A 230,686-nucleotide genomic window follows, 5' to 3' on the forward strand; every position below is an offset into this window, starting at 1 on the left:
GCTTCGGTCCGAGCTCGTACGTCCTCGGGCTGATCGGGCTGATCGGGCATCTGGAGAAGCTGCGATCCGACGAAAGAGGTTGAACATGCGCCGTCACTCTGGTTGAAAGGCGGCAAACATCGATGGCCGAACGTCCTTCCATGAACATCAACCTCAAGCAGTTGCGGGCGCTGGTACGCATCTTAGAGAAGCGCAACGTGAGCGACTTCGAGTTCGAGGACGAACACGTTCGCATTCGCCTCACGCGCGGAGGCGTCATCCCGCAGGGCGCGGCGCCGCATCTCGCGCCCGCCGCCTTCCAGATCCACGGCGCGCCGGTCGCGCCGCCGGCGGCGCCGCCCGCGGCGGCACCTGCGCCGGCCGCCGCGCCCGCGGCCCCTGCCGCGCCCGCGGAGGCGGCGAGCGACGAGGGGATCTCCTATGTGACGTCGCCGTTCGTCGGCACGTTCTACCGATCGCCGTCGCCCGATGCGCCCCCGTTCGTCGATGTGGGCAGCGCGATCCGCGTGGGTCAGGCGCTCTGCATCATCGAGGCGATGAAGCTGATGAACGAGATCGAGGCGGACTCTCCGGGCACGATCGTCGAGATCCTCGTCGACAACGGCAAGCCGGTCGAGTTCGGGCAGCGTCTCTTCAAGGTGCGGCGCAGCTAGCGCTGCCCGGGCGAGGGTGCCGTGTTCCAGAAGATCCTGATCGCCAATCGCGGCGAGATCGCGATGCGTGTCATCCGCGCCTGCCGTCTGCTCGGCATCCGCACGGTGGCCATCCACTCCGAGGCGGACGCCGCGGCGCTGCACGTCCGGTTCGCGGACGAGGCCGTGTGCGTCGGTCCGGCCGAGGCGTCGAAGAGCTACCTCAACATCCCGCAGATCATCGCGGCGGCGGAGGTCACGGGCGCCGACGCGATCCACCCAGGGTACGGGTTCCTCTCGGAGAACGCGAAGTTCGCCGAGCTTTGCAAGAAGTGCCGCCTCACGTTCATCGGGCCGACCGCGGAGGCGATGCGGACCTGGGGCGACAAGGTGTCCGCGCGCGAGGTCGCCAAGCGCTTCGGCATCCCCATGCTCAGCGGCACGGGCGTGCTCAAGAGCGCGGCGGACGCCGCCGAGCAGGCCGAGCGCGTCGGCTATCCGGTGATCCTGAAGGCCTCCGGCGGCGGCGGCGGCAGGGGCATGCGCATCGTCCGCGAGGCCGGCGAGGTGCAGCGCTCGTTCGAGATCGCGACGCAGGAGGCCCTGAGCGGCTTCAAAAACCCGGACGTCTACCTCGAGCGCTACGTCGAGGCGCCGCGCCACATCGAGTTCCAGGTGCTCGCGGATCAGCACGGGGGCGTGTGGACGCTCGGCGAGCGCGAGTGCTCGCTCCAGCGCCGGCACCAGAAGGTGATGGAGGAGTCGCCCAGCCCGGCGATGGACAACGAGAAGCGCTCCCGGATGGGCGACATCCTCCGGGCTGCGATCCTCGAGACCGGCTACACCGGCCTGGGCACGCTCGAGTTCCTGATGGATGAGCGAGGCGAGCTCTTCTTCATGGAGATGAACACCCGGGTCCAGGTCGAGCACCCCGTCACCGAGATGGTGACCGGCGTCGATCTGGTCGCGCAGCAGATCCTCGCCGCTGCAGGCGAGCGCCTCTCGCTCCCCGACACGCGGCCCTGGAGCTTCCGGGGCCACGCCATCGAGTGCCGGATCAACGCCGAGGATGCGCGCTCGTTCGTGCCGTGGCCGGGCCTCATCACGGAGTACCACTCGCCCGGCGGCGTCGGGATCCGCGTCGATTCCGGCGTGTACGGCGGTTTCCGCGTCCCCAGCTCCTACGATTCGCTGGTGGCCAAGGTGATCGCGCACGGCGCGAACCGGGCCGAGGCGATCGCCAGGCTCCGGTGCGCGCTCGACGAGTTCATCATCGGCGGCATCCGCACGAACATCCCGCTGCACCAGGCGCTGCTGCGAGATCCGGAGGTCGTCGCCGGCAACATCTCCACGCATACGATCGAGCGCGTCGTCTCGCAGGGGTTCTGACGCGACGCACCGGCGCGGTTGACGTGTCGATGAGCGCGCAGCCGTTGCGTGCTTGACGCGTTGACCAGCGCAGGGCGCGCTCGAGTGAATGTTGCTCGAGCACCAGGTCGAAAGTGCGACCTGGTGCTATTTTACGTCGCTCTCGAGGCTGCGTGGGCAAGCCCTCGTCGGGTGAGCGAACCCCTTGAACTAGAAAGCATTTGCCGCGGGTATGGAAGCGAACGCTGGAGTGCAGGCTGACTTCTCTTCGTGGGTGCAGGCGACCTCCGATGCCTCCGAGCTCGAGCTCGGGCTCCCTGGTCTCGGCTACGCGGATCTCTTCGACCCTGCGAAGCTCGCCGAGCTGACAGAGCGCTTCGAGGCGTATTTTCACGCCGCAGACGAAGGTGCCTACGCGCGCTTCGACGCGTACCGGGCCTCGCTGCGCGCGGCGCAGGCGGACGCCGCCGCAGGCGGCGCGGGCCGGCCCTCGCTCACGCCGGAGCAGGTCTCCGACGCGCTCCTCGCGGCGGCGCCCCACGTCGGCCGGTTCGTGGCGATGCTCTTCCGGGTCGAGCGGGAGACGCAGGCGCAGATCGACGCGACCCTCGAGCGGAGCGCGCTCTGGGACTTCAAGCGCGAGTTCTCGAAGAAGCGCCTGTTCAAGCCGAACCCGGGGAAGGCGTGGCGGGGCACGCACGTCGAGGCGGCGCACGCGGCGCGGCGGTCGCTCGCGGCCATGGGCGCGCCTGCGAGCGCGCTCGACGGCGGCTCCGCCGCGGAGGAGCTCGCGATCGCGCGCGCGACGCTCGCCCTGATCGAGGTCGACGAGATCGCGCGCAAGGCCGCGAAGGCCGGCGGCGCGAAGTGGACGGACGAGCTCCGCGAGCGGGCGGCGAGGGTGCGCGCCGCGTTGCGGGAGGACCCGGCGCTCGCCGAGGGGGTGGCGCCGGCGGCGGCCGTCGCCGGCGCGGAGCCGACGGAGGCCGAGGACGGGGCGGTCGTGGCGCTCGCGCTCGACGCCGTCGAGGCGTGGCTCGCGGCGCGCCGCGCGGACGAGCACGATCCGGCGCGGCGGTGGCCGACGCTGAAGGCGCCGCGCACGCTCGACTACCAGGAGCTCGTCCAGCTGCAGAGGAAGGGCGCGAACGGCGGCCCGGGCTCCGCCGAGCTCCTCGTCGGCCCCGAGCACGAGCGGAGGGACCGCGACGGCTTCGCGCTGACCGACCGTCGCGCGCCGCCCCGCGAGGTCGAGAGCCAGGTCGACTACTGCCTCTTCTGCCACGATCGCGACAAGGACTCGTGCTCGAAGGGCCTGCGCGACAACAAGACCGGGGCGATCAAGGCGAACCCGCTCGGCGTCGAGCTGAACGGCTGCCCGCTCGACGAGAAGATCAGCGAGATGCACACCATGCGGGGGCGGGGCGAGTCGATCGCTGCGCTCGCGCTCGTCTGCGTCGACAACCCGATGTGCCCCGGCACCGGTCACCGCATCTGCAACGACTGCATGAAGGCGTGCGTCTTCCAGAAGCAGGAGCCGGTGGACATCCCGCAGATCGAGACCGCGGCGCTCACGGACGTGCTGTCGCTCCCGTGGGGCCTCGAGATCTACGGGCTCCTCACGCGGTGGAACCCGCTCGACGCGCTGCGGCCGCACGCGCTCCCGTACAACGGCAAGAACGTGCTCGTCGTCGGCCTCGGCCCGGCCGGCTACACGCTGTCGCACCACCTCACGCGGCAGGGCTTCGCGTGCGTGGCGATCGATGGGCTGAAGATCGAGCCGCTGCCGGTCGAGCTCACGGGTGACGAGTCGCGCCCGCCGCGCCCGGTCAAGGATTTCAAGCGGCTCTACACAGAGCTCGACGAGCGCGTCCTCCTCGGCTTCGGCGGGGTGAGCGAGTACGGGATCACGGTGCGATGGGACAAGAACTTCCTCACCGTCCTGTACGTCACGCTCGCCCGGCAGCGGCTGCTCCGGATCTACGGCGGCGTGCGGTTCGGCGGGACGATCGATCTCGACGACGCCTTCCGGCTCGGGTTCCACCACGTCGCGATCGCGGCGGGCGCGGGGCGCCCGACGATCATCCCGCTCAAGAACAACCTCGCGCGCGGCATTCGCAAGGCGTCGGACTTCCTGATGGCGCTCCAGCTGGCCGGGGCCTACAAGCGCTCGGCGCTCGCGAACCTCCAGGTGCGCCTGCCGGCGGTGGTGATCGGCGGCGGCCTGACGGCGATCGACACCGCGACGGAGCTCGCCGCGTACTACGTCGTGCAGGCCGAGAAGACGGCCGACCGGCTCGACGCGCTGGTCGCGGAGCGCGGAGAGGCCGCCGTCCTCGCGATGTTCGACGAGGAGGAGCGGGAGTTCCTGGTCGAGCAGCGGCGCCACGCGGAGGAGATCCGCGACGAGCGCGCGCGCGCCGCGCGCGAGGGGCGCCCGCCGCGCTTCCAGGGCCTGATCGACGCGTGGGGAGGCGTCTCGCTGGTCTACCGGAAGCGGCTCATCGACTCGCCGGCGTACCGGTTGAACCACGAGGAGGTCGCCAAGTCGCTCGAGGAAGGCATCCGCTACGTCGAGAACCTCGCCCCGGTCGAGGCGGTGCTCGACGAGCGCGGGTGCGTCTCCTCGCTCGTCTTCGACCGGCAGGAGATCGTGGACGGCAAGTGGCGGAGCGCGGGGCAGGCGGTCTCGATCCCCGCCCGCACCGTGTGCGTCGCGGCCGGGACGAGCCCCAACGTCACGTACGAGAAGGAGCGCCCGGGCTCGTTCGTGTTCGACAAGTGGCGGCAGTTCTTCCAGCCGCACCGCGCCTACGTCGACGAGGGCGGCGCGCTCAAGGTGGAGCCGGCCAAGCCGCGGGAGGGCTTCTTCACGAGCTACAACGACGGCGAGCACGCGGTGAGCTTCTACGGCGACAACCACCCCCACTACGCGGGGAGCGTCGTGAAGGCGATGGCGAGCGCCAAGGACGCGTACCCGTCCGTCGTCGCGCTGTTCCGCCACGACATCGCCCGGCTCGGCGAGGAGCCGCAGGCCGCGCGCGACGCGCGGCGGCGCGACCTCTTCGCCCGCCTCGATCACGACCTCGGCGCGGTGGTCGAGCGGGTCGAGCGGCTCACGCCGACGATCGTCGAGGTGGTCGTGCGCGCGCCCGCGGCGGCGCGGAAGTTCGAGCCCGGGCAGTTTTACCGGCTGCAGAACTACGAGGTGCGCTCGCCCGTGATCCGCGGCACGCGGCTCGCGATGGAGGGCCTCGCGCTCACGGGCGCGTGGGTCGACAAGGAGAAGGGGCTGCTGTCGCTCATCGCGCTCGAGATGGGCGCGTCCTCCCGCCTGCTCGCCGCGCTGCGCCCGGGCGAGGAGGTCGTCGTCATGGGGCCGACCGGGACGCCCACGGACATCCCCGAGGGGGAGACCGTGCTGCTCGCCGGCGGCGGGCTCGGCAACGCCGTCCTGTTCTCGATCGCGAAGGCCCTGAAGGCGCGCGGCGACCGCGTGATCTACTTCGCCGGCTACCGGCGGGGCGAGGATCTCTTCAAGCAGGACGAGATCGAGGTCGCGACCGACCAGGTCGTCTGGTGCACGGACGGCGGCGCCGAGATCCCCCCGCGGCGCGCGACCGACCGCCACTTCCGCGGCAACATCGTCCAGGCGATGAGGGCCTACGCCGAGCGCCAGCTCGGCGGCGAGCTGGCGGCCCTCTCGGAGGTCCGCCGCATCATCGCGATCGGCTCGGACAAGATGATGAACGCCGTGCGCGAGGCGCGGCACGGCGTGCTGGCGCCGCACCTGGATCCGAAGCACGTGGGCATCGCGAGCATCAACTCGCCGATGCAGTGCATGATGAAGGAGGTCTGCGCGCAGTGCCTCCAGCGGCACGTGGACCCGGAGACGGGCAAGGAGACGCTGGTCTTCTCGTGCTTCAACCAGGACCAGCTCATCGACCACGTCGACTTCAAGAACCTCGCCGCGAGGCTCCGGGCCAACACGGTGCAGGAGAAGCTGTCGAACGCCTGGCTCGATCACCTGCTGGCCGAGCGCCCCACGCTCCGGCACGTGTGACGCCGGCTCGGGGCCTCGGCGATCCGAGGCCTCGCCGCCGCGCAACGCGGGAAGGCGGCCTCGAGAGCGTCTCGTCGGCTCGAGGTGCGCGCGGCCGCGCATGGTGGGGTGCGCGGCCGCGCGCGGGCGTCCCCGGTCAGCTGCCCGCGGGCAGCTTGATCTTCGGCTCCTTGGGGTGGCGCCGGTACAGCAGGATCGTCCGCCCCAGCGTCTGCGCGACGGCGGCGCGGAGCCGCTCGGAGAGCGTGTCGGCGACGTCGTCCAGCTCGTCCGGGCACTCGGTGCCCAGGCGTACCTTCACGAGCTCGTGCCGCTCCAGGGCGGCGTCGACGGCCGCGACGACGCCGTCGGTCAGGCCGGCCTTGCCGAGCTGCACGACCGGGTCGAGGTGATGCCCCAGCGCGCGGAGATGGCGGCGCTGCTTTCCTGTCAGATCCAAAGCGTTCGGCCTTTCTTGAGGCGGTCGCGCGATTCGGGCGCTCGATGGTCGAGGGGACGTCCCTGTCGCGGTCGCGCGCGAGGTCATACTGGCCTCCGGGCCAAGCGAAAAGGGCGCGCCGCTCGGGCTCTTCGCGCGCCGCGCGAATCGCTCAAGCACCAGCGCCGGTAAACCGGGGCATGCAGCATGGGTGGGGTAAACGTGGGTTTTCGTGGGTATATGTGCGATGAAAGCCGGCGCGGCGCAAGCGGGCGGCGCTCACCAGGGGTCCCGGGCGCTCTGGGTTTTTCTTGACGTGGCCGTGCAACAGGCATCCCCTTGATCTGGCGGCCGGCAGCTCGACGGGGGGCTCGAGCGCTCGGATCGACACCGACATGGGCTCATCGAGCGACCGAGATGCGGTAGCGGGGCAGGACGCCGAGCTCCCTCGGCTGGACGAGGGGTCGGACCCGATCGAGCTCACGGTCCATGACGAGGTGAGCCCCTGTCCGTACCTGCCTGAAGCCGAGGCGCGGATGCCGCTGCGCGTGCCCATCCGTCCGCTCACGCGTGCGGAGTTCGACCATCGGCTCGTCGCGGGCAACCGCCGTCATGGCAAGCTGCTCTACCGCACCCAGTGCCCCTCCTGCCGCGCGTGCGAGCCGATCCGGATCGTCGTTCGCGACTTCGTCCCCGGCCGCACGCAGCGCCGGGTGCTCCGCCGTGGAGAGCGGGTGGTGGACGTCGAGATCGGCCCGCCCGTGACCACGCGCGAGAAGATCATCCTGTACAACCGGCACAAGCACGGCCGGGGGTTGATGCGCGATGACGGTCCGCTCGGCGCCGAGGGGTACGAGGCGTTCCTCGTGGACAGCTGCTGCGAGACGTTCGAGATGCGCTATCGCGTCGGCGGCCGCCTCGTCGGGGTCGCCGTCGTGGATCGGGGGCAGGATTCGCTGTCCGCTGTCTACTCCTTCTATGAGCCCGAGCTGGAGCCGCTGAGCCCCGGTGTCTTCTCGATCCTGAAGCAGCTCGAGCTGTGCCGTTCGTGGGGCCTCCGGTACCTGTACCTCGGCCTTTACGTCGAGCGCTGCTCGCGGCTGGTCTACAAGGCCCAGTACCTGCCGCACGAGCGGCTCATCGATGGCCGCTGGCGGCGCTTCGAGCGGCAGGCGCCTGCGGCGCCATGACAGGAGCACGCCGCTGGATTTCGCGAGCGCGCCGCTCGGCGTCTCGTGGCAAGGACGTACCCATGTGGAATCGCGCTCTCGCTTTCACCTCGTGCGCTGTGCTCTGGGCTCTGCTCGTCGTTGCGTGCGGCGACACGAGGCCGATCTTCGACACCGCCGCCGGCGGCGCCGGGGGCGCCGGCTCGTCGGCAGGCGGGGAGGGCGGAGCAGGCGGCGGTGAGGCCGGCGGCGACGGCACGGCCGGCGGCGACGGCACGGCCGGCGGCGACGGCACGGCCGGCGGCGACGGCACGGCCGGCGGCGACGGCACGGCCGGCGGCGACGGTACGGCCGGCGGTGGCGGCACCGGCGGCGGTGACGGCACCGCGGGTGGCGGGGCAGGCTAGGCAGGCCGGCGCCGCGTTGCCCGCGGGGCCGGTTGTGTTCCGGCATCGCCGGGCCTAAGCCGCTCGCGTGCATCCGCTCGCAGACAAGGTCCTCGCCCGCGACACGCGCGCGACGGCGCGGGCCTGCCGGCTCGTCGACGATCGCGTCGGCGACTATGCCGCGATCCTGAAGGATCTCTTCCCCCATACCGGCCGCGCCTGGGTCCTCGGCGTGACGGGGAACCCGGGGGCAGGCAAGAGCACGCTCACCGATCGGCTGATCAGCGTGTTCCGGGGGCAGGGGCGCCGCGTCGCCGTGGTGGCGGTCGATCCCACGAGCCCGTTCACCGGCGGCGCGATCCTCGGCGACCGCATCCGCATGCAGGCCCATTTCGGCGATCCCGACGTGTTCATCCGGTCGATGGCGACCCGGGGCGCGCTCGGCGGGCTGTCGCGCTCGGTGGTGGACGTCGTGCGGGTGCTCGACGCCTGGGGCGCGGACGTCGTGGTGGTCGAGACCGTCGGCGTCGGGCAGGACGAGCTCGAGATCACCCGGATGGCGCACACCACCCTGGTCGTCGCCGCGCCGGGGATGGGCGACGAGGTGCAGGCGATCAAGGCGGGCATCCTGGAGTGCGCCGACGTCTTCGCCCTGAACAAGGCCGACCGGGACGGGGCCGACGCGGCGGTGCGCGATCTGGAGCTCATGATCGCGCTCGGCGGCGAGGTGGCCGCGGCCTCCGGACGGGCGCGTGGGCACAGCGCCGCGGCGCTCCACGCCCGCGCGCAGAGGGCGCCCTCTCCAGGTGGCGAGCCCGTCGAAGGCCCGTGGGAGCCCGTGATCGCGCGGACCGTGGCCACACGTAACGAGGGCGTGGCGGCGCTCGTGGACAAGCTGGAGGGGCACCGGGCATGGCTGTTCGGGACCGAGGCCGGCGCTGCGCGCCGAGAGGAACGCCTGCGCGAGGCGATGCACGTGCAGCTCCGCGACGCGCTCACCGACGCCGCCGTCGCCGCGCTCGGCCCCGCGCTCGAGGCCGCCGTGCATTCCGTCGCGCGGCGCGAGGTCGACCCCTACACGGCGTCGGAGCGGCTCGTCGCCGCCTTCCGCAGCGCCGGCGCCGTCACGCCTGGCGCCGCCGTCGCGCCCGGCGGCGGGACCTGAGCGGCGGCCAGGAGCCGGCTCATGTCGACCGCGCGGCAGCGCTAGTCGATGCAGCGATCCAGCGCGTCTTTCTCGGGTTTACAGGACGTACTCCACTTATCGTCGCGGTTGCAGATCCCTGTGTCGTCCTCGCACTCCAGGAGCGCGTCGTACTGGTCGACGCAGCCGCGGCGGTCGGCGTCCACGTACCTGTCATCGTAGCGATCGAGGCAGTCGCCGTACTCGCGGTCGCTGCACCCCTCGCAGTCGCACTTGTAGTCGCAGAGATCGTCCTCCAGAGGGCTGCACGCCGCGGTGAAGAGGCAGGCAAGGGTGAGGATCATGTGCGAAGCCTTCATTGGCCCAAGGTTATCCCGCGTCCTCGGCCCCAGCGCGATAAACAGCGCGCCGGGCGCCGAGCGACGATGAGCCGCGTTCGCCTGCTTCCCACCTTCCGCCGGTGCGCTCGACACCCACTTTGCGCGCAGCGCGGCCGGCGCTCACGGCGCGGCGCCGCGGCGCCGTGGGGGCTTGCGCCCCACGTTCTCTGCGCGGAACGCGCTCGGGCACGCGTCGCTGATCCCGCAGCCTCCGCACGCTGGCTTCCTCGCGAAGCAGATCCGGCGGCCGTGGAAGATCAGCGTGTGGGACAGCATATCCCAGTCGCGCCGCGGGAAGAGCGCCACGAGGTCGCGCTCGATCTGCTCTGGCTTGTCGCTGGTCGTCCACCCGAGCCGCTGCGACACGCGCTGCACGTGGGTATCGACCACGACGCCCTCCGGCGCTCCGAAGGCGACGCCGAGCACCACATTCGCCGTCTTGCGCCCGACTCCGGGCAGCTTCACGAGCTCGGCGAGCGTCCTCGGCACCTCGCCGCCGTGCCGCTCGATGAGGCCTCGCGCGAGCCCCACGATGTTCTTCCCCTTCTGGTTGAACATGCCCATCCCGAGCCGCTTGAGGAGCGCGCTCACCTCGGCGGCATCGGCGCTGGCGAGGGCGCGGGCGTCGGGATACGCGCCGAACAGGTGGGGGGTCACCTTGTTGACCAGCACGTCCGTCGTCTGGGCGCTGAGCACCGTCGCGACGAGGAGCTCGAACGAGGATCGATGATCCAGCTCGCAGTGGGCGTCCGGGTGCAGCGCCCGCAGCCGCGCGAACGTGGCCGGAGGCGCGCTCGGCGCTGCGCGTGCCGGCGCCGGCCGAGCCGCGTCGGCGAGCGCTGTCGCCTTCTTGGGCCGCGGCCCGCGCGTCGTCGCCGCCATGGAAGCACCCCCGCGAGCCGCCTTGCCCGGCCGCTTCGCCGGTGGTGCGACGCCCTCGCCTCGATGTTGGCTCGCGGGACCGACAGCGGTGGACGCGGGCGGCCGGCGCGCGCCTCGCCCAGTCGGGACGAGGTCTCGCGCGCGACCGCCCTCCGCCGTTTCAGCTGACGAAGGCGCGCTTCCGCGTCTCATGCTCATCGAGGAGCTTCTCGACGCTCGCGAGCGCGTTCTCCACCGACTCTTGCACCATCTGCAGCACCGTCGTCGCCGAGCCCTTCAGCGCCTCGTAATAGCGCTGCCGCTCGGTCGAGTGGATGATCGACGGAGGCAGGCCCGTGCGGAGCAGCAGCATGTTCATGAACAGCCTCGCGACCTTGCCGCTGTCGTTCGGGAACGGGTAGACCCGCAGCAGATCGTAGTGCGCGCGCGCTGCGATCCGGATGCCGTTCCGCGTCTTCCGCGTCTCGGGGTCGTTCAGCCAGTCGATGATCTGACGCACCTTGTAGGCGATCTTGTCCGGCGGAGCGTACTCGTGGAAGTAGAGCCGGTGCTGGGGGATGTCCTTGCGGTATTTCACCGTCTTGAGGTCCCCCTCCTCCGGATGGAGGATCAGGTACAGCTTCTTCATGCAGTCGAGCGTGAGCGGGGCCCGCTTGTTCTCGCCCTGCTCGCGCACGTACGCGATGGCCTCCTTGTGCCGCCGGATGTCATCGTACGTCGGCTGAAGGCTCGAGTCCGCCACGAGCGGCGCCGGGCCGGCGAGGGCCGCGCGCAGCTCGTCGAACGTGTAGACCACCCCTTCGAGCGCGCTGTCGTGGTAAATCCACGACATATCGAGGCTGTCGATGTAGCGCCGCCGGAAGTCCTCCGACTGCGCGCTCAACCGCTGCTCGATGATCGCGCTGCGCTCCTCGATGGTGGCGCGCCGAGGCGGCGGCAGCATCGGCAGCGGCAGGGTGACCACCCGCGGCGCCTCCCGGAGCGGGGCGCGACCCGGACGGCGCTCGATCGACGCCCCGGCGCTCTTCCCCTTCGCCACGCCCGGCCGCGCGCTCTTCTTGTCGACGACCGGCTTGTCGCTCGTGCGCGACGGCCTGTCGCTCGTGCGCGACGGCCTGTCGCTCGCCCGGCGCGGTCGTTCAGCCTCGCCCGGCGCGGCCTGCTCCCTCACGTCCTTGAGCTTCAGCTTCTCCTTGAGCTTCGGCTTCTCTTTGAGCGTCGGCTGGTCGTCGAGCCTCAGCTTCAGCTTCTTGCGGAGCTTCGTCGGCTCCGCCGCCGGCGCCGCGAGCGCCCGCTCGGAGCGCGCCGCGATCTTTTTCCGGACGAGCCTCGGCTTGGCGGCCTTGACCCGCGCGAGCCTCGGCTTGGTGGCCTTGACCCGCGCGACCTTCGTCTTCGCGGCCTTCGCCTTCCGCGCCCGCCCGGCGACCGCCCTGGTCTTCGCGGCCCTGGCCTTCGTGGCCCTCGGCTTGGCGACCCTGGCGCGGGTCACCCTGGCCTTCGTGGCCTTGGCCCTCGCCGTCTTCGCCCGCGTCGCCTTGGCCTTCGCCGCCCTCGCCTTGACCTTCGTCGCCCTGGCCTTCGCCCTGGCCTTGGTGGTCCTGAGCTTGGCGGCGGTGCGCGTCGACCTGGCCTTCGTCCTGGCCGCGGCCTTCTTCGCCTTGGAAGCGCTCGTTCGCTTCGCGGCCGCGCGGGTGGCCTTCTTCGCCCTCCCGACCGCCGCTTTTTTCCTCACGCCCGTACGGGTTGCCCGCGCCGGTGCGCGCGCCGCCTTGCGCCGCGCCGGGGCCGCCGACTTGCGGGCGGTCGCCCGTTTTGTCGTGGTTTTCCGGCGCTTTGCCGCCTTCACGGCAGCGGTGCGTCGCGCAGCAGGACGAGAGGACGCGGCCTTCCGCTTCGGCTTGCGCGCGGCTGAGCGGGCGGCAGGCTTTGCCTTCCGCGTCCGCGCTGTCGAGGCTGCTCGCCTCGAGCTTGCCGCGCTGGCCTTGGTCGCTCTCTTCCGGTCTTTTTTCGAAGTTTTTCGGGTCTTCTTTGCCGCCATGGGCGTGCTTTCACACAATCGCTCAGGCTGCCCGCTGCCACGCTGCGGCGAGCTAACATACGATCGAAAAGGCCTAATGCCGGCCAGCAGCCTAGCAATTTGGGGATTTATCCGTCAACCAGTCCGGTGCGGAAGTGGGCAGGAAGCGACATCCCACAGCTGGATCGTCGATGATCCAGTTGACCCGCCCTGCCAGGTTGCGCCCGCGGTCCTGGCAGGCGCAGCTAGAGGCCGGGCGCGAGCGCTCCGCGACCGAGGGGCCGGCCCTCAGCTGTCGATGTTGATGCCGAGCCGCTGCCGGATGGCGAAATACTCCTCGCTGGCCGCGTAGAGCGTGAGCTCCTTGAGCCTCTCCTTGTGGGGGAGGGCGGCGCTCGCCTCGTCGGTCGCCTTGATCATCTCCTGCGCCAGCTCGAGGTCGTTGGCGAGGAGGAAGCCCGCGCGGTCGGCCGTCAGGTCGACGCCGGACACCCAGCGCTTCAGGTCGATGGCGCCGGCCTGGAGCAGCTTCGTCACGGCGCTCGCGAGCTGATCGCGCGCAGGCCCGACGAGGATGGGCTCCAGGACCGCCAGGTCGTCCATCACCGGCCCCTCGAGCTCCTTCGTGATCGGGAACGTGGGCGAGATCAGCTTGATCGCCGCGAACAGCCAGGCGCGCAGGCCGGTGCCCGTCGGCACCAGGTGCCGGAGGTACATGCCCGGCCGGTAGTAGGTGAGGTGGCGGGCCGCGATGAACGCGGCGGCCTGCGTGGGCAGGTCCATCTGGAGCGCCGCGGCGCCGAGCACGATCGCCGGGACGTGCGCGTGGAGGAACGAGACGCCGCCGCCGTCGTTCGGATCCTGGAACGTGAGCGGCGGCGCGAGGCCCAGGACGCCCGCCGCGTAGTAGAGCGTCTGCGACATCGGGTAGGGGTGGCGCGAGAGATCGAGCTGGTAGGCGAGCTGGTAACCGAGCTCCTCCAGCGGCTGCCCGTTCTTCCTGAGCACGGCCGGCTCGATGACGCCGAAGACCGCGGTCAGGAGCGGATCCGCGTCGGGGTGGACGAGCGCGGCCGCCCACGCGCGGTCGTCGAGCGGCTGCTGCGCCGCCGCGGCCGTGTCGGGGCGCAGGCGCCGGAAGAAGCGCTCCTCGTCCGGCTCCGCGGCGCTGAGGCAGCAGAGCACCTGGCACAGACAGAAGGCCGCGTCGGCGCGCTTCGCCTCGGTGTACATCTTCCGGAGCAGCCGGTACGCGTCCGGCTTGTACGGGTTGCGCCGCAGGATCGGGGCCTGCGCGGCCACCGCCTTGTCCAGGTACTCCGCCGGGTTGCTCGCGTAGAGGTTCGCCAGGAGCTCGTTCCGCGCCTCGCTGTCCGGATCGAGCGTCTGCGCCGCCTCGTAGGCGTCGATCGCCTCGCTCATCCAGCCGAGCTTGTCCTTGTAGAGGGCGCCCAGCCGGTCGAACGTCTCGAGCATCCTCGCCGTGTCGTTCTCCTCGGTCGCCCGGTCGAGCTCGACCTTCAGCAGGCGCTCCACCTCCTCGTGGTCACCCTTCTCGCCGCGGAGGTCGATCGCCTCCGCGAGCGCCCGGGTGAGGGACGGGTCGAGCGCCAGCACCTCGTCGTAGAACGTGGCGGCCCGGTCGAGATCGCCGAGCTGACGCGCGCTCACGATCGCCGCCGTGTGCAGGTACTTCGCCTTCTGCCGGCTGTCGTCGATCTTGGCGGCGAGCTTGAGGACGATGTCGACGAGCTTCGACCAGTCCTTCTCCTCGCTGTAGAGCTGCATCAGCTTCGTGAGGATCTTCCGGTCGTCCGGGCGCTCGTCCAGCGCCGCCACGTAGCTCTTCGCGGCGCGCGCCCGGTCGTGGAGGTGCGCCGCGAGCAGGTCGCCGATCTCGAGCAGGAGCGCGCTCCGGTCCTCGCCGGTCACCATGTCGAGCCGCCGTTGCTTGACGCGCACGACCTCCTCCCAGTCCCCCTTGGCCTCGAAGACCCTGGCGAGCAGGGCGAGCGGGGCAGGGGACTCCGGGAGGAGATCGGCGGCGCCGTTCAGCGCGGCCACCGCGCCGTCCGGGTCGCCGGCCGCGAGCCTCGCCTCGCCGAGCCCGAGGAGCGCCTCCGCCCGATCGCGCTCCGGCAGGCCGGCGCCGAAGCGGTCCACGAGGCGGCCGTAGAGCTCCGCTGCCTCCTTCGCCCTGCCCGCGTCGAGGTTGACCCTGGCGGCCCGCGAGAGCGCCGCCGGATCGTCCGGCGCGAGCGCGAGCAGCGCCTTCACCGTGCCGATCGCCTTGCCGCTCGAGCCGCTCTTGCCGAGCGCGTCGACGTAGCGGAGCAGCAGCTTGAGCCCCTGCTCCTTCGGCAGGACGTCGAGCCGGCTCGCCAGGAGCTCGTAGTGCCGCGCCGCCTCGAGGAAGCGGCCCGCCTCGAACGCGAGATCGCCCGAGATCATGAGCCCGAGCACGCTCGTCGGATCGAGGTCGACCGCCCTCGTCGCCGCCTCCGCGGCGCGCTCGTCGTCCTTGAGGCGCTCGCGGAGGAGCAGCGCCATCTCGCCGTACAGGCGGCCCTTGGCGAGGTTGCCCTCCGCGACCTCGGCCTCGCGCGCGATGAGCTCGACGGCGCTCGTCGCGTCGCCCCGGGCGAGGTAGGCCGCGCGCAGCGCCGAGGACGCGCCCGCGTTCTGCGGCTGCGCGTCGAGGGCCATCTTGTAGCGCTCGATCGCCCCGTCCCGATCGCCCTTCTCCTCGAGCATCTTCGCCGCGCGGATCCAGAGATCGGCCCTGCTCTCCGCGGTCTTCGCCGTCGCCGCGAGCGACTCGATCGCGCTCAGCGCCGCCGCGGCGTCGCCCGTCGCGGCCCGCACGTGCGCGAGCGACTCCAGCGCCCCGGCGTGGTGGGGATCGATCGCGAGCACCCGCTCGTACGCCTTGCGGGCGCGCTCGGGCGAGCCGACCTGATCGAGGAGCACGCGCCCCATCGCGAGCAGCAGCTCCTCCCGGCGCTTGTCGTCGGGCACGATGCCGAGCTGCCGCTCGTACAGCGACACCACGTCCTCCCAGCGATCGAGGGCGCGGTAGTGCCGCCCGAGCGCGGCGAGCGAGCCCTCGTGCGCGCTGTCGATCCTGAGGATCGCCTCGAGGGCCTCGGCCGCCTTCGCGTGGTCGAGGAACTCCTCGTCATGGATGCCGGCGATCCGCTCGTAGAGGTTGATCTTCTGGCGCGGCGTCGCGCTGACGTCGATCTGTCGCGCCAGGTTCTGGAGCAGCGCCGCGTAGCTGCCGGCGCGGCTGTGGATGCGATCGAGCCCGCGCAGGGCGGTCAGGCTGGCCGGATCGAGCTCGAGCGCCGCCTCGTAGCGGCGCGTCGCCTCGACCAGGTCGCCGAGCCGGTCCTCGTAGAGCTCGGCGAGCTTGCACATCGTGTCGATGCGCTCCTCGCCTCGCAGCGCCTCCGCGCGCCGCTCGAGGATCTTCGCGTAGCCCGCGTGATCCTCGGCGCGCCGGTAAATCCGGAGCAGCGCCTCGCACGTCCTCGTGTGCCCGGGGTCCTCGGTGAAGATCTGCTCGTACAGGTCGCGCGCGCGGCCCGCGTCGCTCAGCTTCGTCTCGAGGAGCTCGGCCGCCGCGGCGCGGAGGTCGCGCGCCTCGCCCGGGGTCGCGGCGCGATCGGCCCGCGAGAGCAGCACCTGGACGAGCTCCTGCCACTGCTGGGCGCGGCGGTAGACCTGCGAGAGCCCCTCCAGCGCCTCCTCGTTCGCGGGGTCGAGCCCGAGCACGAACTGGAAGCACGGGATCCCGAGGTCCGCCCGCGCGACCTTCTCCGCATACCAGGGCCCGAGCCGGTTGAAGAGCGCGAGCTTCGCCTCGGCCGGCATCGCCTCGTCGGTGCTCGCCTGGCTCAGGATCTGGAGCGCCTCGGACCAGACCTTCACGTCGTTGCCGGCCGCGCGCTCCAGGTCGACGGCGTACGCGTCCTGCTCCGGATCCTGGGCGAGCGCCTGGGCGAAGGCGAACACCCCCTGGTCCTTGTCGTCGAGCTCCCGCACGTAGAGGTGCCCGATCTCGTTGAGCGCCCGGGCGCGCTCGCCGGCGGTCTCGGCGCGCTCGCTCCGCTGGAGGAGCATCTCCACGAGCTCCTCGTGCTTGCCCAGCGCCTTGCGGAGCTCCTCGAGCGCGGTGAAGGCGATGTCGTCGCCCGGGGCGAGCTCGAGGAGGCGCAGGTAGACCGCCTCCGCCTTGTCGTGCAGCCGCCCCTTCTCGTAGATCCTGGCCGCCCGGAAGTGCAGGAGCTTCTTCGCCGCGACCGCCGGGTCGTCGCCCTGACCGGGCGCCGAGCCCGCGTCGATCTGCTCCGAGGCCATCACGAGCGCCTCGGCCACGCGCCCCGGGTCCGCTCCCCGATCGACGGCCGCCTCGACGGCGAGCGCGAGCTCCGTGTCCGTGGGGCTCGCGACGAGCCGATCGATGAGGTCGTTCAGCTGCGCGCCCTCGATCGCCGCCTCCTGCTGCTGCGGCTTGCCGAGCGGCTCGATCGCGTCGAGCACCGCGCGCGTCCCCCTCGGCCGGGCGTCCTGCGCTTTCGCGAGCAGGCGCCCCGAGAGCTCGTCGATGTCCTTGCCCACCCAGCCGCGCGGCGCGACCGCGCTCGGCGGCGGCGGCGGCTCGATGAGGTGGGCGACGGCGACGTCGACCGCGGCGGCGCCCGAGAACACGGGCTTGCCCGTGAGGAGCTCGAAGAGCAGCGCGCCGAAGGCGTAGAGATCGCTCGCGGGGCCGACGCCCTCGCCGCGCAGCTGCTCGGGGCTGGCCGCCTCGACGAGCTCCGGGCTGGACCACCCGGCGCCGAGCCGGTCGCCGCCGACGTCGACGAGGACCGGGAGCGGCTCCCCGTCCTCGCCGCGGGCCACGACGACGTTCTCGAGCTTGAGCGCGCCGTGGACGAGGCGCTGCTCGTGGAGCGCGGCGAGGCCGCTGAGGATCCCGCGGAGCAGCGGCTTCGCCTCGTTGATGTGGATCGGCCCCGAGCGCGCGAGGCGCGCCGAGAGCGGCAGCCCGTCGATGTGCGCGTACGCCACGAACGCCCGGCCGCCCACGATCCCCGCGTCGATGCCGCTCGCCAGGTTCTCGTGGTGCACCTGCGCGGCCAGGCGGACGTGGGTGAGGTACCTGCGCACCGCCCGGCTGTCCCGGGTCGCCTCGCGCCGGAGCACCTTGAGCGTCCGCGGCTCGGTCCCCCGGGTCGCCGCGTAGACCAGGGCCCGGGGGCCCTCGCCGATTTTTCTCGTGACGATGTAGTCGCCGAACGCCTCGCCGGGCCCGATCTCCTCGAGCAGGCCGAGCCCATGGGCGCCGAGGGCGCGGACGCGCGCGTCGACCTCTGCGCGCGAGGCGATGACGGCATCGATCAACGCATCGATGGCGTCGCGCTCCACGCAATGATCCGTGAGGGCGCGCGCGAAGGAGGCCTTGGAGGCGCTGCCCCCGATCTCGGCCGGGCTGAAGCCGAGGAGGTCGGACGACAGGGCCATCATTTCATCGAGCGAGAAGAGGCGCTCGAGCTCGCCTCGGACGATATCAAGGGACATGGGACTCCTCGGGCCGACCCCTCGTGCCGGCGTCGCGCGCGCAGCGGACCTGCCGGACGGCGGGGGACGTGGGTCATGCTAGCGAAGCTTGGGGCTCCATGCGACATCCGACGACCGCCTGTTTTGCAGGGCGATTCGGCGGCGCGCGGCGCGACGGCGGCGCTCGACGTGGGCGCAATCGACGTCGATCGACGTGGCGCGCGGGGTCGTGCTCACCGCGCCTGCCGCGCCGAGAGGCCGGGTAACAGGTAACGCGGAGTTGCAGGAACCCTGGAGGAAAGTTGACAGGAGCGCGGAGGACGTGCGAGCGGATGTCTGTGCGTCGACTAGCGCAGTTCCTGGAGCGGACCCTCCCCATCGCGGTGCTCATCGTCGCCGTCGTGGGCGCACCGATCATGATCTTCTCGCCGCAGGGGCTGCCTCGCCTGCGGGAGCTCGAGAGAGAGCTCGCCGACGTCGAGGAGGAGAATGCCGAGCTCGGGCGGCACATCGAGGCGCTCCGCGGCAAGGTGGCGCGCCTGCGCGACGACCCGACCGCCGTGGAGAGGATCGCGCGCGACAACCTGGGTCTCGTGCGGCAGAGCGAGGTGGTCTTTCAGTTCTCCCGCTGAGGACTCCGGGTCTCTCGGCCCTCCCCCAGGCCTGTTGTCCTGTCGGCCACAGGGCTCCGCCGCGGAAGCGCTCGACGTGACCACGTGAGCCGCGCTCGGCGCCAGGACGTGGGCCAGCGCGCGGCGCGAGCGCATGAGCTCGCCTGGCTCTCTCCCTCGCCCAGCGCGCGCCACGCCGCCGCCTGGGGTGGCGTGGCGCGCGGGCCCGCTGGCCGCTCGCCGCCCGTCCAGAAGGAGCGGCATCCGTCGTGACCGGATGCGGGGCGCTGCACGCTGGCAGCGTCCTTTCTGGTATTGTGCAGCGAGTGTCGCTAGACCTGGGCCGCCTCCTCATCGCCGCCGGCGCCGTCTCCAAGGCTGAGGTCGAAGCCGCCCTCTTCGTGGCGGTCCTGCGGGGCATCCCGTTCCCTCGCGCCCTCATCGACCGCGCCGCCCTCAGCGAGCGCGCCCTGGAGGAGGAGCTCGATCGCCACGGCGGCCTCGCGCTCCGGCAGGTCGTCGGCGCCCGCGATCTCGTCGCGCGCTTGCCGCGCGCCATGTGCCGCCGCCTCGGCGCCGTCCCGATCCGCATCGATCCCGGCGTCGGCACCATCGACGTCGCGGCGTCCGATCCGCTCGATCGCCACATCGCCGACGAGTTCAGCTTCCACCTCGGCGCGCCGGTGCGCATCTTCCGCGCGCCGATCACGGCGATCGAGGAGGCCATCCGCGCCCTCGATCTCGACGAGCGGGAGCAGGTCCCCTCCCGCGCGCGGCGCGCGACCCCGGCGTTTCCGCACGGCGCGCCCCAGTCGACCATCCCGCCGCCGCCGTCGTCCGAGGTGCCCATCCCGCTGATCCGCCGCGCCTCGGTGCCCTCGTTCGACGAGGTGAGCCTGGTCGAGGCGCCGAGCGGCAAGCATGGCCACCGCGGAGCGGCGCACAACGGTCACGCTCAGCGCGCGGACACGCCGGCGGCGCACGAGGAGGCGATCCTGCCGCTCCGCCACGCCAAGGCGGCCCCCGGCGCGCGCGGCTCTCCCGCGAGCGCTCGCCGCTCAGCGGACGCCGAACGCGGCGCCGGCGGGAGGGCGACCGGGCGCCAGGCGGCCCTGCGCGCGCCGGCGGTCGAGCCGCCGGCCGTCTCCTTTCCGCCGCCGCCGCCCGTGGAGATCTCGCCGCCCTTCAAGCTGCTCGCCTCGATCCTGCCCCAGGCCTCGCCTGGCCCCGACCGCGCGCCGGACAGCGCCGGGCGGGAGCCGGCCCCCTCGACGCGGCGCCTCGGCCGGCTGCAGCTCGACGCGCCCTCCGGCCTCGCGCCGCGCTCGCGCCGCCGCTCCGCCGATGCGGAGGTCCCGCCGCCTGGAAGCGGCAGGGCTCGCCCGGAGAGCGCCGCGCCGCCGTCGAGCAGGCGTTCCGGGCGGCTCCCGGCGCTGCCTCCCGCGCCCGAGCCAGAGCTCGGCGATCCCCTCGACGACGATCCGCCGCCGCAGCCCTTCGTCGATCTGAGCGACGTCATCGACGCGCTTTACCTCGCGCGCACGCGCGACGACGTCATCCGGCTCGCGCTCCGGGGGCTGCGGCTGTTCGCCGGGCGTGTCGCCATCTTCGCCGCGCACCGCGGGGTCTTTCGTGGGTTCGCGTGCAACGCGGAGTTCGGCGACCAGGAGGCGCTGCGCAAGCTCTCCCTCCCGATGGATCAGCCGAGCGTGCTCGCCACGGCCGTGGCGACCCACCTCTACGTCGGCCCGATCCCCGGCACCCCCACCCACGCGCCGCTGCTCGACGTCATGGTCAACCCGAGCCTCGACGTCGCCGCCGTCGCCGTGCAGGTCGTCGGCCGGCCCGCGATGATCCTGGTCGCCGATCGGATCCTCGACACATCGAGCGGCTCGCGCCGGATGGTCGAGCTCGCGCGCGCCGTCGGCGAGGCCTTCAGCCGGATCCTGTCGGCGCGCGGGTGAGCGCCCGCGGTCGTCCCGCGCGGCGAGCGCTGCGCGCCGTCCCGACGCTGCCCTGAAGGATCGCGCCGCGCTCGGCGCCCGCGGAGGTGCCCGCGCGCTGTCGGCTGCCGCGGCGCCCGCAGCTGCGCCCGCGCGCGCCGCGTTGCAGCCGTCGCGTTGCATGCGTGCGTTCCGCGCCTTTCATCGGCGCAACGGAAGCAGGAGGATCCCGATGCCGCCCTGGTGCAAGTGCGCGTCGCCCGATCTCAAGATGTGTTGTTTTCCAGTGTGTCTGTCCGACCCGATCTGTTCGCTTCGCGTGTTACGGGAATTTTCTTGTGACAAGCGAACCGTGTCCGCTCTCTTCGAAATTTTTTACAATCCTGAACGCTTTTTATGAACGGCGGTCAGATTTGGCTATCCGACTGCGGGTCAAATCAGGTTAAGGCATTTGGGTCTCATCGAGTTCGCGTGGACAGCGTGATTCGCCTCCCCCGAAAGGAGCTCCAAATGCATCCTGCAAAGCCGCAAGAGAGCAATGTGATCGCCCGTAAGCTCGTTCTGGTGATCGCTGGTTTGACCGCTGCCGCGGCCGGTTGCTCGGCAGACGTCGGCAGCGCCGACACCGAGGAAATCGGCGCGAATCAGCTGGGATTTGAGCGATTCGAGCGGACGGTGTTCCGGGAGTCTGACACCGGCATCTACATTGTTAACGGGGACACGCCGGTCGTGGATATCAAGCATCTGCGCGAGTTCTGGGAGGCGCATGTGCGTGATGGTGCGCTGATCGTCAACCAGGAACGCGGGCAAGACCTCATCTGGACGGCGGAGCAGCGGCACAACCTCTCGTACTGCGTGAGCACGAGATTCGGGGACAGGTACGAGGAGGTCGTGACGGCGATGGCGGATGCCGTCAAGGCGTGGGAGGACGTCGCGGACGTCGACTTCATCCACGTCGAGTCTGTCGACTCGCGCTGCACATCGAGCACCAGCGAGGTCCTGTTCGACGTGAACCCCGTCAACGCCGGCGGCCAGTACCTGGCGCGCGCCTTCTTCCCCGGCCAGTCGAGGTACTCGCGGAACGTGCTGATCGACAGGACCGCTTTCGGCAGCACGCGGCCCACGATGACGGGCATTCTCCGCCACGAGCTGGGGCACACCCTTGGCTTCCGTCACGAGCACACCCGTCCTGAGTCGGGCACCTGCTTCGAGGACGACAACTGGCGTGCTCTCACCGAGTACGACGGCGCGTCCGTCATGCACTATCCCCAGTGCAACGGCACAGGCGACAGCACGCTCGTCCTCACGACGAAGGACATCGCGGGCGTCCGGTCGCTCTATGGCACGCCGAGCGGTGACGGCGGAGGGGATGGCGGGGATGGCGGAGGCGGCGGGGAGCCGCCGACCGGGGAGCCGCCGGCCGGGGAGCCGACCACCGAGAACTTCAGCGGCCGCCTCGCCCGCGGAGCCTTCGATGCGGTCGGGCCCGCCGAGGGGTTCGAGGTCGTGGCCGGGACGACCCTCACCGTCGTCATGACCGGGACCGGAGACCCGGATCTCTTCGTGAAATTCGGTGATGCGCCGACGGCGAGATCGTTCGATTGCCGGCCCTACCTCAGCGACGCCAACGAGACCTGCACGCTCGATGTGCCCCAGGGCCAGACGAGGGCCTTCGTCAAGGTGCACGGCTTCACGGCCTCGACCTACGACATCGAGGTGCGCTACTCCGCGCCGAAGGCGCCCGGAGGTGAGCCCGGGGGCGGCGGCACCGAGACGTCGACGAGCTTCGACGGCAGCGTCTCGCGGCGCGAGACGGCGTCCCACGGGCCGATCTCGGTGGTCGCTGGCACGACCTTGCGGGCCGTGATGAGCGGCACCGGGGATCCCGATCTCTACGTGCGGTTCGGCGAGCAGCCCACCCTGGGCGCCTTCGACTGCCGGCCTTACCTCGACGGCGCGGACGAGACGTGCGAGCTGACGGTCCCGGAAGGGCAGTCCGAGGCCTTCCTCCTCGTGCAGGGATACACGGAGAGCACGTACACGGTGAAGGTCGACTACACGGCGCCGTGACGCGGCGGACCCTCGGTCCGCAAAGGCGGAGACTCCGCCTCTCATGGGCCGACCGGCCCGCGCGGGCGCGGGGGGGGAGCGGGGGGGGAACGAAGCGGCGGGCGGCAGGCGGCGGTGATGCGCGCCTGCAGCGCGAGGCGCCTGCGAGGAAGTCGACCCCCGCGCCCCGGTGAATGATAGGCTGCTGGCCCGGATCCTCTCCTGGCGCCGCCGCTTGCCCATGCCGAACGAGACCCCTCACGCCCTTCGCTTCACCTGGCTGTTGGCCGCGCTGCTCGTGGAGTGCGTCACGCTCGCCGGATGCATCGGAGAGCCCTTTCAGCTCGGCGGCGGCACCGTGGGCTCGACCGGCGGCGGCGGCAGCGAGCCGATCGGCGGCGGCGGCAGCGAGCCGATCGGCGGCGGGGGCGCAGGGGGAGGGACCGGCGGCGGAGGGTCGCCGCCCGTGCCGGTGACATGGCCGGACTCGCCGACCACGCGCTGCTCGAACGGGACCACCGTGCTGGAGGCGTGCCCAGGGCCCTCGGCGCCCTTCTTCGGGCAGGACGGGAACTACGAGATCGCCGTCCCCTCCTACACAGAAACCGACGGCGCGGTGAAAGACTCGGTGACCGGGCTCACCTGGGAAAAGGTGGCGGAGAACGGGATATTCACGCTGGTCGGCGCGCAGGAGCACTGCGCGGCGCTCAGCGCGCAGCGCATCGGCGGCCTCTCGGACTGGCGCCTACCGGCGCGGATCGAGCTCGTCTCCATCGTGGATTTCGGCCATGCCACGGCGTTTCCCGATATCTTCTTCACGTCCACCCAGGACAGCTTCTACTGGTCCGCGACCGACGTCGCCGCGGACAGCTCGTTCGCCTGGGGGGTGATGGCCAGCGATGCGTCCCTCGGCTTCTTCCCGAAGGACGACACGGCCGGCGCGCGGGCGCTGTGCGTCGGAGGCGCGAAGGGGATCGCGCCGGCCGATCTCTCGCCCGGCGAGGACTGGGTGCTCGATCGCTCGACGGGGCTCGTCTGGCAGCGCCACGCCTCCCAGACCCGGTTCATCTGGAGCGACGCGCTCGCGCACTGCGAGGACCTCGACCTCGCCGAGAAGGGCGACTGGCGGCTGCCGAGCGCGAAGGAGCTGCTCTCGATCGTCGATGATCGGCGGTCCGGGCCGGCGATCGACCTGGAGGCCTTCCCGGGGACGCCGCCCGACGTCTTCTGGTCGTCGACGCCCGCCATCGGCAGCGCGGAGAAGGCCGTCCTCGTCAACTTCACGAACGGCGCATCGCAGGACCACACGGTCCGCGATCGGCGGCTCGCGCGCTGCGTTCGCTCCGACGGGTGAGCGCCGCCCATGCGCCGGGGGGCGGCTCCGACGGCGCATGGCATGCGCCGCCGCCCACCCGCCGCCAGCGATGAGCGGAGGCCGCCGCGGCGGCTCAGCCCCCGGGCTTGACGAACTTCAGGACGAAGCGATCGCTCGTGCCCCGCTTGTCGCCCGCCACCATCGGCGAGGCGTTCCAGTCGCGCGTGTCCGCGGGGCTCCGGAGGAAGGTCGCCTCGGCGGCGAGCCGGAAGCCGGCCCGCTCGATCTCCTCGCGCACGATCTTCTCCTCGATGCGGTGGAGCGTCTTCACCTCGGTGACGCCCGTCCCCGCGCGCCCGGCATGATCGATGATCGCGAACACGCCGCCGGGCTTGAGCGCGCGGAAGACCGCGCTGTTCATCGCGGCCCGGTCCGTCTCCATCCACACCGTGTCGTGGTAGAAGAGCACGAGGAACACGGCGTCGAGATCCCGCGCCTCGGGCGGCAACGGGTCGTCGAGCTCGCGATCGACCCGGACCACCGGCTTCATCACGGGCTTCTTGAGCCGCTCGCCCCACGGCTTCTCGGCGAAGCGCTCGAGGACGAAGCGGTTGTTCTGCGCATAGACGACCCCTCCCGGCCCGACCGCCCGCGCCAGGAGCTCGGCCGAGTAGCCGCCCCCCGCCTCGAGCTCCGCGACCTTCATCCCCGGCTGAATGCCGAAAAATGCGAGCGTCTCCGCTGGCTTACGGCCGGCGTCGAGCGCCCGGTCGGCGTCCGCGCGATCGGCGGCGTCGACGACGGCGCGCAGGGCAGCAGGCACCTCCACCGAGGCGACCGACAACGGCGCCGAGGCGACCGCGTCGCCCGGGGCGGGGGCCGCCGCAGCGGGCGGCGCGTCGGGCTGAGCCGGAGGCGCGGCCGTCGGAGGCGGCGGAGCTGCGGGCGGCGAGGCGCTACACCCGGCGAGCGCGGTCAGGGCGAGGGCGAGGAGGACGTGAGGGTGTCGCATGCCGCGCTGCTAACCGAGCGGACCGAGCGCCGCAAGCGCTGCGGCGCTGCGACTCACGGGGTATCCGCGGCGGGGGCGGTGACCGCGGCCGGCGCGGCGCCTGCGGCAGAGCCCGCGGCCGGCGCGGCGCTCGCGGCAGAGCCCGCGGCCGGCGCGGCGCCCGCGGCGGGGCTCGCAGGGGAAGGAGCTCTTCGCAGGGGCAACAGCGCGGCCTGCACGGCGGCGGTGATCTGCGGCTGCACTGCCCGGACGGCGCGCTGCACGGCCGCAGGGGAGGCTGCGCTCGGTCCGCCGCGGCTGACGCGCACGCTGACCACCGCGATCCCCGCCAGCGCGGCGCAGGCGATCGCCCCCGCGAGCAGGCGCTGCCGCGTCGCCCCGGCCGGCGGGAGGACCGCGCCCGGCGCCGACGACGGCGGCCGCGCCTCGTCGCGCGGCCTCGGCGCCAGGGAGACCGCCCCCCTCGGGCTCGACGCCTGGACCGGATCGATCGCGCTCTCCTCGCCGGACGCCGGCGCCACGGCGTGGAACCCGCCGCTCATCGGGGCGCTCGACGGCGCCGGGAGCGCCGCGTCGATGCCATCGAGCGCGTCGAGCGCCTCGGCCTCGCCGCCGAGCCCCTGCGACGATGGGCCGGGGCGTCGCGTCGCGCGCAGGGTGAAGGGGCTGCCCGCGTCGGCGCGCGTCAGCTCGCCCCCCTCCAGGTCGTCTTCGTCCTCGGGGAGCTCGGGCGTGTGGGGGCCCGGCGGACGCGACTCCGGCGACTCCTTCAGCGCCGCGCTCACGAGCGCCCCGAGGTCCTCCGGCGTGCCGATCTCGTGGCCTGCCTCGCGCAGCGCCTCGATCGCCTCCAGCATCGCGCGCGCGTCGGGGAAGCGGTCGTCCCGGCGCGGCGCGAGCGCGCGCGAGAGGATCGCCTCCAGCGCGGGGCTCACCTCGGCGCGCAGCTCGCTCGCCCGCAACATCTGCCCCTCGCGCGCCGCCTCCATCCGCGAGGCGGCGCTGCTCCCGGGGAAGGGCCGCGTCCCGGTGAGCATCTGGAACAGGACCACCCCGAGGGCGAACACGTCGGCGCGCGCGTCGACGCGCTCGCCGTCGAACTGCTCGGGCGGCATGTAGCTCGGCTTCCCGACCAGGTCGCGCCGGGCGGTGTCCCCCCCGTCGCCCCGCGTGGCGATCGCCACGCCGAAGTCCGCGATCTTCACGACGCCGCTCAGCGAGATGAGCACGTTTCCAGGGCTCACGTCGCGGTGCACCATCAGCTGCCCCTCGGCGGCCGAGCGCTCGTGCGCGTAGCCCAGCCCCTCGAGCACCTGGGCGGCGACGAAGAGCGCGATCGGCACCGGGACGCTCTCCCCGCGCGCCCAGAGCCCCTTGCAGAGTCGCCCGAGATCCGTTCCGGAGACGAGCTCGAGCACGAGGTAGAAGTCGCCCGCTTCGTCGACGCCGAAGTCGAGCACCTCATCGATGTTGGGGTGCTTGAGGCGGGTCATCATGCTCGCCTCGGCGATGAAGAGCTGCCTGAGATCGTCGCTGCCGGCGTGCATCGGGACGATTCGCTTGATGGCGACCGGGACCTCCTCGCCGTCCGGCCCGAGCGCGACCGCGCGAAACACCTCGCCCATCCCGCCGCGCGCCATCCGCGGTCCAATGGCGTAACGCCCCAGAACAACCCCCCTCGATGGCGCGCTCTCCACGGTGCCCCCGACTCTAGAGTGCACCGAGGGGCGGGGTAAAGGGGCGACAGCGCTCGATCTCCAGAGATGCTGCGGTCGATTGCACAAATCGACTCGTGGTGTTCCCCTCTGCGCCGAAACATGGCTGTCACGAGCGCCAGCGCGGGCGGCGGCGACACGTCCACGACGAGCGCCCATCGCGAGCGTGGCAGGGGCTCAGGGGCGCGGAGCGAGGTGGATGTCGCTGGATCTGCGTGGGTCTGGTGCCCGTCCGCTCAGGACATGATGCGCGGCGCGCCGCTGCGAGCGCCCGGATGCGCTCGCTGTCGGGCTCACGCCTGGTGGAGCAAGATCGCGAGGAGCCCGAGCGACGCGCGCTTGCGCTTCGCGTCGACGGTCTCCGTGGCGCCGACGCAGAGCGGACAGCCGGCCTCGTCGCAGCGGCAGCCGGCGATGAGCTGCCGCGTGCGCGCGAGGAGCTCGTCGCGCTGCTCGTAGATGCGCTCGGAGAGCCCGACGCCGCCCGGCACGTTGTCGAACAGGAACAGCGTCGGATCGAAGACCCCGGCCGCCTCTCCGCCGGCCGGGACCTCCCGCGCCTCGCTCCCGTCCTCGAGCGTCTGGCCGATGTCGCGCGGATCGCACATGAGCGAGAGCGTCGCGACCGTCTCCAGCGCCCGCGCGATCCCGCGTAGGCCGTCGATGGCGGTCGCGCGGCCGAGGCCGAGCTCCTCGCAGAGCGGCTCGGGCACGGTGAGCCAGAACGAGGTCGTGTGCATCTGGATGTCGGGCAGCCGCACGTCGCCGTACCCCGCGTTCTCGTGCGTGTAGAACTTGATCTTCTTGTACCCGACCACCTTCTCCACGATGCTCACCTCGCCGAAGGCGGCGGTCGCCCGGCCGAGCGGGGCGGCCGCGCTCTCGTCGAGGATGCTCACCTTCCGGTGGGTGAGCGCGGTCGTGAAATAGTCGGGGACGACCTTCGTCACGAAGGCTTTGTGGTTCTCGTAATCGAGCCGCTCGACCTGGTACTGCTCGCCGTCGTGCTGGTAGATGGCCTGTTCGTGGAGCATCGTCGGCGCCGCGCGCCAGTCGAGCTCCGCGAGCGTCTTGCCGAGGGCCTTGTCGATGATGACGAAGTTGTCCCAGCCCACCGAGCGCAGGCTCACGTGGTTCGCCGGATACGCGTCGGCCGCCCAGTGGAAGCGATCGTTCGACTCGTGCACGACCCCGTTGTCCTGCAGGAAGCGGAGCGCCGCCACGGTGTCGTCCGGCGGCATCGCCGCGTAGGGCTCCCCCTTGAGGAACGGCAGCTCGAACGCCGCGCACTTGAGGTGCTGCACGAGGATCTCGGTGTTCTGCGGATCGATCCGGGCCGACTCGGCCCCGCGCTCCAGCAGGTACCCCGGGTTCCTCGCGAGGTACTGGTCGAGCGCCGCGCTGGTGGCGCACAGGACCGCGATGCTCGTCTTGCCGCGCCGGCCCGCCCGGCCGAAGCGCTGCCACGTCTCGGCGACCGACCCGGGGTAGCCGGCGCAGATCACCGCGTCGAGCTCGCCGACGTCGATGCCGAGCTCGAGCGCGTTCGTGGCCACGACGCACAGGATCTCGCCCTCGCGCAGCCCCCGCTCGACCCGCCGGCGCGTCTCCGGGAGGTAGCCGCCGCGGTACGCCATGATCGCGTCCTCCGCCCCGATCTCCTTGCCGACGCCCTCGCGCAGGTACTTCAGCATGATCTCGACCGAGTTGCGCGACTGGCCGAACACCAGCGTCGGCACGCGGGCGCGGGCGAGATCCCCGGCGAGGCGCACCGCGCTCTTCAGGGTGCTGGCGCGCACCCCGAGCTCCGCGTTCACCACCGGCGGGTTGTACAGGAAGAAGCGCCGCGGCCCCCGCGGGGCGCCTGACTCGTCGATGAGCTCGAGCTCGTCCTCGGCGACGCCCAGCAGGCGCGCGGCGTGCGCCTGCGGGTTGCCGATCGTCGCCGTCGCGCAGAGGAAGGTCGGGCTCGATCCGTGGAACGCGGCGACCCGGCGCAGCCGGGCGAGGACGTGGGCGACGTGCGACCCGAACACGCCGCGGTAGGTGTGGAGCTCGTCCAGCACGACGTAGCGCAGGCGCTGGAACGTCCGCGCCCAGTGCGCGTGGTGCGGCAGGATCCCCGCGTGGAGCATGTCGGGGTTGGTCATCACGATGGGGCTGCGCTCGCGCGCCGCCCGCCGGGCGTCGCCCGGCGTGTCCCCGTCGTACACGATCGCCGGGATCGTGAGCCCCGCCTCGCGGATGAGCGCGTGCAGGCCGGCCTCCTGGTCCCGGGCGAGCGCCTTGGTGGGGTACAGGTAGATCGCGCTGCCGCCCTGGCCCGACGCGGTGCCCTCGGCGAGCGCGTCGAGCACCGGGAGATGGAAGCAGAGGCTCTTGCCGCTGGCGGTGGGCGTCGCGACGACCACGTGCCGCCCCGCCCGCGCCGGCTCCGCCGCGGCGCGCGGGCCTGCCGGCGTCGCGCGGGCCGCCGCGAAGGCCCGCGCCTGGTGCTCGTAGAGCCGATCGATGCCGCGCCGCTCCAGGGCGCCGCGGAGCGCCGGCGAGAGCGCGTCGGGCAGCGGCGCGGTGCGCGCGTCGGCCGGCGGAAGCTCGCGATCCGCGGTGAAACAAGGGCGGACGTAGCCGGAGGCAAGCCACGACGAGATGACGGTCTCGACGCCGGTCTCGATCTTCCAGGGGGGCGACGGCATGACGCAGGTATACTAAACAGATGCGCCGTGTCACTCAACCGGATCGGGCGCGACGCACACGTCGGCCGCCCTGACGCTGCGCTGGCCTGCGCGGCCAGGATCTCGGAGGGCGGCGCGCGGATGCGGGGAGGGCGGCGCGCGGATGCGGGGAGGGCGGCGCGCGGGTGAAGGGCAGGCGCGGCGGATCGGCGCGGCAGGCGGGCGTCCCGGGCCGGCGCGGGACGCGGTCGCGGCGGGCTGCCGCGGCAGGCGGGCGTACAGCGGAGAGCTGGCCTCTCCCGTCCTCGAACGAGATCCGGTGTCAGGGGCTCTCCTGGGGTCCAGTTGCCGCACGCGCCGCACACGGGCGCTCCGGCGAATGGCTCATTTGCGCGCAACGGATGGGAAGCGCGGATACGGCGCGTGAGGCGATGTCTCAGTGTCGTCGTGATTCCTCCTGCACCGACGGACGCAGGGCGGCGCTTCTCGCGTGCGCGCTCAGGCGCCGCCCCGAGGCCGTCGGCCCTGGTGTGCTGGTTGCCTGATGAAGAGCCGATCGACGACGGAGATCCGGAGTCGATGATCCCATCCGCTCTTTCACCCGCCTTCTCCGGGCGACCTCTCGTCCGGGGCTGGCAACGAGGTGTCGCACATGAAAAACGCAGTGTTCTTGACGCTCTTCGGCGCGTCGATGGCGGGGTGCGCCGCGTACGCTCCGAGCTTCGGCGAGCGGCTCGGCGCGTCGGAGGCGATGATCCGAGCCGCCGAGGAGGTCGGAGCCGACGAGGATCCGCGGGCGGAAGCCCACCTCCGCCTCGCCCGGGAGCAGATGCAGCGGGCGACGAGGCTGTCGGCCGACGGCGTGCCCGAGCGGGCGCAGCGCATGCTCCTGCGCGCGCAGGCGGACGCGGAGCTCGCGCTCGCCCTCCTGCGGGAGGCGCAGGCTCAGGCCCGCACGCACGAGACGCTCGAGGAGGTCGGATCCATCCAGCGGCAGCTCCGCTAGGGGCTCGCGGACAGGAGGCGCGGAATCATGCGAACCAATCACGGGACAGTGGCCATTCTGCTCGTCGGCGGTCTCCTGGGGTGCGCGAGCGCCCCGCTCCCGCCGAAGGAGCTCATCGAGGCGAGGAAGAGCTACGAGCGCGCCCGGGCGAGCGCGGCGGCGGAGCTCGCGCCCGCGGACCTGCGCGGCGCCACCGAGGCGATGGAGCGCGCGGAGCAGGCGTTCGCCGGGGGGAGCGAGCTCGCCGAGGCGAGGGATCTCGCGTACCTCGCGGGGCGCCGGGCGCAGCTGGCCGAGTCGCTGGGGCGCGCGGCGGCCGCGGAGCGGCAGCGCGGCGCGGCCCTCCAGGCGTACGGCGAGGTGCACCTCGCGCTGCGAAGGAGGGGGGCGCCGGCGGTCGACCCGGCCGGTCCGACCGATCCTCCCGGACGGGAAAAGGCGCCGGTGCGATCGCGCGCCCCGGAGCGTCCGGTGGTGATCCTGAACCAGCGCTGAACCGGCGCGGCGACCGGCGGAGGAGGCGCGGGCGAGCGCGAAAGAGCGGAAGGGCGAAAGAGCGAAAGAGCGAAAGAGCGGAAGACAAGCGCCGCCGGGCATCGCCCTGCTCGAGGCTGTTTGCTCCGTGCCACGCCATCGCGTAGAAGCGAGGACGATGTCCTCGGACGCACCGCAAGCGTCGCCCGTCGCGCACCTTCCCGACGACCTCCCCAGCGAGGAGCGCGCCTCGCTCCGCTTCTTGGCCGTCGTGGCGCTCGTCTCGTGCGCCGCCGACCTGGTGACGAAGGGGTGGGCGCACGCGCGCCTCACCGGGTTCGACCCGAAGCGGTCGGGCGCGAAGGTCCTCACGATCATCCCGGACCACCTCGATTTCATCTTCGCGCAGAACCCCGGCGGCGCCTGGAGCTTCCTGCGCGGCCTCCCGGACGGCCTGCGGCGACCGTTCTTCCTGTTCGTCTCCGCCGCGGCGATGGTCTTCATCTTCTCGATCTACCGGCGCGTCCACAGGGACCAGACGGGGATGAAGTGGGGGCTCGCGCTGGCGCTCGGCGGCGCGATGGGCAACCTGGTCGACCGGATCCGCTACGGCTGGGTCATCGACTTCATCGACATGTACGTGATCCGCGGTGGTCGGGAGTATCACTGGCCGACGTTCAACGTGGCCGACATCGCGATCGTCGCGGGGGTCATCCTGATGTCCAAGGACATGATCGTCGCGACCCGCAGGCCGAGCGCGCCGTCCCCGGACGCTCGTGGCGCCTCGGAGGGCCCGGCAGGCGGTGACCCCACCCCTCCGCTATCGACGGAAGCGCCTCCGCCTGTGCCGCCGGCCAGCTGAGGGACGCGAGCGGGCGCCTCGGCCGGAGCAGACGGCGCGCGGCGCGGCGCCGGGGCGAGGCGCGTGCAAATCACGCACGTCACGTGACACGCGCGAGGCGTGAAAGACCCGCGCGGCGGCGCCCGCGGAGGGAAGCCTTTGCCGGAGCGCTCGGTTTGTCGTAGAGGAACGCGCTCCGCATGACTGAAGACGCGACGCCGCGAGACGCTCCTGTTGAGACCGAAGGTGCCCATGCGGAGTCGCATCGCTCCGCGCCCGTGAACGCGCCGGCCGGCGAGCCGCCGGCCTCCGCCGGCGAACGTGACCGCGAGGGGCGCGGCTCCTCGCAGGAGGGGGACGACGACGTGGTCGCGCCGGCGAGGCCCGCCTACCGGCCGTCGTACGTGTTCCTGATCGCCGTCTCGGCCGTCACGCTGGCCGCCGATCTCGGCACGAAGTGGTGGGCCAAGGACCGGCTGGAGCCGCAGGCGCTCACGGACCTCACCGCCGCGCCGCGGCCGCTCTCGTTCCGGAAGATCGAGGTGATCAAGGATCACCTGAACATGATCTTCGCGAAGAACCACGGCGGGGCGTGGGGCATCCTGGGCGACGAGAGCGAGGCGATCCGCCGCCCGTTCTTCCTGCTGGTCTCGCTCGCGGCGATCGTCTTCATCGTCTCGCTGTACCGCAAGCTCCACCCCTCCCAGACCGCGCTCAGGTGGGGGCTGCCGCTCGTGCTCGGCGGTGCGCTCGGGAACCTGGTCGACCGCATCCGTTACGGGTACGTCATCGACTTCATCCAGGTCCGGCTCACCTCGACGTTCGTGTGGCCGACGTTCAACGTGGCCGACATCGCGATCGTCGTGGGCGTCGGGCTGATGGCGATCGACATGTTCTCCCCCCACCGCCCCGAGGTCGCAGGGAAGGCGTCCGGCGCGAAGGCGTCCGCGGGCTGATCATGCGGCCCGAGCTGTTCCGCCTGCTCGACGTCGCGTTCCCCGCCTACTTCCTGCTGCTGCTGACCGGCTTCCTCTTCGCGACGGCCATCGGCGCGCTGTGGGCGCGGCGGATCGGCGAGGACCCGGATGTGATCGTCGACCTGGGGCTCGCCTGCCTGCTCGCGGGCGTCGTCGGCGGCAGGCTCCTCCACGTCATCGCCGACGGATACTTCTGGGATTACGTGCACCTGTGCACCGACCCGTCGCTCGTCGACTGGAAGGTCGAGCAGGCGCTCTGCGTGTCGCGGTACCACGGCGTGTGGGACGCGGCGAAGGGGGTCTGCCACCCGGTCGAGCGCGATTGCCTGGCGTGGGCGAAGTTCTGGGCGGGCGGCCTGACGTACTACGGCGGCTTCGTGGGCGCGTCGACGATGGCGTACTGGCTGCTCAAGCGCGATCGGTTCCCGTTCTGGAAGGCGGCGGACATGGCGGGCTTCGCCGTCCCGCTGGGCCTCGGGTTCGGCCGGATGGGCTGCCTGCTCGCCGGCTGCTGCTTCGGCCAGCGCACCGACGGGGCCTTCGGGCTCTCGTTCCCGCCGAACAGCCCCGCGAGCGAGGCGCAGTTCAAGCTGCTCGAGCTCACGAGCCCGCGCCTGCCGTCGCACCCGGTGCACCCGACGCAGATCTACGAGTCGGCGATGTCGTTCGCCATCGCGGCGATCTGCCTGCTCTACGTGCACGGGCGGAAGCGGTACGACGGGCAGGTCTTCGCGACGTTCCTCGGCCTCTACGCGCTCGGGCGCTTCGTGCTCGAGTTCGCGCGCGCCGACGACCGCGGGGGCCTCGTTGGCCTGTCCACGTCGCAGCTCATCGGGCTCGCGATGGCCGGCGCCGCGGTCGCGATCCACGTGGCGCGTAGCCGGAAGGCAGCGCCCGCGGCGGCCGCGCCCGCCGCCTGACCTGCGCCGCCGCCGCCGCGGAGGGCGGCGCGCGGAGGGCGGCGCGCGGAGGACGCAGCGCAGGCGGTCCGGGCTGCGCCGCGCCGCCGGTGGTGGGGGGGACTTTGGCCGAAGGTGGGGTCGTTTGAACCGCGACGTCGCCCTAGGACGCCAAGAAAACTCAATCGTCCTGGCGTCTTGTGGCGACTTGGCGGTTGCATCGTTCCGGCAGGGTGGGGGGGATTCACCCCACCACGGCGCCGCCCGTCAGCCCTTGGTGACTTCCTTCTCCTTGCGCGCCTTGTACGCCGCGCGCTGGGCGTCGGTCGGCGGCTTGCCGAAGACGTACGCGAGGCCGATCGAGAGCACGTAGAGCAGGCACATCGGCACGGCCATGACGAGCTGGCTCGTGATGTCCGGCGGCGTCAGGACGGCCGCCAGGACGAAGGCGCCGAACACGAACCAGCGGCCGAACAGGATGAGCTGGATGTAGTTGACGATGCCGGCGATGGAGAGGAAGAGCACGATGAGCGGGATCTCGAAGATGATCCCGAAGCCGAGCAGGAGCTGGGCGACGAAGTCGAGGTAGTCGCCCATCATCACGGTCGGCGTGATCGTCACCCCGTCGCCGCCGACCGTGCCGGCCAGGCTGAGGAAGTAACCGAACGAGATCGGGAAGGCCGCTCGCCAGCCGAACCAGCCGCCGCCGACGAACAGGATCGTCGAGAACAGGACGAACGGGATGACGTAGCGCTTCTCTTTGGCGTAGAGGCCGGGCGCGACGAACGACCACAGCTGGTAGAAGATGAACGGCGAGGCCATCGCCGCGCCGCCGATCATCGACAGCTTGAAGTAAGCGACGAACGCGGCCGCTGGCGCGCCGAAGTGGAGCGAGGGGTTGCCCGCCAGGCTCTGCTCCCGCCACGCCTGCACGAACGGGACGGTCAGGAAGTGCAAGAGCTCCTCGCGTACCTCCCACCCCACGATGCAGGCCGCGAAGAAGACAAGGATGCTCCGGACGAGCCGCTTTCTCAGCTCGTCGAGGTGCTCCCAGAACGACATCGGCTTGTCTTCGCCCGGATCCTCCGTGGCGTCGCTCGGCGCGCCCTCCGTCCCCGGGGAGCCGCTCTTCACCGCCGCCGCCTGCTCCTGGCTCATGACGTCGCTCCGTTTCCGGTCGCCACGCCCTGCGTCGCCGCGGCGGTCTCTGCGGCCGCGGGCGCCGTCGCCGCGGTGGTCTCTGCGGCCGCGGGCGCTGTCGCCGCGGTGATCTCTGCGGCCGCGGGCGCTGTCGCCGCGGTGGTCTCTGCGGTCGCGGTCGCGGTCGCCGCGGTGGTCTCTGCGGCCACGGGCGCTGTCGCCGCGGCGGGCTCGACGCCGGCCGTGGCGTCCGCGGTCTCCGTGGGGGCCGCGCTTTCCGGCGCGACCGGCAGGCCGGTGACGCCGTCCGGGGCCCCGTCCAGCGTCACTCCGTAGGCGTCGCAGCCGAGGACGGGGTACTCGCGCTCGCGGGGCGGCTGCACGACGGGCGGCGGCGGCTCGGGATCCGGCGGCCTCACGCGCGACGTGGACGACGCGATCGTACCGGCGGTCACGGCGTTGACGACGGGGTTCACCAGCGTCTCGATCACGTTGACCCGCGACAGGGCGCGGAGCTCGCGGAGCTCACGCTCGAGCCCCTCCTGGCGGATCAGATCGTCGATGCCGCTCTGCGTCCGGAGCTCCGTGCTCAAGCGGCGGAGCTTGGCGATCCAGCTCCCCGCCGACCGCATCATCGCAGGCAACCGCCGGGGACCGACCACGATGATGCCCACGATGGCGAGCACCATGATTTCGCCGAAGCTGAAGCCGAACACGCGCGCAAGCTAGCGCGCGTGGGAGCAGGGATCCATAGCGACGCTCACGCTGGCCTGGGCGGCGGGCTCGGCCCGACCTCGGCAGCGCCTGCGCCCGCGGTCGCCCCGGCGCGGGGCGGCGCCCGGCGGCCGCCCGGCCGCTGCGCCTCCGCCGAAGGCCGCGCGAGCTGCCCGCACGCCGCGCCGACGTCGCCCCCGCCCGAATAGCGCACGATCGAGCCGACGCCGGCGGCGGAGAGGACCGCGCGGAAGGCGTCGAGCCGCGCCGAGCGCACGAACGGATCGGCCGACGCGCCGCGTTCATCGCCGCCGTCCTGCGAGGGCAGCGGATCGCCGGGCGCGCCGATCGCGTTGTAGGGGATGAGGCTGAGCCGGGGAGAGATGCCGTGCTGCGCCGCGAAGCCGCGGGCGAGCGCGGCCAGGCACGCGGCGTCCTCGTCCGTGTCGTTCTGGTCCGCGAGGAGCGTGTACGCCCACATCGGCGCGTGCCCGCTCGCGCGCGCGTGCTCGCCCACGGCCGCGAGGACCTCCTCGAGCGGGTGCGCGCCGTCGATCGGCATGAGCAGGCGCCGCTTGCCGGGGCGCACCGAGCCGAGCGACAGGCCGAGCCGGACCGCGGGGACCTCGGCCGCGAGCCGCCGGATGCCGGACGGGAGCCCCGCCGTGCAGACGGTGATGTTGCGCATGTCGATGGCCTGCGCGCTCGGCTCGGAGAGCACCCGGATCGCCTGGATGACCCGGTCGGCGTTGGCGAGCGGCTCGCCCATGCCCTGGAACAGCACTCCATGGACGCGCGCGCCGCCCCCGACGTGCGCCGTGGAGGCGTCGAGATCGCGGCGGATGAGCCGCACCTGCTCGACGATCTCCCAGGCCTCCAGGTTGCGCGTGAGGCCCATGCGCCCGGTGGCGCAGAAGGCGCACGCGAGCGCGCAGCCGACCTGCGAGCTCACGCACGCCGAGTACCGGCCCGGCCGCTCGAGCGGGATGCGCACCGACTCGACCGTCGCGCCGTCCTCGAGGCGGAAGGCGTACTTCACGAACGGATCCTCGGCGCTCGCGCGCCGCTCGACGAGCGCGAGCGTCCTGATCTCGCCCGCCGAGCGAGCCGCGTCGAGCGCGGCGCGCCGGACGGTCGCGGGCGCGCGGGCGGGCAGCTCGCCGAGGCGGTGCGCCAGGGAGACGATGCGGCGCGCGTCGGTGAGATCGATGCCGCACGCGCCGGCGAGCTCCTCCGGCAGCACGGCCTGGAGCGCGAGGCGGGGGCGGCGTTCGTCCGGGCTGCTTCGAGGGCTGGGATCCACGGCGGATACCGACTAGCGCGCCAGGGCGGCCCAGTCTACGGCCGCGCGCGCAGGTTGCGCCGGATCCGCCGGGGGGGCGCGGGTTCGCGCCAGTCCTGGCGGCGGGGCTCGCCCTCGCGCAGGGCGTCGCGGCGCAGGCGTCCCCGGAGGACGTGCTCGGCTTCCGGCGGGGGGCCTGCGCAAGGTGGCCGGGCAGGGCGAGCGCCGCGCGATCGAGATCCCGCTCCGCGCGGGCTACGTCTACGAGAAGTCCCCGGTGCCGCCGCAGGAGGGCGTGACGAATTTCATCGACGCGGACCGGCACACGATCTCGCTGGGGGCGGGCGTCGTCCTGAACCGGCCGCTGGAGGAGCTGCCGGGTCGCTCCGGATCGACCTGCGCGGGCAGCTGTCGGTGCTGCCGGAGGTGGCGGTCGAGAACGACAACCCGGCGGATTTCGTGGGGATTACCGGGCCGACGGGACGATGCTGAACCTGGGGGCGACGGTCACGGCGGCGTTCTGTGGTGATGTTGTGCGAGGAGCGAGCCTCTGCGGCATGCCCGTCGGCCTGCAAAGACGATTGAGCGCAGGCCCGTACTACCTCAATTATCCCAAAAGGTCGTCGCCTTCCATCCCCCTGTCTCGCCGTCCAGAATCTGGATGTGCTCGTGGCGGGCCGTGTCGCTCAGCTCAGTCAAGGCCTCGTCGCTGCCAGAAATCGCGACCTTTGTGGTTGTCCAATGTCGCTTTGCCCATTGGACTACAGGGATCAGCTCGCGAGAGCTGCGCGCCCGTAGCTCGACTACGGGCGTACTGTGTGGTGGGGCGGACTCCCAGACGGTGTATGTAGAGGAGACATACAGTCTTGCTCTCGGATCACTGCACTCTGGCACGAGCGGGACGTTGAAGTGCCCAGGGAGATCGTGCCATGCTCTGAGCGGAATCGTCAGGAGCGGGCTCTCGTGTGACATCGCGTCGAGATGAGAGTTGAACGCGATGCGCTCCAGCCATGAAATCGTGCTTCCGCAAACAAAGTCGAAGTGGCCGTAGGCTACGTCGCAGAGCCAGATCGCCCCGGTGGCGTCGCGCAGGTAGGATTCAAACTCCGGGCCCCCTCCGAGACAGATCATGTCGATATCCCCCCACGTGTAGAAGGGCCATTCGACCCGAACGATCCGAGATGATCCAGGCGCGACGACGACGTTCTGGGGAGCCGCTTGCCGCGCAGCGCGCGGAAGATCCTCGAGGCGCCAGAGCCCAAGCCACATCTCCCCCTCGCCAGGTCGAAGGAGCAGGGTTCGCCCGAGCTGCCGCACGTCTTCGGGCACGCTACACATCGGCGCGCCAGTCATCGCGCTGGGCGGTGCGACGGGAAGGGATGCGGCGTGATGTCGAAGATATTCCTTCAAGCGATCACTCCCCACCGATGGTGGGTGCCGACGAATGCGCTCGAGGTGTGTCGGGGTCGCTCTGATTGTCTCGATGACATGTCCGCATAGCGACCTGGTCTGCTGGACCAGATCTTGTTCCCCAAGTGCGACGGTTATGGTGTTTTCGCATCTGCTGCGGTATAGCGGAGTTGCTCGTGGTTCATCGATGGCGTGATGATCGAGGTCGCTGACGAATCTGAGATGCGCGTCATGCGCTGGCATCCGCGCGCTGAAGCCAAGCCTGTTGCAGTGTTCAAGGATGCGCGCGGCCCCCTCGGCTGAGCGGGTGAGAAAACAAGAGCCCCAGCACAATATTTCTTTGTCTGCAAATGTGTTGTCTACCGTCTCGATTGCGTCCAGCCCCAGCGCCTGCGCGAGATCTCGGCCCCAGCGTCGCGGAAGTGCCGCGAGCGCATCCTCGCAAACGAGCTCCGGGATCCACGAACGATAATGGTGTTGTAACACGAGCAGCTCGACGCAGGCGCGCCAGGAGATGCTCGAGCCAAGATCGGATGTTTCCCACGCGCCGCCCTCGCGTTCGACCAATCGGATCTGCCTGCGTCCGCTGCCCCAGAGGCAATAGCCCTTCGTGCGGTTGTCCGGCGGCGCTTCGAGGGTGGCTGGATACCCCAGGGTGATGCCATCGATGACGGGCATGCCACGTCTGCCAGTTAACTCGTGAAGCTCGTCGTCGAGCTCTCGTGTGGGTGACAGATTCGCCAGCCGCGTCCGCGGCACCACGGGGGCTGCGCGAAGCGCATCGAGCGCACGGGTTGACCAGCGGGTTGTCAAAGCGCTTGCCATCTTCCCTCGTGATAGTGCCATTTTCCCAGTCCGTCGGTCGGATGCTTCGCGGGATCTCGATAGTCGGCCTTGAAGGGTTTGCCCCACTCGGGTGGGGTGACGGCCGAGGTGCCGCCGGCCGGCATCTTCTTGGTCAGGCCGTGCTCCGGATCGTTGGGATCGAGACCAGCGAGCTTCCAGAGCCTCGGAAGCGTCTGCGAGCAGTTAGGGCACGCCTGTTTGATGTTCCCATCCCCGTCCCACTTCGATTCTATGCTCTTGATGTCCTTGAGCGCCTGCTGAAGGTTTCTCTTGCCATCTTCGGTCTTCGGGTCGATGCGCTTCCCTGTTGCGCTTTCCCATTGCTTCAAGTAGTCGCTCATCGCTTTGGGTTCGGCGCAAAGGGCCGGGTTCCGGTCGAATTTGCCTTGTTTGGGGACGGCGGATGACTTCGGCAGAGCGTCTTTCACGGCTTCGTGCAGGTTGCTCTGCCAGTCCGGGTCGTAGCCTGAAGTGCCGGTCCCTGTGATCTGCTTTCCGCCGCTCGTCGCTCCGAGCACGGTCCCCTGCATCGGGATCGAGTCAGGATTCAACGCGTTCACGTCGGCGAGATCCGTGGGCCTCCCTTCGGCATAAACGTACGTTCGCAGGCTCCCCTCCAGCCGGATCGGCTCCGGGCTCAGGTACTGCCCCGTCTCCGGATCGTAGTAGCGGTGCCTGTTGTAGTGAAGCCCCGTCTCTTCGTCCGCGTACTGCCCCGGGAACCTGACCGGCGTCAGCCCCGCCCGCTCGTCTTCGACCCTCCCGAACAGCGACGCTTCCAGCGTGCCGACGAGCCGTCCATCCTCCGCCACGAGCGCCTCCGGCATCCCGTTCGGCGCGTCGACATAGTACCGGACCTCGTCATGATCGCCCCGCCGCACGAGGTCGGCCAGCGGCAGCGAGGCCCCTGGCAGCACCGCGTACGCGCGCTCCTCCGCGACCGGATCCCCGCCCGCCGACGCGCGCTCGCCCTGGAGCAGGTTGTCGTCGCCCCAGTCGAAGCGCCACGAGCGGCCGTCAGCGGCGGCCTTGCTCGTCATGCGCCCTCGCTCGTCATACGCGAACGTCACCACTCCGCGCGCCACGAGCCGCCCGCCGGGCGCGTACTGCCGCTGCGCTGCGCCCTCGTACAGCTCTCCGCCCGGTCCGTGGCTGAAGCGCTCCATCTCCTCCCGTCGTGCTCCCTCGGTCCGCCGGCGCGCCACGGCCATCCCGTTCGCGTCGCGCGGGATCTCCACATGGCTCCCTCGCGTCGCCTCGCCCACCGCCTGGAGCAGCCCCGCCGGCGACCACCCGTAGCTCTGCGCGAAGGTCACCCCGAGTGGCCGAGGCCCCACCCACGCAGGCTCGCCCGGTCGCACCACCGGCCCTGCCTGCGGGCTCATCACACTTACCCCCGCGACGAGCCCATCCGGTGTCACATCCCCGGCGATGCGTCCGCCTGCCGGCAGCGTTCGCTCCACCAGGTTGCCCGCCGGATCGTAGGCCAGGCGCAGGACCCCCGCCGCGCCCAGCACGACCTCGACCGCCCGCCCCGCCGCGTCGCGCGCGATGTCCATGGTCCCGAACGGACCCGCCGTCCGCACCGCGTTACCGAGGACGTCGTACGCCGTCTCCGTCGTCGTCCGCTGGATGCCGCGCGCGACCGTCTCGCGCACCACGCGCCCGCGCGCGTCACGCGTGTACTCGCAGCTGACCTCTCCGCTCGTCACGTACTCCATCCGGCCGAGCGGGTCATAAACGATCTTGTCCTTTCGCCCGTCCGAGAAGCTGCGCTCGATGAGCCGCCCGCACGGGTCGTAGACGAGCTCCACGTGACCCGCGCCGTCCCGGATCTCGGTGATTGCGACAGGCGCTTTCCCTCATACGCCAGGCGAACCTCGTTGCCGTACCGATCCGCGATGCGCGACAGGAGCCAGGCGCTCTCCTGTCGCTCGCCGAGCACATACACGAGCCCTTCCGCCTCCAGCGTGTAGCCCGCCTCGTGCCGCGTCAGCCGGCCGCAGGGGAGGACGACGGGCTGTCCCGGCTCGGGCACCGCAGCTGTCGTCGGCGCGGCGCTCGGCTCCAGCACGCGGAGCGTCCTCCTCCGCTCCTCGACCGTCCAGGCCAGCGAATGGCTCCAGCCGAACCCGAGGCCCAGATCGACGTCGCGCGTCTCCGACGAGTAGCTGCGCTCCACGACCAGGGGAATCGGCCCTGGCAGCGCCAGATCGACGACCTTCGCGGTGTAGACGCGCCCGGTCACGGGATCGACCGGATCCCCCGCCGACGTGCCCCCGCCGCGCCCGTGCGACGGATTCGGACAGCCTCCGCCGCTCCCCGGGCCGCACGTTCCGGCGTTCTTGCCGCCGCCTTGCGCGCCGTTGCCACGACCTCCACCGCCCGCTCCCTGCCCGCTCCCGCGCCCCCGCCCTCCGCGGCCCCCGCCGCCACCCCCACCGCCACCTCCGCCCAGGATCCAGGTGCCAGGGTTCATGCCAGGTATTGCAGGGATGTTCGGAACCGGAGCCGTGCGCGCCATGGCGCCATAGTTTCGAGCTGTCCCGTGCAGTCAACCTCTCGGCGAGCGGGGGAGGTGGCAGCCCCGCGGGCGCAGGATGCCGTGGTGATAGATTCGGTACACATGTAGTGTCATTTCGCAGGCAGACCTGTAAACGTCGGTACACACGTGGTGTCATTTCGCAGGCAGACCTGTAAACGTCGGTACACACGTAGTGTCATTTCGCAGGCAGATCTGTAAGCATCGGTACACACCTGGTGTCATTTGGCATGCGGAGCTGTAACCCGCGCTGAGCGCCAAGCGCCGAGCGCCGACGGCGGGGAGCGCGGCGCGATGGAGAGCGCCTCTGGCCCGACGCCTTGCCCCGCTCGCGAGCGCCTCGAGCTGGCCGAAAAACTTGCGTCCGGCCGCCCGCGACGAAACATAGAGGAGAGTGCCCGCCAGGACCACGACGCCTCTTCCCTCGGCCTGACGAGCTCTCGCGAGCGAGGCAAACCATGGCGTTCAAAAGCGCGGTCATCGGACACACGACGCAGACAACCAGCAGGATCTTGGCCGTCTTCGAGAGGCCCAAGGGGAGGGCGAGACTGGCGTTCGCGGACGACAACGGCGTTCGCACGCTCGACGTGCCGATCAGCAGCGCGCCGCCCTTCGGGCTCGCCACGTTCGAGCTGAGCGGGCTGAGCGGCGAGAGGGTTCGTTATGGCATCGTGGAGCACGACGCAGGAGATCCGCTCCCCACACCCGCCGATAACCTGAGCATCAACGGCTCCGCCTTCCGCACCGTCGCGAACGGGCCGATCCGGATCGGCCTCGTGAGCTGCAACGACATCGACAACCACGAGTTTCCCAAGGAGCGGCGCGGGGCGATGTGGCGGGCGCTCAAGGCGCTCGTGGACGAAGGCAAGGTGAACCTCCTGGTTCACGCCGGTGACCAGATCTACGGCGACGGCGATCCCACGGGCTGGTCGCCCTCGGAGGGGCGCACGGCCGCGTACCGCAGGCACTACGTGCAGACGTGGTCGCACCCTGACGTGGCGGCGGTCCTCGGGAGCTGCCCGAACGTCATGATGTGGGACGACCACGAGATCTACGATGGCTGGGGGTCGAACAACAACGACGGCACCCCGCAGGCCGTGGAGCGCTACAGGGCCGCGGAGCAGGCGTTCAAGGAGTTTCAGGTGGCGCTGAGCCCGAGGGACCGCCTGAGCAGCGCGGGGTTCGGCTGGATCGCGAAGCACGGCGACGTCGCCATCCTCGCGGTCGATGGGCGATCGCAGCGCTCGTGGAAGAGCGGGGCGATCCTCGGCAAGCAACAGCTCGACGACCTCGAGCTCAGGCTCAACGAGCTCGCGGCGCTCGATCTCAGGCACCTCTTCGTCGTGGTCGGCACGCCCGTCGTCTACCTGCCGCTCGCGGCCGCCGAGGCGCTCACGAACGCGTTCAACATGGCCTCCGTCGACGACATCCGGGACGGCTGGGCGGCCTCCAACAACCAGAACGAATGCAGGCGTTTTCTGATGTCTCTCATGAATTTCGCCGGCTTCAGCCCTCGCACCCAGGTGACGCTCATGGGCGGCGACATCCACGTGGGCACGATGGCGCACATCGACACGGTCCTCGGATTCGGGCAGCCGCGCTCGCGACCGCGCCTCTATCAGGTGACCGCATCCGGCATCGCGCGCCCTGCCCCCAGGGGGATGTCGCGCATGATCCTCTCGCTGCTGACGAACGGCGGTAGTCAGAACCTGTTCAACGGCGACATCAAGGGATTCCTCCGGGAGATCGCGGGGTCCGATCACAGGTACTGCGTCACGCACCGCAACTTTGCGATCCTCGATCCGAGCGACGGCGCAGACGACTGGGACAGGAACAACAACCTGTCGGTCCGCTTTCATGTGGAGAAGGACAGCGGCGCCATCGGCGTCCTCGAGCAGGTCCTCCCGAGAGTGCACACGTAAGCGCCGACCAGCCATGAGCTGGCCCTTCGCGTAACGAAGAACGCACCGCTGGGCGCGAGACGAGCGGGCGGCGCCGGCGGGGGCGCGGTCATGCGCCGTCCCGGCGAGGGGGCGTGAGCACTTCCTGCACGCCTATCCAACGAGCGGCCTCTCGCCGCCATCCTGTTCGGAGAGGGGGTCTCTCCTCGCCACAGCAGTCGCCGCGACGTGGCACGGTCGATGCTCCGACGTTGACGTTCGCGCTCGTCGCGGGGTGCACGCAGCGAGGGCACCGGACCGGAGGCACAATGAACATGAGAACGCCGCCCCTGCTCTTCTCCGTCGCGCTCTTCCTGGTCGCCTGCCAGAAGGAACCTCCCTCGCGCTGGGACGAGGCGGCGACCAAGGAGCCCACACCCGCCGCGAGCGCCGCCGCTGACATCAAGCCAGGAGCCGCGTTCAATGGGTTCTTCCCCCCGGAGGGAGCCGAGGGGACGAGCCGCGTCTTCACCGCGGAGAAGCCTGGCTACGCGGAGGCCAAGCTGCGGAAGGACGGCGGCGACGTGGCCTCCCTGTCCATCACCGACACGGCGGGCGATCCCCAGGTCGTCGCCAAGTTCGCGAACGCGACGGATCACCTCGCCGGCATGCCGGTCGTGACCGTCGGGAAGAACCAGTCCGCGCTCCTCGTCAAGAATCGTTTCCAGGTGAAGGTGTCCTCCCAGACCCTGGACCCCGAGGCGCGCAAAGAATGGCTGAAGCGATTTGACCTGAGCGGTCTCGCGAACCTCTGAGGGGCCCATGACGTTCGAACCGATTCATTCCATCCTCGAAGACCTCCCGAAGTCGAACATGACCACACGGCTGCTGGGGGCGCTCGACTACATCGTGCCTGGCGAGTGGAAGAACGTCACGAGCTTCGAGGAGATGATCAAGCTCGTCACCGGCGAGGAGGATCAGGGCCTCATCCAGCAGGTCGGCGAGCGCGCGATCGCCCTCTATGCGGAGTCGGAGCAAGGGTACCAGCGCGCGGTCCGGATCTTCCGGCTTGTCGACGACACGGGCGGCCTCGCCGGCGTGGCGACGATCGCACGCAAGATCGGCGATACGTCGGACTTCCTCTCCTTCCTGTCGAAGATCACGCCCAAGGCCGACACCACCCAGGCCATCGACGCGGGCGTGAAGCTCGTCGCCGAGCTCGCGGCGTTCTGCTCGATCAACGGGCTGCCGGGCGACAGCATCGGCGACTTCGCCGCCTCGCTCGCCAGCTACGAGAAGGACGACGCGATGCGCCTCGCCGCCTGGATCGTGTGTGACGGCATGATCCCGCTCGGCCCCGACTTCCTCGCTCGGGTGCTGGACACCGTCTCGAGCGCGACGAACGAGCAGCTCGGCCAGCAAGGCCGCTTTGCGCGCCTGCTGGGATACCTGCCAGGCGGCAGCGTCGATGCCAAGCGCGAGATCATGAAGGAGAGCCTCGGCGCGTCGCAAACGGCGATCGCCGGCTTCATTGCGAAGAAGGGCATCGAGCGGCAGGGCGCGCTCGAGCGGATCAGCGGGCTCCTCGGCGCGGCCGGCAGCAAGCTCGATTGCCTCGCGGCCGCGATCGATCTCACCACCAACTACTTCGAGCACACGGGCATCCAGTCCGTGGCCCGCCGGGTGATCGCGCGGGCCTACGGGGAGATCTGACGCGCGAGCGCGCGGGCCGCGCAGCAGATTGGAAGTTGATGCCTTCCATCGAGAAGCGCCTGGGGCCCTCCGCGGCTCCGGCGTCGAGGTATCGCGCGATCTCGGCCTCGGGGTCGACGACTCCGTCGTTCGGGACGGGACGGGCGATACCGCGTCATGCGGCCGTTCGCGCGCCGCCGCCGCGACGAAAGGAGCGCTCGCCGCCATAGATGAGCTCGGGCGTCAAGAAGCCCCTGGTGGTGTCCAGCAACGACATGGTTCCGATCCCTCCGGGAAGTGGTCGTCGGCGCCGGCGAGGCAGCGTCATCGCGCGCTCGTCGACTGGCCCCGGCCCTCCAGCGCGCGCGCGGCGCCGGCGCTGCTCGACGCGCCGAGGGCGAGGTGTCGCTCGATCAGGAAGATCAAGCACGACGACGCGAGCGTGAAGGCGATCGCCAGCGCGGCCACGGCGCCCATGCCGTCGAGGCGCTGGTCGGGGAGCTCGTGCAGCATCCTGGCCGCGAGGAACGCGGCGAGCGCCGACGAGAGGTGATCCACGGCCGACTGGATGGAGCCGAAGCGCGCCCGCTCGGAGGGGAGCGGCACCTTCGAGGCGAGCGTGCCGTGGGAGATGTTGCGGATCGCCGTCCCGGTCATGAAGGCGACGAAGACGACGAGCACGGGCAGCCCCGGCACGTACGAGTGGAACCCGGCATAGAGGACGGCCACGAGCATCGCGGCCCCGACCAGGCTCGTGCGGAACGCGCCGATGCGATCGATCAGCGCGCCCGCGGTGCGCATCACGACGAAGGTGAGCGCGCCGCCCGCGAGGTAGAGCAGGCCGAGCCGCTCGCGCGGATAGCCGAGGTTGTTCTGCACGTAGGCCGAGATGTTCGGGATGACGAGGAACGACGCCATCGTCATGACCGCCGTCGTCGAGCACGAGAGCAGCACGAGCGGGCGGCCGGCGAGCGCGCGGAGCTCGCGCAGGGCGTCCGCCTCGGCGCGCGCCCGCGCCCCGGCGAGGTGGCCGCGCATCGAGGGGAGCAGCAGCAGCGCGAGCCCCGCGACGGTGAGCCCGAGCGCCGCGACGGCGAAGAAGGGCGCCTGGAAGCCGCCGCGCCGCGCGAGCTCGAGGCCGGCCGGCACGCCGAGCACCGCGGCCAGGGAGTAGGCGCCCATCACGACGCCCATCGCCCTGCCGCGCCGCTCCGGCGGGATCGCGTCCGCGACGATGGAGAACGCGATCGAGGTCGCGGGCCCCCCGAAGGCCCCGGCGAGCACGCGCGCCGCGAGGAGGCTCGGCAAGCCCGTGGCGAGGCCGCCCGCGGCCGTGCCGAGGACGAGGCCGAGCATCGCGACGGCGAGCGCGCTGCGCCGGTCGAAGCGGTCCAGGAAGAACGCGCCGGCCACCCCCGAGACCGCCGCCGCCGCGGTGTAGCTGCCGCCGATCAGGCCGATGTCGGACATCGGGATGCCGAGGGCGACCGCGAAGTCCGGCCCGAGCGGCATGACGACCATGAAGTCGAGCAGGTTGACGAACTGGACCGCGGCGATGAGGAACAGGAGGGTCCGTTCGGAGCGAGCGTTCTGCACGACCGTGGGCTCAGCTCTGGGCCTTCGCGCCCGCGCCGCGCTCGATCACGCCGCGGCTCGCCAGCTCGAGCAGCGCGTCGTGCGCCGCGTCGATCGTGTGATCGATCTGCGCCTCGGTGTGCGCGCCGCAGAGGAAGTTGACGTCGCGCCGCAGCAGGACGCCGCGCCTCGCCATCGCGCCGACGAACGGCTCCATGCGCTTCGTGTGGACGGCCAGATCCTCGGCCATGAGGAAGAAGGGGATCGCGTCGTACCCCACGACGCGCAGCGGGAAGCCGCCGTGCTCCGCGCGCCGGTTGACGCCCTCGCGGAGCCGCTTCCCGAGCGCGGCGACCTTCGCGACGTAGTCGGTCTCGCGGTACTCGCGCAGCGCCGCCCTGCAGACCTCGAGCGAGAGCATCTCGCCGCCGAACGTCGTCGACACCTGGAGCTCCGAGAGCCGGCTCATCACCCGGCGCGGCCCGGCGATCGCCGACAGCGGCATGCCCGCGGCGATGCCCTTCGAGAGGCACACGAAATCGGCCTCGATCCGGTGGTACTCCTGCGCGCCGCCGCGCGCGAGCCGGAAGCCGGTGACGACCTCGTCGAGGACGAACAGCACGCCGTGGGCGCGGCACGCCTCGCGCACCTCGCGCAGGTACTCCGCCGAGACGCACCGCTTGTAGGGCAGCGAGAGCAGCACGAGCGCGAGCTCCGGGCCCTTGCTCGCGATGAGATCGAGCAGCGGCTGCTCGTCGGCCTCGGCCATGAGCGGCATGCGGTGGGTGTACTCGCGCAGCACCGCCGGGACGCCGGGGGTGTCGAACATGAAGTGGTCGTGCCAGCCGTTGTAGCCGATGGTGACGACCTTCTCCCTGCCGGTCACGTGGCGGGCGAGCCGGATGGCCGCGGACGTCGCGTCGGCGCCGGTCTTGAAGAAGCGCGCCATCTCGGCGCCCGGGGTCAGCGCGACGAGGTCCTGCGTGGCGGTGACCTCGACCTCCGTCGGCAGCGAGTGGAGGATGCCCCTGTCGAGCCGCCGCCGGATGGCGTCGACGACCGCAGGGTGGTTGTGCCCCAGCGTGTTCGCCCCGAGGCCGCAGATGTAGTCGATGTACTGGTTGCCGTCGACGTCGCGCACCAGCGCGCCCTCGCCGCCCTCGAGGTACACGGGGAACGAGCCGAGCGCGAACATCTCCGGCCGCTTCATGAGCGACTGCGTGACGCCGGGGATGAGCCGGCGCGCCTCGGCGAGCAGCGCGTTCGAGCGGTCGAGTCGGAGCCCGTCCGAGGCGCCTTGCGGCGCGCCGCCTCCCTGCTTCCTGTCCCGTGGGTCGATCGTCTGTGTGGTCATCGTGGTCGTTCTCTCTGGCTGGAGGTTCTCGTCCGTGAGCCGGTGTCATGCGGGGCGCGGCGCTCGCCGCGCCGCGCCGGGAGGGGGCGGCAGGAGGCCTTCCTCGACGCAGCGATCGAGGTAGCGGTGGAGGAGCGCGCGATCGATCGGCGGGCACGTGATGCCGGTGCCGGCCAGGCCGCGCTCCAGGTTGTCGCAGCGCACGCGCCCGATGCCGAAGGTCGCCTCTCCGTCGGCCGGGGCCGACTGCAGGTCGAAGAACGCGAGCGTGGCGCTGTCCGCGGCGTCGGCGCCGTCCTTCAGCCGCGCGCGCCACGCCGCGACAGGGCGCCGCTCGACCGGGTAGCCGTAGTCGCGCGTCCAGTCGAAGAGCTCCGTCAGCCGGACCTCGGGCGCAGGGGCGACGTTGACCACGGCGCCCGCGGCCTGCGCGGTGAGGGAGAGATGCACGATCGCGCGCCCGACGTAGTCGACGGGCGTCCACACCTCCCTCACGTCGAGATCGGGCAGGACGCCGGCGGGGATGCCGGCCCGCAGCAGCCGGAAGACCAGATCCTGCTCGTTGACGACGCCGGTGTCGGGCGCGCCGACGACGCGGCCCAGGCGGTACACGGCGACCGGCAGCCCGCGCTCCGCGGCCTGCTGCACCAGGCGCTCGGCCGCCCACTTGCTCTGCTGGTAGCCGTCGCGGAGGCCGGGGTGCGCCGGCACGAACGCCTCCGCGACCTCGGGGCTCGCCGCGATGCCCGGGGCCACGGCGAGCGTCGACACGTGGTGCAGCGGCTTGGGGCGCCCAGCCGCGGCCAGGCGGAGCGCCTCGCGCGTGCCGATCACGTTGGCGGCGCGCAGGCTGCGGTAGTCGCGCACGAGGCTGACCACCGCGGCGTTGTGGTAGATGGCGTCGCACTCCACGGCGAGCTGGCCGAACCGCGCGGCGCTCAGGCCGAGGCGGGGCTGCGTCAGGTCGGCGGGCACGGCGCGCACCCGCGCGTCGATGCCGTCCGCCGGCAGGCGCTGCTTCGAGAGCGCCTGCCGGATCCGCTCCGCTGCGTGCGCCTCGCTCTCGGCGCGCACCAGGCAGACCACGGTCGCGTCGGTCTGCGCCAGGAGCTCGTGGAGCAGGTGCGCGCCGACGAAGCCGCTCGCGCCGGTGAGCACGACCTGCCGCGGGCGGCCGCCGGCGCCGGACCACGCGAGCGATCGGGGGACGACGTCCTCGGGGAGCTCGGCGTCGGCGAGCATGGCGCCGGGGGGCTCGCCGCTCGTCTGCGCCGCCGCCGCCGCCGCCGCCGCGCCCTGCGCCTCGTCGAGGGCGCGCGCGAGCGCCGCGACGGTCGGGTGGCGGAAGACCATCGCGACGGGGATCTCCCGCCCGAGATCGACGCTGAGCCGGTTGGCGACCTGGATCGTCTGCAGCGACTGGCCGCCGCGCTCGAAGAAATCGTCGTGCGCCGACAGGCCGCTCACGCCGAGCACCTGCTCCCAGACCTGCAGCAGCTGCCGCTCGAGCGCCGTCGCGGCGGCCGGCGGCTCCGCCGCCTCGGCGATCGGCGCCTCCCGCAGCGCCTTGCGGTCGATCTTGCCGGAGCTCGTCCTCGGCAGCCGATCGGTGAGCACGAAGGCCGAGGGGACGGCGGCCGCGGGGAGCAGCGAGCGCGCGTGCCGGCGGAGCTCGGCCGGCGACGGGGCGGGGTCCCCGGCGACGAGGAACGCGGACAGGCGCTTGCCGCCGCCGGCCGAGGCGTGCCCGATGACGGCCGCCTCCCGCACGGAAGGGTGGCGCAGGAGCGCGGCCTCGATCTCGAGCGGATCGACGCGGTGGCCGCTGATCTTGAGCTCGTCGTCGACGCGCCCGACGAAGACCATCTGCCCGTCGTCCCGCTGGAGGACCAGGTCGCCGGTGCGGTACGCGCGCGGGCGGCCCTCCAGCTGGTCGAGCACGACGAAGCGCGCGGCGTCGAGGTCCGGCCGCCCGAGGTACCCCCTCGCCAGCCCGGGCCCGATGAGGTGGAGCTCGCCCACGGCGCCCCGCGGGACCAGCCGGCCGCGCGTGTGCGTGTGCGTGTACGTGTCGACGATGGCCGCGCGGACGCCGGGCAGCGGCGTGCCGATCGGCGCCCCGTGTCGGTCGTCCGGCGCCCCGTCCGGCGCGTCGCCGCCGCTCAGCGTGGCGGCCGAGGCGACGACGGTCGCCTCGGTGGGGCCGTAGGTGTTGAGCAGCCGCGCGCGCCGGCCGACGGCGCGGCGGAAGCGCTCGACGCGCTCGGGCAGCGCCGCCTCGCCGCCGATGATGACGGTGCGGACGCCCTCGGGGAGCGACGGCGCGCCGGTCGAGAGGCCGTAGGCGAGCTCGTGCCAGAACGCGGTCGGCAGATCCAGGACGGTGATCCGGTGCCGTTCGCAGGCGTCGAGCAGCCGCGGCACGGATTGCAGCATCTCGTCCGTGCGCAGCACCAGGGCGGCGCCCGCGCACAGGGTCAGGAAGATCTCCTCGACGCTGGCGTCGAAGTGCAGCGGCGCGAACTGCAGCACCCGGTCGTCGCGGCGCAGATCGTAGCGGTGGGTCGCGGCCGCGACGAAGTGGGCCAGCGCGCCGCGCTCGATCATGACGCCGTTCGGGCGGCCGGTGGAGCCGGACGTGTAGATGACGTACGCCAGGTGCTCCTCCGCGCCCTGGACCGGCGCCCGCGCGGGCGCGCCGTGGGTCGCCTCGTCCAGGAGCACGAGGCGCGCCGCGCGATCGCTCCCCACCTTCGCGGCGTGCTGCGACGTCGTGACGACGATCGCCGGTTTTGCGTCGTCGAGGATCGCCGTCGTCCTCGGCTGCGGCCCGTCCGGATCGAGGGGGAGGTAGCCCGCGCCGGCGTAGAGCGCGCCGAGGATCGCGGTGATGGCGCCGACGCTGCGCGGAAGGAGCACCGCGACCAGCGTGTCCGGCCCGGCGCCGAGCGCGGCGAGCCGGGCGGCGAGCCGCCGGGCGGCGAGGTCGAGCTCGCCGTAGGTCACGCGCTCGAGGCCGTGGTGGACGGCGGTCGCGTCCGGCCGTTCGCGCGCGCGCAGGGCGATCTGCTCGACGACGGGGCGCGCCGGCGCGGGCAGCGGGCCCCCGTCGAGCAGCGCGCCGGGCTGCCCGGCCGCCTGCGCGCCGGGCGCGCGCGCCGGGGCCCGGGGGAGGTCGATCTCGGCGCGATCGAGGGCCTGCTCGGGGGCGGCGGCGACCGCCTCCAGGAACGCGAGGAAGCGCCGCTGGTGCGCCGAGAGATCCTCCTCGCCGTAGCAGGCCGGGTTGGCGTCGAGGTCGAGCCGCGGCCCGCGCCCGTCCGACCTCGCGTAGATGCCGAACGACAGATCCTCGACCGGGCCGGCGGAGATGTTGTGCGCGACGCCGCGATGCCCCGCGAAGCGCAGGTCGTAATCGAACGGCATGATGTTGACGACCGGGCCGAACAGCCGGCGGCCGCCGCCGATCAGCCTGAGATCCCGGCGGAGCTGCTCGTAGCGGTACCGCAGGTGGGGCCGGATGGCCGCGAGCTCGGACGCGACCTGCCGGGCGACATCGACGAGGCGCGCGCCCTCCGCGACAGGCACCCGGAGCGGGACGATGTTCATGACCATGCCCGGGATGCGCAGCGACACCGAGCCGAGGCGCCCCATCACGGGCAGCCCCAGGACGATCTCGGGCGCGCCGGTGAGCCGGTGCGCGTACGCCGCGGTCGCGGCGACCACGACGTCCGGCCAGGTCGCCTTCGCCAGGCGCGCCACGTCCTTCAGCCGGTCGACGGTGGACGGCGCGAGCGACGCCGTCCGGCGCAGGCAGGCGCGCGACGCGGGCGCCGGCTCGTCGCCGAGGCTCACGGGCTCGGGCCGGTCGGCGAAGCGCTGCGTCCAGAAGGCGCGATCGCGCTCCAGATCGGGGGAGGCGCGGTAGGCCAGATCCTCGTCGACGACCCGGCGCAGCGACCCGAAGGCGCCGCTCTCGCTGGAGCGGCCCTCGGCGCGCGCGGTGGTGATCTCGGCCACCCGCCGCGCGATCAGCGAGAAGCCGTAGCCGTCCAGCGCGATGTGGTGCGCGCGCTGGTACCAGAAGAGCCGATCGGGCCCCGCCGTGAACAGCGCCTCCGTGAAGAGGGGCCCGCGCGCGAGATCCACCGGCCTCGCGAGATCCTCGCGCATCCACGCCTCGGCCGCGGCGAACGCGTCCGGCGCCGCGCTGACGTCGACGCGGTGTACAGGGAAGTCAGGGGACAGGTCGAGGCGCTGGCGCGGCCCATCCGCCTCGCTCGTGAAGCGCACGTGCAGCGCCTCTGCCTCCGAGACGGCCTGGCGTATCGCGGCCTCGAGGGTCGCGTGATCGATGGCCCCGCAGATCTCGACGCACTCGCCCGCGTTGTACACCGGGCTCGCGGGATCGAGCTGCTGGCCTAGCCAGATACCGTGCTGCGCGGCCGACAGCGGCCAGCGCGCGTCTTCGGGAGCGACCATGACGACAACCCTCCTGGTTCAACCGGTGCGCGACGGGACAGCCGCCAGAGGCACGCTCGCGGCAGGCGATCCGCGGCCCGCGACGACGGCGCAGAGGCGGCCGTGACGCCCGAGCCAGCGCCGTTGGAACGAAAGCGGAGCCCGCCGGCGCAACGGGGCCCGTGCCCCGAGAGCACGCAGGGCAGGGGTGCCGGACGTCGTCCCGACAGCCCGACAGCGGACCCGGCTCGATGACGCCGCGATGGGCGTGGCCACCTCGGCATCGACGAGCGAATGAAAATGAAAACTACTTTCAAGTTCGTTTATGGTGAGGTAGGGTGGGCATTGTCAAGAGAATTCGTTGGGACCCTCGCCGCGGGCCACCGTCCCGCGGGGACCTGTCCGCGCCAGCGAGGTACGGCGCCGGCGACCCGAGCCAGCGCGCGGATCGCGCCGGTTTCGGCCGCGATCTCGCGCTGCTCGGGCCCGCGGACGTCGCGACGCTTCGCGGACGCCGGAGACGCTCTCCGACCGCTTTCGCTTGACAACGCCGTTGGTAGCATGGCAGGTTCCTGTTTGAAAGTGAAAGTGACTTTCATTATTGAAAATGGGGTTCCACGATGGACAACCTGATGTCGAAGGCGACTGCTCCGCTCGACAGCCGGTGTGATCACTGCGGCGTCGCTGGACGTGCCGAGCCCGACGCCGTGCGCTGCGACTGCGGCAGCCTCCTCGCCCGGTATGTGCCCGGCGGCGTCGAGCTGAAGTGCCGGCGGTGCAAGCGCGTCGTCGTCGTCCCGGTCCCGGCGGCGGAGGACGTGAGCGGTTGAATCGCCCAGCGCGCTGACATGACAGCTCGCGGCGGCGGCCCCTGGCCAGCGCGGTCTGCGCCGTCCGAAGAGGCCTGAAGGGCCGGCGAGCGAGACCCCACGACAACCAGCTTGCGCAGAGCCGGCCAGAGCGCCGCTTCGTCACGCTCCGGTGAGCATGCCCGGTGATCTCATGATTCGATTACAGCCCTTGCGTTGCGCCGCGCTGGCCGGGACTCTGGTCCTCGCCCCCTGCGGCGCCCTGTTGGCCTTCGCGGCGGACGCGCGGGCGAGCGAAGAGGCCTCTGCCGGAGAGGTCGGCGAGGGAGCGGCACCCGGGGCCGAGACAGCGCCGGCGGCGCGCGCCCCGGGCGACGGCGTCCCGCCCGCGGTGCGCCCGCCCGAGCTCACGGGCGCGGTCGACGCGGCGTACCCCGAGGCGGCGCGCGAGGCGGGTGTGGAGGGGAGCGTCGTGCTGCGGCTGACGATCGACGCGGAAGGGCGCGTCACCAGCGCAGAGATCGCCGAGCCCGCGGGCCACGGGTTCGACGAGGCCGCGCAGCAAGCGGCGCTGCGCTTCCGCTTCACGCCGGCCCGGCGGGGCGACCGGAGCGTCGCGTCGCGCATCCTCTACCGCCACGACTTCCGGCTGCCTGCGCCGCCTCCCGCGGCCGCGCCGGTCGCTGGCGCCGCCGGTGCCGCGCCGGTCGCTGGCGCCGCCGGTGCCGCGCCGGTCGCTGGCGCCTCGGGGCCAGCGCTGCCCGCGATCGAGGTGAGCGTGCGGGGGGCCTCCGAGGCCGAGCGGCTCCGGACCTCCGCGCAGGCGGTCCAGGTCATCGAGACCGTCGAGGCCAAGCGGCAGGCCGCGGATCTCGGCCAGGTGCTGGCGCGCGCCGAGGGCGTGAGCGTGCGCCGCCTCGGCGGGCTCGGCTCCGACGCGCGCTTCTCGCTGAACGGCCTCACCGACGACCGGATCCGCTTCTTCCTCGACGGCGTGCCGCTCGACCTCGCCGGGCACTCCTTCGGGGTCGCCAACGTGCCGGTCAACCTCGTCGAGCGCGCCGAGATCTACCGCGGCGTCGTCCCGCTGCGCTTCGGCACGGACGCGCTCGGCGGCGCGGTGAACCTGGTGACCGATCAAGACACGCGCGGCACGGGCGCGTCGGCGTCCTACCAGGTCGGCTCCTTCGGCACGTACCGGCTGACCCTCGGCGCGCGCCACGCGCACGCGCCGAGCGGCCTCTTCGCCCGCGCGAGCGGGTTCGTCGATCGCGCGCGGAACGACACCCCGATCGACGTCATGGCGTTCGACGAGAGCGGGCGCCTCTCGCCCGCGCGCGCCCGGCGGTTCCACGACGGCTACGTCGCGGCCGGCGGCGCGGCCGAGGTGGGGGTCGCCCGGCGGCCGTGGGCCGACCGCCTGCTCCTCCGCGCCTTCTTCACCTCGCACGACAAGGAGCTGCAGCACGGCCTGCTCGTCGACATGCTCGACGGCAGGGTCAAGTCGCCGCCCTTCGGAGAGGTCACCTTCGGCAGGCAGACCGGCGGCGCGCTGCTGCGGTATGCGCAGCCGTTCTTCGGGAGGGCGCGGCTCGACGCCCTCGCGGGGTACTCGTACGCGCGCACGACCTTCGTCGACGTGGCCACGTGCACCTACGGCTGGTCGGGCAGCTGCGTGGAGCGCCCGTATCGGGGGGAGGTCGGGGACGACGCGAACGACCAGCAAGTCCGCCAGCACACCACCTTTGCCCGCGTCAACCTGGCCTGGCACCCCGCGACCGAGCACCGCCTGCGCTTCGGGCTCTCGCCGAGCCACGTGACGCGCACCGGGAGGAACCTTGTCGTGGCCGAGCCCGAGAAGGACCCGCTGACCGCGGAGCGGGAGCTGTGGAGCGGCGTGGCAGGCGTCGAGTACGAGGCGAGGCCGTTCGAGGGCCGGTTCGCGAACATCACCTTCGCCAAGCTCTACCTGCAGTCGGTCCGCACCCGGGAGCACCTGCCGAGCGGCCGGATCGGCGACGTCGATCGAACGAGCCACCGGGCGGGGGCAGGGGACAGCCTGCGCTTCCGCTTCACCGACGCCCTCTACGCCAAGGCCTCGTACGAATACGCCACCCGCCTGCCGACGCCGGAGGAGCTGTTCGGCGACGGAGGGCTCATCGTCAGGAACGTCCACCTGGAGCCGGAGGCGAGCCACAACGTCAACGTCGGCGTGACCCTGGAGCGCGCGGAGACCGGCGCGGGACAGCTCCGGTTCAGCGCCAACGGCTTCGGTCGCTTCACCGAGGATCTGATCACGCTGCGGAGGCACCTGGGCTACTCGGAGTACGGAAACACGCTGTCGGCGCGATCCATCGGTATCGAGTCGACCGCCGGGTGGACCTCTCCGGGCGACTGGCTGTCGGTCGACGGTCACGTCACATGGCAGGACTTCCGGGACGGCTCGACCGGCGTTCGCATCCAGAACCTCCCGTACCTCTTCGGCGGGGTCGCGGCGCGCGCGCGGTGGGCCGAGATCGCGGCGCGGCGTGATGTCCTGTCGCTGACCTGGCACGCCGATTATGTACATGCCTTCTTCGTCGGCCCGGAAGGCCGCGGCGCAGCCGGCTCCAAGGCGGAGATCCCGTCGCAGCTCGTGCACACGCTCGCGCTCACGTACCTGGTCGAGCGCGGCGGATGGACGGTGAGCTCGACCGTCGAGGTGCAGAACCTCACCGACGAGAAGGCCTTCAGCTTCTACGGCGTCCAGCGCCCCGGGCGAGCGACCTACGCCAAGCTCGCCTTGAGCCTGTGAGCCGATGTTCGTGCGACGGCAGTCGAAACCCGACACAAGGAGATCCTTCATGTTATTTCGTGCGCGCTACGCGAATGCCCTCCTCTTGAGCCTGCTCCTCCCGTGCTTCATCGCCTGCGGCGACGACACGAGCGATGGCACGAGCAGCGCCGGCGGCGAAGGCACCGGAGCCACCGGCGGCACGGGGGGGACGCCCGACGCTGGGCCGGCATACGCCCTCACGGTCCAGGTGTTCGGGCCCGACGGCGGCGACACCCAGAGCTACATCATCGTGACGGACGACATCGACTCCGACGAGACGCTGTCGCTGGACGACGCCATCGAGGTGCAGGGGCGCGCCCTCGGCGTCGGGCTGGACGGCGGAGGCGCGGTGTTCGTGGCGAGCGACGCCGCGGCGACCGTGACCCGCTACGACCTGCAGGCGGACGGCAGCCTCGAGGAAGGTGATACCGTGAGCTTCCAGGGCAAGGGCCTCGCGAAGCTCGGCGAGTACGGCGCCCAGTTCCACTTCGTCTCGGAGACCAAGGCGTACTTCTTCGATGGTCCCACCGCCCAGGTGGTCGTCTGGAACCCTCAGGAAATGACGGTCACCGGCGACATCCCGCTCCAGGATCTCGTGATCCAGGACGCCACCCTCACGTACTCCTCGTCGTCGCCGCTGGTCCAGGGTGACGACGTGATCACCTTCGGCGGCTGGCGGATCGGCCCGGAGGTCCCGAGCGTGGCCGCGGTCGTCGTCGTGGACGGCGCGACGGACGAGGCGACCGTCGTCACCGACGATCGCTGCGGTTACGTGCGCGATGGGGTCGCGGGGCCCGACGGCATGATCTACGTGGCCACGGAGGCGTACGGCGCGGCGGTGCACCGGCTCAACCCCGACAACGCGGCCGCCCCCTGCATGCTGCGCTTCGACCCCGAGACGAGGCAGTTCGACCCCGAGTTCCACGTCGAGCTGAGCACGCTGTTCGACGGCGACGCCGCCGGCTCGCTCTTCGGCGGTCCGGACGGCAAGGCGTTCCTGCGGGTGCTCGACGAGAGCCTCTTCGCGATCGCGGACGACACCCACCCGCGCGTGCTGGCGAGCGCCGCGGCGTGGCGGTGGGCCAGCGTGACGCTCGGCGATACGCCGACCGCCACGGTGCTCGACGCCGCGCCCGGCGGCGGCAGCGTCCTGAGCGTCGCGCTCGGCGACCGCACCTTCCTGTTGGAGTTCCAGGGCCAGGAGTCGACGACGCTCCGCGAGATCGGCGAGGACGGGCCCGGCGAGGCGGGCGTGAGCGCGCCTGGGCTCACCTTCTCCGTCGCGAAGATCCGATGACGCTCGCGCCCGATCACGAAGGAGCGACGAGGGACGACGCCGCGCGAGGGCCCCGTTCGCCGCGGGGCCCTCGCGGGCGGCCGCGTTACGGCGCGATCATGAAGGTCGTGCGGCGCGTGCACATGTACCTGGGCTTGCTGCTGTTCCCCTGGATACTGCTGTTCGGGATCAGCGGCACGCTGTTCAATCACCCGCAGATCGGGCGAGACATCGACAGCCGGTCGCTCTCGGGAGAGCGGCTGTCGGCGCTCACCGGGTTCCAGCCCTGGGATCCCGGCGAGCTCGCGCGCCAGGTCGTCGAGCAGCTCAACGCCGGCTCTCCCTCGCGCTACACGCTCGATCCGGGGACCTCGGGCGCGTTCTCCGGGTGGCCCCTGCTCGCGGCGCCGCGCGCCGACGGGGGACGCCAGGTGGTGATCCTGCGCCTCGACGACGGGAGCGCGACCGTCTCCAGCCACCCTCCCGAGCCCGAGGCCCCCGCGCCCCCGTTCGCCGGCGTCGCGATCGACCTGCCTGGACACAGGATGGCGGCGGTGCAGGAGCAGATAAAGGATCTCCTGCCCAGCATCGGCGTCGACGCCGCGGGGCCGCTGCGCGCCCACCCGAAGATCAGCCCCGAGCTGCGCTTCGGCATGCGGGACGCGGACGGCCGCGCCTGGAACGTCACGTACAACCTGGGCACGGGGCGGCTCGACGGGCGCCCGGCCGGCGCGCGGGGGTGGCCCCGCTTCGTCGAGGTGCTCGAGACGCTCCACAAGACGCACCACTTCCCCGTGCACGGCGGCGTGGCGTGGCTCTGGGCGCTCTTCGCGGACATCGCCGGGATCACGCTGGTCGTGTGGGCGCTCAGCGGCCTCGCCATGTGGTGGCAGATGAAGCCCTCGCGGGTCCTCGGCGCCCTCGCGATCGCCGCCGCCATGGCGCTCGCCGCGGCGGTGATGGTCGGCACGGCGTCGGACGCGCTGTTCGGAAACGTGGGCAAGGAAGGCCCCTAGAACACCGATCGGCTCGGAAACCAGAGAGATGAACCGCCAAGGACGCCAAGACGCCAAGAAGACAAGAAGACAATGAATTTAAAATCTTGGCGTCCTTGGCGTCCTTGGCGCCTTGGCGGCTCATTCCTCGCTCGAACGAAGCCAGACGAGGATCAGGCGCCCAGCGTGGCGCCGCCGTCGACGCAGAGGTCGTGCATCGTGATGTGCCGCGCCTCGTCGGAGAGCAGGAACAGCACCGCGCTGGCGACGTCGTCCGTCGTGGCGATCCGGCGCAGCGGGACGCCCAGCCGGAACGCCTCGGGGGCGCCGGCGATGACCGCCTGAGCGCCGCGATCGTCCGCCCAGAGCGCGCGCTGCATCGGCGTGTCCGTCGAGCCGGGGGACACCACGTTGCACCGGATGTCGTGCTGCGCGAGCTCCAGGCCGAGGCACTTCGTCCACTGGGCCGCGGCGGCCTTCGAGGCCGCGTAAGCGCCCATGTTCATGCGCGGCGTGCGCGCGGCGTTGGACCCGACCGTCACGATCGACCCCGATCGGCGCGGCACCATGCGGCGCGCCACGGCCCGGCTCACGTTGAACACCCCCCGGGTGTTGACCGCGAAGGTGCGCTCCCAGTCGTCGTCGCTCAGCGAGAGGGCGCCCCCCACGCGCAGCACGCCGGCCACGTTGACCAGCATCTCGAGGGGGCCGAGCTCGCGCTCGATCCGCTCCACCGCGCCGTCGACCGCCTCGCCGTCGGCCACGTCCACCGCGAACGCCGCGGCGCGATGGCCGCTCGCCCGGAGATCGGCGACGAGGGCGCTCAGGCGCTCCCGGTTCGCGTCCACCGCCGCCACCGCGGCGCCCCGCGCGGCGAGCCTCCGGGCGACGGCCTCGCCGATCCCCTGGGCGGCGCCCGTGACGAGCGCCGCCTTGTGCTTGAACTCCATCGATCGCTCCCGTCAGGCCCTGTCGAGCCCGTCCATGATCCGGTGCCGCTCCGCGTGGTACGCCTCCTCGGACTGGCTCGCCTTCCAGTAGGGGATCGCGTACAGCGCCTCGCGACCGAGCCCGCGCTCGTCGAGCAGGTGATCGCGGATCGCGACGACGGACGACGACTCGCCCGCCACCCAGGCGAAGACGCGGCCCGCTGGCCACTCCAGGGAGCGGACGGCCGCCTCGAGCCGGGGGCCCGGGGCGTGCTCGCCCTGCAGGTCGATCCAGGTCAGCGCCACGTGCGGCGGGCGATCGATCTCCTGCACGTCCGCCGCGTCGGGGACCGCAACGAGGGCGTGGCCGCGCGCCGTCTTCGGCAGGGCCTCGAGCAGCGCGCCGATGGCCGGCAGCGCGGAGAGGTCGCCGGCCAGGAGGTACCAGTCCGCGGGACCGAGCATCGGATCGGGGCCGCCCGGCCCGGCGATGCCGATGCGGTCGCCCGGCCTGGCGCGCTGGGCCCACCGCGACGCGGGGCCGTCGTCCCCGTGCAGGACGAAGTCCACGTCCAGCTCGCCGGCCTGCGCGTCGAACCTGCGCACCGAGTACGTGCGCGTGATCGGCCGCCGCGGCATCGGAGGCCAGACGGGGCCGTCCGGCCCCAGCGTGGGCAGCTCCGGCGCCGCCTGGTCGCCGCGCGGGAAGAAGACCTTGATGTGCGCGCCGCCCGAGCGCGCGGGGAACCCCGCGATCGCCGCGCCGCCCAGCGTGATCCGCCGCATGCGGGGGGAGATCGCGGTCGTGCGCAGCACCTCGAGGAGGCGCGGCGGCGTGCGCGCCACCGTCCTGGGTGGGGATGTCGCGACCTGATTCATGGTGACCTGTGCCATGGCGAAGCCGTCCTGGGGCAAGCTCGGCCTGTCAGCGGGCGGCTTCCTGGAGGGGCGCCTCCGCGCGGTGCCGGGGCGCTGGCCTCGCCTCGCGCGGCAGCCGGGCCGACAGCAGTTCCCACCAGTGCCCGAGCGTCGGCAGCTCGGCGAGGTCCACGAACGCGACGTCGATCCCCGCGGCGCGCCACCGCTCGACGAGCGTCATGAGCCGTATCGAGTCGAGCCCCAGATCGAGGATGCCGTCGCGATCGGAGATCGCCGAGGGGAGCTGGTCGAGGACCTCGGCCACGTCGCCGCGCAGGCGCTCGACCCACGGCGCCCGGTCCTGCGCCGCCCCGAGCTGCGCCGGCGCCGTCGCGTCGCGCTGCGGGGCGCTCGCCCGCTCGCGGGGCGCGAGCGCGGCCAGGACGTCGCTCGTCGGCAGCGCGACGCCGCACCGCTGCGCCACGTAGGCGATGGCCATGTCGTGCTGCTGCCGGGAAAAATCGGCGGTCCCGTCGGTCACGAGGAACGGCTGGACGTCGTTCATGAACGCTTCGCACGCGGTCAGCAGGCACCCGATGTGCGCGTACACGCCGCACACGATCAGCTGATCGCGGCCCCACCGGCGCAGGAGATCCAGGAGCTCCGTTCGCTGGAAGGCGCTGTAACGCCACTTGGTGAGCACGGTGTCGGCGCTTCCCGGCGCGAGCTCGCGCACGATCTCGTGTTTGTCGGGCTGCTGCGTCAGCCCGGGCCCCCAGAGATCCGTCAGCAGGCCGCGCTGGGCCCTCGTCTGCTCGGCGGGCTGCTTCGTGTAGACGACCGGGATCCCGCTCGCCGCGCACCGCTCCCGGAGCAGGCGGACACTTTCGATCAGCTCGACCATCGGGGATGCGCTCGCGTCGTAGAAGCCGAGGAAATACTCCTGCATATCGTGGATCAAGAGGACGGAGCGCCCCGGGTCCGGCCGCCATGACGCCCGGCTCTCCGGGAGCTCCTCGGCGCGTGGCATGCGGTAGGTCTGGATGCGGGGGATGGCCATGGTCGTTCCTCTCTTCTCTCTCTTCTGGTCGCAGCGCTCCTGTCGATGGAACGGGCCGCGGGCGTCGCTGCGCCGCCTGGGCCCGCGCTGTCCTCTCAGGCGCGCGCGCCCTGCGCGAGCCTGTCGGCGATCCACCGGCGGAGCGCCTTCTTGTCCACCTTGCCGACGCTCGTCGTCGGGAGGGCGTCGAGCCACTCGATGCGATCGGGCACCTTGAACTGGGCGACGCCGCGCTCGCGCAGGAAGGCGTTGATCTCCCTCGCCGGCGGCGGCTGCCCGCGGGCCACGAGGAACGCGCACGAACGCTCGCCGAGGTGGGCGTCCGGCATCGCGACGAGCGCCGCGTCGCGCACCGCCGGGTGGGCGAGGACGTGGTTCTCGACCTCCTCGGCCGCGATCTTCTCGCCGCCGCGGTTGATCTGATCCTTGGCGCGGCCCTCCACGACGAGGTAGCCCTCCGGGGTCCGCCGCACGAGATCGCCCGTGCGGTAGAAGCCGTCGCGCGTGAACGCCTTCTCGTTGTGCGCGCCGGCCCTGTAATAGCCGCGGATCGTGTAGGGCCCTCGCGTGAGCAGGTGACCGACCTGCCCGGGCTCGACGTCGCGGTCGTCGTCGTCCACGACGCGGACCTCGTCGTGGGGCGAGATGGGCCGGCCCTGCGTCTCGAGCGCGATGGCGTCGGGGTCGTCAAGGCGGGTGTAGTTGACGAGCCCCTCCGCCATCCCGAACACCTGCTGCACCTTGCAGCCCAGGGTCGGCCCCACGCGGCGCGCGACCTCCGCCGGGAGCCTGGCGCCGCCCACCTGGAGCACCTTCAAGCTCGACAGGTCGTGCCGCGCCGTCCGGGCCGACTCCAGCCAGACCGAGGCCAGCGGCGGCACGAGCGCCGTCATCGTGACCCGCTCCCGCTCGATCCACGGGAACGCCTCGTCCGGGCTGGGGCGGCGGCAGAGCACCACCCGGCCGCCGGCGTGGAGCACGCCCAGGCTCCCGGGCGAGCTGAGCGTGAAGTTGTGCGCGACAGGGAGGACGGCGAGGTAGACGCTGCCCTCGTCGAGCCCGCAGATCTCCGCGCTGGCCCGCACGCTGTAGAGGTAGTCGTCGTGCGTCCGCGGGATGAGCTTCGGTACGCCGGTGCTCCCGCCGGACAGCTGGAAGAAGGCGACGTCCCCCGCGGCGGGCTCCGGGAGCTCGACGGGCTCCCGGTCCAGGCCGGAGAGCGCCGTGTGCTCGCCCGGCTCGCCGGCCACGAGCACGTGCCGCAAGGTCCCGACGTCGCGCCGGATCTGGCTCGCCAGCGCGCGGTAATCGAACCCGCCGTCCCGGTCGGCGATGACGTACGCGACCGCCTCGGTGTGCTCGCAGAAAACCGCGATCTCGGCGCGGCGGTGCGCGGGCAGGGCCAGCACGGGGAGCGCCCCGAGCCGGAACAGCGCGAAGCACACCTCGAAGAACTCCGCGATGTTCGGGAGCTGGACGACGACGCGATCCCCCGGCCGGAGCCCGAGGTGCAGCAGGCCCGCGGCGAGGCGATCGGCGCGCCGATCGAGCTCACCGTAGCTCAGCCGGCGATCGCCGCTGACGAGCGCGATCCGATCCGGGTGCCGCGCGGCCCGCTCGCGGAGCAGGCGCCCGAAGGTCTCGCCGCGCCAGTAGCCGGCGCGCCGGTAGAGATCGGCCAGCTCGGCCGGCCACGGAGTCCAGCCGTCGAGCGCCTGCGGTCGCGCCTGCGCGGGCGCCTGCCGGCGCTCCTCCGGAGCGCTCACGCCCGCTCCGGCGCCTGGTCGAGGCCGAGCGCGTTCAGCATGGTCCCGAGCTTGGCGGTGGTCTCGGCGAGCTCGTGCTCGCCGCTCGATCCGAGGACGATCCCGGCCCCGGCATAGAGGCGGAGCGCCCGGCCGGCGACGTCGGCGCAGCGGATGACGACCGCCCACTCGCCGTCGCCGCTGGCGTCGGACCAGCCCACGAGCCCCGTGAAGAACCCGCGATCGAACCGCTCGATCGCCTCGATGGCGTCGCGGGCGCGCTCCGTGGGGTAGCCGCACACGGCGGGCGTCGGGTGCAGCGCGGTGGCCAGCTTCATCGAGGAGATCGAGAGATCGCGCAGCTCCCCGGTGAGCCGGCTCGACAGGTGCCACAGCGTCGGGGTCTGCGTGAGCGACGGCTCGTCGGGGACGCTCAGGCGCCGGCAGAACGGCCGGAGCGCGGCGGCGACGGCGTCGACGACGATCGCGTGCTCGTGCCGGTCCTTCTCGGACGCGAGCAGCGCGATCGCCCGCCGGCGGTCCTCGTCGGGGTCCGGGCTGCGGACCGCGGAGCCGGCGAGCGGATTGGCGATCACCCGGAGCCCGGAGCGGGACAGGAGCAGCTCCGGGCTCGCGCCGAGGAGCGTCCGCGCGCGCGAGGTCGGGACGCCGCGCTCCGCGCTGGAGAGCCCCGCGGTCGGATCCGAGAGGTTGGCGGCGAAGGTGTAGCCGCTCCGGTTCTGCTGCGAGAGGCGCTGGAGGACGAGGCGGAGATCGACCGGCTCTCGCAGGACCATCTCCAGCATCCTGGACAGGACCACCTTGCTCAGCGCCCCGGACCGCATCAGGCCCACCGCCGTCTCGACGCCGCGCACGTAGTCGCGGGGCTCGGGGATCTGGCGCAGCTCCTGGATGGTGATCGGCAGCTGCGACCGCGGCGATTCCGACGTGGGGTTGAGCGGGCCCGCGCTCTGGATCGCCCTCGGCACGATGAGGTGCGCCGGCGACGTGCTGTTGAACGGCACCGCGCCGACCACCATGGGGAAGCTCTGGCCGGCGCCGGCCCTCGACGCCGCCGCGAGCACCCTCGTGACGCGGTCCGCGAGGCGGTCGCCCTGATCCGCGCCGTTCGGCTCGAGGATCATGTCGTGTACGCCCTGCGCGAGGAGGGTGCGTGTCGGCGACGCGAAGAAGAACGCCGACTCAGGGGTGTATTGCTTCAACAGCTGCCCTGCGTTGACCGCGGGCAGCGCGACAGAGGCCGGTATCGAGATGGAACTCGTCACATTCAGCTCCGATGGGCGTCGAGAGCCACGTGGGCTCAGGTCATCGGGCGCTGGACGTCAGGTCTCGGGCCGCTCGTTTCCGATAACTGATAAAGAAAATCAGTTTCAAGTGACTCATGACACGCGCGTGCAAGACTGTCAAGGGACTCCCGGTTCTGTCTCGGGTGTGCGTCGCCGGTGGGCCCGTGGGCGGGGCGCTCTGGACCTTCGCTTCTGCGTTGACATCCTGCGTGACGGGTGCGACGAGTCGCCCCGCCATCGGTGCTCGTCCGGCCATCGCCTGGCGAGCTGAAAAGGGAACCCGGTGAGAATCCGGGACTGCCCCCGCAGCGGTGAACGGGAACGACCATCACCAAGAAGCACTGGGCATGCACCCGAGCAGCCCGGGAAGCGGTGATGTGTAGGAGAGCGACCGGCGACGGCCGCAGCGCCCGTGAGTCCGAAGACCTGCCGAGGTGCGCGCGCCGGTTCGCTGGCGCGCGCTGACCTGAGCCTTCGAGGGGAAGGCGCCCAGGCTCTCGACCACCTCGCTCGCGCGCGGTGCCGTGGCCCGTCACGCAGCCCCTCGCTTCGGCTCTCGGCTCACCCGGAGCAGCGCTGGGTCGACGCGGGCAGGCGGCGCGTGAATGGTTGATTCTTCTGATCGTCGGTCGCGTCGGCGCCGGAGCGCCGGCGCGGCGTGCTGGCTCGCGCTCGCCGCCTGCGGCGCCGTGGCGGCCCTGCCGGCCGCCCGCGCCGACGAGCCGCGCAGGCCGGAGGCCGAGCAGGAGGGCGGTCGCGCCGCCGCCCCGCCGGGGACGGCCCCGCTGGAGGTGCGCGTCGAGGGGGATCGCGTGCGCGCGCCCGCGCCGCCCAAGGACAGGTCCGTCGCGGGCTCGGTGCTGGGCCGCGAGCGCCTCACCGGCGCGGGGCTCGGGGCGGCGGACGTGCTCCGCACGCAGCCGGGCGTCCTCATCGTCGAGTCGGGCGGCTTCGGCGGGCCGGCGACCGCGGCCCTCCGGGGAGCGACAGCAACGCAGACGCCGGTGTACCTCGCCGGCGTCCGCCTGAACGACGACGTCGTGGGCACGGCGGATCTCTCCCTCGTGCCCCTCTGGCTCATCGAGCGCGTCGAGATCTACCGTGGCCACGCGCCCATCGAGGCGGACCGCCTCGGCCCCGGCGGCGCGATCTTCTTCGAGCCGCGGCGGCCTTCCCGGACGACGGCCGGCGTCGGCGTCATGGCGGGCTCGCTCGGCGCGCGGCGCGGGTGGGCGTTCGCCGGCGCCAGCGCGGGCCCGGTGAGCTCGATCGTCGGGGTGAGCGCGGAGGCCGCGGAGAACCGCTACGCCTTCGTCGACGATCGCGGGACGCTCTTCGACGAGAGCGACGACACCCTGGAGCGCCGGCAGAACGCCGACGTGCGCACGATCGACGCCTGGGCGCTCGCGCGCGTCGAGCTCGGGGGCGGCGCGATCGTCGACGTGATCGCGAACGGCACCGATCGCGAGCAGGGCGTGCCGAGGCTCGCGCTCCTGCCGTCCCGGGAGGCGCGGGGGGAGTCGCGGCGCGCGCTGACGTCCGTCGCGGCGCGGGTGCCGTTCGGCCGAGAGGCGCAGCACACGCTCGAGGCGCGCACCTCGTTCATCGAGGCGCGGTCGGAGGTCCACGACCCGCTCTTCGAGCTCGCCCTGCTCACGCCGGAGCTCCGGCTCGCCGGCCGCCGCCTGGAGCAGACGCTCGGGGCGACGCTCTCCTTCGCTGACCGGCTCCGGGTGCGGCCCGTGCTCTCGGTCGCGCGCGAGGGCATCTCGCGCGCGCCGGACGACGTCCCGCTCGCGCGGGCGCGGCGCTCGTTCGCGCGCGGCGCCGTCAGCGCGGAGGCGCGCCTCGGCGAGGGGCTCGCGCTGCACGCCCTCGCGAGCGGGGAGTGCCACGCCACCGGCGCGGACCGGGAGCGCCCTTGCGACGTGCTCGTCCCGACCGGGCGGGTCGGCGTGGAGGTGGGGAGCGACCGGCTCCGGCTCCTCGCGACCGTGGGCCGCTACGTCCGCGTCCCGACGCTCGGCGAGGTGTACGGCGTCTCCGGCGTCGTCCACGGCAACGCGGCGCTCGAGCCGGAGTCGGGCGCCACGATCGAGGCCGGGATCCGGGCGCAGACGGGGCGCGGCGCCGTGCTGCGCGGCGCCTTCATCGACGTGTTCGCGTTCGGGAGCGCGGTCTCCGGGCTCGTCGCGTACGAGAAGTCCGGCCAGGGCTACGTGAACCCGTACAACGTCGGCCGCGCCCGCGTCGTGGGCGCGGAGCTCCTGGCCGGGGTCGAGGTGACCCGGTTCCTCCGCGCCGAGATCGCGGCGACGCTGCTCGATCCGCGGGACACGACGCCGGGGCGGACGACCAGGAACGACCTCCTCCCGTTCCGCTCGCGCCTCGTCGTCGCGCCGCGCCTGCACGCCGAGTGGAAGCGCCCGGGCGGCGCCGTGTTCTCGGGCGCGTCGGGCGAGCTCCGGGCCGTGTACCAGTCGAGCCGGTACGCCGATCCCGCCGGGCTCGGCGTGATCGCGGAGCAAGCGACCCTCGACCTCGACGCGGAGGCGAGGTGGCTCGACGGGCACCTCGCGGCGAGAGGTCGCGTCGCGGACCTCCTGGACGCGCGGCGTACGGATGTCGTCGGGTTTCCGCTCCCGGGACGGAGCGTGTTTTTCACACTGGAGTCAACATGGTGAAGATCAGTCTGTTTGCGATCGCGATTTCGGTTCCGCTCCTCGGGTGCAACGTGGATTCGCCGCCGCCGTCGACGGGCGGCGTCCACGGCGGCGGCGACGGCGACGGGTGCGAGCGCGGCGTCGTCATCGTGACGAGCGACTACCAGTCGACGAACATCGCTGTGTCGGCGCTCGACGGGACCACCCTGTCGCCCTCCTTCGTGTCGAGCGGCGCGGCGAAGCCGGGGCTCAGCCTCGCGCTGTCCGGCGACGTCGACGTCCCGACGGCGGCGCCGCCGTCCGGCCGCGTCGTCCTGCTCGATCGGTTCGGCACGAACGTGATCACCTGGATGGATCTCGAGACCGCCGAGGCCCTGGCGCAGCTCCCGGTCGGGCAGGGGTTCGAGTCGAACCCTCAGGACTACATCGAGGTGGGCGCGGACCGCGCGCTCGTGTCGCGCTACGGGAGCAACCCGAGCCCGGGCGTGGAGCCGTTCGACGAGGGCGGCGATCTCCTGATCATCGACACGAAGGAGTACTCCGTCGCGGGGCGCATCGCCCTGCCGGAGGAAGAAGGGCTCCTGCCGCGCCCGTCGGGGATGGCGCGCCTCGGCGACGAGGTGGTCGTGGCCCTCGGCCGGCTCGCCGCGGACCTCTCGACCACGGGTGAAGGGCGCTTCGTCGGCGTCTCGCCGGAGCAGGGCGCCGTCGCATGGACGGTCGACGTGCAGGGGCTCTACGGCTGCGGGCGTCTCGCCGTGTCGCCCTCGGGAGAGCGGCTGGCGGTCGCCTGCTCGAGCCGCTTCGACGCCGAGACGATGGAGTACGATCCGGCGACGAGCGACATCGTGATCTACGACGCTCGCACCTCGCCCCCGGAGGAGATCGAGCGGCTCGGCGTGGCGAAGGCGCTCGGCGCCGCGGTCCAGCCGACGCTCACGTTCGCCTCCGAGGACGTCCTCCTCGGGACGGCCTACGCGGGCAGCGCGTCCGCCGGGGACCGCGCCTTCTCCGTGAGCATCGCCACGGGCGAGGTCACGACGCTCGCCCAGGCGACCCAGTCCTACGCCTTCGGCGGCGTCCACTGCTCGCCCGGCTGCGGCGACGTCTGCCTGCTGAGCGACGCGGAGAGGAGCAAGCTCCGGCGCTGGAAGGTGGCGGGGAACGGCGCGCTCGAGCCGCTGGAGGACGCGACCGTCGACACCGAGATCGGGCTCCCGCCGCGAGGGATCGGCGGGCTCTGATCGGCCCCGCGGGCGGTGCGTCGGTTGATTGGTGTCAGAACGCGGCGTCGAGGACGACCTCCCCGGAGACGCCGACCTGGTACGCGGAGACGCGGCGCTCGAAGAAGTTCGTCACCTCCTGGACGTCTTGCAGATCCATGAACGAGAACGGGTTCTTCGCCCCGTAGCGCTTCGGCATGCCGAGCGTGGCCAGCCGCTGGTCGGCGCAGAACTCCAGGTAGCTGCGCACGTCGCGCGCCGACATGCCCGCCACGCCGGCGCCGAGGAGGTCCTCGGCGAACCGGGCCTCGCAGGCGATCGCCTCATCCATCATGTCGAGGATCGACCGCGAGAGGCCGGCGTCGAAGAGCTCGGGCTCCTCGCGCCGCGCCGTGCTCACGACCTCGAAGGCGAAGCGCATGTGCGCGCTCTCGTCGCGGAAGACCCAGCTCGTCCCCGCGGCCAGCCCGTGGAGCAGGCCGCGCGAGCGCAGGAAGTACACGTACGCGAACGCGCCGAAGAAGAAGAGCCCCTCGACGCACGCCGCGAAGCAGATGAGGTTCAGGAGGAACCGCCGCCGCTCGGCGCGCGTGTCCAGCCGCCCGAGCGACTCGACGGAATCGAGCCACCGCATGCAGAAATCGGCCTTCTCCCGGATCGAGGGGATGTTCTCGACGGCCGCGAAGGCGCGGTGACGGTCCTCGGGATCGGGGATGTACGTGTCGAGGAGCGTCAGATAGAACTGGACGTGGAGCGCCTCTTCGTAGAGCTGCCGCGACAGGTACATCCGCGCCTCCGGGGCGTTGATGTGCCTGTACAGGTTGAGGACGAGGTTGTTCGCCACGATGGAGTCCCCCGTGGCGAAGAACGCGACGAGCCGCTGCACGAGGTGCCGCTCCGCGTCGGTCATCTTCCGCAGATCGCCCACGTCCGTGGAGAAGTCGACCTCCTCCACGGTCCACGTGTTCTTGATGGCGGAGCGGTACATCTCGAAGAAGGCCGGATAGGCCATCGGGCGCAGCGTGAGGCACTGGCCCGGATCCAGGAGGCGCGCGGGGCGGCTGACGCGGCTCACTGGCAGGCCTCGCAGGCTTCGGGGTTCTCGAGCGCGCACGCCACGTCCGCGGCCGCCTTCTCCGGCACCGCCTCCACGGTCGCCTTGGCGATGCGCGTCGCGGGGCGCGAACGCAGGTAGTACGTCGTCTTGAGCCCCTTCTTCCATGCGTGGAAGTACATGCTCGAGAGCTGGCCGATGGTGGGGTTCTCGATGAAGAGGTTCAGCGACTGGCTCTGATCGATGAAGGCCCCGCGATCCGCGGCCATGTCGATGAGCGAGCGCATCGGGATCTCCCACGCCGTCCGGAACACGGCGCGGAGCTGCTCGGGCAGCTCGTCCATGCCCTGGACCGAGCCCTCCGCGAGCTTGAGCCGGGCGCGCACCGCGTCGTTCCAGGCGCCGAGCCGCTTGAGCTCCGCGACCAGGTAGCGGTTCATCTGCAGGAAGTCCCCCGAGAGCGTCTCGCGCTTGAAGAGGTTGGACACCTGCGGCTCGATGCACTCGTAGCAGCCAGCGATCGACGCGATGGTGGCCGTCGGCGCGATGGCGACGAGCAGCGAGTTCCTGAGCCCCCCGGCCTGGACGCGCGCGCGGAGCGCCTCCCAGCGCGCCGTGTCCTCCGGGACGACGCCCCACGCGTCGAACTGGAGCTCTCCGCGCGCGGCGCGCGTCTCGTCGAACGCCGGGTGCCGCCCCTTCTCCGCCGCGAGGTCCGCGGACGTCGAGAGCGCGTGGTAATACACCTCCTCCGAGATCCGCCTCGAGAGCTCCCGCGCCGCCGGGGCGTCGAACGGCAGGCGCATCTGGAAGAACACGTCCTGCAGGCCCATGAGCCCGAGCCCGACGGGCCGCCAGCGGAGGTTCGATCGCCTCGTCGAGGGGATGGGGTAGTAGTTGAGGTCGATGACGCGGTCGAGCTGGCGGACCGCGGTCCGCACCGTGCGCGCGAGCTTCTCGAAGTCGAGCGCGACCGCGCCGTCTTCGCCGGCGACCGTGTGGCGCGCGAGGTTGATCGAGCCCAGGTTGCAGACGGCCGACTCCTCGTTCGAGGTCACCTCCAGGATCTCGGTGCAGAGGTTCGAGAGGTGGACGATCCTGCCCGGCAGCGCCGTCTGGTTGCAGGCGCGGTTCGACTTGTCCTTGAACGTCATCCAGCCGTTGCCTGTCTGCGCGAGCGTGCGCATCATCCGCGCGTAGAGCTCGCGGGCCTTCATCGTCTTCTTGGCGAGGCCCGCCCGCTCGGCCTCGACGTAGCGACGCTCGAACTCCTCACCGTAGAGATCGGGGAGATCGCGCACGTCCTTCGGGTCGAACAGGCTCCATTCGCCGTCGGCCTCGACCCGCTTCATGAAGAGGTCCGGGACCCAGCTCGCGAGGTTCAGGTTGTGCGTGCGCGCGGCCTCGTCGCCCGTGTTGTCGCGCAGCGAGAGGAACTCCTCGACGTCGGCGTGCCACGGCTCGAGGTAGACGCAGCACGCGCCCTTGCGCTTGCCGCCCTGGTTCACGGCCGCGACGGACGCGTCGAGCGTCTTGAGCCACGGCACGATCCCGCTGGAGTGCCCGTTGGTGCTCTCGATGAGCGAGCCGCGCGACCGCACCCGGTGGTAGGCGAGCCCGATGCCGCCCGAGAACTTCGAGAGCATCGCGACGTCGGTGTAGCGCTGGTAGATGGTCTCGAGGTGATCGTCCGGCGAGTCGAGCAGAAAGCAGCTCGAGAGCTGCTCGTGGCTCGTCCCGGAGTTGAACATCGTCGGTGAGCTCGGCAGGTAATCGAGCGACGAGAAGAGCCTGTAGAGCTCGACGGCCTGCGCCGCCGTCTCGGACAGCGCGCACGCGATGCGCAGGAAGAACTGCTGCGGCGTCTCGATGACGAGGCGCGTCTCCGGGTGCTTGAGCAGGTAGCGGTCGTAGAGCGTCCGCAGGCCGAAGTACTCGAGCTCGTGGTCGCGCCCCGGCTCGATGGCGTCGTTCAGCTTGCGGGCGTTCTGCGCCACGAAGCCGTGGAGCCGATCGTTGATGAGGCCCAGCCGCCGCCCCACGGCGATGGACTGCGAGAAGGCGTGGATCTCCTGATTGCGGACTTCCTTGTCGATGTACGTGGCGAGCAGGCGCGCCGCGAGCTTCGCGTACTGGGGCTCATCGGCGATGAGCGACGCCGCCGTCTGGATGGAGAGCTGATCGAGCTCGCGCGTCGTCGCGCCGTCGTAGAGGCCGCTGATGGTCTTCGTCGCGACGCGTAGCGCGTCCACGTCGGACAGGGCCGCGCACGAGCGGCTCACGGCGCGGACGATCTTGTTGACGTCGACTGGCTCGCTCGACCCGTTCCTCTTCTTCACCCGCATCGTCGTGTGCGGGGGCGTCTCCTCCGCGCCGGCGCTCGTCATGGCGGGCGCGTGGGGTGCGTGGGGTGCGTGGAGCGCGCGCAACGGCGCCGCGCCGTTGCTCTTCACCAACGGTTCGTTCAGCATGGCATCCTCCTCGTCGTGCTCGTTCCGAGCGGTCCCGGACCGCTCGCGTCGATGCCGCGAGAGCGAAGAGGCCAGCCGATGCGCATGGGTGCGCCAGGCTCTTTGGAGGAGCCCTCGGACCGACCGCTCGCCCCCGCGGGCGAAAGGAAGACAGCGCGGGAGGGGGTCGGAACCGGGACAAGCGCGAGAGTCTGCGCCAGCTCGGACCTACCCGCCTCCCTCGAGGCTTCCAGGTCAAACCGGCGCCGGATGTCTCCCAGCGCAGGACGTTGGCAGGTCTTCGGGCTCACGAGCGCTCCGGCTCTCGCCGGATTCCTACGGTCCACCGCTTCCCAGCCCGAGGGCCAGTGCGCGTCGTGGAGATCGTTCTCGCTTACCGCTGCGGGGCAGCCCCGGATTCACACCGGGTTCCCTTTTGAGCCCCGGCCGAAGCCCGAGGCACCAACATGGGCACTACATATGGTGGTGCAGTGAGCCGGTCAAGCGAGATGTTGTGGGGGAGCTCCGTTGCCCGGTTGCATGCGCGGTTGCGTGCTCCGTTGCACGCTCGGTTGCATGGTTGCGGGGTCGACGCTGGCGGCGCGCGCCGTCGCGGGCCACAACCCGGGCCTATGCCGCTCAGCGAAGCGCGTCCGGCCGATCCGCTCGACGACCTCGTCGCGCTCCTGCGCGGCAAGCGGATCGTGGCGCTGACGGGCGCGGGGTGCAGCACCGAGTCCGGCATCCCCGATTATCGAGGCCCCGAGACGCGGCGCCGCGCGCGGAACCCGATCCAGGGGCGGGAGTTCTCCTGCTCGGCCGAGATCCGGCAGCGCTACTGGGCGCGCGCCGTGATCGGCTGGGAGCGGTTCTCCAGGGCCGAGCCGAACCCCGCCCACCGCGCCCTCGCGCGGCTCGAGCAGGCGGGGCAGCTCGAGGGCCTCATCACGCAGAACGTCGACGGCCTCCACCAGGCCGCGGGCAGCCGTCGTGTCATCGAGCTGCACGGGACGCTCTCCGAGGTCGCCTGCCTCGCGTGCGGCGCGATGGAGCGGCGCGCCGCCCTCCAGGAGCGGCTCCTCGCCCAGAACCCCGGCTGGCTGCGCCTCGCGGCCGACCTCGCCCCCGACGGCGACGCCGACCTGCCCGCCGAGCGCGTGGCGGGCTTCCGTGCGCCGCCGTGCCTCCGCTGCGATGGGCCGCTCAAGCCGCGCGTCGTCTTCTTCGGCGAGAACGTGGCCCGGCCGATCGTCGACGCGGCGTTCGCGCTCGTGGACGCGGCGGACGCGCTGCTCGTCGTCGGCTCGTCGCTGGCGGTCTTCTCGGGCTACCGCTTCGTGCTGCGCGCCGCGCAGCGAGGCACCCCGATCGCCATGATCAACCTCGGCTCCGCGCGCGGCGAGGAGCTCGGCGCGCTGAAGATCGAGGCCCGCGCCGGCGAGGTGCTGCCGCGCCTCGCCGAGGCGCTCGGCGCCGGCGCGACCGCGGCGCCCCGCTGAGGCGTCGAGGCGCCGAGCGCCGGCGCGCGCGCGGCGCCGGCGTCAGCCGCGCCGGTACATCACGTCGCTGCGGAGGACGTACTTGCTCCCCCGTGTCACGGCGGCGCCGCGGTGGAGCCGGCGGTGCTCGAACAGGAGCGCCATCCCGCGCCGCGGGGCGATGCTCCGGCCGCCCCAGAAATCGGTCGTGCCGCCCTCGAAGTCGTCGTTCAGGTAGATCATCGCGGTGAACAGGCTCCGCTCGCCGTCGGATCGCACGAACGACCCGTCTCCGTGCCAGTTGAAATATTCGCCCTTGGTATACCGATAGTAGCGGAAGCGCTCGTTCAGCCCGACGGCGCGGTGGAGGCCGAAGCTCGGCGGCATCCACGGCGCGAGCCGCTCCCAGAGGCTCGCGGCGAGGTCCGGATCGTCGAGGATGACGCGGCCGTTGTTGCGCACCTCGAGGTTGATGACCTCGGTGCCTCCGATCGGCGCCTGCTCGAAGCCTCGCGCCTCGGCGAGCGCGATGAAGCCCTCGCACTCCTCGGGCGACAGGACGTTCGTCACCGTGAAGATGCGGAGATCGTCGGTGTGGTCGGTGCACTGGGCGGTCCGTTCGGCGTGCGGGGTGCTCATGCGGGAAGCGTGGGTCCGGGCGGACCGGATCCGGAAGGGCGGGACCCGGGCAGGACCGGGCAGGACCGGGCAGCGCGGTGGACAGGAGAGCGCCGCATCGCCGATGATCGAGCGCTCGCACCGATGGCACGGGTCTCCAGGGCGGGCCGCGGCGCGGAGCCCGCGGTCCGCTTCAACCACACGCTCCTCCAGCGGGCGCGGCTCGATCTCGACCTGACGCAGGAGCAGGTCGCCGCGTCGATCGGCGTCGACGTGCGGACCTACCGCCGCTACGAGTCGGGCGCCGTCAACGATCCGCGGCTCGGCTTCTCGGTCCGGAGCCCGTCCCGGCGGCGCATCCTCGAGCGGCTCGGCGCCGAGCTCGGCCTCGCCGAGGCGGAGCTGCTCGTCGTCGAGGCCGAGGCCGAGGCCGCGCCGGCGGCGGATCCCGTCGCAGAGCGAGCGGGTGCGGCGAGCCAGGCCGCGGAGACGCCCGCCGGGGCGTGGCGCCCGCTGCACGCGCACACGCTCCAGCGAGCGCGGCACTTCGTCGGGCGCGCCGAGATCGTCGATCGGCTCGCCGCGTGGGCCGACGGTTCGCCGCCGTCCCCCCGGGTGATCGCGCTCCTCGGCGTCGGCGGCGCGGGAAAGACCGCGATCGCCGAGCGCTTCCTCCAGGGGCTCGGCGACGCCCCGCGGCCCGGCGGGGTGCTCGTCTGGAGCTTCTACGACGACCCCAGGACCGAGGCGTTCCTCGACCAGGCGGCGGCCTACTTCGCGCCGGGCGCGGGCGCCCCGGGCGCTGCGGCGCCGCGGCCGCCGGCCGCGCCCGGCGAGCAGCTCGCGCGGCTGAAGGAGGCGCTGGGGCAGGGGCCGCCGCACCTGCTCGTGCTCGACGGGCTCGAGACCGTGCAGGCCGAGGGGGGCGCAGGGCGCGCGCACGGCGAGCTCCACGACGCGCTCCTCCGGCGGTTGCTCTGCGCGATCGCGTCCGGGCTCGGCGGCGCGCGGGCGCTCGTCACGTCGCGCTTCGAGCTCGCGGATCTGTCTGCCTGGGCCGAGGGCGGGCTCGCGACGATCCGGCCGGAGCCGCTCTGCGAGGGCGACGCCGCGTCGCTCCTGCGCCGCTGGGGCATCCGCGGCGACGACGGCGCCCTCGGCGCGCTGTTCGAGACGACGGGCGGCCACGCGCTGTCGGTCGCCGTCCTCGGCTCCTACGTGGGCGCGTTCCTCGGCGGCGACGCGGGCCGCCTCTCCGCGGCGCGAGCGGCGCACCTCGCCGAGGCCGAGCAGGACGACGTCCTCGCCCGCCGCCTGAGCGCGGTGCTGTCGGCGTACGCGCGCGCGCTGCCGCCGGGCGAGCGGGACCTGCTCGCGCGCCTCTCGGTGTTCCCCGGCGGCGCGGGCGAGGGCGCGCTGCTCCAGCTGAGCCGGGCCGGCGGCGAGATCGCGGGCGCCATGGCGGGGTGGGGCGCCGCGGAGCTCGCGCGCGGGCTCGCCCGGCTGGAGCGGCTGGGGCTCGTGTTCGCGGCGCGCCCGGGCGAGCGCTGCTACTCGACGCACCCCTTCGTGCGGCAGCACTTCAAGTCGCTGCTCGGCGTGCCGCCGGAGCGCGTCCACGCCGCGGGGAGCGCCGCGCCGCCGCCGCGCCTCGACGAGGCGCCGCGCCGGGCGCCGCGGGAGCGCGAGGCGGTCGACGCGTACGAGGCCATCCTCACCGAGCTGCTCGGCGCCGGGCGGGCGGGCGAGGCGTACGACATCTACGCGCTCGCCCTCGGCGGCTTCGCGCACCTCGGGCTCAAGCTCGGCGACATGGCCCGCGGCGCCCGCATCCTGCGCGCGTTCGCCGGCGGCGACGACCCCCGCGGCATGCCGGCCTCGCTGCCCGCGCGGGTGCGCGCGTCGCTCGCGTACGACGCGGGGCTCTACGCGGGCGCGCTCGGGGATCTCGCGTTCGCCTGCGCCTGCTACGAGGCGCACAACGAGATCGCCGGGGCGCTCGCCGACCCGGCCCCGATCGCGACCGGCCTGCGCACGCTGGCGTACACGGAGCGGCTGCGGGGCGACCTGACCGCGGCGCGCCGCCTGCTCGAGCGGTCGGCGGAGCTCGCCGGCGGCGCCGCGGGGAGCGCCCGTCGCGCCGCGGCCCACGTGGACCAAGTCCACGCCGTGCGCGTGCTGGCGCTGCTCGCCGCGGTGCTGCACGACCTCGGCGAGGTCGGCGCGGCGGGCGAGCGCTTCGCGCGCCTGCGGGCGCTGGGCGACGCGCCGGTGGCGCGCCGCGCGCTCTGGGAGGCGGAGCACGCGCTCGCGCTCGGGCGCCGCGACGAGGCGCGCGAGGCCACGGCGCGGAACATCGCCGAGTGCAGGCGGAGGGGCTGGGAGGGGCACGTCGCGCACGGCCACACGCTGCTCGGCCTCGCGCTGCTCGAGGGGGGCGACGGCGGAGACGGCGATGTCGCGTCGGCCGGCGACGTCGCGTCGGCCGAGGCGCACCTCGTCGAGGCGCGCCGCTGGGCTGCCGCGACGGGCGAGGTGGAGGTCGCGCTGCGGTGCCACGAGCTCGCGGCGCGGATCGCGCTCGCCGCTGGCCGGCTCGACGACGGCGCGCGGCAGGCGCTGGAGGGGCTGCACGTCGCGGAGGCGTGCGGGTTCGGCCCGTTCCGCGCCCGGCTCGCGGTCGTCGCCGCGCGGTGCGCGCTCGTGCGCGGCGCGGGGGCGGCGGCGTCCGCGACGGCGCTCGCCGACTCGGCGATCGCGTGGGCGGGCGAGGACGCGTGGGCGAGGGCGGACGCGCTGCACTGGGCGGGCGTGGCGCGCGCGGCGGCGGCGCGCGGCGAGGAGCGCGCGCGAGGGCGGGAGCTGCTCGCCGAGGCGGCGGCGCTGCGGGCGCGCCTGCGCCACCCCGGGGCCGGAGCGTCGCGGGAGGCGCTCGCGCGGCTAGGCGGATGAGGGCGTGGCCCGCTGCGCGCGCGCCGGCGACGAACGGAGCGCCGCGGGCGGACATTCAGCTGCTCGCCGTCGGGATCGTGCCCGCGAAGGGGATTTCCGGGCTCCGCGTTACGCGCGCGGGATAACGTGGCGTGCCGTGCATCGCGGGTCCCATGCGAGCGGCCGCGCCGTTGCGCTGTTTTCCTTGCGAGGAGCGATTATGTTCCACCGACGTCCCAAGCTGACGATCTCTTTCGTGCTCGCCCTCTCCACGGCGCTGGGAGCACCGGGCTCCGCGAACGCCGAGCCAGTGATCCTCGAAGGAGGTCCTGTAGCGCCGCTCCCCGCCGAGGGAGGAACGGGCCTGTGCGGCGCGCAAAGGTCATCGTCCGAGCCAGATGTCGACTTCTGGGTTCCGGCGAGCGACAGGGCGGGCTTCATCGAGAAGATGAACACGTTCTTCGACGCGGGGCAGGAAGAACTCGTGAGCTCCGTGGTGCGCACACCGCTCGATCTCTCGAACAGGTACGACGCCGGGAGCGCGGCGAGCTTCGGCGACTTTCTGGACGCTGTCTCCGACTGCCCGGCAGGAGGGTGCGACTTCGTCGCGAACGAGCCCGACGTGGCGTTCGGCATGCGCCTGCGCGGCTACCTGGCCGTGCCGCCCGACTACGTCGAGCAGCCGGTCCACTTTGGCATTTACGCCGACGACGCCGTGGCCCTCGTGATCTACGACTCGGCGCAGGCCGCCTATCCGGTGCTGGTGCAGCCACCCGCGCTCGGCGCACCCAGCTGGCGAATGACGAATACCGTCACGTTCGCCGAGGAGGGCCTGTACCCCGTCGAGATCCTCTATGCCGCGATCGCCGAGCATTCAGAGCTCGAGGTGTCGCTTCTGGTAGGCGAGTTCGAGGATTTTCAGCTCAAGGCCGGCGAGACCGGCAGCACGAACCTCGCCGCGTCCAGCTTCACGCTCCTCGAGCCGGCGGCGTTCCATCGGAGCGTGGCGGGCGACGCCTCCGCGTCGGACGAGGACGCCTGTGCGCAGTGCGGCCGCGAGTTCAGCGGCCAGAGCGGAAACACCGGCTGCGAGTCGGGCTCCTACTGCAACGACGCCGCGCTGTGCGCGCCGTGCGTCGTCGACGCCTTCTGCGGGCCTTCGTGCAACCCGTGCAGCGCGGCGGCGCCGCGCTGCGCCCTCGTGGAGGGGACGCCGGCGTGCGTCGTGTGCGTGAGCGATGCGGACTGCGATGACGGCGAGGTCTGCGACCTCGATGCGCACGCCTGCGTGGCGCCGCCCGGCCCCGACGCGGGCGCCGGCGGGACCGGCGCGGGTGGGGGCGGCGGGGGTGGCGGGGGCGGCGCGGCGTCCGAGCCAGACGCGGAGGACGACGACGGCGGCTGCGGGTGCCGGGTCGGCGGTGAGGGGCGGCAGGGCGGCGGGCTCGCCTTCGCGCTCGCGGGGCTCGGGCTCGCGCTCGCGGGCGCTCGTCGCCGGACGCGCGCGGCCTCGCGGTGAGCGGGTCCACGGAGCGCGGATCGCGCTGAGCTCCCGCGGCGCGGCGTCGCCGCGCGTCAGACGGCTGCCGGGCCGCGCCTCGGCAGCCGCTGCAGGATGTCCGTCGTCTCGGCGCTCTGCTTGAGCCCGGCGAGGCGCTGCTCGATCTCGCGCTTCAGCACGGCCGCCATCACCGGCTCCAGCACCGGGGCGAGGGCCTGCGGGCGCGCGGTGAAGTTGTAGCGGAACGTGACGCGGGTCCGCCGCGGCGACAGCGCCTTGAAGAGCCACGCGCCCGAGAACTGGCGGAAGATCCGCGGCCCCTCGACCATGGTGATGGCCACCTGCTCCGGCGGGTTCAGGGTGATGTAACGCGCCTCCATGGACAGCCCGTTCTTCGCCCGCACCCACACCCGCACGCCGACCGCGGGCTCGGCCGCGCCGTCGCGGTAGCGCATCTCGCGGAGGAACGGGTCCCACTCGAGCCGGAGATCGTGGTCCTGGGACAGCGCGAAGAGCTCGTCCGAGGCGGCGTCGATCTCGGCGGTGCTCTGGATCGTGGGCATCGCGCTCAGGATAAGGCCGCGGGGATCGCGATGAGGAGAGCGATAGCGAAGGCCCGTCGCGATGGCCGGGTCCGGCGGCGGGTCGTGCGGCCGAGGTGAGCTGCGCGGCCACGAGGGGGAGCTCGCGCGTGCGGCGGCGCGCCTAGGCCGCGAGCGCGAGCTCCGAGAGCTCCGCGAGCTCTGCGCTCGGCGTCAGCCACCGCGAGGCCTGTGAGATGACCCCTTGGATCAGGCTGGACGCCTTCGGCTGCTGAAGGCTTTCGCCCGGCGCTCGGCCGATGTCGCTGCTCAGGAGGGCTTCGCGGAGAGTGCTCTCGATGATGGCCGTCAGCATCTGCGGCTGTGTTGTCAGGAGCTCGATGAGGGGTCTTGCCGCCTCGATGTGCTTGCCGATGTCCTCGGAGATGATCGAGCGCCGCTGCGCTCCGATCTCCGCGGCCCAGCGAGCTCGCTTGCCGTGAACCTCGGCGGCCTCCTCACCCGCGTAGAATGCGGCCAGGAACGCAGCCAGGGACGCCATCATGAAGCCTAGATAGACGACGCCGTCCGAGGCCTCGCGGTTCAGCTCCTGATAGGTCCTGTCCAGCTCGGCCTCGGCCTCCTTGCGCGTCGCTGCGGAGCCGGGATAGGCGATGGACTGGGCGGTCACGAGGAGCAGGTAAGCCCGGAGGAGCGGGTTGTCCGGGCACAGCCGGTGTGCCCGTCGCACGGCCCGGCCGAGATCGTCGAAGCGGCGCTCATCGAGCGCTGCCCTGGCATCGACGAGATGGAACGTCGACTCGCCGGGGAAGCGTTGAAGGAGCGTATCGAGCTCGGCGCGCGCGCGCGGCCGGTCGGTTTCGGCGATCTCCTCCCATCGGAACCGGGATGAGGTCAGCACGGGCGCTCGCTTCAGGACCTCCGTGAGATCCTGCCGCGCGGCGAAGTACAGACGATCGAGCCGATCCCGGTGCGCGTCTGCGGTCTCCTGAGGCACGGCCGCGCTGGCCTCCTCCACCTCGCGGAAGGCGCGCGCTGCCTCCACGACGTCGAAGCCCATGACCAGGCATGCGCACCGTTCGACCGCTGCCCTCAGGCGGGTCTCGGGCTCGACATCCTCCAGGAGCGAGAGCGCGCGTCTCTCGATGTCGGCCGCCTCGTGAAACAGCACGGCTGCCTCGAAGCGGCTCTCTTCGTCTCCGTAGGCCAGCAGCGAGTTGGCCCTGAGCTTCCGCTTACCCCCGGAGGCCAGCAAGGCGAGGTACCCATCGTGCATTTTCATGGCTTCACCTGGTAGAGCTCGCTGGGTAGACCGCTCGATCTCGGTACCGGCCGTGTCAGACACGGCGACAGGGTAACACGGTGGCACGCCCTCGGGCAGGACGGCCCATGAAGCCTCAGAGCTCGCGGGGATTTGAGCTCGTATCCGCGGAGCGCGGGCCGACCCACTGCGCCAGCTCCTGTTACTCGCTCGGGATGCGGATGTCCGCGTTCGTGCTCGTGGACCGCGCCGTGGCGGGCTGCGTGCGCGAGCCGGTCCAGGCGCCGGCTGGCCCTTACGCCGCGCCACCCGCTGCCGTCGCGCCCCCGGCTCCGCAGCAGCCCCAGGGCCGCGCGTCGGCGGCGGCCGCGGCGGCTTACGCCGTGATCGAGGCGTACCGGGATCATCAGGAGGAGCAGCAGCCGCGGCGGGCCACGCAGCCGAAGTGAGCGCGCGGGAGGCGATGAACTGCCCTCGGAGGAGACTCACAGCTTCGTTGGCTCGTGGAGGAGCCCGCGTGGCATACTCGCCTCGACCATGAACGAGCCGGCGCGCAAGCTTTGGACATACGCCGAGTATCTCGAGCAGGAGCGCGCGAGCCCGACGAAGCACGAGTTCCTGAACGGCGAGATCGTCGCGATGGCCGGCGGGACGCCGGAGCACGCGCGCCTGTGTGCGAGCGTTGGCGCCGAGCTCGGGGCGCAGCTCCGCGGGCGGCCTTGCGCGGTCTACTCCGCCGATCTGCGCGTCCGGGTCCAGGCGACCGGGCTCTCCACGTACGCTGACGTCAGCGTCGTTTGCGGGAGGCTCGAGTGTGATCTCGAGGACAAGGACGCCGCGCTCAACCCGATCGTCCTGGTCGAGGTCCTCTCCGACAGCACGGAGGCGTACGACCGAGGCGAGAAATTCGCGCACTACCGGCGGATCCGCTCGCTCCAGGAGTACGTGCTCGTCTCGCAGCGCGAGCAGCGCATCGAGGTGTTTCACCGCAACGAGGACGACTCGTGGACGCTCCGGGAGGCCCGCGCTGGAGAGGGCGCGCGCCTTGAGGCGACCGGGGGCGCGCTGTCGGTGGACGAGGTTTACCGGGACCCGTTCTCCCAGGTCGCGACGGCGGCAGAGGCGTGACTCCGTCGTAGTGGTGATGAGCTCCCAGCAATCGGCTGGATGAGCGGTCTGCTCCGAACGTCGTTGCGCCGCAGGCCGACGGTGAGGCCGGCGTCGAGGACCTGAGCCTCGTCGCGGGCGTGGGGCCGTCTCCAGGTACGCCCGCGTCCAGCAGCGGGGAGCCACGGCGCTCGATCCAGAAACGTGCGGGCAGCTGTAACGCCCGCGCCTGCTCACGGGATGAGCCGGTGGACTCGACGAAAGGACCCTGATGACCGCGCCCCTGGCCTCCCGAACCTCGCCACGTACGATGCCTCACATGGCTGCACCGCTGCTCGCGATGATCGACCTCCGGCTGGATTCGGGGGGCGACGTGATCCTGAGCTGGACCGAGGCGCCTGGCGCCAGCAACAAGATCCTCCGCTGCGACGAGATCGCGCACATCCGGCGCCTGGCCGACGCGGTGAGCCTCGCGGAGGCTTTCGAGCAGAGCGCCGCGATCGTCAGCACCCGCACGGCCCTGAGTGCTGCCCTGTTCGAGCTGCTGGACGGCCCCGAGCGTGCGCTCGCGCAGCGCATCGCGAAGGCGGAGGCCGAGCGCCGCCGGCTCGATCTCGTCGTGCGTGCGCGGAGCGACAACCGCGGCGCGCTGCGCGCGCACCCCGCCACGTGGATGCGGTGGGAGCTGCTGCCGTTCGCGGCGGCGCGCCGCCGCGGCGCGCCGCCGCTCACGGTCGTGCTGCAGCTCGGGCCCCGGGACCTCAGCGCGCCGTACCTGCTGGAGACCGGCGGCCTGCGCATCCTGTTCATGGCGTTCTCTCCTCACGACGCGCCGCCGGAGCTCGACTTCGAGCGGGAAGAGGAGGAGCTGCTCGCCGCGATCGCACCCATGGCCGAGCGCCGCCGCGCCCGCCTTCGTGTCGTCGAGGAGGGCACGCTGGACGATCTCCGCGCGGCGCTGCTCGTCGAGCGCTTCGACGTCGTGCACCTGAGCGGCCACGGGGTGCTGACGCCCGACGGACCACGGCTCGTCATGGAGGACGCGTTCGGCGGTAAGCGCCTCGTCTCGCCGGCGGAGCTCATCGACGTGCTGGAGCGCGCGAAGTCGATGCCGGAGCTCGTGATGGTGTCGTGTTGCCACAGCGCCGAGGTCCGTGGATCGGTCTCGAGCTTCGCGGCGGAGCTCGTGGCCGCGGGCGTGCCCAACGTGCTCGGCTGGACACGGCCGGTCCGCGACGATCTCGCCACGCTGGCCGCGTCGTCGCTGTTCGAGCAGCTCGCCGCCGGCAAGACCCCGGTTGAAGCAGCGCAGGTCGCGCACGACCGGATGCGGCGCACCGAGGAGGGGGCACCCGCGCCTTCGCATGCCTGGGGGACCCTGCACCTCATCAGCGGATCGGCGGTTGGCTTCCGTATCGACGACGGCGCTGCGCCGCTCAGCGAGCGCGTCGATCGCGACGAGATCTATAAGTTCCTGGGCAGCCAGATGCGCGTGCTCAAGACGGGCTTCGTGGGCCGGCGACGGCTCGTGCAGCGGCTGCTCCGCGTGCTCCTGCGCGGGCAAGACGTGCAGAAGAGCGAGGCGCGCGACGTGGCAGGCGCGTGTGTCTTCGGGATGAAGGGCGTCGGCAAGTCGTGCGCGGTGGGCCGGACGATCGAACGCGCCAAGCAGCACACGCCGGAGCTCGGCGTGGTGGTCCTGCATGGCGCGATCGACGAGCGCGGTGTGCTCGAGGCGTTCAAGGAGGCCATTGCCGTTGGAGACGAGACCGCCGAGAAGCTCCTCGCCCGCGCCGACGAGAGCGTGTTGCAGCGCGTGCGGCGCCTGATGGAGCACTGGCGCAGGCGTCTTCTCGTGATCGTGCTCGATGATTTCGAGCAGAACCTCGAGCGAAGCACAGGCGGTCCCTGGCTCGTGAAGCCCGATGCGGCCGCGCTGCTCGAGGCGCTCCTGCCCACCTGCGCCACCGGCAAGCCGAAGCTCTTGATCACGTCGACGGCCGAGTTTCGGGTCCCGGCGGCGAACGACCGGGCGCTCGCCTTCATGCCGCTCGGCGCGCTCGACAGCGCAGCCGTGAGAAAGCTATGGATGCGGGGGCAGGCGTCGAACGAGCTCGCGAGCGTTTCGCTCAAGAGCTGGCACGACCTCGCCGAGCGGCTGGGTCGCAATGCGCGTGTCCTCGCGTGGGCGCGTGCGCTGCTCGCGGGCAAGACGGACGAGGAGCTCGCCGCCGTGGCTGCCAGCGCGTCGGCGAAGCTGCCGGTCTGGGCGCCGGGCGATGAGGCGAGCGAGGAGAAGCACACCGAGTTGGCGCAGATGTTCTTGCGCCACATGGCCTACGAGCAGGCCAAGGCGGCATTCGGTGAGCCGGCACTCGAGTTCGTGAGGCGGGCGCGGGTCTTCGAGGCCGCGGTGCCGAGGGAGGCGTTCTCGGCGCTGACAGAGGGGCTCGCCGTCGATATCGACCGGGACCTGGACGTGCTGGCGAGCTGGGGGCTGCTGGAGGCCGGTGACCTCGACGGCGCGCGGGCATACCGGGTGAGCCCGCTCGTCGAGCCGCGGTTCGAGGTGGCCGACGCGGCGCGGTGGCACGAAGCGGCGGCCGAGGCCTGGGAGACGCTGGCCGAGAAGGCGGCGTCCGGCGCGGTGTGGATCGAGCGCACCGAGGCGGCGTGGGAGCATGCGCTGCGCGGCGGGAATGTTGCACGCGCGGAGCGGCTCGCGCGCCGCATCCATGCAGCGCTCCACAATGCTGGTCTCTACGCCCACAACCTCCGGCTGGCCGAGCGCCATGCGGAGGCGGTGCCGGAGTCACCGTTCGGGCATCAGTGGCTCGGCTACGCCGAGTTCAAGGCGGGCCGGCCACCGTCTCGCGCTGCGGAGCGTATTCGGCGAGGTCATGCGCTCCTGGTCCGAGTGCATGGCACGGAGGAACACCCCTCGGTGGCCGCGTCGCTGCACACGCTGGGCAGCGTGCTGATGGCGCAGGGCGACCTCGCAGGAGCGCGAAGGGCGCAGGAGCGCTCACTGGCGATCGATGCCAAGGTACACGGCACGGAGGAGCACCCCTCGGTGGCCGGGCCGCTGCACGAGCTGGGCGGCGTGCTGATGGTACAGGGCGACCTCGCAGGAGCGCGAAAGGCGCTGGAGCGCTCGCTGGCGATCGATGCCAAGGTACACGGCACGGAGGAGCACGCCGAGGCGGCCGCGTCGCTGCACACGCTGGGCAGCGTGCTGATGGCACAGGGCGACCTTACAGGAGCGCGAAAGGCGCTGGAGCGCTCGCTGGCGATCAAGGCCAAGGTGTATGGCACGGAGGAGCACCCCGAGATGGCCGCGTCGCTGCACGCGCTAGGCGGCCTGCTGATGGCGCAGGGCGACCCCGCAGGAGCGCGAAAGGCGCTGGAGCGCTCGCTGGCGATCAAGGCCAAGGTGTATGGCACGGAGGAGCACCTCGATGTGGCCGCGTCGCTGCATGAGCTAGGCGGCGTGCTGATGGCGCAGGGCGACCCCGCAGGAGCGCGAAAGGCGCTGGAGCGCTCGCTGGCGATCAAGGCCAAGGTGCATGGCACGGAGGAGCACGCCGAGGTGGCCGCGTCGCTGCACACGCTGGGCAGCGTGCTGATGGCACAGGGCGACCTTACAGGAGCGCGAAAGGCGCTGGAGCGCTCGCTGGCGATCAAGGCCAAGGTGCATGGCACGGAGGAGCACCCCGACGTGGCCGCGTCGCTGCACGCGCTGGGCGGCGTGCTCAGGGCGCAGGGCGACCCCGCAGGAGCGCGAAAGGCGCTGGAGCGCTCGCTAGCGATCGATGCCAAGGTGTACGGCACGGAGGAGCACCCCGACGTGGCCGCGTCGCTGCACGAGCTGAGCGGCGTGCTCAGGGCGCAGGGCGACCTCGCAGGAGCGCGAAAGGCGCTGAAGCGCTCGCTGGCGATCAAGGCCAAGGTGCATGGCACGGAGGAGCACCCCTCGGTGGCCGCGTCGCTGCACGCGTTGGGCGGCGTGCTCAGGGCGCAGGGCGACCCTGCAGGAGCGCGAAAGGCGCTGGAGCGCTCGCTGGCGATCATGGCCAAGGTGCATGGCACGGAGGAGCACCCCTCGGTGGCCGCGTCACTGCGCGCGCTGGGTGGCGTGCTGGCGGCGGAGGGAGAGCTCGAGCAGGCAGCGGCGCACTATCGCCGCGTCCTGGACATCGAGAAGAAGTGCTTCGGTACGCTCGACCAGTACCACTCGGCCGAGACCAAGGTGGCGCTCGCGATATTGCTCTTTCGCCTCGGTCAGCAGGATGAGGCTGGCGATCTCCTTAGACACGCCCTCCCGATCCTCGCCGAGCAGGTACCGAGCCACCCCATCCTGCAGCGGTTCCGCGCCCTGATGCAGGACCAGCCAGGCTAACCTCTTTCCACCCGTGCCTCTCGCCGACCTCCTCGCCCGCGCTGCCATGCTCGCGGCCCCTTCCGACGCGACCGATCTCGCCCCGCTGCGCGCGTTCCTCTTCGGGCGCCTGCGCGCGTCGGGTTGGGCACCCACCGGCGCCCTGCGTGGCCGTCCTCCTGGCCTCGCCGACAGCGACGAGGCCCTGCTCGTCGCCTTCGTCCGGGGCGACGCCGCGGCTTTCGACGCCCTCTTCGATCGCCACGCCGCCCGGCTCAACGGCTACGTGCGACGGCGGCTGCGACTCGAGCCCGCCGACGCCGCCGACGCCGTGCAGGAAGCCTTTCTCGTCCTTTTCCAAAAGGCAGAGGCCGTGCTCGCCCACGAGCCCGTCAACGTCCCCGGCTTCCTCTTCGGCACTTTGCGCAACAAGGCGGTGCGGGTCCTGGCCGCACGCTCGTGCGAGGCAGCCGAGGGCCCGCCAGACGCCCAAGAGCTGTCCCTCGACGAGGACGGCCTCACCGCGCTGCTCCGGCGTGAAACCGCGGAGAGGCTGGTCTCGCTTCTGGAGCGCACGTGCAATCCGCTGGAGCAGGAGGTCGTCATCATGGGCCTCGACGATCGTGACGGCCCCGAGATCGCTCTCGCTCTCGGCATCACCCCGAACCACGTGCGCCAGCTCCGCCACCGCGCCCTCCGCAAGCTGCGCGAGGCGCTCTCTCAGGTGTCATGATCCCGTCGCCCTATCCGGCGCCGCCCGCCTGCACCGACCCGCAGCTCGGCGCGCAGGCGACCCAGGCCCTTGGACTGCCCCCGCCTGCCGCCGTCGCCGCGCACCTTGCTGTCTGCCCCGCCTGTCGCCTCCAGCGTGCCGGCTTTGACGCCCACGCCGTCTCGCCCACGCCGGCCCTCCGCGCCCACCTGCGCCGGCTCGCGTTGCGCCGGACTCCTGCGCCGTAGCGCTCCCGCTGCTCATCTCGGACGCCGGACGGCGCGTCGGCGGAGGAGACGTGGGCGGCTTCACCCCGGCAGCGCCGTGCCGGGTGACACCACGTGGGTTCCGTCGCCTGCAGCAGGGCCTGCGGAATGACACGACGTGTGTCCCACCGTTTACAGATCTGCCTGCGAAATGACACTACGTGTGTCCAACCGTTTACAGATCTGCCTGCGAAATGACACTATGTGACCACAGGCAGACCCGTCCGGGGCTCCGTGGCCACGGGGGCGCCTCGCCTCGCAGCCCCATCCCCCTAACGTCGAGATCCTGCGCTCCTCAGAGCACACATCCGGCGCTGCTGTGACCTACCGTCGCGCTCGCCTGGACGTAGGTTCCCAAGATGGCCAAAGCCAAGACCCAACAAGCACACACCGGGAAGGCGCCCACGGCGACTCCCACGGCAAAAACAACCTACCACGCCTGCTACGAGCGCTTTGCCCCAGAGGCCGCGGCGCTCCCGGACCGCGACGTCGAGGTCTGTCGGGCGGATGTGCGGATCGCCTTCGCCAACGTGAAGCGCGGCGTCCAGGCCGCCTGCGCGGATCCAGCCCAGATCCGGAAGGCGCTGCCCGAGCTGCCGCTCGACGACGTGCTCGCGCTTCCGGACCTCGGCCGGGCCCTGGTCTTCGCCGCCACGCGCGTCACGGCGAAGCCGGCCAGCTCCGGTGAGATCGAGGCCAAGCTGAAGGTCGTGATCGAGCTGCGCGAGCCGATGCTCACGCTCGCCGAGACCCTGGCCAAGCGGGGGCTCCTGCCGAAGGACGTCGTGGCGGAGATCCGGGCCGGCAGCGGCAAGTACGACCTCGCCAGCGACGGGATGGCGCTGGCCCACCTCTACGAGGAGCACGCGGTCGCGCTCCGCGGAAAGCACCCGTTCTGCCAGGAGGAGTTCGAGCAGCTGCGGGAAGCGAGCGAGTGGCTGCTCGACACCCTCACCCCCGAGGGGGCCCGCCGGCCCGCGGCAAAGCAGCGCGGCGAGGCCGAGGCGATGCGCGACCGGCTCTGGACCCTCCTGGTCCGTCGCTACGCCGACCTCCGGAAGATCGGGTATTACTTCCACGGCGACGCGTTCGAAGAGGTGACCCCGAAGCTCCTGTCGCGCGTGTCGAGCACCGCTGTCCGCGACGTGAGCGAAGAGGTCGAGGCAGAAGCGGGCGGCGGCGAGGACGCGGGCGAGGACGGCAACCACGGCGCCGTCTCGCAACCCGCCGTCGCGGCGTCGCCGTGAGCGGCGCGCAGCCTACCGCGCCGCGCGCGGCCGAAAGCGCGCGTGCGGCGCGGCGCGGCGCGGAACACCAAAACGGGTCCTGACAGCCCGCCTCACGAACGGGCGTTGACGAGCTCGTCGTTACCGCACCGCCCTGTGCGAGTGACGGCCCGCGGGCGCTCGCGCACCCCGCGCGCCGGCGAGCCGGCGGGCGAGGCGCTGCCGGCCGCGCCGTCCGCTCGCCCGGCGCTCGCCCTCCTGCGCATCGTCGCTCGCGGCACGCGGCTTGCGACGCACGCGGGGTGGGGGACGCGGCCGCCGCTCATGGCGGGATCGCTCCACCCTGGAGCAGGGCAATGGATGGCGCAGCCAGGGATATCTTCGTCATCAGCGATCTGCACATCGGTGACGGCGGCGCGCGCGACAACTTCGAGGCAGGCAGGAAGACGTCGCAGCTGCGTGCATTCCTCGACCACGTGGGCAGCGAGGGGGGCGAGCTCTTCATCCTCGGCGACCTCTTCGAGCTCTGGCAGATGAACCTCAGCCTCCTGTTCGTGAAGCGGCGGGCGCTCCTCGACCAGCTCGCCGCGCTGAGGCTCGTCTACGTGCCCGGCAACCACGACGTCGATCTCGTGCACTTCATCGAGACGGACCTCCTCAATCACCCCTTCTTCGCGTGCATGCGCGCGCCGTTCACCCGGGAGCTCGGCGGCAAGCGGTTCCACTTCTGCCACGGGCACGAGACCGATCCGTTCAACGCCGGGGACGAACCCGGCTTCGGCCGCATGTTCTCCATCCTCGCCGGCGTCGCCGAGGACGAGAACGGCTCTCCTCACCTCAAGGGCGGCGAGAGCGTGGAGGACGTCCTCGAGAAATTCGGCGACTCGATACTGACGATCTGGAAACGCACCGTGGCGACGATGAGCCAGCGCGCAACGGAGAGGGACCCGTCCCCCAGCGGGGCATTGACGCCGGCGCAGAACCCGGACCGGCTCGGCGAGCACGTGGTCGGGGTCCGCGCGGAGCTCGACACGGGCGCATACGACGTGGCTGTCCTCGGGCACACCCACAAGGCAGGATCCATCGGTGACTGGTATTTCAACAGCGGTTCATGGGCCGGGCCTCTCAACTCGTTCCTTCGCATCTCTCCGGACGGACATGTCCGCTATCTGGAGTGGAAAGACGGTCGCGCCGTCGAGCGCGGGATGCCCCTCGTGCTCCCGGATGCGAAGCCCGATCGCGCACGCTCGGCGACGAAGAGCCCGGTCGCCGCGGCCCTCTCCGCCGCGAGGACGATCTTCCCGAAGCCGACACGTCCGGAGCGCTCCCGATGGATCCTCATCGCGCAAGGCGCCCTCGCGCTCTCCGTGGGCGCCGGCGCGCTGACGATCTCCGTCGGTCAGGGGTCCTCCGCGGGGTGGCGCCTGCTCGTCTCGGCCTTCGCTGCCTACGCGCTCGTCGATGGCGCCCTGTCGCTCGTCGGCGCGCTGCGGGAGCCGCCGATCCGACGCCTCCTCTCCCGCGTGCGCGGCGTGGTGAGCCTCCTCCTCGGCCTCGTCGTGCTCCGTCACGGTCACGTGGTCGAGATGTTCGTGGTCCTCGTGGGGTTCTTTGCGTTCATCTCCGGCGCGCTGCGCGTCGCGGCGTCGATCGTGCTCAAGGGAATGGTGGAGTCGAGGTGGCTCTTCGTCGTGGGCGCTGGCTCGACGCTCGCCGGCCTCGTCCTGCTGCTCTTGCCCGCGTCGGCGGTGCCGCTCAAGTTCGTGCTGTCCGGCTATCTCTGTTACTACGGGGCAGGGGAGCTCCTGGCCGGCGTCTTCGGGCAGCGGCTGCCCAGGGCGGCGGGCGTCCGTCCGCCCGCATGAGGCCGCTCCCGCGCCGCTGGACAACGCTCCTTTACCTACCCGCGCGTAGAATCACCCCCTCTCCGGGCGTCCTTGATCTACGCTCCTGCGCGTCTGGCAGTCCGGCGGCCGATCGCGCGGGGAGGCGTTCTCGCGGCGCGACCAGGGCGCCGGGCGCTCTCGCGGCGCGGCCTCCGCGCTCTCGTGGGCCTCCCGGCCGTCTCGCGCGCCTCGCAGGGCAAGGGCCCCTCGGAGCTCCAGCCATGAAGATCCCCGTCTCGATCCCGCCGTCCCGCCGCGCCCCGCTCGCCGCCCTCGCCGGGCTCGCCGCCCTCGCCGCGGGCGCAGCCTGCTCGGCTCCGCACCCCCCTCCGCCGGCCGAGCCGCCGCCGGCCGCGCCACCTGCGCCCACGCCCACCCAGGCCGCGCCCCAGGCCCCGCGCTTCGATCGGATCCCCCGGCTCGAGCTCAACCGCATCGCCGTGGAGCTCGATCTCCCGCTGTTCTGGATCGCCGACCGCAACGGCTCGGGCGCCGTCGACCCCGACGAGATCTCCGCCCTCTGGTATCACACCCCGGCGCCGGCCTGGGTCGCCACCGGGGCCTTCACCCCGGCGTTCACGTCGGCGTATGCCGCGATGACCCAGGTCAAGGCCGAGGGCCACCTGCGCGCTGGCCTCGACGAGGCCGAGGTGCGCCGCCGCGATGCCGTCCTCGCGGAGCTCGCGGCCGGCCGCCCCTCGCTCCTCCGGTCCGACTTCCGCGGCGCGCCCGCCGAGGATCGCGCCATCGTCGGCCACCTGCTCAGGGTGGCCGAGCTCATCGAGCAGATCCACGCGAAGCAGCTCGGCTCCGCCGGCATGGCCGACGAGATCCCGGCCGACGACCCCGCCAGCCGGGCGCTGTTCTGGCGCAACCAGGGGCCCTGGTGCCAGCAACCGAGGACGCGCGACGATCCAAACTGCAGCGCGCTGCCGAGCAGGCCGCCCCGCGTCACCGGCGTCTATCCGGCGCGCCTCCAGCAGGACAAGAAGTTCTGCGCCGCGCTCGAGGCGCGCCCGGATCAGAAGGCGCTCCTCTCTCCCTTCGCCGTCGTGGTCGAGGAGCGCGGCGCCCTCAAGGCCGTGCCTTACAGCGAGGCCTACAAGCCCGAGATGGAGGCGGTGAGCCGGGAGCTCAAGGCGGCGGCCGAGGCGATCCAGAGCCCGAGCGAGGCCGCCTTCAAGGCCTACCTGCTCGCGGCGTCGCAGGCGTTCCTCGACAACCGCTGGGAGGCCGCGGACGAGCCCTGGGCGAAGATGAACGCCGAGAACTCGGCGTGGTACCTGCGCGTGGGGCCGGACGAGACCTACTGGGAGCCGTGCAGCCGCAAGGCGGGCTTTCACGTGAGCTTCGCGCGGATCAACCAGGAGTCGCTGACCTGGCAGAAGAAGCTCGATCCGGTGAAGTCCGACATGGAGACGGCGTTCGCGGGCCTCGCGGGCGCGCCGTACAGGGCGCGCAGGGTCGCTTTCCACCTGCCCGACTTCATCGACGTCCTCTTGAACGCCGGCGAGTCGCGCGCCGCGACCGGCGGGACGTCAGGGCAGAGCCTGCCGAACTGGGGGCCGGTCGCGACCGAAGGCCGCGGCCGCACCGTGGTCATGGTGAACCTCCTGCAGGACGACGACAGCCGCGCCGCCCTCCGGGAGGTCGCCGCGTCGCTCCTCTGCAAGACCACGATGGAGAGCGTGTCCCTCGAGCGCCCCGTGGCCGCGCTCGGGACGGTGCTGCACGAGGCGGCCCACAACCTGGGCCCGGCGCAGGGCTACAAGGTGCAGGGCAAGACCGACGACGAGCTCTTCGGCGGGCCGCTCGCCGTGATGCTCGAGGAGCTCAAGGCCCAGACCGGCGCGCTCTTCTTCACCGGCTGGCTCGCGCAGAAGGGCGTCCTCGACCCGGCGCTCGCCCGCATGTCCGAGGTGAGGGACGTGATCTGGGCGCTCGGGCAGACGGGGCAGGGCATGTACACCGCGGGCGGCGAGCCGCGGCCGTACGGTCACCTCGCCGCGATCCAGCTCGGCAGCCTGCTCGACGCGGGGGCGATCGGCTTTCACCGCGGCGAGATCGCGGCGAACGGCGCGGACAAGGGGTGCTTCTCGATCCAGTCGGACAAGCTGCCCGCCGCGGCGGAGGCGCTCGCGAGGACGGTGCTCGGGATCAAGGCGCGCGGCGACAAGGCCGGCGCGCTGCGCCTCCGCGAGACGTACGTCGAGAAGGCCGGCGCCTGGAAGGCGCTCCGCGGCGTGATCGAGGAGCGCATGCAGCGCATGCCGCTCGGCAGCGTCGTCTACGCGATCGAGCTGTAGGGCTCTCCGTGATCCCGGCGCAACCCCGCGAGACCCCCTCGCCCGCGGGCGAAGCGGCGAGCGCGCGCGGCCGGCGCCGCGCCCTCGGCCTGCTCGCCCTCCTCGGCCTGCCGGCGCTCGGCCTCGGAGAGCTCGTGGCGCACGTGTACTTCAGCGAAAGGGCTCCGGATTTCGACGCCTGGCGCGAGGTGGGGGCGCCCCTCGCGGCGATGAAGCAGCCGGGGGACCTCGTGGTCGTCGCGCCCGGGTGGGCCGATCCGGCCGCGCGCCGCGCGCTCGGGGACGAGCTGATGCCTTTGCGCGACGCCGCCCGGCCCGACGAGAGCCGCTACGCGGCCGCGGTCGAGATCAGCGTCCTCGGCCAGCGCGCCGAGGAGCTCGCGGGCTTCCGCGAGGAGGCGCGGCAGGAGCGCGGGCCCTTCGTGCTCCGGCGGCTCGTGAACCCGTCGCCGGCGCGCGTCGCCTACGATTTCGTCGACAACGTCGCGCCGGCGTCGGCCGACGTGCGCGTCACGGATCCTCCGGCCGCGTGCCGCTGGAACCCGCGCGCGCGGATCGTCGCCGGCGGGCTCGGCGGGAACCCGACGTTCCCCGCCGAGCGCTTCGAGTGCCCCGGCGGCCCGTTCTTCAACGTGGGCGTCACGGTGATCGCGGACGAGGAGTTCCGCCCTCGCCGGTGCATCTGGTCGCACCCGCCGAGGGACGGCGAGATCGTCACGCGCTTCCGCGGCGTCCCGCTCGGCTCGGTGATCCGAGGGCACGTGGGTATGTACTGGATCATCGAGCGGGAGCGGCGGGGCGCGCCGGTCACGCTGTCCGTGCGCGTGAACGGCGAGGCCGTGGGCGAGGCGACGCACGCCGACGGCGACGGGTGGGCGGCGTTCGAGTTCCCGCTCGGCGCCCACGCGGGCGCGGCCGAGGCCGAGGTGGAGTTCGCCGTGAGATCCGCCGACTACACCCACCGCCACACCTGCTTCGAGGCGGACACCCGATGAAGCGCCCGGCGCCCCTCGCGCCCGCCGACGGCCTGATCGCGCTCGCGCTCGCGGCGGCGTACGTCGCCCTGCTGCTCGCGACGGCGGGCGATCTCGGCTACGCGCGCGACGAGGGCTTCTACTTCTTCGCCGCGGACCGCTACGGAGCGTGGTTCCAGGCGCTCCTGGATTCGCCGCGCGGGGCGCTCGATCCGCGGAGCGTCGACGCCGCCTGGTCGGTGAACCACGAGCACCCCGGCCTCATCAAGTCGCTCTTCGCGCTCTCCAACCTCGTCCTGCAGAAGCGGCTCGGGCTCTTCGCCATGGAGGGCACGAGCTACAGGTTCCCCGCGATGGTCCTGTCGGGCCTGGGGGTGGCGCTCGTGTACCTCTGGGGCACACAGGCGCGCGATCGGCTCGCCGGCGCGTCCGCGGCCGCGCTCTTCGCGATGCTGCCGCGGTACTTCTACCAGGCGCACCTCGCGTGCTTCGACGCGCCGATCGTGACCGTCTGGGCCCTGTGCGCCTACGCCTACTGGCGCTCGCTGCGGGACGGCGGGGCGCTGTGGCCCGTGCTCACCGGGGTCGCCTTCGGCCTCGCGCTCGACACGAAGCACAACTCCTGGTTCCTGCCGATCGTCTGCGTCTCGCACGCCGTCGGCATGGAGCTCAGGGACCGGATCGCCCTGCGCGCGAGCGCGGCGAGGGCGGCGCCCGCGGCGTCGCCCGCGCGGCCCGGCGGCGCCCGGCGAGCTCTCGCCGCGCTCGCCGCGATGGCGGCGATCGGCCCGCTCGTCTTCTACGCGCTCTGGCCGTGGATCTGGCGCGACACGCTCCCGCGCCTCCGCGAGTACGCGTCGTTCCACCTGAACCACGAGTACTACAACATGGAGTTCCTCGGCCGGAACTACTGGACGCCTCCGATGCCGAGGGCCTACGCGCCCGTGATGACGGCGGCGACGGTCCCCTTCGTGACGCTGGGCCTCTTCGCGGCGGGGCTCTGCGCGGCAGCGCGCGAGCGCCTCCTGTACCCGCTCGCGTGCGCGGCGGCGCGGCTCGCCCCGGAAGGCGGGAGGCTCGCGCTCGCCGCGGAGCGGGCGCTCGCCACGCGGCTCCGTCCGCCCGCGGACGACCCCGGCGGCACGGCGCTCCTCTGGTTCCTCGCCATCGCCGCTGTGTACGGCGCCTGGCTCTCCCCGAGCACGCCGATCTTCGGCGGCACGAAGCACTGGATGACGGCCTACCCGTTCATCGCCCTGTTCGCCGGCGCCGCGTTCTCCGCCGCCGTGCGGCGCGCGCGCGCCGGTCTACGCGCGCTGCTGCTTTCCCGACGCGCGCGCGGCTCCCGCGCGCGGGCCGGCGCGAACACCGCGCGCGCGGCCGCGCTCGCGCGCGGCCCGCTGGTCCCGGCGCTGCTCGGGGCGGCGGTGGTCGCGGCGCCCATCGCCGAGACGCTGCACGCGCACCCGTGGGCGCTCTCGAGCTACACGCCGCTGGTCGGCGGCGCGCCCGGCGCGGCGAACCTCGGGCTGAACCGCACGTTCTGGGGGTACACCACGGGCGCTGTCGTCGCGTACCTCAACGAGCACGTCCCACCCCGAGGGACGGTGTACATCCACGACACCGCTGGCCCGGCGTGGGAGATGTTGCTGCGCGACGGGCGCCTGCGAGCGGACATCCGCGGCGTGGGGGCGGTCGCGGGCGCGGACTTCGCCCTCTACCACCACGAGAAGCACATGCTGGGGCAGGCGTACCAGGCGTGGGTCGCGTTCGGGACCACGAGCCCGGATCACATCGCCGGACCCGATGGCGTGCCGGTGATCCTGGTCTACCGTAACCGCGCCCGCTGAGCGCGATCAGCGCTTCTTCGCCGCCGCCTTCTTGGCGGGCGCCTTCGCCGCCTTCTTGGCAGGCGCCTTCGCTGCCTTCTTGGCGGGCGCCTTCGCCGCCTTCTTCACGGAGGCCGGCGCCGCGGCCTTCCCGGTCGCCGCCTTCTCCGCCGGCGCGCTCGCCTTCTTGGTCGCGGCCGCCGGCTTCTTCTTCGCGCCTCGGACCGCCGCGGCCCTGGGCTTGCTCGCCGCGGGCTGCTCCGTCGCCGGCTCGGCCGGCTTGCGGGGCCTCTCACGCGGAGCGGCCTTCTTCGAGGGCGCCTCCTCCTCGAGGTCCTCGTCCTCGTCGAGGTCCTCGTCCTCATCCTCGTCGAGGTCTCGGTCCTCGTCCTCGTCCTCGTCGAGGTCCTCGCCCTCGCTCTCCTCGTCGAGGTCCTCGCCCTCGCCCTCCTCGTCGAGGTCCTCGCCCTCGTCCTCCTCGTCGAGGTCCTCGCCCTCGTCCTCCTCGTCGAGGTCTTCGTCCTCCACCGCCACCGCGGCCGGAGCAGGCTCGCGGCGTAACGGCGGCGGGACGTCGTTGCGCAGGGGAGCGGCGGCCGGCTTCCGGGCAACGTCGAGCTCGTCGAGCGGGTCGCCGAGGACCACCGCGATCTCACGCTTGAAGTCGGTCATGTGGCTGTCGATCTCGAGCGCATCCTGCTCGGACAGCGGCGTGAGCTTGAGCTTGAGGACCCGGTCGCCCGCGAGCTCCCACGACGCGGCACAGCCGCCCTCGCGCAGCATCCTCGAGGCGATGGAGTCGATCCGCTGGCGCAGACCGCCGCGCGCCCCGGCCTCGATCTTGCGCTGCAGCTCGAAGCGGCGCTCCATCATCGGGAGCGTCACCACCTTCGCCTCGACGAGATCGGAGAGCTCGTCGGCCACCGCCTCCTCGATCTCGAGCCGCGCGTCGGGGTCGCTGCTCTCGAGCGAGAAGATCGCCTCGCGGAGCTCGGGATCGTAGCCCGTCAGCTTGCCGCCGGCGCTCTGGGCCGCGCGCGTCAGCGACTCGCGCAGCACCTGCGCCGGCGCGCGCTTGCCGACCGTCGAGGCGACGTACCCGAGCGTGTCCAGGCGCACGTGCACAGGGCCGTCGTCCTCGAGGCCGAGCTCGGGCCGCGGCCCGAGCAGCGCGTCGCGCATCACGCGGAAGACATCGCGCTTGATCACGTTGTCCTCGGTGAAGATGTCCTCGACGTGCTCGGACTCCATCAACGTGCTCGTGAGGCTCGCCACGAGCTCCTCGACCTGGTCGTCGATCTCGTCGGTGCCGAACGTGGTCGTGGGCTCTCCGTCGACGAGGGCCCACGGCTCGAGCCGAGGCGTGATGGTCGCGATGTCCGCAGCCATCTTGTCCTCCAGCTCGCGCGCGAGCGCCGTCGAGCCCCCCCTGGCCACGAGGATGTGCCCGTGCGCCTTCAACGCGTCAACGATGCTCGTGGAAAGTCGGCGGGAGAGATTGCGCTCGTTCACGAGGCGCGCAGCTTACACGGTTTGCGCGGCCTGGCGATATTTGAAGACCGCGGATCGGCCGTGCTCAGGGGTCGTTCTCGATCACCTTGATCAGCACGCCGCCGATGCGCGCCGGGATGACCGCGCGCGCCGCGTCGGCTCCTCCGGACCGGATGCTGACGCGGACGATGAAGCCGACCCCGTCCTCCCGCTCGACCCCGATGCCGACACACCACGGCTCGCCGCTGATCTTGGCCTTGAGCTCGTCCTTGGCCCGCCGGGCCGATCCCACGTCGCTCATCTCGTTCACCTCTCCTGAATGGGAGCGCGCAGCAGCAACCTCTCGCGCTCACTCGCTGGTTCCGACCGTCAAGACCTGCCACGTCGCGGGCGCGTCGGCGACGCCCGCGGCGCCCGCCTCAGAGGTGCCTGCGCGCGATCTCGGCCCACGTGCCGGTCGGCTCGATCTCGAGGTACCTGCGCCAGCACGGGCGCGCCTTCGTCGGATCGCCGATCTGCTCGTAGGCCATCGCGAGGTTGTAATAGGCGTCCGCGAAGCGCGGATCGCTCGCGATCGCGCCCTGGAAATAGCGGATGGCGTCGGCCGCCTGGCCGCGCTCGAGCATCACGTAGCCGAGGTTGTACTGCGCCTCCGGCTGGGACGCATCGAGATCGAGCGCCTTCATGTAGAGCGCCTCCGCCTGCTCCTCGGCGTTGCGCCGGAAGCAGATGTTGCCGAGGTTCGTGTAGGCGATGGCCAGCCACGGGTCGATCTCGAGCGCGCGACGGTAGAGCGCCTCGGCCTCGTCCATCGTCGCCGGATCCTCATCGAGCTGGCTGGCCTGCATGTAGAGCTCGTAGGCCGTGCGCGCGCGCTCCCGGCCCACCCTCGGGCGGAGCACCCGCACGACGTCGTCGCGCAGCTCCTTCACCTCGAAGTCGAGCACCATCTGCCCCGTGAGCGGCTCGAACGCGCCCGACGCGCCCCGGACCACGACCGCCTTGCCGTCGAAGGCGACGCGGAGCTCGGCGAGGGGGCGCGTCACCTTGGGGAGCGCGGTCCGGATGTTGTCGATCGCCCGCGCGACGTCGCGCAGGCGCACCTTGCGGGCGATCAGGTCGCGCGCGGCGCGCAGCGCGATCAGGTCCGAGAAGGTGTACGCGCGCCGCCCCCGCCGCCGGCCGCTCGGCGCCGCGATGCCGGCGCGATCGAGCGAGCGCAGTCGCCCGGGCGAGATGCCGAGCAGCCGCGCGACCTCGGTGCCGGTGAACATGTCGGTGACCGGCTCGCGCGCGCCCGGCGCAGGGAGCGGCGCCTCCATCGCGCCCGCCCGCGGCGCCGGCGGGGGCTGCGACACCCGCCCGCCACCAGGGCCGAACACGACGTGGATCACCTTGTCGGAATTTCCGGAGGCGGAACGGTCCTTCTTGCTCATCGCAGCGTCACCGGCTCCGCGCCGAGGATCGGCGGAGGCAGAGCGCGTCGTGGGGAGCGTACCCCGCCGCGCGCCGGAGTGCTCCCGTTCTCCACGTGGACACGCGCGTCAAGGGGGCACGGCCCGCGGTCGCGCTCTCGTCGGGAAGGTCCTTGCATCGCCATCACGCGCGCGCCGTCCTGCCCGTCGTTATCAACACGCGCGCCGTGACGTCCACGGTCAGCGCGAACGAGACCGCCGCGGCGTGCGGCGCGAAGCCGCAGCGGATCTCGGCCTGCATCGGCCCGAGCGGGCCCCCCGCGCGCGCGGCGGCTTCCCGGTGCGCCACGCGGAGCGCGCGCAGCCTGAGGTGAGGGTCGAGCGCGAGCGCCCGATCGAGCGGCGCCGCCAGCGGCGCGTCCGGCGGCAGCGCGAGGTGCAGGCTGGTCGACCCGTAGTAGACGAGCGCGCCCCCCTCGTCGCGGGTGCCGCCCTCGCTCAGCACGTCGGCGCCGTCGAACAGCGCGTGGAGGCGCCCCGTCGAGCAGGTCACGAGCTCGACGTGCCTCCGCTGGAGGAGCGGTGGACGCTGGACCTTCGCCAGACCGGGACCGGGTAGACGCTCGCTGCGCGACATGGCGATCGCGATCGTGGCACCGCTGCGCGCTGCGTCCCAAAAGCGCGCGGAGATTCGCACAAAGTTGCTGCGGCACCTGATTTCGTGCGGGACGCCGGGGCCGCGCGGCCGCGACGAATTTGGCCACGCGCGGCGCGCCTTGCCACGATGCGTGCCGCGCCGAAGGGCGCGAAGGAGCGAGCATGGACTACACCGGCATGGAGCGCCGCAAGCACCGGGTCTTCGTCACCCGCAACACGGAGTATCACGTCCGCGACGACATCTGCGTCGCGGTCCGCGATCGGGCCGCGCGCAAGTTCAGGTCAGCCCACCTCGCGCTGCACCTGAAGCTCCAGGGCGCGGTCCGGATCAACCCGAACGGCGTCGTGATCCCGGAGCCGCAGAACGCGCGCGTCGGCAGCCCCATCTATTTCACCCAGATGGATCAGGACGGGATGGAGCGTCAGATCGTGACGAGCCGCGTGGAGGCGATCGAGCGGCCCGAGAAGGCCACGGTGCTCCAGTACCCCTCGTGACACGGGGCGGAGCGCCCGGCCGCGCGGCGCGGGCGCTCGTCGTCGTGGACGGGGTCCTGGTCGCCGTCGCGCACGTCGCGCGGCGCGGGCGCTCGTCGTCGAGCGCGCCGCGCGTGGCGTGTCCGCTCAGCCGAGCGTGCAGAAGCCTTCGTAGTCGATGTAGCTCGTGATGGTCGGCGACTCGCCGCAGACGGGGCAGTTCTTGTCGCGGCGCAGCTTGAGCTCGCCGAACTTCATCCGCAGCGAGTCGTAGGTGAGGAGCCGGCCGATGAGGGGCGCCCCGATGCCGAGGATCAGCTTGATCGCCTCGGTCGCCTGGATCATGCCGACGGTCCCCGGCAGGATCCCGAGCACGCCCGCTTCCTGGCAGCTCGGCGCGAGGTGGGGGGGCGGCGGCTCGGGGTAGAGGCACCGGTAGCAGGGGCCGACGCCCGGCATGAACGTCGTCACCTGGCCCTCGAAGCGGAAGATCGAGCCGTGCACGACCGGCTTCTTCGTGAAGACCGAGGCGTCGTTCACGAGGTAGCGCGTCGGGAAATTGTCGCACCCGTCGACGATGATGTCGAACTGCTCGAAGATGCGGTCGACGTTGCCGCTGTCGACGCGCTCCTGGAACTTCACGACCTTCACGTCGGGGTTCAGGTCGCGGATCGCGATCTCGGCGCTGTCGACCTTGGGCTTGCCCACCCGCGAGGTCGCGTGGAGGATCTGCCGCTGGAGGTTCGAGTTGTCGACGACGTCGGCGTCGACGAGGCCGATCGTCCCCACGCCGGCGGCGGCCAGGTAGAGGGCCGCCGGGCTGCCGAGGCCGCCGGCGCCGAGCAGGAGCACCTTGGAGGCGAGCAGCTTGGCCTGCCCCGCCTCGCCGACCTCGGGCAGGAGCAGGTGCCGGGAGTACCGATCCCGCTGCGCGTCCGTGAGGTTGGGCGGCATCTCGACCGGGTAGGCCATGTCCTTCCAGCGGGAGAAGCCCGGGTTGGCGCTCTCCACGTTGGTGTAGCCGAGCTCCTGGAGCGTCTTCGCGGCGAGCGCCGAGCGCGTGCCGCCGGCGCAATAGGCCACGATGGGGGCCGACTTGTCCGGCAGCTTCTGCTCGACTTGGATCTCCAGAAAGCCTCGCGGGATCGAGATGGCGCCCGGGATGAAGCCGGCGCGGTACTCCTCCTTCTCACGCACATCCAGCAGCACCATCGGGACCTTGTCGTCGAGGCGGCGCTTGAGCTCAGTCAGCGAGAGCTCGCGGATGGACTTGCGGACGTCGGAGATGAGGTCGCTATAGGTCGTAGGCATCGTGGCTCCTCAGGGATGGAGAGACTTAGGTGCTCGGCGCTACGAGTCAACGACGGACGGACGGCGGTCGAGAATTGTGGCCACGCGGGCAGAGCGAGCGCCGCGCCTGTCGGCAGGGGCGCGGCGCGTCGGCTCGGTCTGCCGGCGCGGCGCAGCCAGCCGCCCGGCGGCGGCCGGAGGGCTGGGCTCCGCCAGGGCGGCGCTAGCGGCTGCGGGGCAAGAGATCGGGCCGCGATCGGAGCGAGGCGAGGGGCTCCTCCTTCTGCATGCCCCCCTCGCACTCGATGCGCGCGACGCGGCCCGCGGGCGGCACGTCGATGATCGTCGCCGGCTCGTTCTCCGACTTGCAGAGCGCGAGCACCTTGGTGCCCGGGGCGAGGCGCCCGCTGCGGAGCTGCTTGCGCGGCAGCTTGATCTCGGCGTCGTCGGCGAGCCGCCGGACGGTGATGTCGGCGCCCTGGACGTCGCTCACCACGCCGAGCTCGAGCGTCGACTGCTTCTCCCGGAGCGGGCCCCACACGCGCTCGCCCTTCAGCTGGTCGTCCGGCGGCAGCCAGTCGACGGTCGGCTCCTGGGCGAGGCGCGGCAGCGGCACCCACCCGATCGCGAGGTCGAACGCCGCCGTGATCACGGCCGTGCCGGGGTCGACCTCGGTCACCAGCGCGCGATCCCTGGTCTGGCCGATGACCCACACGGGCGTCGAGGGCAGGAGGCTGCGCGTGGGCTCGCCGTCGCTGTCCGACGCGGGCGAGACCGCGACGGTGCCGTGAGACCAGCGCTTTTCCGGCTTCTTCATGGGCTTCATCCGGACCTTTCGCGCCTCGACCCACGCCGCGAGGGCGGCGCGCTTCCGCGCGAGCAGCTCGGGCAGCGCGCCGCTCCCCGGCAGCTCGGCCGCGTCGGGCGCGAGCGCCTCCCAGCGCAGGAGCGCGATGGTGGCGTCGAGCTGCTCGAGCGTGGCTGTCGCGTCCTGGGTGCCGAGCGCCCTGCCGGCGAGCTCGGCCAGCCGTGGCGCCGCGGCCGCGCGGACCCGCCCGAGGATCGCGCGCCCTTGCTCCTCGGAGGTGTCTCCGCGCTTCACGGCGGCGTCGAGCTTCTCGACCACGCTCGCCCAGCGTCCGGCCGAGACGTCCGCCTCGACCTGGCCATAGAGGACCTCGGCGATGGTGGCGTCGAGCTCCGCGGTGAGCCGGTCCGTGGCGGCGTCGCCGAGGACCGCCCTCGTCGGCGGGGCCGCGAGGAACGCGCGCGCCTCCGCGAGCTTGCCGGCGATGGTCGCGTCGTCGACCTTCCTGCTCGCGCACGCCGCGGCCTGCGACGCCACGAGCCGCCGGACCTCGTGGGTGAACGCCTCGCTCTTCAGCTCGTCGATCCGCGCCGACAGCTTGTGGAACGCGGCCTCGCACTCCTTCTGGTCGAGCAGCTCGGCGGCGTCGTCGGCCCAGACCTTCGCCTCGCGCCTGTCGACCTTCTCGCGCAGCTCGCCGATCTGGTACCGGTGCGAGTCGACGCCGAGCCCGCTCGCCTTGTCGAGCAGCCCGCGGGCGTCGTCGTACCGCTTGTCGGACAGCGCGCGGCTCGCCTCGTCGACGCGGCGCTGGCTCTCCGCGATGCGCGCCATCTCCGCCGTGACGGCGGGCTTCGGCGCCGGTCGCGCGGCCGGCTCGGCGGCGCAGCCCGCCGCGACGGGGATCGCGGCGAGGACGAGAACGATGGAGACGGGACGACGGAGCAGTGGCCCTGCTGAGCGCATAGGGGCAGGACTCTTCCACTTCCCCCGGAGGATCGTCAACATCGCCTCCGGCGGCGTTTCTTGACCCTCGTGCGCTGCGGCCTTACGTGAGCTCCCCGTGAGCGACGACGATACGCGCGGGACGGGCGACCACGAGCCGGACGGCGGGGAGCGCGGCGGCGCGCGGGTCTTCAAGGAGCCGAAGATCACGATCAACCGCGTCTACACGCGGCAGGGGGACGGCGGGCTGACCCGGCTCGTCGGCGGGCAGCTCGTCCCGAAGGACGACGCGCGGATCGAGACCTACGGCACCGTCGACGAGCTCAACGCGCTCGTCGGCGCCGCGCGGCAGACGTTGATCGAGCTGCTCCCGGGGGCGCCGGGCGAGGGCGCCCAGCGCCTCGTGGAGCTCGGGCGCACGCTGCTCCGCGTCCAGCACGAGCTCTTCAACCTCGGGTCGATCCTCGCGACGCTCCCGGAGGACGTCCACCCGAAGCAGCCGCGCGTGACGCAGGCCGAGATCGATCTCCTCGAGGCCGAGATGGACCGCTGCCAGGCCGATCTGCCGTCGCTGCGCTCGTTCGTCCTCCCCGGCGGCTCGCGGCTCAACACGGACCTCCACGTGGCGCGGACGGTGTGCCGCCGGGCGGAGCGCTGCTGCGTGCGCCTCGCCCAGGCCGGCCACGCCGATCCGCACGCGGTCCGCTACCTGAACCGCCTGAGCGACGCGCTCTTCGTCTGGAGCCGCTGGGCGGCCGCGCTCCTCGGAACGCCGGAGCTCCTCTGGGAGCCCGACGCCTCGGCGAGCGGCGGCAAGGCGCCGCCCGCCTGACCGCGCCGCCCTGGCCGGCTCACAGCGGCGCGCTCGTGGCCTTGCCGCCGCGGAGCAGGCGCGGGTGCTCTCCATCGGAGCGCGCGGTCGTCCTCGGCTCGCGCAGCGCCGTCGCGTCGGCCGCCGCGAGGGCGGCGCGCGTGCGCTGCACGAGCCGCAGGCCCGCGGCGAGGCCGACGCCCGCCACGAGGGCGAGACAGGCGATCGTGATCGGGAAGGGGAGGGCGCCGGTCAGCCGCGTGGTCGGCACCGCCGGACCGAAGACGAGCGCCGCGACGAGGTAGGCGACCCGCTCGTGCCGGCGCATCAGCCCGTCGGGCAGCGAGATCTGGTAAGCGTCGGCCTTGGCGCGCGCGTAGCTCACGAGCGACGAGGCGACCATCGCGACGAGCGGGATCACGAGCGCCGCGGGGTGCGCTCGGTAGAAGACGGCGAGGCCGATGAGCGGCGCGGCGTCGGACAGGCGGTCGAGGCACGAGTCGAGCACCGCGCCGGCGCGCGACGCCGTGCCGCCTTCGCGCGCCACCATGCCGTCGAGCGCGTCGAGGACGGCGCTGGCGATGAGCAGCGCGGCGCCGGACCGGAAGCGGCCGGCCGCGAGCAGCGGCGCGCAGGCGAGCGACAGGCCGAGCGAGAGGTAGGTGAGCGCGTCCGGCGAGACGCCGAGGCGCACGAGCGCGCGCGCGGGGGCGTGGAACGACCAGTAGAAGGCCTCGACCACCGGCCTGGGGAGCAGCGCGCTCCCAGGCGAGGCGCCGAGCCGCGGCATCGCGGGTCGGCCGCGGCGCGCGACGCGCACGGCGTAGGCGCCGAGCACGGCTGTGCAGATTAGGATCGCAAAGGCGCAGGGGAGGACGGCCACGCCGAGGGCGGTTGCAGGGTTCGATCCGGGGCCGCGGCGGCGGCGCGGGCGCATCGCCGCGGGCGATCGGGCTGCGCCGCTGCGAGCGACGACCTCGCGCCGTCGCGGGCGGCCTGGCCGCGTCCCCGTGCGCGGGATGGATGATGGATGAGGTGAACGGCCGCGGAGGATCGCGCCGCGTGGGCGGGCGGAGCTAGGGGCAACGGGCGCGCGAGAGCCGGATGCCCTGGTCTTGCTCCGTGTAGGCGATACCGAGCTCCTGGCCTGTCCAGGCCAGCGCCGGGTACCGGGCGGTCGCGCCGCCGCTCGCCTCGATCTCGTCGCCCATGGGCTCGAGGTCCCGGCTCAGCAGCGTGACGAAGACGCCCGGGGGACCGTCGCGGAACTGGTAGTACGCGACGGCAAGGCCGTGCCCCGTCCACGCGAGCGCCGGCCAGTTGGCGCTGTCTTCGCCGCGCGAGACGATGGCCTCGGGCGACACCTCGTCCTGCGCGGAGATCCGGAGCCCGCGGATCTGCTCCGCGCCGCTGCGGGTGTCCTCCCAGACGAGGAAGGCGTCGTCTCCGCCGAGCACGACGCGCGGCACCTTCGCGTCGACGCCCTGGTGCGCGATCGGATCGAGCGGAGCGCTCTCCTGGCCCGGCCTGGCGAAGCCGAGCGCGTCGCCCTGGCTCCAGACCAGCGCGGTCCTCTCGCCGTCCGAAGCGACGGCCGGAAATTGCGCATGATCCAGCGGCATCGAGCTGCTCAGCGCGCCGCTGTCGAGGTGGCCGAGCCGCGATCCTCCCGCGTCCATCCACGCGATGAGCGTCCCGTCCTGGCTCGCCGCCGCGGTGGGCCAGGACTCGGCCGCTCCGCTCCTGGCCAGATCGAAGGCCGCGCCTTCGGCGACACCTTGCAGCGTCGCGCGGCGGCCGCGCACGACGCTGCCCGCGCCGTCCTGATCCTGCCAGAGGACGAGCAGGCCCTGCCCGTCGCGGTGGACGCTCGGGTGGCTGGAGACGCCCGGCCCGTCATCGATCACCTCCTCCCGCAGCTTGTTGCCCTCCGCGTCGACCGTGGCGAGGAGGATGTCGCCCTCGTCGGCCGCGCGCTCCTGCCACGCGATGGCGAAGCCCGCTCCGGTCCACGCGATCGAGGGCGTGACCCCGCGGCCGCTGCTCACCTTCAGGCCCGCGGCCGCGATCGTGCAGGCTGCGGCCTGGCTGCCCGTCCCGCCGCCCCCCGCCGCGTGCCCGCCGCCCCCCGACTCTGCTTTCCCGCCTCGCTCTCCGGAGCCGCAGCCCCATGACGCCGCGATGATCGCCGCGCTGATGGAGCCAAGAACCCAGTGCCTCATTGTTCCCCCGTCGTGGTGATGGGAGGCGCTCGGCGCGGCGCGCGCCGCGCGGAGATCGCGCCGAGTGCCTCGATTCACGGGTCCGGCGCGGCGACGTCCTCCGTCTCGGAGACGGCGAGGCGCGGATCGCCGCGCGGGACGACCGCCGTTTCTCTGTTCGATGTCCGGAGGGGCCGCGGGTCGCGGCCCGGCCCTGCGCTTCACGCAGATCACGCAGCGCGCGCCGAGCTTCGGGGAGCGAAGCGCCGTTCGCCCGGCGCGCTTCGGCGCAAGCGCCGCGCGCGCCTGCGGGCATTCTCCGATCGGCGCTGCCCTGACTGGATCGCGCGCCGCGCGCGCGGATCCGACCGGCGGCGCTACCCGCCGCCCTGCTGCGGTTGCAGCGCCTCGGCGACGGCCGCGAGCACGTCCTGCGCGGCGTCGAGCTTGCGTCGCGGCACCGACTTCAGCGCCTGTCGCACGGCCGCCTCCACCGTGCCGGTGCGGAGGCTGTCGAGCTCGCGCCCGCGCGCGGTGAGGCCCAGGAGCGCGCGGCGCCCGTCGTTCGGGTCGACCCGGCGCTCGATGATCCCGCGCTCTTGAAGCCGCTTCAGCACCCCCGTGAGGGTGCTCGGGTGCAGCTGCATGATCTCGGCGAGCCGCCCGGCGGAGATCCCCGGGTAGCGCCCGACGATGCGGATGACGAGCCGCTGCGGGCCCGTCACGCCCATCTTCGCCTCCATGCGCTTCGACGTCGACTGCAGGCCGTGATCGACGGCCCACAGGAGCTTCATGAAGTCGAGCACCTCGCCCAGCCGAGGGCTCTTCTCTGAAGGGGGTCCGGCTGGAGGCGAGCGCATCGCCGACGCGTGCTAGCTCGCCCGGGCGCGGGCGGCTAGTGCTGGTCGCAGCGAGGGCCGTCGGCCCCGGGCAGGCGCGGGGCGCGGCGCCGGGGCAGATCGCCGAGGAGTTCGCCGGGGAATTCACCGGGAAATTCGGGCGGGAACATCGCGGGAGGCCGCGGGCGCGCCGGGGCGCACCGGGAAGCGCGGCGATGTCGAGCAACCCACGGCGCCGCCGTTGTCTTCGCGCTTTGCCGTAGCGCTGGCGGGCGGTTTCGGAGCAAGATCCACGTCGATGAGCTGGGCACGGCGAGCCGCTCTGTGGACCGGGCTCGGCGCGTTGCTCTGCGTCTCGGGCGCGGCCGTCGGCCAGGCGCCATCGGTGCGCGCGTCCTTCTCGGCGGCGTACCGCGCCTTCCGTGATCCCAGCCTGCTCGATCGCGCGCCCGCCCTCGCGCCGACGGCCGACGCCTGCCCTCCGCCCGCCGGCGACGCGCCGCCCGCCCTCACGGCGCTCCTCGTGCACGAGTTCCAGCCCGCGGCGGACGAGGATCTCGAGGACCCCGACGGGGCGGTGCTGGCCACGCTGGCGATGCCGGACCTCGACGTGCCCCTCACGCGCCGCACGATGCGGTTCGTCCGCTTCTTCGCCCAGTCCGACGAGGGGCGCGCCCTCTTCCAGCGGCGCTTCCGGCGCGCCGGCGCGTACCGCGAGATCATCGAGCGCTCGCTCCGCGAGGCGGGCCTCCCGGAGGATCTGCTCTGGGTCGCGGCGATCGAGAGCGGCTTCGACCCGCGGGCGGTCTCGCCGGCCGGCGCGGCGGGGCTCTGGCAGTTCATGCCGAGGACGGGCGAGGCCTACGGCCTGGAGCAGTCCGAGTGGATCGACGCCCGCATGGGCATCACGCGGGCCACGGACGCCGCGACCGCGCACCTGCGCGACCTGTACGAGCGCTTCGGCCGCTGGGACCTCGCGCTGGCGGCGTACAACCTCGGCCACGAGGGGGTCCTCCGCGCGCTGTCGAAGGTCACGGCGGCGCGCGATCCCGAGGCCCGCGGGCCCGTCGGGCTCGCGGAGCTCTCGCAGGCCGGCGCCATTCCCAAGGAGACCGCGGACTACGTTCCGCAGATCATCGCCTTCGCGATCGTCGCGGCGAACCGCGGCCGCTTCGGGCTGGACCTGCCCGACGTCGCGCCTCTCCCGCCGCTCGACCTCGGCGAGGTCGCGGTGCCGCCGGGGACGCGGCTCCGCACGATCGCGCGCGCCGCGGGCATCTCGACGGCCGTGCTGCGCGAGCACAACCCCGAGCTCCTGCGCGACCGTGTCCCGCCCGGCCGTGTCGACCACCTGATCTCGCTGCCCGCCGATCGCGTCGCGCGCGCCATGGCCCTCTTCCCCGCCTACCTCGACCACGAGGAGCTCGACGAGGACGAGGGCGACGGCGCGAGCGCTGGGCTGCCGCGGCGCGCCGCGATCGGCGAGCTCGCGCTGGACGGCGCGTCGCTGCCGCCCCGCCCCGTGTCGCTCGGTCGGAACCGGCTCCCCCTCTTCACCCCGCCCGGCCAGGCGCCGGCGCCCATGCCGCTCCTCGGCAACCCGGAGGCGCTCGACGCGAGGCTCCCGATCGTGATGATCGGCGGCGGCGTCGGCTTTCGCCCTGCCTTCGAGGACGACCCGCTCGGCATCCGGAGCGGGCGCCTCGTCCCGGCGTCGCCCTTCGACGACGTCGGAGCCCCGAGCGCGCGCCGCGCCCTCAAGGGGCGCGAGGCGGCGATCGAGAAGCAGATCGGGCTCCTCGCGGGCCTCGGCCAGGAGCAGGTGCAGCGCTTCCGCCTCCCGAACGGCATCGCTGTCGACTTCCGGGAAGACCCCGCGGCGCCGCTCGTCTCGATCAGCGCGGCCGTCGCCGTCCCGGCGCGGCCCGCGGGCGACGCCGGCGCGGCGGGGCCCGCGCTCGCCAGCGAGGCGCGCGTCGCGATCACCGTGCCTCCGCGGGATCTCGACGTCGGCGTCGACCTGGTCGCCGCGCGGCTCAGGATGCTGCTCGGCGAGGCGAGCGACGCGCGCGTGGCCGAGCTCAGGCGGCAGGCCAGCGCGGCCTCGCGGCGCGCGCTCGAGCGGGCGCCGTACGGCCCCTCGTGGCTGGCGCTCGGGGACGCGCTGTTCCCCGCCGGCCACCCGCTGGAGGGCACCTTGATAGGGGCGCGCGGCGACGCGGGCGCGGCGAGCGAGCTCCTGCTCACCGAGTCGCTCCGGCGCGAGCGCGCCGCGGCCCAGGCGACGATCGCGCTCTCGGGCGACGTCTCTCGCGCGGCGGTCGAGCGGGCGCTCGCGCGCTCGCTCCAGCGCGCCGTCGAGGAGCCGGAGCGGCCCATCGGGCCGCATCCGCGCGAGGAGCGGATCGTCGTCGAGGACGCGGTGCCGGCGCCGCGGCTGCTCTATGGCTGGATCGCGCCGCCGGAGGGAAGCACGGACGAGGCGCCGCTCCGGGTGGCGATGGAGATCCTCGTCAGCCCGCGCGTCGCGCGGCTCGCGAAGGCCCTCGTGGCCGAGGGGCAGCTCGCGTCGGAGGTGACGGGGCGCCTGTCGCTCGGCGCGCAGGCGAGCGTCGCGGCGGTGGAGCTCACGCCCGCGCCGTCGCGCAGCGCCGCCGAGCTGGAGCAGCGCCTCGACGCCGAGCTCGCGTCGCTCGCGACGTCCGGGCCCACCTGGAAGGAGCTGGCCCTCGCGAAGGCCTTGCTCAAGCTGGATCTCGAGCGAGAGCTCACCCGCCGCGCGACGGTCGCGCCGCCGCCCGCGTCTCCTCGGCCGATCACCGATCTGCGGCTGCGGGCTGCGCTCGACCCAGGCAGCCTGCCGAGGCTGCTCCGCGCGCTCGAGGAGGTCGAGCCGGCCGATGTGCGCGCCGTGGTCGCGCGGACCTTCGGCCGAGAGCGTCGGGTGAGCGTCACGACCTGGCCACGTGGCGAAAGCGGCGGAAGCGCCGTGGCGGCCGGGGCCCCCTCGACGCTCCCGCCGCTCGCTCCACCGCAGCCGCCGTGAGGCCGCTGGCGCGTGTTCAATCGGCCGAGCGCGGGCGAGCGCGGCCGAGGGGGCCAGAACGTGGCCAGGCGCCGCTGAACACGCCGGCGTGTAACCGGCGTCACATGTTCAGCCCGCCGCGTGCCAGCCGGCATTTTTCATCTTGAACTTATGGACAGGTATGGACAGCTGGTAGCGATCGGAGATAGCACGGGAGAATGACGACCCCTGTGAAGCCGCTGATGGCTGCGGCACCGGCGAGCGAGCGTTCCGGCAATTTCCAGGACGGTGTCTATCGGCCCTCCCTCTCGTCGCCCGCGGAGGCGCAGGCGCTCCGGGGGACGCGAAGCGGCGTCGTGGAGCGCGCGACGCGGACCGCCGCGAGGACGCACTCCGGCGTGCGGTTCTCGGAGGTGTCCGAGCTGCCTTCGCTGCTCGAGCACGTGCCCGCGGTCATCGCGCTGGAGCGGCAGCCGGTGCTGCGCAACCTGCTCATCACCCAGTGCTATTACGAGATCTCCGCGGAGCTCGTGAAGCTGCTCGGCGGACGCAACGCCCACTGGTGCACCTTCGCGACGTGGGCCTCGAAGACCGCGGGGCGGTTCATCCGCAACGAGGAGGTGCCGGCGGTGCTCCGGCAGCTGATCCTCTCGGACGAGGACGAGCGGGAGGTGATCTCGCAGCGCGCGGGCGTCACGACGGGGCGCGGCAAGGGCGAGCCCCAGCGCTCGCCGCTCGTCAGCGGCGTCAACCTGCTCACGCCCTGGTGGGGTCATGGCCTCGATCTGATGGAGATCCCAGAGCGGATCTTGCGCGAGCTGAGCGCGGACATCGCCCTCGGCAACCTCAAGGTCTTCGAGGAGCTCGGACCCCTGTTCGTCCGCATGATCCACCTCTATCGAGAGTGCCCGCGGCCCGGCGACGCGCAGCTCGCCGCGCTGCTCGACGGGCTGCAGACAGGGCAGTCTCGGGAGGGCGGGCAGGGGCTGCTCCGCAGCGCCGTGGCGCGCTACCACGAGGCGATGCTCACGGAGGAGAAGGACAGGAAAGCGGAGCTGGTCCTCCTCGCCAACGCGCTCGTCGGGCTGCACGAGCAGGTGCGGCTCCAGCCGTACATCGCGCGGGCGCTCAACGCGCCCGTCCGCTGCGTGCGCGACTCGATCGGCGTCCCCGGACGGCTCCTGCCCGAGCCGCTGAGGTCCGTCATCCGGGAGCAGGCCGAGAAGGTGCAGGAGCTCTGGCGTCTGCTGGCCACGAAGGAAATGATGACCATGCGCCTGCCGGACGAGCTCCTCGATCTCGGCCACGACCTGCCCCCGCCGCCCGGCTTGCCGCTCCACTGCGCGGAGCTCGCGACCATCGAGGATCGCGAGCTCTTCGACCTCCTGAGCGAGTACAACGCGCACGACCAGACGACGCACGGCTGCGGCGCAGAGGACTGGGCGTCGCTGCCCGAGCGCATGGGCTACATCCTCGAGCTGTTCCGCTCACGGCAGTCGTGCACGCGGCTCCTCGAGCGGCCCTTCAGCCGCGAGCAGCACGCCGAGATCGTCGCCTGGCGGGTGCCGATGCCCATCCACGGCGAGCTCTAGCGCCGCGCTCCGGAGCTCCTGCGGCGTCTCCCGCGGTCGCCTCGCCGCCGGACGCGCCGCGCGCGCCGCTTCTTCTCTTCCAGCGCGCCGCGCTCCGCTCAGGGGCCGGCCGCGCGGCGCGCGGAGAGCTGCGCCAGAAGGCCGAGCGCGCCCTGACCCTCCGCGATCTCGCGCCCGCGCCGGAAGGCCGCCTCGGCCCGATCCCGCGCCTCCGCGGCCGTCGGCGCGCCGCGCACGAGGGCGATCTCGCCCTCGAGGCGGCAGAGCTCTGGCTCGAAGTAGCGTTCGTCGCTCTTCTCGACGAAGGCCAGCGTGTCGGCGAGCAGCGCGCTCGCCTCGTCGACGTTGCCCGCGCCGAGCTCCGCCTCGATGAGCGCTGACCGCCAGTAGGTGAGCGACACGCGGCTGCCGACGCCCGTCAGCATCGCCAGGCCTCCACGGATGCGCGCGGCGCCCTCGGCATACCGCGCGCGCGCCGCCTCGCCGGCCGGCCCCTCGGCCGCGCGCGCCGCCGTCGCCCAGCCGAGGTCGATCTGGCTGAGCGCGGCCCAGTGGGGCATGCCCACCTCCTCGGAGAGCTTGCCGAGCGCGTGTGCGTGCGCCTCCGCGCCCGCGAGATCGCCGAGCAGGCAGCACAGCACGGCCGCGAAGTGCTCGACGAAGCCGCGGCTCACGGGCTGGTTCAGCTCGTCGCACAGCGCGATCGCCTCGTCGACCGAGGCCCTGGCGCGCTCCGGCTCGCCGAGGTGGAACGCGATCCAGGCGAGGTGAGACAGGGAGAACGCCGCGGCGTCCTGGCCGAAGAGGAAGGCGAGCGGGAGGTGACGCGCGGGATCGTAGAGCGCGAGCACCTTGTTGAAGTGCTCGCGGGCCTTGCGGAGGTGCCCTCGGAGGAAGCGCGTCGCGCCGAGCGCCTGGTGGGCGCCCAGCGTGATGCCGGCGTCGCCCGTGCTCTCGGCGAGCGCGAGCAGCTGCTCGCCGTGCTGCTCCGCCAGCGCGTAGTCGCCGCGGACGTGGAAGAAGATCCAGAGCCCCCACAGCGCGGGGAAGAGCTGCGGCGAGGAGCCCGCCTCGCGGCAGAGCGCGTGCGCGCGCGCATACGTCGCCTCGACCTCCGGGGCGGCGTAGCCGCGCGTGATCATCAGCGGGACGCCGAGCGTGGTCTGCAGCGTGATCTCGTCGCGCGTCCGCTCGCTGGTCTCCGGGAGCTGCTTCAGGAGCTCCAGCCCGCGGCTGAGCTGGCTGATCGCCTCGGCGTGCGCGGACGAGAACAGCGAGGCCTCGCCCGCGCGCTGCCACGCCGCGACGGCGGGGCCGATCAGCGCGGCCTCGGTGTAGTGCCGCGCGAGCAGCTCGGGCGGCGTGTCCGTGGAGCGCTCGGCGAGGACGGCGGCGATGCGCGCGTGGTACACCTGCCGGGTGCTGCGGAGCAGCGACTGGTAGGCGGCGTCCTGCACCAGCGCGTGCTTGAACGTGTACGTCGAGCGCGGGGGGCGCCCCCGCTGGAAGAGCAGCTCGGCGTCGACGAGCTGCGCGAGCGCCTCGCGCAGCGACTCGGGGCTCGACGCCATGAGCAGCGGCTCCGCGCCCGCGCTGCCCGCCGCGCACAGCTCGAGCGCCTCGTAGCCGAACGATCGGCCGAACACCGCGGCGAGCTGCGCGACCTCCTTGGCAGGGCCCAAGCGATCGAGGCGCGACATCAGCGAGTGCTGGAGGGTGGTCGGGATCTCGGGCGCGCCCACCGCCTGGCGCGCGGCGCTCGGCGCGCCGGTCGACTCCTCTGCGGCGGCCTGCGCGGCGGCCGACTCGACCACCATGCGCGTGAGCTCCTCGGCGAACAGCGGGACGCCATCGCTGCGCTCCGCGAGCGTCCGGATCACCTCGTCTGGCAGCGACGCCTTCATGCCCGGCGCGCCGCTCGTCGCGTACTTGCCGGCCAGCTGCTGGACGAGCGCCCGCATCCGCTCGGCGCTGAGCGGGGCGAGGTAGATCTGGGTGAAGTGCGAACGCACCGGCCACGGCGGCGCGAACGTCGGGCGCGCGGTCAGGAGCAGGAGCAGCGGAGACGGCCGCCCCTCGTCGATGAGCCGGCCGAGCAGCTCCAGGGTCGACGGGTCGGCCCAGTGCAGGTCCTCGGCCGTGAGCACGAGCGGCTGCCGATCGGCGAGCCCGAGGAAGAGCTGCAGGAGCGAGGAGATGGTCTCCTGCCGCTGGCGCTGCGGGGTGAGCGCCGGCATGGGGTGGCGTCCCTCGGTCGGGATCGACAGCAGCGCGGCGAGCAGCGGCACGGCGAGCGGCCCCGCCTCCGCCTCGGCGAGCAGCTTCTCCAGCCGCGCGAGCCGGTCTTCGCGCGGCTCGATCCCCGCGCCGCGCTCCGTCGGCGGCGCGGCGCCGCTCAGCGTGCTCGCGCGCTCGCGATCGCCCGCGAGCAGCGCGTTGAGCAGCTCGATCACCGGATAGAAGGCGCTGTTCTGGAGCTGCGGCGAGCAGCGCGCCTCGAGCCACAGGTGCGGCGTCCCGGCCAGCCGGTCGCGGAACGCGCGCACGCTCCGCGACTTGCCGATCCCCGCCTCGCCCGTCATCAGCACGACCTGCCCCGCGCCCCCCGCGGCCCGCGTCCACCGGGTCGCGATCTCGTCGAGCTCGCTGTCTCTCCCGACGAGCGGCGTGAGCCCGTGCTGCATCCTCGCGTCCAGCCGGTCCCGCGCGGTCGTGCGCCCGTGCACCGCGAAGACCTCGATCGGCTGGCGCGCCTCCTTCGGGCTGATCTCGCCGAGCGCGTCCACGTGGTAATAGCCCTCGACGAGCTTCAGCGTCGCGCGGCTCACGAGCACCGTGCCCGGCTCCGCGTGGGCCTTCAGCTGCGTCGCGGCGTTCAAGGTCGGGCCTGCGAGCGATGGCGCGGCGTCGCTGTCCGCCACGACGACGATCCCGGTGTGCACGCCGACCTGCACGGACAGCGGCACGGACACGAGCTCGCGCGCGTTCAGGCGGGACATGTGCTCGACCAGATCGAGCGCCGCCTGCACGGCGCGGAGGGCGTCGTCCTCCCGCGCGACGGGGTGGCCGAAATACGCGATCGTCTCTTCGCCCGGGGAGCGGAGGAACACCCCCTCTTGCGCCCCGATCACCTGAGCGCACACCGCCTGGTACATCTGGACGAGCTCGTGGAACGCCTCGCTGTCGACCGTGTCCGCGATGCGCTCGGCGCCGGCGAGCCCGCAGACAAGCACGGTGAGCTGGCGGCGCTCGCCGCGGCCGGTGGTGGACACCGGCCGCGTCCCGGGCGCGACGCTGGGGCGGGACGTGAAGCTCGTCGTCGGCGCCGTCGGCGGGCTCCCCGAGGCGCCGAGGTGGATCGACGCGTTGCGGATCGGCCTCGCCGGCGCCGCGGCGGGCGCGACATTGCGGCCTGGGATCGCGAGCGTCGGCGCGGCGCCGAGCCGCTCGTCCTGCCGCTGCTGCTCGGGGGATTTGCGCACCGTGCCCGGCGGCTGCTCGGAGGGCACGAGCTGGGTCTCCTGCTCGGCTTCGAGCTGCCGCGCCGGTCGCGTGGCGATCGCCCGCTGCTCCAGGGCGCCACCGCGCTCCTTCAGCGAGGCGGCGTGCCCAGGATCGGACGGCAGCGGCCACGGGATCCCCGACACGTCGCACTCCTCCAGCAGCTCGTAGGCGTCGCGGGCGGACCGGAAGCGGTGCGCCGGCGACTTGGCGGTCGCTTGCTCGAGCAGCGCGCCGAGGGGGTGGCCGCGGAGGGCGCGGGGGATCGGCACCGGCTCGGGGCTCAGCTGCCGGAAGATGACCTCGGCGATCGTCGCCTCGTGCATCACGGGCGCGCCGATCAGGCACTCGAGAAAGGTGAGCCCCCATGCATAGATGTCCGCCGCTGTGGTCGGGGTGGACTGCACGAGCTGCTCCGGGGCCATGTAGGCCGGGGTCCCGTTGAACTCCCCGGTGGGGGTGAGCGCGCGGTAGTCGGCGGAGCGGGCCTCGCCGATGAGCGCGGCGATGCCGAAATCCAGCACCTTGGCGTGCGTTCGTTTGCCCGACCCGGCGACCATGATGTTGTGCGGCTTGAGGTCGCGGTGAACGACGCCGCGCTCGTGGGCGAAGCCGATGGCGTCGAGCACCTGCAGCATCAGCCGCTTCGCCTCGTTCGGCTCGACCCCCCTCGTGCGCTGGCAGCGCGCGGTCAGCGTCTCGCCGTCGACGTACTCGAGCGCCAGGTAGAGCTCGCCCTCGGGCAGGCGCCCGGCGTCGAGCAGGCGAACGATGTTCGGGTGGCTCAGCTGGGCGATGACCTGCATCTCCCGCTCGAAGCGCGCTTCCTGGGAGCTCGACTCGCGCGAGCGCCGCAGCACCTCGGGCCGAAGCAGCTTGAGCGCCACGCGCTGGGTGGTCACGATCTGGCGCGCATCGTAGACGACGCTATGGCCGCCGCTCCCGAGGTGGCCGAGCACCTGATACCGGCCGTCCACGAGCGCGCCGACTTCGAGCAATCCATCGCGAGCGGGCATCCCCTGATCTCTTACCGCCGAACGCCGCCGGAGTGGATCGTGAACGCCGCTGCCGGCCCAGGTTGATCGCTCGCGGCGCCTCGAGGCCCGCTGAAGCGACGCGAGACAGGGCGCCGGGGCGAAGCGGCGCCCACATCTGCCGGCCTTCCCGCTGTGCCGCGCGCCTGGCTGCCCTTCGCTGAGCGTGATGCAGGCAACCAGATCGCCTCGGCTTGAGCGCGTGGTGCAGGAGAACGAGGTCTGATACCCTCGCGCTTGATGGGCAATGCCCCGCACTCCGGCAGCATGCCGCCACCTTCGAGTGGTCGGGGCCAAGGAGCCCTCCTTTACGCCGTCGACGATGAGGAGCTCAACCTGGACCTCATGGATCGGGCGCTCCGCTCCGGCTACCAGGTCCGCACCTTCGGGGACCCTCGCCGCGCGCTGGCGGCCGCCGTGAAGGAGCCGCCCGCCGTGGTCGTCGCCGACTACCGGATGCCTCATTTCAGCGGGCTCGCGCTGCTGCGCGAGCTGCGCCGGCAGGGGCTGAGCTACGTCCCGGTGCTGGTCTGCGCCCCGACGGACGTCGAGCAGATCCAGAAGATCTCCCGGGAGAGCGCGGCTTTCCGGATCATCACGAAGCCCTGGATCGCCTCGGATCTTCGCCGCCAGGTCGACCTGGCGGTGAGCCTCCACCAGCTCCAGGTCGCGCGGAACCACCGCTGAGCCGAAGGCGCCCCGTGGCTTCGCCGTGCGCCGTTCGGGGCGATGCGAACGGATCGCCCGCGGGCGGCGCGGGAGCGTGCTCGCGGCGCGGGGGCGTCCGGTGGTGTCCTTGAGCGATCGCTCCCTCGACGTGGTCGCGCTCGAGCTGCCGCAGCGCTTCGGCGACCGAGCGGGCGCGCTTGCCGAGATCGACGGCCTCCTCGGCTCGCCAGCGCTCGCGGGGGCAGACCTGGTGCTGCTGTCCGAGCTCATCCTCACGGGCTATGTCTCCCCGCGGGGCGACAGCGATCTGCGCCGCTTCGCGGAGCCGATCGACGGGGAGTCGGCGGAGCGGCTCGCCGGGCTCGCGCGAAGGCACGGGATCGCGCTGGCCGGCCCCCTCGTCGAGGCGAGCGGGGGCCGCATTTACAACAGCTTGCTCGTCTTCGACGGCGACGGACGGCGCGTGGGCCATTACCGCAAGCGTCATCCGTGGTTCCCGGAGCGCTGGGCGGCGCCGGGGGATCTCGGGACGCCGGTCCTCGAGCTGCGCGGCGTCAAGATCACCGTCGCGATCTGCTTCGATGTTCACTTCCTCTCCGAGGACGCGGGCGATGCGCTCGATGAGGCCGATCTGCTGCTCTTCCCCACGGCGTGGGTCGACTCGCCCGGGGAAGGGGACATGCGCGCCGATCTCCTGCCCGTGCTCGCCCGGCGCCATCGCATCGCGATCGTGAACGCCAACTGGGGGCCCTCCCGCCCTGCGCTCGACGGCCAGGGGGGCTCGCGCATCCTCGACGCGCAAGGGCGATCGGTCGCTGCGGCGCCGCCCGGCCCGGGGCCGAGCGCTGTACGCGCCGCCTTGCGCTTCGCGCGAGAGCGGCGCGGCACGTGAGCGAGGGCGCGGGGAGCGCCAGCGCGCCCTCGCGGGTAGGATCGAGCGCTCGATCGCGCTCGGGTGAAGGTCGAGCTTCCCCGCGCGCGCGCGGCGAGGCCGGGCGCCGGCGTGGCTCCCGCGATCGCGCTCAGGTGAACGGGAGCCGGGTCAAATCGACGTTGCCTCCGCTCACGATGACGCCGATCCGCGCCCCTTGGACCAAGCGCCGCAGGACCGCCGCCACCGGGACGGCCGCGCTCGGCTCGATGACGAGCTTCATCCGCTCCCAGACGACGCGCATCGCTTTGACGATGTCGTCTTCGCTCACGGTGACGATCTCGACCCCGCGCTCGCGCAGGACCGCGAAGGTGAGCTCGCCCAGCGAAGCGCGGAGGCCGTCGGCGATCGTGACCGGGTCGTTCGAGGGGACGATCCTCCCTTCGCGCATCGATCGCGCCGCGTCGTCCGCGGCCTCGGGCTCGGCGCCGATCGTGCGCGCGCGCGACAGCGCGCCGGTGGCGATGGCGCTCCCGGAGAGCAGCCCGCCGCCGCCCACGGGCGCGACCACGGCGTCGAGATCGTCCACCTGGGCCGCGAGCTCCAGCGCGGCCGTGCCCTGGCCGGCGATGATGCGCGGGTCGTTGTAAGGATGGACGAAGATCGCGCCCGTCTCGGAGAGCACGCGGGCGATCGTCTCCTCGCGCGAGCGGAGCGTGGGGGCGCAGCTCACGACCCGGGCGCCGTAGCCCTCCACGGCGGCGCGCTTCACGGCGGGCGCGGTCTCGGGCATGACGACGTACGCGGCCGCGCCGCGGATGCGGGCCGCGAGCGCGAGCGCGGCGGCGTGGTTGCCCGAGGAGTGGGTCGCGACGCCGCGCCGCGCCTCCTCGTCCGAGAGGGACAGGACCGCGTTGCACGCGCCGCGGAATTTGAACGCCCCGACCCGCTGCAGGTTCTCGCACTTGAAGAAGACGCGCGCCCCCGCGATGCCGTCGATCGTGCGGCTGGTCATGACGGGCGTCACGTGGGCGTGGGGCGCGATGCGCGCGGCGGCGCCGCGGATGTCCTCGACGGTAGGCGAACGGCTCATGGGGCGCTCATCGGAGCGCGCTCCCGGCCCGGCGTCCACCGCGAGCGCCGCGCGCCCACGTGACGCCCTCGCGGCGCTGCTTCAGAACAGGTCGGCCGCGATGCCGTCGGCGAAGACCCAGGCGGCTCGCGGGACGCGGACCCGCCCGCCGGCCACCTCCAGGCGGCCGGCGCGCTCGAGCCGCTCCGCGGCCCGCCGCCGCGAGGGCGGCCACGCCGGCACCCCGAGCGCCGCCGCGGAGGCCTCGAGATCGAGCCCCTCGCGCAGCCGCAGCCCGAGCATGATCCGCTCGGACAGCCGCGTCTCCGGGTCGAGCCGCTCCTCGCTCTCCACGGCGATCGCCTCGCCGCCCTCGGCCATCGCAGCCATGTACCGTTCCGGACTCACGATGTTCCGGTACCGGACCGCGGACGCTTCTCCATCATGGCCCTCCGCGCCGGCCGAGCGCAGGCCCCAGCGCGGATCCGGGCGCGACACCGTCCCGTAGGCGGCGCACCCGAGGCCGACGTAGTCGATGCCTTGCCAGTAACCCAGGTTGTGGCGCGCCTCGTGACCCGGCCTCGCGTAGTTCGACACCTCGTAATGGGCGAGCCCCTCGGCCTCGAGGGCCTCGTCGATGGCGAAGAACGTGTCCGCGACGCCATCGTCTCCGGCGAGCGGCAGGCGACCGCGCCGCGCGAGCTCTCCGAACGAGGTGCCGGGCTCGACCGTCAGGCTGTACGCCGAGACATGGGTCACCCCCGTCGAGGCCACGGCGCGCGCCTCGGCGGCGGCGTGCTCGGGGCGTTGCTCCCGCGCCGCCTCGACCGTTCCGACCGCGACACCGTAGATGAGATCGCCGCTCACGCGCGGCATCCCGGAGCGGAGCGCCGCCGAGAGCGCGCCGAGCCCGCCGTCAGGGTCGTGCAGGCGCCCGAGGAACCGGAGGCGCTCGACGTCGAGGCCCTGAACTCCGATGCTGAGCCGGTTCACTCCGATCGCTCGGAACGCTCGGGCCCGTAGCTCATCGAGCGAGGTCGGGTTGCACTCCACGGTCACCTCGAGGTCCGGCGAGCGCCGGCCGGCGGCCGCGGTGATGGCCGACAGCACCCTGCCCATCTCGTCCGGCTCCCAGAGGGACGGCGTCCCGCCGCCGAAGAAGATGCTCCGGAGCTCGCGCTCGCCCAGCACATCCTCCCGCTTCCGGAGCTCGGCCAGCACGGCGTCGGCATAGCCGCGGTGGTCGATCGCCTCCCGCGCCTTCGCGAAAGACACGAAGTCGCAGTAGGGACACTTCTTGAGGCACCAGGGGAAGTGGACGTAGACGGTGATCGGCTCCATGGTTTTCATGAATCCGCGACAACATTCGACCCGCAAGCGGGCGAAGCGGAAACTCCTAGATGAACCGAGATGCGGAAGAGGACGGCGTGGATGGCGTGGATGGCGACGAGGACGTGCGGCGGAGCGCGCGTGCCCTGCGCCGGGCAACGCGCCTGGGCGCCTTACTCTGCGCGCGCGCGCGCGTCGCGCATGGTGACACAATTGCGAGGTCTAGATCGCGGTGTTAGCGTGCGAAAGGGAGGGGGCGCATTGCGCCCACCGAACTCTTCATGCTGACGTTGACGGAGCTTGTCGATCGCGTCCGGACCTATCAGCCGGCTGCAGACGTCGATCTCATCGCCCGGGCCTACGCCTACAGCTCTGATGCTCACAAGGGGCAGACCCGCAAGAGCGGTGACCCTTACTTTTCCCACCCGGCGAGCGTCGCCGCGATCATCACCGAGCTCAAGCTGGACACGGCGAGCGTCTGCGCCGGGCTCTTGCACGATGTCGTCGAGGACACGCTCGCGACGACCACCGACATCGAGAACAGCTTCGGCCAGGAGGTGGCGTTCCTCGTCGACGGCGTGACGAAGCTCTCGAAGATCAACTTCGCTTCCAAGGAAGATCGGCAAGCCGAGAACTTCCGCAAGATGCTGGTGGCGATGGCGCGCGACATCCGCGTGCTCCTCGTGAAGCTGTGCGACCGCCTCGACAACATGCGGACGCTCGAGTTCATGAAGCCCGAGGCGCAGGACCGGATCGCCCGGGAGACGATGGAGATCTACGCGCCGCTCGCGAACCGCCTCGGCATCGCGCGCTTCAAGAGCGAGCTCGAGGACCTGTCGTTCAGGTACATCGAGCCGGAAGCCTGGTCGGACCTCTCGCAGAAGGTCAAGACGACCGCGAAGGAGCGGGACAAGTACATCCACGAGGTCTCGAAGGTGCTCGCGGGCAAGCTCGCGGAGCAGGGCTTCGCGGTCGACGTCACCGGTCGAGCGAAGCACCTCTACTCGATCTGGCGCAAGATGCAGGCGCAGCAGTGCGATTTCGACCAGGTCTATGACGTCATCGCGTTCCGCGTCCTCGTCGAGTCGGTGGCCGACTGCTACGCGACGCTCGGCGTGATCCACTCGCAGTGGACCCCGGTCCCCGGCCGCTTCAAGGACTACGTCGCGCTGCCCAAGCCGAACATGTACCAGTCGCTGCACACGACGGTCATCGGACCCGGGCGCGAGCGGATCGAGATCCAGATCCGCACCCATGAGATGCACCGCGTCGCGGAGCAGGGCATCGCGGCGCACTGGAAGTACAAGGAGAACAACTCCGGCGGCATCGACCCGAAGGACGCCGCGCGGTTCGGCTGGCTCCGCCAGCTGATGGAGTTCCAGAAGGAGCTCAAGGATCCGGCCGAGTTCCTGGAGAGCGTCAAGGTCGACCTGTTCCAGGACGAGGTGTACGTCTTCACGCCGAAGGGCGACGTGCGCGTCTTCCCCCGCGGCTCGACGCCCATCGACTTCGCGTACGCGATCCACACGCAGGTCGGCGAGCACTGCTCCGGGGCGCGGGTCAACGGCGCCATCGTCCCGCTCCGATCGAAGCTCCGGAACGGCGACGTGGTGGAGGTGATGACCAACCCGAGCCAGCACCCTTCGAAGGACTGGCTCGATTACGTCTCGACCAGCCGCGCGCGCTCGAAGATCCGCAACTTCCTGCGCACGGAGCAGAGGGAGAAGTCGCTCAAGCTCGGTCGTGAGCTCCTCGAGAAGGAGATGCACCAGCGCAGCATGAGCCTGAGTCGCCTCACGAAGCACGAGGGCGAGCTGCGAAAGGTCATGGAGCGCTTCGGGGTCACCTCGGCGGACGAGCTCTTCATCGCGGTCGGCTATGGCAAGGTGAGCGTCCGGGCGGTGTGCGAGTTCCTCGCGCCCACGCCCAAGGAGAACGAGAAGGGCACGCCGACCCCGCCGCCCGAGTCGATCAAGGAGGGGCGCATCGAGTCGCTCGTCCGCAAGGTCACCGGGCGCGACAGCCATGGCATCCGGCTGAACGGAATCGACGACGTCCTCGTCCGCTACACGAAGTGCTGTAACCCGCTCCCAGGCGACGAGATCGTCGGCTTCATCACGCGCGGCCGCGGCATCACCGTCCACCGCCGCAACTGCGCCAAGGCGTTCGACACGGACCCGGAGCGCCGCGTGGAGATCTCCTGGGACTCGCGCGCGAAGATCAACCGCCCCGTGCAGATCAAGGTGATGACGGCGAACCGGCCGGGCATCCTCGCGACGGTCGGCCACACGTTCCACGAGCAGGGCATCAACATCAGCGAGGCGACCTGTCGCGCGGGCGACGACGGTCGGGCGATGAACACGTTCACGTTCCTGTGCGCCGACCTCGCGCAGCTGAAGAGCGTGATCCGGCGGCTGCAGCGGATCCCCGGCGTGATGGCCGTCGAGCGGACCTGAGCGGCGGGCCTCAGCGGCCACGGCGAGCGCGCGCCGCGGTGCTCGTCCTGGGCGGCGCGCCCGCGGCGCTCGGTCCAGCCTCCGCCAGGGCGCGGGTGAGCGGACGGCCGAGGTCGCCCCCCGGCTCGTGCCGCGCGGCGATCTCCTGCACCTTGCGGACGAGCCGGGTCACGTCGTGGTGGCGGACCGGGGATCCAGCGGAGGCGCGATCACAGAAGAACGTGCGGCACCCGAGGGGCCTCGCGGCGTAGATCGCGCAGCGGCCGGCGTCGGTGAGCATCGGGCACCGCCGCTCCGACGCCTGCGGCAGCGCGCGTCGCCGGCTCGGGCCGCCGGCGGACGCCCCCGGTTCGGGCGTTCCCGCCCCGTTCGCTCGCACGATCCCCTCGAGGGCTCGGCGGCCCCCGCGAGCCGCGATCGCGCGCCGGACGGCGGCGAGCTCGACGGACGTCACGTACGGTTCGCGGCCCGTGATCCCGAACCGACAGCACTCGGTCGAGGCCTCGCACGTCCAGCCGCTGAAGACCTCTTCCGCCTCGCGGTACACGGCCGAGAGCTCGGTGAGCAGATCGGCTTCACGGACGGGTGGATCGAGGGGCGTGGTTCGACGCATTCGTTCGGAGGCGCTCTCGTGGTGATCCGACGTACTGCCAGCCCGAAGCGGCCGCGATGCAAGGGGAGGGGGTGGGGAGGGGGCAGAGCAGGGCGGAGCTTCAGGCCGCGACCCTAGTGCCACGCAGCGCCGCTGCGAAGCAGCAATCCGCCATCCTGACGGGCGCTCTGACGCAGGGCACCAGCGCCGTCCGTTCTGGAGCGAGCTGCCGCTGCGACAGCGGGGGCGTCGGCGCTGTTCCCGGACGCGCGAGGCCGCGCGCTGGGCGGCGAGCGCGCACGCGCTATCCTCGCGCTGGATGCCGGTGCTGCGCCCGAAGCTTCGAGCCCTTGAGATCGTCGTCATCCAGGATGAGCGCCATGGCCGCGCCTTGATGCTGCGCGACACCGAGGGCATCGCGCCGTCTCCGGTCGTCGTTCCCGCCGCGAGCGCCGCCGTGCTCGCGCGCTTCGACGGGAGGCGATCGATCGACGAGATCGCGCGTGACGCCGCCCGGTCGGCGGGCCAGCCCGTGGACGCCGCCCACGTGTCGCAGCTGGCCGACGAGCTGGAACGCGCCTGGATGCTCGACAGCCCGCGATTCCACGCGCGCCGGCGGAGCGTCGTGCAATCGTTCGACGCGGCGCCGATCCGGGCGGCCGCGCACGCGGGCGGCGCGTACCACGGCGATCGACGGAAGCTCGCCGACTTCATCGAGCGAAAGTGCCTCCAGATCGCGCGGCCGCAGGGCGGAGCGACGCGCGCTGCGGCGCCGCAAAGCGCGCCAGCGCGCATGGTCGGGCTCTGCGCGCCGCACATGGATCTCTGGCGCGCCGCGGCGGGCTACGGGCATGCCTATGCCGCGCTGGAGCAGGCGCTGGCAGGTCCAGGGCTCGAGCAGGTCGACACGTTCGTTCTGCTCGGGACATCGCACGCCGCGATGCGCCGTCCGTACGCCGTCTGCGAGAAGACGTTCGCGACGCCGCTCGGTCCTCTCGACCCGGATCGAGAGATGATCGCGGAGCTCGCGGCGGCGAGCCGCTTCGACGTGCGCGAGGACCAGTACCTGCACAAAAACGAGCACTCGATCGAGTTTCAGGCCGTGTTTGTGCGGCACCTCCTCGGCGGCCGCGCGGCGTCGATCGTACCCATCCTCTGCGGCCTCTCGGAGTGTCAGGCGCGGCGTCGCGACCCCGCGCAAGACGATGGCGCCGAGTCGTTCCTGCGGGCGCTCCGCGACGCCCTGGCGAAGCGCCCCGGACGCGTCCTCGTCATCGCAGGAGCGGACCTCGCCCACGTCGGCCCGCGCTTCGGTGATCCCGCGCCCCTGGACGAGCGGCAGCGGACGGCGCTGCGCGACCGCGATCTCGCCTCGATCGAGCGCGCGACGTCGATCGACGCGCCGGGCTTCTTCGTCGACGTCGCTCGGGACCTCGCCAGCCGTCGCGTCTGCGGCCTCGGCCCCATCTACACGTTGCTCCGCGCGCTCCCGCCGTCGTCGCGCGGCGAGATGCTGCACTACGAGCAGTGCGTCGACCCCGAGGAGGGATCGATCGTCAGCCATACGTCTCTCGGATTTTACGGTTGAAGATCCGCGCCGGAACGTCCGCCGGGCGCGCGCCGGCGCTGCGTCATCGAGCGCGCCGAGAGCCCCCTGCGCTGGCGCGACGCGAGGCTCCCGGGCATGAAACGGGCGTCACTCAGCCGCGCGGGACCCTGCGGCGCGCGATGTCGAGGCCGAGCCGGTCGGCCTCACGGTAGATCGCCTGCCGTGACATGCCCAGGGCACGCGCAGCCGACGCGACGGAGCCGTTGGCCCGGGCGAGGGCGTCCTCGAGGCGGGCGCGCGCGAGCGAAGGATCCGTCGCGGGCGGGAGGTTCGGCTTCACCCGCGGGCCGCGCGCGAGCGATCCCGCGATCGGCGTGACGGAGAGCGGACCGTCCGGCGCAGCCTGGGCTGCGGTCACGATGGCCGACTCGAGCTGCGGCACGCCGCCCGGCCAGCCGGCGCGGACGAGCGCCTCCAGGAGCTGCGGGGTGAAGCGGTCGAGGCCGATCGCGTTGCGCTCCGCGATGTCGCGCACGATGAGCGGCACGTCCTCGCGCCGCATCTCGAGCGTCGGGATCGTGATCCGCTTGCCGGAGAAGAGCGAAGCGAACCACGGCGCGACGCGCCCGTCGCCGGCGGCACGGTCGAGCGGCTGTCCGGTCGTCGCGATGATGCTGACGCCGTTCGAGCGACCGACCGAGTGCGCGATCTCCAGCTGCTGCGGGCGCGGCAGGCGATCGGCGTCGAGGACGAGCCATGTCATCGGTCGCGCGCCCGGCGGAATGGCCGGCTTCGTCTCGGCGCTGCCGTCGACGACCAGCGTCTCACCCAGGCCCTCGCGCACCGCTGCGGCGAGGCGGGCCAGCGTCCGCTTCCCGACCCCGGGCGCGCCCTCGATGCAGACGCTGGAGCCCGACTGCACGAGCTTCATCACCGGGTCGATCCAGTCCTTGCGCTGCTTCGAGCCGAACACCAGCGGCCCGAGCCGAGACGGCGCGCCGTCGTACAGCGCGAGGTGCCGCTCGACGAAGACCCCGAGCTGATGCCCGAGGCGAACCACGTCGCCGTGCATCACGCCGATGCGCCGGGCGCGGACGCCGTTCACCCACGTGCCGTCGTGGGTGTCCATGTCCTCGATGTAGCAACCGTCCGAACGCACGCTGATCTTCGCGTGCTCCGGCGCGATCCCGTGGCCCTCGATGCGCCCGTCGCGCGCGGCGCTGCCGATCACGGCGCCGTCCATGAGGCTCACGATCCGCGGCGGAGCGTCGAGCCCGATCAGGACGAGCCCCCACCCGCCGTCGTCATCCTGTCGCTTGGCGTGGACTCCGGACCGGTACTCTTTCTGGAGGACCGGCGCCGTTGTCTCCGCAACGTCCACTCGCAAAGCAGTCTGTTCGTTCATGCTCCCCCCAAGTCCAAAGGACCTGCCTGGTCGACCCAGGCCAACCAAGAGCGCGCCGAGTGGCGGGCACCCTTATGATGTAAGAGCCCCCCACACGGTGCCGCTGTCGCGAACGCGAAGGCTTTTGTGAGCGGCACCGTTCGCGGTGCTGCTTGGCGAGCCCCCTCGCTCGCAATGGCCACACAATACTCGACCAGAGCGGCCGTGCAACCTGCCGGCGACGGAAGTTTTGAGGTTTTGTTGTTGAGAGCTTGACTCCCACCACGCCGATTGGTACTCATCCGCCACGCATCGACGGAGCGAACCTCCGGTGATGACCCGGCGCGAATCAGGATTTTTCTGACAAACGCCTTTAGAAGTGGTTTCCTGAATTAAGTGATTGACATCTGCGGGAGTAACTCAGTGGTAGAGTGCAACCTTGCCAAGGTTGACGTCGCGGGTTCAAATCCCGTCTCCCGCTCCACGACATAGGCTCTGCGGCAGCGAGCAGACCCTGCGAGGCCGGTGTGACCCACCGGCCTCTGTGTTTTGTTCAACGTTTCGCTCAACGTTTTGCTCAACCGCTCGGCGCGCCGGCGTCGTGGGAACGCACAGGGCGATGCGCCGAACGGTGCGCCAGGCGGCGGGCCTGTGATACGAGGATTCGCCTCATGTCCGCTCCGCTCCACGAGCGCCTGCGCCTGCTTGCCCATAGCCTCGAGCGGCAGTTCCTAGGCAAGGACGAGATCATCCGCCTGCTCATGATCGCGGTCGTCGCGGGCGAGCACTGCGTGCTCCTCGGCCCGCCGGGGACCGCGAAGAGCGCGCTCATCCGCACGCTCGCCGAGCTGATGCAGGCCCGTTACTTCGAGTACCTGCTCACGCGCTTCACCGAGCCGAACGAGATCTTCGGCCCGGTCGACATCGGTGCTTTTCGCGAGGGCGTCTACCGCCGGAACACCTCGGGGATGCTCCCCGAGGCGGAGATCGTCTTCCTCGACGAGGTCTTCAAGTCGAACAGCGCCATCCTGAACGCGCTGCTCACGCTGCTGAACGAGCGCAAGTTCGCGAGCGGCGGCCAGGTGCTCCGCTGCCCGCTCATCAGCGTCTTCGCTGCCTCGAACGAGGTGCCCGGCGACGAGACGCTGACCGCGATCTTCGACCGCTTCCTCCTGCGGGTTCAGTCCGACAACCTCGACGCCTACCACTTCAGCGAGCTGCTCCAGCGCGGCATCCAGCAGGAGATCCGGCACATGGCCGGCGAGCCGCTTCGCCCGCTCGTCGCGGCGCGCGAGCTGGCCGAGCTCGGCCGAGGGTTCGGCGCGCGGATGAACTTCGGCGATGCGTTCCTATCGGCCTACAAGGGGCTGGTGTTCCAGATCCGCGCCGAAGGGATATCGCTCTCGGATCGTCGTGTCGTGAAGATGCTCAAGCTCTTCGCGGCGAGCGCTTACCTCGATGGCCGCCAGACGACCGACGCGAGCGACTTCTTCGTGCTCAAGCACATCTGGAACAACCAGGATCAGGCCGCGATCCTCGAGGGCATCGTGCAGCCGGTGCTCGAGGCCTTCTTTCGCGAGCACCCGGATCGCCGCCGCGTCGGCGCGCTCGGCGTCGGCGTGGAGGCGCTCGCCGCGGAGATCGATCGGATCCGGCAGATCCTCACGGGCGGCGCCTCGCTCGGCGACGTCCAGCTGTTCAGTCAGCTGAAGGCGCTCGGCGAGATCAAACAGGCGCTCGCCGGCATCAACGACGCTCGCGCCCGCGAGCTCGAGGCGCGCGTGTCTCAGCTGCTCGAGGCTTCGTTTCGGAGCGGACGCTTCGCGCAGATCTAGCGGCGCCCGGTCCGGGCGTCGCCGGCGCGGCGGCGTCCGTCCTGGAGCGAGCTGTCCGCCCTGCCGGGCTCCGGGCGGGCGTGCTCGGAGCGGCGTCGGTCCTGGAGCGAGCCGTCCGCCCTGCCGGGTTCCGGGCGGGCGTGCTCGGAGCGGCGTCGGTCCTGGAGCGAGCCATCCGCCCGGCCGGGCCCTGACCAGGTGCGCTCGGGGCGACGGCGTTGGCCCTGGAGCGGTCCCTCGGCTGCGCCGGTCCCCGGCTGCGCGCGGCAGCACCAGTGGCTTCCTGTGTAGGCCGAGGTGACGCCTTCGCGCCTGACCGGGCCGAGCTGGTCGTGCGGCGGTGGTCGACCGGACCCGACGACGCGCCCATCCTCGCGCCGCGGATCCGCTTGGGCACGCCGAACGCCTCGCGGATGTGGAGGAGCTCGTCCACCGTCAAGGCGCGCCACTCTCCCGGCCGGAGGCCTTCCGAGCTCACGCCGGCGAACGTCGTCCGGGCCAGGCGCATCACGGGCCAGCCGGTCGCCTCGCCCATGCGCCGGATCTGCTGGTTGCGGCCCTCGCGGAGGGTCACCTCGAGCCACGTCTTGTCGCCCTCGTGGCGGAGCAGCCGCGCCTCGGCCGGCAGCGTGACGCCATCCTCGAGGCGGATCCCTTCGCGCCACGGCGTGAGATCGTCGTCGCTCATGACGCCCTGGACCTTCAGGACGTAGGTCTTCGGCACGCCGCCGCGCGGATGGAGAAGCGCGTTGGCGAAGTCGCCGTCGTTCGTCATGAGGAGGATGCCGCTCGTCGCGAAGTCGAGCCGACCCACGGGGTAGAGCCGCGCGCCCGTGCCGCGCACGTGGTCGGCGACCGTCGGGCGCCCCTCGGGATCGCGCAGCGTCGAGACGACGTTCCGCGGCTTGTGCAGCGCGACATAGACCGGCGCCTCGGAGACGAGGCGCTTGCCGTCGACCTCGATGCGGTCCTTTTGCCGGTCGGCCTTCAAGCCGAGCTCGGTCACGACGCGCCCGTTCACGCGCACCCGCCCGGCGAGGATGAGCTCCTCCGATGCGCGGCGCGAGGCGACGCCGGCGCGCGCGATGATCTTCTGCAGACGTTCTTCCATGGTGTGCTCGGGCCCTACGCCGACGCGATGGTGTCGGCCGACGGCACTGATAAGCACGCCCCTCGCGCCGCGTCGACCGACCTGGGCGGTACGCTGCTGGGATCCGAGGCCGACGCCGGCGCGCCTGCCCTGGCGAACGCCTGTGGCGGCACGAGCACCTGGGCGCGCTCGCGCCGTCAGGGCAGGGGGCGAATTCGACCCCACCTCGGCTCGAAGGAGGCGCGCTCTATTTTTTCTTGTCGCTGGAGGGCGCCGCGCTCCCGCTGTCGCCCACGGCCTCGTTTGCCTCGTCCGCGGCCGCTTGATCGTCCGCAGCCTTCTTCGCGGCTGCAGCGGTGGCCTCCTCTTCCTTCTTGCGCTCGTCGTCCTCGATGCGGCGCTTCAGCTCGTTGTCGTGATCCCACCGATCGACCCGCTCGTCGGCGTCGATGTCCACGCCCATCCGCTCGAGCCGCCCCATGCGGTAGATCTCCCAGACATCCGGCTTGCCGTCGCGGTTCGTGTCGCGCTTGATGCGCGCGAGCTTGCCGCCGCTGTAGTACTTCCACTCGTCGGGGTTGCCGTCGTGATCGGAGTCGACCTTCACCTCGGCCAGCCTTCCGCCGGCGAACGTGAGCCATGTGTCGATCCGGCCGTCGTAGTTCGAGTCGGACTCCTCGTGAAGGCTCTCGCCCTTGTCGTTGTACTTGCGGACGACGTCCTTCACCCCGTCGAAGTTGGTGTCGATCTCGCGGCAGACGAGCGCCCTCTGGCGGTCCTCGCCGGTGCCCACGATCTGCCAGACGCGCCTCACGTTGGGCTGGATCGCGCCTGGCCCGGCGGTCTCGCTCGTCTCGCGATCTTCTTTGCCCTTCCAGTCGCACATCGAGCGATCGTCGATGCTGCCGTCGGCGTTGCGAGCCGTCTCGACCCTCGGCGCCTTCGCGCCTTCGAACCCTGGATCCGAGCCGCACGCCGCGGCGAGCAGGCTGAGCGTGGCCAGCGCGATGAGCGCTTGTCTCCTCATGTCATGGTCCCTTCTTGGCGGCCGGCTGGCCAGGCGCGGAGCCCGCGGGCGCGGCGCTCGCCGCCGTGGCCGCGCCCGCGACGGGGGCCGATGGGGGCGCGGCGGTCGTCGATGCAGCCGCGCCCGCGGCGGGGGCAGCTGTGGTCGCGGCGCCCGGCGCCCCTGCGCCCGCCCCTTGCTCCGTGGGTGCGGCGCCGCCCGGCGGGGGCAGGGGCGCTCTCGGCGCGCCGTACGACTCGGCGCAGAGATCCACCACGCTTCCGGGATCGGCCTTGCCGTCGGCGTTCTGATCGCTCGCCACGACCGCGCACTTCGCGTCGTTCGGGTTGTTGAAATGCCACCACTGGTCGACGATCCCATCGCCGTCGGAGTCGCGCTCGCGGCGCGCGAGGCGCGGACCCTCGTAGTAGTCCCAGGTGTCGAGCTTGTCGTCGAAGTTGGTCTCGCGCTCCTTCAACACGACGGCGCCGTGCTCGTAGTGAGCGATCTCGTCGGCTCGCCCGTCGCGGTCGAAGTCCGATTCGCGCCGCCGCTCCACCCCGTTGCCGTCGTAGTAGATGAAGGCGTCGATCGCGCCGTCCAGGTTCAGGTCGACGACCCGGCAGACCTCCCGGCCGTCTTGCTTCACGTGGATGATGTCGGGTATCCGGTCGCCGTTCACATCGACCTTCTCCGCAGAGGCGGAGTCCTTGTCGCAGGGCTCGTGGACGATCGCCGTGTCCCGTTCGTTGGTGGAGCCCTTCGCGCTCGAGGGCTCCGGCGTCGAGGACGCGCAGGAGGCGACCGAAATGGTGATCAGGGCCACAAGCGAGCACCTGGACGACCGCCAGGTGAGCGGGAATCGCGTCATCAAGAGATTCCTCCGGCCGGCCCGGAACCCTCGGGACAGAAGCTCGACGCGCCGGGCGAGCCGTCCCGACGCGGACCAGCTTCAAGCCGCAGTCTAGACCGCGGTCCGCGCCCACATCAAGAAGCCCACTGGACGCGACGGACGTGACGGACGTGACCCACGTGACGGACGTGACCCACGTGACGGACGTGACGGACGTGACCGACGCGGCCCGCGGCCCAGACCGGCCGATCCCCGAACCCCGGCGAGCGCGGTGGCGCCATTCCGATTGACATCATACGTACCGGCATCTAGGGTAACGTCTTGTCAGTCGTACCCTTCGAGACTGGCGGGTTACCCTCCCGGGCGTGACATGTCGCGGAAGAAAGTCTCGACGACCATCTACATCACGCCCGAGCAGGCCGAGCGGCTGAAGATGCTGCACGAACGCACCAAGGTCCCGATCGCCGTCTACATCCGCGAAGGGATAGATATGGTCCTCAAGCACTACGAGCACGTGCTGCCAGGGCAGATGTCCCTGGAGAGCCCGCCGGTCGCCGCGCCGCCGATCCCGAAGAAATGACCGGCGCCAGGGGCCGCAAGGCTCTGGGCCCGGGGTGCCGGACGCCTGGGCGCCGGTCGCTCGGGGTGGATAGCTTCGCGGCGCGGGTCGCGCTAGGAGCAGGCGCGCCGCGGTCCACCATTTCCCGCGGCGCTCGTAGAGCCGCGCGCCGCGGCTCGCTCCCCCCGGAGGGGCCCGGACGTTCCCGTCCGCTCCCTCGCACCTCGGTCGAGGCCGCGCGCTGCGGCCGCTAACGCTGGTCAGGTCGCCGCGCCCTGAAGCTCGCTATGCCCGTTGATTCCAAGCTCATCCGCAACTTCTCGATCATCGCCCACATCGACCACGGCAAGTCCACGCTCGCCGACCGCATCCTCGACGCGACCGGGGCGCTCACCGCCCGCGAGCAGAAGGAGCAGTTCCTCGACAAGATGGACATCGAGCGCGAGCGGGGGATCACGATCAAGGCCCAGACCGTTCGCCTGGATTACACAGCGAAGGACGGCCAGACGTACCGGCTGCACCTCATCGATACGCCCGGGCACGTCGACTTCAACTACGAGGTCTCGCGCAGCCTCCAGGCGTGCGAGGGCGCGCTGCTCGTCGTCGATGCCACCCAGGGCGTCGAGGCGCAGACCCTCGCGAACGTCTTCCTCGCCCTGGACAACAACCTCGCGATCCTCCCGGTCCTCAACAAGATCGACCTCCCCTCGGCCGACGTCGAGCGGACGACGCGCGAGATCGAGGACGTCATCGGCCTCGACTGCTCCGGCGCCATCCCCGCCAGCGCCAAGACGGGGATCGGCATCGCGGAGATCCTCGAGGCGGTGGTCGAGCGCATCCCGGCGCCGAAGGGCGACCCGAACGCGGCGCCCCGCGCCCTCATCTTCGACAGCTGGTACGACAGCTACCGCGGCGCGGTCGTCATGGTGCGCGTCGTCGACGGCATCATCAGGAAGGGCCAGAAGGTCCGCTTCATGGCGACCGGCCGCGACTACGAGGTCACGGAGATGGGCGTGTTCACGCCCCACGCGACCGCCATCACCGAGCTCGGGCCAGGGGAGGTCGGCTTCCTCGTCGGCAACATCAAGAGCGTCGTCGACACGAAGATCGGCGACACGGTGACCGACGCCGTCCACCCCGCGACGACGCCGCTCCCCGGCTTCAAGGAGGTCAAGCCGATGGTCTTCGCCGGGATCTTCCCGACGGACTCGGCCCAGTACGAGGACCTCCGCGACGCCCTGTCGAAGCTCCACATGAACGACGCCGCGTTCGTCTTCGAGCCCGACACCTCCGAGGCGCTCGGGTTCGGCTTCCGGTGCGGCTTCCTGGGCCTGCTCCACATGGAGATCATCCAGGAGCGGCTGGAGCGCGAGTACAACCTCGACCTCATCACGACCGCGCCGAGCGTCGTCTACCACTGCTACCTGAACGACGGCTCGATGAAGTCGATCGAGAACCCCGCGAAGCTCCCGCCGCCGAACCTCACCGATCGCATCGAGGAGCCGATCTTCCGGATGACCGTCCACGTGCCGTCGACGTACGTCGGCGCGGTCCTCGCCCTGTGCCAGGAGCGGCGCGGGGAGCAGAAGTCGATCCAGTACGCCTCGTCCGACCGCGTGATCATCACCTACGACATGCCCCTCAGCGAGGTGCTCTTCGACTTCCACGACAAGCTGAAGAGCGTGTCGCGCGGCTACGCGTCGATGGACTACGAGCTCGTCGGGTACCGCGCCGACGATCTCATCAAGCTGGACATGCTGGTGAACGGCGACCCGCTCGACGCCCTCAGCGTCATCGTGCACCGGGACAAGGCGTACGCCAGGGGCCGGGACCTCGCGGTGAAGCTCAAGGACATCGTGCCGCGCCAGCAGTACGAGGTCGCGATCCAGGCGGCGATCGGGTCGAAGGTCATCGCGCGGACGACCGTGAAGGCGATGCGCAAGGACGTGACCGCCAAGTGCTATGGCGGCGACATCAGCCGCAAGCGCAAGCTCCTCGAGAAGCAGAAGGAGGGCAAGAAGCGGATGAAGATGGTCGGGAGCGTCGAGATCCCGCAGGAGGCGTTCCTCGCCATCCTGAAGATCGACTGACGCGCGGGGGCGCTGGTCAGCGCGCGCCGCGCGGCCACGCGAGCGTGGCGGCGCGCGGCGCGCGCTCGTATAAGCCGCCCATGCAGCCCGCCCCCGTCCGGCCGCGCGAGCTCCGCGCGGCGTTTCCTGCCCTCGCCCTCGGCCTCGCCGTCCTCGCGTGCGACGATCAGCGCGCCGCGGCGCCTCAAGCGTCCACCTCAGCCTCCGCGCCGCCGGTCGCGGACAGCGCGGCGCCGGCCCCGAGCGCCGCGGCGGCCCCCGCGGCCACGGAGGCCGCGAAGCGAGAGATGCCGCCGCGGCCGATCCCGATCGGGTCGAGCGGGCCGATCCAGCCGAGCGCGCCGGCGGAGCAGCAGATGATGGCGATCCAGTACACGCTCGCCATGGTGTCGCCGCGGTCGACCGACCCGCTCGTCGACAAGCCCTACCTCGAGGGCATCCTGCCGAAGCTCGCCGCGGCGGTGCGCACCGCCGACAAGGGCAAGACCCCGCCGAACCCCGCCAAGGCGACCAAGGGGAACAGGAAGATCGAGGTCGACATGGGCAAGGGGTGCACCGAGCGCACCCCGTCCAACCTGCTCGCGCAGCGGGCAGGCTCCTCCCTGAGGGAGGCGTACGACGCGGGGATCCTCGTCATCTCCTGCCACGACGACCGATGGGAGTGCCACCAGTCGACACGGGATCCGAGCGACGTCCTGTGCCACGCAGCGCCGCGGCGCTGAGCGTGGTATGGGCTGCGCCTGCCATGCAGGAGACGCTTGCCTACTCGGTCCCCGGCGCCGACGCCCTCCCTCGAACGGATCCGCTCGCCGAGATGCTCGTCGAGCTGAACCGCGAACGCCCGCCGCTCGCCCGGCTGCGCCACGACGCCACCGTCGCGTTCGGTCCGACGATGCGCGTCGAGCGCTTCGCCCTCGGGAACGGGCTCAAGGTGCTCGTGCTCGTCGACCCCACGGCGCCCGTGGTCTGCCTGCAGACCTGGTTCGGCGTCGGCTCGCGCCATGAGCGCGTGGGCAAGACCGGCATCGCCCACCTCTTCGAGCACCTCATGTTCGGCGAGACGGAGAGCGTCGCCCACGGCGCGTTCGACCGGATGCTCGAGGAGGCCGGCGCCGAGACGAACGCGGCGACGTTCCTCGACTGGACCTACTACCACACGAACCTGCCGAAGGACGCGCTCGCGCTCACCCTCCGCCTCGAGGCGGAGCGCATGGCGCGGCTCGTCCTCCGCGATCCGCAGGTGTCGAGCGAGAAGGAGGTCGTCGCCAACGAGCGGAGGCAGCGGGTCGACGACGACGTCGACGGGGCGGTGAGCGAGCTGCTCTACAAGGAGGCGTTCACCAAGCACGCCTACGGGTGGCCGACCATCGGCTGGATGGAGGACATCAAGGGCTTCACGACCGAGGACTGCGTCGAGTTCTACCGGACGTACTACGCCCCCAACAACGCGGCGCTGGTCATCGTCGGCGACGTCGCGCTCGACGAGGCGCTGCGCGGGGTGCAGGACCACTACGGCGCGCAGGAGCCCTCGAAGATCCCGGTCGAGGAGGTGTGCCCCGAGCCGCCGCAGATCGCGGAGCGCCGCGCCGAGGTGGTGAAGCCGACCGCCACGCACAAGGTCGCGATCGGCTACCGCGCGCCGGCGCTCGGGGACTTCGACCACGCGCCCCTCGCCCTGCTGAACGAGATCCTCTTCTCCGGGCGGTCGTCGCGCGTGCACCGCGCGCTCGTTCAGGAGCAGGAGATCGCGAGCGAGATCCGGGGCTGGGTCGGCTCGTTCCGCGATCCTTCGCTCTATGACATCTATCTCTCGGCCCGCGGCGAGCACACGGGCGAGGCGCTGCTCGCGGCCCTCGATCCGCTCCTCGAGGCGGTGCGCCGCGCGCCGGTCACCGAGGCGGAGCTCGATCGGGCGAAGGCGCGCATCGAGCTCTCGGTCCTGCAAGGGCTCGAGACCGTCGCCGGCAAGGCAGAGCAGATCGGCTTCTACGAGACGGTGCTCGGCGATCCCGCGGCCCTGTTCGAGCGGCTCTCCGCCTACCGGCGGGCGACGGTGGGGGATCTGCTGCGTGTGGCGCGGCGCTACCTGGTGAGCTCGGCGCGGACGGTGATCCACGTGATCCCGGACGGGACGAGCGACGAGGACGACGAGGACGGGACGGACGCGGAGAGCGAGGAGGCATCGTGAGCCAGAGCGTGAAGAGCGGCCTCGCCTGGGGCGCCGAGGGGCAGGGCAGGGGAGCGACGGGCGGTCGCGTGGCGCCCCGCGACGGCGCGGTGCTCGTGGAGACGAGCCACGCGCTCCCCATCGTCAGCATCGTCGTCGCGTTCCCCTCCGGCTCGGCGCACGATCCGGCAGGGCGCGAGGGGCTCGCGCGCATCACGGCGCGCATGCTCCGCCGCGGCGCGGAGGGCTACAGCGCGAACGAGATCGAGGAGACGATCGACGCGCTCGGCGGGGAGTTCGGCACCGACGTGGCGACGAGCGCGACGACGGTACATTTCGAGGTGATCAAGCGCTCGCTCGATCGGTTCGTCGAGCTCGGGGCCACGCTCCTCGCCCGCCCGACGTTCTCGCCGCCGGAGCTCGCGCGGCTCCTGCGCGAGGCCGAAGCCGAGCTCGTCGAGGCGCGCGACAGCGATCGCTCGCTCTGCAGCCGCGCCTTCCGGCGGACCCTGTTCGCCGGGCACCCCTACGGCCGCCGCGTCGCGGGCACCATCCCGACGCTGCGGGAGATCACGCGCGACGACGTCGCCGCGTTCTATGCGCGGCACTACAGCCGGCGCAACGCGATCGTCGCCATCTCGGGCGACATCGAGCCCGGCGAGGCGCACGGGGTCGCCGAGCGCCTCCTGTCCGGCCTGCCCGAGGGCGAGGCGATCCCGGATCCGGTGACGGATCCCGGGGCGAGGCCGGGGCGTTGCCTCGTGTTCGTCGACAAACCCGAGCGGACGCAGACGCAGATGGTCATCGGCGGGCTCGGCACCGATGCCCACGACCCCGATCACATGGCGCTCCTGGTCGCGAACACCGTCTTCGGAGGCACCTTCTCGTCGCGGCTGATGCAGGAGGTCCGCGCGAAGCGCGGCTGGTCCTACGGCGCCTCGTCGCGCGCGGGCTTCGATCGGCACCGCGACGCGTTCACCATGTGGACCGCGCCCGCGGCGCAGGACGCCGCCGCCTGTCTCTCCCTGCAGCTCGGGCTGCTCGAGGCGCTGCGGCGCGATGGGATCACCGAGGACGAGCTCACGTTCGTGAAGCGCTACCTCGTCCGCTCGCACGCGTTCGAGATCGACACCGCGAGGAAGCGCGTGCACCAGAAGCTCGACGAGCTCCTGTACGATCTGCCGGAGGGGTACCACGAGACCTACCTGAGGCGGATCGAGGACGTCACGCTCGAGGAGGCGAACGCCGCCGTGCGGCGCCGGATCTCCGAGGACGATCTGGTGATCGGCGTCGTCGGCACGCACGAGGAGATCGGCGAGGCGATCGCCGCGGCCGTCCCGAAGCTGGCCGAGGTGAAGGTCGAGCCGTACGATCTCGAGTAGCCGGCGCCGTGCCGAGGGTGATCACGTCGCGGCGCGCAGGCCGCGAGACCCGGGCGCGCGCCGTCTCGGGCGATCTCGCCCCGCGGCGGCGAGGCCCCGGCGCTGGTGACGCCGGGGGCCTGTCCGAGCGGCGCCGGACGACCGGGAGCGCGATCGGAACCGCCCGTCGGCCGCCGGCATCCAAGGCGCTGCTCCTTCGCGAGATCGTGGCAGGGCTCGCGGCCCGCTCCAGGATCACCGGCGTCTCCGGCCGCGATCCCTCAGCGCGCGCCGCGCGACGCCTGCCACGGCGCACCTGGCGCCGGCTCGCGAGGGCGAACGAGGGGAGCTCGCGATGAAGGCACGAACCATCCACGCGCCGGTCCTTGCCGCGGTGACCGCGCTGTCCGGGCCCGCTGCCGCGGCGGTCCCCGTCACGATCACCCACCAGGGACGCCTCTTCGATTCGGTCGGCCAGCCCATCGACGACACGCTCGACGTGGTGTTCGCGTTCTACGACGCGCCCGACGCGCCCGTGCCCGTCTGGAGCGAGCTCCACACCATCACGTTCGACCAGGGTTATTTCTCGGTCGACCTCGGCGAGCTCGCGCCCGTCGACAAGCCGGTCTTCGACGGCGCGGCGCGCTACCTGGGGATCACCGTGGGGGACGACCCCGAGATGGTGCCCCGCGCCAAGATCGCGAGCGTTCCGTATGCGCTCCAGGCCAGCAACGTCGCGGGGGACATCACGCCGAACTCGATCTCCATCGGCGGTCGCCTCGTCATCGACAGCAGCGGCGTGTGGGTCGGCGATCCGATCGGCCTGCAGGGCGCGCCGGGGCCCGCGGGCCCTCCCGGCGCGGCCGGCCCGGCCGGTCCGGTCGGGCCGAGCGGTCCGGCTGGGCCGCCTGGCGCTGCCGGGCCCCCGGGGGCGGAGGGGCCGCAGGGGCCTCCTGGTGTCATCTCGAGCACCTATGTTTCCGGCGCGGGCGCCACCCCTCAGAAATCGCTGCAGTTCCTGGCTGCGCCCGCGACCGTGAGCGTGACTGCCTCGGGGCAGCGCGTCGTGGTCGTCTCCAACAAGGCGCTCGGCGCCGCGTCGACCGCCGCGGACCAGCTCCACCTCTGGATCTGCTCTCAGCAGCTCTCGCCTCTCGGGGAACTCAGCCCAGAAGGGACGGGCGTCTATGCGGTCCAGGTCCCGGCGCACACCCGCATCGCCATGGGGCTGAGCGCAGTGCTGTCGCCGCCACCGGGCCAGTACAGCGTCGGCCTCTGCGGGAAGTCCGATAGCCCCTTCTGGACCAACAACGACTACTCGTACACCTCCGCTGTCGTCTCGATGCAGTAAGGTCGGCCTGGGCGGCCAACCTCGCGCGCCGCGAGGCGCGCGGCGCCTTGCCCTCCGATCGCCACCATGCAGAAGGAGCTGATGACCCCCGCGGCGATCCTGCTCGGCAGCCTCTTCATCGCAGCAGGGCTCTACCTCGGGCTGCAGCGTCCGCCGCCACCTGCGCTTCCGTCGGCCAGCGGGGAGGCCTCGGCAGCACGTGCGGGCGCGCTGCCTGCGACCGCGGGCGCGCCCGCCCCTTCGCTGCCTGTGCCTCGCCCCGCGCCGGCGGGAGCCTCGCCGCTGACGAGCGAGCTCTACAAGCGTGTCGAGGGGGATGCCGCCAGGGAGCTCGAAGCGCGCCGGTCGCTCTTCGTGAAGCAGTGCTGGGAGCCTTCGCTCAGGAAGAACCCGGCTCCCGCGCGCGCCAGGTACATCTTCAACATGACCTTCGATGCGTCCGGGAACGAGATCGCCCGCGGCATCAGCGAGGTGCGAGGGATGGATCGTCCCGACGCGGCGCAATGCCTCCGGATGATGCCGCTCGAGCTCATCGTGCCGCCGCCCGGAACGCGCGTCTCCGTCGAGATCGAGATGACCCTGCCGTGAGCGCGCCGTGGCTGTGAGGGCGCCTTCGCCACGGAGGCCGCGACGCAACGATGCCTCTCCGCCGTTTGGTCCGCGATGGGCGGTGGGCTAAGGTCACGCCGTGCCTTGGCTTGCTGAGCTCGCCCTGCACCTCTGCCGCGCGCTGCACCTCGTGGTCCTGGCGATCGCGCCCACGTGGCTCTCGCCTGAGCCGCTCCCGGCCGGCGCGCTCGCCCTCTCGGGATCGCTCTCGGCGGCCGCGCTCGCCGCGGCGCTCGGCCTGTCGGCGTGGCTCGCCGCGCGGCTCGATACACGGCTCGCCAGGAACGGCGCGGCGCTGCTGTGGATCGCGATCGCCGCGGCGCTCGCGGCCACGCTCTACTACCGCGGGCCTCGCGCGCCGCTCGCGCAGGGGGTCGTGTTCGTCGCCGTTCCCCTGTGGGCGGCGCTCGCGACCCTCGCCGCCGCCGCCGCGGAGCGCTGGCTCGGATCGAGCTTCAAGCACCGGCGCATGGGGGCCGCGATCGTCGTGATCGGCCTCGGCGTCGTCCAGGTGAACGGGGCAGCGCCCCTGCTCGGGTCGCGCGAGCGGATGTGGTGGGCGGCGCTGCGCCGCGACGGCGCGCACCTGCGCGCGATCGACGAGCTCACGAGGCCGCTCCGCGAGCGGCGCAAGCTCGACGAGCTCGACGGCGTCGCGGCGCGCTGCCTGAGGATGCACCCCGCCGCCGCCGCGCCCGCCGCGCCCGCCGCGCCGGCCACGTGCGCCTGCCTCGCGCTGCGCGCCGAGGCGAGGCTGCACGCCCGCAACGCTGGCGCCGCCCTCCGCGACGCGGAGTCCGCGCGCGAGCGGTGCCCGGAGCAGAGCGGCACGCGCGCGGTCCTGGCCGAGGCGCTCGCCGTCGCCGGCCGCCCCGAGCGCGCCGAGGCCGAGGCGCGGGCCGCGCTGGAGGAGGGCGGCGACCCGCCGCGGCTCCGCTATGCGCTCGCGCTCGCGCTCGAGCGCGCGGGTCGCCTGGCCGAGGCCAGGGCCGAGGCGGATCGCGCGATCGACGCCGGCGCCGGCCGGAAGGCGCAGCTCCTCGCGGGAGCGCTCGCGATCCTGGCCGGAGATCTCGACGGGGCGAAGGCGCGCCTCACGCCGCTCGCCGAGCAGGATCCCTCGGACGCCGAGGTGCTCTACAACCTCGCGCTCATCGCCGACAAGCGCGGCGACTACAACGGCGCACGTCAAGGCTACCTCGCCGCCCTGAGGGCCGAGCCCAGGAGCGCCGATGCGCGCTACAACCTCGCGCTCCTGACGTTCCGCGCGGGCATCGCCGAGGAGTCGCGCCACCACGTCCGCAAGTTCCTCGATGCGTTCCCTGACGATCCGCGGGGCAGCCAGCTCGCGCAGGCGACGGGCACGCCGCTCGGCAAGACGTACAAGACTGACAAGACCGACAAGGCCGACAAGACCGACGCCGGCGCGCTCCCGGGCCGGCCCGCCGAGCGGCGGTCTCTGCAGGAGCCCGCCGCCGCGAGCTCGGGTTCTCGTTAGCTTCCGCCGCGAAGCGTCGTAAACGTCGTCAACGGCGCAAACGGCGCAAATCCACGGCGGAGGATGGCGGGGCTTCTGCGCCATTTCACGCTGTCGGTCCCAGTTCACTTTTGCATGGCGCGAACGTGACCCTGGATGACGACCTGTGTTATTCCAGAAGGTCTGGGAGGCTGCGTGACACCCGCCGCGGGGAACACCGTTGCCGATCGCTTTCGCCTGGTGCGTCCGCTCAGGCAAGGCGGGATGGGCTCGGTGTGGCTCGCCCAGCACCTCGGCCTCGACATCCCGTGCGCGATCAAGTTCATGAACGCGCAGGGCGTCTCCAAGGAGGTGCGGCACCGGTTCGAGCGGGAGGCGAAGGTCGCCGCGCAGATCCGCAGCCCGCACGTCGTGCAGATCCTCGACCACGGCGTCTGGCAGGGGACGCCGTACATCGCGATGGAGTACCTCGAGGGGGAGGACCTCGACACCCGCATCCAGCGCGTGGGGCGGCTCGACCCGCACGACACCATGGCGATCACGGCGCAGGTGGCGCGCGCCCTCACCAAGGCGCACGCGAGCGGCCTGGTCCATCGCGATCTCAAGCCGGCCAACATCTTCCTCGTCCGGGACGACGACAGGGAGATCGCCAAGGTGCTCGATTTCGGCATCGCGAAGGACAGCACGCCGCAGGTCACCTCCACCACGAAGACCGGCTCGCTGCTCGGGACGCCCGCGTACATGAGCCCGGAGCAGGCGCAGGGCACCAAGAGCATCGATCACCGCTCGGATCTCTGGTCGCTGGCCGTCGTCGTGTTCGAGTGCCTCACCGGCAAGCTCCCGTTCAACAGCGAGGCGTTCGGCGATCTGCTCCTCAAGATCATGGTCAAGCCGCTGCCCGTGCCGTCGCAATTCGCCCCCGTGCCGCCCGGCTTCGACGCCTGGTGGGCCCGCGCGGCGTCGCGCGAGCCGGACGCGCGATTCCAGAGCGCGAAGGAGTTCTGCGACGCGCTCGCGCTCGCGCTCGACATCGCGAGCGAGAGCTTCGAGCCCAGGACGAGCATCGTCGGCCCGTTCCGCGTGTCCGGCGAGCGCATCTCGGTGGAGCTCGGGTTCGCGCCACGCTCGAGGGAGAGCGCGGCGCTCCCCGACGCGGGGCCCGACAGCGCGGCGCCTTCGTTCGGGGACGCGGTCACGCTGATCGCCTCGGCGGACGGCGACGCTGCGCGGATCTCGGCTGGGTCCGGCGCGACGGTGGCCTCGCCAGGAGCAGCGGTGGGCGCGTCCGCGATGTCCGGCCGCCAGATGCGGTCGCAGACCACCAGCGCGCTGGTCTCGGTGGTATCTCCCCCGGTCCGGCGGCCTGTCGTCGGGCGCGCGCTCGCCGCCGCGGCGGCCGGCGCGGTCGTTCTCGTGGCGGTCGCGTTCTTCGCCCTGCGCGGCGGGAGCCCTGACGCGACCGGGCAGCCGCTCGCGCAGCCGGCTCCCACGGCGTCGGTGTCCGGTGCGCCGCTGGGGCTCGACGGGGTGGCGCCGGCCACCGCCTCCGCCCAGGCGCCGGAGCCGCCACCCTCGGTGGCCCTGACGCCCGCGGCCTCTGCGACGACGTCCCCGGCCTCGACGACGGCGCCCTCGGCCTCGGCGACGCCGGGTGGCCCGCGTGTGCCATCGGCTCAGCCCGCTCAGGCGAAGCCGCGCTCCCCCGCGCCGCCGGGGAGCGTCCGCCGCAAGCCGAAGCCGACGGACTTCGGCATCTGACGTTCACCTGCAGCACCTCGCACGGACCTCTTTCGTATGGCTCGTCGACTCGGGATCGCTTCCTTGCTGCTCGCCCTGACCTTCACGCCCGCCGCGCTGGCGCAGGTCTCGGACGCCGATCGCGCGACCGCGCGCTCGCTCGCCGTGGAGGGGCAGGAGGCCCTCGAACGAAAGGACTTCGCGGCCGCGCTCGATCGGTTCGGCCGCGCGGACGCCATCATCCACGCGCCGACCCTGCTGCTCGGCGTCGCCCGCGCCCAGGTGGGCGTAGGCCAGTGGATCGCGGCCCAGGAGTCGTACAGCCGCATCCTCCGCGAGGGGGTGCCGGAGAGGTCGCCCGAGCAGTTCTTCGAGGCGATCGCGGCCGCTCAACGCGAGCTCGACGCGCTCGCGCCCCGGATCCCGCAGGTGCTCATCTCGGTGAGCGGGCCGGACACCACCGCGGTCACGATCGACGACGCGCCGGTGCCGCGCGCCGCGCTCGGGGTCCGGAGGCCGGTCGATCCAGGTGACCACGTCGTCCGGGCGTCGGCCGCGGGGTTCGCTCCGATCGAGGTGAAGGTGACGCTCGCCGAGGGCGCCAGCGAGACCGTCGCGCTCCAGCTCAAGCCGGTGGCGCCGCCGCCTCCGGTCAAGCCGCGTCCACCGGTGGCGCCGGGGCCAGACCCACGCGCTCCTGCTCCCGGTTCCGGCGGCAGCAGCCGCACGGTGCTGGCGATCGCCGCGTTCGGGCTCGGCGGCGCCGGGCTCGCGGCCGGCGCCATCGGCGGCGTGCTCGCGCTCGGCAAGCACGGCGATCTCTCGGAGCGCTGCCCCGGCGACCGGTGCGCCCCGTCGCTCAGGGGCGAGGTCGACAGCTACCACGCGATGGGCACCCTCTCGACGATCGGGTTCGCGATCGGCGCGGTGGGCGTCGGCGCGGGGGCGTTCCTGCTGCTCACAGCGCCGAGCTCGCCGGAGCGCGCCGGGATATCGATCACGCCCGTGATCGGGCTCGGCTCCGCGGGAGCGAAGGGGAGTTTCTGATGCGCCAGGCGTTCGGAATCGGCTCGATGGTCTGCGTTGCCATCATGACCGCCGCGGCATGCACCAGCGTGCTCGGGGACTTCACGGTGAGCGAAGCCGACGCGAGCTCGGCCGGTGGACCCGATGCGTGCGCGACCGGCACGGCGGACTGCGACGGCAACCCCGACGACTGCGAGGTGAACCTGCTCGACGACCCCCAGAACTGCGGCGCTTGCGGCGCGGTGTGCCTGGACGGCGGGATGTGCAGGGCGACCGGCTGCAGCGGGGCCACGGAGATCGCGCGCGGGTTTCCGAGCATCGAGGCTCCGAACGCGAACCTCCTCACCGTCTACCAGGGCGAGGTCTACTGGACCGCCGGTGAAGGCACGGAGGGGAGCGTGCAAAAAGTGTCGGTCCTCGGCGGAGCCGTCACGACGCTCGCCGTCGGCCAGAACGCTCCCTACGGGATCGCCGTCAACCAGCACGGCGTCTTCTGGTCCAACCTCAACAACAAGGACGTCCTGGTGGTGGACCGCAATGGAGCACGCGCGCCACAGGTGCTCTTCGACTCGCATTTCGCGACCCTCGGCGTCGCCGCGGACGACACCGCGGTGTTCTGGGCGCAGCGCGCGGCCGGCATCGGCACGCCGGGTCAAGGGAGCCTCATCGGCCAGATCCTGATGCCCGGCGAATGGGCGGACGACGAGTTCCTCGAGGTCAGCAACGCTTCGCCGCACCTCATCGCGCTCGACCAAGAGCACGTGTACTGGGTCGACAGGAGCCCGCGCGGCACGGTGAACCAGACGCATCGGCAGACCCGCGACACGAAGCGGCTGGCCGACGAGCAGCCGTTTCCGTATGCCATCGCCGTGGACGGCGACCACGTCTACTGGACCAACAGCCCGCGCCGGGATCTCAGCAGCGAGCAGTCTGCCGTGATGAGGGCGCCAAAGGACGGCTCGGAGGACGCGGTGGCTGTCTGGACGGCCGTCGAGGATGATGACGTGGCGCATGCGTCCCCCGACTGCATCGCCGTGGATGGGCTCGATGAGTTCGTCTACTGGACCGATCAGGGATCGCCCCGCGTGATGCGGAAGCACAAGGACGGCACCGGCAGGGCTCGGCCGCTGTACGAGGGCGGCACCCCGCGCGGGATCGCGCTCGCCGGCGGGTTCGTGTACTGGGCGGACGAGAGCAGCGGCACGATACGCAAGCTCCCGCGCTGAGGGGCGGCGCACGTGCGCCGCGGCGTCACGCGGCCGCTCAGCGCGGGGCCGAGCGCGGCCGCTCAGCCTGCGGCGTCGCGCACCCGATCGACGTCGACGCCCAGCCGGCCCGACGTGTCGTCGGCGGCCGAGACGACGCGCGCGCCCTGGAGGATGTCGCGCGCCATGAGCTGCGTGGAGAGGATCGCGCAGAACGCCATGTCATCGGTGTTGCTCATCGACTTGCCGCCGGTCTTGCGGCACTTCGCGACGAGCGACGCGACGGGCTGCGCCTGCCAGATGCCGGCGTCCTTGATGGCGTCCGGCGACAGGCACGCCTCGACATAGTCCGGCGTCCCGCTCCCGAAGAAGGGCTGCACCACGGGCGCGCGGTACGGCTGCTTCTTCCGCTCGAGGACGCCGGGCGGCAGGAGATCGCCCATCGCGCGCTTCAGCACGTGCTTCTCGTCGAGGGTGCGGAGCTTGAGCGCGTCCGGCAGCGCGTCCGCCACGTCCATCACGTTGGGATCGAGGAACGGGAAGCGCCCCTCGACCGAGTTCGCCATCATCATGCGCTCGCCCTGGGAGGAGAGCAGGTAGCCGGAGAGCAGCGTCGTGATCTCCAGGTACTGCGCGCGCGCGAGCGGCGTCCAGCGCATGAAGTCGCGCGGCAGCTGCTCCCTCAGGCGATCGGCCGCGGCGGTGTCGCCGACGCCCTCGCGCATCGCGGGATCGAGCATCAGCTTGATGCGGCTCGTGGCGTCCCAGCGCGGGCGGTGGGAGTAGAACGGGTCGCCCGTCTGCGCGAGGTTCCGCCCGAAGAAGGCCTTGGCCATCTCGACCTGCGCGACCGGCGACCGCTGCAGGTAGGGGTAGAGCCGGAGGAGGAGCTGCGGCCTGAGCTTGCTGTCCGGGTGGCGCGCCCAGAAGCGGCGCACCCGGTCCTCGCGGAAGATGTCGTAGCCGGCGAAGAACTCGTCGGCGCCCTCGCCCGTCAGCACCACGCGGTAGCCGCTCTGCCGGACGAGGCGCGCCAGGATGAACAGCGGCGCCGGGGCGGTGCGCAGGAGCGGGGCCTCGGCGTGGTAGACGACCTCCGGGAAGACGCCGGCGATGTCGGCGTCGCTGCACTGGATCGACGCGTGCGACGTGCCGAGGTGCGCTACGGCGGCGCGCTGGTACTCGGCCTCGTCGAACTCGCGCTCGGCGAACTCGACCGAGAACGTGCGCAGCGGCACCTCGCGGTTCGAGGCGATGAGCGCCGCGACGATCGTGGAGTCGAGCCCGCCGCTCAGGTAGCTGCCGACGGGGACGTCGGCGCGCAGGCGGATCGTCGAGCCGCCGCGGACCGCCTCGCGCACGCTGGACACGAGCCCCGCCTCGTCGCCGCCGGGCGCGCGCCCGACGGGGAACTCGGGGCGGAAGCGGACCGAGACGCGCGGCGCCACGTCGCGATCGAGGTCGAGCGTCGCCACCGCGCCCGGCGGGATCTGCTGGATGCCCTCGTACGGCGTGAGCGGGGCGATCGGCGCCCAGAACGTCAGCGCCTCGTCGAGGCCCTCGCGGGAGATCGCGCGGGGGATGGTGGGGTCCTGGAAGAGCGACTTCACCTCGCTGGCGAACCGGAGGACGCCGCGGTGGACCGTCCAGAAGAGGGGGTTGATGCCGACGCGGTCGCGCGAGAAGAACGCGCGTCTCCGCTGGACGTCCCAGATGACGAACGCCCACTGACCGTTCAGCCGATCGACCATGGCCTCGCCGTACTCGGCGTAGGCGTGGATCAGCGCCTCGGTGTCGCTCTTGGTCCGGAAGTGATGGCCCTTCGCCGTGAGCTCCTCGCGGAGCTCGATGTAGTTGAAGATCTCGCCGTTGAAGCAGACCCAGAGCGTCTCGTCGGCGTTGGCCATCGGCTGCCAGCCGCCGTCGAGGTCGATGATCGACAGGCGCGAGTGGGCCAGCGCGACGTGGCGATCGCGGTAGATGCCGAAGCCGTCAGGGCCGCGGTGGCGGAGCGCCCGCGCCATCTTGAGGGCCAGCTCGCGGTCGGGGTTCGGCGCGTCGGTGCGTAGGTTGATGAGGCCGGCGATACCGCACATATCAGATGAGCTCGCTCTTCTTGACTTTGCCGCTCGCCGTCTTGGGGAGCGAATCCATGAACTCGACGAACTTGGGCACGGCGACTTCGTCGAGCTCGGACCGCACCTTCTTGCGGACGTCGTCGGCGGTCACCGCGGCGTCAGGGGCCTTCACCACGGCGGCCTTCACCGCGACCCCGAGCACCTGATCCGGCACGCCGACGACCGCCACCTCGACGACGCCCGGGACCTTGCAGATCACCGACTCGACCTCGAGGGGGCTCACCTTCTCGCCGCGGGTCTTGATGATGTCGTCCTTGCGCGCGACGAAGTAGAGGTACCGGTCCTCGTCCATCTTGAAGAGGTCGCCGGTGTGGAGCACGACCTCGCCCGGGAGGGGCCCCGGCCGGAGCGCGCGTGCGGTCGCATCGGGGTTCCTCCAGTAGCCGCGCATCACGTTCGGCCCGCGCACGACGAGCTCGCCCACCTCGCCCGGCTCCGCGTGCGTGCCGTCCTCTCGCTCGATCCAGAGCTCCTCGTTCGGCATCGCGATGCCCACGGAGGACGGTCGCTCGAGCGCCAGGGAGGGCGGCAGGTAGCAGACGCGCGTGCACTCGGTCTGGCCGTACATCGCGAAGAACGAGACGTTGGGCAGGAGCTCGCGCAGGCGCAGGAGCTGCGGCGCCGGGAGCCCGTACGCGGCGTTCGTCAGGTACCGGAGCGCCGAGAGATCGGCCTTCGCGAAGTTCTTCAGCGAGAGCATCGACGCGAAGATCGTCGGCACGCCCGCGAAGCCGGTCGCCCGCTCCTCGGCCATCCGCTGGACGATGGGCCACGGCATGGAGAAGCCCTTCTCGAGCACGACCGTCCCGCCGAACGTGTGGGTCACGAGCAGCTGGAAGAGCCCGTAGGTGTGCGACAGCGGCAGCACGCAGAGGATCACGTCGTCCGCCGTGTGCTCGAGGTACGCGCCGATGGCCGCGGTGCTGTTGCGGAGGTTCTGGTGCGTCAGCATGACCCCCTTCGACTCGCCCGTGCTGCCGCTCGTCCAGCAGAGCGTCGCCAGATCGAGCTCGATCGCGCGGCGCGCAGGGGGCTCGCCGGGCGCGCCGGCCAGGGCCTCCAGGAAGTCGCGCCCGTCGGGCGGGGGCCCGGCCGCGGCCGGGGGAGCCGCGCCGCTCAGGAACGTCGCCGCCGGCCTCGCGCCGGGCGGGAGCTCGGCCACGGCGGCGAGGCCCTCGCGCATGCCGCGCGCCGCCACGAACACGCGGGGGCCCGCGAGCTCCATCACCTGGCCGAGGCGCCGCGGTCGCATCGCGGTGCCGAGCAGCGACGGCACGCCGTCGGCCCGGAGCGCTCCGTAGTACGCGACGACCGCGTCCACGCCGTTGTCGAGCGCGACCATGACGCGATCGCCGCGCTGCACGCCTGCCTCGCGGAACAGGGCGGCGCAGCGATCGGCCAGCGCGTCCAGCTCCCGGTAGGTGATCCGCCGTCCCTCGCAGACCAGCGCGACGTGGTCGGGGCGAGAGGCGGCGAACGATCGCAGCGCGGAGTCGATGAGGAAGCGATCCGAGCGCGGATCGCGACGAGCGGTGTGCTGCGTGCTCATGCGCCCCCCGGGGTTCGGGCTAGTTGCTGCTCTTCTTCCCGCTCACGTAGGTGACGAGCCGGGCGATCGAGCCGAAATTCTCCGGCACCATCTCCTCGTCGGCGACCTGGATGCCGAGATCCTGCTCGAGGAACTGTACGATCTCGAGGACGGCGGTCGAGTCCAGGATCCCTTGATCGAGCAAAGCGACCTCGGACCCGAGATCGGCGGTAGCGCCCCGGTATCCGAACGCGGTGACCAGGAAGTTGCGAATCGTCGATTCGATGCTGGAAGTGCTCATGGAGGTAGTCTCCACGTCTATCACCCCCCCGGCTTTCCTGTCGAGAACACTCCGCGGAGCGGCGGCCAACGCGCGGATCGCGGCAGGACGCGGTTGCGGTTGCGGCCATCCTCCATCCTTCGCGCGCGGTGTTCCGCGTGCGTCCGCGTCCGAAAGCCGCCGCCAGGGCGCGCCGCGGAGGTGAGATTGGCGACTGACGATCTCGCTGCGAGCCCGTCCGTCTCCGTCGTCAACGTGAGTGAATGCCAGCGATGCTCCGCGCTGTTTCCGGCGGGTTTCACGGCCGGGGAGCGGCGTACCAGGCCGAGAATGCCGTTGACAGCGGCGCGCGTCGTCCGGCGGCGCGGCTCGTCAGGCGTGGCCCTGATCGCGGACGAGCAGCGGCTGCGCGTGGAGGTACTGCGCTACCCGGCGCTTCGCTTCGATGTCCTTGAACACGCGCTCGACCTGCGGCGGCGTGATGCCGACGGCAGACGCCGCGTCCGCGGCCGGGACGTTGTTGTTGTAGGCGTACAGGCAGAGGTCCATCTTGTCGTAGGGGAGCGCGAAGTAGAACTCGTCCTGCCCCTGCGGCATCGAGAACGTGTCCGTCGTCGGCGCGCGCCTGCGGATGTCGGCAGGGACGCCGATGTACTCGGCGAGCGCGTAGACCTGGCTCTTGTACAGGTGCGCGATCGGCTTGAAGTCCGCGGCGCCGTCGCCTTGCTTGACGAAGAAGCCCTGATCGTACTCGAGCAGGTTCGGCGTGCCGGCGACCGCGTAATTGAGCCTGTCCGCGTGGTAGTACTCCATCATCTTGCGGATGCGCTGCTTGAAGTTCGTCGCGGCGACGAGCTGCAGGTACGCGTTCAGGGGCATCCGCTTCACGCGCGGCTCCTCGCCGGGCGGCTGCGCCGTCAGCTGCGAGACGTTCAGCCTGTCGCTCTCGAGGATCGAGGGGAGCGTGATCTTGAACTTCCAGCTCTCGTTGTAGTCCGGGTAGACCATCCGGATCGCCTCGTCCTGCCGCTCGTAGCAGCGCAGGCCGGTCAACGCAGGCTTGATGTTCTCGAGGACCGCCTCGATGCCGAGCCCCTCGGCGAGCAACTTGCCGAGGCGGAGCGCGTCATCGGAGGTGTCGCGCTCGGGCATGAAGATGCCCAGCACCTTGTCCTTGCCGAGCGCGCGCACGCACAGCGTCGAGACGACGGAGCTGTCGATCCCGCCCGAGATGCCGACCACGGCCCCGCGCCGCCGCAGCGTACCGAACACCTGATCCCGGATGGCCTGCTCGATCTCTTGCGCTACAGCCGGGGCATCGATCCTGAGGACGTCTCGCGAAAACATGGTTGGCTCCACCCTTTCAAAAAGATGGACCAGCCTATTAAAACGGGGCGCGACAGGGAACCCTGTTCGCTGCGAGCGGGCGTATGCCAGGGGGAGCCGCGCGCCGGGGCCGCGTCTTTCATGGTTCCGTGGGTTTCATGGGCCGGGGCGTCCGTCTGCCCCGGCTGCGCCGCCGCGCCCGGACGGCTTGGGCGGTTGTCAGGGCGCGGGCCGTGGCTCGCCGGTCGCGGAGAACTCGTTGGCCTCCGCGGCCAGGATCCAGAGCACGGCCATCCTGACCGCGACGCCGGCCTCGACCTGGTCGAGGATCACGCTCTGTGCGCCGTCCGCGACGCGCGGATCGATCTCCACGCCGCGGTTCATCGGCCCCGGGTGCATCACGATCGCGTCCGGCTTGGCGAGCGCGAGCCGGGCCGCGTTCAGCCCGAACGTGCGGCTGTACTCGCGCGTGCTGGGCAGGAAGCTGCCGCTCAGCCGCTCGCGCTGCACGCGCAGCATCATCACCACGTCGGCCCCTTCGAGGGCGGGCTCGATCCGATCGTAGACCGTCGCGCCGAGCGACTCGCCCGCGATCGGCAGGAGCGTGCGCGGGCCGGCGAAGCGGACCCGCGCGCCCATCGTCGTGAGCAGGTGCGCGTTCGAGCGGGCCACACGGCTGTGGACGATGTCGCCGCAGATGGCGACCTCCAGCCCTTCGAGCCGGCCCTTGGCGCGCCGGATCGTGAAGGCGTCGAGCAGCGCCTGCGTCGGGTGCTCGTGCGTGCCGTCCCCCGCGTTGACGACCGCGGCGCGCGTGTGCGCGGCGACGTGGTGCGGCGCGCCCGAGGCGGCGTGCCGGATGACCAGCACGTCCGGCTGCATCGCCTGGAGGTTCTGCACGGTGTCGAGCAGCGATTCCCCCTTGACCGCGCTCGAGGTGGAGACGCTGATGTTGATGACGTCGGCGCTGAGCCGCTTGCCCGCGAGCTCGAACGACGTCCGCGTGCGCGTCGACGGCTCGTAGAAGAGGTTCACGACCGTCTTGCCGCGGAGCGTGGGCACCTTGCGCACGCTCCGCCGGGAGACGTCGAAGAGCGACTCCGCGGCGTCCAGGAGGGCCACGATCTCGGTACGCGAGAGACCCTCGATGCCGAGCAGGTGTCGGTGCGGGTAGATCCTCCTCATGCGCTGGTTTACGTTCCTTCCGGTGGCGGGGGGGGCTCCGAGAGCTTCGTGCCGGCGGCGGTGACGAGAGCCCAGAGCTCGCCCGCGCGCTCCACGACGTCGATGCGCTGCCCGGGGGCGAGCTCGACCGCGCGGACGATGTAGTCGGGGTGAATCGGCAGCTCCCTGCCGCCGCGATCGACGAGCGCGACAAGCTCGATCCGCTGCGGTCGCCCGTAGTCGAGCACCGCGTCGAGCGCCGCGCGGATGGTGCGACCGGTGTAGATCACGTCGTCGATCAGCACGATGCGCCGGCCGTCGACGGGGAAGGAGATGTGACTGGGGCCGATGCGCGGGTTCGGCAGGGCGGTCGCGGCGTCGTCGCGGTAGAGCGTGATGTCGACGGCGCCGACCGGCGGCGCGTGCCCCTCGATCTCGAGGAGCAGCGCGGCCAGCCGCTTGGCCAGCGGCTCACCGCCCCGTCGGATCCCGATGAGCGCCAGATCTTCCACGCCGCGGCCGCGCTCGGCGATCTGGAGCGCGATGCGCCGCAGGCCGCGCCCGATGGCGGCCGGGTCGAGCAGAGCTTCCATGGCGCGGCGAGGGCTAGCACGGCGAGCGCCCTGCACCCAAGGCCCGCGTGCGCCGCCCGCCGGATCGCCCGCGCGCCCGAGGGAGCGCGGGCGATCCGGTCGTGCTGAGGAGGAGGGGCGTCCTCGGCGCGGCGGCGGCGCGGAGGCGCGGCCTGCCTCAGTCGGGCTGGTGCAGGACCCGCTGGGTGCGCTCGACGAAGTAGAACCGCTCGAAGCCCGCGCGCTGGAACGTGAGCGCGCCGAACCCGTTGACCGCGATCGCGGCCGCGCCGAGGGCGCAGAACGGCGCGCCGAAGCGGCGGCCGGAGACGGCGATCATCGCGAAGAGAAACGGGGCGAAATCGTTGGAGAAGCGGTAGCCGAACTGGACCCAGCCGGTGTTCTGGTAGAGGAGGCTCGGCAGCGCGACCGCGGACACCGTGACGGCGAGCGCCCAGAACGGGGGCGGCGTGCGTCGCGGCCAGAGGGCCCACGCGTAGATCGGCGTGGTCACCCAGAGCGCGAGCCCGTGAGCGTTGATCTGGAACGGGGCGCCCTGCACGTGGGTGTACGGCAGGCCGGTGAGCACCACCGCGAGGTTGCGCGGCAGGTAGTGGTACGAGAAGAGCCCCCACTTCTCGATCCGCGCGCGCCACGCGATGTGGAGGTACCGGTGGCCGAACTCGGTCGCGTCGCCGAAGCGCGCATGGTTGTGCCAGAGCAGCGCCGAGAGCACGAGCGCCGCCGGCGCGGCGAACAGGGCGAGCCGGCGCAGGAGGGCGCGCGGGTCCGAGCGGTCCACGCGGAGCGCCTCGAACAAGAACAGCGGCAGCGCGAAGCCGAGCGGCGTGCGGGTCGCGAAGCCGAGGCCCAGGGCGAGGCCCGCCGCGAGCGGATGGGCGGCTTCGAGCGCGCAGTAGAGATAGATGCACGCCAGCGCGACGCCGACGACGTGCGCCGCGAACCACACCGTCCCTTGCACCGCGCTGAACCAGTAGACGCTCCCGAGCGCGAAGAGCAGCGAGAGCGCGACGTTCTCGGCCTGCGTGCGGTGGCTGCGGCGCGAGGCCGAGAGCTTCTCCAGCGCGAGGAAGAGGACAGCCGGCCCGACGCCGGCGAACGCCAGGAAGAACTGCCCGTCGCGCACGCGCTCTGCGCTGCCGGCGAGCTTGACGAGCGGCGCGATGAGGACCGCGGGGAAGGGGGGGAAGCTGACGTAGTAGCGGTCGCCGAACACGGCGAAGTCGTTGCCGCCCGCGTGCGCCGGCGGCGGTCCGCCGAGATCGAGGCGGCCGTGGAGCCACGCCTCCGCGAGCAGCGCGTAGTGGTTGTAGGGCGTGTGGGCCGCGAAGATGTCGCGGGAGGAGCTCGCGGCGTACGCGAGCGTCACGAGCGCGTAGAGGGCGATCGCGACCGCTGCGCGGCGGCCTGCGCGGCGTGCTTCCCCTGAAGGTTCCGGCCGCCGATCGGGGGCGACCGCTGCGCGGGGCTCGGGCGTGGCGCTACGGTCCATGCGCGGCCGACGCTACCATGCAGCCTGATGTGACGGCGGCCGCGGGTCGTTCTTGCGAGCCAACGCACCCCGCGCTAAACGCTCCGCTTTCACTGGCCCGGAACCCATGTCCCAGATTGCCGTCTCTGCCAATGACATCGACATCTCCGGTATTTCGCTGGACATGCCGCTGCCGCTCGACTGGATGAACGCGGCGCTCGCTGACGTCGACGTCACCGGGCGCGCGCCAGGCCACCTCTCGGCCCGCCTCTCGCGGACGGGGAACGAGATCGTCGTGCGCGGCCGCGTCAAGGCACCCGTCGCAACGCCCTGCGCGCGGTGCCTTGCCCCTGCCGCGCTGGACATCGACGCCGAGCTCTCGCTCCTCCTGCGTCCTGCCCCGAAGGCGGACGGCCACGGCCACGGCCATGGCCATGGCCACCGGCGGGACGACGCTGCCCGCAACGGCGCGGCGAAGCCTGGGGCCAGCAAGGTCAAGGAGCCGGAGTACGAGTTCACGGCGGACGAGGCCGACGTCGACACGTACGACGGCGAGACGGTCGAGCTCGATCCGTTCATCCGCGAGGCCATTCTCCTCGAGATGCCGAACTTCCCCTTGTGCTCGGAGGCTTGCCCGGGTATCGGTCCTGCCGCGTCCCGAGAGGACCGCGAAGGCGGCTCCTCGGCCCTCGTCCGCGGGGCGGCGGAGGAGGATGAGGCCGCTCCAGGCCTCGACCCGCGGCTCGCGCCGCTCAGCGCGCTCCGAGAGAAGCTCGGACAGAAGCCCAGCGGCTCTGACAGGCGCGCGCAACCTGCATCGACCCCCCCGGCCAAGGCCGGGACACCGAAGAAGAAGACCAAGAAGGAGTAGCTCCGTGGCCGTCCCCAAGAGGAAAACCACCCCCAGCAAGCGCGACATGCGGCGCGCCAACCACGACAAGGTGACCCCCGTCCAGCTCGTCTCTTGCGAGAACTGCGGGGAAGCCCGGCTCCCGCACCGCGCCTGTGGCGCCTGCGGGCACTACAACGGGCGCAAGGCGAAGGCGACCAAGGCGACCGCGGCCTCATGACGGGCGCGGGTGCGTCGGCGCGCGCGAACGCTGCGCCCGCGCACCTGGGCGCGGCGCCGGCTCGCGCGGATGCGCGAGGGGCCATCGAATGAGCTCCCCGCAGCCGAGGAGCCGCATCCTCGGGACGGGCAGCTACACGCCTGCCCGAGTCCTGCATAACACCGATCTCGAGAAGATCGTCGACACCTCCGACAGCTGGATCAGCGAGCGGACGGGGATCCGTCGACGTCATATCGCTGCCGAGGGAGAGCTCACGAGCGACATGGCCGCCGCGGCCGGCCGCTCTGCGCTGGACGCCGCCGGGCTCTCGGCGGCTGATCTCGACATGATCATCGTCGGGACGATCAGCGGCGACACCCCGATGCCCTCCTGCGCCGTGTACGTGCAGCAGAAGCTCGGCGCTCAGGAGATCCCTGCGTTCGACATCTCGGCGGCCTGCGCCGGCTTCGTCTATGGCCTGACGATCGCCGATCAGTTCATCGCGAACGGAGTGGCCCGGCACGTCCTCGTGATCGGCGTCGAGCTGCTCTCCCGCATCCTGAACTGGAAGGATCGCACGACGTGCGTCCTGTTCGGCGACGGCGCGGGCGCGGTCGTGCTCGGGCCTGCGTCGGGCGACGGCAGGGGCATCATCTCGACGCGGATCTTCAGCGACGGCACGCTCGCGAACTCGCTGGTCATCCCGGGCGGCGGCACGGCCGAGCCGCTGACGCCCGAGGGCATCGAGCAGAGCCGCAACAAGGTCCACATGGTGGGGCAGGACATCTTCAAGGTCGCCGTGAAGAACCTCTCCAGTGCTTCGCTGATCGCGCTCGAGACGGCGGGCATGGCGGCCGGCGACCTGGACTGGGTCGTCGCCCATCAGGCGAACCTGCGGATCATCAGCCAGGTCGCCGCGCGGCTCAGCCTCCCTCTGGAGCGGTTCGTGCTCAACATCGAGGAGTACGGCAACACGTCGAGCGCATCGATCCCCATCGCCCTCGACGAGGCGGTGCGCGACGGGCGCATCGAGCCGGGGCAAAACGTCCTGTTCTGCGCGCTCGGCGCCGGCATCTCCTGGGGCGCGTCCGTCATCCGGATGTGAGCGGGCCATGCGCGTGTGCCGGCGTCGGGGTCGAGGTCTGCGCGTCCGCTTGAGCTCGCAGGGCGATCCGGCCTGAGGTAGTCTCGCGCGCGCTGGCCGCATGACTGGTTCGGGGGACGGACGACGTCCGCCTCCCTGGCTTGGAATTGAGGGCAAACGTGAAAATCGCTTGGCTGTTTCCAGGGCAAGGGGCGCAAGAGGTGGGGATGGGCAAGGCCCTCGCGGAGGTCTCGGCGGCCGCGCGCGGCGCGTTCGCGCGAGCGGACGCGGCGCTCGGCGAGCCGATCTCGCGGCTTTGCTTCGAGGGGCCGATGGAGGCGCTGACGCAGACGAGCAACACCCAGCCCGCGATCGTCGCGACGAGCTGCGCAGTGGCCGCGGCCCTCATCGAGCAGCTGCCCAACCTCGATCCGCCGCTGTACGCGGCCGGCCACTCGCTCGGCGAGTACAGCGCGCTGGTCGCTGCCGGCGCGCTCGAGATCGAGGATGCGGTGAGGCTCTGCCGGATCCGGGGCAGCGCCATGCAGGAGGCCGTACCGGCGGGCGAGGGGGCCATGGCGGCGCTCATCGCGCTCGACCAGGAGGTGGTGCTCGCGATCTGCGCCGAGGCGGCGCAGGGCGAGGTGGTCGCTCCGGCGAACTACAACGGGCCGGGGCAGATCGTGATCGCCGGGCACGCCGGCGCGGTCGCGCGCGCGGGCGAGCTCGCCGTCGCCCGCGGCGGCAAGGCCATCCCGCTCAAGGTGAGCGCTCCCTTCCACTGCGCGCTGATGCGGCCTGCGGCCGAACGCTTGCGTCCCGAGCTGGAGCGCACGCAGCTGATGCCGCTCGCCTTCCCCGTGATCGCGAACGTCGACGCCGCGCCGAACGCCGATCCGGAGCGGGTGCGGTCGCTCCTCCTGCGCCAGATCGATGGCACCGTGCAGTGGATGCGGACGATCGAGCGCATGGCGGAGGATGGCGTGACGCACGCCCTCGAGATCGGCCCTGGCAAGGTGCTGGCAGGGCTGGTGAAGCGGATCACGAAGCAGATCAAGGTGCTCAGCGTGAGCGACATGGCGGGGATTGAGCGCGTGAGCGCGTTCCTTTCGGAGGCATAGGCATCGATGTTCGACCTTACGGGCAAAGTTGCGATCGTCACGGGTGGATCGCGGGGGATCGGGCGTGCCGCGTCGGAGGCGCTCGCGGCGCAGGGCGCGCACGTCATCGTCAACTACGTGCGCGGAGAGGCCGAGGCGCGCGCGGTCGTCGACGCGATCACCGCGCGCGGAGGGAAGGCGGAGGCGCTCGGCTTCGACGTCACGGACATGCAGGCGACCGAGGCCGCCATCGCCGAGGCGGCGAAGCGCCTTGGCCGGCTGGACATCCTCGTCGCGAACGCGGGGATTGCGATCGACGGCCTGCTCCTGAGGATCAAGGAGGAAGACCTCGATCGCCTCTTCGCCGTGAACGTCAAGGGCTCGATCGCGTCCGCGCGCGCGGCGACCAAGGTCATGATGCGCGCGCGCACGGGCCGCATCGTCTTCCTCTCCAGCGTCGTGGCGGAGATGGGCAACGTCGGCCAGGCGGCGTATGCCGCGACGAAGGCGGCCCTGCTCGGCGTGACGAAGTCGCTCGCCCGCGAGTACGCGGGGCGCGGCATCACGGTCAACGCCGTGGCGCCCGGGTTCATCGACACCGACATGACGACGACGATCAGCGCGGAGATGAAAGAGGGGCTGACGAAGATGGTCCCGCTCGGGCGCACGGGCCGAGCGGAAGAGGTCGCCGCGGCGATCGCATTCCTATGCTCCGACGAGGCGAGCTACGTGACGGGCGAGACGCTGCGCGTCAACGGCGGGATGTACGTGTGAGAGCGCTGGCTTGAGGGCCCCGGCTGTCAGGCGTCACGCACAGCGGCAAACCAGGCGCACACGAAAAAAGCGGTCGCAGGTAATTCGATGGTGCAACGCTGATGGCGATGGGCTACTAGGGGTTCCGTTTTCCCGGGAGGAATACCATGGCTGAAGGTCGCGACATCACGGCCGAAGTAAAGCGGATCATCAAGGAACAGCTCGACGTCGACGAGAAGGACATCAAGCCTGAGGCGAGTTTCATCGACGATCTGGGCGCCGATTCGCTGGGCCTGGTGGAGCTTGTCCTCGCGTTTGAGGAGGCGTTCGAGATCGACATTCCGGACGAGGACACGGAGAAGATCCGGACTGTCCAGGACGCGATTGACTACATCGAAAGGAATGCCAAGGACAAGAAGTAGCGTCCCCACCGCCCTACCGGACGCGGCGTCACCATGGAGGTGGGTTGGCGCGTGAGCCAGCGAAGGCTCTGCTCTTCGCCGATGCACGCGCTCTCACCTCTGTGGTGGCGCTAGGGCAAGAAGAGCCATGGAACGCGTTGTCATCACCGGTATCGGGCTCGTCACGCCCAATGGCCTCGGCACCCAGGCCACCTGGCAATCTTTGCTGGCTGGTCAGTCTGGTATCGCACCCATCACCCTCTTCGACGCGAGCACGTTTCCCACGCGCTTCGCCGGCGAGGTGAAGGGCTTCGTGCCCGAGGAGTTCATCCCCAAGAAGAAGGTGAAGGAGATGGGCCGCTTCGCCCACCTCTCCATCGCCGCCTCGCAGATGTGCATGCAGGACGCGGGGATCGAGCTCACCGACGAGGACCGCGATCAGTGCGGCACGTTCATCGGTGTCGGCCTCGGGGGCCTCGAGTACCTGTTCCAGCACTCGATCACGCTGCACGAGAAGGGGCCTCACAAGGTCAGCCCCTACTTCATCCCGACGGTCATCGCCAACCTCGCCGCAGGGCAGGTTGCGCTGGCGCTCGACCTGCGGGGCGCGAGCTACTGCAACACGAGCGCGTGCTCGTCGAGCGCGCACTCGCTCGGCGAGGCGTTCGAGTGGATCCGCCGAGGTCGCTCGCACGTCATGCTCACGGGCGGCGCGGAGGCGACGATCACCGGCCTTGGCATCGGCGGCTTCTGCGCGATGTTCGCCCTCTCGAGGCGCAACGACGAGCCGCAGCGGGCGAGCCGCCCCTGGGACAAGGGACGCGACGGCTTCGTCTGCTCCGAGGGCGCCGGGTCGCTGCTGCTCGAGTCGCTCTCCCACGCGAAGAAGCGCGGCGCGAAGATCTACGCAGAGGTCGTCGGGTACGGCGCCTCGTGCGACGCGTACCACATCACGAAGCCGGCGCCCGACGGCGCCGGGGCGCAGCGAGCGATGAAGATGGCGCTCGACGACGCCAAGCTCGCGCCGGACGCGATCGACTACATCAACGCTCACGGCACCTCGACCCCGCAGGGGGATATCGAGGAGACCCGGGCGATCCTCAAGACCTTCGGCGATCACGCGGCGTCGAAGCGCCTCTGGGTGAGCTCGACGAAGTCCGCGATGGGCCACCTGCTCGGGGGCGCAGGTGGGGTCGAGGCGGCGCTCTGCGCGCTCGCGCTGCGCCACGGCGCGGTGCCGCCGACGCTCAACCTGGACGATCCGGACCCCGAGTGCGTCCTCGACTACGTCCCGTTCACCTCTCGCGAGCGCCGCCTGAAGCACGTGATGTCGAACTCCTTCGGCTTCGGTGGCACCAACGTGTCGCTCGTGTTCTCCCAGTTCGACGGCTGATCGCGCGCCGCGCTGGATGGCTCGATGAAGTGCCCATTTTGCGGCCATCTCGAGGACCGGGTCATCGACTCCCGCGCTGGCGGCGCGGGTGAGGTGATCCGGCGTCGGCGCGAGTGCGCCTCGTGCGAGCGCCGGTTCACGACGTACGAGCGCGTCGAGGACATCCTGCCGACGGTCGTCAAGAAGGACGGTCGGCGCGAGTCGTTCGACCGACAGAAGCTCGTGCGAGGGCTCCGGATCGCATGCAACAAGCGGCCCGTGTCCACCGACCAGATCGAGGCCATCGCCGACGCGATCGAGCGCGAGGCGCAGGAGTCCGAGCGGCGGGAGATCTTGTCGACCGAGCTGGGCGAGCGGGTGATGAACCACCTGCGTACCCTTGATGAGGTCGCCTATGTCCGGTTCGCAAGCGTTTATCGTTCCTTTCGGGACATTGACCAGTTCATGGTCGAGCTTGGCAAGCTTGTGAAGGCCAAGGCGCCCTAGTAGATCCGGCACTTCGATGTCTGCGAAGCCCCCCAGCCCAGATCCCGAGCTCGACGCCGCGATGATGCGCCTCGCCATCGAGGAGGCGCACAAGGCGATGCCGTCGCCGAACCCCCCGGTCGGCGCGGTGGTGCTGAACGCCGCGGGGGAGGTCGTCGCCGTCGCGCACCACGCGCGCGCCGGCGAGGAGCACGCCGAGGGGCTGGCGCTCGCGGCCGCCGGCGACGCGGCGCGCGGAGGGACGCTCTACGTGACGCTGGAGCCCTGCAACCACGAGGGGCGCACGCCGCCCTGCGTGGACGCGGTTCTGAGCGCCGGCATCAAGCGCGTCGTCGTCGGCGCGCCCGATCCGAACCCCGCGGTGGTCGGCGGCGGGGCGCAGCGGCTCAGCGACGCCGGGCTCGCCGTGGAGGTCGGGGTCGCCGGCGCCGAGGCTCGGGCGCTGATCGCGCCCTGGACCAAGTTCATCACGACGGGCATCCCCCACATCGCGCTCAAGCTCGCCCTGTCGCTGGACGGCCGCATCGCGACCCGCACAGGCGCCTCGAAGTGGGTCACAGGCCCCGAGGCGCGCGCCAAGGTCCAGGAGCTCCGCTCGCGGCACGACGCGGTGGCGATCGGGATCGGCACGGCGCTCGCCGACGACCCTCGGCTCACGCTGCGCGAGCCTGCGCTCGCGCCCGGGGGGCGGAACCCCATCCGGCTCGTCTTCGACACGCGGCTCAGGCTGCCGCTCCACACCCGCCTCGCCCAGACGGCGCGGGAGGTGCCGACCTGGGTGCTCACGGGCGCCGATGCGCCCGAGGAGGCGGAGCAGGTGCTCGTCGACGCTGGCTGCGTCGTCCTGCGCGCCCCAACCTCGGCCGAGGGCCGGGTCGACGTGACCGCCGCGATGCGCCTCTGCGCCTCGCAGGGGATCGTCTCCATCCTGGTCGAAGGAGGCGCCGAGCTCGCCGGCAGCCTGCTCGCGTCGCGCCTGCCCGACGAGCTGCACGCCTTCGTCGCGCCGATCCTGCTCGGCCCCCGCGGCCGGCCGGGCGCTGTCGACTGGGCGGGCCCGGACACGCCAGGCGACGCGCCCCGGATCGTCGATCCGCGCTGGGAGCTCTGCGGCCGCGACGCGTACGTCAGCGGCCCTCTCGCCTTCCCGGCGCGCAGCTGATCGGCGCGCCCGGGCAGGTCAGCTCGCGGCTTCTGCGCCGCGCTTCTGCATCTTCCGCTGGACGATGCGCTTCTTGAGCGTGCCCATCCGGTCGATCATCAGCACGCCGTCGAGGTGATCGAGCTCATGCTGGATGGCCACGGCGAGCAGGCCGTCGGCCGCGATCTCGAACGCCGCGCCGTCGCGCCCGCGGGCGCGGACGGTGACGCGCTCGGCCCGCTTGATGTCCTCGCTGATGCCAGGGAACGAGAGGCACCCTTCGGGGCCGGTCAGCTGCCCCTCTTGCCGCACGATCTCCGGGTTGATGAACACGAGGAGGTTGCTCGGCTCGTTGTCCGCGGCGATGTCAACGAGGAAGACGCGGTGCGGCTCCCCGATCTGCGTGGCCGCAAGGCCGACGCCGGGCGCCGCGTACATGGTCTCGGCCATGTCGTCGATAAGCTTCGTGATTTCGGGCGTGATGTCCCCGACCGGCTGTGCCTTCTGACGCAGGCGCGGGTCGGGATAGTGGAGGATGGTGCGGATGGCCATGGCTACTGACCATCATAACCTCCGTTCCTAGCTGGCGCCCGTCAAGACGCTCTCAGCTCGCGTGTTACGTGGGTCGCGCGTGGATCGCGCGTGCTTGGCGCTGGCCACGCTGGCCAGCCTTCGCGCGGACAGCCGCTAGCGATTTCGCCGGAACGAGGTCGACGTATCGACGCTGACCCCGCGGGACTGAAGATCTTCCACGATGTCCGGCACCAGCCCGGAGGGGTGAAACGTCCCCTCGAGCGCGCCGCCGGCGGCCGTCCGCTCGACCACGAACGTGAAGACGTCGCGAATGGCGATCTGCCCGCCCTCCACCGCGAGCTCCGCGATGCGGAGCACCCGGTGGCGACCGTCGCGGAGCAGCGCGATCTCGATCGCGAGGTCGAAGGACGAGGCGAGCCACTCGCGCGCCGTCTCCGGCGTGATCCCGGGGCGGGTCGCGGCGATGTCGGCGGGGAGCCTCGTCACTGCCTGCCGCAGCGTCGGCGCCCGGGAGGCCGCGAGCACGCCGTCCATGCCGCCGCCGATGGCGTCCACGATTTCGGCCGCGACGTGGCCCGAGAACGAGCTCACCACGACCCGCTCGGGCCGGATGCGTACGGCCGCCCGCACGGCCCGGGTGCGTTCGTCCGTCGTGGCCCCGAGCGCGATGGACAGCGTGTTCGGCTGATCGAGGGCGAGCTCGTCCTCCTCCTGGAGCACCACGAACCGGTCGTCTGGCTGCGCTGCGGCAGCGAGCGCGCCGAGCAGCCAGCCCGTCCCGGCGTCCCGCGTCCCGGTGACGAGGAGGTTGCCGCGACCGAGCACGCACTGCGCGAGCAGCCCGGCCATCGCGCGCGAGATCGTCCCGTTGCGCACCAGGTCGTCCAGCGTGACGTCGGGGCGCTGCGGCTTCCGGATCACCAGGGTGGAGGTCGCGGCCGGCGGCAGCACCGCGAAGAGGCGGCGCCCCTCCGGCAGGGCCCGCTCGACGAAGCTCGCGCCCGCCTCGATCGGCTGGCCGGCCGCCATGCAGAGCCGGCGGATGGCCCGGCCGACCGCGCGCTCGCTGCTGAACCCGACCTCCGCGATGACGCGCCTGCGCCCGTGCATCGCGATCACGTGGTCGTAGCGGAACACCTGGATCTCGCTCACCTCGGCGTCGTCGAGCAAGCGGTCGAGCGGGCCGAGCGAAAGGAGCTCCCGCTGCGCGTCGGCCACGAGCGCCTCGACGTCGACCTCGGGGGGGAGCTCGCCCGCCGCGCGCAGCGCCTCCGCGCCCGCGGCGCTCGCCTGCGCGATGCGCTGGGCGAGCGCGCTGTCCGGCGGCGCGCCGCTGTCGAGCGGCGTGAGGTCGAGCGCGTCGGCGAGCCGCTCCATGAGGCGCCCGAGCGCCCGGCGGTGCGCCACGGCATGCGCCGAGTCGCCCTGTCCCCGGTCGACCCGATCCGAGACGGGCGGGATGGCGCGCCGGCTCGGGATGGGGACCACGCTCGGATGGACGGCGACGTTCGAGGCGCCCTGCGGCGACACCGCGGCGGTGCTCGTTGCGCTCTGTGCAGGCAGCGGGGTCGCGGTCGCGTACGGGCGCGGCGCCTGGGGGGGCGCGGTGGCGGCGCCGACGGCGCGGCCGTCGCGCGCCGGCGGTGCGGTGGTCATCGCCGGGTGCGCAGGCAGCGGCGGGACGGACGCGCCGCCCTGCGAGCCCGGCGTGAGGGGCGGACGAGGCGAGGGGATGCGCGGCGGCCCGGGCATGGGGATGGCCGCGGCCGCGTCGACCGACTCGTCCGGATCGTTCTCGAGGGGGAAGTGGCTGATCACGCCCTGGCTGGTGCGCGACGGCTCGCCCCGCTCGTTGATCAGCGGCAACGGCGCCGACCGGTGCAGCCCCTTCTCGGCGGACGGCGGCGGCCCGCGATCGGGCAGAGGTCCCGGCTCGCCGGACATCTCTTCCGGCGCGCGCGGAGGCGCCGTGCTGTCCGGAGGGGCCGTCCCGGCCGCCGCCGTCTCGATCCGCAGCACGAAGTCGCCGATGTAGATCTTGTCGCCTTCGCGAACGATCGTCGCCTGAGCGATCTTCCGGCCGTTGACGTACGTGCCGTTCGTGCTCTTGAGATCGGTGACGATGAAGCGCCCGTCGCGGAAGAGCAGCCGAGCGTGTCGCTTCGACACGTTGCCCTTCGGCAGCATCAGGTCGTTGCCCTGCACGCGGCCGACGTTGATCTCTGTCCGGTCGAAGGTTTCGCGGCGCTCCGCGCCCCCTTTCTCGCTGATGATCACCGAGAACATCTCGTCGCCTCGCGGGGCCAGGGCGGAGGTGAGACCCGATGCCCTCGCCACGCCATACGAGCAAGCTCGAACAGACATGTCAACGAGATGCCTTCGATTCCTGCTCCCGGGCAGCGAGCGGGCTCGAGCCCGGGACTCTGCCGCCTGCGCCCGCTGAGCGCGCGGGGCGCGCGGGGCGCGGCGCAGGGCGAGCGCGCGATGCCGGTCCGGGGATCGATCCGCCGAGCTGTCGCGCCGGCGCGCGCAGGGGGAACGTCGGCGAACAGGCTGAGCCGGCGCTGCCAGGTGCGCGATGTCCTCCGAGCAGGGCGCCTGCTCCGCCGCGACGCTCGATCGAGGTGCTCGGCAAAGCTCCGCAAGCGCCTGGCCTGCGCTCGGAAAGCGCCCGGAGCGCGCTGCGTCGCTCGGCCCCACGACGCGCGCAGAACGAGGAGCGCGCCCGAGTCGCCGCGCCATTGCGGCGGAGGCCAGGAGATCGCTGCCCGACGTGCGAGGCACGTTGCGTGACATGGCGAAGCCCTCACGGACCACGACGCCCTGCGCGGGCCGAACGACAAGGTTCTTCGATAAGAGCGCAAATCTTGACGGCTGCGCGAATTCTGCTTCGCACCCCTCGGCGCGTCGTCACCGCGCGTGCTCGTGGACTCGCCGTCAGGCTCCGCTGTACGGCGCGAAATCCTCATCGGCGGCTGCTGCAACCGGAGACTGCCGGTGAAGCGGTACTGCCTCGCGCAAGCGCTCGCCGAACCATCATCGCTGCTTGACCTTGGCGCATCGAGCCGTTTACGTTGGCGCCCGCTCGGACCGGGGAGAATCGTCGAAGTCGCCGCGCATGCACATCAACCAGCGGCTGGGCAGCCGCCCTGCGCAAGCTGGATCTGTCTACGAGGGGGGTTTGCTGCATGCAGCCAAGCCCGCATCGGAATCAGGGACCGCAGCCGTGGTCACCTCCCGACTGCCAGCTTGCGCGCCTCGGGTATCGACGAGCTCTGAAGTGGAGGAAATATGGCAGTTGGCAAGGTTAAGTGGTTCAACGACGAGAAGGGTTGGGGCTTCATCAAGCAAGAGACTGGCCCCGACGTCTTCGTTCACTATTCGCAGATCAACGGGGAGGGGCGCCGCCGTCTGTTCGAGGACGAGACCGTTGAATTTGAGATCAAAGAAGGTCCCAAAGGTCTGCAGGCGGTCAACGTGATCCGCGCCACCGCCTGACTTTCCTCCTGACCAGAGCCCCACCGGACTGCCCGCGCAGCGCCCCCGCTGCGCTCGAGTCACGGCATTGCCGAGCCCCGAACATCGCGCGCCCGCCTGGCGGGTCCTGCGTGCGGCGGATGGATTGCGCGCGGCTCCGGTGGGGCGCTCGGCGGAGCGCCGAGCGCGCGGCGGGCTCATCGCTCGGGGACCGGGACCTCGCGGAACGCGTCTTGACCCGGGACGAAGCGGTGCGACGTGATGCCCCCGATCGTCCCCGCGTCGTCGATCTCGTAGACATTGAACCCGGCCATCCGTTCGTCGCTGTCGTGAAGGAGCGAAGCGCTGGTGGCGCCCACGGCGTCGATGTGACCCCGCTCGGTGTGCAGCTTGCGGTGAATGCGCCGGTGCAGGTGCCCATGCAGCAGCAAGCCGCGGTGCACCTGCCGCAGCAGTAGCCCCTCTGCCGCTGCATCACCCAGGCCTTCCAGCAACGTCTTCGCCCGGCTCGCCGGGTTGTGGAAGGGGTGGTGCTGGAGCACGACCGGCGTTCGCCGCCGCACCTCCGGGTGTTCCAGCGCTCGCTCGAGCGCGCGCAGCTGGGCCGGGCCGAGCCGCCCCGAGGCCACCAGCGGGGGACGCGGCCAGGCGGTCGAGAGGCCGATGATCGCGACGGGCCCGCGCAGGTGCACGAAGGGGAACGCCGAGCCTCCGCCATCGCGGGTGGCACCGCCGTCGTCGCTCCTCCCAGGCGCGTCGAGGACGAGGTCGGAGCGCAGGTACGGCGCGAAGTACTGAGAGAAGCGCTGCGAGCGGTGCGCGCCCTTCGTGTACGCGTCGTGGTTCCCCGGGACGATGCTCACCTGCTCGGGCGGAAGACCGAGATCGCTCTGCAAGAAGTTGCGGACCAGGACGAACTCTCGCTCGAGCGCGAGGTTCGAGACATCGCCGGTGATGACGACGTGGTCCACGCCGAGCCGCCGTATCTCCCGCGCCGCTGCGTGCACCGCGTGCGGCTTGTGGATGGCGTGGCGCCGGAAGCGGAGGTTGAGGTAGCCCGTGAGACGCTTGTTCAGGAGCCGGAACGGGAAGGCCCCCTCGAGGGAGAGGAGGTGCAGGTCAGAGAGGTGCGCGATCCTCACGGGCGCAGTATGGGCTCTTCCGGCGCGGCGGCCAACCGCCGCGCGCCTCGGCCCGCGCGGCGGCCAACCGCCGCGCGCCTCGATCGCTCGTCGCGCGCGCCTCGGATCGAGCGTCGCCCGCCGCGGCTCAGGCGTCGCGCGCGCAGCGGAAGCCGCGCCACGCGCGGCGGCTGGTCGGCGAGTCGTGCCCCCGCGCGGCGCCACGCAGCCAGGGCCGACCCAGGATGTAGCTGCCGCCGCGCAGCACGCGCTCCTCCCCCATGTCGGGCCCACGCGGGTTCTTCGCGCTGCCGCTTGGATACTCGGGATGGTAGTAGTCGGCGACCCACTCCTCGACGTTGCCGGCGAGGTCGTCGATGCCGTCGGGGGTGCGGCCGGCCACGAGCGAGCCGACGGGCGCGAGCTCGAGGAAGCCGTCGCCGTCGTCGAGCTCGTCGAACGACAGCCTCCCGTGGTTCGCGTGGAACGGGTTGTAGACATGGCCCCAGGGGTAGCGCCGCCCTGCCACGCCCCGCGCCGCCCGCTCCCATTCGGCCTCGGTCGGCAGGCGACCGCCGGCCCAGACGCAGTAGCGCTGCGCATCGCTCCACGAGACGAGCACCACCGGAACCTCGGGCCGATCGAACCGCTGGCCGCCGGAGGCATACGGAGGTTCGGCGCAGACGCCGGCCGAGACGCACCGGCGGTAGCTCGCGACGGTCACCTCGGTTCGGTCGATCCAGAAATCCGACAGGTACACCTCATGGGGCACGAGCTCGTTCGCGAAGCTCGCCTCGGTCTCGTCGACGCACAGCTCACCGGCCGGCTCGAGCTTGCACAGCGTCACCGCGTGCGCGATCTCGACCTCGCTCGATCCCATCGTGAAGCTCCCCGCGCGCACGAGGACGGCGGGCGGACCGGGCGCGCGCAGCGCGACGACGCTCGCGGGCTCGCCCGCGGCGGCCGCCGAGAGCGCGGCCTCCGCGCGCGCCGGGAGGCGCGGGGCGCGCCGCGCGCGGGGCGGTGGAGCGGCCACGCCGGCCAGGGAGAACGCGACGAGCGAGGCCACCGTGGCCAGCGTGAAGAGGGCCGCCGGACGCATGTCGGAGACGTAGCATGCTCCAGCCTCGCGGACCGTTTCCGCCTCTTCCGACTTCGCTCGAGGCGGCGTTGGTCGTCTCGGACGTCATGACCGCAGCGGGCCGCCTGGTCGAGCGTTCGACCCTGCGCCGCGCGGCGCACTTTTGCGGCGCGTCGCGCGACGCGCGGCGAAGGCGCACCGCGCTGCGCGCCGCAAAAGTGCGCTGCGCGCCGAGGAGCGATAGACTCGAGGGGCTCGATGTCAACCCTTATGGACAACGCGAACACGGTGAGCGCGGAGGTCGACGCCGCGGTGATCGAAGCGCTGCATGAGGCGCTCGAGAGCGGAGAGCTCGTGCTCTTCGTCGGGGGAGGCATCTCGGCCGCGGCCGGGCTGCCGACGTGGCGTCAGCTCGTCGACCTGCTCGTCGAGAGGGTGCGCGAGCAGACCGGCGACGAGGTCGCGATCGCCGAGGTCGCGGCCCTCGCGCGATCGCAGCGCTACAGCGAGGCGCTGGGCGCGGCGGAGCAGGCGCTCGGCCCTGCGGAGTTCAACGCGTTCGTCGAGGATGCGCTCGACGACGAGGGGCTCGAGCCGCCGCGGATCGCGATCGCGATCGCCGCGCTGCGAGACAAGCTGCGCGCCGTGCTCACCACGAACCTGAACCACCTGCTCGAGCGCGCCTTCGGCGTCGAGTGGGACGCCATGTGGCGCGTCACCGACGAGGTCGCGTGGCGGCGGCGGTTCATCCTCAAGCTGCACGGCACGCTGAAGGAGCCGCACAGCTGGGTGTTCGCGCGCGAGCGCTTCCTCGCGTCGATCGCGCCGCCCGACGTGCGCAAGTCGCTCACGACCGTGCTCTCGCGGTGCCCCGTGCTCTTCATCGGCTTCGGGCGCGCCGACGGCAACTTCGACGAGATGCTGGCGGACATCCACGCGCTCTCGGGCGCCTCGCCGCCGCCCCGCTTCGTCATTGCCCCGGGCTCGAGCCTCACGCCGCTCCGTCGTAAGGCCCTCGCGGACATGGGGGTCCTGCTCCTGCCCTACGACACCCCCGACGGCAGCCACGACCGGGTGCTCGCGATCCTCGAGCGCACGTGCGCCCCCCGGCCGCGCGCGATCACGTCGCGTGGTCGCTCGATCGTTCCGCCCCCGATCCCCGATCTCGAGCTCCCGCCCTCGTCGTCGTCGCCGCTCGGCGCGCTGCACGACCTCCCGCCGGACTCGGCCGCGTACGACGACACGGCCGCGATGACGGGGGCGCTCGAAGCGTCGCGGCGCGAGCGCGCCTCCGAGCCCCCGGCGAGCCCGATCGAGGTGTTCTTCTCGTACTCGGAGAGCAACCGCGAGCTGCGCGACAAGCTCGAGACGCACCTCGCCATCCTCAAGCGGAAGGGCGTCATCCGCGGCTGGCACGACGGCGAGATCGGCGCAGGCGAGGAGCGCGACACGGCGCTGGCCGAGCACCTCGAGACCGCGAAGGTCATCCTCCTGCTCATCAGCGCGGACTTCCTCGCGTCGGACTTCTGCTACGACGTCGAGATGCAGAAGGCGATCGCGCGCCACGAACGGGGTGAGGCGCGCGTCATCCCCGTCATCCTCGACGCCTGCGACTGGGAGGGCGCGCCCTTCGGCAGGCTGGCCAGCTTGCCGCGGGGCGGGCGCCCGGTGACGAGCTGGGTCAACCAGAGCGAGGCGTTCACCGACATCGCAAAGGGCATCCGAAAGCAGGTCGAGCAGCTCACCCAAAACCCCTCCTGAGCTCACCGAGCGCCGGCGCCCAGCCGGTGAGCCATTCAGAGGTGCCACCGCCGCCCGGGATCTGGAGCGTCCCCGCGTCGACCAGCCGGAACCTGGCCGCGCGCGACGATCTGCTCGCCGAGATCGGCGCCGCGCTCGCCAGGCGCGGCGTGGCGCCGCTCTGCGGGCTCGGCGGCACCGGCAAGACCAAGCTCGCGATCGAGTACGCGTACCGCAACGCCGGCGCCTACGACACCGTCTTCCTGATCGACGGTCAGAGCCAGGCGACGATGGACGCCTCCTTCGTCACGCTCGCCGCGGAGATGAGGCTGCCCGAGCACGAGCAGCTGGATCCCGCTCGCGCGGTCGGCGTGGTGCGCAGCAAGCTCGGGCGCCGCGGTCGCTGGCTCCTCCTCTTCGATGGCGTGCGCGACCCGATCGAGGTCGAGCCCTACATCCCGAGCGTCTCGCACGGCGGCCACATCCTCACGACGTCGCAGAACCCTATCTGGCGCGGTCTCACGACGGTGAACGTCCGCGGCATCGAGCGCGCCGAGTCGGTGCGCTTCCTGCTCCAGCGCACGGGCGAGACCGACGCGGAGTCGGCCGACGCGCTCGCAGAGGAGCTCGGCGATCTGCCGCTCGCCCTGGCGCAGGCTGGCGCTTACATCGAGGAGACCGGGCGCCCGCTCGCGGAGTACCTCGCCCTGTTCCGGCAGCGGCCGGCCGCGCTCCTGGAGCGCCCCGTCAGCTTCCCGGTGACGGTCGCGACCGCCTGGGAGAGCTCGCTCGCGGCCGTGTTCAGCCACCAGGCAGCCGCGGAGCTCCTCAGCTTGTGCTCGTTCCTGCCGATGGACGCGATCCCTCGGCGGTCGCTCAGCGAATACGACCCGCTCGCGCTCGACGACGCCATCGCGATGCTGCGGCTGCACTCGCTGATCGAGGTGCGGCCGCACGCGCTCAGCGTCCACCGCCTCGTGAAGATCGTCGTCCGCAACCAGCTGCGGCGGGACGATCGGCGGCGATGGATGGAAGCGGCGCGCCGCATCGTTCAGGCTTCCGGCCGGATCCCCCCGCGCACGGAAGAGGAGCGCGAAGGTAGGACGGAGCCGGAGTCGGGGTAAGGCAAGCCCCCCACGAGACGATGGAGGTTCGACCCGCATGTATCCGCCTGGAGCGTCAACTACCGTCTCTTCCTGGGTCTTTTCCGACCGCGTATTCTCGTTGCGCGTCAGGTCCGTCGTGAGACTTTAAGGCCCGCGAGAGGAACTATGGTTGCCTTGGCGACGAGCCCCGCCGATGTGTTCTTCTCCTACTCTCCGAGGGACGAGGACCTGCGGCCCAAGATCGAGACCCACCTCGACGCGCTGAAACGGCAGGGGGTCATCCGGAATTACCAGGGCTTCGCGCTCGGCGGAGGGAGGGAGCGGCGAGAGGCGACCGCGGCGAGGCTGCGCGAGGCGCGGGTCGTGCTGCTGCTCGTGAGCGCGGATTTCCTCTCCACCGACGCGTGGCTCTCTCCGGAGATGCGAGAGGCGATCGGCCGCCACGAGGCCGGCGAGTGCCGGGTCATCCCCGTGATCCTGCGGCCCTGCGCCTGGGAGAAGACGCTGCTCGGCGCGCTGCAGCCGCTGCCGAGCCGCGCGCGGCCCGTGACGAGCTACCCGAACCAGAGCGAGGCGTTCACGGAGATCGCGAAGGGGATCCGCAGCGCCGTCCGCGAGACGGAGCCGCCGACGCAGCGGCCAACCGCTCGACGGCCGTCGAGCTCGCCCGACGCGGAGCCTCACATCAAGAAGCTGCCGCCGCGGAACCCGGGCTTCACCGGGCGCGACCAGCTCCTGAGCGAGCTGCGGAGCACGCTCACCACGGGGGGGCCCGCTGCGCTCACGCAGTCCATCAGCGGCCTCGGCGGCGTCGGCAAGACGCAGCTCGTCGCCGAGTACGCGCACCGGTACGCGAGCCAGTACAGCGTCGTCTGGTGGATCCGCGCCGAGGAGCCGGCCACGGCGGCCGAGGACTTCGCGCGCCTCGCCGCGGCCCTCGACCTGCCAGAGCAGAACGAGGCCGACCAGCGGATCGCGATCGAGGCGGCCCGGTCGTGGCTGTCGCGCAACGACAGGTGGCTCCTCATCTTCGACAACGTGAACGATCCGCAGGACGTCGCCCCGTACCTGCCGCACCCGCGCACCGGGCACATCCTCATCACCTCGCGCAACCCGAGCTTCCGCGGCATCGCCACCCCGCTCACCGTGCCGGCGCTCGATCGCGCCGACTCGGTGAAGTTCCTGCTCGATCGGACCGGGCAGAGCGACGCGTGCGCCGCGGAGAAGCTCGCCGAGACGCTCGGGGATCTCCCCCTCGCGCTGGTGCAGGCGGCGGCGACCATCAAGGAGACGGGATCGTCCATCGCGACCTACCACGCCGCCTTCGGCGATCACCAGCGCGGGCTCCTGCTCCGCGGCATGCCGATGGACTACCCGACGCCGATCGCGACGACCTGGGGCCTCGCGTTCCAGGAGGCGCAGCGCTTCTCGCCTGTCGCGGTCGACCTCTTGAGCCTGTGCGCGTACCTGGCGCCCGACGACATCCCGCGCGAGGGCCTCGCCGACGCCGCGCCGCACCTGCCGGCGGCGCTCGCGGAGGCGCTGAGCGATCCGCTGATGCTCGACGAGGCGGTCGCCGCGCTCCGCCGCTACTCGTTCATCGACGTGCACGAAGGCGCGCTCTCCGTGCACCGGCTCGTCCAGGCGGTGGTCCGCGATCGCCTCTCGCCCGAGGACCGGAAGGTGTGGGCCGAGGCGGCGGTCCGGCTCGTCGATCACGCGTTCCCCGAGAGCAGCGACGAGGTGGAGACGTGGCCCTTCTGCGCCCGATGGCTGCCGCACGCGCTCGCCGCGGCGAGCCAGGCCGAGGTGCACGACGTCGCGCGGGAGGTGCGCGGGCGGCTCCTCGCCCGGTTCGCCGTCTACCTGCAGGGGCGCGCCGCGTTCGCGGAGGCGAAGGGGTACCTGGAGCGGGCGCTCGCGCTCCACGAGGCGGTGTTCGGCCACGACGATCCGAAGGTCGCGGCCGTGCTGCGCAGCCTCGGCAGCGTCCTCCACGACCTCGGCGATCTCGGCGGCGCGCGGGCACACCTGGAGCGCGCGCTGGCGATCGACATCGCGAGCTTCGGCCCCGATCACCCGGACGTCGCGCGCGACGTGAACGACCTCGGCAGCGTGCTCATGGATCAGGGCGATCTGCCGGGCGCCCGCAAGCACCTGGAGCGCGCCCTCGCCATCGACGAGGCGACGTACGGCCCCGACGATCCGAGCGTCGCGATACGGCTCAACAACCTGGGCGCGCTCTTCCGCGACCTCGGCGACTTCGCGGGCGCGCGCGTGCACCTCGAGCGGGCGCTCGCGATCGACATCCGCGCCTACGGTCCGGACCACCCGACGGTCGCGATCGGGCGCACGAACCTCGGTCGACTGCTCCACGATCTCGGCGACCTCAAGGGAGCGCGCGAGCAGTTCGAGGAGGCGCTCAAGATCGATGAGCACAGCTACGGCCTCTACCACCCGCGCTTCGCGCACGCGCTGAACAACCGCGGGCGCGTGCTGCGCGATCTCGGCGACCTGGCCGGGGCGCGCGCCGACTTCGAGCGGGCGCTCGCGATCGTCGAGGACACCTACGGTCCGGATCACCCGGACGTGGCGCGGGACATCAACAACCTCGGCAGCGTGCTGCGCGACCTCGGCGACCTCGAGGGCGCGCGCGCGAACTTCGCGCGCGTGCTGAAGATCGCCGAGGCGACTTACGGCCCGGACCACCCGGCGGTGGCGATCGGCTGCAACAACCTCGGCAGCGTGCTGCAAGCGCTCGGCGAGCTGCCCGGGGCGCGCGAGCAGCTGGAGCGCGCGCTCGGCATCGCGCAAGCCACGTACGGTCCGGACCACCCGGTCGTGGCGAGCATCGTGAACAACCTGGGGCGCGTCTTGCAGGCGCTCGGCGATCTGTCGGGCGCGTGGCAGCAGATCGAGCGCGCCGTGGCGATCGCCACGAAGGCGCTCGGGCCGTCGCACCCGTCCGTGCAGATCTTCTCGCGGAACCTCGCGCGCCTCGGCGACGCTCTGGAGAGCAGCGCCGAGGCGACCTGAGCTAGCCGATCAGGATCTGCGTCGGGTGCTCCAGGAGCTGGCGCAGGACCTTGAGGAAGGTCGCGCCGACCGCGCCGTCGACGACGCGATGATCGCAGGAGAGCGTCATGCTCAGGCGGCGGCCCGGCACGATCTGCTCGCCGCGCACGACGGGCTCGCGACGGACCTGGCCCACGGCGAGGATCGCCCCCTCGGGCGGGTTGATGACGGCGCCGAAGTTGTCGATCCCGTACATGCCGAGGTTCGAGATCGAGAACGTGCCGTTCGCCATCTCCTCGGGCCGCAGCTTCTTCGCCTTGGCTCGCCCGGCGAGCTCGCGCACCTCGGCCGCGATGTCGAGCACCTGCTTGCGATCGACGTCGCGCACCACCGGCGTGACGAGGCCCTCGGGGACGGCGACCGCGACCGAGATGTCGACGCGCTGGTGAACGAGGATCGCGTCCGGGGTGAACTGCGCGTTGCACTCCGGGACGCGCACGAGCGCGATGGCGCACGCCTTGACGAGGAGATCGTTGAAGCTGACCTTGGCCGGCTTCTCCCCCTCGGCGGCGGTCGCCGCGAGATCCGCGTTGATCTGCTCGCGAAGCGCGTTCAGCGGATCGGCGTCGACGTCGATCGAGAGGTAGAAGTGCGGGACCGTCTGCTTGGACTCGGTGAGGCGCCGGGCGATCGCCTTGCGCATCATGCTGAGCGGCCTCACCTCCGGCGCAGCGAGCTCGCCGGGGGCGGTCGCCTTGGCCGCCCCGGCGGCCGGCGCCGGCTTCAGCCCCTCGAGGTCGCGCGCGACGATGCGCCCGCGCGGGCCGCTGCCGGCGACGCTGCTGAGGTCGAGCCCGCGCTCTCGGCCGAGCTTCCGCACGTAGGGCGACGCCTTCACGCGCCCGTTCGACGACGGCTGCGGCGCAGCCGGCTGCGTGGGCGGCGAGATCGCCTCGCCGCGCGCCGCGGGCGGCGGGCTCGTCGCGGGCGCCTCGCCGCCGGCCGGCGGCGCGGCGCGCTCTCCCTTGGGCTGAGCCTCCGCCGCGCTCGGCTTCGCCGCGGCAGCGCCGCCGCTCCCGCCGGCGAGGGCGCTTACGTCCTCGCCCGGGGCGCCGATGATCGCGACAGGCTGGCCGAGCTGAACCACGCTGCCCGCAGGCACGAGGATCTTGAGCAACGTCCCTCGATCGAAGGACTTGTACTCCATGGTCGCCTTGTCGGTCTCGACCTCTGCGAGCAGATCGTCGATGTCGATCGCGTCGCCTTCCTTCTTGTGCCAGGCACTGATCTGCCCCTCCTCCATGGTCGGGGACAGCTTCGGAAGTTCCAGAACCTTCGCCATGGGTCTATCAACCTTGATCGGGGATGTGGGTCCGCTCAGTCAGCTTTTGTAGAGAACGCGGTGAACATTTTCGATGATCCGCGACGCCTGCGGGATCACGTACTGCTCCAGCCGCGCGTTGTAGGGCATCGGGACGTCGAGCGTCGTCGCGCGCAGCACGGGCGCGTCCAGCTCGTCGAACGCGAGCCGCTGGATGCGATCGGCGATCTCCGCGCCGACGCCGCCGTACGGCCAGCCTTCGTGCGCCACGACCGCGCGGTGCGTCTTCGTGACGCTCTGCACGATCGTCTCCTCGTCGAGCGGGCGCAGCGATCGCAGGTCCACGATCTCCGCGCTGATGCCCTCCTTCTCCAGCTCCGCCGCCGCCTCGAGCGCGACGTGCACCATCCGGCTCCACGCGATGATCGAGACGTCGGTCCCCTCGCGCGCGATCGAGGCGACCCCGAGCGGCACGATGAAATCGGGGTCGTCGGGCACCTCGCCCTTCACGCCGTAGAGCGTCTCGCTCTCCATGAAGAGCACCGGGTTGTCGTCCCGGATCGCCGACTTGAGGAGACCCTTGGCGTCCGCCGGCGTCGCGGGCGCGAGGACCTTGAGGCCGGGGATGTGCGCGTAGAAGTGCTCCATCGAGTGCGAGTGCTGCGAGCCGACCTGCTTCGCCGAGCCGTTCGGCGCGCGCAGCACGAGCGGGATGCTGAGCTGTCCGCCGGACATCTGCCGGAGCTTCGCCGCGTTGTTGAGGATCTGGTCGAACGCCACGGCGGAGAAGTTCCACGTCATGTACTCGACGATCGGCCGGAGCCCGACCATCGCCGCGCCGATCGAGATGCCCGTGAACCCGCTCTCGGTGATGGGCGCGTCGATCACGCGCCTGCTCCCGAACTTGTCGAGCATCCCCTCGGTCACCTTGTAGGCGCCCTGGTAATGCCCGACCTCCTCGCCGACGAGGTACACCCGCTCGTCGCGCTCCATTTCCTCGACCATGGCGGCGCGAACCGCCTCACGGAATCTTAGGACGGTCATCGCGCAAAAGGTCCTGCATAGGTTGTGGGCTCGAGCACCTCGGGCCCGGGTTCGGGGCTCTCCTCGGCGAAGCGGATCGCGTCGGTGATCTCGTCTTCCACCTCTTTCTCGATCGCCTCGAGGGCGGCCTTGTGGCCCTTCTCCTCGAGCTCGACGCGAGAGCGAAGGAGCACGTCCTTCTTCTTGCGCTCCTCGAGCTCCTCCTTCGTCCGGTACTTGCCGGGATCGCTCATCGAGTGGCCCCGGAAGCGGTACGTCCTGATCTCGACCAGCGTCGGCTCCGACTGCGTGCGCGCCCGCGCGACGGCCTCGGCGAGGCGATCACGCACCTGGAGGACGTGCTCGGAGTTGAAGCGATCGCGCTCCATCCCGTAGGCGAGCGCCTTCTGCGAGACGTCCTCGACCGAGAGCGTCCGGGAGAGCGGCGTCCCCATCGCGTACTCGTTGTTCTCGCAGACGAACACGATCGGCAGCTTCCACAGCGCCGCGAGCGACATCCCTTCGTGGAAGTCGCCGATGCTCACCGCGCCCTCGCCGAAGAACACCATCGAGACCCGGTCCTCGCCGCGGTACTTCGACGCGAACGCGGTCCCGACGGCGATGGGGATGTGCCCGCCGACGATGCCGTAGCCGCCGAGCATGTTGTGCTCTTTGTCGAAGAAGTGCATCGAGCCGCCGAGCCCCTTCGAGCACCCGGTGACCTTGCCGTAGAGCTCGGCCATCGCGGCGCGCGAGCTCATCCCGCGGGCGAGCGCGAGCCCGTGATCGCGGTAGGTGGTCATCACGTAGTCGTCGGGGCGGAGCGCCGCGGAAGCACCGACGGCGATGGGCTCCTGACCGATGTACAGGTGAAGGAACCCACCGATCTTGCTCTGCGCGTACGCGCGGGCCGCCTCTTCCTCGAAGCGGCGTATCTGAAACATCTTTCGGTAGAGCGACAGATGGAGATCGTCGCCGTTTGTCAGGGTAGTCATCGCGGAGATCTCACGGGGCAGAACAGCAATTCAGACAGTCGCTAGCGCAGCGGTCGGCGTGTTTCCAGGGCGCCTCTCCGGGGCCTGCGATGGACCCGGCGAGGCGCTTGACGTCGGCCGTGCAGGACAGCGACGGTGCTTACTCGGGCTCCTTTACGGGAGTTCTTTCCGCGTGACAACGCATCCGCGATGTCACCCGTTCAACGCGCAGCAGCATCGGCGCCACCGGCGTCCTGCGTGCCGGGCTCTGTGGTCTCTGGCACGTCGATGGCCTCGGTCTCCGGTGCTCCGGCGTCCGCGCCTTGCTCGTCCTCGGGAAGCGCTGTCGGTACGGGCGAGGTCGTGGCGCTGCCCGGCGCGCTCGCGCTGGGCTCCGCGGCGCTGGGCTCCGCGGCGCTGGGCTCCGCGGCGCTGGGCTCCGCGGCGCTGGGCTCCGCGGCGCTGGGCTCCGCGCTGACCGTCGCGCGCGCCGTGGTGTCGGTGGGGTCGTGCTTCGGGCGCGCTGGCCGCGTCGACGGCACGGGGCGCGGTCGTGGCGCCGTGGTCGCCGACGAGGCGATCGGCGCTGCTCCGACGGCGGGCTCCTCGGCGGGCGCGCCTGCAGATCGCAGCGCCGTGTGGAGGAGCAGCGCGGCCGTGGCCACGACCACGGCCGCGCCCACGGCGATCTGCCCGGTCTTCCGCTCGCGGGGAGGGAAGTCGGCGTCGAGCGGATCTGCGCGCACCGCCGGTGGCTCGGCGGGCAGCGCCGGCGTCGCCGTGACGGCGCTGTCCAGCATCCGCCTCGGCATCTGGCTGGAGGCCGCCCACTCGAGGCTGCTCGCGAACGCGGCGCCGAACTCGTCGCAGCTCGGGTACCTGTCCTCGGGTCGCTTCGACAGCCCGCGCGCGAGCACCTGATCGAGCGACGGAGGGAGGCCGAGCTCCTTCGCGATCGGCGGCGGCTCGTCGCTCGCGATCTTCGAGGCGACCGAGACCGCGTCGTCGCCCGGGAACGCGCGGCTCCCGGAGATCGCCTCGTACATGACGGCGGCGAGCGAGAACTGATCGCTCTCGGGCGAGAACTTCCCGACGCGGAACGTCTCCGGCGCGCTGTACGCGGGCGTCCCCATGAGCCCTCCCTGGTGCGTCAGCGTCGAGTCCGGGATCCGCGCGATGCCGAAGTCGGCGATCTTGCCGCCGTTCGCGGAGAGGATGATGTTCTCCGGCTTGATGTCGCGGTGGACGATGCCTGCCCGGTGCGCGATCGTGAGGGCCTCGCCGAGCTCGCACGCGAGGCGCGCCGCCTGCGGCGCCGAGAGCCGCCGCTCGAGGAGGTGCTGCTTGAGCGTCGGCCCCTCGACGTACTCGAAGACGAGGTAGAGCCCGAAGTCCGGGTCCTCGCCGACGTCGTGGAGCGTGACGAGGTTCGGGTGGGTCACCCGGGCGGCGGCGCGCGCTTCGTGGCGCATCCTCACGATGAGCTGCTCGCGGACGTCGCGCGGGATGCGCAGGTCGTCGCGCAGGTGCTTCAGCGCGACGTCGCGATCGAGCAGCGGGTCGTGCGCGAGCAGCACGCGCCCCATCGCGCCCTCGCCGAGGAGGCGCTGCACATGGTAGCGGCCGAGGGCGGCGGGCAGCACGGAGCTATCGCTCGGCTGTGCGAGCGCGCCGCCGCCATCGGAGGACGAGGATCGAGGCACGTCGCGTCGGTTCTAACCGGCCGGCGGCCCCGGCGGAAGGCCTGGCCGGCGTCCCGCTTCCGGTTATGCTCTGCCGCAGCGCGCCCCGGGCCCACGAGCGGCGCTCGCGGTTCTGCGGAGGCGGTTCCCGCTGGGCCCTGGCGGCGTGCGGCATCCCAGAGAGGGCGCAGCGAGCACAGATGAGCACCGAGAGCGCGTCGAAGCCGGTCCAGGTCGCCGGAGCTAAGAAGAAGCGAGGCAAGGCCAAGTACATCGTGCTCGTCGGCTTCGTGCTCCTCATCGTCCTCGCCCAGCAGACGGGGCTCCTCGGCTTCGGCGTGGCGCACCTCCGCGCCGCAACCTTTCCGAGAGACGAGTCGCTGCTCGAATATGTCCAAGGCAGCGCCCCCGGCGTGGTGATCGTCGACCTTCACCAGCTCGACCTGCAGGCGCTCGGCACGGAGGGCGGCGCGGTGCGGCTGCACATCGAGCGCACCCGAGACGACATCAAAAAGGCGACGGGCATCGATCTCGGGTTCGACGTCGACAAGCTGGTCGTCGCCCCGTCGCTCGTGGTCGCGCGCGGGCGTTTCAACGAGCAGAAGCTCGCGGAGCGCCTGGCGACGCACAGCTACGTCCAGGCAGAGTACAAAGGCGTGAAGTACCTGCTCCGCGCCGGCGAGGACGCGATCGCCGTGCGCGGCGGGTCGATCCTGCTGTATGGCGCCGAGCCGGAGATCCGCGCGAGCATCGACGCCGAGGAGGCCGGGACGTCGCTGGCGAGCCGGGACGAGGCGACGTCGCGCCTCGCGCACATCGGGTGGGATCGTCCCCTCCTGGGCGTCGCCCTCCTTTCCGAGAGCAAGCCGAGCCTCCGCGCGATCCTCACCGGCTCCACGGGCCCGCGCGCCGTCACCGTCGGCGTCTCGACGAAGGGCGGGCTCTCGGTGACCGTCGCGATCGACGCCGCGTCCGCCGACGCGGCCGAAGAGCTCCGGAAGCTCCTCGAGGAGAAGCGCGCGAACGTCGATGCGCTGAAGGCGCTCGTCGGCCCGGAGCCCGGGGCAGCGCTCGCCGAGATCGCGAAGCGCGCGACGCTCGCCGTGGAGCCGGGCCCCGGCCGGCTGACGGTGCAGGTGGAGGTGCGCCCCGAGGAGATCGAGCTGCTCGCGAAGGCCGGCCATGCGGCGGCAGGCTCGCTCGGGGACATGTACAAAAATGTGCGGCTGCTTCAGCTCCTCGCGCCGGGCCCGTGACGGCGTCGTCTGAGCGGAGGGCGCGCTCGGCCCGCATCGAGGTGAGCACAGCTGTGCGCGACGGCAGCGCCGCTCATGTCGAGCTGGAGCGGCCGGCGGTGCGTCCCTGGTCGAGGCTCAGAGCTCGGCGCAGCGCGGGCACCGCGCCTCGACCCGGTCTGTCGCGCTCTTGACCCGGGCGCGTGCGGAGTCGCACCGCTGGTCCGCATCGCCGGCGAGCCCGCAGAGATGCTGCGCGGCGCGGCTCATGGACGCGAGCGCGCGGCACGCGGTTTCGCACGGCGGCGCGGACGTCGGCTCGGCTTTCTTGGCCGGGGGCTCGCCGCCGGCGGCCGTCGCCCGCGGTGACGCCGCGGCGCGGCCGTCGGGTACGCTCGGACTCGGCGGTGAGGCAGCCGGCGGCGGCGCTCCCGGCTGCGCCGCTTCCGCCACGGCCCGGCCCTCGTCGCGCTGTGCGGGCGCGCCGATCGCCTGATCGAGCTCGTCCTCCGCGCGCTCGAGCTCCGCGAGCGCATCATCGGCCGTCTCGACGGCGCTCCCCTTGTGCGGCGCCATCGAGGTCGCACCGGCGGGCTCCGGCGCCACCGGGGCTTGCGCGACGGAGGCGCCGCCGCAGCCAGAGAGCGCGGCGGCGCTGATCCACAGGGTGGCGGCGGCGGCAGACCAGGCACGGTGTCTGTTCATCGGTCCTCCTGCGCCTGACGCCCGGCGCCCGGCTTTCGGCTCATCGCGGCGCCGCGGCCTGCGCCGCGGACCGCGACCGCACGCCGAGATCTTGCGCGCGGCGCGGCGAGGTTGATCCCCCCGCGGTGCGCTATGCTCGCGGCGATGAATCTGCTTCGACCGATCGGCGCCCTCGTTCTGGCTCTCGGACTGGTCGCAGGCTGTCAGCGAGGCAGCTCGCGCCGGCCTGCGTCTCAGCCGTCGTACGGCCAGGCCTATCCTCCGTACGGCGCGCCCCAGCAGGGTGCTCCTCCACAGCAGCCCGGCTACCCACAGCAGCCCGGCTACCCGCAGCAACCCGGATACCCGCCGGCGCAGACCGGGCCTGTGCCGGCGCCTACCTTCAACGTGCCCACGATGCCGGGGCTGCCGGTGGTCGGCGATCCCATCAACGACATCAACGTCAGCTGGCTCCAGTCCGAGGCCGGCGTCGTCATGGGCGCGTTGATCGGCGCGCTGCCGGCGGCCTCGCAGCAGAAGGTGAGGGGCATCCCGTTCATCGCCGATCCGACGGTGGGCGAGGTGAACGCGTTCGCCGGCTGTGACGACCAGCGGATGCCGTTCATGGCGATCACCGACGGGCTGCTCGAGGTCGAGGCGCAGATCGCGCAGTTCAAGGCGACCGACGAGGTCTTCGGGACGAGGAAGCTCGACGAGTTCCTGCGGATGCTCGCGCAGCGGCAGCGGCCTGGGCAGCCGATCATCCGGCCGCCGGTGGGCTTCGTCGATCCGGTGCAGCACACGGACGCGCGCAAGGTCGAGCGGCAGCGCCAGCTCTACCACGAGCAGCTCGCGTTCGTTCTCGGCCACGAGCTCGGCCACCATCACCTCGGGCACACCGGCTGCGCGAACGGGCAGGGGGGGAGCCGGGGCGTCACGCCCGCGGATCTCGGGCGGATGCTGTCGCGCACGCTCCCCATCTTCAACCAGCCGAACGAGATCGCGGCGGACGTGGCGGGCGTGAACAACCTGCTCGCCGCCGGCGCGCGGCAGCAGGGGTACCGCTGGACCGAGGGCGGCGCGATGCTCACGCTCGGCTTCTTCGCGTCGCTCGATCAGCTCACGCCCGCCACGATCCTGTTTGCCTTCGAGCAGACGCACCCGCACCCGCTGCTGCGGCAGCCCGTCGTCCAGCACACCGCCAACACCTGGCGGATGACCGGAGGCGCGCCCGTGTTCACGTTCCCTGGTTTCGGCGGCTGAGCCACGATTACCCGAGCGTCTTTGCGCTCGCGGGCGCTCGCCCGGAGGGCTCATCTGCTGCTTCGGCTTGACGCGACCGTGCAGCGCTCCTCCCATCGCGCCGAAAGGAGTCGACCATGCAAGCAGAGCTCGGGATCGAGGACCTCAAGGAAGGCACAGGCGCGGAGGCCAAGCACGGCCAGCTCGTGACGGTGCACTACGTCGGCACGCTGACCAACGGCGACAAATTCGACAGCTCGCGCGACCGCGGCCAGGGATTCTCGTTCAAGCTGGGGGCCGGGCAGGTGATCAAGGGATGGGATCAGGGGGTCGCCGGCATGAAGATCGGCGGCCTCCGCAAGCTGACGATCCCGCCGGAGCTCGGCTACGGCGCTCGCGGCTTCCCGCCCGTGATCCCGCCGAACTCGACCCTCGTCTTCGAGGTCGAGCTGCTCGCGGTCAAGTGATCTGCAGCGTCGGCCCGCGGCGTCGGTCGCTGCTCGCGACCGGCGCTCGGGGCGGCGCGCAGGTCGACGCCGAGCCGGCCGCCCCGCCCGCGCGGCTCACGGCTTGATGGGGGCGCCACACTCGACGCAGAACCGGTTGCCGATGAAGAGCTCGTGCTTGCAGTGCGCGCACCGCGCGACCCGCACCTCGGTCGCGCGCTTCGCGGGCTTCGATGGCGGGGCTTCCTTCACGGGAGGCCTCGCCGCCGTCGTCACGGCGGTGTAGCGACCGGAGCCGGCGGCGGCCCGCGAGCGCCGATCCGTGAACGGCGCGGCGGCGGCCATGCTCGCCACCGTGCCTGGCGCGCTGTGGGCCTGGCTCCGCAGGCCGCTGTCCGCGATGGAGTGGACCTGCTGCGCCGCGATGTCGAGATCGACCTCGTCGACCGGGAGCTGTCCGTCGTGGACCGCCGCGGGCGGAACCGTCTCGCCGAACTCATCGACGTGGAGGGGCCGGGTGTCGTCGAGCTCGGCGCTGTTCGGTTGCCGCTCGTCCTGCGCGTCGAGCTGGATGCGGACGATCAGCGCCGAGATGTTGTCGGTCCCGCCCGCCTCGTTGGCCATCTCGATGAGGAGCTCGCAGGCCTCGTGCGGATCCTGGGTGACGTCGAACACATCGAGCATCTGCTGTTCGGAGATCATCCCGCTCAACCCGTCCGAGCAGAGCAGGAAGACGTCGCCGGGCTGGGTGGGCTCCGAGCGGATGTCGACCTTCACGGCGTCCTTCATGCCGAGCGCGCGCGTGATGATGTTCTTCGGGAGCCTCGCCAGCTCGTCCTGGCTCAGGTCGGGCTTGAGCGCGAGGGCGTCGTTGATGAGCGAGTGGTCCTTCGTGAGCTGCTCGATCTCGCCGTGTCGGATCCGGTAGCAGCGGCTGTCGCCGACGTGCCCGACGTGGATCTGCTCCGATTCGCACGACACGTAGGCGGCGACCACCGTCGAGCCCATGCCCTGGTGCTGGGTGTACGTGTTCGAGATGACGAACACATCGTGGTTCGCCTTGCGGATCGCCGCGACGATGCGCCGTGCTTCCGGATCGAGCTCCTGCTCGTCGGCCGGGACGGGGCCTGGCAGGCTGCCGGCGCGGGTCGCCTCGAAGAAGTTGTCGAGCGATTTGGTCGCGAGCGCGCTGGCGACGTTGCCCGCGTTGTGCCCGCCCATGCCGTCCGCCACGACGAAGAGGCCGAGCTCGGACTTCACGAGGACGTTGTCCTCGTTGTGCTTTCGCTGGCGACCTACGTCGGTCACGGCAGCCGCGACGGGTCGGGTGCGGCTGCTCGTCCTGAACTCGCCCATTCGCGGCAGATTATACCTGCCCCTCGCTCTGGACCGCCCACATTCCGGCTGCTTTAGCGGCGGGCTGCTTCCTCGAAGCCGGTCGCTCGAGCGGCGATCCTCGGTGATGTACCCGCCGAGGCTGCCGGAGGTCGCGTGCCCCGGGGTAGGGGATCCAGCGCGAGGCGCACACCGATCTGGAAGAATCCGTAGGCCGTGGGGTCGGAACCCTCGTCAGGGCGCGAGAGGTAGGTGCCGGCGTCGAGCTCGGCGAACACTCCGACGCCGAGGATCGGCGCCGGGTAGAAGTCGGCGCCCAGCGCGATACGGGCGACATCGAGACCGTGGAACACGCGATCGGTCGCTGTCGAGCCGGCCGCCGAGGCCTCCGGCGATGTGAAGACCGTTCGCCGGTACCCCACGCCGTAGCTGACCCAGGGGTCGACCGCGATCCCCTGGGCGACGTGGTAGACGAACCCCAGACCCAGGTCGAGGCTTCGGCCGGAGCAGTCGCTGCAGCCTGCCGCTGCCGGGAGCAGGGTGTAGGAGCCGCTTGCTTCCAGGACGGTCACGCGGCTCAAGCCGATGCCGAGGTTGGCGCCGAAGGCGAACCCGCCCGAGACCGTGTCGGTGACCGGTTGGCCGGCGGCCATGCCGCCGAAGGGCTGGCTGTACCCGGCCCGTCCCTGGAGCAGGAGGTGTCCGCTTCGCTCGTCGGGCCCGGCGGGGCGCTTCACCCCTGCTTCCGGACCGGCTTCCTCTTCTTCCTCGGCTGCGGCCGCTTCCTCGGCTGCGGCCGTCGTCTGATCTGCGGGCTGGGCGAGGGCCTGGTTGGCCGAGAGCACCCAGCCCGCTGCCGCCACGCCGAGCATCGGCGCGGTCCACCTTGTCGAGCGCGATCTCACGAACGGCCTCTAGAACAGCGCGGTCCGGAGCGCAAAGGGGGCGCGTGCCGACGAGCAGGAATGTCGCCCGGGCGACGCAACTGCGCCTCGCGTGCCGACGACAAACCTCCTGGACATGGACGACGCACAGATCCGCAGCGACCACGACAGCCCTTCCAGACCCATCACCTCGGCTCATGGCGAGATGGCGGCGTCCGCGCCGCCTGCGGCGCCGGCCGCGCCCCTCGTGGCGCTGCCGGCAGCGCTCGTCGGAGCGCCCGGCGGCCGATCGGACCCCGGCGCGCGCGGCGGTGAGCCCCTCTCGACCCGGGACGTCACCGTGGAGATCGTGGACGATAGCGACGTGCTGGCCACGGTGTGGCTCCGCTGCGAGCACCCTGGCGGAGGCGCTCCGGTGCGCATCGCCGTCGCGCCGGGGTCCGAGCTCATCCTGGGCAGCGCTCCGGCTGCGGACGTGAGGCTTGACGATGCCGCGGTGAGCGCCCGGCACTGCCGCGTCGCGCACCGCGGCGCATCGATCGAGGTGACGGACCTCGGCTCTCGCAACGGCGTTCGTGTCGGTGGCGTCCGCGTGCGGCAGGCGATGCTCGTTCCTGGCGGCTGCTTCGAGATCGGTCGCACGGCGATGTGCGTCGAGGCGGCCCGAAAAGTCCCGGTGATCGAGGAGGATGGGCCGCCGCTCCCCGGGCTCATCGGCCGCTCGCGGCCCATGCGGCAGCTCGCCGCGGCGGTGCGGCGGGTGGCGCCGCTCCAGCTCCCCGTGCTGTTGCGCGGCGAGTCGGGCACGGGCAAGGACCTCGTGGCCCGGGCGATCCACGCGGAGAGCAGCCGGGCCGACCGGCCGTTCGTGGTCCTGAACGCCGCCACGATCCTGCGGGAGCTCGCCGAGTCCGAGCTGTTCGGCCATCGTCGGGGCGCGTTCACCGGCGCGGTTCGGGAGCGTCAGGGGGCGTTCGTCGAGGCCAGCCATGGGACGCTCTTCCTCGACGAGATCGCGGCGCTCTCGCTGGAGGTCCAGGCGAAGCTGCTGCGCGTCGTCGAGGAGGGGACGGTCCGCCCGCTGGGCGCGGAGAGGCCGACGCACGTCAACGTGCGGCTCATCGTCGCGACCTGCGAGCCCCTGGAGACCCTCGTCAGTGAGCGTCGCTTCCGCGCGGATCTCTACGAGCGCCTGGCGGTGTGCCGTCTTCAGCTCCCCGCGCTGCGCGATCGGCCCGACGACATCCCGCTCCTGGCCGAGCACCTCCTGGCGAGCTCGGAGATTGGCCGGCGCCAGCTGTCCCCTGGGGCGCTCGCCGCGCTGAGGGCGCACCGCTGGCAGGGCAACGTCCGGGAGCTGCGGAACGTGCTCATTCAGGCCGCGCTGCGCGCGCATGGCCGTGTGCTGCCCGAGCACATCACGGCGGTCATCGCCGATCGCGAGCCCCCGGTCCGCCGGAAGATCACGCCCGCCGACGCGCTCCGCGCCTTCGAGGAGGTGGGCGGCAACGTGAGCGCCGCGGCGCGGCTCGCGGATGTCCCGCGGTCGACGATGCGGGATCTGCTCCGCGTCGCGAGGGATACGTGAGCTCGATCCGCGGCGCGCGCGCACCGGGCTGCAGCGCTAGAAGGCGCCTGCGACGCTGAGCGTGGCCTGACCTGGCGCCACGAACGGCGCGATCGCGGTGATGCGCGGCCCGTCGGCCGCGGTCTGCTGCTTCTGCGGGTACCAATCGATCATGGCGTAGGTCGCGGTGCCGACGACCCCGACGCCGAAGAGGACCCATCCGGTGATCGCCCAGGGCACCGCACCGTCAAAGCGGTCGAGCTTCTCGCGGAGCTTTCCGCACGCGTTCCTGAAGTCGGGGAGGTCACCCGACGGATCTTCGCGCGCGCCACAGGGCTGAGACCTGCGGTTCGCGGGGATCGCGCTCTGGTGACCCGCGACGTACGCCTCGATCTGCCCCCCGATGTTGTCGGCGCTGCTGCGCGCGTCGACGGTGATGGCCGAACCGACGATCCCCATGACCAGGCCGACGCCGGCGACGCCGGTCCCCGCCCAGGCGAGCGGCTTGCGCGCGTACCAGTGGAAGAACGGCTCGCGTCCACCGGAGGCCTGCGCCGGGCCCATCGAGCCCATCGTGCTGCTCGTCGAGACGCTGAAGCCGCCGGTGCCCGTCGGCGCTGCTGGTGATGGCGAGGGGCTCGGCGCGGCTGCGCCGGGAGCCATCGCGCCGGGAGCGGTCGCGCCCGGCGCGGGCGGCGCGATGTTCGTCGCCGGAGGCTGCGCCGGCGGTGGCGGCACGGCGCCCGGGGGGGCTGAGGTGGGCGCACCTGTCGGCGTCGCCGGGGTCGACGCGCCGACAGGCGGCGTCGCGGGCGTCGCACCGCTCGTGCCCAGGGTGAGCGTCGCCGGCGTGGCTGTGCCGATCTTCGCGTCCACCTGCGTGGTCGCTGATCGGTCCAGGTAGGTCGCGAACAAGGTGTGCTTGCCGGGCGTCACGAACACCGGATCGAGCAGCGGCGCCTTGCCGATGAGGACGCCGTCGACGCTGATGTCCGCGCCGTTCGCGTCGGCGGTCACGACGAGGAAGCCGGACCTCCGTTTCACATCGGCGATCGCCTTCTCCGCTGCGGCGCGCTGCTCCGGCGTCGCCGCGGCGTGCTCGCGCAGGAACTGCTGCAGGTGCTTGCCGGCGTCCTGGAGGTGATTGGAGCGAAGCTCGCTCTGTCCGAGGTTGAGCAGCACGGCCGGGTGTCGCTTGAGCGCGTAGACCTGAAGGAACGCGGTGCGTGCCTCCTCGAACCGACCGGCGTCGTACGCCTTGACCCCTTCCTCGTAGCGCTGGCGCGCGACCTCGGTCACGGGATCGGACGGTTGCGCGAAGCTCAGCGGCTCGCTGAAGAGAGAAGGGGGGAGCCCGGCCTCCGTGAGCACGGCGGGAGCGATCAGCGACAGCAGGAGGACTGGGGCGCAGGCGCGTGTTTTCATGGCTCCTCAGATCGGGCTTCGCCTCGTCGGCGTCCGCGGAAGGTACGATTGCAGCAGGCCTCGCTGCCGAGGCGAGAAAGAGGTGCGCTTCAGAACGGCGCATCGCGGATGATGCCGCCGCCCTTGCTGCCTCCGGTCGAGCTCGCACCACGCTGCGCCGGTGCTGGAGGCGCGGGCCTCTGTGCAGGGGGCGCCGCCTTCGGCCTGGTCGCTGGCACCGCGGGCGTCGCTGCGCTCACGGCGGAAGCGGGCGCCGTGGCAGATGCAGGCGCCGTGGCCGCAGGAGGCGTCGTGACGGAGGTAGACGCCGCCGCTGCGGCAGATGTTGTCGGCGTGGGAGCCGGAGGCGACGCTGATGCGCTCGGCGCCGGCGACGCGCCGTCGTCCGCAGCCGCGGCGGCGGTCGAGGCGACCGGGGGCGCCTGCGAGGCGGCGGGGGGCGTGGTCGCTGCGGCGGGGGTCTCCGCCACCGACGACGACGCCGGGGGCCCGGGATCCTCTCCGGCGTCGTCCTGACGCAAGGCGCGAACGACAACGAGCAGCAAGGCCACGCCCGCGAGGGCGATCACGACCCGCAGCGCCGTCTTGTTCGGCGTGGACACGGGGATCTCGATCGGATCGTGGTCGTCCGTGCGGACGCCGGACGCGGCGATGGAATCCGCGCTTTCCCTGGCCGGATGCCCTGCGCGGGAGCCTCTGCGCGCCGGCCGTGCCGACGGCGGTTCGTTCTCCGGGGGCGGGGAGGGGGACCGGTCCACCCGCGGCTGCGGCTCAGCGGCGCGCGCGCCGGCCGCGGCGTCCGGCTCACCCATTCCTACCTGTGTTTTCCCTGCCGGCGCGGGGGGCTGGTCCCGCGTCACCGCGCCGCCCTCCAGCGCGCTCGGGGCGCCCGCGTCCGAGGCGCTGCCGGCCGTCCGGGCGTGAGGCGAGGGGCTGGCCTGCTCACCGGTCCCCGCCGCTCCCGCGTCGCGGGACGTGGCCCCCGATGCGGGCGGCCCCGGCGGGTCCTCGCCGATCGCGATGGTCGGGACCCCCTCGATCACGGTGTCGGACACGCCGGACGCGCCGGCTGGTGGGGCCTCGATGACGCGCGTCGTGGGCGCCGCAGGTGAAGCAGGAGAAGGCGCCACCGCGGGTCCAGGCTTCACCGCCGGCGCTTCGGCGGGGGAGGGCGCCTGGGCTTCCGACGGTTTCGCCGCGGATGCGCCGGGCTCCTGAGCGACGGTGCCGCCGCGCGCGTCGCCTCGGGCGCCCGACAGCTCGTCGAACCCCTCCCAGGATGGCCGGATCGACGACGCGATCCGCTCCGCCTCCTCCGCAGAGAGGGAGCGCTCACCAGGTTCCGCGGTCGTCGGTTGCTCCCCCGCAGTCATCGCGGTGAGGAACTTACCACCCGCGTCTGCTGCACCGCAATCTCGCGACGGATCGGCGCATCACGGGCTGCCGCGCACGGCGGGAGCGCGCGCCCCCCCCGGCGCCCCCGGAAACCACCGCGAACGGCTCACCCGCCGCGCACGTCGCGCAGCAGCGCGTCATCCCAGGTGTCGGCGACCTGGCTCACCGTCGCGACGATGTCCTCGAACTCTTCGTACTCGAGCGCGCTGAGGCGCCGCAGGCAGCGCACCACCACCTCGTTGCGCGACTTGTCGATCGCGAAGGCCGCGTCGGAGGTGATGACGAAGCTGAGCTCCAGGAGACGCCTATAGAAGGCCTCGCGCCCGCTCAGGGGGACGGCCATGATGGGAGAGAAGACCATCAGGACGCCCTGAGCCTCCAGCACGTTGACGCCGATCGTCGCGCTCCCGTGCTGGAGCTGCGCGTACCCCGTCTCGTCGAGCGTGCTGGCGCCAGCGCCGCTCGGCGATCCGGCCCCGCCTTGTGAGCTCGCGTTGTACCGGGCGAGATACGCGTTGACCATGCTCGTCGCGTCGGCAAACCTCTCCCCCGACGCGCGGTCGGCGTAGAGGGGTCCTGTGGATGAAGTGGGCGTGAGGTCGGGCACGTGAAACCTCCTGGACGCATCGCCAGTCGCTCGGCGCGCGGGGCTGAACTGGCGAGCCGACAGCACACCAGCCCGGCGCAGTTGCATCGTAGCCCCGCGGTGTTCGCGGCGATCGCGCTTTTTGCAGTGGTGGCGCACGCCACCCTCGGGTGCAGCGCGGAGGGCGGCGCGCCGGCTGCGCCCGCCGGCGTCTCCGACGAGGAGCGCGCCGCCGCGCTGCTCGATCCGGCTGCGCTCCTCCCACCGCGCGCCGAGACGGTCGCCCTCGCCGATGCCGTCGCCATCGCGTCATCGCGCGCCGGGGCGCCGGCGCAGGCGGCCTCGCTCGCGGAGCTGGCCGGCGACCTTCGCGTGCGGCTCTTCCGCCTCGATCAGGCGGTCACCGACGCGCGCGAGGCGATGGAGCTCTACAGCGCGGCGGCGACGGCCTTCCGCGCCTCGGCCGAGCCGGCCCACGTCGAGCGCGCGTGCCAGGCCGAGCGCCGCCGCGCGCTGCTCGCCGGCGAGCTCGCTCACGACGCGGCCGTCGCGTACCGCGAGCTCTACCTGGTCTCGCGGCGCTACGCGGCCCTCGCCCCGCCCGCGCCGTCCGGCGGCGCGCCGCGCTCGCAGTGCCTGGGCGCGCTCGCGCTCGCGCTCGCGCAAGCCGCTGCCTACCGGCCGAGCGGGGATGCGCTGCGCGCGCTGGAGCAGGAGGGACACCGGGTCGAGGGCGTCGCGCTCGCGCTCGCATCGGGGCCGGCGCCGGCCTCCTCCGCCGCGCCCGCGAGCTCCGCGGGCGCGGCGCCGGTGCAGGTGACGACCGCCGAAGCCACCGGCGATGTCGTCGTGGCCCCCCGTGCGCCGGCCGCGCCCACCGGCCCGGTGAAGATCACCTCGATCGAGCGGCACGGCTCGGACAAAGGGGCGCGCGTCGTGGTCGAGCTCTCCGCGCCGACGACGTTCGACGTCGGCACGCTCGCGGCGGACGAGAGCGCCGGCAAGGATGCGCGCGTGTTCGTCGACATCGCGAGGGCGACGTCGCGCGGCATCGCGCGGGAGATCGAGGTCGGCGGCGTCCTGCGGCGGGTGCGCGTCGGCGTCCAGCCGGATGGAACGCGCGTCGTCCTCGATCTCGCCGCCAACCTGCACCGCCGGGTCTTCTACCTCCCCGATCCGTTCCGGATCGTCGTCGACGTGAGCACCCGCGCTCCGTTGCGCGACGACAAGGACAACCCCGGCGGCGCGCGAGAGGTCCGGCGTGTCGCGATCGACCCGGGGCACGGCGGCAACGACACCGGCGCCGTCGGCCCCACCGGGTTGAAGGAGAAGGATGTGACGCTCGACGTCGCCCACCGCGTCGCCCCGCTCCTCGCGCGCGAGCTCAAGATCGAGACGCTCCTCACGCGGGACAGCGACACCTACGTCCCGCTGGAGCTCCGCACCGCGCGCGCGAACGCGTTCCACGCCGACCTGTTCGTCTCGATCCACTGCAACGCGAGCGAGAACGGCCGCGCTCGTGGCGTGCAGACGTTCTCGCTCGCGGCCCCCCACGACGGCGAGGCGACGTCGGCGCAGCTCGCGGCGCGCGAGAACGCCGCCCGCGCCGGGCGGGGAGGGCAGGGCGTGGACCCAGGGGATCCCGGCGCCCGCCTCGAGGTGGCGGCGATCCTGTCGAACCTCAACGTCGGCGACATGGCGGCCCGCTCGCGCCACTTCGCCGAGCTCCTCCAGCGGTCGTCGCTCGCCTCGCTCTCGCCCCGCTACCCCGACACGAAGGATCAGGGCGTCAGGGGCGCGGGCTTCTTCGTCCTCGCGGGCGCCGACATGCCGGCCGCGCTGTTCGAGACCGCGTTCATATCGAACCCCGAGGACGAGGTTCGCCTCGCGACCGCCGACTTCCGGCAGAAGATGGCGGACGCCATCGTGAACGCGATCCGCGCCTACCGCGAGGGCAAATGAGGGGCGCCGCTGGCCTGCGCGGGCGTCACCCTCGCTCGAGGCCCATGAGCCGCTCGAGCGAGTCGCGCAGCTCGCCGGCCTCGCCCTTCTTGATGAAGTCGTAGGCGCCGGCCTCGGTCGCGTTCTTCTTCATGTCCTCGTGGTTCGAGTACACGATGCAGCGGATGTGCGAGGTCGCGTCGATGGAGCGGAGCCGCTCCAGGCAGCGCACGCCGTCGAGGCCCGGCATCATGATGTCCAGGATGAGCGCGTCGGGCTGGAGGTTGCCCACCGCGACGAGCGCGTCGAACGGATCCTGGAACGTCGTCAGGTCGAACCTCCGCGACAGCGTCTTGCGGAGCGCGGCGAGGACGGAGGGGTCGTCGTCGACCACGACGACCTTCGGCTTGCCCATCCGGAGGATCTCCGGGATCGGGTAGCCGTACTTTCGGAGGAAATCGAGCACGTCCAGCCGCCGGAAACGGAGGTGCCGTCCGGGCGTGCGGAAGTGGCGGATCTCCCCCTTGTCCGCCCAATTGTGGATGGTCTTGAGGTCCACCTGACAGAAGCGCGCGACGTCGCTCGCGGTGAACAGCTCGGGCTGCGTCGTGTTCTCTTTCGGGTTCGTTTCCATGGCTCACTCCTCGAGATCAGGCGTCGCCGGCACGGAGGGGGCATTCGTCTGGGGGGTGTCGAAGCTGGTCGGCACGGGTGGATCTGGCTCTCGTTCCTGTTTGATGTGGATCAGGGATCCATGTGCGCAGCATTCTTCGGCGACGAAGCGCCCGTTGCGCAGGACATAACGGGTAGGACCCTCGGTGCGCCGATCGCGGGCCTCGTGCGAAGGGTCGCCTGGCAGCGCCAGGTAGGGCGGCTCGGCCCCGTCGCCCGGGACGAAGCGCGGACAGATCGGCAGGAGCGACTGGCGTTCCGCGAGCGCCACGGCGCTGCGCACGTCCAGGGCCGCGGCGAGGAGCTCGAGCGTGCGTGAAGTCGGCGGAGCGAGAAGGATCTCCCCACGCGCGGCGCGCTCCAGGACCTCGGACGGCGCTGCCCAGAAGCTCATCGTCGTCTCGTGCCCGTCGTGTCGCCCGATCTGGCCTGGCGGTAGCGGTAGCAGGAAGAAGCGCGCGTCGAAGCGCCGCGCCTCGGCGAGGGGCGTGATCCACCGCGCCCACGGGACGAGCGCCGCGAGCGCGAGCTTCAGGCCGCGCCGCGCGAGGACCGCATCGAGCGGCGCTCCGGCGGCGAGCTCCCGCCCCACCGCGTCGACCTCGTCGCCGGACAGCGGAAGATCGGTCGGCAGGATGCCCCCTTCCTCCAGCGTCTCGCGGCACGCGGCCACGCACAGCGCTCGAGCCGGCGCCTCGCCCGTCGCGAACGCAGCGGCGCGCGCCGGTGGCTCGGTCGCCCGATCCCTCCAGACTTCCGCGCCGTCCTGCGCATCCACCTTCCCACCAGGGAACACAACGGCGCCCCCCATGAAGCTCGAGCTCGCGTGGCGGCGAACGCAGAACACCTCGATTCCAGCATGACCGTCACGGAGGACGATCACCGTGGAGGCATCGCGGGGACGGACCGGGGTTCGGTTCTGATCGAAATCCAGCAATATGGGATAAATTTGTTCCACGTGAGCTGCCTTTCGTCAAACCGTCCGCTGCGTCTCATTTCCGGCGTGCTCTGTGGTGAGCATGCGGGTTTGAGGCCAAGTCCGCCGCCTTTTCCGGCGGCTCGGGGACTTCCCGCAGATGCTTTCCACGCTGTCCCGACAACCGATGCAAACCGATGCCGCAGCGTGCGGTCGGTCGCGGGCGTGATGGCGCTTGATGGAGACCGATGGCGAGTCGAGGGGCGTCGGCCGCAGTGAGCTCGGGCGATCTCTGCCTGCGACGGAGGCGTCGTTGACGGGCTCGGCCCCCACGCTTAGAATCCCGCGCCTCGCAATTTCGGGGGGCTGTCTGGCCTCTCCGGACATGTCGCGGAGCCGTAAGTCCCGGCAGCCGGGGTCAGCGCCCCGCGGCTTGCATGCGCCAGGGAGCTCAGACGGCAGCGCCGAACGGCGCATTCGACGCGAGAGGACCTATGAACAAGGCCCAGCTGAAAAAGTTCAAGACCCTGCTTGAGACGAAGCGCGACGAGATCGTCAAGAAGGCCAAGCAAACGCTGACCGAAGACATGATGCTCGACGCGAACGATCTCCCCGACGAGATGGACCTCGCGTCGAGCGAGTACCTGCAGTCGTTCACCTTCCGGCTCCGTGGCCGCGAGAAGTCGTTCCTCGACAAGATCCAGAAGGCGCTCGTGAAGATCGAGGACGGCTCGTTCGGCAAGTGCGAGGAGTGTGAGGAGGAGATCTCGGCGAAGCGCCTCGAGGCGCGCCCCGAGACGACCCTGTGCATCCGCTGCAAAGAGGATCAGGAGCGGGTCGAGAAGGACTACGGCTGACGCTGCGCCGCGCGAGGAGGCCGGCCGTCGGTCGCCTCCTTGCGCGAGGGTGCCTCGGCGTCGTCGGGCGTGCGCTCCTGCTCCCGGTCCACGTCGCGCGGACCGGGCGGGGCCACGCCCGTTCTGCTATTTGCGCGCGGTCGCGCGGCCGCGCGGCTGCTGTGGGGTGCGACGCTTCGACGCCACGAGCACCTCGCGCAGGTACCCGCCGGTGAAGGACGCCTCCTCCTGCGCGATGTCCTCCGGGGTGCCAGCGGCGACGATCGTCCCGCCGCGCTCGCCGCCCTCGGGGCCCAGGTCGATCACCCAGTCGCTGCAGGCGATCACGTCGAGGTTGTGCTCGATCACGAGGACGGTGTTCCCGGCGTCGCGCAGGCTCGTCAGGCTCGCGGTGAGCACCTCGATGTCGGAGAAGTGCAGGCCCGTCGTCGGCTCGTCGAGCACGTAGAGCGTGCGGCCGGTGGCCTTGCGCGCGAGCTCGCGCGCGAGCTTCACGCGCTGCGCCTCGCCGCCCGAGAGCGTCGTCGCGGGCTGCCCCAGCGTGATGTAGCCGAGGCCGACCCGCGCGAGCGCGGCGAGCCGCTCCCGGACGCGGGGGAGCGCCTCGAACTGGTCGATCGCCTGCTCGACCGTCAGGTCGAGCGCGTCGGCGATCGACATCCCGCGGTAGAGCACCTCGAGCGTCTCGCGGTTGTACCGGCGGCCGCCGCACGTCTCGCACGTCACGAAGATGTCGGGCAGGAAGTGCATCTCGATCCGGAGGACGCCGTCGCCCTGGCAGGCCTCGCAGCGGCCGCCCTTCACGTTGAACGAGAAGCGGCCCGCCTTGTACCCGCGCGTCCTCGCCTCCGGGAGGCCCGCGTAGAGCTCGCGGAGGAGCCCGAAGACCCCCGTGTACGTCGCCGGGTTCGAGCGCGGCGTACGGCCGATCGGGGCTTGATCGATCGAGATGACCTTGTCGATGTGCGAGAGGCCCTCGATGCCGTCGCACGCGCCGATCGGGGCGGAGCTCCTGTACAGCTCGTTCTTCGCGGCCGGCAGCAGCGTGTCGACGATGAGGCTCGACTTGCCCGAGCCCGACACGCCGGTGACCGTGCAGAAGAGGCCGACGGGGATCTCGGCCGTGACGTTGAGGAGGTTGTGCGCCCGCGCGCCGATCACGCGGATGAAGCGCCCGTCGGGGCGCTGGCGCTTCGTGGGGATCGCCAGCTGCTTCTTGCCGCTGAGGTACGGGCCGGTGATCGACGCCGGATCGGCGCTCAGCTCCTCCGGCGTGCCCTGCGCCACCACGTTGCCGCCGTGCACGCCCGCGCCCGGGCCCATGTCCACGATGTGGTCGGCCGCGAGGATGGCGTCGCGGTCGTGCTCGACGACGATCACGGTGTTGCCGAGGTCCACGAGCCGCCTGAGCGCCTCGAGAAGGCGCGTGTTGTCGCGCGCGTGCAGGCCCACCGAGGGCTCGTCGAGCACGTAGAGCACGCCGACGAGCGCGGCCCCGATCTGCGTCGCGAGGCGGATGCGCTGGCCCTCGCCGCCGGAGAGGGTCTGCGCGGAGCGGTCGAGCGTGAGGTAGTCGAGTCCGACGTCGATGAGGAACCCGAGGCGGGCGATCACCGCCCGGAGCAGCGGCTCGGCGATCGCGCGCTCGCGCGGCGCGAGCGCCCCGTCGGCGTGGGCCTCGCCCGCGGCCTGCCGATCGGCGGAGGCCCGCGGCGCCCCTTCCTTCGGCGGCATGAGGCCCTCGAGGAAGACGCGCAGCGTGCGCAGCGGCAGCGTGCCGACGTCCGCGATGTTGCGATCCCCGAGGCGCACGGCGAGCGCCTCCGGGCGCAGGCGCCTGCCGTCGCAGGCGTCGCACACGCGCGTGATGACGAAGCGGCCGATCTCGTCGGAGAGCGCGGCGCTGTCCTCGTCGGGGTCGGCCTCCTCCTCGTCGGAGAGGGCGGGCTCGCCGCTGCTCAGCAGGCGCTCGAGCCGCGGGATGATCCCCTCGTAGGCTGCCCTCTTCTTCCCCCGGCCGCCGGCGCCCTGGGCGTCGCTCCCCTCGAGGATCGCCTGCCGCACCGCCGCCGGCAGCTTCGCCCACGGGACGTCCGGATCGCAGCCGAGCGCGCTGACGGCCCGCTCCGTCTCCGTGGCGAGCGAGAGCGAGCCGCGGCGCCCCCAGGCCACCACCGCGCCCTCGCGGAGCGTGCGCCGAAGGTCGGGGACGACGCGGTCCGGATCGATGCGGGTCCTCGCGCCGATGCCGTCGCAGGCCGGGCACGCGCCGTGCGGGCCGTTGAAGGAGAACATCCGCGGCTCGATCGGCGGCAGCGAGATGCCGCAGTCGATGCACGCGAAGCGCTCGCTCATCCAGAGCGGCTCGATCTTCATGCCGTCGCTGGAGATGTCGACGAGCAGCCTGCCCTCGCCCAGCTTGAGCGCGAGCTCGACGGAGTCGGTGAGCCGGCCCTTGATGCCGTCCTTGACCACGATCCGGTCCACGACCACATCGAGGTCGTGCGCGCGCGTCCGGTCGAGGACGATCTCGTCGCCGAGATCGACGATCTCGCCGTCGATGCGCGCTCGCACGAAGCCCTCCCGGCGCAGCCGCTCGATGTCGAGCTTCAGCTCTCCTCGGCGGCCTCGCGCGATGGGCGCCATGATCGTGACCCGCGTCTTGTCGCCGAAATCGAGGATGCGGTCGACGATCTGCTGGACGGTCTGGGCCTCGATCCGCTTGCCGCAGGCGGGGCAGTGCGGGGTGCCGACCCGCGCGAAGAGCAGGCGGAGGTAGTCCGAGATCTCGGTCACCGTGCCGACGGTCGAGCGCGGGCTCTTCGCCAGCGCGCGCTGCTCGATCGCGATGGCGGGCGAGAGGCCCTCGATCGACTCGACGTCCGGCTTGGACAGCTGCTCGAGGAACTGCCGCGCGTAGGCGGAGAGCGACTCGACGTAGCGGCGCTGCCCTTCCGCGTAGATGGTGTCGAACGCCAGGGACGACTTGCCCGAGCCGCTCGGGCCGGTGATCACCACCAGGCGGTCGCGCGGAAGCGACACGCTGACGTTCTTGAGGTTGTGCTGCCGGGCGCCTCGAACGACCAGTCGATCCATAGGGGGAACCGGAGAGCTATCACACACGGAAGCGGGCGTGGCGCCGCTCCTGCTCGCCGCTCGCTGCTCTGTTGGCTCAGCTGCCTCAGTTGCCCTGGTGGCCCCGCCCCGTCGCGCCCCGCGACGCGCCGCGCGCGGCGCGCGCCAGGTCTTCCGGTTGTCTTGCAATTCTTCTCACGTCGCTGCGCTGCGAGCTGGACTATGAGAGGGCGCGCAGGTGGAAGCGCGTGCAAGGAGTGTCCTGATGGCGGTCGGCGCCGGCGCTGCGCTCGGCGCGGTCGCGCTCCTTGCGCGGTACGCCCCTGAGCTCGACGCGCTGCTGCTCGCGCCGCCCTCTCCGTCCGGGCGCTTCGACCCCGGTCCAGCTGCGGCGCGCTCTGCCGGGCCCGCGGCACCAGCGTCGTCCACGCCTGCACCCGCCACGGCCGCTGGTCAGGGGGAGGCAGCAGCGCCCGCGCCGGGCTCGCCTCCCGGTGCGGCCCCGGTTCCGCGAAGCGCGAGCCTGCAGGCCGCCGCGTCGGCCCCGCTGGTCGATCCCTTCGCGGCGGATCCGGTGGCGAGCGCCGCGTGTCCCGCCGACATGAGCCTCGTGGAGGGCGATTTCTGTCCATCCCTCCCGTATGTCTGCACCCGCAGCGGCGACGGAGCCGGCCATGGCTGCCCCGAGTACGGGCGCGGCGCGCGCTGCCGGGCTCCGGTGGATCACCGGCGCTTCTGCATCGACCGCCACGAGTGGCCGAACCGGGTGGGCGAGCTCCCGCGCGTCTACGTCGACTGGTACGAGGCGAAGTCGCTCTGCGCGTCGATCGGCAGGCGGCTGTGCCGGCGCTCCGAGTGGATGCTCGCTTGCGAAGGACCGAAGCGCCTGCCGTATCCTTGGGGCTTCGTGCGCACGCCCAGCCCTTGCAACATCGACCGCGCCGCGATCGAGTTCGACATCGACGCCATGGTGGACGAGGCGACCCGCGAGGGCGAGATCGCCCGGCTGTGGCAGGCCGATCCCATCGGATCGCACCCGAACTGCATCAGCGCCTACGGGGCATACGACCTCTCCGGCAACGTCGACGAGTGGACCGACAACCTCGCCGACGATCCGGGCACGTCGCGCCCGGCCACGCTCAACGGCGGCTACTGGGGTCCTGTTCGGAACACCTGCCGCCTCACGACCGGAGGGCACGGGCCGACGTTCAAGTTCTACCAGGTCGGCTTCCGCTGCTGCTCGGACACGGTCGACGGCGTCGTCACGCCGCCGCCGCGGCCGTTCATCGAGCGCGACCGCGAGAAGGACGGCGTGTACGACTGACATGCGCGAGCGCATCGCCTTCATCGCCGCCCTCGTCGTCGCCGCCCTGGTGAGCGCGCTCCTCTTTGCTCCCCGCTTCCAGAGGCCGCCTGGTCCGCTCGACGCGGCGAGCGCGGCTCCGGCTGCGAGCATCGCCCCGTCGGAGCCGGCCCCGCCCGCGCTGGCGCCTCCGCCGCCCCCGCCGCTGCCTGCGTACGTGCGCGTCGACCCGGAGAGCCGCGCGGCGTGCCTCGGCGGGATGGTGCTCGTCGACGGCATCTATTGCCCGTACGTCGGGCACCACTGCGCCGCTTACGTCGACGAGGAGAAGGACATCTGCGCGCGGTTCGAGCCGGAGGTCCTCTGCGAGGGGCGCCTTCAGCACCGGCGCTTCTGCATCGACGTCTTCGAGTACCCGAACATCGAGGGCGTCCGCCCGGTGGTGATGGTCAACTGGCTGGAGGCGAAGCGCGCCTGCGAGATCGAGGGCAAGCGGCTCTGCTCCGGCGAGGAGTGGGAGTTCGCGTGCGAGGGGCCGCAGATGTGGCCCTATCCTTACGGGATCGCTCGCGATCCCGAGGCCTGCAACATCGACAGGAAGATCGCGATGCCGGTGCTCGAGACGTTCGCTGACCCATGGAAGATCTCGGCGGAGGTCGAGCGGCTCGATCGCCGGGTTGCGTCCGGGGAGATGCGCCGGTGCGTCAGCCCCTTCGGCGTGCGCGACATGACCGGCAACGTCGACGAGTGGGTGAACAACGAGCTCGGCACGCTGGACGAGAAGCCGTTTCGATCGACGCTGAAAGGGGGGTACTGGGGGCCGATCCGCTCGCGATGCCGCCCGGTCACGTCGACGCACAACCGGTGGTTCCGCTTCTATCAGGTCGGGTTCCGGTGCTGCTCCGACGCGCTCGACGGGGGCAAGCCCGTGACCCCGGCGGCCAAGACAGCGCGCATCCCGCGCCGCAGCCCGATGGTCGATCCGGGCGGGCGGCAGGGGCCGTGAGGGGTCGCAGCCCGAGCGGGCCTGCGGCGCGGCCTGCGGCGTGGCCTCCGGCGTGGCCTCCGGCGTGGCCTCCGGCGTGGACTGACCGCGCTCGCCGGCGCAATGTCCCTGCGCCCCGCCCGGCGAGGCCCCCCTCGCGCTGCCGCCCCGCCCGCGGACGGCTTCCCTCACGGCCGAGCCACCCCCGACCGCCGTGGCGCCATCGTGGAACCCGGTCCGGCCGAACCGCTCCCCTTCCAACTGCGCGCCGCTTGGACTACGTTGTCCGCCGGTGCGAAAGTGGGCGGACCCGATCCGGGGTTCGCCCTTGTACCAGGGCCTATAGCTCAATCGGTCAGAGCCCCCGGCTCATAACCGGGCTGTTCCTGGTTCGAGTCCAGGTGGGCCCACGAAAGCCACGAAACAGAAGGAGACAAGGAAGCACGTGAGCATCCGCGAGCAGATCGCATTCCTCGAAGAGCTGTCGGCCATCGACAGCGAGATCCGCCGCATCGATGAGCAGCTCGACAAGCAGCGCGGCAGCCTGGAAGGGATGCGGTCCGACCTGAAGCGGCTAGAGGATCGGCTGAAGGGCGATCGGGAGACCCTGGCGGCGATGGACAAGACGCGCTCCGAGCTCGTCGTCGAGCTCCGCCAGATGTCGAGCCAGATCGAGCGCTCGCGGGAGAAGCTGCAGCGCTCCCGGAACGAGCGAGAGTCCAACGCGGCGCAGCGCGAGATCGAGGAGCTGCGCAAGCTGCACCGCGATCGTGAGGAAGAGATCGAGCGGCTGAACTCGGCCTCCGAGGGGGCGCGCTCGGCGATCGATGTGGCGGAGGCGAGGCGCGTCGATCTGGCGGGGGCGATCGACGGCAGCGCGCCGGGGACGCAGGCGTCGCTGGCCTCGCTCGAGGCCGAGCGCGCCCAGCGCGCCGGGGCGCGCGAGCAGGTGGTCAGCAAGCTGCCGGTCGTCCTGTACCGCCGCTACGAGTCGATCCGGACGCGCAGGCCCGTCGCGATCGCCCGCACCTACGACGGCACATGCCTCGGCTGCCACCTGTCCGTGCCGCCGATGATGTTCCAGAAGATGCGCCGCCAGGAGGAGTTCGAGCGGTGCCCGAACTGCAACCGGATCCTCTACTACATGCCGCCGGAGCCCGCGACGGGCAGCACGCCGGCCGCGGACCCCTCCCGCGCCTGATCCCGGGTGCGGCTTGAAGACGTGCTCCGCCTGTTTCAGGCTCTTCTCGCACGACAGCGGCTTCTGTCCGGTCGACGGGCAGCGCCTGATCCCGGTCGCTGAGGTATCGCCGCCGGTCCACCCGGAGGACAGGCGCGTCGGCGCGACCCTCTGCGGCGGGCGCTACCAGGTCTGGCGGATCGTCGCCGACGGGGGCATGGGGCGCGTCTACCAGGCGCTCGATCTTCGGACCGGCCGCAGCGTCGCCTTGAAGATCCTCCACCCCGAGGTCGCGCTCGACGAGGTGAGCGTCGAGCGCTTTCACCGCGAGTTCGAGGTCAGCGCGTCGCTGCCCCACGGGCAGATCGTCGACGTGCTCGCCTTCGAGAAGACCGAGGACCACAGCTTCGCGCTGGTCATGGAGTACCTCGAGGGCGAGGAGCTGCGGACGGTCCTCAAGCGCGACAAGGTGCTGCCCCCCGAGCGCCTGGTGCGGATGCTGTCGCAGATCGCGCTCGGCCTGGAGGAGGCGCACAAGCGCAAGGTCGTGCACCGCGATCTCAAGCCGGACAACATCTTCCTGGTCGGCACGCACGACGGCGACATGGTGAAGATCCTCGACTTCGGCAGCGTGCGCGACAACAGCGAGGGCGCGAAGAAGCTGACCGTCGTCGGCACGACGATCGGGTCGCCCTTCTACATGTCCCCCGAGCAGGCGCAGGGGCTGCTCGCGCTCGACCATCGCGCCGACGTCTGGTCGGTCGCGGCGATCGTGTTCGAGTGCGTCACGGGGCAGGTCCCGTTCCACGCGCCGACCGGTCCGATGATCCTCGTGGCCATCATGGGCAGCAATCCGCTGCCCCCGAGCGTGGCGGGCAAGGCGTACGGGGCGCCGGCCTCGCTCGATCCGGTGATGGAGGAGGCCTTCATGAAGAGCCCGGAGGCGCGCCTCCCCTCCGTCGGCCTGCTCGCCGATCGCGTGGGCCAGGCGTACGGCCTCGCGGGGTCGCACCGCGACTGGGCGTACCTGCCGCAGAAGGAGCTCGCGGCCCGGATCCGCGCCGCGCCGCCGTTGGTCCTGGCCCGCCAGCCGCATGCCTCGGCGAGCGTGGGCGCGGCCCCCGCCGGCGCGAGCGGCGGATCGAGCGCCGCCGCGGTCATCGCGCCCTCGACGGACGCCGCCGATGCGTTTGCCGAGGACATCGTGATGGGCGTGCCACAGCGCTTGCCGCGGTGGGTCATCCCCGCCGTGGCCGGCGCGGCGGTGCTGCTCTGTGCGCTCGTCGCGCTGCTGATTTCGCGCTGACAGCGGCGCCGGCCGCGCGCTCGCGCGATGTTGCACGTTGCGCGCCGCAGCGTGCGGTGGCGGCGGTGGCGGCGGTGACGCAAAGCGCGCGCGCTCCGGTTCAGTGCGCCATCGTCCTGGGCGCCGGGGCCCCGCGTTCGCGCTGGCGCCGCCGCTGTGTTATTTGTGTTGACCATGAGCACTCATCCTTCAACTCGGACCGGCAAGCCCCTCTCCGCCGCGATGTGCCTGATCGCGCTCTCCGGGCTCCCCGTCCTCGGCTGTAGCCAGAGCGAAGCGGCGACCTCTCGCGGCGCCACCGAAGCAGCACCTGCGGCCCCACCCCAGGGCGGAAAATCGAAGGTCGAGGATGCGGTCTACACCCTCGAAATGAAGCCGACGGGGACGTACAAGGCCGGCCAGGAGGGGCTCGTGGAGGTGTCGCTCCTGTCGAAGGGCGACTACCACATCAACGACAAATACCCCATCAAGTTCAAGGTCACCGAGGCGGCCGCCGAGGGCGTTTCGTACCCGAAGCCCTTGCTCAAGCGCGAAGACGGCGCGTTTGAGGAGACCAAGGGCCTCCTCAAGGTCCCGTTCGTGGCGGCCAAGAAGGGCAAGACCAAGGTGGCGGGCGTGCTCTCCTTCAGCATCTGCAGCGCCGCGAATTGTTTGATGCAGAAGCAGGAGCTCGAGGCGGTCGTCGACGTGCAGTAGGCGGAACGGTAAACTCAGCCTCACGTGAACAACGACACCTCCGGTTACCGGGGGGGCCAGCCCAGCGAGGTCGGCCCCAGCCAGACGGTCCAAGGCAGTGCGGCTGAGCGGGCCCGAAAGGCCCTCTCCGAGCTCGATGCCATCGCCTCCTCGATGGCCAGGCGCTTCAACGAAGAGCAGCGGGTCCTCTCCTTCCAGCAGTACCTGGAGCTCTTCGCTTCCAATCCGGTCCGCTTCGGACGCGACGCGGCTCGCTACGTCCGCGACATGTTCGACCATTTCGGCACGCGGACGATCAAGAAGCCCTGGGGGGAGCTGACCCGGTTCCAGCTCTTCGATCTGCCGTGGGACCTCCCCGCAGCCGAGCCCGCGCAGCAGGGCGCGCCGGCCGCGGCCTCCTACCACGGGCGGGACTTCGCGCTGATCGGCCACGAAGAGCTCCAGGCCGAGGTCTACCGGGTGCTCTGCAACTTCGTGCGCGAGGGCAGGGCCAACAGGCTCGTCCTGATGCACGGGCCGAACGGCTCGGCGAAGAGCACGCTCGCCGCCTGCATCCTGCGCGCCCTGGAGCACTACTCGACCCTCGATGAGGGGGCCGTGTACCGCTTCCACTGGGTGTTCCCGAGCCGCAAGACGATGCGCGGCTCGATTGGCTTCGGCGGCGACGTGAAGGCGAGCGCCGCGGACGGCACGAGCTACGCCCACCTCGAGGACGATCAGATCGACGCCCGGCTCGTGATCGAGCTCAGGGATCACCCGCTGTTCCTGCTCCCGGTGCGAGAGCGGCGGGCGCTCATCCTGAAGCTCTACGAGGACGCCGGCGCGACGGAGCCGCCGCCCGAGTGGCTGATGAGCGGCAAGCTGTCGCACAAGAACCAGCAGGTCTTCGAGGCGCTCCTCGTGGCGAGCGGCGGCTCGCTCGTCGAGACGTTGCGGCACGTCCAGGTCGAGCGGTACTTCATCTCCCGCCGCTACCGCGTCGGCGCCGTCACGATCGGCCCGGAGCTCTCGGTCGACGCCGGCGAGCGGCAGATCACGGCAGATCGCTCGCTCGCCTCGCTCCCGACCTCGCTCCAGGCGACGACGCTCTTCGAGGCGCACGGTGAGCTCATCGACGCCGCCGGGGGCGTGCTCGAGTTCAGCGATCTCCTCAAGCGACCGCTCGACGCCTTCCGGTACCTCCAGCTCACGCTGGAGACGGGGGAGGTCAGCCTGCCGCAGCAGACGCTGCAGACGAACGTCGTGATGATCGGCAGCGCCAACGACGTGCACCTCAACGCCTTCCGGGAGCACCCCGAGTTCCCGAGCTTCCGCGGGCGCTTCGAGCTCCTGCGCGCGCCCTACCTCCGGAGCTACCCCGACGAGCAGGCGATCTACGACACGCAGATCGTCCCGTTCGTGACCCGCCACGTCGCCCCGCACGCGACGCGCGTCGCCGCGCAGTTCGCCGTGCTCACCCGCATGCGGCAGCCGGAGGCGAAGCGGTACCCCGACGCGCTCGCGCCGCTCGTCTCGAGCCTCACCGCCGTCGAGAAAATGGAGCTCTTCGCGACGGGCACGGCGCCGGAGCGGTTCGACGCCGAGGCGCAGAAGGTCCTGCGCGCTGGCATCGAGGCGATCTACCACGAGAGCGACGCGTCCGTGGACTTCGAGGGGCGCCTCGGCGTCTCGCCGCGGGAGGTGCGGACGCTCCTGCTCGACGCGGCGCAGAGCGAGGACCACGCGTGCCTCTCCCCGTTCGCGGTGCTCTCGGAGCTCGACGCGCTCTGCAAGCGGCAGGCGGAGTACGACTGGCTCAAGGAGAAGCAGCTCGCGGGCGGCTACCACGATCACCGGCTCTTCCGCGAGGTCGTGCGCACGCGCCTGCTCGACACGACCGAGGAGGAGATGCGGACGGCCAGCGGCCTCGTCGACGAGACGCGCTACGCCGAGCTGTTCGATCGGTACGTCTCCCACGTCGGCGTCTGGGTGAAGGGGGAGAAGATCAGGAACCCGCACACCGGCGACTTCGAGAACCCGGACGAGCGCATGATGCGCGAGGTGGAGGCGCTCCTCGGGGTCCGCACGAAGCACGACGATCACCGGCGCGGCCTGATCTCGGCCATCGCGGCGTGGGCCATCGATCACCCTGGCCAGAAGATCGTCAACGCGGTCGTGTTCCCGCAGCAGATCCGCAAGCTGCGGGAGGCGGTGTTCACGGAGCGGCGCAAGGGCGTGGCGCTCCTGGTTCGCGATCTCGTCGGGCTCCTCCGCGACGCGCAGAGCGAAGGCAAGTCCGAGAAGGGCTGGGGCGAGCTGCGCGAGGAGGAGCGCAGGAACGCGACGCGCGCGCTCGAGCGGCTGCGCGGGATGGGCTACTGCGACCGCTGCGCGCTCGACGCCGCGAGCGCGCTGCTCCGCGCGCGCTTCGCGGAGCTCGTCACCTGAAGCGAAGCATGCTCATCGACTCCCATTGCCACGTCGATCCGCGTCATTTCCGCGAGGGGGCGGACGCCGTCCTGGACCGCGCGCGTGCCGCCGGCGTGGATGCGTTCGTGGTCGTCGGCGTCGACGCGGATCTCTCCGCGGCGCGCTTCGCCGCGGCTCTCGCGGCGCGGCGCGCTGACGTGCACGCCGCGGTCGGCGTCCATCCGCACGACGCCTCCGCCGTGGACGACCGGATGCTCGCGGAGCTCGAGGCCCTCGCGCGCCGGCCCGAGGTCGTGGCCGTCGGCGAGATCGGCCTCGACTACCACTACATGCACTCGCCGAAGGACACACAGCAGCGTGTCTTCGCCGACCTCGTCGCCCTCGCTCGGAGGGTGGAGAAGCCCATCGTCATCCACACGCGCGAGGCGCCTGAAGACACGCTCGCGATCCTGGAGCGCGCGCAGGCGAGCGACGTCGGTGGCATCATCCATTGCTTCTCCGAGGATCGCGCGTTCGCCGAGCGGGCGCTCGGGCTCGATTTCGACCTCTCGTTCTCGGGCATCGTGACCTTCAAGACCGCGCGCGCGATCCAGGAGGTCGCCGCCTGGGCTCCGGCGGATCGGATCCTGGTCGAGACGGACAGCCCTTACCTCGCGCCGGTGCCGTTCCGCGGGAAGCGGTGCGAGCCAGGGCACGTGCTGCACACGGCGCGCTTCGTCGCGGAGCTCCGGGGCGAGCCCTTCGAGGCGCTGGCCGCGCGCACGGCGGAGAACACCCGCAGGCGGCTGCGGCTTCCGCAGGACGGCGCGCTCACCGGCTGAGACGAGCGCGCGCGGTCCGCGCCTGCGGGCTCGCCCCAGGCACGTCTCGAGGCATAGTGACAGCACGATGGCGCAGAGGTCTCGCGACGGTCGCCGGATCGCATCCGCGTGGGCGCTCTCCGTCGCAGCCCACGCAGGGCTGGTGGGCGCGGGCGCGCTGGCCGTCGCTGGCTCGTTCTCGGCGCGGGAGGTCGCGCGCGCGCGGACGGTCGGATCGCCAGCCGCGGTGAGCGCGCCGATCGAGATCGAGCTGCCCGTCGTCACGGACGGCACGCTCGACCGCGCTTCGGCGATCGCGCCCGAGCTGGCCGTCCGCCTTTCGCGCGGCGGAGGGGAAGCCGCGCCGCGGCCGGACACGGGGACGAGCGGGCGTGGCGGTACCGACGCGGCGGAGCTGCCTGCGTTGAACCTCGCCGACAGGGACGACGCGACCTTTCTGTCTCCAGAGATCCGCTCGCGCCTCGACAGGAGCCAGATCCAGCGCATCCGCTCGTCGTCCCAGCGCGCATCGCGCGAGGACTGGCGCGCCAGCCGGGAGCCCATGGAGCTCACGTTCCTCGCGGGGGGGCGGGTCGGCCGCCGGGCCGAGCGACGCACGTCGGCCGAGCGCGATCCGTCGCTCGGGGCGCGCGATGGCGGCGCGCCCCAGCATCGCGGCGGCGTGCTCGGCGCTGCGGCCCAGCCTGCAGGCATCGACGGCGCGACCGACGTGTCCGCTGCGCGCGACGCGACGCTTTCCCTGGGGGCGCGCCCGCGCGCCGTCGGCGGCGCCGTCGAGGGAGGCGAGCGCGCGTCCGCGGGGCTGGGCGTTCGCGACGGGCGGCCCGGCGAGGATCACCGCGAGAGCGCGGCGGTCCCGCTGGCGCGGCCGATGGTCGCGGTGGGCACTCCATCCGTCCCCGCCGACGCCGTGGGGCACCCGAACGACACGGTGGACAGCGAGCAGGAGGTGGCGACGGCGATCCAGTCGCTCGTCCACGCCAGCTCGGCCGGAGGGGCGCGTGGGTTCGGGCCGGGCGGGCAGGCAGGACCGGGCGCGACCGGCGCGGGGGGCGTGGCGGGCCGCGGTGCGCGTTCCAGCGCGCTCGGTTCAGGGCGCGGCCGGCAGCTCGACAACGATCCGCTCGATCGCAGGCGCAGCCATTACATGAGGCAGGTCATGGCCAAGCTGCACCCGCTGTGGGCCGACGCGTTTCCCAAGTGGGCCGCAGGCGAGGGGCTTCAGGGGACCGTGATCGTGACCTTCGTGATCGGCGCGGACGGGACCGTGGGGAGCGCGTCGGTGACGCGGCCGAGCGGCATCCCCGAGTTCGATGAGAACTGCCGGCGCGCGGTGCTGCGCGGTTCGCCGTACCCCCCGGTGCCGCCCGAGCTCGGCGAGAGCTTCCGGTGGTCGATGCCGTTCGAGGCGAGGAACCCCGCGGTCCTGCCGAAGCACCGAGGGCGCGAACGGTGATCCCGAGCGATCTTCTGGGGACGACTGTGATGACCGCGATGACCGGGATGACCGCGACGATCACGCGTCGCGACGCGCATGACCTCGCTTGACAGAGTGGAGACGGGGCGGTACTAGTCCGCCCTCACTTTTGCCGAAGTAGCTCAGCTGGCTAGAGCAGGCGTTTCATACGCGCCGGGTCGGGGGTTCGATTCCCTCCTTCGGCACCAGCAATGGTGACAGTCGGCCGCTGGCCTCCCTCGGAGGGCCAGCGGTAGCTGCGTGAACATCAAGGCCGCACGTGGACGAGGGTTCCTTCCTCGTCGTTGCTGTACACAGCGTGCCAGCCTTCGGGGAGCTCCGGCTCGGCCCACAGGAAGATGCGCCGCGCATCGATGGGCGTCAGCGCGATGTCGTGGAAGCCTTGCGCTTCGCCGACCCCGGCGCTCCAGTACATGCCGGTGATCGCCTGGCCCGGCGCGAGGTCCATCACCCACGGGGCGTCGGTGACGTCGAAGCTGCCGGCGACCTCGCGCGGATCGATGTTGCGCGTGACGTGCTTGCTCCGCACGCGGAAGGTGCCACGCGCGGTGGACGCGGTCGATTCAGGGTCGCGCAGCTGGTCGCGTCCCGACGAGATCAGCGTGGCGTAGATGGGCTTCTGCCCCTCGTAGGCCGTCAGGGTCTGGTTCACCACGCTGACGTCGAGCCAGCGCTGCGCGCCTTTGGCGAAGTCGGGGAGCTTGGTGCGACGCACGACGACGACAAGGTCCTGCGCGCGCAGCCAGAAGCCGTCGCGCGCCTCCTCGAAGCGGACGCCGTCCACCGTCCTGAACCTGCCGGTGAGCGGCACGCCCGTGTGGCGCTCGAGCTCCTCGTCGTTCGCGTTCGCCTTGCCGCGGCCGAGCGACCACGTGTGAACGTCGTGGCGATGGACGAACGCCACAGGCAGCCCGTGCTGCTCGACATCGAGGCCGTGCCACGGTGATCCGAGCGCGGCCTGGAGCCGGTCGGTCGGGATGAGCCGTCCGTCCGGCGTCACGCCGAACCTGCGTCCGTCAGCCGCGCCCGCCGTGAACGTGCGGGTGATCGCGACCCCGCTGCCTTTGCGCAGCGCCACCGTCTTCAGCGCGGCGCGCAGATCGACGCGGGCGCCGTCCTTTCCGCCGATGTCGATGCCGAGCGCGGCGACGGGCGGGAGCGGCGCGATCGCGTCGGCGATCGGGAAAAGGAAGTATCCGGCCTCGGTCCTGTGCCCGTCGTCGCCGATACCGTCGCCTCGCGGCAGCAGCACCGGGGGCCCGGAGGCGACGCCGCGCGCGTCCAGCGGGACGTCGTTCGCTGACGCGCCGAGCTGCGCGTCGCTGCGCTGCACACGCTCGAGATGGCGATCGAGATCCGGCTCGGCGTGCTGCAGCTCCTCGCGGCTGGGCACGGCGAAATACACCGGGGCGCCCTGGGTTCGCGTGCGGCCATAGCGGTAGGGGAGGGGCCGCGACGTGTCGGGCAGCGCCGGCAGGAGCGCGAGCACGTCGGTGTTCAGCGTCGCGCCGTCGCCTGCGCAGACGAACCCGCGGGGTCGGATCGCATACCAACCGCCGCTGCATCCCGCGCGTCCGTACGGCTCCGAGGACCTCACGACGGCGGCGCCAGGATAGAGCTCGCCGAGCTTGCGTGCGCCCGCCTGGGGACGCGCGAGCACCGGCGTCCCTGCGCGAAGCGCGACCAGCTTGGGGCCGTCCGCGGGCAGCGCGGCGACCTCGAGCGCATCGTCGCTCGCCCCCTCCTTCGACAGCTCCACTGCCGCGCCTGCCGGTTTGCATCCGCACACGGTCAGCGCGACGAGCAAGCTCGCGAGCCGCCCATCGACAGGTCGCCGGCGGTGGCCGCCGTCAGGGCGCCGCGGCGCGCAGGGCGGCGGCGTCCGGAGGCGCGGAGGCGCGACCGAGCGGGGGAGATCCGTCGGCATGGAAGCGAGCGGCATCTGCCGATGCATGCCCGGCTCGCGCGCGCTGGGCCAAGTTCCGTGGCGTCGCCGGGGCATCGTCGGCGCGCTCGGCGCGCGTGTCGTGGGCGCGCGTCGTCGGCGCGCGTGCCGCCCGGCCGCTGGCATGGCGCCAGCGTCGACGCCATGAGGTGCTCGTGCGCCTTCGTCCTGCGCTGGTGTTCCTCCTGCTCGCGCCGTATGCCCTCGGTTTCTATGCATTCCTGGCGTTGCGCCGCGCCTCCGCGTCGCTCCGGCCGCGGCACCCGTGGCGCACGTGGGTGAGCCCGAACCTCCTGATCGGGGGGTTCCTTCTTCCAGGTGACGTCGCCGAGCTCCGACGCCTCGGCGTCCGCGCCGTGATCAACGTGTCGCGCGAGCTGTACGACCCGGTGCTCGCGCTGCGCGCGGCGGGGGTCGAGTACCTGCGCATCCCCTGCTGGGACATGTGCGCTCCCACGCTCGAGGAGGCCGCGCGTGGCGTGGCGTTCCTCGAGCGGCATATCGTGGCTGGCCACCGTGTCCACGTCCATTGCGCGAGCGGCGTCGGCAGGAGCGTCACGCTCGCGCTCTGCTACCTCGCCACCCGCGGCGGCATCGAGGTGGGTGAGGCGCTCGCCCTGATCGAGCGACGGCGCCCGCGCGTCGCGCTGCGCCCCGTGCAGCGCGCGTTCGTCGAGCGCTACGTCGCGTGGCACCGGGCGCGCGCGGAGGGCCGTGCGCGCGCGGCGCCGCCCATGATCACCTCCGGCGGAGGAGGGACTTCAGGCTGAAGAGCCCGAGCGCCGGCGCCGCGACGGCGAAGGCGCCGCCGCACGCAGCGAGGATGAGCGCGGCACCCCACGGCGCCGCGGCCACCGTCTCGGGCAGCGCCGCCTTCAACGCGGCGCCGCAGCCGACCGATATCGCCGCGAGCAAGGCCACGCGGCCGATCCGGATCTGATCCAGCCCGAGCCCGCCGATCTCGCGCCGCACGCGGCGCCCGAGGGCGATCGCCTCGACCCATCCCGCGACGACGGCGCCGAGCACCACGCCGAGCACGTCGAGCCACTGCATCAGGAGGAGCGCGACGGCGGTGCTGACGACCACGCGATAGAGCGCGTAGCGGGCCGGGGTCCTCGTGTCCCCGAGCGCGAACGACGCGGTGATCAGCACGCGCCCGGCGGCGTTCCCGAGCAGCGCGAGCCCGTAGGCGCACACGAGCGGCTCGACCCGCGCCGTCGACGCCTTGTCGAACGTCCCGGTCTGCAGCAGCAGCGTGATGAGCTCCCGCCCGAGCACGATGAACACGGCCGCGGCCGGCACGGTCAGCACCGTGATCCGCGCGAGCGACGCCCCGAGTCGGCGCGACAGCGCCTCGTTGCGCCGCGCGACGTCGGCCTCGGCCGTGTCGCGCGCCATCTCGGGGAGCGCCACCGCGGCCTCGCCGACGCCGAGGACGCTCATCGGCAGGAGGTAGACCGTCTGCGCGTAGCTGAAGGCCGCGTTCGCGCCGGCGCCGAGGAAGCTCACGAGGAGCGTGTCGACGAGCCCGGACACCTGGATGATCCCGCGGCCGAGCAGCGCGGCGGGCAGCTTGCTGCCGGCCTCTCGGACGCTCGGGTCGCTCGCGTCAAGGCGCGGCCTGAGCCCGCCGAGCAGCGAGCGCGCCGATGGGAGCAAGAGCGCGAGCTGCAGCGCCGCGCCCGCGAGCGCGCTCCACGCGAGCGCCTCGGCGAGCGGCTCCCCGCGCATGCCGAGCCACGCGCCGCACGCGAGCAGCCCCGCGATCTGGGCGGCGCTCCACGCGACGGGCGCGGCGTACGGGAGGAAGAACCGCCGGTGCGCGTTGAGCACGCCGAGCCCCCACGCGGACAGCACGAGCAGGCCGGTCATCGGGAAGATGATCCGGACGATCCGGGTCGTGCTGGCGAGCTTGTCGTCGTCGAAGCCCGCCGCGACCAGGAAGGACAGCCACGGCGCCGCGAGCACGCCGGCGAGCGACGCGGCCGCGGCGGCGACGAGCAGGAGCCCGAGGGCGGAGAGCGCGAAGTGCGCCGCGCGTCGCGCGTCGCTGGCCGCGCGGAGGCGCGCGTAGACGGGGATGAAGGTCGCGGAGAGCGTCCCCTCGCCAAGCAGGTTCTGGGTGATGTTCCCCGCGCGGAACGCCGCGGCGAGCACGTCGGCGAGCTCGGATGTCCCGAAGAAGTGCGCCGTCACCCGCTGGCGGAGCAGCCCGACGAGCCGCGAGAGGATGATCCCAGCCGTGACCATCGCCGACGAGCGCGCCGCGCTGGTCGCCTTCTCCTGCCCGGCCGCCGGCGGGCTTGCGCTGGTCGCCGGGTGCGCGCCCGGGGCCGCGCTCGCCGGCGTGGTCCCTGCCTGGATGGCGGCGGGCGGATCGAGATCGGGCGGCACGGCGGCGCTTCTATCAGACCTCCCGCCCCCGGGCGACCTCGGCGCCGGGCTGGCCGGCGCCTCAGTCCCTGAGCCTCGCCGTGCCGAGCCGCTCCGCGTGCGCCAGCACCCGCCGGGCGATGGCCGGACCCTCGTCCCGGCGATCGAGGTGCCGCGGGATGAGCCCGCGCTCCGCGGCCTCCCACAGCTCCGGCTGAGAGATCCCCGACTCGGTGCGCGAGCGCAGCCGCGACAGGGAGATGTCCATCTCGGGCAGCAGGATCGGCGCCTGAGGATCGCGGAGGAGCGCCGGATCGATGCAGCATGAGAGATCGTTCGCGCCGGCGGAGCGCGCGTTCAGCGAGGGGAGATCGAAGCGCGCTTCCAGCGTGCGGATCACCGACGCGTGGTCGAGCACGGTGCTCACCGCGCAGCCCCTCCGGACGAACGGGCCTGCCACGATCGACGGCACCCGGAACCCGAGCTGGGTGAACAGGGGATCGTCGTCTGTCGTCGTCGGCGGCGCGACGTGGTCGAAGAAGCCTCCATGCTCGTCGTAGGTGATCACGAGGAGGCACCGGCCCCACTGGGGGCTCTTCGCCAGCGCGTTGTAGACGCTGGCCATGAGCACCTGCCCGAGCTGCACGTCGTGGTCCGGGTGATCGTCGTTCGCGGTGGCGCCAAAGAACTGCGGATCGATGACGGAGAACGAGGGGAGGATCCCCGCGGCCGCGTCCTCGAAGAAGCGCTCGATCCCGGAGACGCCCTTGAATTTGAAGTACGCACCCGAGCACCACGGGACGTCGTGGAAGTAGTTCCTGCTCGAGATCCCTGCGTCGCTCAGCAGCTCGAACACGCTCGTGAAGCCGGTGACCGGCACGTTCCTCGAGACGCCCCTCGACGTGGCGCCGTGCAGGTAGAACCGGTTCGGCCAGGTCGGGCCGAGCACCGAGGAGAACCAGCGCTCGCAGATCGCCGACGCGTCCGCGAGCGCGTAGAGGACCGGCAGATGCTCCCGCACGTGATAGCCCATGACGTCGCGCTGGTCCGGCCCTGCGTGCGCGATGACGAACCCGTCGTTCCTCCCTTGATTCCACTGCGTGCGGGCGGCGTCCCAGCTGTGCGGCGGGTCGGCGGGCGTGAAGTTGTCGAGCTGGAAGGGCGAGATCCGCGTCCCATCGAGCGCTCGGTTCGACTCTGTGCCTGTCAGGCCGTCGATCTGCCGGCCTTCGTTCAGCAGCAGCGAGCCGAGATAGTGGTCGAAGGAGCGGTTCTCCATGCAGAGAACGACGATGGTGTTGATGGGCGCCAGCAGCTCCGCCGGGCTCAAACCTCCCGTTTCCGCGCACCGATCCGGAGCGCCGCCGGCCTCGCCACCTTCCGGCGATCCTGAGCCGACCGCTCCTCCCGAGCCATCCGCACCGCCGGCTCCATCGCTCTCGTCCGCGCTGCCCGCGCTCGGCGCGGCGTTGCCGAGCAACATCGCGCCCTCTGGGGTGCTGCATCCGAAGGCCGAGGCGCCGAGCGCAGCGCCGAGCCCGGTCAGCACATGGCGACGGGTCAGAGGATCACGGGTCGAACCATTCCGTTTGTTCATCACGCACAGGATTCCCATGAACGCGGGCCCGAGGAAGGAGTTTTGGTCTCATCCAGAAGGTGATGAATCGTCCGCTGCGTATCGATGAAGCGGACGTAGCGGACGTACCTGAAGCGGATGTAACCGCTGTAATGGACATAACTGGTGTGATCAGCATAACAAGCGCAACGGGATGTGACAGACATGACGGATGTGACGGATGTGACGGATGTGACGGATGTGGTCGACGTGAACGTAAAGGGAGCAGCCGATGAAGTCGAAGTAGCGGGAACAGTCGGCGTAACGGGCGTAACGGGCGTAACGGGCGTAACGGGCGCAACGGGCGCAACGGGCGCAACGGAGGAAACCATTCTTTTCGCGAGGTCAGTGGGGTGGTATGAGTAAAAAACGCGGGGGTTTACGTCAGCGAACTGTCACCTTCCGATGAGCTCGAATCCACTTCCACCTACTCCCGGCCGGCAAGCTACCGTCGCGAACGGCCGGCCGCTGCGGTTGTGCATCGTGGACATGAACAATGGCCACGTGAACCAGGCGATGCGCTGTCTACGCGGGCTCGCCGCGGGGTTCTTCGAACGCGTTCGGGCGCGCAATCCGGGCCTATCCTGCGAGGTCGTCGAGGTGTCTCCCAGAGACACCAACGCACCCATCCCTACGGACTGCGATCTGTACCTCGCGTCAGGGGGGCCCGGCTCTCCCCTGGATGGGGAGGGCGAGCCCTGGACGCGGGATTTTGCGCGCTTCGTGGACGGCGTGGTCGAGTCGGCGATCCAGGGGGGCGCGCACCGGCGCGCCCTCTTCGCGATCTGCTACTCGTTCGAGCTCGTCGTCCATCACTACAAGCTGGCCGACGTCGTGCCGCGCGCCGATCGCAAGTTCGGCGTCATGCCGATCTACACGACCCCCGTCGGCCAGCAACACCCGCTGCTGGCGCCGTTTGGGGACCGTCTCTTCGCGTTCGAGCACCGCAACTGGGAGGCGGTGAACCTCGACGAGCGCCGGCTGAGCTCCCTCGGCGGCCAGCTCCTCGCCCGCGAGAGCCGTGACGGCATCTCCAAGGGGCGGGCGATCCTCGGGTTGCAGGTCGCGCCCGGCGTCGAGGCGGTCCAGTTCCACCCAGAAGCGGATCGCGCCGGCGTCATGAGCTGGCTGGCGCGCCCTGAGCAGGCGGCTGCCTTCAAGGCGACCTATGGGGAAGTGACCTACCTCGCGATGCTGCGCACACTGGACGATCCTCGACGGCTTGCGCGCACCTACGCGCTCGTCATTCCGGGCTGGCTCGGGCGCTGCTTCAACGAGATCGCCGGTCCCCGCGGCTATGCGGAGCTCCCATCACTCGAGGACCTCCCGTGCTCTCGCTTCAACGCGCACTGCAGCGCCGAAGAGCCATCGGCGCGCTCGCTCGCCTCTGGCGAGCGCGTTGCGCGCCAGAGCTGAGCGGAGCGCCGGGGCAGCCTGCAGAGGATGCGTCCGAGGGCTACACTGCAGAAACGAAAGAGAAAGAGCTGGGATGTAGAGGCAGCAGAGGCAGGAGAGGCAAAGCCAGCGAGGCAGCGAGGCAGAGGAGGAAAGGGAGGAAAGGGAGAAAACAAAGCTTACCGCCGCAGCGCCGACGAAGTGCTGCTCGCGCCTTGCGCGCCGGGCAACCTCTGGCTTATGGTCATACGATAACGGGACGAGCGCGAGCAGTGCTCGCGGGCCAACATTTGGCGCCGGAGGCTCCTCGGGCACGCATGAGAGAGAACGCATGAATCACTCGCGTCCGGCCGCTCCGACGAGTCCATCTTCGCCGGACGTCCGCGAGCCGGGCGCGTCTGAGGAAGGCCACGCCGGCGTCGACTTGCCTGTGGAGCCCAAGGTCGCACGGCCATCCATTCCGCACGACGACCTGGGAGCCCAGGACGTCCAGTACGAGTCGCAGCTGACGGACCCGATCGCCATGTCGCAGGTCCGTGATGCGCTGACGCAGCTGAGCCGCGAGCGCGGGACGCAGCCGCACGTGCTGCTCATCATCTACCACCGGCAGGGCGCCGAGACGGTGCGGCTGACCGAGGGGGTCGGCGTCGTCATCGGCCGCGATCCGAGCGCCGATGTCGCGATCCCCGAGCGCAGCCTGTCGCGACGCCACGCGCGCTTCACGTTCCAGCGCGGCGACGTGCTCATCCAGGATCTCGGCTCCACGAACGGCACCTTCCTGAGCGGGCAGCGCGTCGAGCACGGCGTCTTGAAGCCCGGCGACGAGGTGATGCTCGGGGAGATCACGGCGTCGCTGCGCGTGATCGCGAGCGCCGAGCTGCCGGTGCTGAACCTCGACGCGCTCGACGTGCGTCGTGGCGCCCCGGAGCGGAGTAAGATGCCGAGCATCGAGAGCCTGGTGGGCGGGCCCACGCCCGTGGGTGGGCTGCGCACGGTCGGCGACGAGGGGCTCGTGATGCGCAGCCCCGCGATGCGCCCGGTGCTCGAGACCGCGATGCGCCTCGCGCGCTCGTCCGCGCCCGTGCTGCTCCAGGGCGAGACGGGGACCGGCAAGGACGTGCTCGCGCGGCTGATCCACGAGGCTGGCCCCCGCCACAAGATGCAGATGATCCGCGTCGGATGCAGCGGCGTGCCCGCCCAGCTCCTCGAGAGCACGCTCTTCGGTCACGAGGCCGACGCCTTCCCCGGCGCGGTCCACGCGCAAGAGGGCGTCTTCGAGGCGTGCGCGGGCGGCACCGTGGTGCTCGACGAGGTCGGCGACCTCCCGCCGTCCTGCCAGGCCGCGCTGCTGCACGTCCTCGACACCGGTCGCATGGTCCGCGTCGGTTCGACCAAGGAGATCGAGGTGGACGTGCGGATCGTCGCGACCACGTACCGGGATCTCGAGGCGATGTGCGAGGCGGGCACGTTCCGTTCGGATCTGCTCTACCGGCTCAACGCGGCGCTGCTGCGCATCCCGCCGCTCTGCGAGCGGCGGGAGGACATCGGACCGCTGGCGCAGCGCTTCCTCCGGCAGGCGAGCGAGCTGCACCGCAGGAACGTGCGCTCGCTCGATCCGGAGACGCTCGCGCTCCTGGAGCAGTACCCCTGGCCGGGCAACGTACGCGAGCTGCGCAGTGCCATCGAGCGCGCCGTCGTCATCGCGCGGGGGCATGGGATCACCCCGCTCGACCTGCCGGAGAGCATCCATTCCCTCTCGGCGCCCAAACGCGCCACGCCGCTGCCTGATCGGACTCCCGTCGAGCTCGCAGGGCCGCCCAGCTCCGCGCCGACGATCGGGCTCAAGGCGCAGATGGACCGTCTGGAGACGGAGATCATCCTCGATGCCCTCCGCGGCACCAACGGCAACCTGGCGATGGCCGCTCGGCGGCTCAGGATGCCGCTGCGCACGCTCCAGGAGAAGATCGCGAGCCACGGCCTGAAGCGCTCCGACTACCGGGACGGCCCGTCGTCGCGGTCGAAGTAGCGAAGCGCGCTAACCTTCGTCCTCCAGCACCGCCAGGGCCGCATTGCGCCCGCACGCGCCGTGGACCCCGGCGCCGGGGTGCGCATAGGACGAGCCTAGATACAGGCCGCGGAGCGGCGTGCGGTAGCGGAAATAGGGGAACACCGGCCGGAAGATGAGCTGGTGCCGGATGTCGGCCGAGCCTCCGCCGAGATCGCCGCCGATGAGGTTTGCATCCATCGCCTCGAGATCGTCTGGCGCCCAGATCGTCCGGGCGATGATCCGCTGCCGGAAGCCAGGGGCGAGCTCCTCGATCCGCGCCTCGATGCGATCGGCGAAGCGCTCGCGCGAGCCCGCCCAGCCACCCTCGATGGAGGAGGGGACGCGGGAGTAGGCCCACAGGGTGTGGCGGCCGGCCGGCGCGCGCGTCGGATCGACCAGCGACTGCTGCCCGATCACGAGATAGGGATGCTCGGGGAGCGCCCCGGCGCGCACCTGCCGCGTGAAGGCCGAGAGGTCGTCGAGGCTGTCGCCCGCGTGCACGACCGCCGCGCGCGCGGGGTCCTCGTGGGACCACGGCGTCGGGCCGTCGAGCGCCCAGTCCATCTTGAAGGTGCCGAACCCCTGGCGGAACCGGCGCATGGCGCGCTGCACCCGCTCGGGGACCAGCTCTGACGCGAGCAGGCGGAGGTAGAGCGTCGGCGCGGCGAGGTCGGCGACGATCGCGCGGCGGGCGCGGAGCTCCTGGCCGTCCTCGAGCCGGACCGCGACCGCCCGTCCCTCCCTGGCGATGATCTGGTCGACGCGGGCGCCGCAGCGGAGGGCGCCCCCGCGCTCCTCGACGCGCCTGAGCAAGGCGCTCGTGATCGCGCCGGCGCCGCCCTCGGGCACCGCGAAGCCGCCGCTCGAGGCGAGCACGGTGAGCATGAAGCCGACGATCGCTCCGCAGGGATCGTCCGGGCCCACGTCGGTGTGGAGCGCGAGCCCGGGGACAACGCGCCGGGCCGCCTCTGTCCGGAAGGTGCGCGTCGCGAAGCCACGTCCGCTCGAGAGGGCCACCTGCGCGAGGCGGAGCAGGTTGAGGGGCCCGAGCCGGAGCAGCGGCCCGAGGGCGGGCGGCGTGGACAGGAGCGCGTTCAGCAGCCGCTCGCGGGTGGCCGCGTGCCAGCCGGCGATCCGGCGCCACGCGGGGCCGTCTTCGCCGAGCGACCGCGCCGTCGCCTCGACGTCCCGCGCGATCGAGGCGCACGTCCCGTCGGGCGCCGGGTGAGCGCTGTCGATCGGCGCGTGCCGCCACACGAGGCCGGCCCCCGGCAGATCGAGCGGCACCAGCGCGGGGCTCGTCTGCCCGAAGGGGAAGAACGCCGCGCCGAGATCGTGGCGGAACCCGGGGAGGGTCACCTCGCGCGTGCGGACCGCGCCGCCCGGCTCTCGCTCGGCCTCCAGCACGAGCACCGAGAAGCCCGCGCGGGCGAGGTACGCCGCCGCCGTGAGGCCGTTCGGTCCCGCGCCCACCACGATCGCATCAGGGTCTCCACTCTGCATCGTCGTCTGCGGCTCCTCAGCCCACGAGCTGCGCGCTTGCCATGGTGCGGTTCGAGGCGATCGCCTGGCCGCTCCGCCCCACCACGAGCACGCCGACGGCGAGCACGTCGGGGAACATCGCGACGCCGCGCTGCGCGGCGCGCGCGGGCGCGACGCCGTCGGCGAGCCAGTCATAGACGGTCCGCGCGAGGAAGCGGCGCGCGATCTCCTCGCCGACGCCGGTCGCCGCCACGGCGCCGTGCGGGCCGGCGTAGATCCCTGCGCCCAGGAGCGGCACGTCCCCGATGCGGCCGCGGAGCGAGTAGGTCGACCCGCCCGTCGAGGCCGCGGCGGCGAACCGGCCGTGCGTGTCGCGCACGACGGCCCCGACGGTGTCGCACTCGAGCGGCTCGGCGTCGAAGTTCCAGAACCGCGTCGCCGTGAGCGCACGGAAGCGCGCCGCGTCGTTCGTGGTCTCGTCGTCTCCGCCCTCGCCGCGCAGCGCGGCGAGGGCGCGGGCGTGCTTCCGGCGCGCCTCCTCGGTGACCGGATCATGGTCGGCGAACCCCAGCCGGCGAGCGAACGCCGTCGCGCCGGCGCCGGCGAGGAGCAGGTGCGGCGTCTCCATCACCTTCGCGGCGACCAGGACGGGGTTCTTCACCCGCTCGATGCACGCCACTGCGCCGAACCGTCCGTCGCTGGCCATCACGGCCGCATCCATCTCGACCGTCTGCCCGTCGAGGCGGAGGTTCGAGCCCGTCCCGGCGTTGAAGCGCGGGTCGTCCTCGAGGCGCACGGTCGCCCCGATCGCCGCCGCGAGCGCCTCTCCGGCCCCGTCGAGCGCGCGGCGCGCCTCGTCGGCGGCCCTGGCGCAGCTCTCCGAGCCGCTCTGCGGCGCGGTCACCCCGCCGTGCGTGAGGATGACGTAGTTCACGTCGTTCTCCTGCGCGTACCACGACGGCGCGCCGCCGCGAAGGCACCGTGGCGCGCGGCGGCCGGCGAGGCGAGCGGCGTCGCTCCAGCCAGCGGGAGGGCGGCGCGGCTCCGGCGCTGGGGCCGCTGCGCTCGACACCCTGCCGCGCTCCTGATACGTCGCGCGCTCACCCCGGAGCGGGGCCGGCGCCAGCCGACCGTCCGCAGCGGGACGAAGGCGGCCCGGTCGAAGGCCGCCGGCCAAGCCGCCCATCGAGGAGAGCAGAGACCGTGGCCAAGAACGAAGCGCCGAAGACCGCCATCACGCCCACCCGCAACGAGGACTACCCGGAGTGGTACCAGCAGGTCGTGCGCGCGGCCGACCTCGCGGAGAGCTCCCCGGTCCGCGGCTGCATGGTCATCAAGCCGTGGGGCTACGCGATCTGGGAGAACATCCAGCGCGAGCTCGACAGCATGTTCAAGGCGACCGGGCACAAGAACGCCTACTTCCCGCTGTTCATCCCGAAGTCGTTCCTCGAGAAGGAAGCGGAGCACGTCGAGGGGTTCGCGAAGGAGTGCGCCGTGGTCACCCACCACCGGCTCGTCCCCGGCCCTGGCGGCGGGCTCATTCCCGACCCTCAGGCCCGGCTGGAGGAGCCGCTCATCGTGCGCCCCACGTCCGAGACGATCATCGGCGCGGCGTTCGCGAGCTGGGTGCAGAGCTACCGGGATCTCCCCTTGCTGATCAACCAGTGGGCGAACGTCGTGCGCTGGGAGCTCCGGACGCGCCTGTTCCTGCGGACGGCGGAGTTCCTGTGGCAGGAGGGGCACACGGCGCATGCGAGCGAGGCCGAGGCGCGCGAGGAGACGCTGCGCATGCTCGGGGTTTACGCGACGTTTGCGCGCGACTTCATGGCGATGCCCGTCCTCGAGGGGCCGAAGACGGCGAGCGAGCGCTTCCCCGGGGCGGTCGACACCTATGCGATCGAGGCGATGATGCAGGACCGGAAGGCCCTGCAGGCCGGGACGAGCCACTTCCTCGGGCAGAACTTCGCGAAGGCGAGCGGCATCAAGTTCCAGACCAAGGAGGAGACCGAAGAGCACGCCTGGACGACGTCCTGGGGCGTATCGACGCGCCTCGTCGGCGGGCTGATCATGACCCACAGCGACGACGACGGCCTGGTGCTCCCGCCGCGCCTCGCGCCCGCGCACGTCGTGATCCTGCCCGTTTACCGGGGCGACGACACGCGCGCCAAGATCGACGAGTACATCGACGGGCTCGCGAAGGAGCTCCGGGCGCAGCGCTTCGGCGAGCGCCGCGTCGAGGTCGAGATCGATCGGCGGGACATCCGCGGCGGCGACAAGCAGTGGGAGTGGGTGAAGAAGGGCATCCCCCTGCGCATCGAGATCGGGCCGCGCGACGTCGACGCCGGCGTGGCCATGGTGATGCGCAGGGACCGCTCGCCGAAGGACAAGTCGAGCATGGCGCGCGGGGAGCTCGTGGGCCGCGTCACGGAGATCCTTGGCGACATTCAGGCGACCCTCTACGCGCGCGCGCTCGCCGTGCGCGACGGCAACACGCACGTGATCAATAGCCGCGCCGATTTCGACGCGTTCTTCGCGTCGACCGGGGGCAAGGAGGCGCAAGGCGGGTTCGCGCTGGCGCACTGGTCCGGCGATCCGGAGATCGAGACGGCGGTGAAGGACGCGCACAAGGTGACCATCCGCTGCATCCCGACCGGGGGGTTCGAAGGGGCGCCGTGGGCCGACGCGCTGACGGGTGAAGGGGAGTGCATCTTCACCGGCAAGCCCAGCCCGCGGCGCGTGGTGTTCGCGAAGTCGTACTGAGCCGCGGCGGTTCGCAGGGAACGCGCCGACGCGTCGGCGCGTCCCCTGGCCGAAGAGACGCCGCGCGCTTCCTCGCAGCAGCGGCTCAACGGCGAAGGGCCGGGAGCACGTGCTCCGCCAGGATCGCGGGGAGCAGCCGCAGCTGCGCGCAGTGCTCCCCGGGGCCCGCTCCGGCGTAGCCGCGGACGTAGAGGCTGCCGCCGTCGTACATCCGGGTGAGCCGCAGCGCGTCTCCTGCCTCCGCTGCGCGGTCGCCGGGCGCACCGGAGGGGGCCTCGTCCCCGCGCGAGGTCACCGCGATGGGGGTGGCTCCGAGCTCGCGAAGAAGGAACGTGGCCGCCTCTTTCGTGGACGCGTAGCCGCTGGTCGGGACCTCGGTGTGCGTCAGGTAGAAGACCGGCGCGCCGCGCGCGGCGGCGTTGGCCAGCGCAACGTAAGGGGCGAGCTGCCCCTGCGCGAGCGACGTCTGCCCCGGCATGTAGGAGCCATAGAGGGAGTCGAGCAGGATCAGGGCATCCACGTGGCTGCTCCCGCGCTCGATGATCCTGCCGAGCGCGCCGGACCCAGCGCTCCAGGACGACAGCACCAGGCGGCGCATGCGCGCGCCCGCGCTCCCGGAGGCGTTCTCGACCTCGCGGTCGATCGCCTGGAGGAGCGCGTCCCAGCTGCCGCCCTCGAGCGCGCGCGCGTATTCGCTCGAGCGGGTCCCCACGTCGACGCCGGCGATGACCAGATCCATGCCCCTGGGAGCCAGCACCTTCCGGACAGGCTCGGCGCCGTGGAAGTGGATCAGAAGATCGTAGCCGCCATCCGAGCGAATCGCGTGCGCCGGCGGGACGAGGAGCCTTCCGAGCGGAAGCGGGCGCCATCGCTCGTAGACGCCGAACCCTTGGTCGGCAAAGCCGCATCCCGCTTGCGCTTCGTGCTGATCGAGCGCTGTGCGCTCGGGCTCACCGCCCCTGGGCAGGGGCGACGGTTCCGCGGACGCGCTCGCCTGCGCCGGGGTTGGCGAGACGCTGGACGCTCGGCTCCGCCGCAACAGCAGGGCGCCGCCTACGACGCCCAGGCTTGCCGCCAGGAGGAGCGCATCGCGGAGCTGCCGCGCCCTGCGGCCGCTCAGAACCCGGGGTTGGTCACGGTCGGTACCCACTTCGTCGAGGGACGCTTGCCTGGGGTTGTTCTGCGCGCGCTGGCGGCGCTCGATCCAGCAGCCGTCGCGCTCGGCGTCGCGGCGGCCGTCGCGTCGTTGGCCGTCGGGGCCGGAGCGCTCGCCCCGCGCACCTCCGGGTCGCTCGCCTCGAGGGCGGACCGAGCATCCACGCCGCCGTGGTCGTCCAGGAGCGTGGGCGCGCCGTCCGGCCTTGGCGTTGCGCCCGTCGTGACTGCGGTCGCCGCCGGGCCAGCGCCGTGGGCGTGCGCCGTGAGCTGCTCGGACGCGCTCTGCTGCGGCGCGGGCCGCCGCAGCCACATCGCCCCGGCGCCCAGCAACGAGATGAGCGCGAGCGCAGCGGCTGCCACCCGCGTCCCCGAGCGACGGCGCGCCGCCGGGACCTCCATCGGGCCCAGCTGAGTGTCCTGGCCAGGCGCGCTCGGGATCAGCGACTCGGATGGCAGCGATGGCAGCGCCGGTCGCGAGGGCGCCGGGGTGCTCCGGCGAGGCGTGGGGAGCTGGGCGCTCGGGTGACCAGGAGGGAGCTGCGTGAAGAAGAGCTCGCTGATGCTGTCGCGAACGAGCATCACCTCGGACGGGTGGTGGGACGCGCGCTCGTCGAGCATGCGGACCGTGTCGCGCAGCGCTGCCCGCCGGCGCTGGTTGCGCTCTCCCAGGAGCCCGCGCACGAACGCCCCGACGTCGTGGTCCGTCACCGTCGGCTCCTTGGCCAGCACGGCCTCCAGGGCGGTCTCCAGATCGAGCATCGTCTGGTATCGCCGCTCCGGCTCCTTCTGCAGGCACTTCATCAGGACCTGGTCCAGCTCGGGCGGGAAATCCGGGTTCTTCAGGCGAGGCGAGAGCGCCGGTCGTGAGGTGATGTACTTGAGCGTGAGGAGGTCGTTCTCTGCGGCGAAGGGGTGCTCTCCCGTCGTCAACTTGTAGAGCACGATCCCCATCGCGAAGACGTCGGTGCGCCGATCGACCCGCTCGCCACGCGCCTGCTCCGGCGACATGTACGGCACCTTGCCCTTGAGCTGGCCCGCGGTCGTGTCGTTGTGCGTGCGGTTGGTGGCCTTGGCGACCCCGAAGTCCACGAGCTTCACGTGGCCGTCGTACGTCACGAGGATGTTCTGGGGTGACACGTCGCGGTGCACGAGCCCGAGCAGCAGGTCCTCGTTCTGCGGGTCCCGGAGCTCGTGCGCGGCGTGCAAGCCGAGGCAAGCGCGGCCGAGGACGCGGAGCGCGACGCGCAGCGGGATGGCCACGCCGCTCTTGTTCGCCGCCTTTCCGATGACCGACAGCGCCTCGCCGTCGACCCACTCCATCACGATGTAGAGGACGTCGTCCTGCTCGCCGAGGTCGAGGATCTCGGCGACGTTCGGGTGATGGATCCCCGAGGCGAGCCGCGCCTCCTCGAGGAACATCTTCTCGAACTGGGGATCATCCGAGAGCGACGGCAGCATCGTCTTGATGGCGACCGTCTTCTGGAAGCCACGACGCCCCTTGTGGCGCGCGGCCCACACCGTGGCCATTCCCCCCTGCGCGATGGGCAGGAGGAGCTCGTAGTGCCCGAGCTCCTTTCCCGGCAACAGCTGGGGTTGGGGGATCATGACGTCGTGCGGCGCGCTCCTGACCGGTACGCGAGGACCTCGGAAGCTCGATCAAGTCTAGCCATCCGGACCCTGCGGTCACGATTTGTGGTGTTGATTACAAATTCGACCGGTGGAGCTCCGCGCCGCGGCAGGGGATCACGCGCCGGGCGGGACCGCCTGTCCCCAGAGCTGCTGGTAGATCTCGCTCAGCTTCTGGTGGGTCTCGGCCGAGAAGCCGTTGGTCGCGTGAGGCCAGCGGAAGCCGTCTCCCATGGCCTGGTTGCACGAGAAGGAGACGAGCAGGTCGACCGGCGTGGGGTTGTTCGGCCGCACCATCGAGATGCCCAGGCCGGGATAGAAGCAGTTGCCGCGGTCCGCGGTGAAGCTGTCCTCGTCGCCGAAGACGTCGAGGATCTGGTCCTTGAGCTCCTCGTCGGCGTCGCTGGTCGTGAGCTGGCGCTGCTGGAGGATGACGAAGTTCTTGAAGCGCGGCTGCGCCGGCAGGACCGGCGTGCTGGCGGTCTGCCCCGGGATGAGGTTGGGCGGGATGAGCCCGGGCAGCGCCTGCTGCAGCCCCTGCAGGGCGGCCTGCCCCATCTGCTGGAGCTCGGGCGGGATGCCCGGGATGAGGGTGGGGGCCCCGGTCGTCGCTACGGGCGTCGGGGCCAGCTCCTGCCCCTGGAGGCGGAGGACCGTGATCTGCGCCTTGTCCATCTCGTCGAACGGCGCCGTACGGGCCGCGCAGCCGAAGACGAGGGGGGCCAGCAAGGCGATGCCTGCAAATGTACGGGTGGTGAGGTTCATGTTCACTTTGACGGTCGTCTAGCACGGCTATGCGCCGGAAGGTGAACAGCGACCGCACACGGCACGCGCTCGCGCCAGCGCCGGCCCCGGCGGGCTTCACATGGTGCTTGCGCCGAACTCGTACAGCGCCCGGATCTCGGTCAGCCGCGCCGCGATGTCGGCTCGAGTCACCGTCGCGATCCGCCGCGTGCCGACCGCTTCGACGCAGAACGACGCGGTCGCCGTCGCGTGGAGCATGCCGCGCCGGAGCGCGAGCGGCGTGATCTCCGGCTGGCACGCCAGGTAACCGATGAGCCCGCCGGCGAAGGCGTCGCCGGCGCCCGTGGGGTCGATGACGTCCTCGAGCGGGAAGCCGGGCGCGGCGAACACGCCCTCCTCGTCGAAGAGCAGCGCGCCGTGCTCTCCGCGCTTGATGATCAGCCGGCGCGGACCACGGGACAGGATCTCCTTCGCCGCGCGGCGGATGTTGTACTTGCCCGAGAGCTGGCGCGCCTCCTCGTCGTTGACCACGAGCGTGTCGATGCGGCGCAGCATCGCCGCGACCGCCTTCGGCTCCCCCTCGATCCAGAAATTCATCGTGTCGGCGAGGACGAAGCGCGGCGCGCGGACCTGCTCGAGGACGTCGAGCTGGAGCGCGGGATGGATGTTGCCGAGCAGGAGGAAGGGCGTGTCGCGGTAGGTCTCCGGCAGCTTCGGCGCGAACGACGCGAACACGTTGAGCTGCGTGTCCAGCGTCGTGCGATGGATGAGATCCACGTCGTAGCGCCCGGCCCAGCGGAACGTCTTCCCAGGAGCGCGCTCGACGCCCTCGATCGAGATCCCTCGGGATCGCATCGCCGCGAGGGTCTCTTCGGGGAAATCATCGCCCACCACGGCCACGGTGCGCACCGGAGCGAAGCTCGAGGCAGCGAACGCCGAGTAGGTGGCCGAGCCACCGACGACGTCTCTTTCGTTGCCGGAGGGGAGCTCGAGGTCGTCGAACGCCATCGAGCCGATGATGAGGATCGCGGATGAGGTCGTCACAGGACGCCTCTTAGCCAGGTTTGTGCGTAGCCGCTAGCCGCGCGTTTCGTTTCCGCGACGGCGCCGCTGCGCCGCGGCCGCACCCGACCGCCAGCAGAGCCCGCTGCGCCCCCTCGCGCCCGCTGCGCCCCCTCGCGCCCGCTGCGCGGAGGAGCGGGCGAGGCGCCCTGAGGTCAGCTCAGTCGGCCTTGCGCCGAGGGCCGATGAGCCACTCGAGCCGCGCCTCTGCGTCGGGGGACGACGCGCCGGCCGCCGTCATGATGCACTTCTCCAGCGCGTGACGGGCCGGGCTCTGCGACACGTCGGGGAGATTGCGGGCAAGGGACTTCGCGACGTCCCGCGCATGCCCGATATTGCGGTTGAGCACCGCGATGACCGCCTCGACGCTCACCGCCTCCTCGCTGACGTGCCAGCAATCGAAGTCGGTGGTGAGCGCAAGCGTGGCGTAGGGGAGCTCCGCCTCGCGGGCGAGCTTCGCCTCAGGCAAGTTGGTCATCCCGATCACATGCGCACCGAACGTCCGGAACATGCGGCTTTCGGCCCGCGTCGAGAACTGAGGGCCCTCGATGCAGACATAGGTGCCGCCGCGGTGGACGCGCGCGCCGGTGGCGAGCGCCGCGTCGTGGACCGCGCTCGCCAGGATCGGGCACACCGGATCGGCGAACGGCACGTGGGCGACGAGGCCTTCGTCGAAGAACGTCGAGATCCGGCGCTTCGTGAAATCGATGAACTGGTCGACGACGACGAGGTCGCCAGGCACGACGTCCTCGCGCAGGGAGCCGACGGCGCTCACGCTGAGCACGTGCGTCGCGCCGAGCATCTTCAGCGCGCAGATGTTCGCGCGGTAGTTGATCGTCGACGGCGAGAAGCGGTGCCCGCGGCCGTGGCGCGGCAGGAAGAGCACCGTCGCGTCGCCGCCCTTGACCTGCCCGCGCAGCACCACGTCGCTCGGCAGCCCGAAGGGGGTGGAGACCGAGACCTCCTCGACGTCCTCCAGCCACCCCATCTCGTAGACGCCGCTGCCGCCGATGATCGCGAGGACGTCGCGTGTCGCGCTGGCGCTCATCGCTCGAACCTCCGCTCGGAGAGCAGCCGTTCGCAGAGGGCCGCGCGCCGCTGGCGGCGGCACCGCTCGGCGAAGACGAGCGACCGCAGCTGCTCGTAGGCGCGGTTGATCTCGTCGTTCACGATCACGTAGTCGAAGAAGCCGTAATGCTCGATCTCGCCCTTCGCGTTGCGGAGGCGGCGGAGCGTCGTGGGCTCGTCCTCGGTGCCGCGCCCGCGCAGGCGCCGCTCGAGCTCGGCGAGCGACGGGGGAAGGATGAATACGGCGACCGCCTCGGGCAGGCTCGCCTTGATCTGCCGCGCGCCCTGGTGGTCGATGTCGAAGAGGACGCCGCGCGCGGTGGCGCGGGCGATCTCGATCTCCTTCAGGCTCGTGCCGTAAAGGTGATCGTGCACCCTGGCCCACTCGGCGAACGCGCCGATGCGGATCATCTGCTCGAACGTGCCCGGGTCGACGAAGTGGTACTCCCGGCCGTCGACCTCGTTCGGGCGCGGGCGCCGGGTCGTGTGGGAGACCGAGAAGCGCAGGTCGGGGAACTCGCTGCGCAGCCTCCCGCAGAGCGTCGTCTTCCCCGCGCCGGACGGGGACGACACGATGAGGAGGAGGAAGTCGTCACTGAGTGCTTCGGTCGACATGCTCTCCTGTCACTCGATGTTCTGGACCTGCTCCCGCAGGCGTTCGAGCTCCACCTTCATCGCCACGACGTGATGGGAGATGGCGGCGTCCTGCGCCTTGGAGCCCAGCGTGTTCGCCTCGCGTACCATCTCCTGAAGCAGAAAGTCGAGCCTCCTTCCGCAAGGGTCGGCGCTCGGGGCCGCGAGCGCGCCGCCGAACTGGTCGAGGTGGCTCCGGAGGCGGGTGACCTCCTCGGTGATGTCGCTGCGCTCGGCGAGCAGCATCACCTCCGCCTCGATCCGCGTCGCCTCGAAGCCGGCCTCGACCCCCTGGAGCAGGCGCTCGACCCGCTCGCGCAGGCGGCGCCTGAGCGCCTCGCGCGCCTCGTCCGCGCGCGACACGACCTCGGACGCGAGCGCGCGCAACGTGGCCACCCGCCCGCGCATGTCGCTGGCGAGCGCCTCGCCTTCGCGCAGGCACATGCCCTCCATCGCCTCGATCGCGCGCTCGATGGCCAGCTTGAGCGCCGCGCGGACGGCCGCGATCTCGTGGCCGCCGGCGGGCGCGAAGAGGTCCGGCACGGCGCAGAGCAGCGAGAGCGGCACGTCGGCGCCCGGCGCGAGCTCGTCGCGGAGCTCCGCCAGGGCGCGGAACGCCGCGCGCGCCTTCGACTTGTCGAGCGTGCTCGGGGCCAGCACCGCGCCCTCGGTGCGCACGATGATCTCGATGCGTCCACGCCGCAGGCGCTCGCGCGCCACCTGCTCGGCGAACATCGTCAGATCGACGAGCTCGCGCGGGAGCCGCGCGCGCACGTCGAGGAAGCGCTGGTTCACCGAGCGGATCTCGGCGACGACGCGCCCATCGGTGAGCGAAGCGTCACCGAGCCCGAAGCCGGTCATGCTCCGCACGAGCCGCCCCCGCTCTACCTAGCTCGCCTTTTGCCCGCTGTCCGAGGCCCCTTGGGCCTTGGGCAGCGGAACCTTGCCACAGGTCACCGTGGCCGACGCGGCCGCGGGGCCCTTCTCACGGAGCGTCCGCAGGTACGTGACCGTGGGGACGATGCCGTCCTCCCAGCGTACGCGGGGCTCGTAGCCGATGAGCTCGGCCGCGCGCGAGATGTCGGCGAGCGAGTGGCGGATGTCCCCGGCGCGGGCGGGGAGGTGCTCGACCGCGACGTCCCGCCCGAGGGCCCGCGAGATCTCCTTGCAGAGCTCATTCAGCCCGATCCTGCGTCCGCCGGCGATGTTGATGACCTCACCCTTGAACTTCTTCGGCGACGTCGCGCCGAGGAGGTTCGCGAGGACGGTGTTCTCGATGAAGCAGAAGTCGCGCGTCTGCTCGCCGTCGCCGAAGATCGGGATCGGCCGGCTCTGCAGGGCGGCGTCGACGAACCGCGGGATCGCCGCGGCGTAGGCGCCGTCCGGCGTCTGGTTCGGCCCGAAGACGTTGAAGTAACGCAGGCTCAGGGTCTCGATGCCGTAGATGCCCGCGAAGACCTTCATGTAGTGCTCGCAGGCGAGCTTCGTGACCGCGTACGGCGACAGCGGCATCGGCTCCATGCCCTCGTGCTTCGGGAGGACGGGCGTCTCGCCGTACGCGCTGGACGACGCGGCGAAGAGCACCCGGCGCACGCCCTGGCGGCGCGCCACGTCGAGCACCGTGACCGTGCCGCCGACGTTGACGGAGTTCGACTCGATGGGCGACTCGACGCTGCGCGGGACCGAGCCGAGCGCGGCCTGGTGGAGGACGACCTCGACCCCCTTGGCCGCCGTCGCGACCGCCGCCGCGTCCCGGATGTCCCCCGTGATGCGCTCGATCAGCGACTGGTGGGGGAGCCCGTCGAGGTTCTCCCATCGGCCGGTCGCGAGGTTATCGAGGACGCGGACGCGCTCGCCGGCGGCGGTCAGCGCCGCGACGAGGTTGCTTCCGATGAACCCGGCACCGCCGGTGATCAAGTAGCGAGGCGTGGACATGTGCGTGCTCCCCCGGCGGGCGCCTACTTCTTCTTGAAAAGGTTGTCGAGCTTGGAGCGAGAATCCGCGATGCGCTTCGAGTTGTCTTCCGGTACGCCGTTCTTGAACGTGAAGAAAGTACAATAATTCGCTTTCTCCCGATCCGGGATGTACTCGGCGATGTGCTCCTTGCACTGGTTGTGCGCGGCTGGGTCCCAGTTCTCGCAGTTCCTGCAGCAGTGGAGGTCGACACCGCAGTGGGGACAGGTGTCCGCGCGCTGGAGCTTCACCTCGAAGATGAGCTCGTTCTTGCATTTATGACAGAAGTGGCGCTTCGCCTCGACCTTCGGAATCCAGCTCATGATGTCCTCCGGTACCACGACGAAGCCCGATCTGGCAGAAGGAACGCGCCGCCGCGGGCGTGGTCGCAGATGGTGCGTGCTTGTCCTACAGGCGGTGTCCCTGCGGATCGGGCGCCGAGGCCATGGGGCGGACGGCGTCTCGCTGGACCGGCAAACGCCGCAGGCGGTTCGCCTGCTCGGCTGAGAGCCCGCCTGCCTGGCGGCGGCGATTACAGCAGCCCCTTGCGTCGCTGGATCTCGCCCATGACCCGCTGGTATTCGATTTCCCATGTGCGGGAGCCCTCCTGCACGTGGCGGAGCTTGCCGCGCACCTCGGTGTCGAGCGCCTCGTCCATCTCGAGGTACTTCCGGAGGATGGGCCTTATCCGGCGGCGCAGGTCGTGGTCCTCGACGAACACCTCCTCGACGTTGTTCGAGTGCATCAGCATCTCGAGCAGCTGGTCGAGGAGATAATCCATGGTTTCCTCGCCTGTCTTGATCCCTTTCTGCTCCGCGGCCAGGCGCTTGACCCGGTTGAACTCGCCTTGAGGCAGCCCGCGTGCCTGGAGGATCTCTTTCGCCCGCTCGGTCGCTTCCCGCTCTGCGTGCAGGTAGCTCGTGAAGACCGACTCGACGTCGAGCGCGACCTCTTTCTTCGATTCGCACTCGATATCGCGGTTGTCCACGAGCGCGCGGACGAGTTCTTCTGTGAGGGGAGTAATTTTGCCGCTAAAGAGGCGCATCCAACGTCCGTAGCTGGAGGAGCGGTCGAACTGGCTCCCCCGTGCAGGGGTTCATTCACGGGGCGTGCCCGGCTCGAACCGAAAGGTACGGGCCGGGTATCCAGGATGTCAACGCAAGTGGGAGGTTCCGGCACAAGTCGGGCCCCCCAGCCGGTGGGGCCCCCCGGAACAGTAGGACCGCGACACCGCAAACCGCAGGAGCAGCCGCGATGATGATGGGTAAGGATGCGATGGCACGGAGCGTCAGGGTCCAGCCTGGCGCGCTCGGGAACGACGGTGGACTCGACCTGGACTCCCGCAAGCGGCGGGTTGTCCGGCGCGGCGCGATCGGCAACGCGGCCTCCCCGGCCACGCAGTCGGCGCTGGCGGACGGAGGGACGATCCAACGCGTCGCGAAAGGGCGTCACCTGGTGACGCAGGGCGACGCAGCGACCGCCCTTGCCATGCTCAGCCTCGGCCGAGTCCGGCTGGTGCGCGGGATGAGCGACGGGCGCAGCCTATCGCTCGGCTACAGAGGGGCCGGCGACGTGCTAGGCGAGGCTGCGCTCGGGGGCGTCACGGCCCACCGGGAGAGCGCGATCGCCACGGAGGACGTCGAGGCGCTCCTCGTCCCCCTCGCGACGGTGCGCAACCTGATGGCGAGCGACGCCAACTTCGCCGCCGCCATCGTGACCACGCTGGTCGAGCGGCACACGGACACCGAGGAGCGCCTGGCGTCCATGCTCTTCCGCAACGTGGAGGCCCGCCTCTGTGAGTTCCTGCTCAAGGCCGCGACGCGCTGGGGCATCCCCGATCCGCGCGGGGTGCTCATCTCCGCGCCGTTCACCCATCAGGAGATGGCGAGCATGATCGGCTCCACGCGCGAGACCGTCACGCTCACCCTGGGCGATCTCCGTCGCAAGGGGGTGATCGAGATCGATCGCCGCCGGATCGTCGTCCTCGATCGCGACGCGCTGAAGGGCCGCATCTGAGCCCGCCCGTCCGGCGGTGTCGTTGAGGGGCCGGCAGGGCTCCTCGATCGAGCGCCGTCGGTCACCGTCCGGGCTGTTCGCTCGGCGGCCTCTGCTCCGATAGCCCGACTGCTCCCGGCGTCGCAGCGGCGTTCGCCGCCCTGCTCGCGCGTTCCGCTCTCCAGGGACGCACCTCCCGGATATCCCGCGGATCTCTCCGGCCTGCCCGCTCGATTCGTCGCGGTGTTGCCCCACGCATCCGCCGCGCCGTGGCCGTTCTGTCCGTGCGCTGCGCGGTCGGATGCGCTGCGCGGTATGGGTCTCGCCACGCCGGTGCAGGCTCGCCGCGCGGTCCAGCGGTGCTGCGCGCCAGCGGCCTCGTCGTTACGGCGTCTGGACGGCGACCCGCGCCGACCGCGGCGCCTAGCGATCTCGCTTGGGTCCGCCGTTCGCCGGGTCACGGGTGGAGCGGACCCCGAGCTTGAGCCTGCGCATGACGGCCTGCTTCTGCCGTTCCTTGTACCTGGCGTGGCTCGCCTCGCCGACCTCGTTCGCCGCCTCGGTCTCGCGGTCGATCAGCTGGAACTCGCACAGGACGAAGATGATCGGCCCGAGCGCCCAGGCCGCGGGCGGCGCCATGTCGAGGATCTCGGCGGGGAGCCGCACCGGCAGATCGACGACGAAGTGGATCACGCGGTAGCTCCGATCGCTGAAGCTGTTGTCGCCTGCCGTGAGCCCGTCGTCGACGTCGGTCTGCAACGCCTCGAGCATCGGCTGAAGGAAGGGCCGCGTCTCGCAGTAGCTCCGGAACCGCAGGATCGTGTTGGTGCTCTCGCCTGGCACGACGTAATTGAACGGAAACAGCCGCTCGGACAGGTACAGGAGCACCGGCAGCAGATCGTCCACGGTGCGGCAGACGATGCGGAAGCGGAGCTTGTCGTAGATGGCCGCCGCGGTCGTGTCGGTCTTCGACAGGAGCTTCGTGTAGAGCGAGTCCTTGTTCTTCCGCCCGCCGATGAACTCGGTGATCGGGAAGCCCGCCGCGAGCATGCCGCCGATCACCCGGTACACCTTCTCCTCGACGAGGTGGAAGACGTCCTGGTCCGACATGGGGATCGAGAAGAGGAGCTCGCGCCCGGCCAGGTGATGGATGATGTGCATCGCCTTGAGGATCGTGCAGGCGCAGAGCTGGCGGTGGCCCTTGCCCGAGGCGAGCAGCAGGATCTCCTCGACCGAAGCGCGAGCGACCGGGCTCGGGATCGGGAACTCGAAATGGCGGCGCAGGTACGCGATCGCTTCGTTCTTGACGCTCTCGAGGTGAGCGCGATCCCCCGGCTCGTCCGGGCGGAACTCCTGCGCCAGCAAGAGATCCCGCGCCGCCTGCTCGCCCTGCAGGTTGAGCCTCCTCCAGTCGATGACCGAGTCGCCGCGCAGGATGAGGTGCACGGACTCCAGGTCCATGAGCGTGAACTCTTCGAGCCGCTTGAGCCGGCCGGCCGAGGCGTCTTGCGTCATGACCTCACGCTCCCCGAGCGTAAGCGCCAGCGATGTCGCGCGCTCGGGAAACCCTCGCGTCGAGGTGCAGCAGGCGGCAGCTGGGCGAGAAAGTCAGGAGACAGGGGCGTTCGGCGGGGCGGGGCTCGAGCTCGGGGTGCGGCCGAGCGAAAGGGTCCCGAGAAAGATGCCGATCGTCAACGCGACGACAGCGGCGTGGCCGAGGTACGCGCCACTGCAACCAATGGCGGCGAACGGGGCGAGCGCAGCCAGATACCACGGGGTGATCCTCATCGGTTCTCCTTCTCCGCCTCCAGCGGCACTGTACAGGCCGCATGGTCGCTCCCTCCGGGGGGGCACCACGATGCACCACGGTCGTCCCAGTCAGAGCGTGTAAGTGGTTGTAGGATAAGGTGCCACGCCCTGCTTCCGCGGGCCAAGAAGTAGCGGTTTCGGGGGGAACGCATCAAGGGAATTCGTTCTCACATTCCATTCCCACCCGAAACGTTGCCACTGGAAGCAAGAAAATATCAATAATAACAATGGTTTATATTTAAGAACGAGGGTCTTTCATCAAGGGTTGCGTGCGGCCCGCTGGACGCGAGGTGGTACCTCAGAGACACGCGTCCAACTCACGGCGCTGCCTTGCTTGTCGGTTTCCGGGCGTCAACGGTCTCGTGCGCCGGGCGACCGCAATGCGCGCGGCAGGTCTCCGGCGCATCCGGCTGCTGCTGGGCTCGTTCCAGGAGCGCCGGCCGAAGCGCGCACCGCGAGGCCAGCGGGAACGCGCTCGGCGCCGTTCAGTGCACGAACAGCGTGATCCGGGACTCGTCGGCGAGCGTGATGGCCCGGCTCGTCACGTCGTGCCCGCCCTTCCTGCCGACCGTGATCTCCACATGGTAGAGGCC

The 230,686-nt window shown here is 71.8% G+C and carries 176 protein-coding genes, 3 tRNA genes and 2 riboswitches (2 of these 181 cut by a window edge); of the genes, 93 read left to right on the forward strand and 86 right to left on the reverse strand.

The genetic code is table 11. The features are described from left to right. The 4 genes from ACSRUE_RS28270 to ACSRUE_RS28285 all read left to right on the forward strand — a co-directional run. Positions 1-83: the 3' portion of a type II 3-dehydroquinate dehydratase gene (locus tag ACSRUE_RS28270; protein WP_437769833.1), read on the forward strand. It extends 385 nt beyond the left edge of the window; only the last 83 of its 468 coding nucleotides appear in the window; its start codon lies off the left edge, out of view; its stop codon occupies positions 81-83. 39 nt (positions 84-122) lie between these two features. Further along, complete coding sequence (accB, locus tag ACSRUE_RS28275; RefSeq protein WP_441286311.1) at positions 123-653, forward strand: acetyl-CoA carboxylase biotin carboxyl carrier protein; 531 nt, start codon at positions 123-125, stop codon at positions 651-653. A 21-nt stretch (positions 654-674) separates the two neighbouring features. Beyond that, positions 675-2,021: an acetyl-CoA carboxylase biotin carboxylase subunit gene (gene accC, locus ACSRUE_RS28280; protein WP_437767362.1), complete on the forward strand. Its 1,347-nt coding sequence runs from the start codon at positions 675-677 to the stop codon at positions 2,019-2,021. A gap of 211 nt (positions 2,022-2,232) precedes the next feature. Then, entirely contained in the window at positions 2,233-6,063 is a 3,831-nt protein-coding gene (locus ACSRUE_RS28285) for an FAD-dependent oxidoreductase (RefSeq protein ID WP_441286312.1), read from the forward strand. Positions 6,064-6,199: 136 nt separating this feature from the next. Here ACSRUE_RS28285 and yhbY read toward each other — a convergent pair whose 3' ends face one another. Further along, the gene (yhbY, locus tag ACSRUE_RS28290; RefSeq protein ID WP_012236550.1) at positions 6,200-6,502 is read right to left on the reverse strand and encodes a ribosome assembly RNA-binding protein YhbY; all 303 of its coding nucleotides are present in this window, start codon (positions 6,500-6,502) and stop codon (positions 6,200-6,202) included. Positions 6,503-6,876: 374 nt separating this feature from the next. Between yhbY and ACSRUE_RS28295 the strand changes: the two genes are divergently transcribed. From ACSRUE_RS28295 to meaB, 3 genes are all read left to right on the forward strand, one after another. Next, entirely contained in the window at positions 6,877-7,671 is a 795-nt protein-coding gene (locus ACSRUE_RS28295) for an arginyltransferase (protein ID WP_437944380.1), read from the forward strand. Positions 7,672-7,733: 62 nt separating this feature from the next. Beyond that, positions 7,734-8,057, forward strand: coding sequence for a hypothetical protein (locus ACSRUE_RS28300; protein ID WP_441286313.1), 324 nt, complete (start codon positions 7,734-7,736; stop codon positions 8,055-8,057). Positions 8,058-8,124: 67 nt separating this feature from the next. Further along, entirely contained in the window at positions 8,125-9,201 is a 1,077-nt protein-coding gene (gene meaB, locus ACSRUE_RS28305) for a methylmalonyl Co-A mutase-associated GTPase MeaB (RefSeq protein ID WP_437944378.1), read from the forward strand. A gap of 41 nt (positions 9,202-9,242) precedes the next feature. On the opposite strand, the gene ACSRUE_RS28310 is transcribed toward meaB, so the two are convergent. The 3 genes from ACSRUE_RS28310 to ACSRUE_RS28320 form a co-directional block, all read right to left on the reverse strand. After that, positions 9,243-9,524, reverse strand: a complete 282-nt coding sequence (locus tag ACSRUE_RS28310) for a hypothetical protein (RefSeq protein WP_437718824.1) — start codon at positions 9,522-9,524, stop codon at positions 9,243-9,245. Between the two features lie 156 nt (positions 9,525-9,680). Then, on the reverse strand, positions 9,681-10,442 hold the full coding sequence (gene nth / locus ACSRUE_RS28315; protein WP_441286314.1) for an endonuclease III: 762 nt from the start codon (positions 10,440-10,442) through the stop codon (positions 9,681-9,683). A gap of 160 nt (positions 10,443-10,602) precedes the next feature. Beyond that, positions 10,603-11,934 carry a Fic family protein gene (locus ACSRUE_RS28320; RefSeq protein WP_441286315.1) on the reverse strand — a complete coding sequence of 444 codons (1,332 nt, stop codon included), beginning with the start codon at positions 11,932-11,934 and terminating at the stop codon, positions 10,603-10,605. On the opposite strand from ACSRUE_RS28320, the gene ACSRUE_RS28325 reads away from it, so the two are divergent. Continuing rightward, positions 11,912-12,814, forward strand: a complete 903-nt coding sequence (locus tag ACSRUE_RS28325; RefSeq protein WP_441286316.1) for a hypothetical protein — start codon at positions 11,912-11,914, stop codon at positions 12,812-12,814. The genes ACSRUE_RS28320 and ACSRUE_RS28325 overlap by 23 nt on opposite strands. On the opposite strand, the gene ACSRUE_RS28330 is transcribed toward ACSRUE_RS28325, so the two are convergent. After that, complete coding sequence (locus ACSRUE_RS28330; protein WP_441286317.1) at positions 12,751-18,048, reverse strand: protein kinase domain-containing protein; 5,298 nt, start codon at positions 18,046-18,048, stop codon at positions 12,751-12,753. The genes ACSRUE_RS28325 and ACSRUE_RS28330 overlap by 64 nt on opposite strands. A 311-nt stretch (positions 18,049-18,359) precedes the next feature. Here ACSRUE_RS28330 and ACSRUE_RS28335 point away from each other — a divergent pair, with 311 nt between their 5' ends. The 4 genes from ACSRUE_RS28335 (at position 18,360) to ACSRUE_RS28350 (ending at position 23,984) form a co-directional block, all read left to right on the forward strand. Continuing rightward, positions 18,360-18,659, forward strand: a complete 300-nt coding sequence (locus ACSRUE_RS28335) for an FtsB family cell division protein (RefSeq protein WP_437944374.1) — start codon at positions 18,360-18,362, stop codon at positions 18,657-18,659. A 305-nt stretch (positions 18,660-18,964) separates the two neighbouring features. Next, the gene (locus tag ACSRUE_RS28340; protein ID WP_441286318.1) at positions 18,965-20,602 is read left to right on the forward strand and encodes a hypothetical protein; all 1,638 of its coding nucleotides are present in this window, start codon (positions 18,965-18,967) and stop codon (positions 20,600-20,602) included. A gap of 489 nt (positions 20,603-21,091) precedes the next feature. Continuing rightward, the gene (locus tag ACSRUE_RS28345; RefSeq protein WP_437944372.1) at positions 21,092-22,651 is read left to right on the forward strand and encodes a pre-peptidase C-terminal domain-containing protein; all 1,560 of its coding nucleotides are present in this window, start codon (positions 21,092-21,094) and stop codon (positions 22,649-22,651) included. 220 nt (positions 22,652-22,871) lie between these two features. Continuing rightward, the gene (locus ACSRUE_RS28350) at positions 22,872-23,984 is read left to right on the forward strand and encodes a DUF1566 domain-containing protein (protein ID WP_441286319.1); all 1,113 of its coding nucleotides are present in this window, start codon (positions 22,872-22,874) and stop codon (positions 23,982-23,984) included. A gap of 94 nt (positions 23,985-24,078) precedes the next feature. Here the strand turns inward: ACSRUE_RS28350 and ACSRUE_RS28355 are convergent, their stop codons facing one another. From ACSRUE_RS28355 to ACSRUE_RS28365, 3 genes are all read right to left on the reverse strand, one after another. Further along, on the reverse strand, positions 24,079-24,957 hold the full coding sequence (locus tag ACSRUE_RS28355; protein ID WP_441286320.1) for a class I SAM-dependent methyltransferase: 879 nt from the start codon (positions 24,955-24,957) through the stop codon (positions 24,079-24,081). 53 nt (positions 24,958-25,010) lie between these two features. Further along, positions 25,011-26,582 (reverse strand): protein kinase domain-containing protein, encoded by a 1,572-nt coding sequence (locus tag ACSRUE_RS28360; protein WP_441286321.1) that lies wholly within the window; start codon positions 26,580-26,582, stop codon positions 25,011-25,013. Positions 26,583-26,965: 383 nt separating this feature from the next. Beyond that, complete coding sequence (locus tag ACSRUE_RS28365) at positions 26,966-29,368, reverse strand: DEAD/DEAH box helicase (RefSeq protein ID WP_441286322.1); 2,403 nt, start codon at positions 29,366-29,368, stop codon at positions 26,966-26,968. A gap of 631 nt (positions 29,369-29,999) precedes the next feature. Here ACSRUE_RS28365 and ACSRUE_RS28370 point away from each other — a divergent pair. The 5 genes from ACSRUE_RS28370 (at position 30,000) to ACSRUE_RS28390 (ending at position 33,565) form a co-directional block, all read left to right on the forward strand. Continuing rightward, positions 30,000-30,353, forward strand: a complete 354-nt coding sequence (locus ACSRUE_RS28370) for a DUF4398 domain-containing protein (protein WP_441286323.1) — start codon at positions 30,000-30,002, stop codon at positions 30,351-30,353. Between the two features lie 27 nt (positions 30,354-30,380). Next, on the forward strand, positions 30,381-30,848 hold the full coding sequence (locus ACSRUE_RS28375; RefSeq protein ID WP_441286324.1) for a DUF4398 domain-containing protein: 468 nt from the start codon (positions 30,381-30,383) through the stop codon (positions 30,846-30,848). Positions 30,849-31,005: 157 nt separating this feature from the next. Continuing rightward, positions 31,006-31,689 (forward strand): signal peptidase II, encoded by a 684-nt coding sequence (gene lspA, locus ACSRUE_RS28380; protein WP_441286325.1) that lies wholly within the window; start codon positions 31,006-31,008, stop codon positions 31,687-31,689. Between the two features lie 257 nt (positions 31,690-31,946). Beyond that, positions 31,947-32,624: a signal peptidase II gene (lspA, locus tag ACSRUE_RS28385; RefSeq protein ID WP_441286326.1), complete on the forward strand. Its 678-nt coding sequence runs from the start codon at positions 31,947-31,949 to the stop codon at positions 32,622-32,624. Positions 32,625-32,626: 2 nt separating this feature from the next. Further along, positions 32,627-33,565: a prolipoprotein diacylglyceryl transferase gene (locus tag ACSRUE_RS28390; protein ID WP_441286327.1), complete on the forward strand. Its 939-nt coding sequence runs from the start codon at positions 32,627-32,629 to the stop codon at positions 33,563-33,565. 246 nt (positions 33,566-33,811) lie between these two features. On the opposite strand, the gene tatC is transcribed toward ACSRUE_RS28390, so the two are convergent. From tatC to ACSRUE_RS28420, 6 genes are all read right to left on the reverse strand, one after another. Continuing rightward, positions 33,812-34,702, reverse strand: coding sequence for a twin-arginine translocase subunit TatC (tatC, locus tag ACSRUE_RS28395; RefSeq protein ID WP_441286328.1), 891 nt, complete (start codon positions 34,700-34,702; stop codon positions 33,812-33,814). Next, positions 34,699-35,400: a Sec-independent protein translocase protein TatB gene (tatB, locus tag ACSRUE_RS28400; protein ID WP_441286329.1), complete on the reverse strand. Its 702-nt coding sequence runs from the start codon at positions 35,398-35,400 to the stop codon at positions 34,699-34,701. Before tatB ends, tatC begins: the two co-directional genes overlap by 4 nt. A 44-nt stretch (positions 35,401-35,444) precedes the next feature. Beyond that, positions 35,445-36,701, reverse strand: a complete 1,257-nt coding sequence (rlmN, locus tag ACSRUE_RS28405) for a 23S rRNA (adenine(2503)-C(2))-methyltransferase RlmN (RefSeq protein WP_441286330.1) — start codon at positions 36,699-36,701, stop codon at positions 35,445-35,447. Positions 36,702-37,283: 582 nt separating this feature from the next. After that, on the reverse strand, positions 37,284-38,768 hold the full coding sequence (locus ACSRUE_RS28410; RefSeq protein WP_441286331.1) for a hypothetical protein: 1,485 nt from the start codon (positions 38,766-38,768) through the stop codon (positions 37,284-37,286). Positions 38,769-38,899: 131 nt separating this feature from the next. Next, positions 38,900-40,750, reverse strand: coding sequence for an RHS repeat-associated core domain-containing protein (locus tag ACSRUE_RS28415; protein ID WP_441286332.1), 1,851 nt, complete (start codon positions 40,748-40,750; stop codon positions 38,900-38,902). Next, positions 40,645-41,415 (reverse strand): DUF6531 domain-containing protein, encoded by a 771-nt coding sequence (locus ACSRUE_RS28420; RefSeq protein WP_441286333.1) that lies wholly within the window; start codon positions 41,413-41,415, stop codon positions 40,645-40,647. Before ACSRUE_RS28420 ends, ACSRUE_RS28415 begins: the two co-directional genes overlap by 106 nt. Before the next feature lie 575 nt (positions 41,416-41,990). On the opposite strand from ACSRUE_RS28420, the gene ACSRUE_RS28425 reads away from it, so the two are divergent. The 3 genes from ACSRUE_RS28425 (at position 41,991) to ACSRUE_RS28435 (ending at position 45,071) form a co-directional block, all read left to right on the forward strand. Then, positions 41,991-43,400, forward strand: coding sequence for an alkaline phosphatase D family protein (locus tag ACSRUE_RS28425; RefSeq protein WP_441286334.1), 1,410 nt, complete (start codon positions 41,991-41,993; stop codon positions 43,398-43,400). Between the two features lie 293 nt (positions 43,401-43,693). Next, positions 43,694-44,173, forward strand: a complete 480-nt coding sequence (locus tag ACSRUE_RS28430) for a hypothetical protein (protein ID WP_441286335.1) — start codon at positions 43,694-43,696, stop codon at positions 44,171-44,173. 7 nt (positions 44,174-44,180) lie between these two features. Next, positions 44,181-45,071: a hypothetical protein gene (locus tag ACSRUE_RS28435; RefSeq protein ID WP_441286336.1), complete on the forward strand. Its 891-nt coding sequence runs from the start codon at positions 44,181-44,183 to the stop codon at positions 45,069-45,071. 303 nt (positions 45,072-45,374) lie between these two features. Here ACSRUE_RS28435 and ACSRUE_RS28440 read toward each other — a convergent pair whose 3' ends face one another. The 3 genes from ACSRUE_RS28440 to mxcG are packed head-to-tail and all read right to left on the reverse strand — an operon-like array spanning position 45,375 to position 52,461. Beyond that, positions 45,375-46,646 (reverse strand): MFS transporter, encoded by a 1,272-nt coding sequence (locus ACSRUE_RS28440; RefSeq protein ID WP_441286337.1) that lies wholly within the window; start codon positions 46,644-46,646, stop codon positions 45,375-45,377. 10 nt (positions 46,647-46,656) lie between these two features. Further along, a complete protein-coding gene (locus ACSRUE_RS28445) occupies positions 46,657-47,979 on the reverse strand; it encodes an aminotransferase class III-fold pyridoxal phosphate-dependent enzyme (RefSeq protein ID WP_441286338.1) in 1,323 nt (440 codons plus the stop codon). A 45-nt stretch (positions 47,980-48,024) separates the two neighbouring features. Further along, positions 48,025-52,461, reverse strand: a complete 4,437-nt coding sequence (mxcG, locus tag ACSRUE_RS28450; RefSeq protein WP_441286339.1) for a myxochelin non-ribosomal peptide synthetase MxcG — start codon at positions 52,459-52,461, stop codon at positions 48,025-48,027. A gap of 611 nt (positions 52,462-53,072) precedes the next feature. On the opposite strand from mxcG, the gene ACSRUE_RS28455 reads away from it, so the two are divergent. The 4 genes from ACSRUE_RS28455 (at position 53,073) to ACSRUE_RS28470 (ending at position 58,356) form a co-directional block, all read left to right on the forward strand. Further along, positions 53,073-53,270, forward strand: a complete 198-nt coding sequence (locus ACSRUE_RS28455) for a hypothetical protein (RefSeq protein WP_441286340.1) — start codon at positions 53,073-53,075, stop codon at positions 53,268-53,270. A gap of 172 nt (positions 53,271-53,442) precedes the next feature. Continuing rightward, positions 53,443-56,043 carry a TonB-dependent siderophore myxochelin receptor MxcH gene (mxcH, locus tag ACSRUE_RS28460; RefSeq protein ID WP_441286341.1) on the forward strand — a complete coding sequence of 867 codons (2,601 nt, stop codon included), beginning with the start codon at positions 53,443-53,445 and terminating at the stop codon, positions 56,041-56,043. A 49-nt stretch (positions 56,044-56,092) separates the two neighbouring features. Then, positions 56,093-57,361, forward strand: coding sequence for a hypothetical protein (locus ACSRUE_RS28465; protein ID WP_441286342.1), 1,269 nt, complete (start codon positions 56,093-56,095; stop codon positions 57,359-57,361). Positions 57,362-57,459: 98 nt separating this feature from the next. Then, the gene (locus tag ACSRUE_RS28470; RefSeq protein WP_441286343.1) at positions 57,460-58,356 is read left to right on the forward strand and encodes a PepSY domain-containing protein; all 897 of its coding nucleotides are present in this window, start codon (positions 57,460-57,462) and stop codon (positions 58,354-58,356) included. Positions 58,357-58,508: 152 nt separating this feature from the next. Here ACSRUE_RS28470 and ACSRUE_RS28475 read toward each other — a convergent pair whose 3' ends face one another. The 5 genes from ACSRUE_RS28475 to dhbC form a co-directional block, all read right to left on the reverse strand. Next, the gene (locus tag ACSRUE_RS28475; protein ID WP_441286344.1) at positions 58,509-59,285 is read right to left on the reverse strand and encodes a 2,3-dihydro-2,3-dihydroxybenzoate dehydrogenase; all 777 of its coding nucleotides are present in this window, start codon (positions 59,283-59,285) and stop codon (positions 58,509-58,511) included. A 12-nt stretch (positions 59,286-59,297) separates the two neighbouring features. Continuing rightward, on the reverse strand, positions 59,298-60,143 hold the full coding sequence (locus tag ACSRUE_RS28480) for a siderophore-interacting protein (RefSeq protein WP_441293139.1): 846 nt from the start codon (positions 60,141-60,143) through the stop codon (positions 59,298-59,300). 46 nt (positions 60,144-60,189) lie between these two features. After that, positions 60,190-61,182, reverse strand: coding sequence for an isochorismatase family protein (locus tag ACSRUE_RS28485; protein ID WP_441286345.1), 993 nt, complete (start codon positions 61,180-61,182; stop codon positions 60,190-60,192). 95 nt (positions 61,183-61,277) lie between these two features. After that, on the reverse strand, positions 61,278-62,948 hold the full coding sequence (locus tag ACSRUE_RS28490) for a (2,3-dihydroxybenzoyl)adenylate synthase (protein WP_441286346.1): 1,671 nt from the start codon (positions 62,946-62,948) through the stop codon (positions 61,278-61,280). Next, the gene (dhbC, locus tag ACSRUE_RS28495) at positions 62,945-64,213 is read right to left on the reverse strand and encodes an isochorismate synthase DhbC (RefSeq protein ID WP_441286347.1); all 1,269 of its coding nucleotides are present in this window, start codon (positions 64,211-64,213) and stop codon (positions 62,945-62,947) included. Before dhbC ends, ACSRUE_RS28490 begins: the two co-directional genes overlap by 4 nt. 242 nt (positions 64,214-64,455) lie before the next feature. Next, a riboswitch (cobalamin riboswitch) is annotated at positions 64,456-64,682 on the forward strand. Between the two features lie 157 nt (positions 64,683-64,839). Here dhbC and ACSRUE_RS28500 point away from each other — a divergent pair. Beyond that, positions 64,840-66,918, forward strand: a complete 2,079-nt coding sequence (locus tag ACSRUE_RS28500) for a TonB-dependent receptor domain-containing protein (protein WP_441286348.1) — start codon at positions 64,840-64,842, stop codon at positions 66,916-66,918. After that, a complete protein-coding gene (locus ACSRUE_RS28505) occupies positions 66,912-68,141 on the forward strand; it encodes a hypothetical protein (protein ID WP_441286349.1) in 1,230 nt (409 codons plus the stop codon). Before ACSRUE_RS28500 ends, ACSRUE_RS28505 begins: the two co-directional genes overlap by 7 nt. 34 nt (positions 68,142-68,175) lie before the next feature. Here ACSRUE_RS28505 and ACSRUE_RS28510 read toward each other — a convergent pair whose 3' ends face one another. Together ACSRUE_RS28510 and ACSRUE_RS28515 are read right to left on the reverse strand one after the other, a co-directional pair. Beyond that, complete coding sequence (locus ACSRUE_RS28510) at positions 68,176-69,132, reverse strand: ribonucleotide-diphosphate reductase subunit beta (RefSeq protein WP_441293140.1); 957 nt, start codon at positions 69,130-69,132, stop codon at positions 68,176-68,178. A gap of 59 nt (positions 69,133-69,191) precedes the next feature. Next, positions 69,192-71,645 (reverse strand): ribonucleoside-diphosphate reductase subunit alpha, encoded by a 2,454-nt coding sequence (locus tag ACSRUE_RS28515; protein WP_441286350.1) that lies wholly within the window; start codon positions 71,643-71,645, stop codon positions 69,192-69,194. A gap of 254 nt (positions 71,646-71,899) precedes the next feature. Continuing rightward, a riboswitch (cobalamin riboswitch) is annotated at positions 71,900-72,106 on the reverse strand. A 150-nt stretch (positions 72,107-72,256) separates the two neighbouring features. Here ACSRUE_RS28515 and ACSRUE_RS28520 point away from each other — a divergent pair. Beyond that, positions 72,257-73,123, forward strand: a complete 867-nt coding sequence (locus tag ACSRUE_RS28520; protein WP_441286351.1) for an NAD-dependent protein deacetylase — start codon at positions 72,257-72,259, stop codon at positions 73,121-73,123. Positions 73,124-73,165: 42 nt separating this feature from the next. Here the strand turns inward: ACSRUE_RS28520 and ACSRUE_RS28525 are convergent, their stop codons facing one another. Further along, positions 73,166-73,741 carry a prolyl hydroxylase family protein gene (locus ACSRUE_RS28525; RefSeq protein ID WP_441286352.1) on the reverse strand — a complete coding sequence of 192 codons (576 nt, stop codon included), beginning with the start codon at positions 73,739-73,741 and terminating at the stop codon, positions 73,166-73,168. 123 nt (positions 73,742-73,864) lie between these two features. Here ACSRUE_RS28525 and ACSRUE_RS28530 point away from each other — a divergent pair, with 123 nt between their 5' ends. Both ACSRUE_RS28530 and traA read left to right on the forward strand, forming a co-directional pair. Next, positions 73,865-76,672 carry a helix-turn-helix domain-containing protein gene (locus ACSRUE_RS28530; RefSeq protein WP_441286353.1) on the forward strand — a complete coding sequence of 936 codons (2,808 nt, stop codon included), beginning with the start codon at positions 73,865-73,867 and terminating at the stop codon, positions 76,670-76,672. 199 nt (positions 76,673-76,871) lie between these two features. Beyond that, entirely contained in the window at positions 76,872-78,170 is a 1,299-nt protein-coding gene (gene traA / locus ACSRUE_RS28535; RefSeq protein ID WP_441286354.1) for an outer membrane exchange protein TraA family protein, read from the forward strand. Between the two features lie 56 nt (positions 78,171-78,226). On the opposite strand, the gene ACSRUE_RS28540 is transcribed toward traA, so the two are convergent. Next, the gene (locus ACSRUE_RS28540; RefSeq protein ID WP_441286355.1) at positions 78,227-78,715 is read right to left on the reverse strand and encodes a type II toxin-antitoxin system RatA family toxin; all 489 of its coding nucleotides are present in this window, start codon (positions 78,713-78,715) and stop codon (positions 78,227-78,229) included. A gap of 142 nt (positions 78,716-78,857) precedes the next feature. Further along, positions 78,858-79,976, reverse strand: coding sequence for a hypothetical protein (locus ACSRUE_RS28545; protein WP_441286356.1), 1,119 nt, complete (start codon positions 79,974-79,976; stop codon positions 78,858-78,860). 107 nt (positions 79,977-80,083) lie between these two features. Here ACSRUE_RS28545 and ACSRUE_RS28550 point away from each other — a divergent pair, with 107 nt between their 5' ends. The 9 genes from ACSRUE_RS28550 (at position 80,084) to ACSRUE_RS28590 (ending at position 94,660) form a co-directional block, all read left to right on the forward strand. Beyond that, complete coding sequence (locus ACSRUE_RS28550) at positions 80,084-80,404, forward strand: hypothetical protein (protein ID WP_441286357.1); 321 nt, start codon at positions 80,084-80,086, stop codon at positions 80,402-80,404. 88 nt (positions 80,405-80,492) lie between these two features. Continuing rightward, positions 80,493-81,083, forward strand: a complete 591-nt coding sequence (locus tag ACSRUE_RS28555; protein ID WP_441286358.1) for a Uma2 family endonuclease — start codon at positions 80,493-80,495, stop codon at positions 81,081-81,083. Between the two features lie 298 nt (positions 81,084-81,381). Next, positions 81,382-85,461 (forward strand): tetratricopeptide repeat protein, encoded by a 4,080-nt coding sequence (locus ACSRUE_RS28560; protein ID WP_441286359.1) that lies wholly within the window; start codon positions 81,382-81,384, stop codon positions 85,459-85,461. A gap of 13 nt (positions 85,462-85,474) precedes the next feature. Continuing rightward, the gene (locus ACSRUE_RS28565) at positions 85,475-86,173 is read left to right on the forward strand and encodes an RNA polymerase sigma factor (RefSeq protein WP_441286360.1); all 699 of its coding nucleotides are present in this window, start codon (positions 85,475-85,477) and stop codon (positions 86,171-86,173) included. 604 nt (positions 86,174-86,777) lie between these two features. After that, positions 86,778-87,665, forward strand: a complete 888-nt coding sequence (locus ACSRUE_RS28570) for a hypothetical protein (protein WP_441286361.1) — start codon at positions 86,778-86,780, stop codon at positions 87,663-87,665. A 335-nt stretch (positions 87,666-88,000) separates the two neighbouring features. Beyond that, complete coding sequence (locus ACSRUE_RS28575; RefSeq protein ID WP_441286362.1) at positions 88,001-89,509, forward strand: metallophosphoesterase; 1,509 nt, start codon at positions 88,001-88,003, stop codon at positions 89,507-89,509. A gap of 242 nt (positions 89,510-89,751) precedes the next feature. Next, a complete protein-coding gene (locus ACSRUE_RS28580; RefSeq protein ID WP_441286363.1) occupies positions 89,752-91,836 on the forward strand; it encodes a hypothetical protein in 2,085 nt (694 codons plus the stop codon). A gap of 8 nt (positions 91,837-91,844) precedes the next feature. Beyond that, positions 91,845-92,831: a hypothetical protein gene (locus ACSRUE_RS28585; RefSeq protein WP_441286364.1), complete on the forward strand. Its 987-nt coding sequence runs from the start codon at positions 91,845-91,847 to the stop codon at positions 92,829-92,831. Further along, positions 92,828-94,660: an ArnT family glycosyltransferase gene (locus tag ACSRUE_RS28590; protein ID WP_441286365.1), complete on the forward strand. Its 1,833-nt coding sequence runs from the start codon at positions 92,828-92,830 to the stop codon at positions 94,658-94,660. The genes ACSRUE_RS28585 and ACSRUE_RS28590 overlap by 4 nt, the downstream gene beginning before the upstream one ends. Before the next feature lie 6 nt (positions 94,661-94,666). Here ACSRUE_RS28590 and ACSRUE_RS28595 read toward each other — a convergent pair whose 3' ends face one another. The 4 genes from ACSRUE_RS28595 to ACSRUE_RS28610 form a co-directional block, all read right to left on the reverse strand. Then, positions 94,667-96,151, reverse strand: coding sequence for a hypothetical protein (locus ACSRUE_RS28595; protein ID WP_441286366.1), 1,485 nt, complete (start codon positions 96,149-96,151; stop codon positions 94,667-94,669). A 64-nt stretch (positions 96,152-96,215) separates the two neighbouring features. Next, the gene (locus ACSRUE_RS28600; RefSeq protein WP_012236492.1) at positions 96,216-96,431 is read right to left on the reverse strand and encodes a hypothetical protein; all 216 of its coding nucleotides are present in this window, start codon (positions 96,429-96,431) and stop codon (positions 96,216-96,218) included. 118 nt (positions 96,432-96,549) lie between these two features. Further along, positions 96,550-97,566 carry a tetratricopeptide repeat protein gene (locus ACSRUE_RS28605; RefSeq protein WP_441286367.1) on the reverse strand — a complete coding sequence of 339 codons (1,017 nt, stop codon included), beginning with the start codon at positions 97,564-97,566 and terminating at the stop codon, positions 96,550-96,552. Between the two features lie 163 nt (positions 97,567-97,729). Beyond that, complete coding sequence (locus ACSRUE_RS28610; protein ID WP_437767417.1) at positions 97,730-98,182, reverse strand: hypothetical protein; 453 nt, start codon at positions 98,180-98,182, stop codon at positions 97,730-97,732. A gap of 182 nt (positions 98,183-98,364) precedes the next feature. Between ACSRUE_RS28610 and ACSRUE_RS28615 the strand changes: the two genes are divergently transcribed. Then, positions 98,365-98,697, forward strand: coding sequence for a hypothetical protein (locus tag ACSRUE_RS28615; RefSeq protein WP_437767418.1), 333 nt, complete (start codon positions 98,365-98,367; stop codon positions 98,695-98,697). 126 nt (positions 98,698-98,823) lie between these two features. Here ACSRUE_RS28615 and moeB read toward each other — a convergent pair whose 3' ends face one another. Further along, a complete protein-coding gene (gene moeB / locus ACSRUE_RS28620; RefSeq protein ID WP_441286368.1) occupies positions 98,824-99,987 on the reverse strand; it encodes a molybdopterin-synthase adenylyltransferase MoeB in 1,164 nt (387 codons plus the stop codon). A gap of 202 nt (positions 99,988-100,189) precedes the next feature. Further along, positions 100,190-101,740, reverse strand: coding sequence for a hypothetical protein (locus ACSRUE_RS28625; RefSeq protein WP_441286369.1), 1,551 nt, complete (start codon positions 101,738-101,740; stop codon positions 100,190-100,192). A gap of 97 nt (positions 101,741-101,837) precedes the next feature. On the opposite strand from ACSRUE_RS28625, the gene ACSRUE_RS28630 reads away from it, so the two are divergent. Next, positions 101,838-102,551: a cob(I)yrinic acid a,c-diamide adenosyltransferase gene (locus ACSRUE_RS28630; protein WP_441286370.1), complete on the forward strand. Its 714-nt coding sequence runs from the start codon at positions 101,838-101,840 to the stop codon at positions 102,549-102,551. Positions 102,552-102,570: 19 nt separating this feature from the next. Here the strand turns inward: ACSRUE_RS28630 and ACSRUE_RS28635 are convergent, their stop codons facing one another. The 3 genes from ACSRUE_RS28635 to ACSRUE_RS28645 all read right to left on the reverse strand — a co-directional run bounded on the left by ACSRUE_RS28635 (position 102,571) and on the right by ACSRUE_RS28645 (position 105,591). Continuing rightward, complete coding sequence (locus tag ACSRUE_RS28635) at positions 102,571-103,368, reverse strand: CDP-alcohol phosphatidyltransferase family protein (protein ID WP_441286371.1); 798 nt, start codon at positions 103,366-103,368, stop codon at positions 102,571-102,573. Positions 103,369-103,606: 238 nt separating this feature from the next. Further along, positions 103,607-104,752, reverse strand: a complete 1,146-nt coding sequence (locus ACSRUE_RS28640; protein WP_441286372.1) for a hypothetical protein — start codon at positions 104,750-104,752, stop codon at positions 103,607-103,609. Between the two features lie 356 nt (positions 104,753-105,108). After that, positions 105,109-105,591, reverse strand: a complete 483-nt coding sequence (locus ACSRUE_RS28645; RefSeq protein WP_441286373.1) for a MarR family winged helix-turn-helix transcriptional regulator — start codon at positions 105,589-105,591, stop codon at positions 105,109-105,111. 277 nt (positions 105,592-105,868) lie between these two features. Here ACSRUE_RS28645 and ACSRUE_RS28650 point away from each other — a divergent pair, with 277 nt between their 5' ends. Both ACSRUE_RS28650 and ACSRUE_RS28655 read left to right on the forward strand, forming a co-directional pair. Continuing rightward, entirely contained in the window at positions 105,869-108,616 is a 2,748-nt protein-coding gene (locus ACSRUE_RS28650) for a transglycosylase SLT domain-containing protein (RefSeq protein WP_441286374.1), read from the forward strand. 197 nt (positions 108,617-108,813) lie between these two features. Then, positions 108,814-110,187 (forward strand): hypothetical protein, encoded by a 1,374-nt coding sequence (locus ACSRUE_RS28655; protein ID WP_441286375.1) that lies wholly within the window; start codon positions 108,814-108,816, stop codon positions 110,185-110,187. Between the two features lie 98 nt (positions 110,188-110,285). Here the strand turns inward: ACSRUE_RS28655 and ACSRUE_RS28660 are convergent, their stop codons facing one another. Further along, the gene (locus ACSRUE_RS28660; RefSeq protein WP_441286376.1) at positions 110,286-114,704 is read right to left on the reverse strand and encodes a protein kinase domain-containing protein; all 4,419 of its coding nucleotides are present in this window, start codon (positions 114,702-114,704) and stop codon (positions 110,286-110,288) included. Between the two features lie 258 nt (positions 114,705-114,962). Here ACSRUE_RS28660 and ACSRUE_RS28665 point away from each other — a divergent pair, with 258 nt between their 5' ends. Both ACSRUE_RS28665 and ACSRUE_RS28670 read left to right on the forward strand, forming a co-directional pair. Continuing rightward, a complete protein-coding gene (locus tag ACSRUE_RS28665; RefSeq protein ID WP_012236479.1) occupies positions 114,963-115,409 on the forward strand; it encodes a response regulator in 447 nt (148 codons plus the stop codon). 103 nt (positions 115,410-115,512) lie between these two features. Next, positions 115,513-116,283, forward strand: coding sequence for a carbon-nitrogen hydrolase family protein (locus ACSRUE_RS28670; RefSeq protein ID WP_441286377.1), 771 nt, complete (start codon positions 115,513-115,515; stop codon positions 116,281-116,283). 130 nt (positions 116,284-116,413) lie between these two features. Here ACSRUE_RS28670 and ACSRUE_RS28675 read toward each other — a convergent pair whose 3' ends face one another. Beyond that, positions 116,414-117,355 (reverse strand): pyridoxal-phosphate dependent enzyme, encoded by a 942-nt coding sequence (locus tag ACSRUE_RS28675; RefSeq protein ID WP_441286378.1) that lies wholly within the window; start codon positions 117,353-117,355, stop codon positions 116,414-116,416. Positions 117,356-117,436: 81 nt separating this feature from the next. After that, positions 117,437-118,684 carry a radical SAM family heme chaperone HemW gene (gene hemW / locus ACSRUE_RS28680; RefSeq protein WP_441286379.1) on the reverse strand — a complete coding sequence of 416 codons (1,248 nt, stop codon included), beginning with the start codon at positions 118,682-118,684 and terminating at the stop codon, positions 117,437-117,439. Positions 118,685-118,944: 260 nt separating this feature from the next. Here hemW and ACSRUE_RS28685 point away from each other — a divergent pair, with 260 nt between their 5' ends. Next, a complete protein-coding gene (locus ACSRUE_RS28685; protein WP_437767431.1) occupies positions 118,945-121,119 on the forward strand; it encodes a RelA/SpoT family protein in 2,175 nt (724 codons plus the stop codon). A gap of 10 nt (positions 121,120-121,129) precedes the next feature. Here the strand turns inward: ACSRUE_RS28685 and ACSRUE_RS28690 are convergent, their stop codons facing one another. Next, entirely contained in the window at positions 121,130-121,732 is a 603-nt protein-coding gene (locus ACSRUE_RS28690; RefSeq protein ID WP_441286380.1) for a YkgJ family cysteine cluster protein, read from the reverse strand. 298 nt (positions 121,733-122,030) lie between these two features. Here ACSRUE_RS28690 and amrB point away from each other — a divergent pair, with 298 nt between their 5' ends. Next, entirely contained in the window at positions 122,031-123,299 is a 1,269-nt protein-coding gene (gene amrB / locus ACSRUE_RS28695) for an AmmeMemoRadiSam system protein B (protein WP_441286381.1), read from the forward strand. A gap of 112 nt (positions 123,300-123,411) precedes the next feature. Here the strand turns inward: amrB and ACSRUE_RS28700 are convergent, their stop codons facing one another. Beyond that, positions 123,412-124,641: an FHA domain-containing protein gene (locus ACSRUE_RS28700; RefSeq protein WP_437301585.1), complete on the reverse strand. Its 1,230-nt coding sequence runs from the start codon at positions 124,639-124,641 to the stop codon at positions 123,412-123,414. 412 nt (positions 124,642-125,053) lie between these two features. Between ACSRUE_RS28700 and ACSRUE_RS28705 the strand changes: the two genes are divergently transcribed. Together ACSRUE_RS28705 and ACSRUE_RS28710 are read left to right on the forward strand one after the other, a co-directional pair. Next, positions 125,054-125,128 (forward strand) — tRNA-Gly (locus tag ACSRUE_RS28705). A gap of 187 nt (positions 125,129-125,315) precedes the next feature. After that, complete coding sequence (locus ACSRUE_RS28710) at positions 125,316-126,479, forward strand: AAA family ATPase (protein WP_012236471.1); 1,164 nt, start codon at positions 125,316-125,318, stop codon at positions 126,477-126,479. Here ACSRUE_RS28710 and ACSRUE_RS28715 read toward each other — a convergent pair. The 3 genes from ACSRUE_RS28715 to ACSRUE_RS28725 form a co-directional block, all read right to left on the reverse strand. After that, complete coding sequence (locus ACSRUE_RS28715) at positions 126,391-127,590, reverse strand: pseudouridine synthase (RefSeq protein WP_441286382.1); 1,200 nt, start codon at positions 127,588-127,590, stop codon at positions 126,391-126,393. The two genes, ACSRUE_RS28710 and ACSRUE_RS28715, sit on opposite strands and share 89 nt — an antisense overlap. A gap of 226 nt (positions 127,591-127,816) precedes the next feature. Further along, the gene (locus ACSRUE_RS28720; protein WP_441286383.1) at positions 127,817-128,596 is read right to left on the reverse strand and encodes a hypothetical protein; all 780 of its coding nucleotides are present in this window, start codon (positions 128,594-128,596) and stop codon (positions 127,817-127,819) included. 1 nt (position 128,597) lies between these two features. Continuing rightward, positions 128,598-129,446 (reverse strand): hypothetical protein, encoded by an 849-nt coding sequence (locus ACSRUE_RS28725; RefSeq protein WP_441286384.1) that lies wholly within the window; start codon positions 129,444-129,446, stop codon positions 128,598-128,600. 352 nt (positions 129,447-129,798) lie between these two features. Here ACSRUE_RS28725 and ACSRUE_RS28730 point away from each other — a divergent pair, with 352 nt between their 5' ends. The 11 genes from ACSRUE_RS28730 (at position 129,799) to ACSRUE_RS28780 (ending at position 143,031) form a co-directional block, all read left to right on the forward strand. Continuing rightward, positions 129,799-130,008, forward strand: a complete 210-nt coding sequence (locus tag ACSRUE_RS28730; RefSeq protein ID WP_437767437.1) for a ribbon-helix-helix domain-containing protein — start codon at positions 129,799-129,801, stop codon at positions 130,006-130,008. A 266-nt stretch (positions 130,009-130,274) separates the two neighbouring features. Beyond that, on the forward strand, positions 130,275-132,077 hold the full coding sequence (gene lepA / locus ACSRUE_RS28735; RefSeq protein ID WP_441286385.1) for a translation elongation factor 4: 1,803 nt from the start codon (positions 130,275-130,277) through the stop codon (positions 132,075-132,077). An 80-nt stretch (positions 132,078-132,157) separates the two neighbouring features. Next, positions 132,158-132,799, forward strand: a complete 642-nt coding sequence (locus ACSRUE_RS28740; protein WP_437767439.1) for a hypothetical protein — start codon at positions 132,158-132,160, stop codon at positions 132,797-132,799. Between the two features lie 23 nt (positions 132,800-132,822). After that, a complete protein-coding gene (locus tag ACSRUE_RS28745; RefSeq protein ID WP_441286386.1) occupies positions 132,823-134,265 on the forward strand; it encodes a M16 family metallopeptidase in 1,443 nt (480 codons plus the stop codon). Next, the gene (locus tag ACSRUE_RS28750; protein ID WP_441286387.1) at positions 134,262-135,626 is read left to right on the forward strand and encodes a M16 family metallopeptidase; all 1,365 of its coding nucleotides are present in this window, start codon (positions 134,262-134,264) and stop codon (positions 135,624-135,626) included. Before ACSRUE_RS28745 ends, ACSRUE_RS28750 begins: the two co-directional genes overlap by 4 nt. Before the next feature lie 334 nt (positions 135,627-135,960). Further along, complete coding sequence (locus ACSRUE_RS28755; protein ID WP_441286388.1) at positions 135,961-136,956, forward strand: collagen-like protein; 996 nt, start codon at positions 135,961-135,963, stop codon at positions 136,954-136,956. A 66-nt stretch (positions 136,957-137,022) separates the two neighbouring features. Beyond that, positions 137,023-137,544: a hypothetical protein gene (locus ACSRUE_RS28760; protein WP_441286389.1), complete on the forward strand. Its 522-nt coding sequence runs from the start codon at positions 137,023-137,025 to the stop codon at positions 137,542-137,544. 100 nt (positions 137,545-137,644) lie between these two features. Continuing rightward, positions 137,645-139,063 carry a tetratricopeptide repeat protein gene (locus ACSRUE_RS28765; protein ID WP_441286390.1) on the forward strand — a complete coding sequence of 473 codons (1,419 nt, stop codon included), beginning with the start codon at positions 137,645-137,647 and terminating at the stop codon, positions 139,061-139,063. Between the two features lie 174 nt (positions 139,064-139,237). Next, a complete protein-coding gene (locus ACSRUE_RS28770) occupies positions 139,238-140,800 on the forward strand; it encodes a protein kinase domain-containing protein (protein ID WP_441286391.1) in 1,563 nt (520 codons plus the stop codon). 36 nt (positions 140,801-140,836) lie between these two features. Continuing rightward, on the forward strand, positions 140,837-141,826 hold the full coding sequence (locus ACSRUE_RS28775; RefSeq protein ID WP_441286392.1) for a hypothetical protein: 990 nt from the start codon (positions 140,837-140,839) through the stop codon (positions 141,824-141,826). Between the two features lie 26 nt (positions 141,827-141,852). Next, the gene (locus ACSRUE_RS28780) at positions 141,853-143,031 is read left to right on the forward strand and encodes a lipoprotein receptor (protein ID WP_441286393.1); all 1,179 of its coding nucleotides are present in this window, start codon (positions 141,853-141,855) and stop codon (positions 143,029-143,031) included. A 62-nt stretch (positions 143,032-143,093) separates the two neighbouring features. Here the strand turns inward: ACSRUE_RS28780 and asnB are convergent, their stop codons facing one another. The 7 genes from asnB to ACSRUE_RS28815 form a co-directional block, all read right to left on the reverse strand. Then, a complete protein-coding gene (gene asnB, locus ACSRUE_RS28785) occupies positions 143,094-145,106 on the reverse strand; it encodes an asparagine synthase (glutamine-hydrolyzing) (RefSeq protein WP_441286394.1) in 2,013 nt (670 codons plus the stop codon). A gap of 1 nt (position 145,107) precedes the next feature. Next, positions 145,108-146,697, reverse strand: coding sequence for a class I adenylate-forming enzyme family protein (locus ACSRUE_RS28790; protein ID WP_441286395.1), 1,590 nt, complete (start codon positions 146,695-146,697; stop codon positions 145,108-145,110). A 19-nt stretch (positions 146,698-146,716) separates the two neighbouring features. Next, positions 146,717-146,977 (reverse strand): acyl carrier protein, encoded by a 261-nt coding sequence (locus ACSRUE_RS28795; protein ID WP_441286396.1) that lies wholly within the window; start codon positions 146,975-146,977, stop codon positions 146,717-146,719. Between the two features lie 351 nt (positions 146,978-147,328). Next, positions 147,329-148,303 (reverse strand): NAD(+) synthase, encoded by a 975-nt coding sequence (gene nadE, locus ACSRUE_RS28800; RefSeq protein ID WP_441286397.1) that lies wholly within the window; start codon positions 148,301-148,303, stop codon positions 147,329-147,331. 198 nt (positions 148,304-148,501) lie between these two features. Beyond that, positions 148,502-149,467 (reverse strand): aspartate carbamoyltransferase catalytic subunit, encoded by a 966-nt coding sequence (locus ACSRUE_RS28805; protein WP_441286398.1) that lies wholly within the window; start codon positions 149,465-149,467, stop codon positions 148,502-148,504. Between the two features lie 8 nt (positions 149,468-149,475). Beyond that, a complete protein-coding gene (pyrR, locus tag ACSRUE_RS28810) occupies positions 149,476-150,039 on the reverse strand; it encodes a bifunctional pyr operon transcriptional regulator/uracil phosphoribosyltransferase PyrR (protein ID WP_012236451.1) in 564 nt (187 codons plus the stop codon). Between the two features lie 157 nt (positions 150,040-150,196). Beyond that, positions 150,197-151,531: a hypothetical protein gene (locus ACSRUE_RS28815; RefSeq protein WP_441286399.1), complete on the reverse strand. Its 1,335-nt coding sequence runs from the start codon at positions 151,529-151,531 to the stop codon at positions 150,197-150,199. Positions 151,532-151,637: 106 nt separating this feature from the next. Between ACSRUE_RS28815 and ACSRUE_RS28820 the strand changes: the two genes are divergently transcribed. From ACSRUE_RS28820 to ribD, 9 genes are all read left to right on the forward strand, one after another. After that, the gene (locus ACSRUE_RS28820; protein ID WP_441286400.1) at positions 151,638-152,381 is read left to right on the forward strand and encodes a YceD family protein; all 744 of its coding nucleotides are present in this window, start codon (positions 151,638-151,640) and stop codon (positions 152,379-152,381) included. 4 nt (positions 152,382-152,385) lie between these two features. Beyond that, positions 152,386-152,580 (forward strand): 50S ribosomal protein L32, encoded by a 195-nt coding sequence (rpmF, locus tag ACSRUE_RS28825; protein ID WP_012236448.1) that lies wholly within the window; start codon positions 152,386-152,388, stop codon positions 152,578-152,580. 88 nt (positions 152,581-152,668) lie between these two features. After that, positions 152,669-153,664, forward strand: coding sequence for a beta-ketoacyl-ACP synthase III (locus tag ACSRUE_RS28830; protein WP_441286401.1), 996 nt, complete (start codon positions 152,669-152,671; stop codon positions 153,662-153,664). A gap of 158 nt (positions 153,665-153,822) precedes the next feature. Further along, positions 153,823-154,764, forward strand: a complete 942-nt coding sequence (gene fabD / locus ACSRUE_RS28835; RefSeq protein ID WP_437767455.1) for an ACP S-malonyltransferase — start codon at positions 153,823-153,825, stop codon at positions 154,762-154,764. Between the two features lie 6 nt (positions 154,765-154,770). Further along, entirely contained in the window at positions 154,771-155,517 is a 747-nt protein-coding gene (gene fabG / locus ACSRUE_RS28840) for a 3-oxoacyl-ACP reductase FabG (protein WP_437767456.1), read from the forward strand. Positions 155,518-155,663: 146 nt separating this feature from the next. Further along, entirely contained in the window at positions 155,664-155,918 is a 255-nt protein-coding gene (gene acpP / locus ACSRUE_RS28845; RefSeq protein WP_012236444.1) for an acyl carrier protein, read from the forward strand. Between the two features lie 127 nt (positions 155,919-156,045). Beyond that, entirely contained in the window at positions 156,046-157,290 is a 1,245-nt protein-coding gene (gene fabF, locus ACSRUE_RS28850; RefSeq protein WP_441286402.1) for a beta-ketoacyl-ACP synthase II, read from the forward strand. A 24-nt stretch (positions 157,291-157,314) separates the two neighbouring features. Further along, on the forward strand, positions 157,315-157,776 hold the full coding sequence (gene nrdR / locus ACSRUE_RS28855; protein ID WP_012236442.1) for a transcriptional regulator NrdR: 462 nt from the start codon (positions 157,315-157,317) through the stop codon (positions 157,774-157,776). A 16-nt stretch (positions 157,777-157,792) separates the two neighbouring features. Continuing rightward, positions 157,793-158,938 carry a bifunctional diaminohydroxyphosphoribosylaminopyrimidine deaminase/5-amino-6-(5-phosphoribosylamino)uracil reductase RibD gene (ribD, locus tag ACSRUE_RS28860; RefSeq protein WP_441286403.1) on the forward strand — a complete coding sequence of 382 codons (1,146 nt, stop codon included), beginning with the start codon at positions 157,793-157,795 and terminating at the stop codon, positions 158,936-158,938. A gap of 18 nt (positions 158,939-158,956) precedes the next feature. Here ribD and def read toward each other — a convergent pair whose 3' ends face one another. Both def and ACSRUE_RS28870 read right to left on the reverse strand, forming a co-directional pair. Then, complete coding sequence (gene def / locus ACSRUE_RS28865) at positions 158,957-159,469, reverse strand: peptide deformylase (RefSeq protein ID WP_441286404.1); 513 nt, start codon at positions 159,467-159,469, stop codon at positions 158,957-158,959. Positions 159,470-159,604: 135 nt separating this feature from the next. Further along, a complete protein-coding gene (locus ACSRUE_RS28870) occupies positions 159,605-161,737 on the reverse strand; it encodes an ATPase, T2SS/T4P/T4SS family (RefSeq protein WP_441286405.1) in 2,133 nt (710 codons plus the stop codon). 1,005 nt (positions 161,738-162,742) lie between these two features. Here ACSRUE_RS28870 and ACSRUE_RS28875 point away from each other — a divergent pair. Continuing rightward, positions 162,743-162,949 (forward strand): cold-shock protein, encoded by a 207-nt coding sequence (locus ACSRUE_RS28875; RefSeq protein WP_012236438.1) that lies wholly within the window; start codon positions 162,743-162,745, stop codon positions 162,947-162,949. Positions 162,950-163,125: 176 nt separating this feature from the next. Here the strand turns inward: ACSRUE_RS28875 and ACSRUE_RS28880 are convergent, their stop codons facing one another. Continuing rightward, on the reverse strand, positions 163,126-164,070 hold the full coding sequence (locus ACSRUE_RS28880; RefSeq protein ID WP_441286406.1) for a metallophosphoesterase family protein: 945 nt from the start codon (positions 164,068-164,070) through the stop codon (positions 163,126-163,128). A 127-nt stretch (positions 164,071-164,197) separates the two neighbouring features. After that, entirely contained in the window at positions 164,198-165,151 is a 954-nt protein-coding gene (locus ACSRUE_RS28885) for a formylglycine-generating enzyme family protein (protein WP_441286407.1), read from the reverse strand. A gap of 237 nt (positions 165,152-165,388) precedes the next feature. Between ACSRUE_RS28885 and ACSRUE_RS28890 the strand changes: the two genes are divergently transcribed. The 3 genes from ACSRUE_RS28890 to fxsT all read left to right on the forward strand — a co-directional run bounded on the left by ACSRUE_RS28890 (position 165,389) and on the right by fxsT (position 171,012). Beyond that, complete coding sequence (locus tag ACSRUE_RS28890) at positions 165,389-166,891, forward strand: SIR2 family protein (RefSeq protein WP_441286408.1); 1,503 nt, start codon at positions 165,389-165,391, stop codon at positions 166,889-166,891. A 26-nt stretch (positions 166,892-166,917) separates the two neighbouring features. Further along, complete coding sequence (locus tag ACSRUE_RS28895) at positions 166,918-167,994, forward strand: ATP/GTP-binding protein (protein ID WP_441286409.1); 1,077 nt, start codon at positions 166,918-166,920, stop codon at positions 167,992-167,994. Positions 167,995-168,141: 147 nt separating this feature from the next. Continuing rightward, the gene (gene fxsT / locus ACSRUE_RS28900; protein ID WP_441286410.1) at positions 168,142-171,012 is read left to right on the forward strand and encodes an FxSxx-COOH system tetratricopeptide repeat protein; all 2,871 of its coding nucleotides are present in this window, start codon (positions 168,142-168,144) and stop codon (positions 171,010-171,012) included. A gap of 1 nt (position 171,013) precedes the next feature. On the opposite strand, the gene ACSRUE_RS28905 is transcribed toward fxsT, so the two are convergent. The 4 genes from ACSRUE_RS28905 to ACSRUE_RS28920 all read right to left on the reverse strand — a co-directional run bounded on the left by ACSRUE_RS28905 (position 171,014) and on the right by ACSRUE_RS28920 (position 176,012). After that, on the reverse strand, positions 171,014-172,333 hold the full coding sequence (locus ACSRUE_RS28905; RefSeq protein WP_437767465.1) for a pyruvate dehydrogenase complex dihydrolipoamide acetyltransferase: 1,320 nt from the start codon (positions 172,331-172,333) through the stop codon (positions 171,014-171,016). Positions 172,334-172,372: 39 nt separating this feature from the next. Then, a complete protein-coding gene (locus ACSRUE_RS28910; protein WP_437767466.1) occupies positions 172,373-173,356 on the reverse strand; it encodes a pyruvate dehydrogenase complex E1 component subunit beta in 984 nt (327 codons plus the stop codon). Beyond that, complete coding sequence (pdhA, locus tag ACSRUE_RS28915; protein ID WP_437767467.1) at positions 173,353-174,330, reverse strand: pyruvate dehydrogenase (acetyl-transferring) E1 component subunit alpha; 978 nt, start codon at positions 174,328-174,330, stop codon at positions 173,353-173,355. Before pdhA ends, ACSRUE_RS28910 begins: the two co-directional genes overlap by 4 nt. Before the next feature lie 200 nt (positions 174,331-174,530). Then, positions 174,531-176,012 (reverse strand): protein kinase domain-containing protein, encoded by a 1,482-nt coding sequence (locus ACSRUE_RS28920; RefSeq protein ID WP_441286411.1) that lies wholly within the window; start codon positions 176,010-176,012, stop codon positions 174,531-174,533. Between the two features lie 179 nt (positions 176,013-176,191). Between ACSRUE_RS28920 and ACSRUE_RS28925 the strand changes: the two genes are divergently transcribed. Beyond that, positions 176,192-177,247 carry a hypothetical protein gene (locus ACSRUE_RS28925; protein WP_441286412.1) on the forward strand — a complete coding sequence of 352 codons (1,056 nt, stop codon included), beginning with the start codon at positions 176,192-176,194 and terminating at the stop codon, positions 177,245-177,247. A 117-nt stretch (positions 177,248-177,364) separates the two neighbouring features. Here the strand turns inward: ACSRUE_RS28925 and ACSRUE_RS28930 are convergent, their stop codons facing one another. Continuing rightward, positions 177,365-177,931 carry a hypothetical protein gene (locus ACSRUE_RS28930; RefSeq protein WP_441286413.1) on the reverse strand — a complete coding sequence of 189 codons (567 nt, stop codon included), beginning with the start codon at positions 177,929-177,931 and terminating at the stop codon, positions 177,365-177,367. A 366-nt stretch (positions 177,932-178,297) separates the two neighbouring features. On the opposite strand from ACSRUE_RS28930, the gene ACSRUE_RS28935 reads away from it, so the two are divergent. Continuing rightward, the gene (locus ACSRUE_RS28935) at positions 178,298-179,173 is read left to right on the forward strand and encodes a M48 family metalloprotease (RefSeq protein WP_441286414.1); all 876 of its coding nucleotides are present in this window, start codon (positions 178,298-178,300) and stop codon (positions 179,171-179,173) included. Between the two features lie 116 nt (positions 179,174-179,289). After that, positions 179,290-179,619, forward strand: coding sequence for an FKBP-type peptidyl-prolyl cis-trans isomerase (locus ACSRUE_RS28940; protein ID WP_012236426.1), 330 nt, complete (start codon positions 179,290-179,292; stop codon positions 179,617-179,619). Between the two features lie 96 nt (positions 179,620-179,715). On the opposite strand, the gene ACSRUE_RS28945 is transcribed toward ACSRUE_RS28940, so the two are convergent. Together ACSRUE_RS28945 and ACSRUE_RS28950 are read right to left on the reverse strand one after the other, a co-directional pair. Next, a complete protein-coding gene (locus tag ACSRUE_RS28945) occupies positions 179,716-180,906 on the reverse strand; it encodes a Stp1/IreP family PP2C-type Ser/Thr phosphatase (RefSeq protein WP_437767472.1) in 1,191 nt (396 codons plus the stop codon). Positions 180,907-181,007: 101 nt separating this feature from the next. Continuing rightward, positions 181,008-181,805, reverse strand: coding sequence for a hypothetical protein (locus ACSRUE_RS28950; protein ID WP_441286415.1), 798 nt, complete (start codon positions 181,803-181,805; stop codon positions 181,008-181,010). A gap of 148 nt (positions 181,806-181,953) precedes the next feature. Here ACSRUE_RS28950 and ACSRUE_RS28955 point away from each other — a divergent pair, with 148 nt between their 5' ends. Then, complete coding sequence (locus ACSRUE_RS28955) at positions 181,954-183,405, forward strand: sigma 54-interacting transcriptional regulator (RefSeq protein WP_441286416.1); 1,452 nt, start codon at positions 181,954-181,956, stop codon at positions 183,403-183,405. 36 nt (positions 183,406-183,441) lie between these two features. Here ACSRUE_RS28955 and ACSRUE_RS28960 read toward each other — a convergent pair whose 3' ends face one another. The 3 genes from ACSRUE_RS28960 to ACSRUE_RS28970 form a co-directional block, all read right to left on the reverse strand. After that, the gene (locus tag ACSRUE_RS28960; RefSeq protein WP_441286417.1) at positions 183,442-184,809 is read right to left on the reverse strand and encodes a hypothetical protein; all 1,368 of its coding nucleotides are present in this window, start codon (positions 184,807-184,809) and stop codon (positions 183,442-183,444) included. Positions 184,810-184,898: 89 nt separating this feature from the next. Further along, complete coding sequence (locus tag ACSRUE_RS28965; RefSeq protein WP_441286418.1) at positions 184,899-185,957, reverse strand: hypothetical protein; 1,059 nt, start codon at positions 185,955-185,957, stop codon at positions 184,899-184,901. 353 nt (positions 185,958-186,310) lie between these two features. After that, positions 186,311-186,727, reverse strand: coding sequence for a YbjN domain-containing protein (locus ACSRUE_RS28970; RefSeq protein WP_441286419.1), 417 nt, complete (start codon positions 186,725-186,727; stop codon positions 186,311-186,313). 213 nt (positions 186,728-186,940) lie between these two features. Between ACSRUE_RS28970 and ACSRUE_RS28975 the strand changes: the two genes are divergently transcribed. Further along, complete coding sequence (locus ACSRUE_RS28975; protein ID WP_437767478.1) at positions 186,941-188,752, forward strand: N-acetylmuramoyl-L-alanine amidase; 1,812 nt, start codon at positions 186,941-186,943, stop codon at positions 188,750-188,752. A gap of 25 nt (positions 188,753-188,777) precedes the next feature. On the opposite strand, the gene ACSRUE_RS28980 is transcribed toward ACSRUE_RS28975, so the two are convergent. Both ACSRUE_RS28980 and ACSRUE_RS28985 read right to left on the reverse strand, forming a co-directional pair. Continuing rightward, on the reverse strand, positions 188,778-189,365 hold the full coding sequence (locus ACSRUE_RS28980) for a response regulator (RefSeq protein WP_012236418.1): 588 nt from the start codon (positions 189,363-189,365) through the stop codon (positions 188,778-188,780). A gap of 3 nt (positions 189,366-189,368) precedes the next feature. Next, positions 189,369-190,361 (reverse strand): NUDIX hydrolase, encoded by a 993-nt coding sequence (locus ACSRUE_RS28985; protein WP_441286420.1) that lies wholly within the window; start codon positions 190,359-190,361, stop codon positions 189,369-189,371. A gap of 452 nt (positions 190,362-190,813) precedes the next feature. Between ACSRUE_RS28985 and ACSRUE_RS28990 the strand changes: the two genes are divergently transcribed. Next, entirely contained in the window at positions 190,814-191,176 is a 363-nt protein-coding gene (locus ACSRUE_RS28990) for a TraR/DksA family transcriptional regulator (RefSeq protein WP_012236416.1), read from the forward strand. 126 nt (positions 191,177-191,302) lie between these two features. On the opposite strand, the gene uvrA is transcribed toward ACSRUE_RS28990, so the two are convergent. After that, entirely contained in the window at positions 191,303-194,272 is a 2,970-nt protein-coding gene (uvrA, locus tag ACSRUE_RS28995; protein ID WP_437767480.1) for an excinuclease ABC subunit UvrA, read from the reverse strand. A gap of 244 nt (positions 194,273-194,516) precedes the next feature. On the opposite strand from uvrA, the gene ACSRUE_RS29000 reads away from it, so the two are divergent. The 10 genes from ACSRUE_RS29000 (at position 194,517) to ACSRUE_RS29045 (ending at position 204,616) form a co-directional block, all read left to right on the forward strand. After that, positions 194,517-195,575: a formylglycine-generating enzyme family protein gene (locus ACSRUE_RS29000; RefSeq protein WP_441286421.1), complete on the forward strand. Its 1,059-nt coding sequence runs from the start codon at positions 194,517-194,519 to the stop codon at positions 195,573-195,575. A gap of 1 nt (position 195,576) precedes the next feature. Then, positions 195,577-196,560 (forward strand): formylglycine-generating enzyme family protein, encoded by a 984-nt coding sequence (locus ACSRUE_RS29005; protein ID WP_441286422.1) that lies wholly within the window; start codon positions 195,577-195,579, stop codon positions 196,558-196,560. 315 nt (positions 196,561-196,875) lie between these two features. After that, positions 196,876-196,949 (forward strand) — tRNA-Ile (locus ACSRUE_RS29010). Between the two features lie 35 nt (positions 196,950-196,984). After that, entirely contained in the window at positions 196,985-197,740 is a 756-nt protein-coding gene (locus ACSRUE_RS29015) for a zinc ribbon domain-containing protein (RefSeq protein WP_441286423.1), read from the forward strand. A 13-nt stretch (positions 197,741-197,753) separates the two neighbouring features. Then, a complete protein-coding gene (locus ACSRUE_RS29020) occupies positions 197,754-199,025 on the forward strand; it encodes a serine/threonine-protein kinase (protein ID WP_441286424.1) in 1,272 nt (423 codons plus the stop codon). A gap of 174 nt (positions 199,026-199,199) precedes the next feature. Further along, positions 199,200-199,721, forward strand: a complete 522-nt coding sequence (locus tag ACSRUE_RS29025; protein ID WP_437718717.1) for a hypothetical protein — start codon at positions 199,200-199,202, stop codon at positions 199,719-199,721. A 24-nt stretch (positions 199,722-199,745) separates the two neighbouring features. Next, positions 199,746-202,148, forward strand: a complete 2,403-nt coding sequence (locus tag ACSRUE_RS29030) for a PrkA family serine protein kinase (protein WP_441286425.1) — start codon at positions 199,746-199,748, stop codon at positions 202,146-202,148. An 8-nt stretch (positions 202,149-202,156) separates the two neighbouring features. Further along, complete coding sequence (locus ACSRUE_RS29035; RefSeq protein WP_441286426.1) at positions 202,157-202,951, forward strand: TatD family hydrolase; 795 nt, start codon at positions 202,157-202,159, stop codon at positions 202,949-202,951. Positions 202,952-203,018: 67 nt separating this feature from the next. Next, a complete protein-coding gene (locus ACSRUE_RS29040; RefSeq protein WP_441286427.1) occupies positions 203,019-204,407 on the forward strand; it encodes an energy transducer TonB family protein in 1,389 nt (462 codons plus the stop codon). A gap of 132 nt (positions 204,408-204,539) precedes the next feature. Then, positions 204,540-204,616 (forward strand) — tRNA-Met (locus tag ACSRUE_RS29045). 59 nt (positions 204,617-204,675) lie between these two features. On the opposite strand, the gene ACSRUE_RS29050 is transcribed toward ACSRUE_RS29045, so the two are convergent. Next, positions 204,676-206,370, reverse strand: a complete 1,695-nt coding sequence (locus ACSRUE_RS29050; protein WP_441286428.1) for a L,D-transpeptidase — start codon at positions 206,368-206,370, stop codon at positions 204,676-204,678. A gap of 158 nt (positions 206,371-206,528) precedes the next feature. Here ACSRUE_RS29050 and ACSRUE_RS29055 point away from each other — a divergent pair, with 158 nt between their 5' ends. Continuing rightward, positions 206,529-207,143, forward strand: a complete 615-nt coding sequence (locus tag ACSRUE_RS29055) for a protein-tyrosine phosphatase family protein (protein ID WP_441286429.1) — start codon at positions 206,529-206,531, stop codon at positions 207,141-207,143. On the opposite strand, the gene murJ is transcribed toward ACSRUE_RS29055, so the two are convergent. Both murJ and ACSRUE_RS29065 read right to left on the reverse strand, forming a co-directional pair. After that, entirely contained in the window at positions 207,112-208,767 is a 1,656-nt protein-coding gene (murJ, locus tag ACSRUE_RS29060) for a murein biosynthesis integral membrane protein MurJ (RefSeq protein ID WP_441286430.1), read from the reverse strand. The genes ACSRUE_RS29055 and murJ overlap by 32 nt on opposite strands. Positions 208,768-208,828: 61 nt before the next feature. Beyond that, on the reverse strand, positions 208,829-210,076 hold the full coding sequence (locus tag ACSRUE_RS29065; protein ID WP_441286431.1) for an alkaline phosphatase family protein: 1,248 nt from the start codon (positions 210,074-210,076) through the stop codon (positions 208,829-208,831). A 774-nt stretch (positions 210,077-210,850) separates the two neighbouring features. On the opposite strand from ACSRUE_RS29065, the gene ACSRUE_RS29070 reads away from it, so the two are divergent. Together ACSRUE_RS29070 and ACSRUE_RS29075 are read left to right on the forward strand one after the other, a co-directional pair. Further along, complete coding sequence (locus tag ACSRUE_RS29070; protein ID WP_441286432.1) at positions 210,851-211,777, forward strand: hypothetical protein; 927 nt, start codon at positions 210,851-210,853, stop codon at positions 211,775-211,777. A gap of 409 nt (positions 211,778-212,186) precedes the next feature. Further along, complete coding sequence (locus ACSRUE_RS29075; protein ID WP_441286433.1) at positions 212,187-213,782, forward strand: sigma 54-interacting transcriptional regulator; 1,596 nt, start codon at positions 212,187-212,189, stop codon at positions 213,780-213,782. A gap of 9 nt (positions 213,783-213,791) precedes the next feature. On the opposite strand, the gene ACSRUE_RS29080 is transcribed toward ACSRUE_RS29075, so the two are convergent. Both ACSRUE_RS29080 and ACSRUE_RS29085 read right to left on the reverse strand, forming a co-directional pair. Then, positions 213,792-215,306: a phytoene desaturase family protein gene (locus ACSRUE_RS29080; RefSeq protein ID WP_437767495.1), complete on the reverse strand. Its 1,515-nt coding sequence runs from the start codon at positions 215,304-215,306 to the stop codon at positions 213,792-213,794. Between the two features lie 16 nt (positions 215,307-215,322). Next, entirely contained in the window at positions 215,323-216,219 is an 897-nt protein-coding gene (locus ACSRUE_RS29085; RefSeq protein ID WP_441286434.1) for an isoaspartyl peptidase/L-asparaginase, read from the reverse strand. A gap of 269 nt (positions 216,220-216,488) precedes the next feature. Here ACSRUE_RS29085 and proS point away from each other — a divergent pair, with 269 nt between their 5' ends. Further along, positions 216,489-218,045 carry a proline--tRNA ligase gene (proS, locus tag ACSRUE_RS29090; RefSeq protein ID WP_441286435.1) on the forward strand — a complete coding sequence of 519 codons (1,557 nt, stop codon included), beginning with the start codon at positions 216,489-216,491 and terminating at the stop codon, positions 218,043-218,045. Between the two features lie 85 nt (positions 218,046-218,130). Here proS and ACSRUE_RS29095 read toward each other — a convergent pair whose 3' ends face one another. From ACSRUE_RS29095 to ACSRUE_RS29140, 10 genes are all read right to left on the reverse strand, one after another. After that, positions 218,131-218,802 (reverse strand): hypothetical protein, encoded by a 672-nt coding sequence (locus ACSRUE_RS29095; RefSeq protein WP_441286436.1) that lies wholly within the window; start codon positions 218,800-218,802, stop codon positions 218,131-218,133. A 359-nt stretch (positions 218,803-219,161) separates the two neighbouring features. Next, the gene (locus tag ACSRUE_RS29100) at positions 219,162-220,808 is read right to left on the reverse strand and encodes a serine/threonine protein kinase (RefSeq protein ID WP_441286437.1); all 1,647 of its coding nucleotides are present in this window, start codon (positions 220,806-220,808) and stop codon (positions 219,162-219,164) included. A gap of 138 nt (positions 220,809-220,946) precedes the next feature. After that, the gene (locus ACSRUE_RS29105; RefSeq protein ID WP_437767500.1) at positions 220,947-221,594 is read right to left on the reverse strand and encodes a hypothetical protein; all 648 of its coding nucleotides are present in this window, start codon (positions 221,592-221,594) and stop codon (positions 220,947-220,949) included. A 96-nt stretch (positions 221,595-221,690) separates the two neighbouring features. Further along, a complete protein-coding gene (locus ACSRUE_RS29110; RefSeq protein WP_437767501.1) occupies positions 221,691-222,617 on the reverse strand; it encodes a PfkB family carbohydrate kinase in 927 nt (308 codons plus the stop codon). A gap of 178 nt (positions 222,618-222,795) precedes the next feature. Next, a complete protein-coding gene (gene mtnP / locus ACSRUE_RS29115) occupies positions 222,796-223,683 on the reverse strand; it encodes an S-methyl-5'-thioadenosine phosphorylase (RefSeq protein ID WP_437767502.1) in 888 nt (295 codons plus the stop codon). Beyond that, positions 223,680-224,318 carry a guanylate kinase gene (gmk, locus tag ACSRUE_RS29120; RefSeq protein WP_437616465.1) on the reverse strand — a complete coding sequence of 213 codons (639 nt, stop codon included), beginning with the start codon at positions 224,316-224,318 and terminating at the stop codon, positions 223,680-223,682. The genes mtnP and gmk overlap by 4 nt, the downstream gene beginning before the upstream one ends. A gap of 9 nt (positions 224,319-224,327) precedes the next feature. Continuing rightward, a complete protein-coding gene (locus ACSRUE_RS29125) occupies positions 224,328-225,197 on the reverse strand; it encodes a YicC/YloC family endoribonuclease (RefSeq protein WP_441293141.1) in 870 nt (289 codons plus the stop codon). Positions 225,198-225,224: 27 nt separating this feature from the next. After that, complete coding sequence (locus ACSRUE_RS29130) at positions 225,225-226,271, reverse strand: SDR family oxidoreductase (protein ID WP_437767503.1); 1,047 nt, start codon at positions 226,269-226,271, stop codon at positions 225,225-225,227. Positions 226,272-226,294: 23 nt separating this feature from the next. Next, a complete protein-coding gene (locus ACSRUE_RS29135; protein WP_437767504.1) occupies positions 226,295-226,612 on the reverse strand; it encodes a hypothetical protein in 318 nt (105 codons plus the stop codon). 209 nt (positions 226,613-226,821) lie between these two features. Next, entirely contained in the window at positions 226,822-227,277 is a 456-nt protein-coding gene (locus ACSRUE_RS29140; RefSeq protein ID WP_441286438.1) for a DUF507 family protein, read from the reverse strand. 287 nt (positions 227,278-227,564) lie between these two features. Between ACSRUE_RS29140 and ACSRUE_RS29145 the strand changes: the two genes are divergently transcribed. After that, positions 227,565-228,305 (forward strand): Crp/Fnr family transcriptional regulator, encoded by a 741-nt coding sequence (locus ACSRUE_RS29145; protein ID WP_272099495.1) that lies wholly within the window; start codon positions 227,565-227,567, stop codon positions 228,303-228,305. 402 nt (positions 228,306-228,707) lie between these two features. On the opposite strand, the gene ACSRUE_RS29150 is transcribed toward ACSRUE_RS29145, so the two are convergent. From ACSRUE_RS29150 to ACSRUE_RS29160, 3 genes are all read right to left on the reverse strand, one after another. Further along, positions 228,708-229,799: a TIGR04552 family protein gene (locus ACSRUE_RS29150; protein WP_437767506.1), complete on the reverse strand. Its 1,092-nt coding sequence runs from the start codon at positions 229,797-229,799 to the stop codon at positions 228,708-228,710. A 93-nt stretch (positions 229,800-229,892) separates the two neighbouring features. After that, complete coding sequence (locus tag ACSRUE_RS29155; RefSeq protein WP_012236385.1) at positions 229,893-230,072, reverse strand: hypothetical protein; 180 nt, start codon at positions 230,070-230,072, stop codon at positions 229,893-229,895. Between the two features lie 506 nt (positions 230,073-230,578). Then, a protein-coding gene (locus ACSRUE_RS29160) for a hypothetical protein (protein WP_441286439.1) crosses the window boundary here: on the reverse strand, positions 230,579-230,686 show its final stretch. 357 nt of this gene lie beyond the right edge of the window; only the last 108 of its 465 coding nucleotides appear in the window; its start codon lies beyond the right edge, outside the window; its stop codon occupies positions 230,579-230,581.

It is taken from the genome of Sorangium sp. KYC3313 (assembly GCF_052075895.1).
GTDB lineage: Bacteria > Myxococcota_A > Polyangia > Polyangiales > Polyangiaceae > Sorangium > Sorangium cellulosum_B.

Excerpts from the sequence above, each read along its gene's own strand:
- ACSRUE_RS29070 (WP_441286432.1), top strand. The coding sequence starts at position 210,851 with ATGAACAATGGCCACGTGAACCAGGCGATGCGCTGTCTACGCGGGCTC.
- ACSRUE_RS28505 (WP_441286349.1), top strand. The coding sequence starts at position 66,912 with ATGGTGAAGATCAGTCTGTTTGCGATCGCGATTTCGGTTCCGCTCCTC.
- ACSRUE_RS28435 (WP_441286336.1), top strand. The coding sequence starts at position 44,181 with ATGACGTTCGAACCGATTCATTCCATCCTCGAAGACCTCCCGAAGTCG.
- tatC (WP_441286328.1), bottom strand. The coding sequence starts at position 34,702 with ATGAGCCAGGAGCAGGCGGCGGCGGTGAAGAGCGGCTCCCCGGGGACG.
- ACSRUE_RS28925 (WP_441286412.1), top strand. The coding sequence starts at position 176,192 with ATGAGCACCGAGAGCGCGTCGAAGCCGGTCCAGGTCGCCGGAGCTAAG.
- ACSRUE_RS28690 (WP_441286380.1), bottom strand. The coding sequence starts at position 121,732 with ATGCGTCGAACCACGCCCCTCGATCCACCCGTCCGTGAAGCCGATCTG.
- ACSRUE_RS28560 (WP_441286359.1), top strand. The coding sequence starts at position 81,382 with ATGGCTGCACCGCTGCTCGCGATGATCGACCTCCGGCTGGATTCGGGG.
- ACSRUE_RS29105 (WP_437767500.1), bottom strand. The coding sequence starts at position 221,594 with ATGAACCTCACCACCCGTACATTTGCAGGCATCGCCTTGCTGGCCCCC.
- ACSRUE_RS28710 (WP_012236471.1), top strand. The coding sequence starts at position 125,316 with ATGTCCGCTCCGCTCCACGAGCGCCTGCGCCTGCTTGCCCATAGCCTC.
- ACSRUE_RS28970 (WP_441286419.1), bottom strand. The coding sequence starts at position 186,727 with ATGGTCAACGCGTATCTCGCCCGGTACAACGCGAGCTCACAAGGCGGG.
- ACSRUE_RS28330 (WP_441286317.1), bottom strand. The coding sequence starts at position 18,048 with ATGTCCCTTGATATCGTCCGAGGCGAGCTCGAGCGCCTCTTCTCGCTC.
- ACSRUE_RS28650 (WP_441286374.1), top strand. The coding sequence starts at position 105,869 with ATGAGCTGGGCACGGCGAGCCGCTCTGTGGACCGGGCTCGGCGCGTTG.
- ACSRUE_RS28795 (WP_441286396.1), bottom strand. The coding sequence starts at position 146,977 with ATGAGCACTTCCAGCATCGAATCGACGATTCGCAACTTCCTGGTCACC.
- pdhA (WP_437767467.1), bottom strand. The coding sequence starts at position 174,330 with ATGACTACCCTGACAAACGGCGACGATCTCCATCTGTCGCTCTACCGA.
- ACSRUE_RS28980 (WP_012236418.1), bottom strand. The coding sequence starts at position 189,365 with ATGGAAACGAACCCGAAAGAGAACACGACGCAGCCCGAGCTGTTCACC.
- ACSRUE_RS28550 (WP_441286357.1), top strand. The coding sequence starts at position 80,084 with ATGAAGCCTCAGAGCTCGCGGGGATTTGAGCTCGTATCCGCGGAGCGC.
- ribD (WP_441286403.1), top strand. The coding sequence starts at position 157,793 with ATGTCTGCGAAGCCCCCCAGCCCAGATCCCGAGCTCGACGCCGCGATG.
- ACSRUE_RS28685 (WP_437767431.1), top strand. The coding sequence starts at position 118,945 with ATGCTGACGTTGACGGAGCTTGTCGATCGCGTCCGGACCTATCAGCCG.
- acpP (WP_012236444.1), top strand. The coding sequence starts at position 155,664 with ATGGCTGAAGGTCGCGACATCACGGCCGAAGTAAAGCGGATCATCAAG.
- ACSRUE_RS28715 (WP_441286382.1), bottom strand. The coding sequence starts at position 127,590 with ATGGAAGAACGTCTGCAGAAGATCATCGCGCGCGCCGGCGTCGCCTCG.
- ACSRUE_RS29035 (WP_441286426.1), top strand. The coding sequence starts at position 202,157 with ATGCTCATCGACTCCCATTGCCACGTCGATCCGCGTCATTTCCGCGAG.
- ACSRUE_RS28790 (WP_441286395.1), bottom strand. The coding sequence starts at position 146,697 with ATGAGCACGCAGCACACCGCTCGTCGCGATCCGCGCTCGGATCGCTTC.
- ACSRUE_RS29125 (WP_441293141.1), bottom strand. The coding sequence starts at position 225,197 with ATGACCGGCTTCGGGCTCGGTGACGCTTCGCTCACCGATGGGCGCGTC.
- ACSRUE_RS28485 (WP_441286345.1), bottom strand. The coding sequence starts at position 61,182 with ATGGCCATCCCCCGCATCCAGACCTACCGCATGCCACGCGCCGAGGAG.
- ACSRUE_RS28345 (WP_437944372.1), top strand. The coding sequence starts at position 21,092 with ATGCATCCTGCAAAGCCGCAAGAGAGCAATGTGATCGCCCGTAAGCTC.
- ACSRUE_RS28780 (WP_441286393.1), top strand. The coding sequence starts at position 141,853 with ATGGTCTGCGTTGCCATCATGACCGCCGCGGCATGCACCAGCGTGCTC.
- mxcH (WP_441286341.1), top strand. The coding sequence starts at position 53,443 with ATGATTCGATTACAGCCCTTGCGTTGCGCCGCGCTGGCCGGGACTCTG.
- ACSRUE_RS28300 (WP_441286313.1), top strand. The coding sequence starts at position 7,734 with ATGTGGAATCGCGCTCTCGCTTTCACCTCGTGCGCTGTGCTCTGGGCT.
- ACSRUE_RS28350 (WP_441286319.1), top strand. The coding sequence starts at position 22,872 with ATGCCGAACGAGACCCCTCACGCCCTTCGCTTCACCTGGCTGTTGGCC.
- ACSRUE_RS28870 (WP_441286405.1), bottom strand. The coding sequence starts at position 161,737 with ATGTTCTCGGTGATCATCAGCGAGAAAGGGGGCGCGGAGCGCCGCGAA.
- ACSRUE_RS29150 (WP_437767506.1), bottom strand. The coding sequence starts at position 229,799 with ATGACGCAAGACGCCTCGGCCGGCCGGCTCAAGCGGCTCGAAGAGTTC.
- fabG (WP_437767456.1), top strand. The coding sequence starts at position 154,771 with ATGTTCGACCTTACGGGCAAAGTTGCGATCGTCACGGGTGGATCGCGG.
- gmk (WP_437616465.1), bottom strand. The coding sequence starts at position 224,318 with ATGTCGACCGAAGCACTCAGTGACGACTTCCTCCTCCTCATCGTGTCG.
- ACSRUE_RS28285 (WP_441286312.1), top strand. The coding sequence starts at position 2,233 with ATGGAAGCGAACGCTGGAGTGCAGGCTGACTTCTCTTCGTGGGTGCAG.
- ACSRUE_RS28885 (WP_441286407.1), bottom strand. The coding sequence starts at position 165,151 with ATGCGTCCGGCGGCCCTCTTCACGCTGGCCACGGTGGCCTCGCTCGTC.
- ACSRUE_RS28335 (WP_437944374.1), top strand. The coding sequence starts at position 18,360 with ATGTCTGTGCGTCGACTAGCGCAGTTCCTGGAGCGGACCCTCCCCATC.
- mxcG (WP_441286339.1), bottom strand. The coding sequence starts at position 52,461 with ATGGTCGCTCCCGAAGACGCGCGCTGGCCGCTGTCGGCCGCGCAGCAC.
- ACSRUE_RS28375 (WP_441286324.1), top strand. The coding sequence starts at position 30,381 with ATGCGAACCAATCACGGGACAGTGGCCATTCTGCTCGTCGGCGGTCTC.
- ACSRUE_RS28990 (WP_012236416.1), top strand. The coding sequence starts at position 190,814 with ATGAACAAGGCCCAGCTGAAAAAGTTCAAGACCCTGCTTGAGACGAAG.
- ACSRUE_RS29135 (WP_437767504.1), bottom strand. The coding sequence starts at position 226,612 with ATGAGCTGGATTCCGAAGGTCGAGGCGAAGCGCCACTTCTGTCATAAA.
- ACSRUE_RS28745 (WP_441286386.1), top strand. The coding sequence starts at position 132,823 with ATGCAGGAGACGCTTGCCTACTCGGTCCCCGGCGCCGACGCCCTCCCT.
- ACSRUE_RS28410 (WP_441286331.1), bottom strand. The coding sequence starts at position 38,768 with ATGCCCGTCATCGATGGCATCACCCTGGGGTATCCAGCCACCCTCGAA.
- ACSRUE_RS28575 (WP_441286362.1), top strand. The coding sequence starts at position 88,001 with ATGGATGGCGCAGCCAGGGATATCTTCGTCATCAGCGATCTGCACATC.
- lepA (WP_441286385.1), top strand. The coding sequence starts at position 130,275 with ATGCCCGTTGATTCCAAGCTCATCCGCAACTTCTCGATCATCGCCCAC.
- mtnP (WP_437767502.1), bottom strand. The coding sequence starts at position 223,683 with ATGAGCGCCAGCGCGACACGCGACGTCCTCGCGATCATCGGCGGCAGC.
- ACSRUE_RS28530 (WP_441286353.1), top strand. The coding sequence starts at position 73,865 with ATGGCACGGGTCTCCAGGGCGGGCCGCGGCGCGGAGCCCGCGGTCCGC.
- ACSRUE_RS29050 (WP_441286428.1), bottom strand. The coding sequence starts at position 206,370 with ATGCCGCTCGCTTCCATGCCGACGGATCTCCCCCGCTCGGTCGCGCCT.
- ACSRUE_RS28725 (WP_441286384.1), bottom strand. The coding sequence starts at position 129,446 with ATGACGCGATTCCCGCTCACCTGGCGGTCGTCCAGGTGCTCGCTTGTG.
- nrdR (WP_012236442.1), top strand. The coding sequence starts at position 157,315 with ATGAAGTGCCCATTTTGCGGCCATCTCGAGGACCGGGTCATCGACTCC.
- ACSRUE_RS28480 (WP_441293139.1), bottom strand. The coding sequence starts at position 60,143 with ATGAATCAGGTCGCGACATCCCCACCCAGGACGGTGGCGCGCACGCCG.
- ACSRUE_RS28470 (WP_441286343.1), top strand. The coding sequence starts at position 57,460 with ATGAAGGTCGTGCGGCGCGTGCACATGTACCTGGGCTTGCTGCTGTTC.
- ACSRUE_RS28605 (WP_441286367.1), bottom strand. The coding sequence starts at position 97,566 with ATGAGCAAGAAGGACCGTTCCGCCTCCGGAAATTCCGACAAGGTGATC.
- ACSRUE_RS28610 (WP_437767417.1), bottom strand. The coding sequence starts at position 98,182 with ATGTCGCGCAGCGAGCGTCTACCCGGTCCCGGTCTGGCGAAGGTCCAG.
- ACSRUE_RS28310 (WP_437718824.1), bottom strand. The coding sequence starts at position 9,524 with ATGATCCTCACCCTTGCCTGCCTCTTCACCGCGGCGTGCAGCCCTCTG.
- ACSRUE_RS28720 (WP_441286383.1), bottom strand. The coding sequence starts at position 128,596 with ATGAGGAGACAAGCGCTCATCGCGCTGGCCACGCTCAGCCTGCTCGCC.
- ACSRUE_RS28430 (WP_441286335.1), top strand. The coding sequence starts at position 43,694 with ATGAGAACGCCGCCCCTGCTCTTCTCCGTCGCGCTCTTCCTGGTCGCC.
- ACSRUE_RS28875 (WP_012236438.1), top strand. The coding sequence starts at position 162,743 with ATGGCAGTTGGCAAGGTTAAGTGGTTCAACGACGAGAAGGGTTGGGGC.
- ACSRUE_RS28760 (WP_441286389.1), top strand. The coding sequence starts at position 137,023 with ATGCAGAAGGAGCTGATGACCCCCGCGGCGATCCTGCTCGGCAGCCTC.
- ACSRUE_RS29000 (WP_441286421.1), top strand. The coding sequence starts at position 194,517 with ATGGCGGTCGGCGCCGGCGCTGCGCTCGGCGCGGTCGCGCTCCTTGCG.
- ACSRUE_RS28420 (WP_441286333.1), bottom strand. The coding sequence starts at position 41,415 with ATGAACCCTGGCACCTGGATCCTGGGCGGAGGTGGCGGTGGGGGTGGC.
- def (WP_441286404.1), bottom strand. The coding sequence starts at position 159,469 with ATGGCCATCCGCACCATCCTCCACTATCCCGACCCGCGCCTGCGTCAG.
- ACSRUE_RS28805 (WP_441286398.1), bottom strand. The coding sequence starts at position 149,467 with ATGAGGAGGATCTACCCGCACCGACACCTGCTCGGCATCGAGGGTCTC.
- ACSRUE_RS28500 (WP_441286348.1), top strand. The coding sequence starts at position 64,840 with ATGGTTGATTCTTCTGATCGTCGGTCGCGTCGGCGCCGGAGCGCCGGC.
- ACSRUE_RS29080 (WP_437767495.1), bottom strand. The coding sequence starts at position 215,306 with ATGCAGAGTGGAGACCCTGATGCGATCGTGGTGGGCGCGGGACCGAAC.
- ACSRUE_RS28545 (WP_441286356.1), bottom strand. The coding sequence starts at position 79,976 with ATGAAAATGCACGATGGGTACCTCGCCTTGCTGGCCTCCGGGGGTAAG.
- ACSRUE_RS28665 (WP_012236479.1), top strand. The coding sequence starts at position 114,963 with ATGGGCAATGCCCCGCACTCCGGCAGCATGCCGCCACCTTCGAGTGGT.
- ACSRUE_RS29025 (WP_437718717.1), top strand. The coding sequence starts at position 199,200 with ATGAGCACTCATCCTTCAACTCGGACCGGCAAGCCCCTCTCCGCCGCG.
- ACSRUE_RS28890 (WP_441286408.1), top strand. The coding sequence starts at position 165,389 with ATGTCAACCCTTATGGACAACGCGAACACGGTGAGCGCGGAGGTCGAC.
- ACSRUE_RS28955 (WP_441286416.1), top strand. The coding sequence starts at position 181,954 with ATGGACGACGCACAGATCCGCAGCGACCACGACAGCCCTTCCAGACCC.
- ACSRUE_RS28455 (WP_441286340.1), top strand. The coding sequence starts at position 53,073 with ATGTCGAAGGCGACTGCTCCGCTCGACAGCCGGTGTGATCACTGCGGC.
- pyrR (WP_012236451.1), bottom strand. The coding sequence starts at position 150,039 with ATGGAAGCTCTGCTCGACCCGGCCGCCATCGGGCGCGGCCTGCGGCGC.
- fxsT (WP_441286410.1), top strand. The coding sequence starts at position 168,142 with ATGGTTGCCTTGGCGACGAGCCCCGCCGATGTGTTCTTCTCCTACTCT.
- ACSRUE_RS28465 (WP_441286342.1), top strand. The coding sequence starts at position 56,093 with ATGTTATTTCGTGCGCGCTACGCGAATGCCCTCCTCTTGAGCCTGCTC.
- ACSRUE_RS29040 (WP_441286427.1), top strand. The coding sequence starts at position 203,019 with ATGGCGCAGAGGTCTCGCGACGGTCGCCGGATCGCATCCGCGTGGGCG.
- ACSRUE_RS28645 (WP_441286373.1), bottom strand. The coding sequence starts at position 105,591 with ATGCGCTCGCCTCCAGCCGGACCCCCTTCAGAGAAGAGCCCTCGGCTG.
- ACSRUE_RS28660 (WP_441286376.1), bottom strand. The coding sequence starts at position 114,704 with ATGCCCGCTCGCGATGGATTGCTCGAAGTCGGCGCGCTCGTGGACGGC.
- nadE (WP_441286397.1), bottom strand. The coding sequence starts at position 148,303 with ATGTTTTCGCGAGACGTCCTCAGGATCGATGCCCCGGCTGTAGCGCAA.
- ACSRUE_RS29155 (WP_012236385.1), bottom strand. The coding sequence starts at position 230,072 with ATGAGGATCACCCCGTGGTATCTGGCTGCGCTCGCCCCGTTCGCCGCC.
- ACSRUE_RS28360 (WP_441286321.1), bottom strand. The coding sequence starts at position 26,582 with ATGGGCGAGGTGTTTCGCGCGGTCGCGCTCGGGCCGGACGGCGAGGAG.
- nth (WP_441286314.1), bottom strand. The coding sequence starts at position 10,442 with ATGGCGGCGACGACGCGCGGGCCGCGGCCCAAGAAGGCGACAGCGCTC.
- uvrA (WP_437767480.1), bottom strand. The coding sequence starts at position 194,272 with ATGGATCGACTGGTCGTTCGAGGCGCCCGGCAGCACAACCTCAAGAAC.
- ACSRUE_RS28615 (WP_437767418.1), top strand. The coding sequence starts at position 98,365 with ATGGACTACACCGGCATGGAGCGCCGCAAGCACCGGGTCTTCGTCACC.
- ACSRUE_RS28815 (WP_441286399.1), bottom strand. The coding sequence starts at position 151,531 with ATGGACCGTAGCGCCACGCCCGAGCCCCGCGCAGCGGTCGCCCCCGAT.
- ACSRUE_RS28510 (WP_441293140.1), bottom strand. The coding sequence starts at position 69,132 with ATGGCCTATCCGGCCTTCTTCGAGATGTACCGCTCCGCCATCAAGAAC.
- ACSRUE_RS29100 (WP_441286437.1), bottom strand. The coding sequence starts at position 220,808 with ATGATCCCCCAACCCCAGCTGTTGCCGGGAAAGGAGCTCGGGCACTAC.
- ACSRUE_RS28355 (WP_441286320.1), bottom strand. The coding sequence starts at position 24,957 with ATGCGACACCCTCACGTCCTCCTCGCCCTCGCCCTGACCGCGCTCGCC.
- ACSRUE_RS28910 (WP_437767466.1), bottom strand. The coding sequence starts at position 173,356 with ATGACCGTCCTAAGATTCCGTGAGGCGGTTCGCGCCGCCATGGTCGAG.
- ACSRUE_RS28775 (WP_441286392.1), top strand. The coding sequence starts at position 140,837 with ATGGCTCGTCGACTCGGGATCGCTTCCTTGCTGCTCGCCCTGACCTTC.
- ACSRUE_RS28475 (WP_441286344.1), bottom strand. The coding sequence starts at position 59,285 with ATGGAGTTCAAGCACAAGGCGGCGCTCGTCACGGGCGCCGCCCAGGGG.
- hemW (WP_441286379.1), bottom strand. The coding sequence starts at position 118,684 with ATGAAAACCATGGAGCCGATCACCGTCTACGTCCACTTCCCCTGGTGC.
- ACSRUE_RS28905 (WP_437767465.1), bottom strand. The coding sequence starts at position 172,333 with ATGGCGAAGGTTCTGGAACTTCCGAAGCTGTCCCCGACCATGGAGGAG.
- ACSRUE_RS28730 (WP_437767437.1), top strand. The coding sequence starts at position 129,799 with ATGTCGCGGAAGAAAGTCTCGACGACCATCTACATCACGCCCGAGCAG.
- ACSRUE_RS28295 (WP_437944380.1), top strand. The coding sequence starts at position 6,877 with ATGGGCTCATCGAGCGACCGAGATGCGGTAGCGGGGCAGGACGCCGAG.
- ACSRUE_RS28600 (WP_012236492.1), bottom strand. The coding sequence starts at position 96,431 with ATGAGCGACGTGGGATCGGCCCGGCGGGCCAAGGACGAGCTCAAGGCC.
- ACSRUE_RS28820 (WP_441286400.1), top strand. The coding sequence starts at position 151,638 with ATGTCCCAGATTGCCGTCTCTGCCAATGACATCGACATCTCCGGTATT.
- ACSRUE_RS28580 (WP_441286363.1), top strand. The coding sequence starts at position 89,752 with ATGAAGATCCCCGTCTCGATCCCGCCGTCCCGCCGCGCCCCGCTCGCC.
- ACSRUE_RS28640 (WP_441286372.1), bottom strand. The coding sequence starts at position 104,752 with ATGAGGCACTGGGTTCTTGGCTCCATCAGCGCGGCGATCATCGCGGCG.
- fabF (WP_441286402.1), top strand. The coding sequence starts at position 156,046 with ATGGAACGCGTTGTCATCACCGGTATCGGGCTCGTCACGCCCAATGGC.
- ACSRUE_RS28755 (WP_441286388.1), top strand. The coding sequence starts at position 135,961 with ATGAAGGCACGAACCATCCACGCGCCGGTCCTTGCCGCGGTGACCGCG.
- ACSRUE_RS29130 (WP_437767503.1), bottom strand. The coding sequence starts at position 226,271 with ATGTCCACGCCTCGCTACTTGATCACCGGCGGTGCCGGGTTCATCGGA.
- ACSRUE_RS28365 (WP_441286322.1), bottom strand. The coding sequence starts at position 29,368 with ATGCCGTCGCCCCCCTGGAAGATCGAGACCGGCGTCGAGACCGTCATC.
- ACSRUE_RS28390 (WP_441286327.1), top strand. The coding sequence starts at position 32,627 with ATGCGGCCCGAGCTGTTCCGCCTGCTCGACGTCGCGTTCCCCGCCTAC.
- ACSRUE_RS28960 (WP_441286417.1), bottom strand. The coding sequence starts at position 184,809 with ATGAAAACACGCGCCTGCGCCCCAGTCCTCCTGCTGTCGCTGATCGCT.
- ACSRUE_RS28950 (WP_441286415.1), bottom strand. The coding sequence starts at position 181,805 with ATGCTCGGCGTGGCGGCAGCGGGCTGGGTGCTCTCGGCCAACCAGGCC.
- accB (WP_441286311.1), top strand. The coding sequence starts at position 123 with ATGGCCGAACGTCCTTCCATGAACATCAACCTCAAGCAGTTGCGGGCG.
- ACSRUE_RS28740 (WP_437767439.1), top strand. The coding sequence starts at position 132,158 with ATGCAGCCCGCCCCCGTCCGGCCGCGCGAGCTCCGCGCGGCGTTTCCT.
- ACSRUE_RS28590 (WP_441286365.1), top strand. The coding sequence starts at position 92,828 with ATGAAGCGCCCGGCGCCCCTCGCGCCCGCCGACGGCCTGATCGCGCTC.
- ACSRUE_RS28555 (WP_441286358.1), top strand. The coding sequence starts at position 80,493 with ATGAACGAGCCGGCGCGCAAGCTTTGGACATACGCCGAGTATCTCGAG.
- traA (WP_441286354.1), top strand. The coding sequence starts at position 76,872 with ATGTTCCACCGACGTCCCAAGCTGACGATCTCTTTCGTGCTCGCCCTC.
- ACSRUE_RS29005 (WP_441286422.1), top strand. The coding sequence starts at position 195,577 with ATGCGCGAGCGCATCGCCTTCATCGCCGCCCTCGTCGTCGCCGCCCTG.
- lspA (WP_441286325.1), top strand. The coding sequence starts at position 31,006 with ATGTCCTCGGACGCACCGCAAGCGTCGCCCGTCGCGCACCTTCCCGAC.
- ACSRUE_RS28445 (WP_441286338.1), bottom strand. The coding sequence starts at position 47,979 with ATGACCACACAGACGATCGACCCACGGGACAGGAAGCAGGGAGGCGGC.
- ACSRUE_RS28520 (WP_441286351.1), top strand. The coding sequence starts at position 72,257 with ATGCCGCTCAGCGAAGCGCGTCCGGCCGATCCGCTCGACGACCTCGTC.
- ACSRUE_RS28370 (WP_441286323.1), top strand. The coding sequence starts at position 30,000 with ATGAAAAACGCAGTGTTCTTGACGCTCTTCGGCGCGTCGATGGCGGGG.
- ACSRUE_RS28655 (WP_441286375.1), top strand. The coding sequence starts at position 108,814 with ATGACGACCCCTGTGAAGCCGCTGATGGCTGCGGCACCGGCGAGCGAG.
- ACSRUE_RS28675 (WP_441286378.1), bottom strand. The coding sequence starts at position 117,355 with ATGAGCCGTTCGCCTACCGTCGAGGACATCCGCGGCGCCGCCGCGCGC.
- moeB (WP_441286368.1), bottom strand. The coding sequence starts at position 99,987 with ATGCCTACGACCTATAGCGACCTCATCTCCGACGTCCGCAAGTCCATC.
- ACSRUE_RS28625 (WP_441286369.1), bottom strand. The coding sequence starts at position 101,740 with ATGCGCTCAGCAGGGCCACTGCTCCGTCGTCCCGTCTCCATCGTTCTC.
- ACSRUE_RS28940 (WP_012236426.1), top strand. The coding sequence starts at position 179,290 with ATGCAAGCAGAGCTCGGGATCGAGGACCTCAAGGAAGGCACAGGCGCG.
- ACSRUE_RS28830 (WP_441286401.1), top strand. The coding sequence starts at position 152,669 with ATGAGCTCCCCGCAGCCGAGGAGCCGCATCCTCGGGACGGGCAGCTAC.
- ACSRUE_RS28540 (WP_441286355.1), bottom strand. The coding sequence starts at position 78,715 with ATGCCCACGATCCAGAGCACCGCCGAGATCGACGCCGCCTCGGACGAG.
- ACSRUE_RS28930 (WP_441286413.1), bottom strand. The coding sequence starts at position 177,931 with ATGAACAGACACCGTGCCTGGTCTGCCGCCGCCGCCACCCTGTGGATC.
- ACSRUE_RS28570 (WP_441286361.1), top strand. The coding sequence starts at position 86,778 with ATGGCCAAAGCCAAGACCCAACAAGCACACACCGGGAAGGCGCCCACG.
- ACSRUE_RS29145 (WP_272099495.1), top strand. The coding sequence starts at position 227,565 with ATGGCACGGAGCGTCAGGGTCCAGCCTGGCGCGCTCGGGAACGACGGT.
- amrB (WP_441286381.1), top strand. The coding sequence starts at position 122,031 with ATGCCGGTGCTGCGCCCGAAGCTTCGAGCCCTTGAGATCGTCGTCATC.
- ACSRUE_RS28525 (WP_441286352.1), bottom strand. The coding sequence starts at position 73,741 with ATGAGCACCCCGCACGCCGAACGGACCGCCCAGTGCACCGACCACACC.
- asnB (WP_441286394.1), bottom strand. The coding sequence starts at position 145,106 with ATGTGCGGTATCGCCGGCCTCATCAACCTACGCACCGACGCGCCGAAC.
- ACSRUE_RS28515 (WP_441286350.1), bottom strand. The coding sequence starts at position 71,645 with ATGCTGAACGAACCGTTGGTGAAGAGCAACGGCGCGGCGCCGTTGCGC.